The following is a 227,387-nucleotide window of genomic DNA, read 5'->3' as shown; positions in this document are numbered from 1 at the left end:
CCGCATCGTGATGCTGCTGGCCGACGAGCCCAACATCCGGGAGACGATCGCCTTCCCGCTCAACGGAAACGCCCAGGACCTGATGATGGGCGCCCCGAGCGAGCTGGACGAGACCCGGCTGCGTGAGCTGAACATCCAGCTCCGCAAGCCGGTCGCACCGGCCAAGGAGAAGGCGGAGGCCAAGGACTCCGTGGCGAGGGACACCGGCGCCAAGTAGCGTCAGCGGTTCTTCTCCGGTTTCACGTGAAACAGCCCCCGGCCGACCCGCCGGGGGCTGTTTCACGTCCGCCGCCCGGCCCCTCGCACGGCAGGAGCTCGAGAACCGGCGGTCACCCCGGGTTCCGGGCCCTTCGTGCTGCCCACGGACACATGGCTGCGCGCATACAAGTACACGAACCACCCGAACGGTGAGACCCGGATGGCCCCCGCGCCGGATTGACGGCCTGCGACTGCGGCAAAGACTGCCTGGGCCGACCTCGGTGCAGTGCGGACTCCGGCCCCTTGTCCGCAGAGCCCCGCACTCGGCCACCTACCGCTGAGGAGCCCTCCGTGCCCGTGCCCCGTTCGCGCGTCCCGCTGCGCCTTCCGTACGTCGTCTGCGCCGCCCTCCTGCTGCTGCTGGCCGGGTGCGGGGCGGGCCCCTTCGTCGGTACGGACGGGAGCGGCGCTTCCACGAAGGCCGTCGTCGCCACCGGCGTACCGGGACCGCCCGGGGCCGCCGGCGCGCCCGCGCAGCCCCGTACCGCCGTACCGCCCTCGCCGCCTCCCGCCCCGCCGCGGGAGATCCCCGGGCTGGGGCCGCAGACCCGGGCGCGGATTCCGGCCGGGGCCCGCCAGGCGTTCGTGGTCACCGGCGAGTCACCGGACTCCAACCGCTCCACGGCCGTGCTCTACACCCGCGACGACCCGGCCGTCGGATGGCGGGCCGCCCTGGCACCCTGGCCCGCCCACAACGCCCTGAACGGCTGGACGGCCGAGCACTACGAAGGCGATCTGCGCTCACCCGTCGGCGTGTTCACCCTGACAGCGGCGGGCGGCCGCCTCGATCCTCCGGCCACCGCCTTCCCGTACGACCTGAGCCCGGACTTCAGGGTGGAGGGCGAGGGCTTCCACGGGGAGCCGCTGGAGGGCTCGTTCGACTACGTGATCGCCATCGACTACAACCGTGTCCCCGGCACCTCGCCCCTGGACCACACGCGCCCCCTCGGCCAGGAGCGAGGCGGCGGCATCTGGATCCACGTCGACCACGGCGGCCCCACCCAGGGCTGCGTCTCGGTCACCGAGGACCGGATGAAGGAGCTGCTGGGCGTCCTCGACCCGGCGAAGGAGCCGGTCATCGTGATGGGGGACGCGGTGTCGCTGAGCGGCTGAAAGAGGACGGTCCGGCTCCCCGGCCCGGCGGGCTTCGAGCTGGACACCGAGCCGCTCAGGAACTGGGTCCGCTGGCAGACGGAGAAGGGCGGGACCGCCGGTGCGGTCCCGCCCTTCTCCGTACGCACGCGCACCGTCCTACGCGGGCTTCTCCTCCAGGCGCGGGAACAGCACCGCGCCCTTCGTCACCGTGGCGCCCGGCCGCAGCAGACCCCACGTGCCCGCGTCCTGCACCCGCTGGTCGGACAGCGCGCCCAGGGACTCCTCGGCGCCCAGCGACTCCCACAGCTTCTGCGAGGTGTCCGGCATGATGGCGTTCAGCAGGACCGCTACGCCGCGCAGCGCCTCGGAGGCCGTGTAGAGGATGGTCGCCAGGCGGGCCTTGCCCTCGGGCGACTCGTCCTTGGCGACCTTCCACGGCTCCTGCTCCGTGATGTAGCCGTTGACCTGCTTCACGAAGTCGAAGACCGCCAGGATGCCGCCCTGGAAGTCCAGCTCCTCACCGATCTTCCGGTCGGCCGTGGCGACGGCCTTGGCCAGGCCCTGCTGGACCGTCTGTTCGGCGTCACCCGCGGCCGCGGCCTCCGGGAGCGTGCCGCCGTAGTACTTGCCGACCATGGCGGCGAGGCGCGAGGCCAGGTTGCCGTAGTCGTTGGCGAGCTCGGAGGTGTAGCGGGCGGTGAAGTCCTCCCAGGAGAACGAACCGTCGCTGCCGTACGCGATGGCCCGCAGGAAGTACCAGCGGTACGCGTCCACGCCGAAGTGCGAGGTCAGGTCCTGCGGCTTGATGCCCGTCAGGTTCGACTTCGACATCTTCTCGCCGCCGACCATCAGCCAGCCGTTGGCGACGACCTTGCCGGGCAGCGGCAGGCCCTGCGCCATCAGCATCGCCGGCCAGATGACCGAGTGGAAGCGCAGGATGTCCTTGCCGATCAGGTGCACGTTCGCCGGGAACGTACCGTCGAACTTCTCCTGGTCGGCGCCGTAACCGACCGCCGTCGCGTAGTTGAGCAGGGCGTCGATCCACACGTAGATGACGTGCTTGTCGTCCCACGGGACCGGGACGCCCCAGTCGAAGGTCGAGCGGGAGATCGACAGGTCCTGAAGGCCCTGCTTGACGAAGTTCACGATCTCGTTGCGCGCGGACTCCGGCTGGATGAAGCCGGGGTTGGCCGCGTAGAACTCCAGCAGCTTCGGACCGTACTCGCTGAGCTTGAAGAAGTAGTTCTCCTCCTTGAGGATCTCCACCGGCTTCTTGTGGATCGGGCACAGCTTGACGCCGGCCTCGTCCTCGATGAGGTCGCCGGGGAGCTTGTACTCCTCGCAGCCCACGCAGTAAGGGCCCTCGTAGCCGCCCTTGTAGATCTCACCCTTGTCGTGCAGGTCCTGCACGAACTCCTGCACACGGTCGGTGTGCCGCTTCTCCGTCGTACGGATGAAGTCGTCGTTCGCGATGTTCAGGTGCTCCCAGAGGGGCTTCCACGCCTCCTCGACGAGCTTGTCGCACCACGCCTGGGGTGTGACGTCGTTCGCCTCGGCCGTGCGCATGATCTTCTGACCGTGCTCGTCCGTGCCGGTGAGGTACCACACCTTCTCGCCGCGCTGGCGGTGCCAGCGGGTGAGCACGTCGCCTGCGACGGTCGTGTAGGCGTGGCCCAGGTGAGGAGCGTCGTTGACGTAGTAAATGGGGGTCGACACGTAGAAACTCTTCACGTCGTCGCCCCCCTGCTTCTCTGATCCAGTGGCCGCCATGGTCGAAATCCTAACGGTCCGGGGGAGATCCACTCACACCGATAAAACCCGCGGCGACGCGGAGAGCTTTGCGAAACATCCCTTCCGGTAACAAAGACCCATCCTGGGAGGGAGTGGACACGCATGCACGAGGCAGGGGACATCACGATGCGGGTACTGGTCGCCGAGGACGAGGAGATCCTGGCGGAGCTCGTCGCCACCGGACTGCGGCGGGCGGGATTCGCCGTCGACACCGTCTACAGCGGTGATGCCGCCCAGGCCTATCTGGGCCTGCACGACTACGACGTCGTGGTCCTGGACCGGGACCTGCCCCGGGTGCACGGCGACGACGTGGCCCGCGGACTCGTCGCCTCCGGCTCCCGGACCAGGATCCTGATGCTGACGGCCGCCGGCTCCATGGAGGACCGGGTCGCCGGACTCGACCTGGGCGCCGACGACTATCTGGGCAAGCCGTTCGAGTTCCCCGAGCTCGTGTCCCGGGTCCGCGCCCTGCGGCGGCGCAGCGCCCGCCCCGTGCCCCCGCAACTGGTGCGGCACGGCATCAGGCTCGACACGGTGCGCCGCTCCGCGACCCGGGACGGCCGGGAACTGGACCTCTCGCCGAAGGAGTTCACCGTGCTCCAGCTGCTGCTGGAGGCGGACGGGGGGACGGTCAGCGCGGAGGAGCTCCTGGAGCGGGCCTGGGACGCCAACGCCGACCCCTTCACCGGCGCCGTCCGGGTCTGCATGAGCAAGCTGCGCGGGAAGCTCGGCGAGCCCGCCGTCATCCGCACCGTGCAGGGCGTGGGGTACGCCCTGTGAAGCGTCGGATCCGGGTGCCGCACGCCACGATCAGGACCCGGATCGCGCTCGTGTACGGCGGCGTGTTCCTGGTGCTCGGTACGGCGCTGCTCGCCACGGTCAACCTCGCCTCCCGGGCCGGTACCGACTCGCAGGCCCGCGCCATCGCCAGTACCGCCGCGGTCGTCCAGCCCGGATACGCGGTCAACGGCCCCCTCGTCACCCGGCGCAGCCTCGGCCCGCCGACCGTCTACGACCTCACCGACCACGTCAGCGACGCGGCCAGTGACCAGCTGCTCAACTGGTCCGCGGCCGCCCTGCTCGTGATGACGGCGTGCGCGGTCGGGGTCGGGTGGTGGACCGCAGGGCGGGTCCTGCGGCCCGTGCACGCGATGACCGCGAAGGCGCGCCTGCTCTCCGCGCGCACGCTGCACGAGCGGATCGCCTCCAGCGGGCCCGACGACGAGCTGAAGGAGCTCGGTGACACGCTCGACGCGCTGCTCGCCCGGCTGGAGAAGGCGTTCGACAGTCAGCGAAGGTTCATCGCCAACGCCTCGCACGAGCTGCGCACCCCGCTGGCCACGCAACGGGTGGCGATCCAGGTGGGTCTCGACGATCCGACACCGGACGACCTCGTACGGACCCGGCAGACGCTGCTGGACAACAACCGGCGCAGCGAACGGCTCATCGAGGGGCTGCTGGTGCTGGCGCGCAGCGAGCGGGGGCTCGAGAAGAGCGAGCGGGACCCCGTGGACCTGGCCCACGTGGTGGCGGAGGAGGCGGACCGCCACCCGGGGGTGGTGGTCGACGCGGAGCCTTGCGTGGCGTACGGGAACCGGCTGCTGCTCGCCCAGCTGGTGGCCAATCTGGTGACCAACGCGGTGACGTACAACGTGCCCGGCGGGAGCGTGGAGGTCTCCCTGGTGCCCGCGGGCACGGGGGCGCTGCTGGAGGTGCGCAACACCGGGCCGGTGGTGGAGGCGGCCGACATCCCCGGCCTGTTCGAGCCGTTCCGGCGGGGTGAGGGCAAGGACCGGATGGGCCCGGGCTCAGGACTCGGGCTTTCGATCGTACGTTCCATCGCCATGGCTCACGGGGGTACGGTCACGGCGGTGCCGGGCCCGGAGGGCGGGCTCGCCGTGACCGTACGCCTGCCGGTGGATCAGGCGTTGGCCGCGACCCAGGCGGGCAGCGCGGCGAGGGCCTCGCGGTAGAACGCGGCGTCCGCGACCTCGCGCGGGGCCGGGCCGGCGTGGAAGAAGCCGGCGTTGGGGGCGTCCAGCTTCCGCAGGAAGTCGAAGCCCTTCGCGTCCTCGTCGCCGAACGCCACGAACTGGAAGAACAGCGGCAGCCGTGCCGCCTCGGTCAGCGCCTGGCGGGCGGCCTGCTTGACGTCCGGCGGGCCGTCCGTCTGGAAGATCACCAGCGCGGGGCCGGTCGCACCGGACTTCTCGTAGTGCGCGACGACCTCCTCGACGGCGCGGTGGTAGTTCGTGCGGCCGAGCCGTCCGAGACCCGCGTTCAGCTCGTCGATCCGGCCCTCGTGACCGTCGAGGCCGACCGTGCCGGTGCCGTCGATGTCGGTCGAGAAGAACACCACCTGCACGGTGGCGTCCTCGTCGAGGTGCGCGGCGAGCGCGAGCGTGCGGTCGCCCAGGTGCTGGGCGCTGCCGTCCTTGTAGAACGGCCGCATGGAGCCGGAGCGGTCCAGGACCAGGTAGACGGTGGCGCGCAGGCCGGTGAGCCCGTGCGCCTTCAGCCCGGCCTGGGCGGCCTTGTACGGCCCCACGAGCTCGGGCGCGCGGGCCTTGACCTTGGCCAGGGTGAGCGCGGGCTTCCCGGCGGGGGCCGCGGGGGCGGGAGCCGCCTCGGCCACGGGCTCGGCCGCGGAGAGCGGTTCGGGCTCCGGGTCCATGTCGATGGTGATGGGCTCGGCGACGACCGGATCGGGCTCGGCGACGACGGGCTCGGGCTCGGCGACGGGGGCCTCGGCCGCGATCGGCTCGGGCTCGGCGACGGGGGCCTCGGCCGCGATCGGCTCGGGCTCGGTGACGGGGGCCTCGGCCGCGATCGGCTCGGGCTCGGTGACGGGGGCCTCGGCCGGCGCCTCGACGGGTTCCTGAACCACGGGCTCGACCGGCTCCACAGCCGCCACGGGCTCGACCGGCTCGATGGCTGCCACCGGTTCGGCGGCCGTCGTCGGCTCAGTGGTCTCCACCGGCTCGGCGGCCTTCGCCGGTTCCGCGGCCTTTGTCCGGGAACCCGATCCCTGCGACGGGACGGTGGCAGTGGTCGGGGCGGCGTTCTTGGGACCGCTCTTGGGGGCGGCCTTGGGGGCGGGCGCCGCCTTGTCGAAGGCCGCGGCCACCAGGTCCGCCGCCGCGCCGCCGTCGTCCTTGGCGGACCGGGACGCGGGGGCCGGGCCCGACTTCGAGGAGGCCGGGGCCGGCACCGACACCTTGACGGCCGAAGCGGGTTCGGCCGCCGGCTCGTCCACCGTCACCGACTCCGGCTCCGTGGCCAGGGTGCGCTCGCCCTGGGCCGGGACGGTGGCCGTCGTCGGCTCGTCCTGCTCCGTGCGGTCACGGCCGAACACCTTGCGCAGCAAGCTCCGAATGCCCATGGGCGAGGCCTTTCGCATGAGTTGGGTGCGATGAATGTCCGTACTGCGGGAATTGATCCCTGGCCAGGGCGGATACGTAAGGTTAGCGGCCGGATCAGGCCCTTCGGCGGTGCGGCCCGCCCGCAGGGCAACTGAGCCGTAACCGATCCCGTACCGAGTCCTGCGTCCGGGCTGTGCGGACCTCATGGACGTCGTCGGTAAGTCGGTCACACACACCCCCGACGTGGCCATTCGTGTGGCCGGCGTGAGCGGCCGGGGCGTCTGACAAGCAGTCAGGGGTGCCGTCTCGGTTATCCGCAGGTGTGACAAGAAGGGCTCTCATATGAGGATCCGATCCCGCCGAACGCGTCTCGTGGCCTGCGCGGTGGCGGCCGGGGCGATGCTTTCCGGCCTCGCGCCGACGGCGGGTGCGAGCGCCGCGCCGGCCTCCGCCGTCCCGGCCGTGGACGCCCCCGTACCGGGCCACCAAGGCATGCCGGACGACGGATTCGACGAGGAACCCGAGGGCGAGCAGCTCGATTTGGCCCCGGCCGCGTCGGCCGGTGTGAGCAGGGGCCTCGCGGCCGCCGCCCCGGTGCCGGGCCGCGCGGCCGACTTCGGGCAGGCCAAGGGTGTCTGCCGTATCCCGGGCCGCCGCATTACAGTCGGACCCATGGTTTCCGGTGAGGCGCCGCAGGCGGCAGGCAGCGTTCGGGTCGATGTCTGGATCTGGTCGGTCCGGCTCACGAAGACCCGTGCGCAGGCCGCCGCCGCCTGCCGCGCGGGTCATGTGAAGGTCGCCGGTGAGCGCGCCAAGCCGGCGCAGGCGTTGCGCGTCGGCGACGAGGTGCGGCTGCGGCACGACGGCCGGGACCGGGTCGTCACCGTGTCGAAGATCGTGAAGAAGCGGGTCGGGGCGCCGGTGGCCGCGGAGTGCTTCGTCGACAACAGCCCGCCCCCGCCGCCGCGCGAGGCCGCGATCCAGGTTCCGGTACGGGACCGGGGCGCGGGGCGGCCGACCAAGCGGGACCGGCGCGAGATGGACCGGCTGCGCGGTGCGGGGCCCGAGGCCGCGGAGTAGCGGGCGGACGCGGCCCCGGTGGCAGCGGCAAGCGCGACCGGGCCGGGCCGGTAGCGGTCAGCCGCGGTAGCCCTCGACCTCGTCGGCCGATCGGACCCGGGCCTGCGCCGGGTCCTCGCCGTACTCGCTCAGCGCCCGGCGCTGCCGCAGCAGATCCCAGCACTGGTCGAGCCGGACCTCCACCGTGCGCAGTCGTGCCCTCTCCTCGGCGGACAGGCCGGGATCCCCGCCGTTGCGGTCGCGCAGGGCGCGTTCCTCCGCGACGAGTTGGTCGATGTCGCCGATGATGTCGCGCTCCTGGTCGTCCATGGCGTCTTCCTCTCAGGCGTACCGGATGCGTCAGGCGTTACGAATGCGTCAGGAGTACCGGCCGCGTCAGACGTACCGGGTGCGGGGCGGTCGCTCAGCAGCGCCCGTGCTCCCTCAGCACGATGACGGTCTTGCCGCGTGCCCCGCCGATCCGGTTGCGTTCCAGGGCCTGCGGGGCTTTCTCCAGGGGGAGTTCGCTGTCGATGGGGACGCGCAGGACGCCGTCGGCCGCGCCCGCGGCCAGCACGTCCAGCAGGACCGGGCTGGGGTCGAGCCGGAAGTCGACGCCCCGCACTCCGTCGGGCAGCGGGGCGCCGGCCGCGACGCCGCGGGTGGAGAGTGCGAGGGCGCCCGGCCGGAGCGTCGCGGCGTGTGCGGCGAACTCCTCGGAAGTCGCGGAGGCCAGGTCGGCCAGCGCGTCGACGCCGTCCGGGCAGGCCGCCCGTACCGCGTCGGCCGCCGGCCCGTCCGTGACGTCGATCGTGACGACCGCGCCCAACGACCCCATCCTGGACCGCTCGTCACCGCGCACCGCCGCGATCACTCGTACGTCCCGGGCCTTGGCGAGCTGGGTCAGACAGCTGCCGACCCCGCCCGCGGCGCCGACGACCAGCAGGCTCTCGTGACCCCGCGGCGACACGGCGTCCAGGATCTGCGCGGCCGCCATCCCGGCGGAGGGCAGCGCGGCCGCGATCCGGGCGTCCAGCCCGCGCGGGACGAGGGTGATGGCGGAGTCCTGGGGTACGCAGACGTAGTCGCAGTACGTCCCCGCGCCGGCCGCCGGACCGCCGGTGCGGCCGAAGACGTGGTCGCCGACCCGGAAGCGGTTGTCGCCGCTGCCGATCATGTCCACCCGGCCCGCGTAGTCCACGCCGACGACCAGGGGGAAGGCCTGAGGGGCGGGGCCGTCCAGGCTGCCGTCCGCGAGCTGCCCGTCGCGGGGATTGAGCGAGGCATACTCGATCCTCACCCGGACCTGGCCCGGCCTCGGATCCGGTTTGGGGATCTCGACCAGGGCGGGCTCGGCCCGGAACGTGCTGACGGCGATGGCTCGCATACGCAAGACCTCCCATTAGCCCGGCAGTCACCCCCTCCACTCTTGCCCGGCCCGGGGGCGCCCGCACGTCGACGCGGGCGGGGGCCGGCGGCCTCAGCCGCTCCCGTCCCCTCGGACACCGGACGACGGTGGCGGCAGCACCCGCTGGGCCCAGATCCGCGCCGCCACCGCGCACACGGCCAGCGCGAGGCCCGTACCGAAGACGATCCACACCGTGGTGCGCAGCGACCCGGTCAGCGCGTCGTACACCGCCGCCGCCCCGTCGGTGTCGCTGCCGGGCACCTCGGCCAGGACGCGGTTGCGCGCCAGCGCGATCGCCCCGCGCAGCACCAGCGCGCCGAGCGCGAAACCGGCACCGGCGACGGCGGTGGCGGTGAGCGCGGCCAGGGCCGAACCGCGGCGGCCGGGTCCGCCGCGCACCCAGGCCAGGAGGATGGCGAGCAGGGCGAACACGAGGGTGCCGACGGCCGGCCACACACTGGCGGCCCGCAGCCACCGGAAGCTCTGGCGCATCTGGTCGGCGCGGTCGGCTGAGACGATCTGGATGTCGGTGTGCTGGACGGGGATCTGGTCGGCGAAGGGCACCCCGTTGTCCACCAGGTTCTGCTTCACCTTCTCCGTCACGGGGGCGAGGTCGATGGTGACGCTCTCGCCGGTGTCCCCGTCCAGCGCCGCGGTGACGGCCTCGTGGGCCGTGCGGTTGGCGGCGTTCCAGGCGTCCTGGAAGGCATCGGTGGTGGTGAAGGACTGCACGGCCTCGTGGAGGAAGTCGCGGACGGTGTCCTGGAGCGGGCCGACGTCGATCTGTTTCATCGCCCCGTCGGTGATCAGGTCGGCGATGGTGTTCCGCACATCGGTGTCGGTGGCGAGCGGCGCCACCGCGGCCACGTAACGGTCCGTGTCGTCGATCTCCAGATCGACCCAGGCGGACAGCGCGCTCAGCGGTACCAGGACGGCGAGCAGCACCAGGAATGCCACCGAGAGAGCCGCCGAGAAGTAGGTCCGCACCCCACCAGGGAACCGCGTATGACGACGCCGCGCCCCGGGCCGTGGGCCATCCGAGTTGCCGGGCGAGGCGGCCGGGTGTGCCCTTGAGGAAAGCGGGGGCGACGGAAGGAGCTTGTTGCCATGGCCGCACACGCTTCGGTGCAGGCACGCGGAACGCGCGTCCGTGCCCGGCACCACTCCATGATCAGCTGGGCCGTTCCCGTCACGCTCGGGGTGATCCTCGGCTGGTACGCGACGTCCATCGTCCGCGGCGGCGGTGTGCTCACCGGCACGCAGCTCGCGCTCGGACTGGTCTCCGGCGCCGTGCTCGCGGCGCTCTGCTTCGGTCTGGGCCGGGTGCAGAGTCAGGTGCCGGTCGGGCTGCGGGCGGTCGCGTACGGTGCGCTGTTCGGCGGTTCGATCGGCTTCCTCTACAGCCTCTCCGGCAAGAGCGTGCTGGCCGCGTCGGTCCTGGGCCTGCTGACCGGGGCGGGCATGCTGCTCGGCGCGTTCTACTTCTTCTACATGCGGGAGGACTGAGCCGCCGCGGTTTCGCCGGTACGGGCCCGCGCCTCATCGGCGCGGGCCCGTACGGCTGCCCGGAGCGGACGTCAGCCGCGGACCACGGTCACCGGGCACGCCGCGTGCTGGGTGACGTGCAGGCTGACCGAGCCGAGCAGGGTGGCCTTGAAGCCGCTGTACCCGCGCGCGCCGACGACCAGCAGGTTCGCGCCCTCGGCGCGGTCGAGCAGGGCCTGTGCCGGGTTGCCGATCACCACGACCTTGCTGACCGCGGCGGCGCCCGCGGCTCCGAGGGCCTCCTCCAGCGCCTCGGTGAGCGACACCGTGGCCACGGCCTGCGGATCGAAGTCCTCCGGCATGCCCGGCATCATGGACGCCCAGCTCGTCGCGGGGTACTCCCAGCTGTTGACGGCCTCCACCGTGTCACCGGTCAGCTCCGCCTGGCGTACGGCCCAGTGCAGTGCCTTGATCGACGACTCGGAGCCGTCAACGCCCACCACGATCCTGCCCATCTCTGCCTCCAGCTCGGTTCCGTTTGGTCACGCGGGTGCGTGGTGAGGGGACACCCGCACCACGCACGTTCCTGTGCAACTGTAGTCAAACCGGACGAAAGCACCGTCCTCGGGTCGGTCAGTCCAGCCGGAGGTCGGCCAGCTGCCGCTCGAAGGGGACCACCTCGTCGTCCAGTCCCAGGGTCTTGACGGCCCCGGAGACCGCCCGGCCGCCCGTGATCGCCTGCGCGAGCTCGCCGCCCGCGCGCCGGATCCGGGCCGGCAGGCCCTCGGTGTACTCGTCGCCCGAGGAGCCCCAGTCCTCCGAGGCCGCGTACACCGATGTCGGCAGCGTGACGGCCCGCAGGTAGGCGAAGAGCGGACGCATCGCGTGCTCCAGCACCAGCGAATGCCGGGCGGTGCCGCCGGTCGCCGCGACGACGACGGGCTTGCCGGTCAGTGCGGTGTTCTCGACGAGGTCGAAGAACGACTTGAACAGGCCGCTGTACGAGGCGGTGAAGACCGGGGTGACGGCGATCAGTCCGTCGGCCCCCGTCACCGCGCCGATGGCCTCCTCCAGCGTGGCCGACGGGAACCCCGACACCAGGTTGCCCGCGATGTCTACGGCCAGGTCGCGCAGTTCGATCACCCGGACCTCGACCGGACGGTCCTGCTCGGTCTCCAGCCGCTCCCGGGTGGCCGCGGCCAGCCGGTCGGCCAGCAGCCTCGTCGAGGAGGGGCTGCTCAGCCCGGCCGATACGGCGACGATCCTCAGCGGTTCGGTGGCGAACACGGTCAGCTCTCCTTCACGGCGGTGGCGGCCGCGGCGACGGCCGGGTGCAGCGGTGCGGTCTCGGGGACCCCGGCGGGCCGCAGGTTGGCGAACTCCTTGCGCAGCACCGGGACGACCTCCTCGCCGAGGATGTCGAGCTGCTCCAGGACCGTCTTCAGCGGGAGCCCCGCGTGGTCCATCAGGAACAGCTGGCGCTGGTAGTCACCGACGGCGTCCCGGAAGGACAGCGTCCGCTCGATGACCTCCTGCGGGGAGCCCACGGTCAGCGGGGTCTGCTGGGTGAAGTCCTCCATCGAAGGGCCGTGACCGTAGACCGGCGCGTTGTCGAAGTACGGGCGGAACTCCCGTACCGCGTCCTGCGAGTTCTTCCGCATGAAGACCTGGCCGCCGAGACCCACGATGGCCTGCTCGGCGGTGCCGTGGCCGTAGTGGGCGTAGCGCTGCCGGTAGAGGCTCACCATCTTCTTCGTGTGCTCGATGGGCCAGAAGATGTTGTTGTGGAAGAAGCCGTCGCCGTAGTACGCGGCCTGCTCGGCGATCTCCGGGGAGCGGATCGAGCCGTGCCAGACGAACGGCGGTACGCCGTCCAGCGGGCGCGGGGTCGCGGTGAAGGACTGCAGCGGTGTGCGGAACTTCCCCTCCCAGTCGACGACGTCCTCGCGCCACAGCTTGTGCAGCAGGGCGTAGTTCTCGATGGCGAGCGGGATGCCCTGGCGGATGTCCTTGCCGAACCAGGGGTAGACCGGTCCGGTGTTGCCGCGGCCCATCATCAGGTCGACGCGGCCGTCGGCGAGGTGCTGGAGGGTGGCGTAGTCCTCGGCGATCTTCACCGGGTCGTTGGTGGTGATCAGGGTCGTCGAGGTGGACAGGATGATGCGCTCGGTGCGGGCGGCGATGTAGCCGAGGGTGGTCGTCGGCGAGGACGGCACGAACGGGGGGTTGTGGTGCTCGCCGGTCGCGAACACGTCGAGCCCGACCTCCTCGGCCTTCCGCGCGATGGCGACGGTGGCCTTGATCCGCTCGTGCTCGCTCGGCGTCGTGCCGGTCGTCGGGTCGGTGGTGATGTCCCCGACGGTGAAGATCCCGAACTGCATGGCGCCCGCCTCCAGAAACCAGTGTGGTCGAACGATCATTTGGTTGAACGTTGAACTATGTGAACACACCCTACAACGGAGCACGCCGTCTCCCTATTCCGCCCCTGCTCCGGGGCGGACCGGGGCGTAAGCTCAGCCCATGACCTCCGTACCGTGCCGCAACTGGTGGCGCTCCTCCTAGGAGCGGCCACCTCTTCAGCGCGGGACCAGGGCCGTTCGTCACGGACGGCCCTTTTTCTCTGCCCTCTTCCGGTACGGGCTCCGAGCCCGGCGGGGGCCGTCCTCCACGCACACACCATCGCGAGGAGACCAGCCATGACCACGACCTACGCCGACACCACCGCCCCGCTCGACGAGCGCATCCACCGGAACCCCGCCGCCTTCCGCGTCCTGACCGGTGACCGGCCCACCGGGGCGCTGCACCTCGGGCACTACTTCGGCACGCTCCACAACCGGGTGCGGCTCCAGGACCTCGGGGTGGAGGTGTTCGTCCTCATCGCCGACTACCAGGTGCTCACCGACCGGGACGTGGCCGAGCGGCTCACCGCGACCATGGAGGGTCTGCTGCTGGACTACCTGGCCGCCGGCATCGACCCGGAGCGCTCGGTGATCTTCAACCACAGCGCCGTACCCGCGCTGAACCAGCTGATGCTGCCCTTCCTCAGCCTGGTCTCCGTCGCCGAGCTGAGCCGCAATCCCACGGTCAAGGACGAGATCGCGCACTCCCGGCAGGCGTCCGTCAGCGGTCTGATGTACACCTACCCGGTCCACCAGGCGGCCGACATCCTGTTCTGCAAGGGCGACGTCGTGCCGGTCGGCCGGGACCAGCTGCCGCACCTCGAAGTGACCAGGACCATCGCCCGGCGGTTCAACGAGCGCTACGGGCCGCTCTTCCCGGAACCCGAGGCGCTGCTCTCCGCCGCACCGCTGCTGCTCGGCACCGACGGCACCAAGATGAGCAAGAGCCGCGCCAACTCCCTCGCTCTGAGCGCCGACGAGGATGCCACGGCCCGGCTGATCAAGGGGGCGACGACGGACGCCGAGCGCCACATCACGTACGACCCCGAGGGCCGGCCCGCGGTGTCGGGGCTCGTGCTGCTCGCCGCACTCTGTCTCGACCGGGACCCGCACGTCGTGGCCGAGGAGATCGGCGGCGGGGGCGCTGCCGCGCTGAAGCGGACCGTGACCGACGCGGTCAACGCCCGCCTCGCGCCCCTGCGGGCCCGACGTGCCGAGTACGCGGGGGACATGGGTTTCGTGCGGTCCGTGCTGCGGGCCGGCAACGAACGCGCCAACGCCGTCGCCGACGCGACGCTCGCCGAGGTGCGGGAGGCGATGGGGGGTCTGGTCTAGCCTGTCCCCTCGTCAGCGTCGCGTCAACGACGTACGCCTGCGCAGCAGTTCCGCCAGGCCTCGGCGGGTCGCGGCGATCACCACCCGGTCGGTGGGCTGGAGTACGTAGCCGGGGTGCAGATTCCACACGAGGCCGCCGGCCGGGCCGGTGCCGGGGGTCTGCGGGGGCGGGGCGGGGGAGGCGAGGTCGGGCCTGCGGTCCGCGGGCGGGGCCACGTCCAGGGCGAGGACCCGCCAGGCCCCGGCCCGGAACGCCTGCTCCACCGTCCGGCCCTCCAGCTGCGGGTGCCCGGCCACCTCGACCGCGGCGAACAGCATCACCTTCCGTTCGACCGGCACCGCGCCCAGGATCTGCCGGCCCATCATGGCGACGGCGAACGACGGCGCCGCCAGGTGCGAGACCGACCGGGAGCGGGTCAGGGCCTGCGGGTGTGCGGTGCGCAGCGTGCGGTAGACGGCGGTGGCGAACTCGTCGTCGAACAGCCGCAGGGACACCCGCAGATCGGGCTTGACCGAGCGGGCGTACAGCGCGGCCTCCAGGTTCGTGGTGTCGATGCTGGTCAGGGCGAGCAGGGCGCGGGAGCGCCGGATCTTCGCGGCCTCCAGGACGCCCTCCTGGGTGACGTCCCCGAGGACCACGGGTACGTGCAGCCGGCGCGCCACCGGGATGCCGCGGGCGTCCGGGTCGTCCTCCACGCACACCACGGGGATGCCGAGTTCGCGCAGCTGGACCAGCACGCGGGTACCGATCTTGCCGAGGCCGAGCAGCACCACGTGTCCCGAGAGGCCGCGCGGCGGGCGGCGCAGGGAGGAGGCCGTGCGGAGCGACCCGAACGCCTCCAGCACCCCGGCCACCAGCAGCGGCAGCAGCATCAACCCGGCGACGCCGGAGAGGAGTTGGATGACCTGGCGGGCGGTCGGGTCACCGATCGCGGGGTCACCCATCGCGAACAGGTCGAGCAGCGTCAGATACGTGGCGTGCAGTGGGTCGTCCCCGGTGGTGAACGAGGACGCCACCGCCAGGCCCAGGACCGCCAGGCCGACGCCCAGAGCGGACCAGCGCAGCCGTCGCGAGAAGACCTGGCTCAGGGGCGCGCCCCTGCCCCCCATCCGGCGGCCCGCGGCGGTGGGGCCCGGCTGGCTGACGGCCTCCAGGACGATCGTTCCGCGCCCGGCCGCCGCGGCCACCTGCGCCTGGTCGGGCAGGAGCCGTGGGCCCTCGTCACCGCTGCTGTCGGAGCCTTCTGTGCCCGCCGGGTCGTGCGTGGTGGAGGAGAGCAGGGCCAGCGTGCACAGGCCGGGATCGGCGGCCTGGCCGTCCGGGGGCGGGGGGCGTTCCGCCGCGCGCAGGAGCAGCCCCTCCGCCTGGATGACCTTGCTGGACCCGGCGAGCGCGGTCGCCGCGAGGGCGGGGGCCGCGGTGTCGGCGTCGGACAGGACCGTGGTGGAGGCGTCCAGCGCGGTCGGGTCGAGTCCCGGCGAGGCGACGGCGGCCGCCTGGTCGAGCAGCGTCTCCAGGTGCTGGCCGAGCTTGCGGTTGTAGAGCCGGATCACCAGCCGGACACGGGGGTTGAGCCGGCGGGCGGTCAGCGCGGCCCGGATGTTGCGCTCGTCGTCGTCGTAGACCAGCGCCAGGGCGGCGGCCGCGTCGACGCCGGCCTCCTCGAAGGCCTCGTCGGAGGGCTCCGCGGCCTGGAGGATGCGGACCGCCTCCACCCCGGCGTTCGTGTCGCCGTCCCCGCTCCCGCCGCCGTTCCCCCCGTTGCGGTTCATCGCCGACGACATGCGGCCGAACAGGGCCGCCGCCCGGCCGCGTCCGGTCAGCGGCAGCTCCGGTCCGGCCGCGCCGGGCGCCGGTGGCAGGACCAGGGTGACCCGCTCCCCGTAGACGTACCGCAGCTCGACGGCGAGCCGCTGGGCGAGCGCGTCGTCGCCGCAGACGACCATGTGTCCGGTGAACGGCGAGCGTTGGGGCTGCTGGGGAAGAGGAGGCACGTGTCCCAGCATGCCTTGCTCCGTTCTCGTGATCGGTACGGTCAGCGGTCCTCGTGTGTCCCGGCCGGTGGGCGGGCGAGCAGCCTGCGGGGGTCGGCGGCCCGGCTGATCGCCGTTTCGACGGCGGCGATCCGGTCGGCGAGCAGCCCGAGTGCGGCCACCGCGCGGGTCAGCGGGTCGCCGTCGGGGCCGCCGAGCGCCTGGGTGCGTACGTACGAGGCGGTGACGGCGGACCAGCGCGCGGCCTGCTCGGCGGTGAGCGTTCCGCGCAGGGCGGCGAGTTTCAGCAGGGCCGCCTCGGCGCCCGTCGTGAGCGTCTGGGCCTCGCCCGTGTAGTGGTCGGTGATGACGGCGGACAGCTCGGCGTCGTTCATCACGGGCACGACGCGTTCCGCGATGCGGTTCATGTTGCGGTACGAGCCCTGCAGTCGGAACGGCGGTTCGGTGCGCGTCGTGTCCGTCTGCGCGGCCGAGGCGATGTAGGCGGCGTTGACCGCGAGGACGGTGTCGCGGGCGTGCAGCAGATGGCGCAGCACGGCGGTGATCCGGTCCACTTCGTCGGGTGCGTAGGGGTACTGGAGCCGGTCCGCGCGGGCGGTGGTGTCCGTGCCGGAGGCGAGCCGCAGCAGCAGCGCGAGGTCCTCGCGGGACCGGCCGGCGAGCGGCGCCAGCACCGGGTTGGCGGTGAGCGCGTTCTCGATGAAGCTCAGCGCGAAGACGTCCTCGCGCCCGCTCAGCACCTCGCCCAGGTTCCAGACGTCGGCCCGGTTGGCGAGCATGTCGGGGATGCGGAACCGCTCCCCGGACTCGGTGTAGGGATTGCCCGTCATGCACACCGCGAACCGCTTGCCCCGCAGGTCGTAGCTGCGCGGCTCGCCGTCCCGTACGCCCTCGATCCTGCGGGTGGCGTCGCAGAGCGGGATGAACTTCTGGAGCAGCTCCGGTGAGGTGTGCTGGATGTCGTCGATGTGGAGCAGGGTGTTGTTGCCCGCCTCCAGCGCGAAGTTGATCTTCTCGATCTCCTGGCGCGCGGTCGCGCTGCGGGCCTGTGCGGGGTCCAGGGAGGTCACGTCATGGCCGAGGCTCGGGCCGCTGACCTTGACGAGGACCAGGCCGAGCCGGTCGGCGACGTACTCCATGAGTGTCGTCTTGCCGTAGCCGGGCGGCGATACGAGCAGCAGCAGGCCCTGGGAGTCGGTGCGGCGGTCGGCGTCGGCGGTGCCGATCTGCTTGGCGAGGCTGTCGCCGATCAGCGGCAGGTACACCTCGTCGAGCAGCCGGTTGCGGAGATACGCCGACATGACCCGGGGCCGGTGGTCGTCCAGCCGCAGCCGGGCGCGTTCGGCTGCTACCAGGGCGGTGCGCCGGCGCTGGTAGGCGCGGAAGGCGGGGACGGTGGTGGTACGGAACTCGGCTGTGCGGGAGAGGAGTTCGTCGATGCGGACGGGCAGTCGGCCCCGCTCGATGCGCGGGTGGACGCCCAGGAGGCCCTCCACCGTCGCGGTGAGCGGGGCGTCGCCCTCGTAGCGGGCGAGGACCGGCTCGGGGCAGAGTTCGACGGCGACGGCCTCCGCGAGGTCGCCCGCGTCCAGGTCCGTCCCGCTCGCCCGGGCGTACGAGGTGAGCCAGCCCTCGACGAGCTGGCGGCGGGCCGACAGGTCGTCCCCGAGGGCGGCGAGGTCGTCGTCGTACGCACAAGTGCCGGTGGTAAGCCGGAACTTGTCCAGGAACGTGCGTACGGGCGCGCTCGTGACGAAGCCCTCCGGGCTGCTCGTCAGCTCCTCGAAGAGGTACGCGGCGACGGCCCGGGAGTCGTCGGCGGCGATGACGGCTGCCCACTCCTCCTGGAGCGCGTCGACGGCCGGGGTGAGGCCGAAGGTCTCGCGGGCGCGCGCCAGGGATCGGGCCCGGCGCGTCCAGGACGTGCGGCGGGCCCCGTCCGTCCCGCACGCCCAGAACAGCTGGGCGGCGGCCCGTACCGCGGGCAGGCAGCGCAGCAGTCCCGCGGACGTGTGCAGCCGCAACAGGGTGGTGAGGATCGCCGTGGCGTCCTCGTCGTGCACGCCGCGCTGATACCCCTCGTCGTAGGCGGCGGCGGCCGACTCCCTTACGAGCGTGGCGAGGTCGTCCACCGCCAGGGAGGTCAGATGGTCCGCGCCGTGCTCGTCGAGGAGGCGGGCCGCGAGGTGCTCGCCCCGGTAGACGGACGGGGACTCGGAGGGCAGCAGCTGGTCCCCGTGGGGGCGGGTGGCGGCGAAGTCCGGGTCGGTGACCGGCGCCCGGTAGTCGGTGCCGGTGACGGCGAACGCGAGCCCGTCGCCCTGCGGTACCAGCGTCAGCTCGAACGGCTGGGTGTTCACCGCGAACCGGTGCCGGCCCAGCCGGATCGTCGCCCCGCCGTCCGCGTACAGCTCGCTGCGGTCGCGCAGGGCCCGGCCCGCCTCCTGGCGGGCGGCCAGCAACTGCCCGCCGAGTTCCTCGGCCCTGACCGTGTCGCCGAGCTCCCGCAGCTCGTCGGCGGTGCGGCGGACCTTGGCGACCATCGGGTCGGAGGCGAAGTAGGTGTGGACGGCGTCCGTGTCGGGCAGCGTGGAGCTGCGGCGCGCGACGGTCTCCAGTACCCGGGCGGCGGAGGCCGCGAGGCGCTCGGTGCGGCCGGCGAGGCCGTCCTGGAGCGTCTGCCTGCGGGCCGAGAACGCCTCGTACACCTCCGTCCGCCGCTCGCCCAGCCCGGCCAGGAAGTCGTCGAACTCGGCGAACCGCGCCTCGAGGTTCTCCAGCTGGAGCAGCAGCCGCGCGAGCTGGTCGTCACAGGCGTCCGGGGTGTCAGCGGCGGCCAGCGCGGCCGTGACGGCTTGTCCCAGCAGCGCGAACTCGGCGGCGAACTCGGCCCGGCCCTCCTGGTCGACGAGGGCGCGCCGGCGGGCGTCGAGTGTGGCGCGGGCGCGGTTCACCCCGCCGAGGACCTCCGCGATCCGTTCCAGGATCGAGGTGCGGACCACACCGTCACCGATGTCCAGCCCGGCCACGACGTCCGTGACCGTGCTCAGCCCGTCCGTCATCCCCGCCAGCCGTTCACCGAGCGCGGTGGCATCGGTGACGGTGGCGAGGGCGGTGGCCTGCTCGGTGAGCCGGGCCACCTCCTCGTGGTAGCCGGCGAAGGCGCCGTCCCCCGACAGGAAGGCGACCGCGCGACGGCCCGCCGCGGTGAGGTCGTCGGCGGTGGCGGCGGCGAGTTCCGTGATCCGCGCGGTGTCCGCGTACCGCATCTCCTCCAGCGTCGCCAAGTGGCCGTGCGCGGCACGCAGTTCGGTCAGGCGGTCGACCCAGTCGGCTGCCGACCGGGGCGCCTCGCCGCGGACTTGCCGGACGAGTGCGGTGATCCGGTCCGCAGCCTCGGTGAGGGCGTCCGCGGCCCGCCGGGTCTGCTCCTGCACGGCGTCGAACTCGGCGAGCACCTGCTGTGCGGTGTCGCGCAGGGCGGCCAGCGGAGCGCCGAGATCGTCGAGCTCCTCCTCGGCCAGCCAGTGGTACCGGTCCATCGCGCGGGAGCAGTCGGCCACCAGTTGCGCGTAGAAGGCGGCCGTCGGGGTGGTCGTGTCGGCGCTGTGCGCGAGCGCCAGACAGTCGGAGATGCCGCGCACGAGGTCGGCGTTGCCGACCCGGGCGAGCGGGCCCGTCCCGGCGGGGCGGGAGGCGGCATAGGTGTCGGAGACGTACGGGGTCTGCCAGCGCTGCACCGCGTGGACCCGGGTGGGGCCGCCGGCCCGGCCCTCCACCGGATCCCGCAGGAGCACGAGCGTGCCGGCGTCGAGCAGCGCGTGGCCCCGGCCCTGGAGCGGGGTGGCGACCTCCTGCCGGATCACGTTGTACGGGAGCAGCAGGCTGCGGCCGTCCGTCCGCGAACGGAACGCGTACAGGACGTCCTCGCCGTTGGGGGAGCGGACGGCGCCCTCGAAGACCGGGTCGGTGAGCGGCTCGGCGATGTCGAAGGTCTTGGCGGTGCCGGCGGTCAGGTAGTAGCCGCCGGGGAAGATGATCCCCTGCTCCTCGGGGAGCCGGTGGCAGGAGGGACCGATCCCGTCCAGCCGCCGCACGGTGCCCAGGAGCCGGTTGAAGACGAGATGGCGCCAGGTCTCCTCCTTGTACGGCCGGACGCGGAGCAGCACGAGCGGGCCGGACTGCGCGTACTCGACCTCGGCGTCGGCGAGCGACTGGAGGGGTTCGGTGACCGGCTCGCGGTAGATCCCGTCGGGGGTCTCGGTGTCGTCGGCGGTCTTGAGCGTGAGGTGTCCGCCGAGCGTGGAGACGAAGAGCGGGGCGTCCCGCTCGCCGCTCGCACCGATGGCGATGTGCGGGTGCCGGCCGGCGATGTGCGCCTCGCGGCCCGCGACGGTCCAGGTGAAGTCGTGCGAGGGCGGGAACACGTGGTCGCGCTCCCCGCGGGCGTCGAGGAACGCGCCGGGTGAGCCGTCGGCGTTCAGCGCCCAGCGCAGGACGCGGATGTCCTCGGCGCTCTCGCCGGTACGGAACACGGCGAGGAGCCGTCCGTCGGTCCGGCGCAGCCGCAGGAGGCGGGCGTCGCGGTAGTAGCGGTGGAGGCCGTGGAACTCGCGCACGAAGGTTTCGTCGGTGAGGAGGGGGCCGTCGGGCGCCGGGTCCAACTCCGCCTCGTACAGCGCGAGTACGTCGTCGACGGCCGGCTCGTCGGTCCGGCCGGGGCCGCGCTCGAAGCCGAACAGGAGCTGTCCGCCTACAGCGACGAGATCGCGGGGGGTGGACGGCCGCGCCGTCCGGACCTGCTCGCTGCCGAGGAGCCGCAGTCCGGTGGAGCCGAACGCCTCGGTCCGGCGGGCGTTGAGGGCTTCGGCGCGGTGGGTGAGCTCGGCGGCCTGGGTCCGGAGCCGCCGCCGCAGCACGTCGTAGGCCCCGTCCCGGGGGCCGTCCGGGGGCGGTGGGGTGGCGGTGTCCATGCGGCTCCTTACGGGGCGGGGCGGATGTGCGGCCGGCGGCCGGCGGGGTCCTCAGGCGCCGGACGGGCTTGGTGCGGCCGTCGTTGTCGTGGCTCCGCGGCGGGCGGTCCCCCCAGCCCGTCCGGCGATTGCGGCCGGACGTTGCTCCGGGGGCGTCGACCGGGCTGGGGCGGTCACCCCCCCCAGCCCGTCCGGCGATTGAGGGCAAGGGCCACGGGGGTCCGTTACCCCACCGGGGTGCCGTTGCGGGCGGGTGCCGCGGCGTTCACCGGTACGTCCGCCAGGCCCAGGGACCGCGCGTGGTCCAGGAGTTCGCGGACCTGGTCAGCGCCCACGCCCCCCGCCGCCGGCGCGGCCATCATCCGCATCAGCAGCGCCGACACCGTCAGGTTCTGTACGTCACCCGACGACACCGACCCCAGCACCCGCGTCAGATCGTCCGTGAACGACGACGTGCCGTTCAGCCACGCCCCGCCCAGTGCCTTCGCCGTCTCCGAGTTCTCGACGAAACCGTCGAGGCTCTTGCCCATGGAGATGGACGAGACCAGCCGGTCGAAGAAGAGCGACTCCCCGCCGACGATGTCGATGTCGGCGTTCTCCAGGCCCGTGGCCAGCACCGTCGCCTGCGCCTCGGTGACCTGGCGCTGGACCTCCAGGCCCGCGAGCCGGATCTCCTTCTCGGCCGCCAGCCGCAGCCGGTACTCCTCGTGCCCGCGCGACGCGTCGTCGAGCGCAGCCATCGCTGCCGCCTTGTCCGTGAGCCCCGCCGCCTCCGCCTTCAGCTTCTCGCCGATCATCGCCGCGTCGGCCGTCGCCTGGGCCTGCGTGCCCTCGGCCGCCGCGAGTGCCTTGAGCCGGGAGCCCTCCGCCTCGGCCCGGAGCCGGGCGGACGTCGCCTCGGCCTCGGCCAGGCCCGTCTTCTCGATGACCTCGGCGGCCGCGTCCCGTACCTGTACGTCCGCGAGGCCGAGCGCCGCCGACTCCGCCTGGACCCCTTCGGCCAGCCGCAGCTTCGCCCGCGCGTCCAGGTCCGCGGTCTTCAGCCGGGCCTCCGCGAGCGTCAGCTGCTCGGCCGCCCGGTGGGTGGCCGCGGCCTCGGCGGCCTCCGCCGCCTTGATGTCCTTGACCAGCTGCTCCTGCGCCTCCGCCTCGGCGGCGATGATCACGGACTTGCGGGTGCGCTCGGACTCCTCGACGGAGCGCAGGGTCTTGATGGACTCCTCCTGCTCGGCGACCGTACGGTCCACCGCGATGCGCTCGCGGATCACGTCGGCGACCTCGCGGCGCTCCGCCTCGACCTCCTTCGTCGCGGCGATGCGGTCGAGTTCGGTCTGCCGCTCGCGCCCGATGACCTCGATCAGCCGGTCCTTCTCGATGCGCTCGTTCTCCACGGCGATGACCCGCTCGCGGTTCTTCTGCGCCACCGCGATCTCCCGCGCCTGGTTCTCCCGCTGGATGCCTAGCTGCTCCTCGGTCCGGATGAACGCGGTCTGGGCGCCCAGGCGTTCCTCCTCCTGGACCCGGGCGGTGACGGCCTCCTCACGGGCCCGGAGCGTCTCCACCTCGCGGCGCTGCTTGATCTCGGCCTCGGCCTGCCGGCGTTCCAGCTCCAGGATGGTCTCCCGGGCGTCGACGTCCTGCCGGGTGATCTCCTTCTGCTCGGTGCGCTGGAACTCGTTGGTCCGTACGTGCTCGATCGCCGTCAGTTCGGTGATCTTGCGGATGCCCTGAGCGTCGAGGATGTTGGCGCCGTCCAGCTGCACCATCGGGGTCTGCTCGAGGAAGTCGATCGCCGCGTCGTCGAGGTGGTAGCCGTTCAGATCGGTGCCGATGACCCGGATGATCCGGTCCCGGAACTCCTCGCGCTTGGTGTACAGGTCGACGAAGTCCAGCTGCTTGCCGACGGTCTTGAGCGCCTCGGAGAACTTCGCGGCGAAGAACTCCTGGATGGCCACCTTGTCGCTCGCCCGTTGCGTACCGATGGCCTGGGCGACCTTGATGACGTCCTCGACGGTCTTGTTGACCCGGACGAAGAAGGTGATGTGGATGTCGGCGCGGATGTTGTCCTGACAGATCAGTCCTTCGCGCCCGGTGCGGCGGATCTCGATCGTCTTCACCGAGATGTCCATGGACTCGGCCTTGTGGAGCACCGGCAGGACGACGGCGCCGGTGAAGGTCACGTCGACCTTCTTGGTCTTGGAGATGATCAGGGCTTTGCCCTGCTCCACCTTGCGGAAGAGCCGGGTGACGACCAGGAGCAGGGCGATCGCGATGAGCAGGACCACGGCGACGAGCAGGCCGAGGCCCAAGGAGATGGCTTCCATGACAGTCCTTGGCGGCTGGTGGTGCGGAACAGGAGACGGAGGAGACGTGCGCGCGGGCCCGGGCAGCACGGAGCGGCACGGCGCGAGCCGGTGCGGCGTGTGGTGGGGGTGGCGCGGGCGCGCGCCGGGTCAGGCGGTGCGGCCCGGCGGCGTGCGTCGGTGCGTACGCGGCGGGGCCGGTGGCGGTCCCGGGTCGAGCGCACGGTCGTACGGGGAGACCCAGAAGAACTCGCCCGCGTCGTCGTACGCGTACAGCAGGCCCGTACTTCCCGCCGTGAACGCGGCATCGGCCGGTTCCAGCAGGCGTACCTGCACGATCGCGGTGGAGCCGTCGGCCGCGGCGACCTCGGCCTGGCCGAAGTCCGTACCGACCGAGCCCGTGCGGATCGAGCAGACCCGGCCCACGAAGTCCTGGCGCGATGGAGGAGGCTGGTCGGCGAAGAAGCGCCGGAAGTGGTGCGCCAGCAGCCGCACCACGGCCCAGGCGACCAGCAGCGCGCCGGCGAGGACCCCGCAGGCGAGCGCGGCCCGGGCGGTTCCGGTGGTGTCGCCGCGGTGCAGCAGGACCGAGCCGGTCAGGGCCGTGAACCAGCCGACGGCCACCATCACGGAGACCGAGACGGTGACGGGCACGCCGCCGATCCCGGCGAGATCGGTGTCGAGGTCCGCGTCGAAGGAGTGGTGATCGGCCGCGCCGGCCAGTACGAGCAGCCAGAAGGCGATGACGACGACCAGCGCCGCGGAGAAGAGCATGGCCGGGAAGGAAAGTGCCGCGGTCAAGAACTCCTGCATCGGTCCACCCCCCTGCCTGCCGTGCCGGCAGTCCTGCCGGCGTCTGCGCGGGGCCCGGTGGTGACCCCGCAGCCGCGGCGCCGTCCCAACGGCACCGCGGCAACCGGGCCTTCCCCCGTCCCCCTGCACCCCCGTGTTTCCCCCGTGGTCCCCCGGTCGGTGCTGACAGGATCGTGTCATCCACAGCCGGTCGGCCGCATTGCCGGAATCCGGCAATCTTTCACGGTGCTCGATGCCGGGCACCGGCATGCGCGCGTAGGCGTTGTGTAAATATCAGTGACTCATCAGGAGTGGAGGCGGGCGCGTGGCGGAACCGGTGATTTCCGATAGTTTCCTGGAGGGGTACGCCCAGATCCTGGGCGAGGTCGCCGTCTCCGGCCGTCGGCTCACCCGGGAGGAACTCGACACCCGCCGCGCCCTCGGCAGAGAGGCCGCCGAGGCCGGGCACCAGTTGCGCGCGCTGGTCCGGATGTACCTGGCCGAGACCCGCACCACCTGGCCGGCCGCCGTTCCCGGGGCGACGGCGGCCGCCACCGCCGCATCGACGGAGAGCGTGCTGGCCGCGGTGGAGCAGACGGTCGACGCGTTCGCCGAGGGCTTCGAGCGGGCCCAGCGGCTCACCGTGCGGCGGGAGGAGGCGGCCCGCCGCGAGTTCATCGACGACCTCCTGTACGGGCGCAGCGACCTGGGCCGGCTCGCCGAGCGCGCCACCCGGTTCGGGCTGCGGCTCTCCCGCGCCCACGCCGTCGCGGTGGCGGCGGGCCCGGAGGCGTACACCGAGACCGACGTGGTGCCGCGGCAGGTGGAGTCGGCGCTGCTGGCCCGGTTCGGCGGCCGCAAGATCCTGCTCACGACGAAGGACGGCCGGCTGATCTGCATCGCGCCCGGCAGCCAGCCCGATGTCCTGCGGTACTTCGCCAAGCAGGCGCACGCGGCGACGGACGGCGGCCGGGTGGCGGTCGGCCGTGCCCACCGGGGCCCCGGTGGTGTGGTCCAGTCGTACGACGAGGCGCTGGACGCCCTCGACCTGGCGGACCGGATGGGTCTGGACGACCCCGTGCTGTACGCTGCGGATCTGCTGGTCTACCCCGTGCTGACCCGGGACCGGCAGGCGATGGCCGATCTGGTGCGCAGCGAGCTCGGCCCGCTCCAGCAGGCGCGGGGCGGCGCGGAGCCGCTGCTGAAGACGCTCTCCGTGTACTTCGACGCGGGCTGTGTCGCGGCCGAGACCGCCCGGCGCCTCGCGCTGAGCGTGCGGGCGCTGACGTACCGGCTGGAGCGGATCCATCAGCTGACCGGCTCCGACCCGTCCGACCCGATGCACCGCTACACCCTGCAGACCGCGGTGATCGGTGCCCGGCTGCTGGACTGGCCGGCCAAGGAGATCTGAGCCCCGGGCCTGCCGGGGCGCCAAGGGTTGCGGGAACCCTCCTCCTCGCCCCTCCCGCTGCCGGTTTCCGGCAGCGTCTCCCGTCGGCGGCCCTCCCCACATGCGGGGAAGGCCGCCTCCGCTTAGCGTGATCACTCGGGGGATTCCGGTGTCGTGCGCAGCTAGGGAGATCCGCACCATGGCCCGTCACGCACGTCAGCCAGGGGAACCGGACGAGGACGGACGGCGCGGGAGGACGGCGACCGAACCGGCGTCCCGCGCCGCACCCGGCCAGGAGCGCGGACCCTCCCACCGGTGGTGGGTGCTGGGCGTGATCGGGCTGGCCCAGCTGATGGTGGTCCTCGACGCGACGATCGTGAACATCGCGCTGCCCTCCGCCCAGCAGGACCTCGGCTTCACCGACGGGAACCGGCAGTGGATCGTGACGGCGTACGCCCTCGCCTTCGGCTCGCTGCTGCTGCTCGGCGGGCGCATCGCCGACCTGGTGGGCCGCCGGGTGGTGTTCCTGACCGGTCTGGTCGGCTTCGCGGTCGCCTCGGCCATCGGCGGCGCCGCCCCGAGCTTCGAGATCCTGGTGCTGGCCCGTGCCCTGCAGGGCATGTTCGGCGCGCTCCTCGCCCCGGCGGCGCTGTCGCTCCTCACCACGACGTTCACCGTGCCCAAGGAGCGGGCCAAGGCGTTCGGGATCTACGGCGCCATCGCCGGGGCGGGCGGTGCGGTGGGCCTGCTGCTCGGCGGGGTGCTCACCGAGTACCTGAACTGGCGCTGGTGCCTGTACGTGAACCTGCTCTTCGCGTTCGTCGCGTTCGTCGGCGGCCTGCGCCTGCTCACCGCCGGCGCGCCGGTGAACCGCCCGAAGCTCGACATCCCGGGAACCGTGCTGGTCTCCGCCGGACTCTTCTGCATCGTGTTCGGGTTCTCCAACGCCGAGACACATCCCTGGAGCTCGGTGCAGACCTGGGGCTTCCTGCTGGCGGGTGCGGTGCTCCTCGCCGCCTTCGCGTGGTGGCAGACCCGGGCGGAGCACCCGCTGCTGCCGATGCGGGTGGTGCTGGACCGGGACCGCGGGGCGTCGTTCCTCGCGATGTTCATCTCCGGCGCCGGCATGTTCGGCGTGTTCCTGTTCCTCACGTACTACCTGCAGAAGAGCCTGTTCTACTCACCGGTCTCCACAGGTCTGGCCTTCCTGCCGATGGTCGCCGTGATGATCGTGACGTCCGTGACGACGACGAACGTCCTGGTGCCGCGGTTCGGGGCCAAGCCCATCGTGCCGCTCGGCATGGGCATCGCGGCCGCCGCCATGATGTGGCTGACCGCCCTGAACCTGAACAGCAGCTACCTCGCCCATGTCCTGCCGCCACTGCTCTGCCTGGGTCTCGGGCTGGGCATGGTCTTCGCCACGGCGATGAACCTGGCCACCGCCGGGGTGGGGGCACGGGACGCCGGTGTGGCCTCGGCGATGGTGAACACCAGCCAGCAGGTCGGCGGTTCCATCGGCACGGCGCTGCTCAACACCCTGGCCACCAGCGCGGCCACCAACTACCTGGTGGGCCGCAAACCGACCCCGGCCGCCGTCGCCCAGGCCCAGCTGGAGAGCTACGCCACCGCGTACTGGTGGTCGGCCGGCTTCTTCGCCGTCGGCCTGCTGGTCACGGTGATCCTCTACCGCCGGGGCGCACCCCACCCCCACCTGGTGGAGGAGACCGAAGCGGCGCGGGCCTGACTGCCCCCGGGAGGCCCGGGGGCAGTCAGCGACCGCTCCGGGCGGGCCCGGCGCTCTCCACCAGCCGGACGAACGGGATCGACTCGCCGACCCGCCGGTAGTCCTCCACCCCGCCGTCGACCGTGAACCCCATGAACGCGCTGAGCCGGCGGGCGGTCCGGGGGTGGCGGGGCGCGTACCGCGCCATCAGCGCGCCACCCTCCTCGGCCGGCAGGGCGTGCGCCGTCACGGCGTGGAACCTGCGCCCGACCTGCACGGTGGCGTGCGGCGTACGGAGCAGATTGCGGTACCAGTCGGCGCCGGGGCCGAAGCCGGAGGCGACCGTCCAGCTCCGCGGCCCGTCGCCGGTCGCGGCCTCGACGACCTCGATCACCGTTCGCCGGGGGACGCCCGAGGTGCGCCCGGTGTGGACGAGGAGGAGCAGACGCCCCCGGAACACGGGTCCGAGCCCCGCGCGGAACATATGGATGGGCAGCCGGGCGGCGGCGCGCCGCAGTCCGGTCGGCAGTGCCGGGCGGTGCGGTTCGGTCGGAGGTGCGGGTTCAAACGTCACTGTGCAAACGTTGCACAGTCCAAAGGTGAGTGTCATGTACTTGTGCCAGGGATTCGGTGACGGTTCGACACCGTTTCTGCCCCGGTGCCCCCCGCATCGACGGGGGAAGCCCGTCCGGAGGCGGCTACTGTCGCGGCCATGGTCGAACACGATGCCCTCACGGTGACCCGCGAGGCCTACGACGCCGCCGCCCTCACCTATGCCGAGCTGTTCGGCGACGAGCTGCGCGAGCGGCCGCTGGACCGCGCGATGCTGGGCGCCTTCGCCGAGCTCGTCCGCGCCAACGGGCCGGACCGGGTCGCGGATCTGGGATGCGGACCCGGGCACATCACCGCCCATCTGGCCACGCTGGGGCTCACCGCGTTCGGCCTCGACGCGTCCGGCGCCATGATCGAGTCGGCCCGCCGGGCCCATCCGGCCCTGCGGTTCGAGACGGGCTCCATGGGCGCGCTGGACCTCGCCGACGGGACGCTGGGCGGCGTCCTCTCCCGGTGGTCCGTCATCCACACGCCGCCGCCGGAGCTCCCCGCGATCCTGGCGGAGTTCCACCGCGTGCTGGCGCCCGGCGGGCACCTCCTGATCGGGTTCTCCGCCAGTGAGGACGCCTCGCACCCGACGCAGGTCTTCGACCACGCGGTCGCGCCGGCCTATCGGTGGTGGCCCGACCACCTGGCCACGCTGCTGCGCACGGCCGGGCTGGCCGAGGTGGCCCGGATGGTGCGCGAGCCCCAGCCGGCCGACCGGCGGCAGTTCCGGGAGATCCATCTGCTCGCCCGCAAGGGCTGAGGGCCCGCGCCCCGGGCGCCGGGGCACGTGCCGGGTTCGAGTACGGCCGTCGCGCACGGTACAAAGAGGCATGGCCGCGCACGAACAGTCCGCCGAGGAACGACCGCCCGCCCCGGGCAGGGACGACGTCGACGCGGTGACGCGCGCGGTGCTGACGGCCTCGCGGCTGCTGGTGGCGGTGTCCGCCCGTTCGCTGGCGACGGTCGAGGACCGGGTGACGCTGCCCCAGTTCCGGCTCCTCGTGGTGCTCGCCACGCACGGGGACGCCAAGCTGGTCTCGCTCGCCGAGCGGCTCGGCGTGAACCCGTCGACCGCGATGCGCATGGTGGACCGGCTGATCGCGGCCGGTCTCGCGGAACGGCAGGTCAACCCGGCCAACCGCCGGGAGACCTCGCTGCGGGTGACCCCCGAGGGGTTCCGGCTGGTGGAGGACGTCACGTCCGCCCGCCGCCGGGAGATCGCCGCCATCGTCGAGCGCCTCGCGCCGGAGCAGTGCGCCGCGCTGATCGATGCGCTGACCGCGTTCACCGCGGCGGGCGGCGAACCGGCCGTGCCCGGGGGCGGCGCGGACGCCTACCCCCTGGGGTGGGCGCCGGACCTCACCGCCCCCCACGACGGCTGACGGCACCAGGGGCGCCGGTCAGTCCGCGGACGTGGCCAGCTCCTCCCGCGGGGCCGCCGCCGGCGGTGCGACGGGGGCTGCGCCGGGCGTGCCGGCCGGCCCGTCGTCCTTGCCGCGCCACTTGCGGATCAGCTCGACCGCCGGCTGGGTCCACCGTGCGGTGAGCGGGCCGACGATGACGAGGATCAGGACGTACGCGGTGGCTATGGGCCCGATCCGGGGCTCGGTCGCCACGGCCAGACCGGCGATGACGATGGAGAACTCGCCGCGGGCGACGAGCGTGCCGCCCGCCCGCCAGCGTCCGCGCGATCCGATGCCGGCCCGCCGGGCCGCGTACCAGCCGGTGGCGATCTTGGTGAAGACGGTGACGACGGCCAGCAGCGCGGCCGGCAGCAGCACCGGCGGGATCTCCGCGGGATCGGTGGAGAGCCCGAAGAACACGAAGAACACGGCGGCGAACAGGTCCCGCAACGGGGTCAGCAGCTTGCGCGCGCCCTCCGCGACCTCACCGGAGAGCGCGATGCCGACGAGGAAGGCGCCGACGGCCGCCGACACCTGCAACTGCTGGGCCACACCGGCGACCAGGACGGTCAGCCCGAGCACGACGAGCAGCAGCATCTCCGGATTGTCGGAGGACACGGCACGGCTGATGAGGCGGCCGTGGCGCAGTGCGAGGTAGAGCACGAACCCGACGGTGCCGAGCGCGATGAGCAGCGCGATGCTGCCCCCGGCGAAACCGACGCCCGCGAGCATCGCGGTGAGCAGCGGCAGATAGACGGCCATCGACAGGTCCTCGATGACCAGCACCCCGAGGATGACGGGTGTCTCCCGGTTGCCGAGCCGGCCCAGGTCCGCGAGGACCTTGGCGATCACCCCCGACGAGGAGATCCAGGTGACCCCGGCCAGGGCCACGGCCCCCACCGGGCCCCAGCCGAGCAGCAGGGCCGCGACGGCGCCCGGGGTCGCGTTGAGCACGAAGTCCACGGCGCCGGACGGGTACTGGGTCTTGAGACTGGTGACGAGTTCGGAGGCGCTGTATTCGAGGCCCAGCAGGAGCAGCAGCAGGATGACGCCGATCTCGGCGCCCACGGCGGTGAACTCCTCGCTGGCTCCCAGCGGCAGCAGCCCGCCCTCGCCGAAGGCGAGCCCGGCCAGCAGGTACAGCGGGATGGGGGAGAGGCCCACGCGGCCGGCGAACCGCCCGATGATGCCCAGTCCCAGGATGACGGAGCCGAGCTCCACCAGCAGTGCGGTCGTGTCGTGCACGGTCAGCCCTCCGCAATGATCTCGGAGAGCGTGTCGACGCCCTCCCTCGTACCGACGGCGACGAGCGTGTCCCCGATGGCGAGCCGGAAGTCCGGCCCGGGTGACGGATGCGCGCTGTGGGTCCGCAGCACCGCCACGATGGAGGCCCCGGTGCGGGTCCGCGCCCGGGTGTCCCCGAGCAGCCGGCCGCCGTACGGGGAACGCGTCCCGAGCGGGATGTGCTCGGTGACGAGGTCGATGCCCTCGGTCCGCACGGCGTCGATCGGCGCCGCGTCGATGAGGTGGGCGAGCCCGGTGGCCTCCTGTGGAGTCAGGGGCACGGAGAGTTTGCAGGAATCGGGATCGTCCTGGTCGTAGAAGCCGATGAACCGGCGCCCGTCGTGGTGGACGACGACGGAGATGTGCTGACCCGACTCGGTGGTGTAGTCGTACTGCACGCCGACTCCGGGCAGCGTGGTGCGGTGGGTTCCCATGACTTCCTCCCGAGGAGCGCGGTGTGCGTCTCTGCCGTACTTGGTCATCTCTTTAGCTCCGCATTACCCTATCCGGAGGCTCCCGCCGCCTTCGGGCCGGTGCTCCGGGGCCCGGACGCACGCGTGCCCGGCCGGTGCGCAACCGGCCGGGCACGCGGTGGTTCGGGCGTCGGTGACTCAGTCGCTGATCTCGATCTTCCCGTTCGTCGCGGCGGCGGTGTCCTGCTGGGCCGGCACCTCCGGCTTGGCGTTCGCGCCCTTGAGGTTGCGCAGCAGCGCGGCGAGGTCGACCCCCGTGGTGGAGCTGAGCAGCTCCATGCCCTGCGCCACGTTGTCCGTGACCGTGCGCGACAGCCGGCTGGCGCCGTCCGTCGAGATCACGGTCATCTTGTCGATCGCGCTCAGCGGCTCGGACGCCTTGGCGACGACCTGCGGGAGCACCTCGACGAGCATCTGGAGGACGGCCGCGTCGCCGTACCGCGCGAAGGCGTCCGCCTTCTTCTGCATGGCCTCGGCCTCGGCGGAACCGCGGGCGGCGATGGCGGCGGCCTCGGCCTCACCCTCGATGCGCACGGCGTCGGCGAGCGCCGAGCGGTGCAGCTTCTCGCCCTGACCGGTCAGACGTGAGCGCTCGGCGTCCGCCTCGGCCTCCTTGACCTGGGCGATGCGGCGGGCCTCCGCCTCCTGCTCGGCCTGGTAGCGGGCGGCGTCGGCGGGCTTGCGGACCCGGGTGTCGAGCTCGCGGTCCGTCAGGGCCGCCTGACGCTGGGCCACCTTCTCCTGCTCGGTGAGGACCTCCTGCTGACGCGCGGCCTCGGCGAGCGGACCGGCGGCGGCGGCCATCGCGGCCGCGGCCTCCGTCTCGGCCTTGATCTCGGCCTGCTTCAGGTAGAACGTCCGCTCGGCGATGGCGATCTCCTCGGCCGCCTTCAGCCGGGCCTGCTCCGAGGCGCGCCGGGCGATCGCCTCGGCGATGTCCGCCTCCTGCTTGGCACGGGCGGCCTCGGGGCGGCCGAGGTCCTCCAGGTAGGAGCCCTCGGTGGTGATGTCCTGGATCTGGAAGGCGTCCAGGATCAGGCCCTGCCCGGACAGGCTCGCCTCGGCCTCCTCCGCCACCTGGCCGGCGAACGCGGCCCGGTCGCGGATGATGTCCTCGACCGACATCCGGCCGACGATGGCGCGCAGCGCACCGGAGAGCACTTCCTGGGTGAAGCCGACGATGCCGTCCTGCTGCTGGAGGAAGCGCTGCGCGGCGGCGCGGATGGCGTCCTCGCTGCCGCCGACCTTGACGATCGCGACGCCTTCGAGGTGGGACTTGACCCCGCGCAGGGTGACGGCGCCGCGCACGGCGACGGGGATGTGCCGGCTGGAGAGGTCCAGGGTGAACTTCTGCTGCACGAACGGCACGACGAAGACGCCGCCGCCCACGACGACCTTCTGGCCGCTGTTGTCGATGCTGGAGCGCCCGGTCACCGGGTCCACGGACTTCTTGCCGCGGCGGCCGGTGATGATGAACGCCTGGCTCGGGCCCGCGACCTTGTAGCGGGTGATGACGGCGAGGGCGAGCAGGAAGAGGAGTACGACGACTCCGACGATGGCGATCAGGACTGGACTCATAAGGATGTCCCCCTCTGCCTCCCGACGGGGACGGCAGTTGTGTGGCGAGCGGTGGCGTGCCGGTGGCGGGCCGGCTCAGCGTTCGACGGGGCGGACCGAGACCGAGGTGGTCGAGAGGGTGGCCTCGACCCAGATCTCGGTGCCGCGTGCCACAGGTGCCGAACTCTTCGCCGAGAGCTTCACCAGCTGGCCCCCGAGCCGCACCAGCACCTCCCCGTAGCCCTGGGCCGGAATGGCCGTGACCACGGACCCCGGCGTACCGACGAGGTCCTCGTCCCGTGGCGTGGCATGGGTCTGATCGCGCATCAGGGCCCGGCTGAACTTCCAGGTCAGCCAGGCCGCGACCAGCCCGGCGAGCACTCCGGCGGCGGTGGCGGCGATCGTGCCGACACCGGTCGTGCCGAGCACGATGGCGCCGCCGAACCCGAGCATCGAGACGAAACCGGCGATCACCGGGAGGGAGAGCAGACCGCTGAAGAGACCGTCCAGCACGCCCCCGAAGAGCCCTTCGAGGATCCCGTCGAAGATCATTGAGAGCGCGAGAAGTACGACTCCCGCAATTCCGAGACCGAGAAACAAGGTCACGTGATCACCCCTCCCCGGCTGCGGAATCCCCCGAACATTTCCGTCGAACTGGCTGGATGGTCCCATACATCCCCGACCGCCGACACTGCCGTATCCCGGCAGTGTTCTAGCTGTTGCCGATGCCGGACAGGTGCTCCGCCAGTGTGTTCAGTGACTGGAAGGTGGCACCGAGCAGCGCCACGTGCTTCCAGCGGAGTACGCCGTCCGCGTCGATCAGGAACACCGACCGCCGCACCCCGATCCCGGGTGCGGCGACCCCGAACGCACGGGCCGCCGTGCGGCCCGGGTCCGCCAGCAGCGGCATGCGCAGTCCATGGCCGCGGGCGAACGCCTCGTGGCTGTCCACGTCCTGGGGGCTGATGCCCCAGACCTCCGCATCGAGCCCTTCGAAGGTCTCCATGCCCGAGGAGTACGAGCAGAGTTGCTTGGTGCACACGGCCGTGTTGTCGCCCGGGTAGAACGCGAGGACGACGGCCCGGCCGCGCGCGGCGGAGAGCGTGTAGTCGCGGCGCTCGAAGGTGTCCTCGGCCAGGACGCCTCCGGCGAGCGTGAAGTCCTCTACCTGTCGGCCGATTCGGAGTGACGATGCCATGGGGTGCCTCTCGGTGTGCGGCGCCGCGTGATGGTGCGGACCGTGCTCCGTACAGCATGCTCGGTACGGACCCGATCGCCGCACCCGGAGGTACACATGACGCAACCACGCCCGCCGGCGGCCGCGGTGCTCCTGCTGCACGGCGGCCGGGAGACCGGTCTGGGCGGGCCGCCGCCCGGCCCGCTCAACCTGCCCTCGGTGCGGATGCGGCCGTTCGCGCGCGGTCTGCGGGGCGCGCTGCCCGGGGACGTGCTGGTGCGTGCCGTCCGGTACGGGCACCGGGGCTGGAACGGCGACCGCGCGGACCCGGTGCACGACGCCGTGCGCGCCCTGGACGAGTTGGGGAGTACGGCGGGGGAGGTCCCGGTCGTGCTGCTCGGGCACTCGATGGGCGGCCGCGCAGCCCTGGCCGCCGCCGGGCACCCGCTGGTCCGGGGCGTCGTCGGTCTCGCCCCGTGGTGCCCGGGGGGCGACCCGGTCGAGCAGCTGGAGGGGCGGGACGTCGTCCTGGTGCACGGCACCCGCGACCGCGTCACGAACCCGGCGGACTCCCGCGCGCTCACCCGGCGGGCCAGGAAGGACGGCGCCCGGACCTGTCTGGTCACCGTGGAAGGCGGGGACCACGCGATGCTCCGACGCGCGGCGGCCTGGCACCGGCTGACGACCTCTCTGGTGGCCGGCCTGCTGGACCGTGCGCCGCTTCCGGGGCCGGTGGCCGAGGCGCTGCGGCTGCCGCCGGGTGCCACGGCCGACGAGGGGACGGTGGACCTGGACCGGCTGCTGGTGCCGTGTCAGTCACGGTCTGCCCGGTAAGGAGCGGCGTCCGGCTCGGTCAGGAACAGGCCGAGCACCAGGGCGAGGACGGGCACCGCGCACAGGATGGTGAACACGCCCTGCGGCCCGTACGCCTGGGCGGCGGCGCCGAGCGCGGGCGCGATCAGGCCGCCGACGCTGACGGCCAGCCCGAGCGTGACACCCGCCGCGGTGCCGGGGCGGCTCGGCAGGTAGTCCTGCCCGAGCTTGACCAGGACGGCGAAGGGGATGTTCAGCGCGAGGCCCGACAGGACCGCGAACAGCAGGGGGAGGACCGTGCCCGGGGTCAGCCGCAGCGCGATCAGGGCGGGTACGACCAGGAGGCCGCCCAGCTGGACCGTACGGACCATGCCGATCCGGTCGGCGATCCGGCCGCCGAGCAGTGTGCCGGCCACCCCGCCGGCGAGGAAGCAGGTGAGCGCGACTCCCGCCGGGCCCCTGCCGGAGTGCAGATGGCGGATCCAGAACAGTTCGATGAACGTGACCGCGCCGAAGAACGTCGCCGACCGCACCACGGCGACGCCGGTGAGCACGAGGAACGGCCGCCACCGGTCCTGACCCGTCCCCGCCGCCCTGCCGGAGGTGCTCACGGCGGGGCGGTGCCGGAGCAGGACGAACGCCATCAGGACGGCCGGCGGGATGAAGAGGGCCGTCGCGCCGACCCCCAGCGCGACGAGCGCCGGGGTCGCCAGCACCGGCGCGAGGAAGAATCCCACGCTGCCGCCCGCCGCGAAGAAGCTCATCGCGGACGCGCTGTCCCCGGCCGCCTCCCGCGCCGCCTTGCCGGCTGCCGGGTGGAACATCGCCACGCCCAGGCCGGACAGCAGGATCAGCAGCCAGACGGCGGGGTAAGGCTCGACCGGACCGGACAGGCCCAGGCCGATCCCCGCGACGGCCAGCCCGGCCGGAGCCAGCCGGCCCAGCCGGTAGCGGTCCACGGCGACGCCGATGAAGGGCTGCGGGACGGAACTGCCCAGCGCCGCCGCGAGGGTGAGCCCCGACGCGGCGACATAGCTGTACCCGCGGTCGAGCACGAAGTACGGGACACAGGCGGGGACGAGGCCCTGGTACAGGTCGTCCACGGCGTGCGCGACGGCCCACATCCGCATCCGGCGCCAGGCGGGAACGGGCGGCGGCACGGGCAGGGATGAGGTGTCGGCGGGCGGGGTCGGGCGGGCCGTTGGACCGGTCATGAACGCGGCTCCTTGCTGAGGTCCCTCCGAGCATTCCGGCCGCGGCCACCAGCGGGCTAGCGATACTCTGCCGACTTATGTCGCCAACCCGCCGCACGCTCCACGGGCCGGCCCGGGTGCCGCTCGCGCACCAGGAACGCATCGGGCGCCACCGTCACCTGGAGCACCAGCTCGTCTGCCCGTCCCGCGGGGTGCTGGAGGTGTCCACCCCGCTCGGGGTCTGGGCGGTGCCGCCGCACCGGGCGGTGTGGATCCCGGCCGGCGTGGTCCACGCCCACCTGGCCCATGGGCCCACGGAGTTGCGGGCGCTCTCCTTCGCCCCCGCGGACAACCCGCTGCGGCTCGACCGGCCGACGGTGCTGGCCGTCACCCCGCTGCTGCGGGAGGTCGTGGCCTGCCTGACGGACGACACGGAGCCGCCCGGGGACGCGCGGCAGCGGCGGAACCTGGAGCGGGTCGCGCTCGACCAGCTGCGCCGGGTCGAGCCGCTGGGGGTCTGCCTGCCGTCGCCGGCCGACGCGCGGCTGCGGGACATCGCCCGGATCCTGCGGGACGATCCGGCGGACGGGCGGACCCTCAGCGAGCTGGGCGCCGCCGTCGGAGCGGCCTCCCGCACCCTGAGCAGGCTGTTCCGCGCGGAGACCGGGATGTCGTTCCCGCAGTGGCGCACCCAGTCGCGGCTGCACCACGCGCTGACGCTCCTGGCGTCGGGCGGATCGGTCACCGCGGTCGCGGTGGCGTGCGGCTACAGCGGGCCGAGCGCGTTCATCCAGTCCTTCCGGCACGCCTTCGGCACCACGCCCGGCTCCTATGCCTCGGGCGCCACGCCCGGGTCTCACACCTCGGGCGGCACGGGCGGCATCGGCGGGGCGTAGTGGCCGAGGAACATGTCCACGCCGTGGGTGATCTGCCGGTCGGTGGCGTCGTCGTCGATCGTCGTGCCGTACGAGCCGAAGACCAGGTGCGGGAAGACCAGCAGGGCGTACAGCTGGATGATCGCCGTCTCCAGGTCGGGGATGACCGGGCGGCCGCGGCCGGCCAGTTCGCGCAGGGCGTCGGCGACGGCGGAAGCCCGAAACCGGGGGCGCGACGCCGGTGCACTGAACCGGCGGTACGGCGGGCGGTCTGCGGATGCGCGGGGGGTGCGGCCGTCCGACGATGAAGGGCCGGGCAGTCGGGCGGCCCGCGCCCTGCCCCAGGAGGTTGTCTTGTTGGCCGATGCGCACGCCGACATCCCGTCACCGCTGGACGTCGTAGCGCTCGCCGCCCTGCTCGACGGCACCACGGCCGGGGTGGGCGTCATGGACACCCGGCTGCGCTACCTGTACGTGAACCCGGCACTCGAACGGCTCAACGGCCTCCCGGCCGCCGCGCACCTGGGCCGTACGGCCTCCGAGGTGCTTCCCGAGGCCGACGCCCGCGAGGACCTGATGCGCGCCGTCCTCGCCGACGGCCGGGCCCGCGAGATCGCCTCCAGCGGCCGGACCCCCGCCGCGTCCGGCACCGCCACGCGGTACTGGCACGGCGTCTACCACCGGCTGGAGGTGGCCGGCCGGGTCGTGGGCGTCGCCGGGATCGTGATGGAGGTCATGGCGTCCGACGAGGACCAGCGCCGGCTCGCCCAGGCGCAGCGCCACCTGAGCCTCCTGGACAGTGCGAGCGCCCGGATCGGCACCACCCTCGACATGGACACCACCTGCGCCGAACTGGTCGACCTCGTCGTCCCGGGGCTCGCGGACTTCGCCACCGTCGAGGTCTTCCCGCCGGACGTCGCCCCACCGGTGCGCCCGGCACCGCCCGGGGTCGTCCGGCTGCGGCGCGCCGCGGCCACGTCGGTGCCGGGACTGCGTGAACGGGTGGCCGAGTTCGGCGGGCCGGGCGACTACATCGACTACCAGGAGGGCGCGGCCGTACCGCGCTGCCTGGCCACCAACCAGCCCGTCGTCGAGAACCGCACCACCGACGAGCAGCTCGGCCGCTCCGCGCCCTCCCCGGAGCGGGTCGCCGCCTACCGGGCCGTCGGGATGCATTCGGCGCTCATCGTGCCGGTCGCCGTGCGCGGCGGCCCGATCGGCATCCTCGGCCTGGTCAGGGCCGGGGACTCGCCCGTGTTCACGGACGAGGACGTGGTGGTGGCCCGGGAGCTCGCCGGGAGGGCCGCCGTCGACCTCGACCACGCGCGCCGCTTCACCCACGAGCACACCATCGCCCTGGAACTCCAGCGTTCCCTGCTCTCCGAGCCGCGTCCGCCGCACCCGCACATCGAGATCGCCACCCGTTACCTGCCGGCCGACCGGAGCGTGCTGGTCGGCGGCGACTGGTTCGACGTCATCCCGCTGCCCGACGGCCGCCACCTCAAGGCGATGGGCGATGTGATGGGGCACGGCGTCGAGGCGGCTGTCGCGATGAGCCACTACCGCTCGCTGCTGCGGCTGCTGGCCGACGAGGAACTGCCGCCGCACCGCATCCTGGAGCAGCTCGACCGGATGGTGGAGCGCTCGGGGCTCGACCGGGCGGCGACCTGTCTGCTCGCCGTGGTCGACCGGTCCGGCGGGGTCTGCGAGGTGTCGAGCGCCGGTCATCTGCCGCCGGTGCTCATCGACCCCGGCCCGGCCGGGACGTGGCTGGCCGACGTGCGGGCCGGTCCGCCGCTCGGCACCGGATTGGGCGGCTACCGGACGACGAGGGTGGACTGCGGTCCGGGAACGGTCCTGTTCATGTACACCGACGGACTGGTGGAGCGGCGGGGCGAGGACATCGACGTGTCCGTCGGCCGGCTGGCGGAGCTGGCCCTGCCGGAGAGCGGCGATCTGGAGGAGCTGCTGGACGCGGTGCTCGACCGGTTCGGCCCGGGCGCCGAGGACGACATCGCGGTGATGGCCTCCCGGTCGCGGCAGGCCCCGGGCCGCACGGGACCGCGATCCTCCCGGACGGCACGGTGATCCCCCGACCGCCGTGGATCGTCCGGCCGCGCGAGGAGTGCGAGCCGCTCCGCGGCCGGGTCCTGGAGCGGCTGGGCGCTGCCCGGCGGCAGGGCCCGTCGGCCGTCACCCCAGTTCGAGGCTGGTGATACCGAACAGCCCGGCGTGATCGACGTCCGGCACCGGGCCCGTGTACATGCGGGCCGTCTCGAACGACGGGGTGAGCCCCAGCTCTTCGGCCAGCCGCACCGCCGCCGGATTCACGTCGGGTACGTCCACGGCGACGGGCGCGGCCGGATCGGTGGCCGCGAGCGCGCTCACCAGGGCCCGGGCGATCTCCGGCGTCGCCGCGTACAGCGGGCCGATGCGCGAGGACGTCCGGCAGGCACGCGAGACGGCGAGCCCCGCGACCTCGCCCTCGGACAGCGCGACCAGCGCGGTGCGTCCGGGCGTGGCCGTCCACGCCGCGAGGAAGCTGTCCCGCTCCTCGGGGAAGAACCGGCGGTCGTACGCGGTGACCTGGCCGAAGGGCAGTGTGCGGGCGTCCACCAGGGTGATGCCGGGCGGCGGCGCGAGGTCGACCGGGACGAGCCCCTCGTACCGCAGGTTCGTCCAGGCCGGACGGAAGCCGGACCTGCGGTAGTTGGGCTGCTGCTCGACCACTCCGTCGAGCCCGGTGTTCCGCCCCGTCAGCCGGGCCGTCCCGGTGGCCCAGAGCCGGCTTCCGTAGCCCTGTCCGCGCAGTTCCGGTCGGGTCAGGTAGAAACCGAGGAACCCGAAGCCGGCACCGTAGCGGACCACGGAGACACAGGAGGCGGGCACCCCGTCGAGGCGGCCGATCAGGAAGCCGCACGGGTCGGCGGCGAAGAACGCCTGACCGTCGGTCAGCCCGGGGTTCCAGCCCTCGGCGTGGGCCCAGTCCGCCATCATCCTGATGTCGTCCGCGCTTGCTGTGGTGATCTCGAAAGTCGGCACGGCTCCAGCTTGGCCCCCGCGCACCGCCCGTTCAATGACGCCGGGCCCTCGGCTCAGCCCAGCAGGAACGCGCCCGCCGTCGCGGCGCCCAGGGCCGCGCCCGCCGTGACCTGGCCCACCGTGTGGTAGCCGAGTGCCACCCGCGACCAGCACACCGCGGCCGTCATCACGTAGCCGAGGAGCCACCACGGCGAGTGCACGGCCGCGAGCAGCGCGACCACGGCCGAGGCGACCGAGGCGTCCACCGAGATCTTCCACACCGTGTTGACGGCCAGCAGGACGACGGTCATCACCCAGAGCCCGAGCATCGTGGTCAGGATGCCGGAGGGGGCGCCGCCCAGCACCATGACCGCCGAACCGATGCCGATGGAGCCCAGGATCACGAGGAAGATCGGGGCCCGCTTGGTCCGGTCGACGACATGCCGGTCGCCCCAGGTGCCGCGCCCGCGCTCCCACTCGATGTAGCCGGCCGGGACGAGCCCCGCGCACAGGGCGCCGAGCAGCCCCCAGAGCAGCCCGGTCCAGTGGCCCGCCGCCGCGAGACCGATGGCGAGCATGCCGGCCAGCAGGACGTTGCGGGGCTGGAAGACGTCGGTCACGGTGCGCGCGGTGGACGTGCCGGTCCCGTGGGTGGTGCTCGTGCTCATGCCTGCTGCTCCTGCTCCTGCTCCTGGACCGTCGCGGCCGCTGCGGTGGACTCGAGGACCTGCCGGGCCCGCTCCGGTGTGACCGTGCGGTACGCCGCCGCCACTCTGACCAGCCAGGCGACCTCGCCGTCCTGGTCGGTGGCGTGCTGGGTGCCGACCGCGGCGGCGTCGCCCGCCGGTGCCCCGGCGCTCCGGGCCGCGAGCGCCGCCTTGATCCAGTAGGCGTCGGCCAGCGGGCCCGCCCGCTCCCGGTCGACGCCCCCGTCCGCGGCGGCGGCCTCGGCGGCCGGCAGCAGCGCGTCGGGCACGTAGTGGCGCAGCTTCTCCACCGCGTCGGCGATGTCCGCGGCCCACCGGTCGACCCGCAGATCGGCCGGGGTCCCGAAGCGGGTCAGCTCGCGCAGCAGCGGCGCCGGAGGGTCGAAGGGCTGGTCGGGGAAGGCCGCCATCAGCTCGTACCAGAGTGCGTGCAGCTTCACCTGGGCCCGCCAGAGCTTCGTCCGCCGGCGGACGTTGCTCAGCGCGGGGATGGACGCGCCGACCGCGAAGAAGGCGAACAGCACCACCTGCGCGGCCTCGGTGATCTCGTCGAACCGCAGCGCGAAGGCCTCGCCGGGCCGGTCGACGACGCTGACCCAGAGGAACAGCGTCCGGCTGACGGTGTAGCCGACGCCGATGAACATGGCGAACGTCATCATCCCGAGGCCCACCCGCAGATGGCGTCGCCCGGCGCTCGCCGTGGCGAGCGCCCACTGGTAGGCGCAGACGGCGGAGGCGGCACCGAGGTAGAGGTAGAACACGCTCATGTAGAGCGTCGCGCCCCACTGCCCGGCATGGTCGGCGACGAAGCGGTCCGACGGAGTGGAGCGGTCGACGACGGTGAAGAACAGCACCGTCAGCAGCACGAGCGTGGCGACGGAGGCCTTCGCCGCGACCTGCTGGACCAGCCGCGCGAACCGTACGTGGCGCGGGACGTCCCCCGCGGCGGGGTACTGGCCGTAGATCGCGACGATGTAGCTGAGAATGGCCAGAATCGCGACCGTCGCCGTGTAGTGCTTGATGAGCACCGAGAGGTCGGTGACCGGGCTGTCGTTGAGCCCGACGCGCACGGCCCGGGTCTTGGTCCACAGCGCGGCGGCGAATCCGGCGTAACAGCCCCACAGGGCCCGGCGGCGCCGGTCCTCCTCGTCGCCCCACAGGGCGGCCGGCATGCGCCACACGGCGACGGCTGTCATCAGGCCGGCTATCAGGTAGCCGGCGACGTCGAGCGGGGTCACGGGAGAAGTCCTTGTGGTGGGGGGATCGGGGGACACGCGGGAACGCGGTGCTACGGACGGCGGAACAGGCCGCGGCGGCGGTGGGCGACCGGGCGCGAGAGCGAGTTGGCGAGCCGCCCCACCATGTCATCGCTCGTCACGTCCCTCGCCATACGGGGGATGAGCGAGGCACCCAATTCGGCCATGCGTTCGTCATGGGTTTCGTACTGGGCGCGGGCCTGCACGGCGTCGGGGCGCTCCAGCGCGTCCGGGCCGACGACCCGGGCGATCAGGGAGGTGTCGAAGACGGGTAGCAGCCGCCGCAGCTGCTCCGCGTCCAGCGAGGTGCCGTGGTCGAACCACTCGTGGCACAGCTCGTGCAGGATGACGTGCTGGGTCTGGTAGGCGGTGGGGCGCCGGCGGTAGAGCACGAAGCTGGTCCCGCCGGCCTTCAGCCGCAGCCCGCAGGCAGCGTTGACGCGGGCCAGCCGGTCGGGCATCTCGTGCAGCACGAGGGTGCGGCCGCGGGCCGCCTCCATGTTCGCCACCAGCCCCTCGACGGAGAAGGGGGAGGGGAGCGGGAGGCCGGCCAGCCCGTCCTCGCACTCCTTCAGCAGTTCGCGCATGGACACCGCGCTAACCCCGTGGTCCGCCGTCGGCCGGTGGCTCCCGGTCCTTGGCGTCCTTCAGCAGGGCGAGCGCGAACCGCAGCAGTTCCGGCGGCAGCCCGTCCTCGTCCAGACCCCGCCCGGCCAGCCCGCTGATCTCGCCGGTGCGCCGCTTCGCCAGGAACTGCAGCCCCGCGACGACGTCGTCGACGACCTCGGACTCCTCCTTGAAGAAGCGCCAGTCCACGCCGAAGCCGATGCCGAGCGCCTTGAGGATGTCCTCGGACGGCTGGGTCACCTTGCCGGCCAGGATGTTCGAGAAGTAGCTGTGGGAGAGAGACCCGCCGCGCTCCTTGACCAGGTCGGCGAAGACCCGGCCCGAGATCTTGCGGCCGGGGAAGGTCTTCTCGACCATGTACTCGACCTTCTGCCGCAGCGTTCGCAGCTCCGGCGCGCGCTCTTCGCCGCTGTCCATCCGGCCCCCACGTTCACGTCCACCGCCCGGGCGTCTGTCCGGCTCCGCGCGGTGCTCGATTCGGTCAACGGGCTCGTACTGTAACGAACCCCGAGGAGGCGCCCGCCGACCGGGAGTCCCGGTGGCACACCGTAAGGGGATGAAGTGGAGCATCTCACTCCGGTGTCCGGAGTGGGCTTGCGCAAACACTCTACGTCACTGTTAACTCGAAAAAACATGGGCAGGGGACCACGAGGGGAGTCCCTTGCCCGTGAGAACGCGTGCGCGGACCCGCCCGTACGGGAAGGCCGGCAGCGCACAGGGGTGTAGCCCTTCACGACGGGGGATGCGTGAAGGGCTACACCAGCATTATGACCCCTGGTCAGGCAGTCATCAACTGACCGGCCGGTCAGCCTTCTTGCGCAGGCGCCCGGCCGCCCTCCCGGGGAGTATCCGGACGAGGGCCCCCGCGGAGGTGCGGCGGGCGCCTGGGCGCCGGCCCGGGCCAGATAAATTCCCCCGTCCGGCCAGGGAAATCTGTCACGACTATGCTAGACACGATGGCTCGCACAGTGAGAGTTACTCGTTCCGTCAACGAAGTCAGCGACACGCGGCAGGTGCACATGCCCCCCGAAACCCCTCCGCATGCCACCGACCGTCTCGACGACGACGACTACCCCGCCTACACCATGGGCCGCGCCGCGGAGATGATCGGCGCCACGCCCGGATTCCTCCGTGCGATCGGTGAAGCGCGGCTGATCACCCCCCTGCGGTCGGAGGGCGGCCACCGCCGCTACTCCCGCTACCAGCTCCGCATCGCGGCCCGCGCCCGCGAGCTGGTCGACGGCGGGACGCCGGTCGACGCCGCGTGCCGCATCGTGATCCTGGAGGACCAGCTCGAAGAGGCGCTCCGGCTGAACGAGCAGCTGCGCCGGCCCGCGGACCGCGACACGCCCTAGGGTCTGTCGTCAAACTGCCGTCTGCCGAGCGACGCCATGCACGCACTCTCGCCGCACCGGCCCCAGACCCCGGTACGTCCAGTACAGGGGCCCGGGGCCGGCACGCCGAGAGCACGCGCCTGACGCCGCGCGGCCGCCCTTCGGGCGACGACGGCAGTTTGACGACACGCCCTAGCTTCTCCCCTTCGCGAGCGCCGTGCTGCCCCGCTCGATCAGCCGGGGCAGCGGCACCTGAACGGTGCGCGCCGCCCCGCCGTCGAGCAGCGCCGTCAGCTCCCGCGCCGCGAGCCGGCCGAAGGCGACCGTGTCCCGGGACAGTGCCGTGAGCCACGGCGCGGTGAGCCGGCACAGCGCGGAGTCCTCCCAGGAGACGACCGAGACATCGCCCGGGACCTGGAGGTCGAGGCCCGCCGTGACCGCCACCCCGGCCGCGGCCATCACGTCGTTGTCGTAGATGAGGGCGGTCGGCGGGTGGGGCTGTTCCAGTACCCGGCGGGTGACGGCCGCGCCCTCCGTGTCGGAGTAGTCCGTGGTCACCGAGTGGGCCTCGGTCAGGCCGCGGCGGTCGGCCTCGACGCGCAGGGAGCGGATGCGCCGGTCGGTGTGCGCGAGCGAGGGCAGGCCGGCGATGTGCACGATGCGCCGGTGGCCCAGTTCGTGCAGCCGGCCGACGATGGCGGCCATGGCTCCCGCGTCGTCGGCGCGCACCTGCGAGAGGCCGGGGTGGGGGCCGGTGTCGGTGCCGGGGAGGGCCCCGATGACGACGCCGTGCAGACCCAGTTCGTCCAGCAGGGCGACGCGGGGGTCGTCGGTGCGGGGGTCGACGACGAGCACCCCGTCGACCCGGTGCTCGGCCCACCAGCGCCGGTAGACGGCGCATTCGGCCGCCACGTCCTCCACCACCTGGAAGAGCAGGCCGAGTTGGCGCTCGGCGAGGACCTCCTGAATGCCGGAGATCAGCTGGAGGAAGAACGAGTCCACGCCCAGGTTGGCCGCCGGCCGTGCGACGACGAGCCCCACGGTGGCCGAGCCCTCGCCCGACAGTGCGCGGGCGGCGGTGCTCGGGCGCCAGCCCAACTGCTCGGCCACCCGCCGGACTCGGTCGCGGGTGATGTCCGAGACGCCCGGGCGGTCGTTGAGCGCGAAGGAGACGGCGCTCTCCGAGACCCCGGCCCGCTGGGCGATGTCCTTCATCGTCGGCCGGCGCGCGGGTACGCGTCTGGCCGTCGAAGTGTCCCCGGCCGGCGGCCGCTTCGGTGTCACCCGGTGCCTCTTTTCCTGCGTTCCCTGTGGCGCTCGTCGGACGTCGGGTTCGCTCGCCCCCGGGGGCATCGTAAGCGTTCCCGCCCCATTGGTCGAGCGATGTGCCAAGGCAACTAAAGCGCTTGAGTCGAACGTACCTAAAGCGCATTAGTCATTGATCTTGAATGTACTCCATCACCGGTTTGACCTGCGTATATGTCGTTGAGCGATGCTAACTTTTCGTGAATGTATTGACTTTCGTCCAGGCGCATTGCAGGGTCTGCTGGGCGAACGCAGCCGACGGGTCCCGCACCCCGGTTCGCCGTCCGCACGCCTGGTCCGAGCAAAGGAGCCGTTCACCGTGCGCATCTCCCGCAGGGCAGTCGTCACTGCCGCTGTCCTCGCCACCGTCCTGCCGTTGAGTGCGTGTGGCGGTGAGTCCGGATCGGGCTCGTCCGACGCGTCCGGCAAGGTCGAAGGCAAGATCACCTTCCAGACCTGGAACCTGCAGGCGAACTTCAAGGACTACTTCAACGGTGTGATCGCGGGCTTCGAGAAGAAGTACCCGGGCACCGAGGTCAAGTGGGTGGACCGGCCCGGCGAGGGCTACGCGGACAAGATCAGCGCGGACGCGGCCGGCGGCACCCTGCCGGACGTCGTCAACGTGTCGCCGGACCTGGTGGCGCCGCTGGCCAGGGCGGGCCTCGCGCTGGACCTCGACAAGGCGGCGCCGCAGTACCGCAAGGAGTACCTGGACGGCGCCTGGAAGGCCCATCAGATACCGGGCACCGAGGGGACGTACGCCTTCCCCTGGTACCTCAACACCGGGCCGATGTTCTACAACAAGAGGCTGTTCAAGGACGCCGGACTCGACCCGGAGAAGCCCCCGACCACCTACGACCAGGTCTTCGCGGACGGCCTGGAGCTGGCCGGGAAGAGCAACGGCAAGGTCGCCACGCTCGCCAACGTCCCCACCATCGAGGACTTCGGCCGTTACGGCGGGCAGCTGATGAACAAGGAAGGCACGGCCTTCGCCTTCAACGACGCCAAGGGTGGCGAACTCCTGACGCACTACAAGGAGTTGTACGACGCCAAGGCGCTCGACGCGCAGGCGCTGACCGCGACCCCCGAGTCCTCCGGCCACAAGTTCCTCACCGAGTCCGTGGCGATGAACCCCGGCAGCGCGCTGGACCTGGCCAACTTCAAGAAGCAGGCTCCGAGCCTCTACAAGAACATCGGGATCACCGACCAGGTCAGCAGTACCGGCAAGGCCAACATGTACGTCATGGGCCTCATGGTGAACGCGCAGACCAAGCAGAAGCCCGCCGCCGTGGCCTTCGCCCACTACGTGACCGACGCGGCCCGGCAGATGGACTTCGCCAAGCAGGTCGCCATCTTCCCGAGCACCGCGGGATCGCTCGACGACCCGTACTTCACGAAGGAGGACGGCACGGACGAGACCCGCGTACGGGTCGCCGCCGCCAAGTCCCTGAAGACGGCCGTCAATTACACGCCGGTGCTGTTCAGCGAGCAGATGAAGACCGAACTGCGCAACCAGATCGCCAAGGCGCTGCAAGGGAAGCAGAGCCCCAAGGAAGCCCTTGACAACGCTGTCAAGGCCTGCGACCGGCTGTTGCAGCAGAGCTGAGGCGCCCGGAGCCTCTCGTACGGATCATGCCGGGCGCGCGGGGCCCGGCCCGCACTCCCCCGAGGCCCCGGCTTCGTCCGCGCGGAGGGCCTCCGCCTTGCGGCCGCACGCACCGGACCCGCGCCCTGATCCGGCCTGATCCCAACGAAAGGACCCAGTGAACTCCCCCGCCCCCAGCCCCGCGAAGTCCCGCACCGGGGCCGCCCGCACCGGAGCCCCGGCGAGTACGGGCCCCGGCGCGGCCGGTGCGGCGGCCCGGCGCCACCGCCCCGGCAACCGCCGGCCCGCCGGCCGGATCAGTCGCCATCTGCCGCTCAGTCCCTGGCTGTTCGCGGCGCCCGGGCTCATCGTGGTCGGCGCCTTCAGCCTCTTCCCGTTCTTCAGCACCCTGGTCAACGCCTTCACGGACCGACGCACCCTGATCCCGGGGAAGTTCGTCGGCCTGGCGAACTTCCAGGAGCTGCTGCACGACGAGATGTTCTGGATCGGGCTGCGCAACAGCGCGCTGTACGTCCTCGGCGTCGTGCCCGCCCTCGTCATCCTGCCGCTGCTGCTGGCGATGCTCGTCCAGCGGCACATCCCCGGCATCTCCTTCTTCCGCTCGGCCTTCTACACGCCGGTGGTCGCCTCGATCGTCGTCGTCGGACTGATCTGGGTCTGGATGCTCGACGACCGCGGCCTGATCAACGCCCTCCTGGAAGCTGTGGGCATCGGCAAGGTCGGCTTCCTCAGCGACCAGTGGCTGCTGCTGGGCAGCGCGATGACGGTCACGGTCTGGAAGGGCCTCGGCTACTACATGATCATTTACCTGGCCGCGCTGGCGAACGTACCGCGGGAGCTGCACGAGGCCGCGTCCGTGGACGGCGCCGGAGTCGTACGCCGCTTCTTCACCGTCACCGTGCCCGCCATCCGCTCCACGATGGTGCTGGTCGCGGCACTGTCCTCGGTCTCCGCCTTCAAGGTCTTCTCCGAGGTCTATCTGATGGCCGGCCCCTCCGGCGGCCCGGCGGGCGAGGACACCACCCTGGTGATGCTCGTCCAGCGGGTCGGCACCGGCCTGACCGGGCGGGTCGGTTACGCCTCCGCCATCTCGGTCGTCATCTTCGTCGTCACCGTCGGCCTGATGCTGCTGGTGCTCCGCGCCGACCGGAAGGAGGACGCGTGAGCTTCCTGAAGACCACCGACGCCGAAGGGCGCCGCATCGCGCCCTGGCAGCTCGTCCTGCGCTACGTGCTCCTGCTCGCGGTGCTCGTCCTGACCGTAGGACCGTTCCTGTGGCAGCTCTCGACGTCACTGAAGGGACCGAACGAGGACATCTTCAGCTCCCCGCCGAAGTTCTTCCCCAGTGACCCGACCCTGGACAACTACAGCAGGGTCGCCGACACCATCCCGGTGTGGGAGTACGCGTTCAACTCGCTGAAGGTCGCCGCGGCCAACGTGGTCACCAACTGCGTGGGCGCCGCACTGGCGGGCTACGCGCTGGCCCGGCTGCGCTACCGGGGCCGCAGGGCCGCGACGCTGGCGTTCATCCTCGCCATGCTCGTACCCGTGGAGGGCATCATCATCGCCCAGTTCACCACCATGCGTGACCTGGGCCTGAACAACACCCTGCTCGGCGTGCTGCTGCCCGGATCGATCGGGGCGATGAACGTCCTGCTGATGCGCAACGCCTTCCTGAACCTCCCCGAGGAGGTGGAGGAAGCGGCGTTCGTGGACGGTGCCAACGTCTGGCAGCGGTTCCTGCGGATCGCGCTGCCCTCGGTCAAGGGCACCCTCGCCGTCGTCGCGATCTTCGCGTTCATGGGCTCGTGGGACGACTTCCTGTGGCCGCTCATCGTCCTCAGCGACCCGGAGAACTTCACCCTGACCATCGGGCTGAACTATCTGCACGGCACGTTCGCGAACGACGAACGGCTCGTCGCCGCGGGCACGATCATCGCCGTGCTCCCGCTCATCGTGCTCTTCGCCGGTCTCCAGCGCTTCTTCTTCCGGGGTGTCGGCGAAGGCGCCGTCAAGGGCTGACCGATCCCCGCCTCCCCCCGCACCACAGAACCAGGACCGTGTTCCGTATGAGCTCCTCCCCCTTGCGTTTCGGCGCCAACTACACGCCCAGCGAAGGCTGGTTCCACCACTGGCTGGACTTCGACCTCGACTCCGTACGTGCCGACCTGGACTCGATCGCCGGTCTCGGCCTCGACCACATCAGGGTGTTCCCGCTCTGGCCGCTCTTCCAGCCCAACCGCACCCTGATCCGCCCGCGCGCCGTCGAGCAGCTCGTCCAGCTCGCCGACGCCGCCGCCGAGCGCGGGCTCGACGTCAGCGTGGACGGGTTGCAGGGGCACCTGTCGAGCTTCGACTTCCTGCCCGCGTGGACCGGCACCTGGCACCGGCGCAACCTCTTCACCGACCCCGACGTGGTCGCCGGCCAGGCCGAGTACCTGCGCACGCTGGCCGCCGCCCTCGCCGACCGCCCCCACTTCATCGGGATGACGCTGGGCAACGAGATCAACCAGTTCTCCGGCGACCCGCACCCCGACCCGGACCGCATCACCCCCGAGCAGGCGGGCGCCTGGCTGACCAGGATGCTGGACGCCTGCGAGGAGGGGGCGCCCGGCAAGCTCCATCTGCACGCCGAGTACGACGCCGCCTGGTACCAGGACGACCACGCCTTCACCCCCGCGCACGCCGCCCGGCTGGGCGCCGTCACCGCCGTGCACTCCTGGGTCTTCAACGGCACCGCCCAGCGCCACGGCCGCACCGGCACGGCCACCGAGCACCACGCCGCCTACCTGATCGAACTCTCCAAGGCCTGGGCGCTGGACGCGCACCGGCCGGTCTGGCTCCAGGAGGTCGGAGCGCCCGCCCCGCTGATCCCCGCCGAGCACGCCGCCGCGTTCACCGAGGCGACCGTCGAGAACGCCCTGGACTGCGAGGACGTGTGGGGCGTCACCTGGTGGTGCTCGCACGACGTGTCCCGCTCGCTGGCCGACTTCCCCGAACTCGAGTACAGCCTCGGCCTGCTGACCAACGACCGGCAGGTCAAACCGGCCGGCCGGTCCATCGCCCGGATCATCGAGGAGCACCGCGGCCGGACCCGCCGCCCCGCTCCCCGGACCACGGCCGTCGTCGTCGACACGGGCGACGACCTGACCGCGCCCCACCGCTCGGTGTGCGCCCCCGGCGGCCCCGTCTTCGAGGCCTTCGCCCGGCTCTCCGCCGACGGGGTCCGCCCCACGGCCGTCCTCGCGAGCAACGCCGACGACGCCCGGCACCTCGCCGCACGCGGCATCACCGAGGTAGTCACTCCGGAGCAGGTCCGATGACCACGCGACGGTAGGCCACCACCCCCCACGCCCGACCTGCACAGCACCGGAATCGCACCTCACCCGATACGGAGCACACCATGAACCAGCCCCGGCCGCGCCAGGCCGCTCCCAGCCGCCGCACCGTCGTCCTCGCGGGCGCGGGAACGGCTGCCGCCCTCCTGACTCCGGCCTTCACCGGATCGGCCGCGGCCGCCACCGCCGGCGCACCTCCTGGGCGGGGGGCGCTCCAGCCCTTCGCCTCCTACTGGTTCCCCGACTCGCTGCCCCCCGGCGCCCCGGGCGACGGAGTCACCTGGCGCAGCCTGAAGGCATGGCGGCCCGAGAGCGACCCCGACCTGCCGTTCAACACCGCGACCGTTCCGCTCGCCGACCGCTTCACCCCGGTCCCGGTGAACACCACGGCCCGCACCGACCAGGCCCGCATCTCCTCCCTCGTGGCCTTCGGCAACACCGCCGGCAACCCGTCCCAGGGCTCCGCCACCGCCGATTACTACGCGCTGAACCACTGGGCGTACATCGACGAACTCGTCTTCTGGGGCGGCTCGGCCGGGGAGGGCCTGGTCCTCGCGCCCAACGCCCCGGTCGTGGACGCGGCGCACCGCAACGGCGTACCCGTCCTCGGCACCGTGTTCCTGCCGCCCGTGCACCACGGCGGCGATCTGCGGTGGACCCGCGACCTCGTGCAGCGTGACGGCGCGGGACGTTTCCCGCTGGCCGCGAAGCTCGTGGAGGTGGCTGTCGCCCACGGGTTCGACGGCTGGTTCATCAACGCGGAGACGGAGGGCGGGGACGCGGCGCTCGGCGCCGAGATGCTCGCCTTCGTCACCGCTCTGCGCGAGCGCGGCGACGCCGCGGGACTGCGCATCACGTGGTACGACGCCATGACGGTGCGGGGTGAGGTCGGCTGGCAGGGGGCCCTGAACGCCGAGAACACGGCGCTGTTCGAGGAAGCGGACTCGATGTTCGTGGACTTCCGCTGGACCCCGGACACGCTCACCGCCTCCGGAGCGACCGCCGAGTCCGTCGACCGGAGCCGCTACGACCTGTGGGCGGGCGTCGACGTCGAGTCGACCGGCTGGAACAGGGCCGTCGACTGGGACGCGATCATCCCCGCCGACGGCCCGCACACCCTCTCGTACGGCTTCTACCGGCCCGAGTGGACCCGCGGCCATCTCCCGGAGGGCCGGACCCCCGCTCAGTTCCACGCCGCGGACCAGCGGTTCTGGACCGGGCAGTCCCTCGACCCGGCACGGCCCGACCGCACGGACAGCTGGCGTGCCCCCGCCACGGCGGTGGCCGACCGCTCGACCGTCGACCGCCTGCCGTTCGCCACCACGTTCAACACCGGCCACGGACTGCGGTGGTACGAGAACGGCCGGGTGGTCTCGGACACCGAGTGGAACCACCTCGGGCTCCAGGACCGGCTGCCCGGCCGCCGCTGGGTCGTCCGTACCGACGGCCGGGCCCCCTCCGTCGGCTTCGACTTCGCCGACGCCTGGCGCGGCGGCAGCAGCCTCCTGGTCGACGGCGACCTCGACGCCCCGGTCACCGTCGAGCTGTACGGCACCCGGCTGCCGCTCTCCCGGCGCACCGTCGTCGAGCTCACCCACCGCACCGACGAGGGATCGGCACCGGTCACCGTCGAACTGGCCGTCGCCCTGCACGAGCCCGACCGGCCGGGTGACCCGATCGCGTACACCTACGTCCCGGCCGGCGAACTGCGGGCGGGCGGCACCGGCTGGTCCACCGCCACCCTCCGGCTGAACTCCCTCTCCGGGACCGTCCGCGCGCTGGGCGTACGCCTCACGGCGAGCGGCCCCGTGCGCTGGCGGCTCGGCGCCGTGGCCGTACGGGACGGGGCGGACACCCCCTCCGCGCCGAGCGGTCTGCGCATCACCGGCACGGCCGCCACGACCGGGGGCGCCGACCTGCGCTTCCGATGGCACCGGGCCCCCGTCGCCCCACGCCACTACGAACTGCACCGGATCCTCCCCGACGGCACCCGGCGCTTCCTCGGCGGTACGTCCGGCACCGCCTTCTTCGCGCCGGGCATCCGGCGGGAACCGGGCGAAAGGACCGCTCGTTTCCAGGTCAGGGCCGTTGGCGAGCTCTACACGACATCGGGCGCCGCCTCCACCGCGCACCGCTGGTAAGTACCGCAAGCACCCCCCACCCGCACCCACCTCACAACGGAGCCACCCTCATGCACGACGACCGCAGCCTGGTCGAAGCCCGCCTGAAGCGCGTCCTCGACGAGCGCATCCGGCCGGCCGTATACCCGGAATCCGTCCCGCTGGACGTCGCCGTCTGGAACGCGCCGGGCGAGCCCGTGCCCGTGGCGGAGGGCCTCGCCGGTGCGACCGAGCCGATCGCGGTCGGCGACCGGTGGGGCGCTCCGTGGGGCACCTGCTGGTTCCGGGTCTCCGGTACGGTCCCCGAGGCCTGGGCGGGCCGGACCGTCGAGGCGCTGCTCGACCTCGGCTTCGACGAGAACATGCCGGGCTTCCAGTGCGAGGGCCTGGTCTACCGCCCCGACGGCACCCCGGTGAAGGGTCTCAACCCGCGCAACCAGTGGGTGCGCGTGGGTGCTCCGGCGGCCGGCGGCGAGGAGGTGCTGCTCCACATCGAGGCGGCGTCCAACCCGGTCATCCTGGACTACCACCCCTTCCTGCCGACCCAGCTGGGTGACAAGGAGACCGCGGGTGACGAGCCGCAGTACACCCTCGCCCGGATGGACCTCGCCGTCTTCGACGAGCACGTGTGGAACCTCGTCCAGGACCTGGAGGTGCTGGGTGAGCTGATGCAGGAGCTGCCCGTCGACGGCGCCCGGCGCTGGGACGTCCTGCGCGCCATCGGCCGCGCCCTGGACGCGGTCGACCTCCAGGACGTGAACGGCACCGCGGCCGCCGCCCGCGCGCAGCTCACCGAGGTCCTCGCGACGCCCGCGCAGCCGTCCGCGCACCGCATCAGCGCCGTGGGGCACGCGCACATCGACTCCGCCTGGCTGTGGCCGCTGCGCGAGACGGTGCGCAAGGTCGCGCGTACGACGTCCAACATGACCGCGCTCCTGGAGGACGAGCCCGACTTCGTCTTCGCGATGTCGCAGGCCCAGCAGTTCGCCTGGATCAAGGAGCACCGCCCCGAGGTCTACGCCAAGGTCAAGAAGGCCGTGGCCGAGGGACGGTTCGTGCCGTCCGGCGGGATGTGGGTCGAGTCCGACACGAACATGCCCGGCTCCGAGGCGATGGCCCGCCAGTTCGTGCACGGCAAGCGCTTCTTCCTCGACGAGTTCGGCATCGAGAACGACGAGGCGTGGCTGCCCGACACCTTCGGCTTCGCGGCCGGTCTGCCGCAGATCATCAAGGCCGCGGGCTCCAAGTGGCTGCTCACGCAGAAGATCTCGTGGAGCCAGACCAACAAGTTCCCGCACCACACCTTCCAGTGGGAGGGCATCGACGGCACCCGGATCTTCACGCACTTCCCGCCCGTCGACACGTACAACTGCTCGATGAAGGGCAGCGAGATCGCCCACGCGGCGAAGAACTTCAAGGACAAGGGCGTCGCCCGGCACTCCCTCGCCCCGACCGGCTGGGGCGACGGCGGCGGCGGCACCACCCGCGAGATGATCGCCAAGGCCGCCAGGATGCGCAGTCTGGAGGGCTCGGCGACCGTGACGTGGGAGACCCCCACCGACTTCTTCACCAAGGCGGAGGCGGAGTACCCGAACGCCCCGGTGTGGGTCGGCGAGCTCTACCTGGAGCTGCACCGCGCCACGCTGACCAGCCAGGCGAAGACGAAGCAGGGCAACCGCCGCAGCGAACACCTGCTGCGGGAGGCCGAGCTGTGGGCCGCCACCGCCGCGGTGCGGACCGGTTCCGCCTACCCGTACGAGCAGCTGGACCGGATCTGGAAGACGGTGCTGCTGCACCAGTTCCACGACATCCTCCCCGGCTCGTCGATCGCCTGGGTGCACCGCGAGGCGGAGAAGACCTACGCGGCCGTCGCCGAGGAGCTGAACGGCATCATCGACACCGCGCAGCGGGCCCTGGCCGGTGACGCCGCGACGGGCGAGGTCCTCGTCTTCAACTCCGCGCCGCACGCGCGCGGCGGCGTCGGCGCCGGTGCGGCGGCGGCCGTCCCCGCCGGCAACCCCTCGGCCCCCGCCCCGCGCGAGGGCGGCGGCTACGTGCTGGACAACGGACTGCTGCGGGTGGAGATCGACGCCCGCGGGCTGGTCGTCTCGGCGTACGACATCGGCGCGGAGCGCGAGACGGTCGCACCGGGCCAGGCCGCGAACCTGCTGCAGATCCACCCCGACTTCCCGAACATGTGGGACGCGTGGGACGTGGACGAGTTCTACCGCAACACCGTCACCGACCTCACGGACCTCGACGAGCTCACCCCCGTCGAGGCCGACGGCGCCGCCCGCGTACGGATCGTCCGCGGCTTCGGCGACTCGAAGGTCACCCAGTTGCTGACCCTGGCGCCGGGCACCAAGCGGCTCGACATCGACACCGAGGTCGACTGGCACGAGACGGAGAAGTTCCTCAAGGCGGCGTTCCCCCTGGACGTCCACGCCGAGCGCTACGCCTCCGAGACGCAGTTCGGGCACTTCTACCGGGCCACCCACACCAACACCAGCTGGGAGGCCGCCAAGTTCGAGGCCTGCAACCACCGCTTCGTCCACCTGGAGGAGCCGGGCTGGGGCGTCGCGCTCGTCAACGACTCGACGTACGGCCACGACGTGACCCGTACGGTCCGCGACGCCGACGCCGGTACCACCACCACCGTGCGGGTCTCGCTGCTGCGCGCCCCCCGCTTCCCCGACCCGGAGACCGACCAGGGCGTGCACCGCTTCCGGCACGCGCTCGTCCCCGGTGCGGCGATCGGGGACGCGGTCCGCGAGGGCTTCCGCATCAACCTGCCGGAGCGCCGGGTCACCGGTGAGCGGGAGGTGGCCCCGCTGGTGGCCGTCGACAACGACGCGGTCGTCATGAGCGCGGTCAAGCTGGCGGACGACGCGAGCGGTGACCTCGTGGTGCGCCTCTACGAGTCCACGGGCGGACGCGCCAGGGTGCGTCTCGCCACCGGGTTCGAGGCCGCCGGCGTCACGGTGTGCGATCTGCTGGAGCGGCCGCTGTCCGACGCGCTGGTTCCGGAACTCCACGACAACGGGGTGGAGTTGGCGCTCCGGCCGTTCGAGCTGGTGACGCTGAGGTTCACGCGCGGCTGACCCGTGCGCCCTCCCTCCGGTTCCGGGCCGGGGGGAGGGCGCGAGGCGCCGTAGCACGGAGCGACGAATATCTATAGCCGCAAGCACAGAATTCTGTGCAATGTCCGGTGAAGGTTTATGACGCGCCGGGCGGAGTGTAATTACTTGCCGCGCCCGCTCGCATTCATTGTGCTACTGTAGATCTCAGTTGCAGTTGTGGTTCCCAAAGACTCCAAGTGCTCTCCTCGGCTAAATGGGCCGGTGGGTGCGCTTTTGTATTTTCCGGCTCATTATCCGGATGGGGTAATCATCGCGGCGACGCGGGATTGGCACAGTGCCAGTCCCCGGGCTCTGCCCCAGAAGGAGATAAACATGGCTACTGGCACCGTCAAGTGGTTCAACGCGGAAAAGGGCTTCGGCTTCATCGAGCAGGATGGTGGCGGCGCTGACGTCTTCGCCCACTACTCGAACATCGCCGCCAGCGGCTTCCGTGAGCTGCAGGAGGGCCAGAAGGTGAACTTCGACGTCACGCAGGGCCAGAAGGGCCCGCAGGCGGAGAACATCACCCCCGCGTGAATTAGATGACACCGGCGCTCACGCGCTGAGTGCGCATCCACAGCTGGGGCCCGCACCTTGGGTGCGGGCCCCAGCTCGTTGCTTTTCCCGGGTCCGCCCCCGTGCACGCCGTGCCGGTACCACCGCCACGCGCCGCCGGGGAAGCGCACAGGACCCACGCTCTTCACCATGCGGCGGACGATCCGCCATGGCTCCCGGACCACCGGTCCGCCGGAGCCCCGTGACGAGACCTGCAGGACCGCCTCCGGCCCGGCTCGTCTGTCATTGCGAAGCACCGGACCCGGCTCTGCCCGGGCCCGTATCGGCTCAAGACCGGCTGCCGGGCTTCGTTCACGTATGCCAACGGCCCGTTCTTGCGATTCTTGTGCCGCTCGTCGCCGCAATGAATTCCTCGATACGCGCCATATCGAGGAAAGGTTCCGTATGAACCGCGATCGTCCCGCTCGTTCCAATGACCGTTTTTCCCGCACCACCCGCAGCGGTGGAGCCACCGGTTCCGGCGGCTCCCGTTCGGGCGGCGGTTTCCGCTCGCAGGCTCCGGGCCGCCAGGGCAGCGGCCAGGGACGCTTCGGCGCCCCGGCCCAGCGCTCCGGTGGCGGCTACGGCCGCCGGCCCGCCGCCAAGCAGGGTGAGTTCGCCCTGCCGCAGACCATCACCCCGGCACTGCCCGCCGTCGAGGCGTTCGCCGATCTGGACATGCCCGCACCCCTGCTGGCGGCGCTCGCCGGTCAGGGCGTCACCGTGCCGTTCCCGATCCAGGCGGCCACGCTGCCGAACTCGCTGGCCGGCCGTGACGTGCTCGGCCGCGGCCGCACCGGCTCCGGCAAGACGCTCGCCTTCGGGCTGGCCCTGCTCGCCCGCATCGAGGGACAGCGCGCCGAGGCGCGCCGCCCCCTGGCCCTGGTCCTCGTCCCCACCCGGGAACTGGCCCAGCAGGTCACCGACGCGCTCACCCCGTACGCCCGCTCGCTCAAGCTGCGACTGGCCACCGTCGTCGGCGGCATGTCGATCGGCCGGCAGGCCGCGGCGCTGCGCGGTGGCTCCGAGGTCGTCGTCGCCACGCCGGGCCGGCTCAAGGACCTGATCGAGCGCGGCGACTGCAACCTGGACCGGGTCTCCATCACCGTCCTGGACGAGGCCGACCAGATGGCCGACATGGGCTTCATGCCGCAGGTCACCGAGCTGCTCGACCAGGTGCAGGCGGGGGGCCAGCGGATGCTGTTCTCGGCCACCCTGGACCGTAACGTCGACCTGCTCGTCCGCCGTTACCTGCACGACCCGGTCGTCCACTCGGTCGACCCGGCCGCCGGTGCGGTGACGACGATGGAGCACCACGTGCTCTACGTCCGCGGCGCCGACAAGTACGCCACGACGACGGAGATCGCCGCCCGCGACGGCCGGGTGATCATGTTCCTCGACACCAAGCACGCCGTGGACAAGCTCACCGACCACCTGCTCAGCAGCGGGGTACGGGCGGCGGCGCTGCACGGCGGGAAGTCCCAGCCGCAGCGCACCCGGACCCTGACGCGGTTCAAGACCGGCCACGTCACCGTGCTGGTCGCCACGAACGTCGCGGCCCGCGGCATCCACGTCGACAACCTCGACCTGGTCGTCAACGTCGACCCGCCGAGCGACCACAAGGACTACCTGCACCGCGGCGGACGCACCGCCCGGGCCGGCGAGTCCGGCAGCGTCGTGACGCTGGTGCTGCCCAACCAGCGCCGCGAGATGACGCGCCTGATGTCCGACGCCGGGATCACCCCGCAGATCGCCGAGGTCCGCTCCGGCGAGGCCGAGCTGAGCCGGATCACCGGTGCGCAGGCGCCCTCGGGCATCCCCGTCACCATCACCTCGCCGCCGTCCGAGCGCTCCAAGAGCAGTGCCTCCTCGCGTGGCCGGCGCAGCCGCCCGGCACAGGCCCGCCGCTCGTCGTCGCCCGCGTCGTCGTCCTCCTCGCAGCCGCGCGGCGGTGGGGCGCCGCGCCGCGCCACCGGCGACCGTGCCGCCTGACCGATACCCGCGTTCCCGCCCGGTTCCGTCCCCCGATCCCGTTGAGGCACTATGCGCTGCGTCATCGCCCGTTTCCCGTTCGACCTGTTCAAGCACGAGGTCGAGGAATCGATGAAGGGCATCAAGCCCGAACCCGTCACCGGGGAGTCGGTGATCATCAGCCGTCGTACGTACCCCGTCAAGCAGGTGGGCGAGATCATCACCCGGCAGGACCGCCGCGACTTCTCGGCCGGTGAGGTGACCAGGGCGCTCTCGCGCCTCGGCTTCACCGTCCGGTCCGTCCCGGCCCCCGCCGCGCCCGTGGTGCTCAGCCCCCTGGAAGCGGCCTCCGCCGCACTGGGCACGCCCGGCCAGGACGCCTGAGCCGCCGCACCGTCACACCCGAGGCCCGGTCCCCCACTGCGGGGGGCCGGGCCTCGGCGCGTGACCGGGCCCGCGGTCTCAGGTCCAGAGCGCCTCGGCGAGCGTGACACCGGCGAACGCGGCGCCGAGACCCGCGACCACGCTCGCCACCGCGTTGGCCGCCGCGTAGAACCGCGCCCCGCCCTCGGCCAGCCGCAGCGTCTCGTAACTGAACGTCGAGTACGTGGTCAGCGCCCCGCAGAGCCCCGTACCGAGCAGCAGTCGCAGGTGCGAGGACGCGGCGCCGGCCGCCACCGCGCCGGTCAGCACGCCCAGCACCAGGCAGCCGCTCACGTTCACCGTGAAGGTGCCCCAGGGGAAGACGGTGTCGTGCCTGGCCTGTACCGCCCGGTCGGTCAGATACCGGAGCGGGGCGCCGACCGCCGCGCCGATGATCACCAGCAGCCAGTTCACCCGGACTCCCCGGCATCCCGCCCCGGGCGGACGATCTCGCAGGCGTCCAGCGTGACCGGGCCGTCGCCGGTCAGTTCGGCGATCAGCGGCAGGAACGCGCGGATCTTCGCCTCCTCGTCCACGATCACCACCGCCAAGGGCAGGTCCTCGCTGAGCGACAGCAGCCGTTGCGTGTGGATCATCGAGGAGGCGCCGAAGCCCTCGATCCCCCGGAACACACTGGCCCCCGCGAGTCCCGCCGCGTGCGCCCGGTGCACGATCTCCGTGCAGACCGGGCGGTGGTGCCAGGTGTCCGACTCGCCGACCAGGGCGGTCAGCCGCAGGCCGGGTGCTGTGTTCGGCGTCGTCATGCCTGCCTCCACACGAGTGCGCGGCGCGTCAGCCACACCGCGCTCCACACCGCCGCGAGAGCCGCGAGCAGTGTCAGTCCCAGATAGACCAGACCGGTACGGGCCCGGCCCCCGTCGACGAGACGCTCAATGTCCACGGCGTACGTGGAGAACGTGGTGAACCCGCCCAGCACCCCCGTACCGAAGAACGGCCGCACCAGGCGGTGCGCCGACCACGCCTCGCTGATCACCACCATGAACACACCGATCACCGCACAGCCGACGACGTTCACCACGAGGGTCGTCCACGGGAATCCGCCGGTCGCGGTGGGCCACAGCAGCGAGGCCCCGTAGCGGGCGGACGCGCCCGTCGCGCCGCCGAGCGCGACCACCGCGACGACGGCGGTCTGCGGGGAGCGGAACTTCGTGGACACACGTCTCCTGCCGGCCGGGGCACTGTCCCCAGAATATCGCCCGTGTGCCGCGGGGCGGGGTGTCCTAGGGTTGCCGGGTGTATGCCAGCGGGGAGTTGCGGACGGTAGTCGGGGACACGGGGCGGGGCCGCATCCCCCGGCAGCGGGACAACGGTGGGTCCGGGGGGCGGGAGCCGTGGTGGCGGCGGCACCGGGTGCCGGTCGTCGCCGTGGCCGTCGTGGTCCCGCTCTACGCGGTGTGGGCGGCCGTCCTGGCCACCGGCGGCGGTGACCTCGCCGCGCAGCTCGCCTGGTCGGGGTTCACCGCCCGCCACCCGGGCTCGGCGTACAACCTCTCCTGGTACGGGGGGATGCACACGGCCAACTACAGCGTCTTCTCCTCGTACGTGATGGCCCTCTTCGGCGTCCGGGCGGTGTCGGTGGCCGCCGGGATCGCGGGCACCTGGCTGATGGCCCTGCTCCTCGTCCGCAGGGGGGTGCCGCACGCCGTCCTGCCCGCGGTCCTCGCCGCGCTCACCCTGTGGTGCAACGTCGCGTCGGGGCGCACGACCTTCGCGCTCGGCGTCGCCATAGGGCTCGTCGCCCTCCTGTACGTCGACCGCTCGGTGACCGCCGTGGTGGCCGGGGCGGCGGCGACGATGGCCAGTCCGGTCGCGGGGCTGTTCCTCGTGGTGGCGGGGGCGGCGTACCTCCTGGACCGGCAGTGGCGCAAGGGCGCGGTGCTGATGGTGCCGTTCTTCGCGGTCGTGGGCGCCACCTCGGTGCTCTTCCCGTTCGAGGGCGAACAGCCCATGCAGGCCAACCGGCTGTGGATGCCGATCGTCGTCTGTGCCGTCCTCGCGGTCGCGGCGCCGGTGGGGCGGCAGTGGCTCCTGCTGCGGTACGGCGCCGTGGTGTACGCGGTCGGGGTGCTCCTCACCTTCCTCATCGCCTCCCCGATCGGGACGAACGTGGAGCGGCTGCTCGGTCTGGTCGCCGTGCCCGTGCTGTTCATGGCGGTCCTCGCGCTCGTGCGGGAGAGGGCATGGGCCCGGACGGCCATGGTGGCGGTGGCCCTCGTACTGTCCGTCAACTGGCTGGCCGACAAGACCGTGGACGACCTCCAGGTGTCCACCGCCGTGCCGGCCTGGGCGTCCCACACCGAGGGCGTGGTCGGTGAACTGCGCCGCCTGGACGCCGGTCTCGGCCGCGTGGAGGTCGTCCCGGCCCGCAACCACCGCGAGGCGGCGGTGCTCGCCCCGCACGTGAACATGGCGCGCGGCTGGAACCGTCAGCTCGACGTCGAACGGGGGCGGTTCTTCTACGGCGAGGCGCTGTCCGCCGCCGATTACCGGGCCTGGCTGGACCGGTGGGCCGTGGGCTACGTGGTGCTGCACCACGGGCAGCCGGACGGCCCCGCCGAGGCCGAGGCGGCGCTGGTCAGGGCGGGGCAGCCGTGGCTGAAGCCGGTGTGGCGGGACTCCGGGTGGACGATCTACCGGGTGCGGGGCGCGAAGCCGCTGGTGGACGCCCCCGCAGAGGTCGTACGCGGCGACGACGCCGAGCTGGTGGTGCGGATGCCCGAGGCGGGGTCGGTGACCGTCCGGGTCGCCCACTCGCCGTGGCTGCGGGTGCGCGGCGTCGGGGGAGCCACCGGGGGCTGCCTGCGGCAGGACGGCGAGTGGACGCGGCTGACCGTGCCGGAGGGCGGGACGTACCGGCTGGACTCGGCGTACCGGCTGCCGCGCGGCGGGGGCTGCTGAGGCGCCGTACGGCCTGTCGGCACAAGGGTTGTCCGCCGTGCGCGGCGCGCGGCCCGGACCAGCGGTTTCACCCGATCGGCCACCCCGTCTGCGCGCCGGGCGCGGAGGCCGCAGGGTGGTCCCATGTGGCACCGATACCGACTCTGGCCGGCCGCCGCGGTCCTCCCGCTCACCCTCCTGATGCTGCGGGACGCCCCGGTGCGCCTCGTGCTGCCCCCGCCGGACGCCCCGGTGCACGAGCGGGCGCCGGGGGTGCCGCAGCCGGCGATCGTCACCCGGGCGGCCTGGCACGCGGACGAGGGCATGGTGCGTGAGCACGCGGTCTACACGGGCGCCGTGCGGGCGGTCTTCATCCATCACACGGGGGAGTCCAACACCTACGACTGCGCGGACGCGCCCCGCATGCTGCGGTCGGTGGAGGAGGCCCACATCAAGGGCAACGGCTGGGACGACATCGGCTACAACTTCCTCGTCGACCGGTGCGGCACGATCTACGAGGGCCGGGCCGGCGGCATCACGCGGCGGGTGCGCGGGGCGCACACCACGGGCTTCAACGCCGACAGCGTGGGCATAGCCGTGCTGGGCGACTACGGGCGCGGGGACACGGTGCCCAAGGCCGTCATCAGGGCCCTCGCCGAGGTGGCCGCGTGGAAGCTGCGCCCGGGGAGCGATCCGCGGGGCACGGTGCGGCTGGTCTCGACGAACGACGCGAGCAGGTACCCGAAGGGCGAGGCGGCCGTGCTGCACGTGATCTCGGGCCACCGCGACGCGTACCAGACCACCTGTCCGGGCGAGGCGCTGTACGCGGAGCTGCCCGCGATACGGGCGGCGGCGGCGACCCTGCGCGCGGTGCGGACGGGCACGGAGGACGCGGAGACACCTCGCTGAGTTTCGTACTAGTGCATAATGCTGTTCTGTCTAGTTCGAATGCGCTAGCATTTCGGTATGCCTGCCACGACCCCGCTTCCCGTGACCCTGACCGGCCGCCACGTCCGCGTGGAGCCGCTGACCACGGACCACCTCGACGACCTCTTCGCCGCAGGCGGCGGGGACGACGAGGTCTGGCGCTGGCAGGGCGGGCCGACCCCGCACACCCCGGAAGAGCTCGGCGAGAAGCTCACGGAACTGCTCGCGGTCGCGCGGCGCGGCACCTACGTCCCGTTCGCCGTCATCCACCGCGCGAGCGGACGGGCGGTGGGCTGGACCACGTACATGGACGTCGACGCCGCCGACGAACGCCTGGAGATCGGCTGGACGTGGTACGGCCGCGCCCACTGGCGCTCGGCGGTCAACACCGAGACGAAGCTGCTCCTGATCGGGCATGCCTTCGACGAACTGGGCATGGGGCGCGTGCAGTTGAAGACGGACCACCTCAACGTACGCTCGCAGAACGCGATCGAACGGCTCGGAGCCCGGCGCGAAGGGGTGCTGCGCCGCCACCGTCGGCGTCCCGACGGGACCTGGCGCGACTCGGTCTACTTCTCGCTGCTCGCCGACGAGTGGCCCGAGGCGAAGGCCCGCCTGGAAGCCCGTCTCTGAGCGCGATCCGGCCGTACCGGGCGCTCCGACGGCGTTCCGACCGTGTTCCCATGCGCTCCGGCGGCTCCGTACGGGGGCAGGCCCCCGGGCCCGTGTCCACCGGCCGGTGGACACGGGGTTCCACCGGGCGGGGCTGCCGGGCGAAGGGCCCCGCGAACCAGCATGGACGCATGAGAATACGACCCGTACGTATGGCCCGTTGGAGCGCCCGGCACCCGTGGCGCGCGATCGTCGGCTGGTTCGTCTTCGTGCTGCTGTGCCTCGGCGCGGGCATCGCCGCAGGCAACAACCCGGCCACCACCAAGGACTTCTGGGTCGGCGAGGCCGGCCGCGCCGAGTCGATGGCCACCGACGGCGGCCTCCAGCGCCGGCCCACCGAACACGTCCTGATCCGCGCCGGATCCGGCCCCCTGGACGCGGAACGGGCCACCGCCGCGGCCCGCGAGGTCACCGCCCTGATGGCGGCCCTGCCCGAGGTGGACAGCGTGGCACCGCCCGTCCGCTCGAAGGACGGCACGGCCCTGCGGGTGACCGTGGTCTTGAAGGGCGCCGAACTCGACGCCAGGAAGAACGTCGTCCCGCTCCTCGACCGGACCGCACACGTGGCAGCCGCCCACCCGGACCTGGTCGTGGAGGAGACCGGCTCCCCCGCCATCAGCAAGGGCGTCAACGACCAGCGCGGGGACGACCTCGCCCTGTCGGAGCGCCTCTCCCTGCCGGTGACGCTCGTCATCCTGCTGATCGTGTTCGGCTCGGTCGTCATGGCCGGTGTTCCACTGCTGCTGGCTCTCTCCTCGATCGCCGCGACGATGGGCCTGGCCATGCTGGCCTCGCACCTGATGCCCGACCCCGGCGTCGGGACCAACATGATCCTGCTCATGGGACTCGCGGTCGGCGTCGACTACACCCTCTTCTACCTCAAGCGGGAACGCGAGGAACGAGCCAGGGCGGCGGGCCGGCTCAGCCCCGAGGCGCTCGTGGAACTCGCCGCCGCGACCGCCGGCCGGGCCGTCGTGGTCTCCGGCCTCGCGGTGATCGTCTGTACCGCCACCCTCTACCTGGCCACCGACGTCATCTTCTCCTCGCTGGCGACCGGCACCATCCTCGTCGTCGCGGTGGCCGTGCTCAGTTCGCTCACCGTGCTGCCCGCCCTGCTCGTGAAGCTCGGCCACCGCGCTGAGCGCCGCGCCGCGAAGAAGGCCGCCCGCCGGGCGAAGCGGGGCGCTCCCGTCCGTACGAAGCCGGCGAAGCCCGAGAACGGGCGGATCTTCGGCGCGCTCATGCGCCCCGCACAGCGGCACCCCGCGATCACCCTCTGCGTGTCGGTCCTGGTCATGCTCGCCGTGGCGGCGCCGGCGCTGGGCCTCAAGCTCGTCGACCCGGGCAAGGACACCTTCTCCCGCGACATCCCGGCCATGCGGGTCTACGACCGGCTGACCGGCGCGTTCCCCGAACTCCTGGTCAAGCACGAGGTGGTGACCCGAGGCACCCCGGAACAGGCCCCCGCGATCAGGACGGCGCTGACCGAGCTGGGCAGGGCCGCCCAGGCGGACCCGCTCTTCGCCCGCACCGGCGAACCCGTCGTGCGGACCTCCGCCGACGGCCGGACCAGTGTGCTGGAACTGGCGGTGCCGCACCCGGCGCCCTCCGACGAGGCCATCGCGTCCCTGGAGCACCTGCGCGACCGCTACATCCCGTCCACGATAGGGGAGTTGAAGGCGACAGAGACGGCGGTCAGTGGTGACGTGGCGCGCGGCCAGGACTACGTGCACCACGAGCGCGGCAAGCTGCCGCTGGTGGTCGGGTTCCTGCTGCTGCTCACCTTCCTGACGACAGCGGTGGTGTTCCGCTCGGCCGTCATCGGCCTGCTCGGAGTCGTACTGAACCTGCTCTCCGCAGCCGCCGCGCTCGGTGCACTCGTCCTGGTCTTCCAGGGCGGTTGGGCGGAGGGCCTGCTGGACTTCGACTCGCTCGGCGCCATCGCCTCCCGTGTGCCGCTCTTCCTGTTCGTGCTCCTGTTCGGCCTGTCGATGGACTACCAGGTCTTCGTCGTCAGCCGGATCAAGGAGGCGATGGAGCACGGGATGACGGCCCGCGAGGCCGTGCTCGACGGCATCGACCGCTCGGCGAAGGTGGTGACGAGCGCGGCGCTGGTCATGGTCACGATCTTCGCGGCCTTCGTCTTCCTGCACCTCACCGAGATGAAGCAGATGGGCTTCTGCCTGGCCGTCGCGGTCCTGCTGGACGCCGTGGTGATCCGGATGATGATCCTGCCGTCCGCCCTGCTCCTGCTGGGCGAGCGCGCCTGGCGCCCGCTGCGCACCTCGCGCCGGGGGGCCACCGGCACCCCGTCCGCCCCGGCCGACCGGCCCGTCCCCCACGTAGGCTGACGGACATGCTTCAACGGCCTCGGCGCGGCGATCCCGTCTGGATCTGGGTGCTCCACGGGTGGGAGGCCTTCTCCTGGGGGCTGATCGCCCTGGTCACCCTGATCACGATGCTGGGCGGGACCCCGACGGACCGCAAGCTCTGGATCCTCGCGCTGACGGCCGGCCTCGCCCTCTGCTACGTACGGGTGCGCACGCGTCCCGGCGCTCGGGTGCCGGGGGGTTACGGCTACCTCGTCGTTCTCGTCGCCGTGATGGGGGCGCTCTCCTGCCTCGGTGACGGCTTCGGGGTCTTCTACGCAGTGATGCTGACGCAGTTCATCGTCTTCGCGGACAGCCCCCGGGGCGCGATCCTGTTCAGCGGCCTAGGGGCCGTGGCGATCACCCTCGGCGGCAGCCTGCGCGAGGGCGGGCAGGCGGACGCGTACCTCACCAACTCCTACTCCTCCCTAGGCGTCTGGGCGGTGGCCGTCGTGATGACGCTCCTGACGCCCCGGGCCCTCGCCCAGCGCGACGAACGGGCGGCTCTGCGTGCCGAGTTGAAGAGCACGCAGCTCGAACTGACCGAGGTCTACCAGCGCCAGGGCGCGGCGGAGGAGCGCGAACGTCTCGCCCGGGAGATCCACGACACCCTCGCCCAGGGCTTCGCCTCCATCATCGTGCTCGCCGAGGCGGCCAGGTCCCAGCTGACCGTGGACGTGGAGCGCAGCGCCCAGCAGCTCCAGTCCATCGAGCAGACGGCCCGGGAGAACCTCGCCGAGGCCCGCGTGCTGGTGGGCGCCGCCCCCAGCAGCGGCGTGGCCCCCGGATCGCTCGCCGCGACGCTCCGCCGCACCCTGGACCGCTTCACCGAGGACACCGGACTCGACGTGACGGCGGACCTCGCCGACCTCGCGTGCGACCAGCCGACCCGGATCGCCCTGCTGCGCTGCACCCAGGAGTCCCTGGCCAACGTCCGCAAGCACGCGGCGGCGACCACGGTCGGCGTGGTTCTCTCGCAGGGTTTCGACACCATCGAACTGGAGATCACCGACGACGGCAGCGGGTTCGTCGTCGAGGACTCCCACGGCTTCGGCCTGGACGGCATGCGCAAACGGCTCGCCGAGTTCGGCGGCGGCCTCACCGTCACCAGCTCACTCGGCGACGGGACCCGGGTCCTCGCCACCATCCCGCTCGCCCCCGACGGCCAGGAGTGACATGACAACCGACACCGCCACCCCGCCCCCGCTGCGCGTCATCCTGGCCGACGACCACACGGTGATGCGCGCCGGACTCGTCGCGCTGCTGTCCTCGGAGCCCACCGTCGAGATCATCGGCGAGGCGGGCGACGGCCGCGAGGCGGTCCGCCTGGTCGAACGACTCCGCCCCGACGTCGCCCTGCTGGACCTGCGGATGCCGGTCCTGGACGGGGTGGGCGCCACCCTGGAGATCGTCGCGGGCGAGGCCCCCACCCGGGTGCTGATCCTGACCACGTACGACACCGACGCGGACATCGAGCGGGGCGTCGAGGCGGGTGCCACCGGCTACCTCCTCAAGGACGCCACCCGCGAGCAGTTGGTGGAGGCGATCCACTCCGCGTCGCGGGGCGAGACGGTCCTCGCCCCGCGCGTGGCCCAGCGCCTGGTGGCGAGGATGCGCCGGCCCGTACCCGTCACCCTGACCGCCCGCGAGTCCGAGGTGCTCGGGGCGGTCGCGGACGGTCTGTCAAACGTGGAGATCGGCCGCCGGCTGTTCATCGGCGAGGCCACGGTGAAGACCCACCTGTTGCGCATCTTCGCCAAGCTCGACGTCAACGACCGCACGCGGGCGGTGGTGGTCGCGATGGACACGGGTCTGCTGCACCGGCGCGAGGGACTGCCCGGTGGAGCGTAGAGCCACACCTGTGACCGCCGCCGTACGGGCCGGACCCGGCCCACTGCCGGTCGCCGCGTCCGCGTCCGCCCACCCGTCGTGTGGACCACGGTTCGACACGTCCCTCACTCACACCAGGAGAAGATCATGCGCACCGAGACGCCGCACATCCCCACCGCGGACGGCCGGGCCGACGCTTTCGCCGCCTTTCCCGACGACGGTGAGCGGCACCCGGGAGTGCTGATGTACCCGGACGCCTTCGGCATCCGGCCCGTGCTGCGGGACATGGCCCAAGAGCTGGCCGGGCACGGGTACTACGTGCTCGTCCCCAACATCTTCTACCGGCACGGCCCGACACCGGTGATCGAGCTTCCGGAGCACATCGGGGAGGATGACCGGCCCGCGATCTTCGCCCAGCTGATGCCCCTGATCCAGGCGCACACCGCGGAGCGCACCCTGAGCGACGCCGACGCCTACCTGGGCTTCCTCGCCGGCCGGCCCGAGGCGGCTCCCGGGCCGGTCGCGGTGACCGGCTACTGCATCGGCGGCCTCGTGGCGATGCGCACCGCCGTGGCCCACCCCGGCCGGGTGGCCGCCGCCGCCGCGTTCCACGGTCCCCTGGCCGCCGACGTGACCGACCACCTCGACGAGCTCACCGCGGAGATCCACCTCGGCCACGCCGAAGGAGACCTGACGCCCGAGGCCCTCGCCGAGCTCAACTCGACCCTGGACGCCGCCGGGGTCGACTACACCTCCGAGATCTACCCCGGCACCCTCCACGGCTACACCATGTCCGACACCGACGCCTTCAGCCCCTCCGGCCTGCGGCTGCACTGGGACCGCCTGCTCCCGCTCCTCGACCGCACCCTGGCCAAGAAGTGAGGCCGCTCCCTGTGAGGCCGCTCCCGTCCCGTCCGCGCCGAAGGCGGTGACTTCTTGCGCGAGCGCGGGACGGAGCGCCTACAGCGCGTCCGGTCCGCGCTCGCCCGTGCGGACCCGCACCACCGTGTCGACCGACTGCGTCCACACCTTGCCGTCGCCGATCCGGTCGGTGCGGGCGGCGCGCACGATCGCGTCGATGACCGGTTCGGCCTCCGGCTCCGCGACGAGGACCTCGACGCGGACCTTGGGGACCAGGTCGACCCGGTACTCGGCGCCCCGGTACACCTCGGTGTGGCCGTGCTGCCGCCCGTAGCCGCTGGCTTCGGTGACGGTGAGGCCCTGGACGCCCAGTTCCCGCAGCGCGGTCTTCACCTCGTCGAGGCGGTGCGGTCTGATGACGGCGGTGATGAGCTTCATGAGGGGGAGTTCCTGTCCTTGGGGAGCGGCGTCGGCCGGGCGGCCACGGCCTGCGGAGTGCCATGACCCAGGGCGCCGTGATCGTAGGCGCTCTCGGCGTGCAGTGTCTGGTCCAGGCCGGTGAGCTCCTCGTCCTCGGAGGCGCGCAGGCCCATGAACCGGTCGACGGCCTTGCCGATCCCGTACGTCATGAGGAAGGTGTACGCGGCCACGGCCAGTACGGCGACGGCCTGCCGGGCGAGCTGGCCGAGGCCGCCCCCGTACAACAGACCCTCCGCGCCACCGGTCATCGTGGCCGTCGCGAACAGGCCGATGAGCAGGGTGCCGACGATGCCGCCGACGAAGTGCACGCCGACGACGTCCAGCGAGTCGTCGTAGCCGAACCGGAACTTCCACGCGACCGCGTACGAGCAGACGACGCCCGCGGTCAGGCCGACGGCGGCGCCGCCCAGGATGCCCACCGTGCCGCACGCGGGGGTGATCGCGACGAGCCCGGCGACCGCGCCCGAGGCCGCGCCGAAGGTGGTGGGGTGGCCGTCGCGCTTCTGCTCGACGAAGAGCCAGCCGAGCAGCCCGGTGCAGCCGGCGACCAGGGTGTTGAGGACCGAGGCGGCCGCCAGCCCGTTGGCACCAAGGGCGGAGCCGCCGTTGAAGCCGAGCCAGCCGAACCAGAGCAGGCCCGCTCCGAGCATCACCATGGGCAGGTTGTGCGGGCGCATCGCGTCCTTCCTGAACCCGATGCGCGGCCCCACGACGAGCGCGAGCGCCAGCCCGGACGCCCCGGACGCGATCTCCACCACCAGCCCGCCGGCGAAGTCGAGCGCGCCCAGCGCGTCCTTGATCCAGCCGCCGGGCCCCCACACCCAGTGCGCGACGGGGGCGTAGACGAGCAGCGTCCACACCGGTACGAGGACGAGCCACGCGGAAAACCTCGTACGGTCGGCGATCGCACCGCTGATCAGGGCCGCGGTGACGATCGCGAAGGTCAGCTGGAACGTGGTGAACAGCAGGGTCGGCACGCTGCCGGTGACGCTGTCGGGCCCGATGCCGGCCATGCCGACGTGGCCCAGGTCCCCGACGAGCCCGCCGAACGCGTCGTCGCCGAAGGCCAGCGAGTACCCGGCGAGCAGCCACACGACGGTGACGAGAGCGATCGAGACGAAGCTCATCATCAGCATGTTGAGTACGTTCTTCGTCCGGACCATGCCGCCGTAGAAGAGCGCGAGCCCGGGTGTCATCAGCAGAACGAGTGCGGTGGCGGCGAGCAGCCAGGCGGTGTCACCTGTGTCGATGCCGGCCGCGGCCACGGTCACGGGGGTCACGGGGGAGTCCTCCTCGGGGCGCGTGCGGTGCGGGCGACTGAGAGCGTGACCGGTGCGCGTTTCGTCGGAGGGACCTGGATGTTTCCGCCGTATTTCATTGCGTGGGGGTTGCCGGAATCTCACGGCCGCGGACGACGCCCGCCCGTGTGACGGGCCGGGCGTGCTTGACTCCCGGCCATGGTGGAACGGGCTTTGCCCGGGGCGCGCGAATCAGGGGAGACCCGCCGATCCGCTACTGCGCCGTCCCGGCCCCGTACGGGGAGGGGGGCCGTTCGAAGAGTGACTCCAGCACGATCGTGGCCCGGGTGCCGTTGACTCCGTCGATCGCGTGGATCCGGCGCAGAACGTCCTGGAGCTGCTCGGTGGTCGCGGTCCTGACCTTCACCAGTACCGAGGCGTTGCCGGCGATGATGTGGGCCTCCACGATCTCGGGGAGCGCCGCGAACTCCTGTGCCGTTGCGCCCATCCAGCGGGTGGAGTCGACCGTCACGTACGCCAGCACGCCGTATCCCAGTGCGGACGGGTCCACGTCGGCGCTGGTCCGCCGGATCGCTCCCTGCTCCCGCAGTTTGCGGACCCGTTCGTGCGCCGCGCCGGTGGAGAGACCCACCGCCCGGCCCAGTGCGGCGTAGGACTGTGTCGCGTCCTGCTGGAGCTGCTCCACCAGGGCTCGATCTATGTGATCCACGACTCTCCATTCAGTGAACACTTGTTTCGACCATATCTCATCCGGCAATCTTTCAGCCGAGCCGAAACTTGTTCGGCCGCAGTCGGAAGGGATGGACGTCCGTGACCACCGCGCGCCCTGAGCTGTACGAGGTATTCGACGACCGGTTCCGTACCGGGCGGTGCATGAACGGCGATGACGGCCTCGAAGTCCTGTACACCGGCTGCCGTTGGGCCGAGGGGCCCGTCTACGTACCCGCCTGGCGGCAGGTGGTCTGGAGCGACATCCCGAACGACCGGCTGCTGCGCTGGGACGAGGAGACCGGCGGGGTGAGCGTCTTCCGGCGTTCCGCCGGTCACCCGAACGGGAACACGCTCGACCGCGAGGGCCGGCTCATCAGTTGTGAGCAGGGCAACCGGCGGGTGACACGGACCGAGCACGACGGCACGGTGACGGTGCTGGCCGCCCACTGGCAGGGCAAGCGGCTGAACAGTCCCAATGACGCGGCGGTGAAGTCCGACGGCTCGATCTGGTTCTCCGACCCGGACTTCGGCATCACCAGCGATTACGAGGGCTACCGGGCGGAGAGCGAGATCGGCTCCAACAATGTCTACCGCATCGACCCCCTCGCCGGTGAAGTGCGCCTGGTGGCCGACTGTTTCGGCGCACCGAACGGGCTGGTCTTCTCCGCCGACGAGCAGCAGCTGTTCGTCTCCGACACCCGGGCCGGCTTCATCCGTGTCTTCGACGTACAGGACGACGGCTCCCTGTCGGACGGTGAGGTCTTCGCCGCCGCCGGGCCCCGCGAGGCGGCCCGCTTCGACAACCTCCGCTTCGACGACGGCGGCCGGCTCTGGGCCGCCGCCATGAATGACGGGGTGCACTGCTACGACCCGGACGGCACCCTGATCGGCCGGCTCGACATCCCGGAGGCGGTCGCCAACATCTCCTGGGGCGGGGCGAAGCGCAACCGCCTCTTCATCGCCGCCGAGACCAGCCTCTATTCGGTGGTCATGGGTGTGACGGGGACGCACCCGACCGGGCCCGGCCGCCGGCCCTGGCTGGACGCGCGGGCCTGAGCGGCCGAGGAGCGGGACTCGGTCGCCCACCCGGGGCGGCGGAACCGTGGAGGTTGTCCAGCCCGACGCCGGTGAGGATTTCGCCGTCGGCCAGTCGTACGGCGGCGGCGCCGCCCGGTTCACCCGCGGGCCGGCGACGGTCCATCAGTTCGGTGGCGCCGTCCATGAGGGCTTGATCGACGCTCCTGGGCCGGAGTCTGGCAGGCACGGCCCGGGAGGCGGAGCCGGGGTACGGCACCGCCTCCCGGAGCCGTACCCCGGCAGGGTGAGGCAGGGGCCGCCGGAGGTGCGCATACTCGGTGACATGAAGAAGCAGGGGCAACTCGCCGACTTCCTTCAGGCGCGCAGGGCCCAACTGCGGCCCGATGACGTCGGATTGCGGACGTACGGGGAACGGCGCCGGGTGCCGGGCCTGCGGCGGGAAGAACTTGCGATGCTCGCAGGGATCAGCGCCCCGTACTACACCCGCCTCGAACAGGGGCAGTCGCACAACGCCTCCCCCGAGGTGCTGGACGCCCTCGCCGGCGCCCTGCGGCTCGACGAGCCGGAACGCGCCCATCTGCACGCCCTGGCCCGCGCACCGAGAGGAGCGAGAACCACCGTACGGCCGAGGGCCGAACGGATCACCGAGGCCACGCGGGCCCTCCTGGCCGCCCTCGGCAGCACACCCGCCATCGTCCTGGACCGGCGCACCGACGTCCTGGCCTGGAACCGCCAGGGTCACGCGCTGTTCGCCGGCCATCTCGACCCGAGCAGTCCCGATGATCCGGGCCGACGGCCCAACATGGCCCGGCTGGTGTTCCTCGACGCGCACACCCGCGAGCTCTACACCGACCGGCCCGCCAAGGCCAGGGCTGTGGTGGGCAACCTCCGCCTGACGGCCGGCCGTTGTCCGGACGACCGGAAGCTGGCCGCCCTGCTCGGTGAACTGACCATGCGGAGCCAGGAGTTCGCCGCGATGTGGGCGGATCACCGGATCGTGGCCTGCGACACCGCCGACTACGAGATGCACCACCCGCTGGTCGGGACACTCACCGTCACCCAGCAGACGCTGCAGAGCCCGCAGGGCGACGGACCGGCCATGGTGGTGGCCACCGCCACCCCCGGATCACCCTCCGCCACGGCCCTGACCCTGCTCGCCCACGCCGTCGCACCCCAGGAGCCGGCCGGGGCGCGGCACGACGCGCACCCCCGCTCCGCCAGCTGAACCGGGCCCCCGCCGCCCCCGCAGACGTACCCCCATGACCTCGGCACCGCCGCGACGCGGCTGCCCCCTGCCCGAAACCGGAGACGAACCATGTCCAAGCGAGCCCTCATGACCACCGTGTCGGCCTTCCTCGCGGCCGCCGCAGCACTCACCACGGCCGCACCGGCCGGTGCGACGCCCGGGAGCGGCGGTCCGCTGACCGACGTCCGGATCGCCCACCACTTCGACCGGGACGCCGGCCAGTCGCCGGAGAACGTCGCCCTGCTGCCCGACGGCACGGCGTACGTCACCTTCGCCGCCGCCCACCAGATCGCCCGCATCAGCCCCCGCGGTGCGGTCCACATCCTCGCGACGCTGCCCGCACCCGCCGACGACGGAGTCCGCACGCCCGTCCTCGGCTTCGCCCTGACCACCGGCATCGTGCGCGACGCGGACGGCACCCTGTACGTGCTGTACGCCACCGGCACATCCGAGCTGACGGGCCTGTGGCGGCTGCGCCCCGGCCAGGCCCCCGAGCGCATCGCCGCCCTGCCCGCGGACGGGCTGCCCAACGGGCTCGCCCTGGACGAGCGGAGCAAGCGGCTCTACATCACCGACTCGGTCCTCGGCACCGTCCGGACCGTCCCCACCACCGGCGGCACGCCCACCGCGTGGTCCACCGCGCCCGAACTCGCCTCGACCGGTTTCCTCGGTGTGAACGGCGCGAAGGTGCACGACGGCGCGCTGTGGGTGAGCAATCTGGACCGGGGCACCCTCCTGCGCATCCCCGTCCGCCCCGGCAACCGCGCGGGAGCCCCGCAGGTCAGGGCGTCCGGTCTCGTCGGCATCGACGACTTCACCTTCACCGGCCACGGCAACCAGGTCCTGGCCGCGCTCAACGGCCCCAACGAGGTCGTGCGCATCCGCCCCGACGGCACCAGCACCACCGTCCTCGACGCCGCCGACGGGCTCCGGGGCCCGACCTCCATCGCGCTGCGCCACGACGACGTGTACGTGCTCAGCGCCGCCTACACCTCCACCGACCCCAACCTCCTGCGTGCCCGCCTGAGCGGCCGCCGCCACTGACGGCCCGTCGGGCAGGGGGCTGTCCGCGATCATGTGGCATTCGTCACGACGAAAGCGTGAGCGGGGGAAGCAACTGCCCCATTCGTCTCGTGTGTCCGTCCCGGTGCCCTGCGCGGGGCGGACGCACGTGAAGAAAGGGTGATGACCGGCCGCCGGACCGGCCATACGATCACCTCAAGTCGCGGGCGCGCGTACCACTTCCGCCGCGACCCCTTCCTCTCTCCGTTCCGTACCCGAAGGGCCCTTGTGACGTTTCGCCGGATTCTTGCCACCGCTGTCGCCGCCGCGGTGGTGACGCCCGTACTCCTCATCTCGGCCACCCCCGCCCTCGCCGACGACAAGCAGCCGACCCGGACGCAGCAGACGCCGACGCGGCAGTCGTCGACGCAGGGCAAGCCGTCGATCGCGCAGTTGGAGCTGGCCGCCGCCGCGGCGCAGGCGGTCTACGACGCGGCCGTGAAGGCCGAGACGGCCGCCCGGGAGGCCCTGTCGGCGCTCCTGTCCGACACCACCCCCCTGGCCGTGGCCGTCAAGACCGCCCAGGGGGTGGCGGCCGAGGCCGCCACCGCGAAGACCGAGGCCGACCAGGCCGTCGTCGACGCCAAGGCGGCGCTCGCCGAGCTCTCGGACACCGCGACCGATGACGAGAGGACCGCAGCGGCGGCGGCCGTCACCGCGGCGGAGGGCGCCGCAGTCACCGCCGGTGAGGCCAAGGACGAGGCCGACGCCGCGGTCGTGAAGGCCATGGACGCGCGTGACGACGAACGGGTCGCCGCGGCGACGGCCGTGACCCTGGCGCAGGAGGCGACCAAGGAGGCGCTGGCCGACAAGACCGCCGCCGACGAGGCGCTGGCCAAGGCGAAGGAGGAGGCGGCCGAGGAGGACGACGAGTGCGTCTCCGCGTCCGAGCCCAGGCTGACCACGATCATCACGGGCCTGCCGACCACCGTCGTCGCCGGCACGAAGGTCGACTTCAACCTCCGGGTGACGAACGGCAGCGACGAGACGATGGACGAGGTCCTTCCGTTCGCCTACGTCCACGCCACCGACCGGAGCGGTCTCGACGCCATCGACGACCTGGTGCACCTGCAGTGGTCGTCCGCCTCGTCCTCGAAGTGGAAGACGGTCGACAACAAGCACTACATGGACGCCATCAGCCCGCTCAAGGCCGGCGCCCACGTCGACGTCAAGATGCGGCTCACGGTCGACGCCTCCGCCCCCGCGGGCAACGGCGTGACCTTCGTCGCCGGTGACTACGTCAACGACGACGGCACCTGTGGCGGGAACCCGGACCTGGAGGGCTACGAGTTCCTGATCGCGGCCGCGGGCAGCAAGCCCGTCAAGACCGACGACACCACACCCTCCACGACGCAGCCGAACACCTCGGACATCACCACGCAGACGGGCGCGTCGGCCCGGCCCGTGACCGGCACCCTCGCCGCCACGGGCTCGTCCTCCGCGACCTCGCAACTCGCCCTCGCGAGCGGCGCGGCCGTGGCGATCGGCGCCGGCGCGATGTTCGCCGTACGCCGTCGCAGGACCGGCACACACGCCTGACATACAAGGCGTGATTCCGCTCCGGCCGAGCACGGGGCGCGGAATACCGAAGGGCTCACCGGCTGACAGCCGGTGAGCCCTTCGGCTGTGGAGGGCCGGTCAGAGGACGGCGTCGTACGTGTTCCAGCCGGCCCCGATCCTGCTGCGGGAGGCAAAGGGCGCGGTGGGACTGCCGGTGCCCTTGTAGAGCCAGAGCACGCCGGCGGCGTCACGGGCGGTGGCATCGGCCCTGCCGTCACCGGTCAGGTCGCCGGTGAGGGACAGCTGGCCGTGCGTCCTCAGCCATGGCCGGGCCCGAGTTGATGAGGGCTGCGACTGTGATCAGGCCGGTGGCTGCGCTCATGGCGGCGGTTCGCCGCCACAGTCTTCGGTGCATGGAGGTCCTCATCCGGTGCTGGAGCGTGTGGTTCCCGTGGTCGGTGCGCCGGAGCGGTGTGGGTGGTTTGGACGTTCTCACCGGACGTCCGCCCGCCGATCTTGGGTGGTCAGAAGATACAGGCGTTGACCTGTCCCGGGCACTGCCTTTCGAGAGGTGACCGCCGGACAGGCGATCCGGCTGCCGGACCGTCCGGCGGGTGGCCCCGGAGTCCCCGTCCGTCGCGGAACACCCGGCTTTGTCGCCGGTCGCCTGCAGGATTGTCCGCGATCGGTAACCGAGGCAGCCTCTGCGGCCGTTCGTGTGTCTTCATAGGTGCACGGCATCGGCGGAGACGGCACAAAGGGGCGGGCGACATGGCAAGGCACAAGGGAAAGGGATGGCACAGCCGGCTTCTCGCGGCGGCGCTCGGAGTGACCGCTCTGGCCGCGGCCACCTCCGTGTGGACCGCGCAGGCGGGCACCGTGGCGGCGGGGCCCCGCGCGAGCGTCTCGTCTCCCGAGACCCAGCCCGAGCAGCAAGTGACCAAGGTGGCGGCCGATATCGCGCACGCCTCGGACCGCGGCGCCAAGGGCGTCAACATCACCATCGACGACGGACCGGACCCGACCTGGACGCCCCAGGTGCTGCGACTGCTGAAGGACAGCGGCGTGAAGGCCACCTTCTGCATGGTGGGCACGCAGGCCGAGGCGTACCCGGACCTCGTCAAGGCGGTCGTGGCGGACGGCCACCGGCTGTGCAACCACACGGTCTCGCACGACACCGGCATGGACAAGAAGTCCGAGGCGTACCAGTCGCAGCAGATCCTGGATGCCGAACGCATGATCACCAAGGCGTCCGGTGGCGTCCGGCCGCAGTACTACCGGGCTCCGGGCGGCGCCTTCACCCCGTACAGCCGGCACCTCGCCGCGTCGCGGGGCATGCGGCCGCTGGGCTGGAACGTCGACACCAAGGACTTCGAGCGCCCGGGTGTGGACACCATGGTCGCCACCGTCAAGAGCGAGATCTCCAGCGGGCCGACCGTCCTCTTCCACGACGCGGGAGGCGACCGCTCCCAGACCCTGGCCGCTCTCCGCGAGGTCCTGCCCTGGCTGCGGGAGCAGGGCTACGTCTACGGCTTCCCCGTTCGGTGAGTGACGCCTCGTCAGGGTGACGGCGGGGCGAGGAGGCGCCGCAGTGCCGTGGGGGTGTGGCCGAGGTGCTCCCGCATGGTCCGGCAGAGGTGCGCCTGGTCGGAGAAGCCCAGGTCGGCGGCGAGGACGGCGAGGCTTTCCCCGCCCGCGTCCAGCCGGTCCAGTGCCCGGCCGATACGGACCCGGTTGCGGTAGCGGGTCAATGACACCCCCAGCTCGCGGGTGAAGGACCGGCTCAGCCGGTACGGCGAGACGCCGAGGAGCTCCGCGAGCGGCAGCAGCCCCTCGGACGCGGGGTGGGCCGCGCCGATCGCCTCCCGGGCCGCGGCGACGAGCGACGCCTCGTCCCGGCCTGGACGGGCCCCGGCCGGGGCGGCTCCGTCGACGGCCTGGCCGACGGTGGCGGAGAGCAGACCGAGGAGTTCCTCGGTCACCGCATGGTCCACGTCGCCGGTGCGGGCGGACGCGAGGACCCGGCGGTGGGCCAGGTCGAGCCGGGGCCCCACGTAGACGCTCCGACGCGCGGGGCGGGCGTCCTCACCCGCCACGACCCGCCACAGCGCGGGCGTCAGGCTGATCGACGTGCACTCGTCACCCCCGCCGGCCGGGTGCGCGAAGCGCTCCTCCTCGCCCGGGACGCCGAGATAGGCCATCGTCCGGTCGACCTCGGCCGGGATGCCGGCCGTCTGTCTGCGGAACCTTCCCCGGCGCACCAGCACCACGCGGTAGTCGTCGCGCACCTCCGCCGGAGCCCAGCGGGTGTGGTCGTCCCGGCAGTTCACCGCACTGATACGGAAGTCGGGCCGGGCGGCGAGGACCGTGGAGGTGAGCACCCCCGAACGCTACGCCGGGGGTCGGACAGCCGGCCCGCAAGAATCTTCAAGACCGGGGCAGGGCCCGGCGGGCAGGCTGGGCGACATCGCACTTCGCGACCGCCTCGCAGCCGACGCCGGGGCGGTCACCCGACGGGAGAAGACCACATGGCTCACATCCGCAAGGAATTCCTGATCGACAACGCTCCGGAGAACGTCTGGGAGGTTCTGCGCGATGTCGGGGCCGTGCACGAGCGGCTGGTGCCCGGCTTCGTCACGGACACCCGCATGGAGGCGGACGTCAGGATCGTGACGTTCGCGAACGGTGCCGTCGTGCACGAACTGATCGTCGACGTCGACGACGAGGCCCGCCGGGTGGCCTACGCGGTGGTGGGCGGCTCGATGGCGCCGAAGCACCATCACGCCTCCATGCAGGTCCTCGCCGAGACCGGCGGGCGCAGTCGCTTCGTCTGGACGACCGACGTGACGCCGGACGAACTGGCGGGCCCCATCGGAGAGATGGTCGACGCCGGCTCACTCGTCATGCGGGAGACGCTGAACACGTAGGAGCTCACGGGCGGCGCGTCCCGCTCAGTCGGTCCGGCCGGACCGGGCTGTCGCGCTACGCACCGCTCTCGTCGACCCGGGATGCCGCCGACCAGCACGACGCCCGCACCGACGCCGCCCACCAGCACGGCGCCCAGCCTCAGCGACGTGTACGCCGGGGCACTGCCGCCGACGCTCTCGGGCGGCCCGCCGTCCGCGGACCGCCCGGAGCCGCCGCTCGGGGTGCGTCAGCGGTGAAGGAACCCGCGTGGCCCCCGCGGCTGCCGGAGGTTCACGCCCGGCGCAGCGCGGAGCGGCCGGCGTAACGCGCCGAGTCGCCCAGCTCCTCCTCGATGCGGATCAGTTGGTTGTACTTGGCCGTGCGGTCGGACCGGGAGAGCGAACCGGTCTTGATCTGACCGCAGCCCGTCGCCACCGCCAGGTCCGCGATGGTGGTGTCCTCAGTCTCGCCCGAGCGGTGCGACATGACCGCAGTCCAGCCCGCCTCGTGGGCGGTGGTCACGGCGGTCAGCGCCTCGGTCAGGGTCCCGATCTGGTTAACCTTGACCAGGACCGAGTTGCCGACGCCGGTGCGGATGCCCTCGCGCAGCAGTGTCTCGTTGGTGCAGAACACGTCGTCGCCCACGAGCTGGCAGCGGTCGCCGACGCGTGCGGTCAGCTCGCGCCAGCCGTCCAGGTCGTCCTCCGCCATCGGGTCCTCGATGGAGAGGACGGGATAGGCGTCGATGAGCCCGGCCAGGTAGTCGACGTTCTCGGACGGGGTCCGGCGCACGCCCTCGCCCGCGTAGTCGTACACCCCGTCGTGGAAGAACTCCGAGGACGCCGGGTCCATGAGCAGGCCGATGTCCGTGCCGGGACGGTAGCCGGTGCGCTCGATGGCGGCCATCACGAAGTCGAGCGCCTCCTCGGCGGTACGCAGCGCGGGGGCGAAGCCGCCCTCGTCGCCGACGCCGGTGGAGTGTCCGGCGGCCAGCAGATCGCGACGCAGCGTGTGGAAGACCTCGCTGCCCATGCGTACGGCTTCGGCGAAGGAGTCCGCACCCACGGGCGCGATCATGAACTCCTGGAAGTCCAGCGGATTGTCGGCGTGGGCACCGCCGTTGACGATGTTCATCATCGGCAGCGGCAGGCGGTGGGCGCCGTCGCCGCCGAGGTAGCGGTAGAGGGGCCGGCGGCTCGCCGCCGCGGCGGCCTTGGCGGCGGCGAGCGAGACGCCGAGGACGGCGTTGGCGCCGAGCCGGGACTTCGTGGCGGTCCCGTCCAGGGCGATCAGGGCGGCGTCCAGACCCGCCTGGTCGGCCGCGTCCCGGCCGCGCACGGACGCCGCGATCTCCCCGTTGACGTGGCCCACCGCGCGGTCGACGCCCTTGCCGTGCCAGCGCGCGGTGTCCCCGTCGCGCAGCTCCACTGCTTCCCGTGCGCCGGTGGAGGCGCCGGAGGGGACGGCTGCGCGCCCGAGGGAGCCGTCCGTCAGGACGACGTCGACCTCGACCGTGGGGTTGCCCCGGCTGTCGATGATCCGGCGGGCGGTGACGGTTTCGATGGCGGCGTCGACGGGTCCGGCTGCTGATGCGGACATGGGAGTTCCTTGCCGTTGTCGTGTGCCGTGGCCCCGGCTGCGACAACGCTGGCGCTGGGCCCGACATCGGAACCCTACAGCAATGCTGCTCAGTTTGGCTGTACAGCATTGCTGTGCGACGTGGGGACACAGCTTTGCTGACCAACGGGGTAAAGTGCCCTATGCCCACCCAGGAAGCCGCCGCCGTCGCCGCCGAACTGCGCACGGCGATGGGAAAACTCACGCGGCGCGTCACGCACGAGGACCGCATTCCGCTGGGCCAGGTCGCCGTGCTCGGCGTACTCGACCGCGACGGTGCCATGACCACCAGTGACCTCGCCGTCGACCAGCGCGTGCGCCCTCAGTCGATGGCCCGCGCGGTGGGCCTGCTCATGGAACAGAACCTGATCACGCGTCGCGCGCACCCCACGGACGGCCGCAAGTCTCTGGTCGAGCTGTCGGACGCGGGCCGCGCGGCGCTCGAAGCGGAACGCGGCCGCAGGGTCGGCTGGCTCGCCCAGGCCATCGAGGCCGAACTCACGGACGAGGAGCAGGCGTTGCTGGCGCGCAGCGCTGCCCTGCTGGAGCGGCTCGCCGCGCGTTAGTGCCCGCCGGGGAGAGGGGTGGGGCACGGTTCAGCGGTTGAGTCCCGAGCCGGCTGCCGGGGACCTTGGTTCCCACCCGTCATGACCGCGGAGTCCTGTACGTACGGACGTGCCTGACCGGCCCCACACCTCAGACCGTAGCGACCCCCACTGACAGAGGCGTTCCGCCGGGGCGGCAGAACCTGCCAGGAGGGCAGCCCTCAGCTCCGCCAGCTCCTGCTCGTGGCGATCTTCTGCAACTCGTCGAGGCTCAGGGCCGGTTCCGCCCGGGTGGCGGCCTCGTTCTGGTTCGCGCTGTTGAACGCGGAGATCACGACGCGGAAGCCGTCGGGACGGATCGTGTCGACCTGGTTCATCTTCACGCCCTCACCGCCCTTCTCGCCCGGCCCCTGATGTCTGGCCACCTTCGTGCCGTCCGCCAGGACCTTCGTGCCGGAGCCGAAGAGGTCGCCCTCGACGTCGGACATGTCCGGCTGGACGTTGATCTGCACGAAGCTCCTGCCCCGGCCGTCGTCCACCACGACGTACGCGTACTCCCCCTGCTGCTTCCCGGACGCCTTCACCGTCAGGCGGTCGGGGAGCTGCTCGGTCAGCCTGTCCAGGATCACCGCACCGCTCAGGCCCGTGGGGCCCGGCTGCGACGGCGCCGGGGCCGCGGGTTCGGGAAGGGCCGCGAGGACGGGGCGCCACTCCTCGGCCCGGACCAGCGACTTCAACCGGTCCGTCGACAGCGGCGGGGCGGGGCGGCTGATCGCTGCGCCCTTCTCCGCGGGCGCGTTCCATTCGGACACCTGGACGCGGTAGCCCTCGGGCGTCAGCAGGTCCGCGTACCACCACCTGGTCTCCTCGCGCCGGTCCGGGTACTCCCAGCCCTTGTACAGCACGAGCCGCGAGCCGTCCTCGGAGGTGGTGGCGGAGCAATCCTCGTAAGGGTTCAGATTCTTGTCCGGGCAGGAGAACTCGTCCTCGTTCAGCTTCTCGTCCGGGTTCTGCCGGCTCAGGGCCACAGACAGGGCGGCCTTCCCGTGGCCGTCGTCGTACACGACGGAGGCGGCCGGCGGGCGCGGGACCTTATTGGCGCCCGTGCCGCCGATGCCGGGCTGTTCGCTGAACCTGCCTTCCGGCAGCAGCTCCTCGAGCGTCCTGCGCACCTGCTGCTCGGGGGAGAGGGGCTTGGGCGTCGCCTTGTGCGTCGACTGCGCACCGACCGCCGCCCCGTCGCCACCGTCCCGCGAGGCGCCGATGCCCCCCGTGAGGAACGATCCGCCGAGCCCGATCACGGCCAGTGCCGCCACGCTGCCGGTCACCGCGGTGCTGCGGCGCAGCACCGTCCGGCGCCGTCCGCGCACGACCCCGCCGTCCACGAGGGGCCGTCCTGCTGCGGAGAACCCCTCTCCTGCCCGCTTCATCGCCGCGCCGAGCTCGCCCTCGAAGGCGTCCCGGTCCTTCGACGCACTGTTTTCGTGCATGCCGATCACCACCGTCCCCACACCTGTGGAAGAGGAAGAAGAAAGAAGAAGGAAGAAGGAGAGGACTCAGCGCACGGCCAGCTCGCCCATGTTGTCGCCCAGTTGCTCACGCAGCCGGGCGAGCGCACGGGTGCTGCGGGTGCGTACGGCAGCCGAGCTGACGTGCAGCGCATCCGCGGTCTCCGTGACCGACCGGTCCTCCCAGTAACGCAAAACGATCACCGCCCGGTCCTTCGGCGGCAGGCCGCGCAGGGCGTCGAGGAGCGTCATCCTCAAGGACGCGTCCTCCGCCGACTCCCCCGCCCGGTCCGGCAGTTCGCCGCTCGGCCGTTCCCCCGTAGATCTGCGCCGCCGGTACCCGAGATAGCACCGCACCAGCACGGTCTGCGCATACGCCGCAGGGTTGCCGACCCGCGACATACGCCCCCAAATCACGTACATCCGGGCGAGTGTCTCCTGTACGAGATCCTCGGCAAGATGCGTGTCCCCGCCGGTCAGCAGGCACGCCGAACGGAACAGATGGCCCATGCGGCCTTCCGCGAACTCCCGGAAGGCGCTTTCCTTGGACTGCCTCAACAAGCCACTCCTTCTCACCTACACCCTCTTAGATGCGGTGGCCCCCGGGAAATGTTTCACCCGCCCGGACACACGAACATCCCGCACGCACGCACGCACACCCCTTCCGGACGATGAGCCATGGTCGCGGAGGCTGAAGCGAGACGGGACGGGCCCCCTGCGCTCGCAGGGGGCCCGTCCCGTCTCATGGGTGACGCGGGCGGTCAGTCCTCCCGCCGCGCTGCCGCCTCCTGCAGGTACGCGGAGATCATGGCGAGGTCATTGGCGATGTCCAGCACACCCTTGACGTCCGTATCGGGGGTGGAGGCGCCGTTCACACCGGCGAAGAAGGCGTCGAAGCGGCCGTTGCCCTTGTCCAGGTAGCCGGCGATCGTGATGGCGCCGACGGCCAGACGGTTGTTGAGCGCATCCAGCCCGACGGCGGCGCCGGTCTTGGCGAACACCTTCCCGCGGGCGGGGCAGTGGGTGCAGTTGTCTGCCAGCAGACCGTCGACGCCGAGGATGGGCAGCGCGTTGCGGAAGGCTGTCGCCTCGCGGGTGTGCTGCCAGTACGTCAGCAGTTGCACCACGGCCTCGGGCGTGGTCCGGTCGGCGGGGTTTCCGCCACGGCCGTCCGCGAGCTGGACCTGAGTGCGGTCGACACCCGCGTGATCCAGGAAGTCGGCCAGCACCGGGAAGCCGTCCATGCAGTCCTTGCTGCCGGCGGCGACCGCCATCAGACAGATGGCGAGGTTGCCGCCCAGGTTGTGGCTCACCTTGAAGATGAGCTTGGCGTACTGGACGAACGGCGGCGAGGTGTACAGAGCCACCCGCGGCCGGCCGTCGTACGAGCGGGGGAGCTGCCCGACCGGGTTGGCGCCGGTCGGCTTCGCCGTCACCTTCACCCCGGCACGCCCCAGCGCCTCGATCAGCGCGGTGCGCCCGAAGGCCGCCGGGTCGGTGATGGGCGACACCTTCAGAGCCGGTTCGGAGCCGGCCGCGACGGTGCCGGAAAGCCGGATCCGGGTGCCGTTGTCGGAGGTCGTCACCTCGATGTTCGTCGGCTTGCCCGCCGCCACGGTCTTCACCGTCGACGTGACGCGGTACGGGGCGACCTTCGGCCGCCAGTCCAGTCGTGCGGGCGCGCCGGGGCGGGCGCCGGGGGTGGTCAGCAGGTCGATGAGATTGTCGTTGATCATCAACGGCGTCGGGACGGGGATGAAGACCGGCTCGGGCCGGAAGAGCCGGTCGTCGACGATCACGTTCCCGTTGACGTGGGTGATGCCGGACTTCCGTACCTGCTGCGCGATCTTGTTGATGCCGGCGAGCGGATTCTCCGGCGTGAGCGTGGCGCCGGGGAAGTCGTTGGCGTACGTGTGGTCGAGGTCGGTGTAGTCGACCGTGCCGTCGGGGCGGGTCCTGCCGCCCATGGTCAGGTCCCCCTGGGCGACCAGGCCGAGGCTGCCGTTCAGCGTGCTTCCACGGCGCTCGCCGACCGCGTAGACCGGCGTCCTGAAGCGGTGGTCGCCACCGAGGGTGTTCCACGCCCCGGAGGTGCCGAACAGCTTGGCCACCGACCCGGGGATGAAGAACTGCTCGGCGAACCGGCTGTGGACGACCCGACCGCTGTCCGGGTCCTGCTGGAGCAGACCCCACTGGGCGTTGGTGTAGTCCGGCTTCCGCATGATCTCCGTGATCCGCGGATCGAGCCGGTCGGAACCCACGTGGTCGGCCGACGAGGCGGCCTGGGCTGCCGCACCCGATGTCAGGCCGCCCAGGAGCAGCAGGGCACAGCCTCCGGCCACCATGCGCTGCCGAAGGGCTCCGAAGTTCATTCCTCGCACTGCGATACGCACCGTTCGTCTCGGCGGTTTCCTGTCCATGGGGTCAGGTATGGACCCCGATGAACGCCGCGCGCGGGCGGCGCGAACGGTTGTCACCCGAACGGAACGGCGCATGCGTCGAAATGCGCAGCGCCGTTGGATGACCGCGTGCGCAGTGGCCGCGAGCCTCGATGCGGCGAAGGGCGGGAGGGGCCGCGCTCGGTGAGGCGGTAGAGCCCTATACGGGGCAGGCCCGATACGGCAGCAGGGCCCGGACCGAGCGTCGCGTGTGCGTCGCGGTCCGGGCCCTGCCCCGAGCGGTGCCGCCCTGCGGCGGCCGTGCGTCAGCTCTGTGCGGTGTCGTCGCCCGTCTGCGCGGCGCCCTCGGCGGTGTCCTCGGCTGCGTCCGCCTTCTCGCGCATCTTGCGCACCAGCTCCGCCTTCTGCTCGGCCGCACCCTGGCGGTCGAGGTTGCGGTGCGGGCCGTTGTTCTGCCGTTCGGCGCGGGACAGCCTCTTGCGCTGGCCGCCGCCCATGCCCACGGGGTTGTTGATGTTCTTGCTCACGGTCACGGGTTCTCCCGGTAATGATGCGAAGTGATCTACGGATTCGGCGGTGGGGGACGGGCGGCGACGGTGAAGGACGTCAGCGGGGGCCCGTCACACTCTCACTCGTAAATCGGCGTCTGGAAGAACATGACAACGACGTTACCCGGTTCCGCCGGCTCCGCACACCAGCCCCGGTTCACGCAGCAGCCGGCTCCGTCGTCATCCTCGCCCGTGCACGGCGCTCGTCCAGGAACCCCACCGCGAGCAGCGACAGCACCGCTGCCAGGGCCGAAGGTGGCGGTCACACCGTTGAGCAGGCTGTACGGCCGCTTGCCGCGACGACGCGACCGCCGGTCAGCACACAGTCGAAGCCCAGCGGGAAGGAGGACGCCCGTGCCCGGCGGGTTGCCCAAGCGTGCCGGGTGGGAGCGGCGGGGGACGGCCCCACGCCGGACTCGGCTTCACTCGCGTCCTCTGGAGCCCGCCATCGCCCCGCACTGAGTGTCCGCAGACGCCGCTCGGCGCGCTCCGAATCAGCTGGGCAGGCCTGTCAAGTATGCCCTGACCAGGCAAAACAGGCTCGGGGGGTGAAGTCTCGGGGATGTGGGGAAGAAGGTGCACCAGCCGATGGGAGGGTGTTGTGATGGGTGAAGATCTGGAACTGGGCGAACTGCTGGCCGCTGCCGAGGCAGCTCCGCCCGGTGAGTCCGTCGAGGTGGTGGCGCACGACCTGCAGAAGCGGTTCGGCGCGGAGTGCGTGTCCTTCCTGTTCGTCGACCTCATCGGCGAGCGGCTGGTACGGCTGACCGCGGCCGGCAGCACCGCCGAGGACGCCGACGAGCCCATCGCGTTGCTGGGAAGCGTCTACGACCGAGTCCTGCAGAGCCAGCGCCAGCACGTGGAAGCGGACGACCAGGGCAGCCGGCGCGTCATCACGCCGGTCACCAACCGGGGCGACCGCATCGGCGTCCTGGAGGTGACCCTGCAGGCCTGCGACGACACCGTGCTCCGGCAGGTGCGCGAGGCTGCGCACGCGCTGGCCTACATCATCGTCACGGACCGCCGCTTCACCGATCTGTACCACTTGGGCCGGCGCACCACCCGGACCAGCCTGGCCGCGGAGATCCAGCACCAGCTGCTTCCTTCGGCCCCCTGCTGCGAGGCGGACGAGTTCACCCTCGCCGCCGGGCTGATCCCGGCCGACGACATCGGTGGCGACACCTACGACTACACCCTCGACCGCGACACCCTGCACCTGTCCATCACCGACGCGATGGGGCACGACACCGACTCCGCGCTGCTGGCGACCCTGCTCGTCGGAGCGCTGAGACAGTCGCGCCGCAGCGGTTGCGACGCCGTCAACCAGGCCAACCACGCCCACCAGACCCTGCTCAGTCACAACCGCGGCCTGGCTACCGGGCAGCTGCTCTGCGTCGATCTCGACACGGGCTTGTGCGAACTGGTCAACGCCGGCCACCCCCGCCCCCTGCGGCTGCGCGGCGACACCGTCGAAGAGGTCGAGCTCGCCGTCAACCTGCCCTTCGGCGTGGCAGGCCCCAGGCCCTATCGCCTGCAAGAACTCCAACTGCTGCCTGGAGACCGCCTGGTCCTGCTCACCGACGGCATGCAGGAGCGGGACGCGGCCGCCGTCGACCTGGCCTCGATCATGCGCGAGACCAGGGCGCTGCACCCGCGAGAAGCCGTCCGAAGCCTGACCGGGGCGGTGCTCGAGGCCTGCTACGGCCACCTCAAGGACGACGCCACCATCCTGATTCTGGACTGGCACGGCAGCCGCGACCGAGCGACACGATCCAGACCGGACCGCACGAGACCGTAGCGGGAGGAGCGTAAACACCCCACAGAGTGCGGCAGTGGCCGTCCGCCATGCGTGCCCTCGTGCTCATGGGCACGTTGTCGTTGCGCCATGAGGTCCTGAACCCGGGGGCACGGGTGGGGCACGCAGCAGCGCTGCTGAGCGTGTTCCCATGGCTCGGCGGAAGGCCCCGTAACGTGTCCGACCTGCTGGACGGGCGTGGCCCAGGTCCACCGTCAGGCCGATGACCCACTGTCGACGACCAGGTCGGTGCCGACCACTGCGCCGGCGGCGGGCGAGGCCAGATAGAGCACCGCGGCCGCCACTTCCTCGGCCTCCGCGACCCGGCCGAGAGGGTTCTCCGACTTCACCCGCGCGGCACGGTCGGCCTCGGTCTCGCCGGGCCGTAGTGACATGGGAGCGGCGGAGGCGCCCGGGCTGACCGCGTTGATGCGAATGCCCTGGTGGATGTGGTCGAGAGCCGCGGCGCGGGTCAGCGCGGAGACCGCCGCCTTCGAAGTGATGTACGCGGCGGCGTTCGGGATGCGCAGGTGAGCCCCGAGGTTGGAGGAGATGTTGACGATGACCCCACCGCCGTTCTCCTTCATGTGGGCGATCTCGTGCTTCATGGCCAGCCAGACGCCGGTGACATTGGTCCGCAGCACCGCGTCCCAGTCCTCCTCGCTCACCTCTCCGACGGGGACGGTGCCGCGGAGTATTCCGGCGTTGTTCACCGCGATGTCGAGCCCGCCGAAGCGGGTGACACTCCCGCGTACGAGGTCCCGGAGCCGGTCGGAGTCGGTGACGTCGACCGGGATGGCGGCAGCCGTGCCGCCGGCCGCCTCGATGAGACCGACCGTCTCGTCCAGAGAGGCCGCAGTACGTCCCGCGGCGATGACGGACGCGTCCTCGGCGGCGAAGGCGAGCGCGATCGCACGCCCGAGACCGGAACCTGCGCCCGTGACGAGCACGGTCCTGCCGGAAAAGCGATTCAACTTCAGCAACTCCTTCGGTGGGTGGATCAGTTGGCGCGGTGGGTGAGGACGGCTACGACGGCGAGGGCGGAGCCCGTCGCGGCCAGGGACACGGCATCGCTGCCGAGCGTGAGCAGGAGTGCGAACACAACGGTCGGGCCGAGTTCCATCGCGCTGTTCAGCACACCGCCGGCGAGCCCGGCCTGTTGCGCCGGTACGCCTTCGGTGGCGAGCACGGCGGCTCCGCCGAAGGACGCCGCCGCACCGGCCGACAGCAGTACGAGGCCCGGCAGCAGCCCGTACGCGTACGGCGTGTGGACGTGGAGTCCGCTGGAGGCGAGCAGGGCGAGCCCGGCCGCACCGGTGCCGAGTCCGGCGGTCGTGACGGCTCCGGCCCCGTACCGGATGACGAGCGGCCCTGCCGCCCGGCTCGAAGCGATCAGCGCGACGGCGAACGGCACGAACGCGGCTGAGGTCCGCAGGGGTGACCAGTCGCGTGTCTGCTGCAGGTGGAGCGAGAGGACCACGAAGGTCATCGCTGTCCCACAGGCGCTCAGCGCGATGGCCGTGAGCGCGAGGGCTCGCCGTCGGTCGAGGAGGAAGCGGGTCGGCAGCAGCGGGTCGGCGGTACGACGCTCGGCATACAGGAACGCGACAAGCAGTGCGGCCCCGCTGAGCAGCGGCACGAGCACGCCGGCTGACGACCGGGGCCGGACGTCGGTGACGACGAGTCCGTAACTGGCGAGGGTGATCCCGGCAGTGGCGAGCAGAGCCCCCGGCAGGTCGAGAGTCCGGCCCCGGTGCGGGGCGGTGTGCGGCAGTAGCCGGGGCATGAGGGTCAGGGCGGTGACCGAGACCGCGAGGGGGATGAGGAAGGTCCAACGCCACGACAGCCACGCCAGGATGACGCCGGAGAGCAGATTGCCGACGGTCGCACCGAGTACCGAGAGGCCGCCCCAGGTGGCCATCACCCTGCCGTACGCGAGGGGGGACGGGTAGACGACGCGCAGTACGGCCATGGCGGCGGGCGCGACGAGGGCAGCCCCGGCGCCCTGTACGAGGCGGGCCGCGAGCAGCACCCCGATGCCGGGGGCGAGCGGGGCGGCGGCCGAGGCGGCGGCGAGGAGGAGGAGGCCGACGGCGAGGGTACGCCGCCCGCCGTAGCGGTCGGAGAGACGGCCGCCGAAGAGCAGCAGCCCGGCGAAGGTCAGTCCGTACGACGCGCTGAGCAGGATCAAGTCGGGCCGCCGCAAGCCGAATTCGCGCCCGATGAGAGGCAACGGCACAGCGATGACGGCGAGTGTGAAGATCAACGTGGCCTGGACGATCCCGAGAAGGGCGAAGGCGTACCGGTGCCGAACGTCGACGACGCGGGCGGCTTCCTCGGCCGTCATGACCCTCCCCATATTTGATCGATCGGTCCATTATTCGGGCAGTGAGAGAGGAGGTGGTGATGCCTGCGCGCGTGATTCAGTCCAGCAGGGTCAGCGCCTGCTCGGCCGCGTCACGCACCCGGGCGGGATCGCTGGACGCCTTGCCGACGATCCGTACGCCCTGCAGCAGGACGAGCAGCATGCGGGCCAGCGCACGCGGATCGCGATCCCCGGACAGTTCGCCCTGGGCCCGCGCTCGTACGAGTGCGGAGTGCAGCAGTGTCTCCAGGCGCTCCCAGCTGCTCTCGACCTGGCGGGCCGCCGCGGGGTCGTGCGGAGCCAGTTCGGCCGCCGTGTTGGTGACGAGGCAGCCATACAGCCGGCCCTCGGGGGAAGCGGCCTCCGCGGCGAAGCGGCGTACCACCGCCCGTACCGCGGGCAGCGCGGGCCCCGGCTGGGACAGCTCGTCGAGGAGGAGCGGATCGCGCCCTTCGGCATACCGGTCCAGGGCCTTCAGGTACAGCTCGTGCTTGTTGCCGAAGGTGGCGTAGATGCTGGCGCGGCCGATGCCTAGGTGCTCGACGAGGTCGGCGATCGACGTCGCTTCGTAACCGCGCCGCCAGAACAGCTCAAGGGCCGACTGCAGCGCGGCGTCCGGATCGAATTCCTTGGTCCTGGCCACATCGGAGACCATAAGCGAATGCAGAACGATCGGTCAATAACTACCCTCTCTGGGTGCGCTGTTGAGGGGACTGCTCCGTCGCGACGTGTCGGGCGTGCCCGTCCGCCCTGCCGCCCTTCGCCCGTGCGCGCCGGAACCGGGTCCGACGTCGTGCCGCGCCTGCTTCGCTCGCCCGCGGCGGGGACTCGCCGCGGGCGCTCCGAGCCACCTCGGAGCCGGCGCGCAGCGGTGCGGGATGCGAACACGGAGCGCCGCCGCGCATGCGTACCTCGATTGCGCTTTCCCTCTCCCGCATGTCGCAGCATCGGAAGTGCGCTTGAATTCGCCGTGATCAATCTCGCTATGTTGCCAAAGCGGCGCCGGAGCGGGATGACCATTTCCCGAATATCGCGACATTTATCTAGGAGTGCTGCGTTTCGCCGTGATGCGGGAAGCTTCGTCCGCAGTTCTCAGGAATAGGAATTACTCGGAGGGTTGGCTTGCGTTGTTGCGGGCTCGATGATGTGCGTAAGGGAAAGTGGCTGATCGTTTTCATGATAGGGTCGTAATGAATTCACAGGGCGCCACGATTTAAAAGGGGAATGGCGTGAATACCGAGAAGGTTACGGCTCGACGTCTTACGGCCGAGGAGATTTCAGGGTTGGGCCTCCAGGACGGCATCTTCGTCTCGGCGGGGACGCATGGCCTTCCTCTCGACTGCTACGCCCCGGCTTTTCTTACGGAGCCGGGTCATGCTTTTGAGGGAGGGGCCTTCACCGCCAAGACGATCTTCGGTGAGGAGGTGCACGTCCTCCCGGACAACGCTGAAGAGGGCGGGATCTGGATTGCCGACAAGGCGGGGGAAGAGATCGAGGTTCTCCAGAGCGCCGGCGTCCTCCTGAACCTCGCCCTCTTCGTTCCCGGCGGGAGCAAGGAATCCCTGGAGTCGCTCTACTCCGCAGCGCGGGACGCGTTCGGCGCGGGGGTCGTCCAGCGCTGGAGCGAGGAAGCCGTCGCGGTGCCGGACGTCAAGGTCGACCTGTACGAGGAGCCGGCCCGGGGGCGGAAGAACACGAACAACCAGAACCGCGACCGCCGCGCCCTGGACATCTACCCGACCCGGGTGCGGTTCCTGGAGCCCAGTGCGGGCTGGAAATTCATCGTCGAACCGCACAAGGAGATCGTCGACGACACGCCGACGATCTGACCGGCATCTGATCTGACGGCAGCCTGAAGACCACATGGACGGCGCGAACCCCCTCCCGGTGGCCCACGCAAGGGGGCGTAACACCCCTGCTGGTCAAACGGAGCGGCTGTTGTCAGCAGCTCAACCAGACGCTCGGCTGGAATCTCCCAGCCGGGCGTTCTGCGTCAGGAACTGGAGGGCGCGAGGGTGCCGTCCCGCTCCTGGTCTCCTGGTCTCACCTCCGCGCGGGCGCCAGATGTGCGAGGCCACGGAATCGACTCGGGGCACCACGTGGCCGAAGAGGCTCCGGATGCGCTCGCCGACTCCCTGGGCGCCTTCTTCGTCAGCGGTCTGCCGCCGCACATGCCGACTAGGTGATCCCCCGGCACCGAACTGATGGTTTGGCGGAGGGCTCCCCCCTTTTCAGTCTCGATCGTCGTACCGAGCGGCGAAGGGTGGCAATGCGGTCGCGCAAGGCGGTCGCGCAAGGCGGTGCGCAACGAGTCGGGGGCGAGGGCGTGAGCGTCGGTGTCGAGCTGCCATACCGCCCAGACCGCGTGCCGCAAGCCCGCGAAGGTCACGTCCAGACGAACCCAGCCCTCGCCCTCCGGTTCCTCGGCGCGGACAGCTCGAGCGGTGTTCAGCAGTTCTTCTCGTCCTCCACCCCCTCGGCCTTCATCGCCGCCGCGGGCCTCGGCCTTCTGTGGCTTACAGCGGTCACGGTCCGGCCGGTGGCCGCCGAGGCGAACCGCTGGACGCGTGCGAGAAACGCCGGTCCCTCCGTACGGAGTCCGTCAGGAACCACTCGGTTCGATCAGGCGGCCGACGTGCGCGAAGGAGCGGATCAGCTCGGTTTCGGTGGCGGTACGCCACAGCAGCGCCCAGTGGGCCGGAGGAGCGTCGTGGACGGGGACGTACACGAGGTCGGCTCGGGCGTAGCTCCGGCTGGCGTGGGAGTGCACGAACGCGACGGCCTCGTCATTGGACAGGATCGGAAGCATCGCGGTCTCGGTGGTGACGGTCGGACCCACCCGGAGCGGACGCCCGCTGGGGGTGTGGCTCGGCGTGAGGGCCTCGCGCCAGTAGTCGGGTTTGGCCCCGCCGATGACGACTTCGTCGGTCAGGTCCTCGTACGACACGGTCTCTCGCCGGGCGAGCCGGTGCCCGGCTCCGACGACGAGGACGACGGGTTCGATCCTGACGACCGGTCCGACGGTGAGGTCGGCCTCCTCGACCGGCAGCCAGGCGATCTGCACATCGACCTCGCCGGCGCGCAGCGGTCCGAACGGGTCGCCGAATCCGACGTATCGGATCTGGACGTCACATGTGGGGTGCCTGGCGGCGAAGGCGTCGAGCAGCAGCCGGAAATCCTGGACGTTGCTGGAGAGCATGCCCAGGCGCAGCACTTCGGTCTTCTCGCCGGCCGAGCGGATGGCACGCTCCACGGCTTCGTGCAGGCCGCGGTACACGGGCAGCAGGTCGGAGAAGAGCTGCCGGCCGATCGGCGTCATCGTCACGGACCGGCTGTTGCGCTCGAACAGGGCGGCTCCGATGCGGCGTTCCTGCTTCTTGATCGCCTGGCTGACGCGGGCGGGCGTCACGTGCAGCCGCTCTGCCGTCCGGCCGAAGTGCAGTTCCTCGGCCAAGGTCAGGAAGACCTCGATATCGCGCAGTTCCACGCCGACTCTCTTCGTCGTCAAGCGAGAGGTTAACGCAGCTTATCGGACCCGGTGTTGTCCCCGGGGCCCGTCTGCACCGAGGCTGGGCAGGTCGGGACGGGGCTCCGTTCAGCAAGGGGGCTCACCGGACTTCGGGTACCCGGCACGGGGAGACGCGCCGCGCTCGCGACCCGTCCAGTGGTACTTCGAAGAGGAGACATCAGTGAAGGCAGTCGTTCCCGCCGACCCGACCGCGCTGCATCCCATGCCCGGCCAGCCGCGGGTGGTCCTGCTGAAGCCGCTGGTCACGTCGCCGCTGATCGAGGTGGGGGAGTATTCGTACTACGACGACCCGGACGACCCGACCGCGTTCGAGACGCGCAACGTGCTCTACCACTACGGGCCGGAGAGGCTCGTCATCGGGAAGTTCTGCGCGCTGGGCACGGGGGCTCGGTTCATCATGAACGGCGCCAACCACCGCATGGACGGCCCTTCGACCTTCCCCTTCCCCACCATGGGCGGCTCCTGGGCCGACCACTTCGATCTGCTGACCGGCCTGCCCGACCGTGGGGACACGGTCGTCGGCAACGACGTCTGGTTCGGCCACGGCGTGACGGTCATGCCCGGGGTGCGCATCGGCCACGGCGCGATCCTCGCCACGGGCTCCGTGGTCACCTCCGACGTGCCCGACTACGGCGTCGTGGGCGGCAACCCGGCCCGGCTCATCCGCACCCGATACGACGACGAGGACATCGCCCGGCTCCTGGCGGTTGCCTGGTGGGACTGGCCCGCCGAGCACCTCACCGACCACATCCGCACCGTCATGTCCGGCAGAGTCGACGACCTGCAGAAGGCGGCCCCCGCACAGCCGTAGCGGCACGTCACAACCTCGGCCGTGCCGCGGGAGCGCCGCATCGGCCGTCGAGCTGTCCGGGCTCCGAAGACCGGTGGCGCGACGTGGCACGACCGCTCTGCCGCCGCCCTCCGGCCGTGCTCCTGCACGAGGTCGCTCCTCACCCCCACCCTGTCCATCGAGATACTTCCCCGATACGAGAATCGAGTCATCAGCATGCCGGATGGGCGCCCCTCCGACTCGTTCGCCGACTGGCTCGGCGGGCATGCGATCCCGCTCACCCACCTCGATCCCGAGGCGTCCCTCGACGACCTGGAACCGCTGCGCGACCTCATCGGCCGTGCGCGTGTCGTCGCGGTCGGCGAACACTCCCATTTCGTCGACGAGTTCATCCGGCTGCGCCGCCGCCTCGTGCGATTCCTGGTCGAACGCTGTGGCTTCACGGTCCTGGCCTTCGAATACGGCTTCAGCGAAGGCTTTCCCCTCGACGCCTGGGGCCAGGGCGAGGGCACGGAAGACGCGCTGAGGGCTCATCTCGCCGAGGCGATCCCGGTCGGTGTCGACGGACCGCTGCGCTGGATCCGCCGGCACAACCGCACGGCCCCGGCACCGGTGCGCTTCGCCGGCATCGATATCCCGGCCGCCGGTGGATCCCTGCTGCCCGCCCTGGCCCCGATCGCCGACTACCTGCGCCAGGTCGACCCCGACACCCTCCCGATCGTCCAGAAGGCGATGCGGATCGCCGAATCGTTCGCCGGCGCCTCCGCGGCGGTCGCCGCGCCCGCGTGGACCCGTCTGCCCGCCGCCGACCAGGACGCCCTCACCTCGGCCCTGGCACGCCTGCTCATCCGGTTTCGCGCCGTCGCACCGCTGTACGTCTCCCGCGGGGACCGGCAGAGCTATGACATCGCCCTGCACCGTCTCGAAGGTGCCTGCCGGGCCGACCACGGATTCCGAGCCATGGCCGGCCTGTTCGCCGGAAAAGGGCTGACGGCCGACACCTCGGCCCGGGACCTCTACATGGCCGAGTCCGTCCTGTGGCACCTGGAGCGCACCGAGCCGGGAGCCCGCATCGTGCTGGCGGCCCACAACGCCCATATCCAGAGAACGCCGATCTCCTTCGGCGGCCACCTCACCGGGTTCCCGATGGGGCAGTACCTGAGCGACGCTCTCGGCGACGACTACTTCGCCCTCGGCCTCACCAGCTCCGGCGGACACACTGCGGAGATGGTCCGCGACGAGGGGGCGCGCTTCGGCTTCACCATCGAGCACACCGCACTGCAGCCGCCCGAACCGGGCAGTGTGGAAGCCGCCTTCGCCGCGGCCGGTCTCGGGCTCAGTGTCACCGGCCTCCACCGGGCACGCACGGGGACCGCGGAACCCGCCTCCGCCCCCGACCGCATCCGGCTGCAGAGCACCTTCCTGCACACCCCCGTCCTGGACGCGTTCGACGGCATCCTGCACACCCCGGCCTCCACCGTGACCGACGGCATGGACGCCGAGTCGTCATCGCCGTGAAACCACGATCCCCCGGCTGCGCAACGGCTGAGCCGGGAACCACGTACGGAACGATCCTGAGGAAGAAGACATGACAAGCAGGTTCGCAGAGTTGGTCATCGACTGTCACGACCCGGAGAGGCTCGCCGCCTTCTGGTGTGAGGTCCTGGACTTCAAGGTGATCGAGCGGGCACAGGGCAAGGTCGAGATCGGCTCCTGGGTGCCGACCGTCGAGGAGGTCAGGGCCCGCCAGATGCCGCCCACTCTCGTGTTCATCCAGGTGCCCGAGGGCAAGACCGTGAAGAACCGGCTTCACCTCGATGTCAGCCCGATCGACGACAGCACCGACAACGAGGTGACCAGACTGCTCGGCCTCGGCGCCGCCAAGGTGGACGTGGGGCAGGGCTCCGGGAGGAGGTGGGTGGTCATGGCCGATCCCGAGGGCAACGAGTTCGACGTCATGCGCACCCTTGCACCATCCGAGTCCTGAGAGGCCTGGACACCACACTAGGCCCCGGACTCCGACACAGCAGCCGTTGGACCTTCACGCCGAAGCGGAAGCGCGTCGCTGCCCGCGCTGACCAACTACAACTCGAGCGGAGCCACCAACAGCCTCGGTGGCTCGGGAGCGCCCTTCACGGTCACCATGCCGTCGGTAGCCGTCCCGTCGGACACCGCCCACGTCACCGCTTACGGGCGCAGCGCCGACTCCTACGGCCTGTACAAGCCCTGGGACAGGACCAGTGGCTCCATCCGGCTCTACGTGGCGTGCTTCGACCCCGGCGGAGCGCCGGTGAAGACACCCTTCTTCGCCGCCTACACCTCGGCGTTCTGACCTGAGGCACAGCTACGACCGGAGCGCGGCCCCGGAAGCGCGCGCTTCCGGGGCACTCCTGATTCGCCGAGCGAGCGGCGCACAGCGGGGGCCGATGCCGACGTGTCGGAAGAGCCGATCCGTGGCCGCGTTACTCATGCCGAGGTGAGTACGTCAACTCTGTTCAGTTCCGGGGGCATCCGGGACGGTTGAGCCATGCCGCAACGATCTCTGAAACTCTTTCCCCAGCTGATGGCGATCCTCGCGCTGGCTGTGATGGCGCTAGCGGCGTGGGCTGCCTGGCTGGGCTGGGACCAGCACCGTGACGTGCAGCCTGATGGTTCGGAGACCGGCCCGTACGAGGCGTGGCAGGTGATCGGGCTGGTGCTGACTTTGATGGCGCCGGTGTATTGGGCGGCATCCCGGCGCTACATCGCAGGCGCCGCGCTCGGCGTCCCAGTCGGCCTGACCGGTGCCGCCTACTACGACTGGTCGGACGACTACAGCGGCCTGTTCATGGTCGGCGTGGGGATGATCGCGGTGGGGAGCCTCGTCGCCACCAGCGTTGCTTCCGCCATGATCGCCTTCGTGAAATCAAGCCCCACCCCATCTCGACAGCGACCTTGAAACCGTCGTGGCAGCGATGTCGCCGTGCGTGCAAATCCCACGCCCACCGCAGGTGAACGGCCCCTGAGCTGCCTACCCAAAAGCCCCGGCCGTTGGCTTGGGGCTTTTGCGTGGAGCGGGTGACGAGAATCGAACTCGCGCTCTGAGCTTGGAAATCAACGGTTCTTGCGCGGCTGGAGTGGCTCTGACCTGCATGTTCGGCTGGCGCGGTCGAGGCTGGCGTGGTCTCTGGGTGCCCTGCATGACCGCTGTTGTCCGCTCCGAAGGGCACGAATGGGGCACGAGGGTGTTCGATGCCGCCGTGCCGCGGATGGGAAAGCTTCGCCGCGCCGGATTCGGCGCCCGCCGTCGCGCGATTTCACCCCCGGCGATCCGTCGCAGTGCAACCCGGTCGACCGTCATCGATTCGGCCCGTGGTACCAGCGGTCGGCGGACTGCGTCACAACGCTGTCACTGGCGGGAAGCCCGACATGAGGTACTAAGGTACCGTGAGCGTTGGAGGTGGGATTATGACCACGGCTTCGAAGCCGCCCCGGCAGTCGCCGCTCAAGGTGGACCCGGCGACGGACAAGTTGATCAGCCAGGGCGCACATTTCCTGGGCCTGACGAAGAAGGACCTGGTCGCGGAGGCGGTACGGGTTTACCTGGACCAGCGGCGTGCGGATCTGCGTGAGGGCATGGTGGAGGCGCTCAGCGTCTTGGACGGCTCCTTGAAGTCGGACGTCATGCTCCTGACCGGTCTGACATCGGAGGAGATCGACGCGGTCGGCGGGATCGACGAATGACCGGTCCCGCTGCGATGCGTCCCGCCAGGCCCACCCTGCGGTGCCTGCGCGATGACCTCGGACTCCCCCTGCCGGCGGTGACCGACCCCCTGGACGAGATCGAGCACCCGATCCTGGCGAAGACCGCCGAGCAGTTCGCGGATGACGATGCCAAGCATGAGCGCATCCGCGCTGTCGATGATCAGGTGTTGTTCAAGGTGAAGGTCCAGCGTTGGCGCGGGGCGGTCTGGGTGGACGCCGATCTTCCGTGGCTGGTGGCGGCCGGCCGCCGCGAGGACGGTTCCACCGACGACTTCTATGCCGCTCTCGAAGCCGACGGCAAGACCGCCCGATCCCGCTACAACGCCGGCAACGCCGACGCGCTCAAGTCCGCCACGCACACAACCCACTTACTCCCCGCTCGCGAGGACCACGTTCGCTATCGCGCCGAAGCGGGAGTCCGTTTCGTCCGGCGACTCCGGACCACGGTTCTGACGCTGAGCCGTGGCACCCTCCGGGACGGCCAGGAACACACCGTGGATTTCGACACCTTCACCGTCGGCCTTCAGGTCCGCGCCGACGACGGCCACGAAACGTACCTCGCGGTGCGGATCACGGGTTCGGTCCCGCCGAACCTCACCACCTTGATCCTGCGCAACGTCCCCGGCTGCGAGGCCGACGGCTGGTACCCCGAATACGCCCTGCCGGAACGGGATCTGCTCCCCGCCGAACAAGCCTGGTCCAACCTGATGGACCCCCGCGAGGCCGCCCGACTCCTCGACGCGGAGCCGTAGCAGTCGGAACAAAAACAAGGCCCTGGTCTCTGACCAGGGCCTTCCGCGTGGAGCGGGTGACGAGAATCGAACTCGCGCTCTGAGCTTGGGAATCGCCGGCGCTTGGATTGGCGAAGTCGCCCTGACCTGCATGTTTACCTGGTCCAGGTGAGCTCGGTGTGGTCTATGGGCGCCGTGCTTGACCGCTGTTGTCCGCTCCGATGGGCACGGATGGGGCACGACGGCCGAGGGGCGATCAGTCCCTCTCGCGAACCGCGACCTGTCGCGTAGTCGGCATCCGTCAGGCCATCAGTCCTCGTGCGGGGACGCGAGCTCGTGAAGTCGTTCCCCGATGTCGTCGGCCCAGGTCTGTGCCCACTGACGCAGCCCGGCGATCGCCTCCTCGTCCAGCCCGTAGGCGGCGAATTCCGTGTCATCGATCCAGTCGGCTCCGCCCAGCCGAGCTTGGAGCTCGCTGAGATCGAAGGAGTCCCGGGCATGGCGCCGGCCGAGTTCCTCGAGTTCGACGGGGTTCCAACGGCCCGTGGCGGCCTGCACGTCGATAAGGTCCCTGGCGAGTCCGCGGTCGGCCAAGGCGCGGACCTTCGTGCCCACGACATCTTCGAGGGACAACACCAAGCCGTGCTCGGTGTTTACGGGTGGCCGCCAGAGTGCTTCCTTGAGGATGTCGACCTCGCACTCTTCACGGCTGACAGGGTCGGTGACGATCAGGCGCGCGGACAGAGGGTCTGTTTCCAGAGCGCTGACCTGCCACCCGCGCTGCTCCAAGCCGATGCGTACGGCAGTCGCAATGTTGTCCATGCGCTCGGGGTTTTCGGTCGCGACATCGAGGTCCTGGCTGAGCCGGTCGACCAGGCCGTGCGCCTGGACTGCGTAGCCACCGGTAAGCGCCAGAGGATATTCGCCGCCTACGGCGAGCACGTCTGCAAGCAGGCGACGGTGCAGACCGGTGAGGTTCACGCAGCGGCCTGGGTACTGTGAGCCAGCTCGTCGAAGGAGCGTTCCCAGACTTCACGGACATCACGGCTGATCAGTGTGCGCAGCGTGGGCCACAAGCTGACGAGGAGGCCGCGGTTGAGGTACCGGACCAGGTCGTCGTGCTGGCCCTCCGCCAACACGATGCGGTAGTAGCTCATCCGCAGCCGGGGCTGGTCGAGGTCGAACGTGGTCAGTCCCGACCATGCCAAGTGAAGTGGCAGGTTCACTGTGCCGTGCTCGGGTCCTGCCAGCTCGGAGAGCGCTGCGGGCGCGCGCCTGGCGAACTTGGCACGGCGGAGATCGGAAAGACTGGGCTGTGATGCCATACGTCGATTATCCAGGGAGAGGCCACGGGCGCCGACCGGACGGTGACAGGGTGCTGGATACAAAGAAGCCCCCGGCCGCTGGCCTGGGGCTTTTTCATGGAGCGGGTGACGAGAATCGAACTCGCGCTCTGAGCTTGGGAAGCTCATGTTCTACCATTAAACTACACCCGCATAACGCACTGGCTTGCCAGCGACGCATCGACCCACACTCTACCCCATCGCGGACCCCCCGAGGCGTGAGCCCGGCTGTGGGTCGTGGTGGGGCCCGGTCCGGGGGGTGGGGAGTGGATGGGGGTGTGTCGGGCGGGAGTTGGGGGCGTAGCGTGGGTGGTCGGAGTGCCGCGTGCGGTGGCGTCCTGTTCATCCCCTAATGTGGCTTTCTCGTCCACGGCTTGATGGGGAAGGGACTTGATGGACTCCTTGGAGCGCACCGTCGTCCGCTGTGCCGAAGGGCACGTTTTCACTACCGCCTCGTTCCCGATGCAGCAGCTCGGGCCCGGGCGGATCGGTCCCGGGCGGCTCATCCGCTGTCCTCGTTGTGCGCGGTTGCGGCATGCCGTGCCTGTGGTGTTCGAGGAGCGGTAGAGGAGCTGTAGAGGAGAGCGGCGGGAGAGCGAAGGACAGACGCGCGGGCGGCCCGATGAGGGTGGGTCCGCGCGTTCTGCGTATCCTCGGTGGGTGCTTCTCTCAGACAAGGACATCCGGGCCGAGATCGACGCCGGACGCGTACGTATTGATCCTTTCGATGCGTCGATGGTGCAGCCGTCGAGCATTGATGTGAGGCTCGACCGCTTTTTCCGGGTGTTCGAGAACCACCGCTATCCGCACATCGATCCGGCCGTCGAGCAGGTTGATCTGACGCGTACCGTCGAGCCGGACGGGGACGAGGCGTTCATCCTGCACCCCGGTGAGTTCGTGCTCGCCTCTACGTACGAGGTCATCTCGTTGCCCGACGACCTCGCGTCGCGGCTGGAGGGCAAGAGCTCGCTCGGCCGGCTCGGGCTGGTGACGCACTCGACGGCCGGGTTCATCGACCCGGGGTTCTCCGGGCACGTGACCCTGGAGCTGTCGAATCTGGCGACGCTGCCGATCAAGCTGTGGCCGGGGATGAAGATCGGTCAGCTGTGCATGTTCCGGCTGAGTTCGCCGTCGGAGTTCCCGTACGGCTCCGAGCGGTACGGGTCGCGGTACCAGGGGCAGCGTGGTCCGACGGCGTCGCGGTCGTACATGAACTTCCACCGGACCCAGGTGTGATGCCCGATGAGCGATGACGTGCGGGAGAACCTGACGTACGACGGCTTCGGGCATGCCGTGCGGGAGCTGGCGCAGGCCGTGGCCGACGACGGGTACGAGCCGGATGTGGTGTTGTCCATCGCGCGCGGCGGGGTGTTCGTCGCGGGTGGGCTGGCGTACGCGCTGGACTGCAAGAACATTCACCTGGTGAACGTGGAGTTCTACACGGGTGTGGGCACCACGCTGGACATGCCGGTCATGCTGGCGCCCGTGCCGAACGCTATCGATTTCTCGGACAAGAAGGTCCTCATCGCCGACGACGTCGCCGATACCGGGAAGACGCTGAAGCTGGTGCGCGACTTCTGTATCGATCATGTCGCCGAGGTGCGTTCGGCCGTGATCTACGAGAAGTCGCATTCGCTCGTGAAGTGCGAATACGTGTGGAAGAAGACCGATCGCTGGATCAACTTCCCCTGGAGTGTGGAAAAGCCCGTCGTGCGGCGCGGTGGGCAGGTTCTGGACGCCTGACGGGCGAGATGTTCGGGGCCGCGCGGACGCAGGAGCCCCCGCGGTCTCTTCGGTGATCGACCGAAGGGGCTGCGGGGGCTCTCGTTCTTTCTAGATCGTGCCCAGTTTGAGGATCGAGACCAGCGCGAGCAGCTGGATCGCCGACGCGCCCAGCGCCTTCGGCCACGGCAGGTCGTGGGACTTGCTCACCATCGAGGTGAACAGGGCCGCGGCCGCCAGCCAGGTGAGCCAGCCCAGGATCTGGACCAGGGAGTTCTCGCCGCCCAGGAAGAGCGCGAAGATCAGGCGCGGGGCGTCCGTGATCGACATGATCAGCATGGAGAGGCCCACGGTCGGCTGCCATGCGCCGTCGCCGCCCAGCTGGCGGGCGAGGGTGTGGGTGACCGCGCCGAGCACCAGACCGCCGAGCACGAAGCCGATGCCGGTGATGACGACGTAGGGGATGGCGTTGCCGACGGGTGCGCCGATCGCGTCGTCGCGGGCCTCGTCGAAGCCGAACAGGGCCAGCAGGCCGTAGAGGAACGTGACGACGAGCGCCGGGCCCCAGACGGGGTAGTCGCGCATCTGCCAGAACGTCGGCCCCGGGCGCGTCACGATGCCGCTCAGCAGCTGCTTCCAGTGCAGGCGCGGGCCCGCGGGCTGGGCGGGGGCCTGCCCGGCGCGGTAGGTGTTGCCGTCGCCGTACGGGTCCTCGTTGATGCTGAAGGCCTGGGTGTGGCCCGGGCTGTTCGCGTACGGGTCGCCCTGGTGGTGCTGCTGGGGGTGGTGGGGTTGTGGGTACGGGTCGGCGAAGTACTCGGGCTCGTCGGCCCCGCCGCTGTTGTAGCCACCGTTGTAGCCGCCCTGGTGCCCGGGGGCGTTGTTGTAGCCGCCGCCTTGGGGCGGGGCGCCGTTGCCTCCCGTCGGCGGCCATTGCTGCTGTCCGTACGGCGGTGGTGCCTGATTGCCGTACGGCTGCTGCCGCGGTTGTTGTCGCGCTTGCTGCGGGGTGCGGTTGTCCCGGCCGCGTCCGATCCTGAATCCAGCCACGTCATCGAACGTACCTGGTCCGCACGGGCCGGGTGGTCGGGGCGGGGGAACTGGGCCGCCTTTGCCGCCTAGCTGTGACATCCCCTAAGGGAACCCTGGGGGGTTGTCCTCAGCCCGCTGTGAACAGGGCCGTGGTGAAGGTGATCAGCGGACGGTCCGGCGTCGACGCCGGGTACAGCGCGATCAGGTCCGCCGTCTCGCCCCGGTGCGTGCGGACCACCGTGTCCGGCTTCCCGTCGCCGTCGAAGTCCGCGTACCGCTGGAGAAGGGTCGTTTCCGCTCGGGCCGGGGCCGTGCTGCCGGCCGCCTTGCGCAAGGGCGCCGCCGGGAGGTCCGCGGCCGGTGCTCCGAAGCGGTACGCGCCGCCCGGGCGGCCCGGTCCGTCGGGGCTGCCGAGCAGCAGCGTGCCCTTGCCGGCGGTGCCGGGCTCATGGGGGCGCGCCGTGTACACCAGGTCGTCGTACCCGTCGTCGTTCGTGTCCGTCCGGGGCTCGGGGGCGGACAGGGCCGGCCCCGCGCCGGGGATGGTGCCGCCGGCGGCGTGCGGGCGGCCGTCGCGGGTGAACGGGCCCCGCAGGAAGCTCAGCCGGCCCGCGCTCGCCGTCACGGCCAGGTCCGGCTTCCCGTCGCCGTCGAAGTCGCCGCAGACGGGGTGGTCCGGCCAGGCGTCGCCGAAGCGCGCCCGGTCCGGGATGCGCAGGGTGACCGCCTTGCCGGTGAGGCCCGCGGGGGAGCCGAAGAGGATCTGCAGCGGTACGGGCGGGCGGCCGACGCCGTTGTACGGGGGGTCGGTGGCCACGATCAGATCGGTGAAGCCGTCCCGGTCCAGGTCGCACGACTCCTGGGCGTCGAAGGCCGAAGGGAGCGTGTCGCCGACCTTCGCGGCGTTCGTACGCGCGCTGAGCAACTGGCGTACCGAGGGGTCGAGGCCGCGGGCGGCGGAGCCGTACACGATGCCGATCCCGGCGTCGTCGCCGTGGCTGTCGGCCGCCGGTTTCACCAGGTCGTCCAGGACGAGGTCGCGGTGGCCGTCGCCGTTGAAGTCGTCGGGGGTGCGGCTGCCGGTGCCGTGCGGGACCGCGTGGCGCTCGGCGCCCGCCAGACCGGTCAGGGCGGTGGGAGGGGCGTCGCCGTTCTTGGGGGCCGAGGAGGAGCCGGGGGAGCCGCCGCAGGCCGTCAGCAGGAGTACGCAGAGGCCGCCGACCGCCGCTGTCGTGGCCGCGCCGGGTGTCCGGCCGCCGGTGCGTGCTGTCGTTCTCGCCCTGCGTATCCGCACGGGATACCTCCGATGCGATGCGTTCCCCGTGGGAATACCTCGTAGGTCGCGGCCGTCGCGGCCGCCCCACATGATGCGTCATCGGAGCCGTGAAGCAGAAGCGGCCGGTCCTGCCCCCGAGGCAGGTCCGGCCGCTCGTGCAACGCGATGGCACGGTCGACGGTTACTTCAACCGCTCGACGGATACCTCATCCGGTCGACGGTTACTTCAACCGGCCGACGGTTGCTTCACACCGGTTCCGGTTCTACTTCACCGGTTCCGGCTCCGGTGCGTCAGCCGGTTCCGGCTCGCCCGCCGGGTCCGCCGGGGTCTTCACGGAGTCGAGCAGCAGCTGCGACACGTCGACCACCTGGATCGACTCCTTCGCCTTGCCGTCGTTCTTCTTGCCGTTGACCGAGTCGGTCAGCATGACGAGGCAGAACGGGCAGGCGGTGGAGACGATGTCCGGGTTGAGGGAGAGGGCTTCGTCGACGCGCTCGTTGTTGATGCGCTTGCCGATCCGCTCCTCCATCCACATCCGGGCACCACCGGCGCCGCAGCAGAAGCCGCGCTCCTTGTGGCGGTGCATCTCCTCGTTCCGCAGACCCGGGACCTTCGCGATGATCTCGCGCGGGGGCGTGTAGATCTTGTTGTGACGGCCCAGGTAGCAGGGGTCGTGGTACGTGATCAGGCCCTCGACCGGGGTCACCGGGATCAGCTTGCCCTCGTCGACGAGGTGCTGGAGCAGCTGCGTGTGGTGGATGACCTCGTACTCGCCGCCGAGCTGCGGGTACTCGTTCGCGATGGTGTTGAAGCAGTGCGGGCAGGTCGCGACGATCTTCTTCGTCGCCTTCGCCTTCTTCGTCGAGTCGTCCTCGTCGTCCTCGCCGAACGCCATGTTCAGCATCGCGACGTTCTCCTGGCCGAGCTGCTGGAACAGCGGCTCGTTGCCCAGGCGGCGGGCCGAGTCACCCGTGCACTTCTCGTCGCCGCCCATGATCGCGAACTTGACGCCCGCGATGTGGAGCAGCTCCGCGAAGGCCTTCGTGGTCTTCTTGGCCCGGTCCTCCAGGGCGCCTGCGCAGCCGACCCAGTAGAGGTAGTCGACCTCGGTGAGGTCCTCGACGTCCTTGCCGACGATCGGGACCTCGAAGTCGACCTCCTTGGTCCACTCGACGCGCTGCTTCTTGGCGAGCCCCCAGGGGTTGCCCTTCTTCTCCAGGTTCTTGAGCATCGTGCCCGCCTCGGACGGGAACGCGGACTCGATCATCACCTGGTAGCGGCGCATGTCGACGATGTGGTCGATGTGCTCGATGTCGACCGGGCACTGCTCGACGCACGCACCGCAGGTGGTGCAGGACCAGAGCACGTCCGGGTCGATGACGCCGTTCTCCTCGACGGTGCCGATGAGCGGGCGCTCGGCCTCCGCGAGGGCGGCGGCGGGGACGTCCTTCAGCTGCTCGGCCGAGGCCTTCTCGTTGCCCTCCATGTCCTTGCCGCCGCCGGCCAGCAGGTACGGGGCCTTGGCGTGCGCGTGGTCGCGCAGGGACATGATCAGGAGCTTCGGGGAGAGCGGCTTGCCCGTGTTCCAGGCGGGGCACTGCGACTGGCAGCGCCCGCACTCCGTACACGTGGAGAAGTCGAGGATGCCCTTCCAGGAGAACTGCTCGACCTGGGAGACACCGAAGACGGCGTCCTCGGCCGGGTCCTCCCAGTCGATCTCCTTGCCGCCCGTGGTCATCGGCTGCAGCGCGCCCAGCGCGACCTCGCCGTCGGCGTTCCGCTTGAACCAGATGTTCGGGAAGCCGAGGAAGCGGTGCCAGGCGACACCCATGTTGGTGTTGAGGGAGACCGTGATCATCCAGATCAGCGAGACGCCGATCTTGATCATCGCGGTGAAGTAGATGAGGTTCTGCAGCGTGCCGAGCGCGAGTCCCTTGAAGGCGAGGACCAGCGGGTACGAGACGAAGTACGCGGCCTCGTAGCCGCCGACGTGGTGGATCGCACCCTCGAGACCGCGCAGGGTCAGGATCGCCAGGCCGATGACGAGGATGACGTACTCGACGAAGTACGCCTGCCAGGCCTTCGAGCCCGCGAACCGCGACTTGCGGCCGGCCCGGGAGGGGAGGTTCAGCAGCCGGATGGCGATCAGCACGAGGATGCCGACCGTCGTCATCAGGCCGATGAACTCGATGTAGAGCTCGAACGGCAGCCACTCACCGATGATCGGCAGCACCCAGTCGGCCTTGAAGAGCTGTCCGTACGCCTGGAGCAGGGTCGGCGGCAGCGTCAAGAAGCCGATCGCGACGAACCAGTGCGCGAAGCCCACGATCCCCCACCGGTTCATCCGGGTGTGGCCGAGGAACTCCTTGACCAGGGTGATCGTGCGCTGCTTGGGATCGTCGGTGCGGCTGCCTGCCGGTACCGGCTGTCCGAGGCGGACGAACCGGTAGATCTGCGCGACCGCTCGGGCGATGAGCGCAACGCCGACTACGGTCAGCACCAGCGACACGATGATCGCGGCGAGTTGCATGTGGGGCTCCTCGGGCCTGCGAGGGTGGGGTCCAGCGGTGTTCGCTGATGACTCAGAGATGACGCTGTGCTTACTAAGCAGTAACTTAATCAGTCTGTGCTGACACTATCCACTTATTCCGCCGTCCTGTAGCCGGGCAGGCGGTGATCTGTGTCGCTCAGGTCCGCCTTGGCGCGCCGGGCGAGGCCCCGGGCCGCGCGTCGCAGGGGTGCGGCGACGGCTTCCGTGAGGATCGCCAGGTCCAGGCCCGGCCGGTGGTGCTCGGCGTAGTGCTGGTCGAGGAGTTCCGGCTCGTCCCACGGCATCGCCGACCGGTGGCGGATCTGGGCCAGGCCGGTCAGGCCGGGCTTCAGTTCCCGCCGCCAGTCTCTCGCACCGGCCGGCCGGCCCCGCGCGTCGCCCGGGGTGAGCGGGGTGGGGCCGACGAGGGAGAGCTCGCCCCGTACGACATGGGGGAGCCGGGAGATCACGTGCAGCCGCAGTCGGCGGGTGCGCAGTGACCGCAGTACGAAGTGTCCGCCGTCCACTCCCACCCGGGTCGAGTGCGTCAGCACGCCCCCCGAGCCGCGTTGCGCGAGGAGGGTCAGGGCGGCCGCGGCGAGCAGGGGGGCGGCCAGCACCAGGAGGGCCGAGCCGAGCGCCAGATCCAGGGCGCGCTTCGCGGTGGGGCGGGGGAGGGGCGCCGGTGCCAGGGCCCTCAGGGCCTTCAGGGCGGCCGGGAGCCGGGGCGGTCGCGGCGGCTGCCAGGTGCGCCCGGCGGGCCCCGGCCGCCGTCGCGGCCCGTGGCGCTGTCTTTGCCACTGCGTCTGCATGGTTCGCACCTGCCTGGGTCGGCTGACGGGAGTCGGGGTCTGTGGCATTCGGAGTCCGTGGCTCGTGTGCCGGTTTTGGGTGGCTCGCGCCATTTTGTGACAGAACGATCCCATGAGGCGATGATGAGGAGGTGTGTGCGACCCGTGGGGACGGGCAGGTGTCGCCCTTACGTGGGTCGGAATTGCCGCCGATCACCTGTATGCGACGTGTGTCCACCGTCGCGTGGTGCGACGTTTGCCCTGGTGGCGACGGGGGCGTGCACGATAGTTGAGTCGGCTCGACTCAGGTCTGTTGACTCTGGGGCGGGCGTCATGCATCCTTGAGTCAGATCCACTCAAGTAGTCAGTTGGAGGAATTGAAATGGCACGTGCGGTCGGCATCGACCTGGGCACGACTAACTCCGTCGTCAGCGTTCTCGAAGGCGGCGAGCCCACCGTCATCACCAACGCCGAAGGCGCCAGGACCACGCCGTCCGTCGTCGCCTTCGCGAAGAACGGCGAGGTTCTGGTCGGCGAGGTAGCCAAGCGCCAGGCAGTGACGAACGTCGACAGGACCATCCGCTCCGTCAAGCGCCACATGGGCACTGACTGGAAGATCGACCTGGACGGCAAGACCTTCAACCCGCAGCAGATGAGCGCCTTCATCCTGCAGAAGCTGAAGCGCGACGCCGAGTCGTACCTGGGCGAGAAGGTCACCGACGCGGTGATCACCGTCCCGGCGTACTTCAACGACTCCGAGCGTCAGGCGACGAAGGAGGCCGGCGAGATCGCGGGCCTGAACGTCCTGCGCATCGTCAACGAGCCGACGGCCGCCGCGCTGGCGTACGGGCTCGACAAGGACGACCAGACGATCCTCGTCTTCGACCTCGGTGGCGGCACCTTCGACGTGTCGCTCCTGGAGATCGGTGACGGCGTCGTCGAGGTGAAGGCCACCAACGGTGACAACCAGCTCGGTGGTGACGACTGGGACCAGCGCGTCGTCGACTACCTGGTGAAGCAGTTCGCCAACGGGCACGGCGTGGACCTGTCCAAGGACAAGATGGCTCTCCAGCGTCTCCGCGAGGCCGCGGAGAAGGCGAAGATCGAGCTCTCGTCCTCGACCGAGACCACGATCAACCTCCCGTACATCACCGCGTCGGCCGAGGGCCCGCTGCACCTGGACGAGAAGCTCACGCGCTCGCAGTTCCAGCAGCTCACCGCCGACCTGCTGGACCGCTGCAAGAACCCGTTCCACAACGTCATCAAGGACGCGGGCATCCAGCTCTCCGAGATCGACCACGTCGTTCTCGTCGGTGGCTCGACCCGTATGCCGGCCGTCGCCGAGCTCGTCAAGGAGCTCACGGGCGGCCAGGACGCCAACAAGAGCGTGAACCCGGACGAGGTCGTCGCCATCGGTGCCTCGCTCCAGGCCGGTGTCCTCAAGGGTGAGGTCAAGGACGTCCTGCTCCTCGACGTCACGCCGCTGTCCCTCGGTATCGAGACCAAGGGAGGGATCATGACCAAGCTCATCGAGCGCAACACCACGATCCCGACCAAGCGCTCCGAGATCTTCACGACGGCCGAGGACAACCAGCCGTCCGTGCAGATCCAGGTCTACCAGGGCGAGCGCGAGATCGCGGCGTACAACAAGAAGCTCGGGATGTTCGAGCTGACCGGTCTGCCGCCGGCCCCGCGCGGTGTGCCGCAGATCGAGGTCGCGTTCGACATCGACGCCAACGGCATCATGCACGTCGCCGCCAAGGACCTCGGCACCGGCAAGGAGCAGAAGATGACCGTCACCGGTGGCTCCTCGCTGCCGAAGGACGAGGTCAACCGGATGCGCGAAGAGGCCGAGCAGTACGCGGACGAGGACCACCGCCGTCGCGAGGCCGCCGAGTCCCGTAACCAGGGCGAACAGCTCGTCTACCAGACGGAGAAGTTCCTCAAGGACAACGAGGACAAGGTCCCCGGCGACGTCAAGACGGAGGTGGAGACCGCGCTCACCGAGCTGAAGGAGAAGCTCAAGGGCGAGGACACCGCCGAGATCCGTACGGCCACCGAGAAGGTCGCGGCCGTCTCCCAGAAGCTGGGCCAGGCGATGTACGCCAACGCCCAGGCCGAGGGTGGCCCGCAGGGTGACGCGCAGCCGGGTGCCGAGCAGGCCAAGGCTGACGACGATGTGGTCGACGCCGAGATCGTCGACGACGAGAAGGACTCCAAGGGCGGTGCGGCGTGACCGAGGAGACTCCGGGCTTCGAGGAGAAGCCCGACGTCCCCTCCGGCGCCACCCCTGACGACGCCGAGCCGAAGGACGCCACCCCCTCCGCGGAGGAGGAGGCGTCCCCGGCCGGGGACGCGAACCAGACAGCAGGCCTGACGGCACAGCTGGACCAGGTCCGCACCGCGCTCTCCGAGCGCACGGGCGACCTCCAGCGGCTCCAGGCCGAGTACCAGAACTACCGCCGCCGTGTGGAGCGGGACCGGGTCACGGTCAAGGAGATCGCCGTCGCGGGTCTCCTGTCCGAGCTCCTGCCCGTGCTCGACGACGTCGGCCGGGCCCGTGAGCACGGTGAGCTCGTGGGCGGGTTCAAGTCGGTGGCCGAATCGCTGGAGACGGTCGTCGCCAAGCTCGGACTGCAGCAGTTCGGCAAGGAGGGCGAGCCCTTCGACCCGACGATCCACGAGGCCCTGATGCACTCGTACGCGCCGGACATCACGGAAGACACCTGCGTGGCGATCCTGCAGCCCGGTTACCGGATCGGCGAGCGCACCATCCGCCCCGCGCGGGTGGCGGTGGCCGAACCCCAGCCGGGGGCGGCACCCGGGGCCGCGAAGGAAGAGAAGAGTGACGACGAGGAGAGCGGTGGCGGCGAGGAGGTCTGACATTCCGTCCGACCACCTGGCAGCACACCGCCCATCCACCCGTCCGGCCACCCGGCCGGTCGTCCGGAAGGAGGGACGTCGATGAGTACGAAGGACTTCGTCGAGAAGGACTACTACAAGGTTCTCGGCGTCCCGAAGGACGCCACCGACGCCGAGATCAAGAAGGCGTACCGGAAGCTCGCCCGCGAGTTCCACCCGGACGCCAACAAGGGCGACGACAAGGCGGAGGAGCGCTTCAAGGAGATCTCCGAGGCGAACGACGTCCTCGGTGACACCAAGAAGCGCAAGGAGTACGACGAGGCGCGCGCCCTCTTCGGCAACGGTGGTTTCCGTGCCGGACCCGGCGGGGCCCAGGGCAACTTCAACTTCGACCTGGGGGACCTCTTCGGAGGTGCCCCGGGCGGGGGCCAGGGCGGCGCCGGTGGGTTCGGCGGCGGAGGCGGCCTGGGCGACGTCTTCGGCGGCCTCTTCAACCGCGGCGGCGGTGGCACCGGTACGCGGGTGCAGCCGCGCCGCGGCCAGGACATCGAGTCCGAGGTGACGCTCAGCTTCACCGAGGCGGTCGACGGGGCCACGGTCCCGCTGCGGATGTCCAGCCAGGCTCCCTGCAAGGCGTGTTCCGGCACCGGCGACAAGAACGGCACCCCCAGGGTCTGCCCGACCTGCGTCGGCACCGGCCAGGTCTCGCGCGGCACCGGTGGCGGTTTCTCGCTCACCGATCCCTGCGTGGACTGCAAGGGCCGGGGCCTCATCGCCCAGGACCCCTGCGACGTCTGCAAGGGCAGCGGCCGGGCGAAGTCGTCGCGCACCATGCAGGTCAGGATCCCGGCGGGCGTCCTCGACGGCCAGCGGATCCGGCTGCGCGGCAAGGGCACCCCGGGCGAGCGCGGCGGACCGGCCGGCGACCTCTACGTCGTCGTCCACGTCGACGCCCACCCGGTCTTCGGCCGCAAGGGCGACAACCTCACCATCACCGTGCCCGTCACCTTCACGGAGGCGGCGCTCGGCGGCGAGGTGAAGGTCCCCACGCTCGGCGGGCCCCCGGTCACCCTGAAGCTTCCGGCGGGCACGCCCAACGGGCGTACCATGCGGGCCCGCGGCAAGGGCGCGGTCCGCAAGGACGGCAGCCGCGGCGACCTGCTGGTCACCGTCGAGGTGATGGTCCCCACCGACCTGGGCCCCGAGGCCCGGGACGCCCTGGAGACCTACCGCAAGGCGACCGCGGGCCCGGACCCGCGGGCGGAGCTGTTCCAGGCAGCGAAGGGAGCTTGAGGTGGACGGCCGGAGACGTAATCCGTACCAACTGACCGATGAATCCCCGGTGTACGTGATCTCGATCGCGGCCCAGCTCTCGGGCCTGCATCCCCAGACGCTGCGCCAGTACGACCGCCTCGGCCTGGTCTCGCCCGACCGCACGGCCGGGCGCGGTCGGCGCTACTCGGCCCGCGACATCGAGCTGCTGCGCACCGTGCAGCAGTTGTCGCAGGACGAGGGCATCAACCTGGCCGGCATCAAGCGCATCATCGAGCTCGAGAACCAGGTGGCCGCCCTCCAGCAGCGCGTCGCCGAACTCTCGGCGGCTGTGGACGGGGCGGCGGTGGCCATGCAGCAGCGCGAGGCGCAGGTGCACGCGTCGTACCGGCGCGACCTGGTGCCGTATCAGGATGTGCAGCAGACCAGCGCGCTGGTGGTCTGGCGGCCGAAGCGGCCGAAGGACTGAGCGGGGGCACCTGACCCGTGCGAGGAGCCCGTCACCCCGGAACGTCGGGGGTGGCGGGCTTCCTTGTCGTGCGTGGCGTTACGGACCCTCCTGCCCCGTGTGGCGCTACGGGCCCGGCGATTTCGGACTGGACGAGGAGGGCGCCGAGGTGGGTGCGGCTGGTGGCGTCGAGTGTCTGCATGAGCCTGGCGATGTGGGCGCGGCAGGTGCGGACGCTGAAGCCCAGCTTCCGTGCCACGGCCTCGTCATGGTGTCCCTGGACGAGGAGGCGGGCGATGCTGAGCTGGACCGCGGTGACGGGCGTGCCCGGAGCGGCCGTCTGCAGATGCTCGGTGATCGGAGTGGCCTGCGCCCACAGCACCTCGTACACCTGCACCAGGTAGCGGACCAGCGCCGGATGCCGGATCTGGAGAGCCACATCGCGGTCGGCTGTCGCGGGAATGAACGCCACGGCGTGGTCGAAGATGATGAGCCGGTCGATGGTCTGCTCCATCGTTCTGACCTGCACCTGTCCTGGCGGCATCTGCTCCAGGTAGTTCCTGACGCCCGCGCTGTAGCGCGCCGGGTGCTGGTAGATGTGGCGGAGCCGGGCTCCTCTGCCCACAGCTGACAGCCCGTTGGACAGGCCCTGCTCGATCTGCTCGGACGAGCGGTGGCCGCCCGGCTGGGCTGTCAGGACTTCCGTGCCGGCGCCGGCGGCCGCTTCCTGGAGGGCGGAGTCGATCAGCCTCTTGCCCTCCAGCACGGTGATGGACAGGTTGGGGTCCTCGCTCGCGATGGCCGCCAGGGGCGCCAGGGAGTCGACGAGGGCCGCGCTGCGGCGGACCTGTTCATGGACGGTGCGCGTGAGGGGCCGCAGCAGGTGGGCGAGTGCCGCCGAGGGCGGGGTGGGGCACAGCATCGCCGGGTCGCGGGGGTCCGGGTGGAGCAGGGCCATTTCGATGAGGCAGGGGGCCGGCGCGATATCGGCTCGGGGGAGGCGCCCGCGGCGCAGGGATTCGGAGTAGAGCCGGATGGCCGGCTCGCACAGTTCGGAGTTGCTGTGCGGGTGAATTGGTATGCCCGTTTCCGTGCCCATCTGGACCCCCTCATTCTTTGCAGTGCAACAAGATGACGGTGGTGAAACCCTAGCGACCGCGAGAGTGTTGGCCTGTCGGGGGAGCCGGGAACTCCCCCGGCTGATTTCAGGGCACGGCCACGCTCTCCCCCTTTGCGTGGTGGTGCTCCCGGCCCGGGGGTGGGGATCTTTGGGTGCCGGCCGGTCAGGAATCCTGTTCCAGGATTCCTGACCGGGCGATCAGATAACCGAGTTGAGTTCGGCTCTTGCTGCCGAGGGCGGCGTTCAGTTTGGCTATATGGGTCCGGCAGGTGCGCACGTTCATGCCGAGGCGCCGGGCTATCGAGTCGTCGACGTGTCCCTCTACGAGGAGTTGGGCGATGGAGCGCTGGACACCACTGATGCCTTCGGGGGTGGGGTCGTAGCGAACGTCCTCCAGGAGCGGGGTGGCGCGCTGCCAGAGCTGCTCGAAGACCCTGATGAGGTAGGCGACCAGTCCGGGATGGCGCAGCTCCAGTGCCACTTCACCGTCTTCCTGGGCGGGGATGAAGGCCACCGTGTGGTCGAAGACGAGCATGCGCTCGACGAGTTCCTCGAGGGTGCGGATCTCGACCTTGCCCTCTGCCAGGCGCTCGGCGTAGGCGTACGTCCCGTGATGGTGCCGGACGGTGTGCTGATAGAGCGTGCGGATGCTGACGCCGCGGTCGATCACGGCCTGCCCGCGCTCGACGCCCTTGCTGAGGATGAGTTCGCTGCGACCGCCCCCCGGCTGGATGGTGAGGACTTCGTCGGTGCACTCGGCCGTCGCGACATCGATGGCGGCATTGATTCTGGCGTTGCCTTCCAGCACGGTGATGGCGTGCGTGGTCGGTGCGTCCTGGGCGCTGATGTCCATGAACGGTTCGAAGGATTCGGCCAGTTCGAGGGAGCGTCGCCGGCGGTCCTGGATCTCGCGCTCGATGGGGTGAAGACGCTGCGCGAGTGCTGCTGACGGAGGTACGGGACGGAGCCACTCGGCGTCATCGGGGTCCGGGTGCAGCAGGGCGAAGTCGATCAGACAGGGTGCGGGCGCCACGTCCGAGCGCGGTATCCGTCCAGATCGCAGTGCGCTGGCGTAAAGGCGCTGCCCTGCTTCGCAAAGTTCGGTGATCCCATGAGGATGTCCCGTATTCGGTCTACTTGTGGCCATATCTCCACCCCCCATGTTCTTGAACCAGCAGGAACATGATGCATCGACCCAGTGGTGTTCGCGTCCCTGGGTGAGACATCGTCTTACGTGCGGGGGAGATGACCCATCAAGTGAGGACGAAGCCGAAATGTATAAGCGAATGCTTCGCTCGGTGCTTGCCGCTGCGTTTGCGGGGGCCTTGGCCTACAGCGTGCTGGGTGCCACTGACATTACCTGGGGGGGCGTGCCGGACCCGGCATCGAGTCATGTGGCTGCAGCCCCCCTCGGTGACATCACGTGGGGTGGCGTTGCGCCGAAGGATGCGCAGGGTGACATCACGTGGGGATTCACGTCGACTTCGGCGGGCTCCTGACATGACCACGCCGCCGGACGACCGGACCTTCCGGCGCGAGATGGCAACCGCCTATCGCTCAGGGTGGCATTTCATCGACCTCGTCACGGCACTCCCCCACCGTGGTGATTCGTTGATGGTCACTCTGTTCGGTGACCCGGTCGTCGTCGCCCGTGAGGACGACGGGGAACTGCGCGCCTACCGGTGCCTCCGCAAGCCGCGCGGGGCGCCGCAGCCCGTGCGCTGCGCCATTCGGTACGACATGATTTTCGTGAACCTCGCGCAGCGTGACCACCAGCTGTTCGAACCTGAAGCCATTTCCGCCACCCCCCGCAGTGCCTGAGCGATCCCCCGTCGTTCCACGTCGCTCAGACACTCCCCCACACAACGGCGCCACCGTGACCTGAACACGGTGGTGCCGTTGTGCTTCTCCCGGAGACATTCCGGTCGGAGCGGCACGGAAGGTGACGATCTCCGCCATCGGTGTGGGTGGTGGTGCGGCCCCCGAGCTCCGCCCTCCCATTCCAAGGGGCGTTCATGAGCGGACACGAAGTCGAAGCATTGCCGGGGCGGCCCGGGGGCGGCGGCGAGGCCGCGGGCTTCGACCGGGCGTCGCTCCGCCACGAGGCGGAGGGCGCCTTCGATGACGCGGTGCACTGGAAGGTACTTCTGGCGGTGTGGCTGAGGGCCGCCGCCGTGGCATGCGGCGTACTCCTCCTCTTCGGTTTCCTCGGGCTCATCGCCCTGACCGGCGATCGGGGGAGCGGTCTCGGGATCATGGGGGTCGGGCTGCAGATCGCCATGATCGTGTTCGTCGCCGTCTTCCTGGTGTCGAAGGTCTCCGAGCCGGTCGGTGAGTGGCGGGTCCTGCTGGACGGCCGGGGACCGCGCGCCGAAGCGGCGTACGCCGAGATCGCGAGGGTGGTGCGGGAGCGCGGGCTGCCGGTCGTGCCGGTGTTCCGGCGCATCCGCACCCGGGGTGATCATCCGCGGGTGACCCACCGGATGGCGCTCCGGGACGGTGGCTACGTGGCGTACCTCTCGGTGTTCACGTACGGCACCGGCCTCTACGTGGGCTGGGTGATGCGGCGCGACCGGCGCGGCACCGGGCTCGTCCGGCAGTTCGTCTCCGACTTCGTCGGGGGCTTCGGCGGCACCGACACGGAGAGGGCCGTGATGCGGACCGAGTCGCCGCGCGCTCTGCGGGAGGCGTTGCACGCTGCCGCGCTGGAGGGGCTGTACGCCGCCGTCGACGGGCGCGCGGTGGATGCCGGAGCGGCCTTCCCGCACGGGCTCCCGGTGATCGAGGAGGACGTGGCCGCGCCCGTACCGGTCCGGGCGCCCACGCCTATGGCGCCGCCGCCCGTGCCGCGTCGCCGGCCCTGGGCGGGGGGCGGCAGTTGACGGTGGGCCTGCGGGAGTGCGGTCAGCCCCGGCCGAGGGCTCGGTCCAGGGTGATCTCGATGGCGACCCGGTCCGGGTTGGGTGACGGCGTGCGCTCGTAGCGCTCCATGTGGCGGCGCACCGCCTCGTCGACCCTGTCCTGCTCCGTACGCACCCTGGCGACGCCTTCCAGGGTCGCCCAGCGCGCCCTGTGCACCTGGCAGGCCGCGACGCGGGCGCCGTCCGGTCCCGCGGCGAGGATGTGGGCGACCTTGCGGCTGTTCCTGTTCGTGATGATGCGGGCGAGACCGGCCTCGGGGTCGTACGTCACGCACACCGGTACCACGTGCGGGGTGCCGTCGGGGCGGGGTGTGGTGAGGGTGCACAGGTGGGATTCGCGCCAGAACGCGAGGTACTCCGGGCCGGGGTTGCGTACGTCGACTGCCATGGGGACAGCGTAGGCAGTGCGGGAGTCGTCCTGCGGTGGCGGGCGGGGTGGGCGGCCGCTTCACTCGAAGGGAAAGAGGGGCCCGGAAGCCGTCCGTTTCCGCCTTGAGTGGAATAGACTCAACTTTGTGCACGTTGACCGTGTCAGTAGTGAGAACGGACCAGTCACCGCAAGGAGGAGAGAGCGCACGTGGACGCCGAGCTGACCAACAGGAGCAGGGACGCCATCAATGCGGCCACCGGCAGGGCCGTGAAGGACGGGCACCCCGATCTGACCCCAGGGCACCTGCTGCTCGCGCTGCTCTCGGGGGAGGACAACGAGAACCTGGTGGATCTGCTGGCCGCCGTCGACGCGGACCAGATCGCCGTACGCACGGAGACCGAGCGGCTCCTGGGCGCGCAGCCCAGCGTGACCGGCTCGACCGTCGCCCCGCCGCAGCCCAACCGTGAACTGCTCGCGGTCATCAACGACGCCGCCCGGCGGGCGAAGGAACTCGGCGACGACTACATCTCCACCGAGCACCTGCTCATCGGCATCGCCGCCGAGGGCGGGCGCGCCGGTGAGATCCTCGACGGGCAGGGCGCCAGTGCGAAGAGGCTGCTGGACGCATTCGAGAAGAGCAGGGGAGGGCGCCGGGTGAGCACACCCGACCCGGAGGGCCAGTACAAGGCCCTGGAGAAATTCGGTACGGACTTCACCGCGGCCGCACGCGAGGGCAAGCTGGACCCGGTCATCGGCCGTGACCAGGAGATCCGTCGCGTCGTCCAGGTGCTGTCCCGCCGGACCAAGAACAACCCGGTGCTCATCGGTGAGCCCGGCGTCGGCAAGACGGCCGTCGTCGAAGGGCTCGCCCAGCGCATCGTCAAGGGTGACGTCCCCGAGTCCCTGAAGAACAAGCGGCTCGTCTCGCTGGACCTCGGCGCCATGGTCGCGGGCGCGAAGTACCGCGGCGAGTTCGAGGAGCGCCTGAAGACCGTCCTCTCCGAGATCAAGGAGAGCGACGGCCAGATCATCACGTTCATCGACGAGCTCCACACCGTCGTGGGCGCGGGCGCCGGAGGCGACTCCGCCATGGACGCGGGCAACATGCTCAAGCCCATGCTGGCCCGCGGCGAACTGCGGATGGTCGGCGCCACCACGCTCGACGAGTACCGCGAGCGGATCGAGAAGGACCCGGCCCTGGAGCGCCGCTTCCAGCAGGTGCTCGTCGCCGAGCCGTCCGTCGAGGACACCATCGCGATCCTGCGCGGGCTCAAGGGCCGCTACGAGGCCCACCACAAGGTGCAGATCGCGGACGCCTCGCTGGTCGCCGCCGCCACCCTCTCCGACCGGTACATCACCTCGCGCTTCCTTCCCGACAAGGCCATCGACCTCGTCGACGAGGCGGCCTCCCGGCTGCGCATGGAGATCGACTCCTCGCCCGTCGAGATCGACGAACTCCAGCGCGCCGTCGACCGGTTGCACATGGAGGAGCTGGCCCTCAAGAACGAGAGCGACCCCGCGTCCAGGCAGCGGCTCGAGAAGCTGCGCCGCGACCTCGCCGACAAGGAGGAGGAGCTGCGCGGCCTCAACGCCCGTTGGGAGAAGGAGAAGCAGGGCCTCAACCGCGTCGGTGAGCTGAAGGAACGCCTCGACGACCTGCGCGGCCAGGCCGAACGGGCCCAGCGCGACGGCGACTTCGACACCGCTTCCAAGCTGCTGTACGGGGAGATCCCGGGCCTGGAGCGGGAGCTGGCCGAGGCCGCCGAGGCCGAGCAGGAGGCCGCGAAGGAGCCCAAGGAGACGCTCGTCAAGGAAGAGGTCGGCCCGGACGACATCGCCGATGTCGTCGGCGCCTGGACCGGAATCCCGGCCGGCCGTCTGCTGGAGGGCGAGACCCAGAAGCTGCTGCGCATGGAGCAGGAGCTGGGCCGGCGCCTCATCGGGCAGACCGAGGCCGTGCAGGCCGTCTCGGACGCCGTACGCCGTACCCGGGCCGGCATCGCCGACCCCGACCGGCCCACCGGCTCGTTCCTCTTCCTCGGCCCGACCGGTGTCGGCAAGACCGAGCTGGCGAAGGCGCTCGCGGACTTCCTCTTCGACGACGAGCGGGCCATGGTCCGCATCGACATGAGCGAGTACGGCGAGAAGCACAGCGTGGCCCGGCTGGTCGGCGCCCCGCCCGGGTACGTCGGCTACGAGGAGGGCGGCCAGCTCACGGAGGCGGTCCGCCGTCGCCCGTACAGCGTCGTCCTGCTGGACGAGGTGGAGAAGGCGCACCCCGAGGTCTTCGACATCCTGCTCCAGGTCCTCGACGACGGCCGGCTCACCGACGGACAGGGCCGGACGGTGGACTTCCGCAACACCATCCTGATCCTGACGTCCAACCTCGGCAGCCAGTACCTGGTCGACCCCCTGTCCAAGCCCGAGGAGAAGAAGCAGCAGGTCATGGACGTCGTACGGGCCTCCTTCAAGCCGGAGTTCCTCAACCGGCTCGACGACCTGGTGGTCTTCTCCGCGCTGTCCGGCGACGAGCTCGCCCACATCGCGGGGCTCCAGATCGACCGCCTCGCCAAGCGGCTGGCGGACCGGCGGCTCACCCTCGACGTCACCCCGGCCGCCCTGGCCTGGCTGGCGGAGGAGGGCAACGACCCGGCCTACGGCGCCCGGCCGCTGCGCCGCCTCATCCAGACGGCGATCGGCGACCGGCTCGCGAAGGAGATCCTCGCGGGCGAGATCACGGACGGCGACACGGTCCGGGTGGACCGGGTCGGCGACGGCCTGATCGTCGGCGCGGCGACGTGACCGGAGCACGAGTGGCGTAACCGGAACCCCTTGCGGCCCCGCTCCCCACCGGCTGGATATCAGCTTGTGGCGGATCGGGGCCGTGCGGGCTTGCCACGCCCCGCCTGGCATGGGAGAGACTGGCAGCCAACCGCACGAAGGGAAATTACGGTGAGCATCGATCCGTCCTCGATTCCTAACTTCGGGGGCCAGCCCGAACCGCAGGCGGCAGGACCGGAGGGCCCCGTCGTCCCTGACCAGGACCTCGTCAAGCAGCTCCTGGAGCAGATGGAGCTGAAGTACGTCGTCGACGACGAGGGCGACCTCGCGGCGCCGTGGGAAGAATTCCGCACGTACTTCATGTTCCGTGGCGAGGGCGAGCAGCAGGTCTTCTCGGTCCGCACGTTCTACGACCGCCCGCACGACACGGACCAGCGCCCGGTCCTGCTCGACGCGATCGACGACTGGAACCGCCGCACCCTGTGGCCCAAGGTCTACACGCACACCCACGAGCCCGAGGAGGGCTCCGAGGACACCGGTACCTCGGTCCGGCTGATCGGTGAGGCGCAGATGCTCATCGGCACCGGCGTCTCCCTGGAGCACTTCGTCTCCTCGACGGTCAGCTGGGTGCGCGCCTCCATCGAGTTCGACAAGTGGCTGCTGGAGCGCCTCGGCCTGGCACCGGCCGACGCGAAGGAAGACGACGCGGAGGGCACGGAGCAGGCCGCTCCCGAAGCCTGAGCCACACGCGACGACAGCACGGCGCGGGGAGCGGTCCGGACGGGCCGCTTCCCGCGCCGTGCCGCGTCACAGGCCCTTGAGCCGTGAGACGGCTTCCTCCAGCACCTCCGTACGCTTGCAGAACGTGAAGCGGACGAAGGGCGCGCCCTGATCCCGGTGGTCGTAGAAGACCGCGTTGGGGACGCCCACCACCCCGCAACGCTCCGGCAGGGCCCGGCAGAACGCGATGCCGTCGCCGCGGCTGTCGAGCGGGCGGATGTCGGTGGTGACGAAGTACGTGCCGGCCGGGCGGTAGACCGCGAAACCGGCCTCGGCGAGCCCGTCGCACAGCAGGTCCCGCTTGGCCCGCAGATCCGCGCGCAGCCCTTCGAAGAAGCTGTCGGGCAGCCGCAGGGCCTCGGCGACGGCGTACTGGAGCGGCCCGCCGGAGACGTACGTCAGATACTGCTTCGCCGCGCGCACCGCCGACACCAGCTCGGGGCTCGCGGTGATCCAGCCGATCTTCCAGCCGGTGAACGAGTACGTCTTGCCGGCCGAGCTGATGGTGACCGTCCGCTCGCGCATCCCGGGGAAGCCGGCGAGCGGCAGGTGCTCGCCCTCGAAGACCAGGTGCTCGTAGACCTCGTCGGTGGCGACGAGGAGGTCGCGCTCGCACGCCAGCTCGGCGATCGCGCCGAGCTCCTCGCGGGTCAGGACGGTGCCCGTGGGGTTGTGCGGGGTGTTGAGGAGCAGCAGCCGGGTGCGGGGGGTGACGGCGGCGCGCAGTTCGTCGAGGTCCAGCCGGAAGGCGCCGGTGGACGGCTCGGGGTGCAGGGTCACGGGGACGCGGGTGGCGCCGGCCATGGCGATGCAGGCGGCGTACGAGTCGTAGTACGGCTCCAGGGCGACGACCTCGTCCCCCGGCTCCAGGAGCGCGAGCAGTGAGGCCGCGATGGCTTCGGTGGCGCCCGCGGTGACGAGGACCTCGGTGTCGGGGTCGTAGGCGAGGTCGTAGCGCCGCTGCTGGTGGGCGGTGATCGCGGTGCGCAGCTCGGGGACGCCGGGCCCCGGCGGGTACTGGTTGCCGTGCCCGGCGCGCAGGGCACGGACCGCTGCCTCGCGGACCTCCTCGGGGCCGTCGGTGTCGGGGAATCCCTGGCCGAGGTTGATGGCGCCGGTGCGGACGGCCAGCGCGGACATCTCCGCGAAGATCGTCGTGCCGAACCCGGCGAGGCGGCGGTTGAGCAGCGGTCGTCCCTGTGGTGGTCCCTGTGTCATGACCGCCATCCTGCGCGGAAGCTCTGGAGTTGCTCAAGTCTGCTTTGGCCGTACGGGGGTGGGGGAATCCCCCTGGCACGCAGGAATCGGTACGGAGCGGGGGACGATCGCTTCGGGGGACGGAAGGGCGTGAGGTCCGTGAAGGGTGTGCTCATCGGGGTGATGGTGATCGTGGGGGTCATGCTCCTCGTCGTGATGATGGCGAGCGCGGGAAGCCGCGGGAAGCCGCTGGGCCGGGGCAGGCGCCGGGGGGCGGCCGGCAGCGGCGGGGCGAGCGGCGGCAGCTGGTGGGCCGGGGACGCGGGCAGTGGCTCGGGGGGTCACTCCGGCGGCCATTCCGGCGGCCACGGGTGTGGCGGGAGTTCCTCGTGCGGCGGCGGTTCGTCGTGCGGTGGTGGCGGGGGCGGATGCGGCGGAGGCAGCTGACACGGGGCAGCTGGTCCGCGGCCGGGCAGGACGAGCCGGCCCGGTGCCCGGCGGGACGAGGGGGGAGCCCCTCTAAGTCCCGCCGGGCGCCTTTTTGTTGGGCCGCACGGCGCATCCCTGGTGAACACCTGAACCGACAGGCCCCCGAGGGGATGGAAACCCCGCCAAGTTGGGCAAAAACGCTGCGAGCGCGACGTAGTTCGTGATTCCCTCAGTTGAGAGAACATTCAGCCCTCGGACCCCAGTTGGACCTGATCGGGCGCTTCCCACCTCCCACGTGCACCACGTCGGGGCGCCCCCTGTCCACGTGTCCATGTGTGTTTTGCGGAGCCGACCCATGCTCACGACCCTTCATACGGCCTATTCCGACACCCGCGCCGCCGATCTGGCCTGGGCGCTGGGGCGTGAACCGCTCCCGGCGCTGGCCGTCCTCGACCTCCAGCTCGCCGGCGCACAACTCCAGCTGCGCCTGCTCGGCGCCTCCCACCAGGTGCTTCTGGAGGAGGAGCAGGGCAGCTGTTCCGAAACCGTCGCCTGTATCCCCGGCAGCAGCACCCCACTGCCCTTAGGCGTCTCCAAGCGGCTGGGGAACTGGGAGTACGAGTTCGCGGCGCGCGTCGAGACCCTCGGCGCGGGCTCCTTCGCGGGGCGTGCGCAGGAGTTGCTGGCCCTGGTCGCCGACCACCCCCACGGGCTGGCCGGGACGTTCCCGGGGAGCCCGCACGCCTTCACCGCCATGCTCGCCCAGCGGACCGAGGGCCAGGTGCGGTGGCGCACCTGGCACGCGTACCCGCAGGAGGGCCGGCTGGTGGTGACCCGCACCCGGGTGGGTGTGCGGATGCCGGCAGCGGCGGCGCTGTGACCGGCGCCAACTCCACGAAGAGTGCGCCGATTGCACCCTTGTGGGTGACAAGCGGCGACGTTTCAGTGACGTAGCGTTCGCGGCATGATCGACCAGCAGGTGACGCTGCGAGGGGGCGCGGCGCGGCTTCCCGTGCGACCGAGGACCGGCAGGTACCTCGTGCTGGCCACCGTGTTCATCTGCGCCGCCTGCGGGCTGGTGTACGAACTCGAACTGGTCGCGCTCGCCTCCTACCTGATCGGTGACTCCGTCACTCAGGCGTCCGTCGTGCTGTCCGTGATGGTGTTCGCCATGGGCATCGGCTCGCTGCTCGCGAAACGTTTACGCGGCCGCGCCGCGGTCGGCTTCGGCCTGATCGAGGCGGCGCTCGCCCTGGTCGGCGGATTCTCCGCACTGGTGCTCTACGCCTCGTTCGCCTGGATCGGGGAGTCGCGGTTCGCGCTGGTCGGGTTCTCGCTGGCGATCGGGATCCTGATCGGTGCGGAGATCCCGCTGCTCATGACACTGATCCAGCGGGTGGACCGGCAGGACGCGGGCGGCGCGGTGGCCGATCTGTTCGCCGCCGACTACGTGGGCGCGCTGGTCGGCGGACTCGCCTTTCCGTTCCTGCTGCTTCCGATGCTCGGGCAGCTCACCGGGGCGCTGTTCACCGGGGCGGTCAACGCGGCGGCGGGCGGGGCGCTGGTCCTGTGGGTGTTCCGGCGGGATCTCACGGCCCGCTCCCGGTGGCTGCTGATCACGGCCAACGTGACGGTGATCGCCGTGCTCGCCACGGCCGCGTTGCTGGCGGACGATTTCGAGCGGGCGGCGCGGCGGGCGGTGTACGGGGGCCAGGTGCGGGTCGCTGTGCAGACCGAGGTCCAGGAGGTCGTACTGACCGGCGCGGACCGGGGCTCCCTCGACCTCTATCTGGACGGGCGGCTGCGGGTCAGCTCCCGCGACGAGTACCGCTACCACGAGGCGCTCGTGCACCCGGCGATGAACGGGGAGCACACCCGGGTGCTGATCCTGGGCGGCGGTGACGGCCTGGCGGCCCGCGAGGTGCTGCGCTACCCGGACGTGCGGAGCGTGACCGTGGTGGAGCTGGACCCCGCCGTCACCCGGTTGGCCCGTACCGATCACGCGCTGTCCGAGCTGAACGCGCACGCGTACCGCGACCCCCGGCTGACGGCGGTGACCGGGGACGCGTTCAGCTGGCTGCGGACGGCGCGCGACCGCTACGACGTGGTGATCACGGACCTTCCGGACCCGGGGATCTCAGCCAGTACGAAGCTCTATTCGGCGGAGTTCTACGGACTGGTCGCGCGCGCCCTGACACCGGGCGGCCGGCTGGTGGTGCACGGCGGGCCGGCGGTGAGCCGGCCGCGCACGTACTGGACGGTCGAGGCGTCGATTCGGGCGGCGGGGCTGCGCACCCGCCCCTATCGGGTCAGCGGCCGTTACGCCGGATTCGCGGCCGGTCCCGACCGGTCGGCGGCCCGGACGGTGCGGGTGCGCGGCTGGGGGTTCGTCCTGGCCGGGCCCGGGGTGGCGCCCGCTCTCGGGCTGGACCCCGGGGCGCCGCCGCTGCGGTCCCTGACGGCCCCCGCGCTGCGGGAGGCGGGGGAGCGGGCCGAGGCCGGGCGGCTGCGGGGCCAGGCTCCTTCCACGCTGGTGCACCCCCGGTACTGGGAGGAGCGGTGAGCGGTGCGTGCCGGGTCGGTGGCGGAGGGCTTCCGGGGTCGCGGAAGCGCTGACGTGGTGGCCGGGGCTGAGTAGGCTCGGTTCCCATGGAGCATGAGGTGTTCGTTCCGGTTCCGGTCCCGGCCCTTCGGCGGACGCTGGGCGATCCTGCCCGGGTCGCGCGCTGCGTGCCGGGGCTCCAGCAGGACGCCGACACGTCCGCGGGCCCGTTGTCGGGCCGGCTCAAGGTCCGGGCCGGCGGCCACACCATCACGTACCGGGGTGCGCTGCGGCTCACCCCGCTGGCGGGCGGTGAGGCCTCGTACGGCGTGTCCGTGGCGGGCGAGGGGACGGAGGCGCGCGGCAGCGGTGCGGCGAAGCTGGCCCTGACCGTCCGCCTCGCCGCCCGCGACGGCGGTACGGCGATCGCCTTCGAGGGCACGGTGACCGGTGACGGCCGGCTGCTGGACCTGGACCCGGCGGCCGCGTCGTCGGCGGCCCACCGGCTGCTGGACCGCTTCGCGCAGCAGTTGGTGACGGAGACCCTCGCCGAGCACGGAGGGGCGGACGGGGCCGCGGAGCACGCGGAACCCGGGGAGTCCGACAGTGCCCCGGGCGGCGCGGTGGCGGATGACGCGGGGGAGTCCGGTGCGGCCGCCGCCGAGGAGCAGGCCGTCGGGGAAGCGGTGGAGCAGGCCATCGAGGAGGCCGCCGAGGAGGCCGACACCTCGCGTGCCGATCAGGCCGTTCCCCCGCACGACGCGCGCGGCGCGGACGAGGCGCCGGCGGGTGAGCAGCCGCCGGACCAGGCCTCGGTCTTCGACACGCCGGTACCGCCGTCGGCGCTGGACCCCGTGGCCGGGATCGAGTTCACCGTCCCGGACGGGCCGCCCGCCGAGGCCGCGCATGCCCGGCGCACCATGATCGGCCGCAGCGCGGAGGAGGTCGACCACGCTCCGCCGCGCGGCCGGTACGCCCCGGTGCCGTCACCCGATGCGAATGGTGCGGGCGCCACGCTCCGCTGGGTGGCCCCCGCGGCCGCGCTTGCCCTCGCCTCCGCGGTGGTGGTGGGCCGGGCGCTGCGGCGCCGGAGGTAGCGGCGCCAGTAGGGTCGTCGTGTGAGCAGCAGCGAGAAGGACGTCCGGCTGTCCGTCGGCGACGCAGAGTTGACCGTGAACCCCGCCAACGGCTGCCGTATCAGCAGCCTGCGGATCGGCGGCATCGAACTGCTGCGGCAGGGGGAGCGGTACGGCTGCTTCCCGATGGTGCCCTGGTGCGGGCGGACGGAGAACGGGCAGTTCCACAACGGTGGTGTGCTGCATCAGCTGCCGCTGACCGCCCCGCCGCACGCCATCCACGGCACGGGCCGTGACACGGCCTGGCGCACGGCGCGGGAGAGCGGGACGGAAGCCGCCTTCTACTACGACCTGACCGACCCCTGGCCGTACCCGGGGCGGGTGACCCAGACCTTCGAACTCACCGAGTCCTCACTGACCTTGGCTTTCGGTGTCGAGACGTACGGGGACTCGTTCCCGGCCCAGGCCGGCTGGCACCCGTGGTTCCGGCGCAACCTCGGCGACGGCGAGGACGTCCGTATCGACTTCGACGCCGCGTGGCAGGAGGAGCGGGGCGAGAACCACCTGCCGACCGGGCGCCGCATCCCTCCGACGGCCGGACCGTGGGACGACTGTTTCGGTATGCCCGACGGCGTCGATGTGACCCTCACCTGGCCGGAGCAGCTGGAGCTCACGGTGAAGAGCCGCACCGAGTGGGTCGTGGTCTACGACGAGCAGGACGAGGCGGTCTGTGTGGAGCCGCAGTCGGGGCCGCCGAACGGGCTGAACACCGCGCCCCGCTATGTCACCCCCATCGAGCCCCTGGAGATCGCGACGACCTGGAGCTGGCGCACGCTCTGAGGCCGACGGCCCCGAGGCCTGTGCGGGAGCTGCGTTCGGGCGGCGGCCCGGAGGCCTGTGCGGGAGCTGCGTTCGGGCGGCGGCCGGGCGCCTTATTCTCGTAGCCATGACTGACGTACGTGCTGAGCTGTTGCAGCAGATCAAGGACAAGGCCGTGGTTCACGGCAAGGTGACTCTCTCCTCCGGCCTCGAGGCCGACTGGTACATCGATCTGCGCCGCATCACGCTGGACGGCAAGGCCGCTCCGATGGTCGGTCAGGTCATGCTCGACGCCACCGAGGAGCTGGACTACGACTGCGTGGGCGGGCTGACGCTGGGTGCCGACCCGGTCGCCACTTCGATGCTGCACGCCTCTGCCGCCCGTGGGCAGGAGCTGGACGCGTTCGTGGTGCGCAAGGCGCAGAAGGCCCACGGCATGCAGCGCAGGATCGAGGGCGCTGAGGTCAAGGGCCGCCGCTGTCTGGTTGTCGAGGACACCTCGACGACCGGCGGTTCGCCGCTGACCGCCGTCGAGGCGGTGCGCGAGGCGGGTGGCGAGGTCGTCGCCGTCGCCGTGATCGTGGAACGGGGTGCGGCTCCGGCCATCGCCGAGGCGGGCCTCCCGTATGTGCACGTCTACTCGGTTGCGGACCTCGACCTGGCCTGATGCTGCCCTGACCTGCGGTTTCCCTCAAGGGGGGCCGGTTTCACGTGAAACCGGCCCCCCTTGTCGTATCTCTGCAGCAGGAGGCCGGGAAGGCTGGGGGAGGACGCCAGGTGGAGCCGGGGCGAGAGTCTGGGAGGATGGGGGCGACGATGACGTCGCCCCCAGGTCAGGGAACCCGCAACGCACACCCGCACATCCCAAGGAGCGGACAGATGCCCATCGCAACCCCCGAGGTCTACGCCGAGATGCTCGACCGGGCGAAGGCAGGCAAGTTCGCCTACCCGGCCATCAATGTGACGTCGACGCAGACCCTGCACGCTGCGCTGCGCGGTTTCGCGGAGGCCGAGAGCGACGGCATCGTCCAGATCTCCACCGGTGGGGCGGAGTTCCTGGGCGGCCAGTACAACAAGGACATGGTCACGGGCGCTGTCGCCCTCGCCGAGTTCGCGCACATCGTCGCCGCCAAGTACGACGTCACGGTCGCGCTGCACACCGACCACTGCCCCAAGGACAAGCTGGACACGTACGTCCGTCCGCTGATCGACATCTCCGCGGAGCGCGTCGCCAAGGGTCTGAACCCGCTGTTCCAGTCCCACATGTGGGACGGCTCGGCCGAGACGCTGGCCGACAACCTGGCCATCGGCCAGGAGCTGCTGGCCAAGGCCGCCGCCGCCAAGATCATCCTTGAGGTCGAGATCACCCCGACCGGTGGCGAGGAGGACGGCGTCACCCACGAGATCAACGACGAGCTCTACACGACCGTCGACGACGCGCTCCGCACCGCCGAGGCGCTCGGTCTGGGCGAGAAGGGCCGCTACCTGCTGGCCGCGTCCTTCGGCAACGTGCACGGCGTCTACAAGCCGGGCAACGTCGTGCTCCGTCCCGAGCTCCTCAAGGACCTCCAGGAGGGTGTCGCCGGCAAGTACGGCAAGCCGGCCGGCAGCCAGCCGTTCGACTTCGTCTTCCACGGCGGCTCCGGCTCCACCGCCGAGGAGATCGCCACCGCGCTGGAGAACGGCGTCGTGAAGATGAACCTCGACACCGACACCCAGTACGCCTTCACCCGCCCGATCGTGGACCACGTGTTCCGTAACTACGACGGCGTCCTGAAGGTCGACGGCGAGGTCGGCAACAAGAAGGTCTACGACCCGCGCAGCTGGGGCAAGTCCGCCGAGGGCGGCATGGCCAAGCGCGTCACGGAGGCCTGCGCCAACCTGCGGTCCACCGGCACCAAGCTGAAGTAAGTCCGAACGGATGTCACCGCGGGCCCGGTACCCCCTTCGGGGTGCCGGGCCCATGGCATGTCCGTAGCGGCACGCACTCCGTACCGGCATGTACTCCGTACCGGCATGAACGATGTGAGGGAACAGCTGTGAGCACGTCCTACGACTTCGACACCGTCATCGACCGCCGCGGGACGTGGAGCGTGCAGTGGGACGGGGTCGCGGACCGGTTCGGAGTGGACGGACTGCTGCCGTTCACCATCTCGGACATGGACTTCGAGACGGCCCCCGAGGTGCTGGCCGCCCTGCGGGCCCGGCTCGACCACGGGGTCTTCGGCTACACGGACTGGAGACTGGGTGATTTCCGCCCGGCGGTGGCCCATTGGTTCGCGAGCCGGTACGGCACCACGATCGACACCGGCCGGCTGGTGTACGGGCCGTCCGTGCTGAGCCAGTTGTCGCAGCTGCTCCAGATGTGGACGGCCGAGGGCGACGGCGTGGTCGTCCACACCCCGACGTACGACGGCTTCCGCAAGGCGGTCACCGGGCTCGGCCGCGAGCTGCGGGGCGTGGGCCTCGGCGACACGGCCGCGCTGGAGCGGGAGCTCGCGCGTGAGGACAGCAAGGTCCTCGTGGTCTGTTCGCCGCACAACCCGTCGGGACGGGTGTGGACGGAGGCGGAGCTCGCGGAGATGGCCGCGCTCGCCGCGCGCCACGGTGTCGCGGTGATCAGCGACGAGATCCACGCGGACTTCGTGCACGAAGGGCGCGTCCACGTGCCGTGGACGCGGGTGGGCGGCGACGGGCGCTGGGCGCTCATCACCTCGGCCTCGAAGGCGTTCAACTTCCCCGCGCTGACCGGCTCGTACGGGATCATCGGCCGCGCGGAGGACCGGACGGAGTTTCTGCGCCGGATGGAGACCGCGGAGGGCCTCGCCTCGCCGGCGGTGCTCTCGCTGGCCGCGCACATCGCCGCGTACCGGGACGGCGCGGCCTGGCTGGACGCCGTGCGCGCCTATGTCGCCGGGAACCTGGAGCTGGTCGCGGAGCGGCTGAACGCGGCGTTCCCCGGGCTGGAGTGGGAGCCGCCGCAGGCCGGGTACCTGGCCTGGATCGACCTGCGACGGGCGGGTGTCGAGGACGACGAGGCGCTCCAGCGCGTGCTGGTCGAGCGGGAGCGGGTCGCTGTGATGCCGGGGAGCGTGTACGGGGCGGAAGGCTTCGTACGGCTGAACGTGGGGTGCGCGCGGAGCAAGGTGCTGGCGGGGGTGGAGGCGTTGATCCGGGGGGTGGAGGCGGTGCGGGGCGGCGCGTAGCGGCGGGGCGTGGGTGTGCGGCGCGGTCCGGTTCGGGGGCGCTGCCCCCGGCCGCCCGCTCCCCCCGCTCCTCGATCGCCGGAGGGGCTCGCCTCTGCCCGGCTGGCCCCGTGGCCCGGCGGCGATGATGCTGAGGCCATGGAGAAGTCAGAGGCGGAGGGGCCCGGTATCCGCGTCGCGTCCCCCACCGGCCGCTGGGTCGTCCTCACGACCGTGCTCGGGTCGAGCATGGCCATGCTCGACTCCACCGTCATCAACGTCGCCCTGCCCCGCATCGGTGAGGACTTCGGCACCGGCCTGGCCGCGCTCCAGTGGACCGTCAACGCCTACATGCTGACCCTCGCCGGGCTGATCCTCCTCGGGGGAGCGCTCGGCGACCGGTACGGGCGGCGACGGGTCTTCGTCGTCGGCGTGATCTGGTTCGCCGCCGCCTCGCTGCTCTGCGGTGTCGCACCGAGCGCGGAGGTGCTCATCGCCGCCCGTGCCCTCCAGGGTGTCGGCGGCGCACTGCTCACCCCGGGTTCGCTGGCCCTGATCCAGGCGAGCTTCCACCCGGACGACCGGGCCCGCGCGGTCGGGCTGTGGTCGGGGTTCGGCGGGGTCGGTGCCGCCGTCGGGCCGTTCGTCGGCGGGTGGCTCGTCGACGGCCCGGGCTGGCGGTGGGTGTTCCTGCTCAACCTGCCGGTCGCCGCGATCTGTGTGCCCGTCGCCCTGCGCCACGTACCGGAATCCCGTGACCCGTACGAGCACGGCCGCTTCGACGTCCTGGGAGCCGCTCTCGCCGCCCTCGCGCTCGCTCTGGTGACGTACGCGCTGATCGAGGCGCCGGGGCAGGGGGCCTCCCCGGCCGTGATCGGTGCGGCGGTGGGCGGGGTGCTGCTCGGCGTCGCGTTCGTGCAGGCCGAACGGCGGCGGCCGGACCCGATGCTGCCGCCGTCGGTGTTCGCGTCCCGGCAGTTCACCGCCGTCAACATCGTCACGCTCTGCGTGTACGCGGCGCTCGGCGGCTTCTTCTTCCTCTCCGCCATCCAGCTCCAGGTCGTGGCGGGCTACTCCGCGCTCGGCGCGGGCACCGCCCTGCTGCCGACCACCGTCCTGATGCTGCTGTTCTCGGCCTCGTCCGGCGAACTGGGCCGGCGCATCGGCCCCCGCATCCCGCTCACCGCCGGCCCCCTGATCGCCGCCGCCGGGATGCTGCTGATGCTGCGCGTGGGGCCGGGGTCCGGTTCCGTGACCGGGTATCTGACCGATGTGCTCCCTGCCGTCGCTGTTCTCGGTGTCGGGCTCGTCACCCTCGTGGCACCCCTCACCGCGACCGTCCTGGCCTCGGTGGACACCGGCCGGGCCGGCCTCGCCAGCGGCATCAACAACGCCGCCGCCCGCGCCGCCGGTCTGATCGCGGTGGCCGCCCTGCCGCTGCTCGCCGGCATGGGGCCGGAGGCCTACCGGGACGCCGGAGAGTTCGCAGCGACCTTCCGGCGGGCCATGCCGATGTGCGCCGGGCTGCTCGTCCTCGGCGCCCTCATCGCGTGGGCGACGGTGCGTACGCCACCGGCCGCCGTGCAGGACACCGCACAGCCGGAGTGCACCGTGCACTGCGGCGTCACGAGTCCCCCGCTGGAACCCGCCCGGGACAGCCCTTAGACGATTCGTGGGTTCGTGCGCACCGGATGCCCCGTGCGGCGCCGGTGCCAGGCACACTTGAACCCATGTCGATCCACGAGAACCTGCTCGGGGGCCCTGCCCCGACCCACCTGCCCGACGACCCGGAGCCGCGCGAACTGCTCGCCGCCGGCACCGCGCCCGCTGAAGTCGCGGCGAAGTACCCGACCTCCTCACTGGCCTGGGCACAGCTCGCCGACGAGGCGTTCGAGGGCGGCCGGGTCATCGAGTCGTACGCCTACGCCCGCACCGGCTACCACCGCGGCCTGGACTCCCTGCGCCGGGCCGGCTGGAAGGGCCACGGGCCCGTGCCGTTCGAGCACGAGCCGAACCGTGGCTTCCTGCGCGCCCTGCACGCCCTCGCGCGCGCCGCACAGTCGATCGGCGAGCAGGAGGAGTACGAGCGCTGCTCGACGTTCCTCCGCGATTCCTCGCCGACCGCCGCCCAGACGCTCGGCTAGCCGACGCGCACCCCTGCCGGGCCCTGTGGACACTCACGTCCGCGGGGCCTTCGCGCTGTCCTGTCCGTGGGCTCCGCGCCGTCGCGGCCGTAGGACTGCGGGCTGTCGCGTCCGCCGGGCCTCCGGGGCGTCGCGGCCGCCAGGCCTCTGCGCTGTCGCGGCCTGCGGATCTCCGCTTAGGATGCGGGCAGGGGACCGGAGCTCCACCACCTCAGGGTGGGGGCGGACCGCTACCCGGAAGCTCGTGTCGAGGAGACAGCAATGTCGACGATCCACCCCGACCCCGAAGCCACCGGTGCGCAGACCCCGCACCTCGACTTCGCGGGAACGACTCCGTACGAGGACTACGTCCAGGCGGATGTCCTGACCCACCTCCAGCACCTCCGCTCGGACGACCCCGGCGAGATGGTCTTCCTGGTCACCACCCAGGTCATGGAACTGTGGTTCACCGTCATCGTCCATGAGTGGGAGACCGCCGCGCACGCGATGCGCGAGGACCGGCTGGACGTCGCGCAGGACGCGCTGAAGCGGTCCCTGCGCGAGCTGGAGGCGCTGAACGCCTCCTGGACGCCGCTCGCCCAGCTCACCCCCGCCCAGTTCAACTCCTACCGCTCCTCACTCGGCGAGGGCTCCGGCTTCCAGTCGGCCATGTACCGGCGGATGGAGTTCCTGCTCGGCGACAAGTCCGCGTCCATGCTCGTGCCGCACCGGGGCGCTCCCCGCGTCCACGCCGAGCTGGAGAAGGCCCTCGGCGAGCCCGGTCTGTACGACGAGGCACTCGCCCTCCTGGCCCGGCGCGGCCACGCCGTGCCGCAGGAGGTGCTCGGCCGCGACCTCAGCCTGAAGTACGAGCCGTCGCCCCAGGTCGAGGCCGTGTGGGCGGAGATCTACGCCAACCCCGACCAGAACGATGAACTGGTCCGCCTCGGCGAGGTGCTCACCGACGTGGGCGAGCTCGTCTGGCGCTGGCGCAACGATCACCTCGTCGCCACCAGGCGGGCCATGGGCTCCAAGACCGGGACGGGTGGCTCCGCCGGTGTCGCCTGGCTGGAGAAGCGCGCCACGAAGAACGTGTTCCCCGAGCTCTGGACGGCCCGCAGCCATGTCTGATCTCCAGGAGCGCGCACAGGCGCTCGACACCGCGGACGAACTGGCACCGCTGCGGAAGCTCTTCACCCTCGACGACACCGTCTACCTGGACGGCAACTCCCTGGGCGCCCTGCCCCGCCACGTGCCCGCCCGGTTGCAGGAGGTCCTCACCCGTGAGTGGGGCGAGCTGCGCATCCGGTCCTGGGACGAGAGCGGCTGGTGGACCGCGCCGGAGCGGATCGGCGACCGCATCGCCCCGATCGTCGGGGCGGCCCCGGGCCAGATCGTCGTCGGCGACTCGACGAGCGTGAACGTCTTCAAGGCCGTCGTCGCCGCGACCCGGCTGGCGCCGGAGGGCCGCGACGAGATCCTGGTCGACGCCTCGACGTTCCCCACCGACGGGTACATCGCCACGTCGGCGGCCCGGATGACCGGCCACCGGATCGTTCCGGTCGCCCCCGCCGACGTGCCGGGCGCGCTCGGCACGCGTACCGCCGCCGTGCTGCTCAACCACGTCGACTACCGCTCCGGCCGGCTCCACGACCTGCCCGGCCTCACCGCCGCCGTGCACGCGGCGGGCGCGGTCGCCGTCTGGGACCTGTGCCACAGCGCGGGCGCGCTGCCTGTCGGGCTGGACGCCCATGGGGTGGACCTTGCGGTCGGCTGCACGTACAAGTACCTCAACGGCGGCCCCGGTTCGCCGGCGTACCTGTACGTCGCCGAGCGGCACCAGGCGGCGTTCGACTCGCCCCTGCCGGGGTGGACGTCGCATGCCGACCCGTTCGCGATGACGCCCGGGTACGCGCCCGCGGACGGCGCTGTACGGGGCCGGGTCGGGACCCCCGACATCCTGTCCATGCTGGCCCTGGAGGCGTCCCTCGACGTCTGGGACGGGGTCGGCATCGACGTGGTCCGGGCCAAGTCGCTGGCGCTGACGGACTTCTTCCTGGAGTGCGTGGCCGCGTACGCCCCCGAGGGCCGGGTCGTGTCCGTCACCCCGGCTTCCCACGCGGAACGCGGCAGCCAGGTCGCGCTGCGGTGCGAGGACGCCGAACCCGTGATGGGCGCGCTCATCGCGCGCGGTGTCGTCGGGGACCTGCGACGGCCGGACGTGCTGCGCTTCGGTTTCACTCCGCTGTACGTGGGGTTCGCCGACGCGGAACGTGCGGCGCGGGTGCTCGCGGACGTGTTGACCGCTTCGGCCGCTCCGGCGGCGTAGGCTGCCGGATCAGTCCGGCGACCGGCTCGCCCCGGTCGCCGGACGGTTCACGGAACTGCCGTGCGACCCGCAGAACGGGGTGGGACGACAGCCGACGGCCAGGGGGTTGCACGGAGATGCTTTTCGACGCCGACGGTGAGGGCGGGGCCGCGAGCGACCGCGTCGGCTACATACGGGCCTCGCGCGAGGTCCTCGACGATGTGGTGCACCGCCCGGAGGATCTCCGCGCCCTGTGCGACATCGGTTTTCCGCAGCGCCCCTTCTGGATGGCCCCGGCCCTTGCGGCGGACGGCTGCGCGGTCGAGGGGGGCCGCCCCGTCGTGGACCTCGATGACGAGGTGGTGATCATCGAGGAGGAGTTCGGCAACATCCTGCTCCTCGGCGCCGTTCAGGGCTGGTACCTCTTCCTCGGCCTCGATGACGGCACGGTGCACGCCCTCCCCGGCGAGATGGAGCTCTTCGACGGGGACCTGCGCCTGGTGCACACGGACCTCTCGTCCCTCCGGCACCTGCTGGAACTGCTGCACCAGCGGGTGCTGAAGGTGGACCGTGAGTGGGCCGGTGGCGACCAGTCCGCGCCGTACGCCGAGCTCGCCCGCTTCGCCGACGGGATCCAGGAGGAGTTCGCTCGCGTCGACCCGGTGGCGTTCTCCGAGGAGGAGTCCAGCGAGAGCCCCTGGGTCTTCTTCTTCGGTGATCTCCGGGACGGTCTGTACAGCACGTACTACTCCCGGCCGGGCAGGGTCTGAGGCCGGGGCGGGTCTGACGCCGGGTCCGTTCCGGGGCCGGGACTGCCGCCGCCGGGGAGGGGAGGGGCTCCGTACTGATACCGTCCCCGCAGGTCAAGCCAGTTGGGCATGTCACAGGGACGGTTGGAGCAGCATGTCGGATTCTGCCGCGCGTGATCAGGACGCAGCCGAGACCGAGTCGGCGTTCTCGCATCCGGTGGTCGCCCCCGATGTCTGTGCCGCCTACGGCAGCCACCCGGACCAGGTGATCGACTTCTACGCCCCGCGCGACGGGCGTGCCGGTGCCCCGGTCGTGGTCGTCCTGCACGGCGGGGCGTGGCGGGCACCGTACGACCGGCTCCATGTGTCGCCGTTCGCGGACTTCCTGGCCCGGCGCGGCTTGGCCGTCGCCAGTGTCGAGTACCGGCGCGGCAGCGAACTTCCGCAGCAGCGGGGCTCCGGCCCCGTCGCCGGGCGCTGGCCGGAGACGCTCGACGACGTCGCGGCGGCGATGGACGCGCTGCCGGAGCTGTTGGCGCTCCACCTGCCCGCAGCGGACGCCCGGCGGATCGTCGTCACCGGGCACTCCGCGGGCGGGCAGCTGGCACTGTGGGCCGCTGCCCGGCACGTCCTGCCGGAGGGCTCGCCGTGGCGGCTGCCGCGCGCGCCCGCGCTGCGCGGAGTGGTCGCGCTCGCCCCGATCGCGGACTTCGCCGCGGCCGTCGGGCTCGATGTGTGCTCCGGCGCGGTCGGGCAGTTCCTGGGGCGCGCGGAGGACTTCGCCGAGCGCGGCGCGCACGCCGACCCGGCCCTGCTGCTGCCCACCGGCATCGCGACGGCGGTGGTGCAGGGCACGGCGGACTTGACCGTGCCGCAGGCGGTCTCGGAGGCATTCGTCGACGCGGCGGCGAAGGAGGGCGAGACGGTGGGGCTGACGCTGCTGCCGGACGTCGGACACTTCCCGCTGATCGACCCGGCGGCCGACGCGTGTGCCGTGGTCGCCGAGGAGATCGCCCAGCTGGCCTGGTAGAACCGCCGCCGAAGCGGCGCGACGGACCTCGGTAGTACTTGCGACGGACGGTTCAGGATCCGTATCACTGCTGACGACCCGGGGCGCCGCGCCGCCTACCGTGGAAACGTGACCGAGACCAAGACCAGAAGCCCTGAGTACCGGGTGGCCGCAGGGGCGATAGGCGGCCTGCGCCAGGACCTCATCCATGACGCGTTCGCCTACCGCCCGCTGGGGCCGATGCGGACCGACGGGGCGCTGACCCGGAGGCTGTCGGAGCGGCTCCGGGCGCGTGTCGAGTGGACTCCGCACGCGGTGGTCCTGGCGGCCGCGCTGCTCGCCTTCATGATCGGGTTCTCCAGCACCGGCAACGCCGGAGTCCTCGTGTCGGGGCTGCTGCCCGCCGCGTGCGTCGGGATGACGCTGGTGCGGCCGGTCGGGGCGTTCTGGATGTCGATGGCGCTCATGCCGGTGAGCATGGTCGCCGGCACGTCCGACGGGCCGTGGGTGCCGAGCACGTTCTTCGCGCACCTGGTGGTGCTGGTCGTCGTCGCTGCCAGGACCAGGCCGCGCACAGCGGCATGGATGTGGGGCCTGACCGTGCTGTTCGGCACGGTCCTGGAGAACGTCGGCGGATGGGACGCCGGGCCGTCCACGGCTGCCATGGCGGTGACCTCCGCGTTCGCGCTGCTCCTGGTGAGCGTGGTGCAGATCCGTCGTGAGGCGGAGCGCGAGGTGACCGTGCAGCGCACCGTCACCGCCGTCGAGCGCGACCGGCGCACGCTGCTGGAGGAGCGCACCACCATCGCCCGCGAACTGCACGACGTGGTCGCCCACCACATGTCGGTCGTCGCCATCCAGGCCGAGGCCGCCCCTTACCGGGTGGAGAACCCGCCGCCCGAGCTGGAGCAGGCCTTCGTCACGATCCGGGAGAACGCCGTCGCGGCCCTCACCGAACTGCGCCGGGTCCTCGGCGTCGTCCGGGCCGAGGACTACGAGGCGCCGGACGCCCCGCAGCCCACCCTGGCCGAACTGGACAGGCTGCTCGCCAATGTCGGCGAGGCCGGCCTACCTGCGGAGAAGACCGTGACCGGTGCGGTGCGCGAGCTGCCGCAGGGCGTCGAGCTGTCGGCGTACCGGATCATTCAAGAAGCCCTCAGCAACAGCCTGCGGCACGCGCCGGGTGCCACCGCCAAGGTCGAGATCGGCTATGTGCTGGGTGGGCTCGGGCTGCGCGTCGTCAACGGTCCGCCGACCGGTCCGGTGAAGCCCTCGCCCGGGGCCGGCCACGGGATCACGGGCATGCGGGAGCGGGTGGCGATGCTGAACGGTGAGATGACGGCCGAGACGACCACGGAAGGCGGTTACGAGGTCACCGCCTTCATCCCCGTGCTGACGGCCCCGTCCGACGCTTCCGCCGCGGAGCAGTCATGACGGCCTCCGCCGGTACGCCGATCCGGGTGCTGATCGTCGACGACCAGATGATGGTCCGCGAGGGCTTTTCGGTCCTCCTCAACGCCATGCCGGGCATCGAGGTCATCGGCGAGGCCGTCAACGGACGCCAGGCCGTCGCCCAGGTCGCGGCGCTCCGTCCCGACGTGGTGCTGATGGACATCCGGATGCCGGAGCTCAACGGCATCGAGGCGACCCGTGAGATCGTCGCCGCCGACGCGGACGCGAAGGTGCTGGTGCTCACCACCTTCGACCTCGACGAGTACGTCTACCAGGCACTGCGCGCCGGTGCCTCCGGCTTCCTGCTCAAGGACGCCTCGGCCCGGCAACTCGCGGACGGCGTGCGGGTGGTGGCATCGGGCGAGGCGCTCTTGGCACCTACGGTCACCAAGCGCCTGATCGCGGAGTTCTCCAAGCTCGCCGCGGCCCCGCGGCCGCCGGCCCTCGCCCAGATCGGTGATCTCACGGAGCGCGAGACGGAGGTGCTCGTGCTGATCGCCCAGGGGCTGTCGAACGCGGAGATCGCCTCGCACCTGGTGGTCGCCGAGTCCACCATCAAGACGCATGTGAGCCGCATCCTGGTGAAGTTGGGCCTGCGCGACCGCACCCAGGCGGCCGTCTTCGCCTACGAGGCCCGGCTGGTCACGCCGTCCTGAGAGTCGTGGGGCCCGGGAGCGCGCGCGTCATGGGGGACGGATCAGGTGTTACGGGGGACGGAGCGGGTCCGCCTGTGCGGTCGCCCCGGTCCTCGTGCGTCCCGGTCCTCGTGTGTCCCGGTCCTGGTGCGTCCCGGTCCTCGTGCGCCCCGTGGTCAGCCGAGCTTGGCGACCTGCGCGTCGACGACGTCCGCCGCGACCTGGAATTCGGCGCCGGTCATCATGGAGGAGAGGTTGACCGCGCTGAAGGAGGCGAGCGTGGCGCCCTTGCGGACCACGACGAGCTTCATGAGCCCGTTGGTGTCCTTGCCGATGTCCACGCCGATGTTGATGGCGACCGCCTCGTCCCCGCCCTTGGGGGCACTGGCGGTGGTGACTTCGGCGATCTTCAGCTTGTCGTCGCCCGAGGTTGCGACGAAGCCCCCGGCGCACTTCTCGGCGGCCGTGCGCAGCTCTTGCAGCGCCTGCTCGGCGCCGCCGTCCGCGTAGGAGGCGAGGTTCAGCATGATCTTGTCGACGCTGATGGTGGTCATGTCCCGGCCGTCCGGGCCCTTGCTCCGGGAGGGCGCCTCCGTCTGGCCATGCCAGGAACGCTTCACGCTCGCCGCCGGTTCGCCCTGGGCCACCGCGGACTGGCCGAGGGCGAGCGGCAGGCAGGCCTTGTCGTCCGTCGAGACCTGGTCCTTCGCGATGTCGTCCTTCGCCGGGACCTTGGTGGTGACCTCGCCGTTCTTGACGTCGGACGGGGTGAGAGCGACCTTCTCCAACTCGGCGGCGGTCAGCGCCCTGCCCGCCGGGGCGGACTCGGCGGACTTGTCCGCGGCGGGGGCGGACCGGTCCGCCTTGACCTTGTCGTCACCGGCCGCACCGTCGTCGTCGGACGACCCGCCACAGGCGGTGACGAGCAGGGCCAGGGCGGTGGCCGAGGCCGCGAGGGCGGTACGGCGGACAGCGGTCGAACTCACGTCTGCACTCTTTCGTCGGGTCATGGTGGGGTCGCGTCGGAGTCCGTCCGGTCGCATTGATACCGATGCTCGGCTCCGGTCGACTTTGCCCGCACCATACCTACGGCAATCGTACGCATGATCGATAATGGGCCACCCGAGGCCCGCCCGTGACGCCCGTGACGCCCGTGACCCCTAGGAGGTCGTCCACTCCGGCGGACCGGCCGAGGGTGGCCATCCGCTCGTCGTATGACGCTCCGACATCTCTCTCGCCGAGGGCCTCGGCGTCCTTCAGCCCGCACTGCCTGGCAAGGACGGCCGGACGGGTGGACGGGTGGACTGGCGGACAGGGCCAGTGCGGGGGCCGTGGCAGGGCTGGCCCGGGCGCGGATGGCCGGTTAGCGTCGGTCCATGGATCAGCCCATGCGCTCCGCCTCCGGCTCCGCCGCCCCGTTCGATCCGTGGTCGGAGGGGTTCGTCGCGGACCCGTACCCCGCCTACGCCGAGTTGCGCGCCACCGGCCGGGCGCACTACTTCGAGCCGACCGACCAGTGGCTCGTCCCGCACTACGCCGACGTGGCGGCGCTGCTGCGCGACCGGCGGCTGGGCCGGACGTACCTGCACCGGTTCACGCACGAGGAGTTCGGGCGGACGCCACCGCCCGTCGCGCACGAGCCGTTCGAGACGCTCAACGGGCAGGGGCTGCTGGACCTGGAACCGCCGGACCACACCCGGATCCGGCGACTCGTCTCCAAGGCGTTCACCCCACGCACCGTCGAACAACTCGTCCCGACCGTCCAGCGGCTGGCCACCGGACTCGTCGACGACTTCGTCGCGCAGGGCGGGGGCGACCTTCTGACGGCGGTCGCGGAGCCGCTGCCGGTCGCCGTGATCGCCGCGATGCTCGGCATCCCGGAGTCGGACCGTGCGCCGTTGCGGCCCTGGTCGGCGGCGATCTGCGGGATGTTCGAGCTCAACCCGTCCGAGGAGACCGCCCGCGCCGCCGTCCGCGCGTCGCTCGACTTCTCCGCGTATCTGCGCGAGCTGATCGCGCAGCGGCGCGGGAATCCCGGTACGGATCTGATCTCCGCGCTCATCGCCGCCCATGACGAGGGCGAGCGGCTGACCGAGCAGGAGATGGTCTCCACCTGTGTGCTGCTGCTGAACGCGGGACACGAGGCGACCGTCAACACCACGGCGAACGGCTGGTGGACGCTGCTGCGCCACCCGGAACAACTGGCCGCGCTGCGGGCGGACCACGGGCTGCTGCCCACCGCGGTGGAGGAACTGATGCGGTACGACACCCCCTTGCAGATGTTCGAACGCTGGGTGCTCGACGACATCGAGATCGACGGCACGGTCATTCCGCGCGGCTCGGAGGTGGCCCTCCTCTTCGGCTCGGCCAATCGCGACCCGGCCCGCTTCACAGACCCGGACTCGCTGGACCTCGCCCGGCGGGAGAACCCGCACATCACCTTCGGTGCGGGCATCCACTTCTGTCTCGGGGCGCCCCTGGCACGGGTGGAACTGAACTCCTCCTTCGGTGAGTTGCTGCGCCGGGCGCCCGGTATGCGGCTGGTCGCGGAACCGGAGTGGAACCCGGGCTACGTGATCCGGGGAGTGAAGGAACTCCGGGTCGAGCTCTGACGACACGCGAGCGGGGGCCGGGGCTCGTGGGGCCGGGGGCTTGAGGCCGACGAGGTCTGTACGTGGGGCGGAAGCGTGTGGTGCCGCGGTGCGAGGGGCCGCAGTGCGAGGGGCGTAGGACGTGGGCAGGGTGCGGGGCCGTCCGGCCCACCCGCGCGTCGTCCCAGGTCCAGGCCGTCCCAGGTCCAGGCCGTCTCAGGTCAGCATGTCGCGTCTCCGAAGCGCCGCCAGCCCACCCGCCACCAGCACCACCGCGACCGCGGTGAGGAGCACCACCGGCCCCCACTCCATGGCCGCCGCCCCCGGCAGCCTGGGCAGGTGCGTGAACGGCGACACGTCCATCACCGGCTGTGGCAGATCCAGGGCGGGTCCTATCCAGCCCAGCGCCAGGCACAGCCCCACCAGCGCCCAGCCCGCCGCAGCGGCCCTGGGCAGCGCCCCGTACAGCAGGACCGTCACCCCGCCCAGCAGCCAGACGGCGGGCAGTTGCACCAGCGAGGCAGCGAGTACGGCCGGGAGTTCGTGTCCGTAGCCCACCGCCAGGCCGAGGCCGCCGACCGTCATGATCTGTGCCGCGCCGCCGAAGGCGATGAGCAGATGGCCGGTCGCCCAGCCCGTCCGGCCGACCCCGCCCGCGAGCACAGGTTCCGCGCGGCCGGCGGTCTCCTCACCGTGCAGCCGCAGTACCGAGGAGACGATGAACAGCGCCGCCACCGTGCCGAGGACGGACACCATGGAGGCGAGGAACGCATCGGTCAGGCCGGACTGCCCGCCCATCCGCTCGAAGATCTCCCTGGTCTTCTCGTTGTCCCCTACGAGGTCCGCAGCGCCGCCGGTCAGCCCGCCGAAGACGACACCGACCGCGGCGAACGACACCGTCCACCCGAGGAGCGCGCCGCGCTGGAGGCGCACCGCCAGGCCGAAGGCGGTGGAGATCCGGCCCCTAACAGGCCCGGGCCGGGTCGCCAGGAAGCTCATGCCGACATCACGGCGCCCGGTCAACGCGTATGCCACGGCGCACTGCACGGCCGCGCCACCGGCTATCAGAAGGAGCACCCACCACCGTTCGTCCGCGTACGGCCGGGTGTTCTCCGCCCAGCCGAGCGGGGAGAGCCAGGTGAGGACCGACGAGCCGTCGTCCGTCGCGGAGTCGCCCGCCGCCTTCAGGACGAACGCGGCGCCGATCACCGCCGCCGTCAGCCCCTTGGCGAGCCGCGCGCTCTCCGTGAACTGAGCGGCGATCGCGGCGGTGCAGGCGAACAGCGCACCGACACCGGCGACGGCCGATGCGAGCGCCACCGCCCCGGCTCCGCCCGCCCCCGACCCGGCCATCCCCGCAACGATTACCAGGCCCAGCGCGGCGTTCGCGATCAGGGCGGCGAGCAGCGCGGCGGTGAGCGGCGCCCTGCGCCCCACCATGGCGGAGAACAGCATCTCCTGACGGCCGGTCTCCTCTTCCTCCCGGGTATGCCGCACGACGACGACCAGGCTCATCACCGCGGCCAGCGCGGCACCGAACGCGATCATGCGCCAGCTGACGAGCCCGCCGACGGAGTCTCCGAAAACGGGTCCGTACATCGCGCGCACCGAGTTGTTGCCGTTCATCGAAGCGGCGAGTTCGGCGCGCTGAGCCGCCGTGTCGTAGAGCGAGGCGATGGACTGCCCGACGGAGGAGAACGACCCGCCGAGCGCGATCACCCAGACCGGCATGACGACGCGGTCGCGCCGCAGGGCGAGCCTCAGCAGGGACCAGGTCCCCGCGAGCTGCCCGGTCCGGGCCCGGCGCCCCGCCCCGGCCCCGGCGGGCATGGTCAAGGCAGTCATCGCGCCGCCACCCCCGTGCCCTGCTTCGCGCTCCGTCCGGTGCCCTGCTCCGCGTTCGTCGTGTAGTGCCGCAGGAAGAGCTCCTCCAGGGTGGGCGGGGCACTGGTCAGGGACCGGACCCCGGAGGCGGAAAGTGACTTGAGGACCGCGTCCAGCTTGTCCGTGTCGACCTGGAGCGAGACCCGCCGTCCGTGGACGTCGAGGTCGTGCACCCCGGGAAGCCGCGCCAGGCCGCTGGGGATGTCGACCAGTTCGGCGGTGAGGTTCGTGCGCGACAGATGACGCATGCCGGCCAGGGAGCCGGTCTCCACCGTCCGGCCCTGCCGGATGATGCTGACCCGGTCGCAGAGGGACTCGACCTCGCTGAGGATGTGGCTGGAGAGCAGCACCGTCCGCCCGCGGTCGCGTGCCTCGGTGACGCAGCTCCGGAAGACCTCCTCCATCAGCGGGTCCAGCCCGCTGGTCGGTTCGTCCAGGATCAATAGGTCCGCATCGGAGGCGAAGGCGGCGATCAGGGCCACCTTCTGCCGGTTGCCCTTCGAGTACGTCCGTCCCTTCTTGGTCGGGTCGAGCGCGAACCGTTCGACGAGGTCGGCGCGCCGGGCGTCGTCGAGGCCGCCGCGCAGCCGCCCGTACAGATCGATCACCTCGCCGCCGGAGAGGTTGCGCCACAACGTGACGTCCCCGGGGACGTATGCCACATGCCGGTGCAGCTCCACCGCGTCGCGCCAGGGGTCGCGGCCGAGCAACTGGGCGGCGCCGGAATCGGCCCGCAGCAGGCCCAGGAGGACCCGGATGGTGGTGGACTTCCCCGACCCGTTCGGTCCGAGGAAGCCGTGGACTTCACCGGACTCGACGGTCAGGTCGAGCCCTTCCAGCGCGTGCGTCCGGCCGAACGACTTGTGCAGCCCAGCCACGGTGATTGCCTTCGTCATGATTTTGAACGTACGGTACTTTCACAAATTTGTGAAGTTAAAGAAGCGTATAAACTCGGATGAGTGACCGGGGCCGGGTGAAGGAAGGGCGAGGGACCGATGAGCAGCGACACCGCAGAGGGCGCACGCGAACCGCGAGGTGCTGCCCGGGGGCGTGAGGGGCGGGACGCAGAGGCGGTCTCACGGTTCGTCGAGCGGTTCGCGTTCGAGATGACCGAGGCGGGGATGCAGCGCATGGCGTCCCGCGTGTTCGCCGCGCTGCTCGCCGACGACGACGCGTCCATGACCTCGGCCGAGCTGGCCCTTGCCCTGCAGATCAGCCCGGCAGCCGTGTCCGGTGCGATCAACTACCTCACGCAGGTCAGCATGGTCGGCCGCGAACGCGAACCCGGCTCGCGCCGCGACCGCTATCGCTTGCACAACGAGGTCTGGTACACCACGTTCGCCGGCCGAGACCGGGTGCTCACCCGCTGGGAACAGACCCTGAGGGACGGTGCGCGGACGCTCGGCGAGCACACGCCGGCGGGCGCCCGGATCGCCGAGACGGCGGCGTTCTTCGAGTTCATGCAGTCGGAGCTGGGCGCCATGATGGACCGCTGGGAGGCCCACCGGAAGACCCTGGACCTACCGGCGGCCGAGGGCCCGGGGGAGGCCTGATCGGCGCCGGGTGGGGCGCGGCAGCCACCCCCGACGCGGACCGCTACCCCTCCGCCGCCACTGGGAGCATCAGCCCCCATGCCCCCGCCCGCACCGTCCACGTCCGGGTCCGCACCGGGCCGCCCACCTGTATGTCCGCCCGGTAGCGGAAGTCCGCGCCCGAGACGGTGACGGCCTTGGCCTCCGTGGTCACCGGAGCGTCGCCCGGCGCCTGGATCGTCACCTCGGCGGTGCCGCCGCCGCATCCCGAGGTCACCGTCACCGATTCGACGGGGCGATCCAGATCGTTCAGCACGACACCGTCCGCCTCGACGCGCAGCCGGTGCGTGCCGGACGGTACGAGCGGAGCCGGTGCGGGGCGTACCAGGGTGCGGACCAGGGAGCGGCAGGTGTCCCAGACCGCGTTGACGCCCGCGCGGTCCGGCTGCGTGCCCGGTGCGCCGGTCAGGGGCGGGATCCGCAGCGCGCCGAGGACGACGCCGTCGCTGTCGTCGACCAGCAGGTCCAGTCGGCGCACCGCACCGTCGAGCGCCGTGCGTGCCGCCGCCACCGCGCCCCTCGGCACGCCGAGCGAGTGCGTGAGTTCCAGCGCCGCCGCGGCCCCGACCGGGATGAGGGAGAGGGCGTTCATGGCTGGTTCTCGCTCCCGGTGGAGCAGGGCGACCGCACGCCGCAGCGCCCGGTCGTCGCCTATCACCACTGGCCTCCTGGCGCCCCTGCGGGACAGGGCCCGGGCGAACTCCGCGGGCCCGTCCGGAAGGCAGATCTTCGCGTGCGCACCGGCGCTCAGCACGTCTTTTGCGATCCGGACGGACTCGCCGTCCGTCCGGCGGGCGACCGGATCGATCACCACCAGCAGATGGGGCGCACCGTTACCGGGGGGCTGGGCAGCCGACACCTGGGTCCTTCCTCGGGTAGCATCTTGGTGCAAGAGCCCCTTGCGCTATTGCGCCAGGGGCTTCGTCTATTCCGGGGCACCCGGTTCGACGGTTCAGGCCTTGTCGTACAAAGTCGTACGGCATGTACGGCGTTTACGTACGCCCCCTGACCTTGGACATGCCCCGCCCGGAAGGGGTGTACGCCTGTGCCCGCACTTGTGCTGCTCGGTGCTCAGTGGGGTGACGAGGGCAAGGGAAAGGCCACCGACCTCCTCGGTGGATCCGTGGACTATGTGGTGCGCTACCAGGGCGGCAACAATGCCGGCCACACGGTGGTCGTCGGTGACCAGAAGTACGCACTTCATCTCCTCCCCTCCGGAATCCTTTCACCGGGGTGTACCCCGGTCATCGGTAACGGTGTCGTCGTCGACCCTGCGGTCCTGCTCTCCGAGCTGAGTGGGCTGAACGACCGCGGCGTGGACACGTCCAAGCTGCTGATCAGCGGCAACGCTCATTTGATCACCCCGTACAACGTCACCGTCGACAAGGTGACGGAACGGTTCCTCGGCAAGCGCAAGATCGGTACGACCGGGCGCGGCATCGGCCCGACGTACGCGGACAAGATCAACCGGGTCGGCATCCGTGTCCAGGACCTCTACGACGAGTCGATCCTGGAGCAGAAGGTCGAGGCGGCCTTGGAGCAGAAGAACCAGCTTCTGGCCAAGGTCTTCAACCGGCGTGCCATCGAGGCCGGCAAGGTCGTCGAGGACATGCTCCAGTACGCGGAGCAGATCAAGCCCTACGTCGCCGACACGACGCTGATCCTGAACAACGCCATCGACGAGGGCAAGGTCGTCCTCTTCGAGGGCGGTCAGGGCACACTGCTCGACGTCGACCACGGCACGTACCCCTTCGTCACCTCGTCGAACCCGACCGCGGGCGGCGCCTGCACCGGTTCCGGCGTGGGCCCGACGAAGATCAGCCGGGTCATCGGCATCCTCAAGGCCTACACCACCCGCGTCGGCGCCGGTCCGTTCCCCACGGAGCTGCTCGACGAGGACGGCGAGGCGCTGCGCAGGATCGGTGGCGAGCGCGGAGTCACCACCGGCCGTGACCGCCGCTGCGGCTGGTTCGACGCCCCGATCGCGCGGTATGCGACCCGGGTCAACGGCCTGACCGACTTCTTCCTCACCAAGCTGGACGTGCTGACCGGCTGGGAGCAGATCCCGGTGTGCGTGGCGTACGAGATCGACGGCAAGCGCGTCGAGGAGCTCCCGTACAACCAGACGGACTTCCACCACGCGAAGCCCATCTACGAGCTGCTGCCGGGCTGGTCCGAGGACATCACGAAGGCGAAGACCTTCGGTGACCTGCCGAAGAACGCCCAGGCGTACGTGAAGGCGCTGGAGGAGATGTCCGGCGCCCCGATCTCCGCGATCGGTGTCGGCCCGGGCCGCACCGAGACCATCGAGATCAACTCGTTCCTGTAGGCACACGGGATCGAGGGAGGGCCGGGGCGGCATCGTCGCCCCGGCCCTCCGGCATGTGCGGACTCCGTCCTCGCCGTGCATCCGCGGCCCGTCCGGCGCCTAGGACGCGGCGCTGGAAGAACTCGCGGGTGCCGCAGGCCACTGGCATCGTCAGCGCCAACTCGAGTTCCCGGCTGATCTGTTGATGCCCGAGGATCGGCATCGAACGGTCGGGCGGTCCGTGCTCCGCGTTCTCGGCGGGGTCAGAAGGGTTGAGTTATCCGGACTTTGGTCTAGACCTTGACAGGTCCAGGCCAATGCCGCTTGAGTGACGGCACCCCCCATGGCGGCGCACCGATGAGTCCGGTGCGCCGCGCCGAAGGAGTGCTCGCATGATCAAACGCATCACGGGCCTGCTCGCCGCGCTGGTCGCGGTCGTCGCAACCGTCGTCATCCTTCCCGCCACCACCGCCTCGGCGGCCGAGTGTGCGGCTGCCTGGAACTCCTCCTCCGTCTATACGGGCGGTGGCGCCGCCTCGTACAACGGGCACAACTGGACCGCCAAGTGGTGGACGCAGAACGAGAAGCCCGGCAGCTCCGACGTCTGGGCCGACCAGGGCAGCTGCGGAAGCGGCGGCGGTACGGACCCGGGCGGTCCGGGCTCGTCCACCGGCTTCGTCGTCAGCGAGGCGCAGTTCAACCAGATGTTCCCCGGCCGGAACTCCTTCTACACGTACAGCGGCCTGACCGCCGCCCTGAGCGCCTACCCGGGCTTCGCCAACACCGGCAGCGACACGGTGAAGAAGCAGGAAGCCGCGGCCTTCCTCGCCAACGTCAGCCATGAGACGGGCGGCCTGGTGTACGTGGTCGAGCAGAACACGGCCAACTACCCGCACTACTGCGACACCAGCCAGTCCTACGGCTGCCCCGCGGGCCAGGCCGCGTACTACGGGCGCGGACCGATCCAGCTCAGCTGGAACTTCAACTACAAGGCGGCCGGCGACGCGCTCGGCATCAACCTGCTCGCCAACCCCTACCTGGTCGAGCAGGACGCGTCCGTGGCGTGGAAGACCGGCCTCTGGTACTGGAACACCCAGAATGGCCCCGGCACCATGACGGCCCACAACGCCATGGTGAACGGAGCCGGATTCGGCGAGACGATCCGCTCCATCAACGGCTCCATCGAGTGCAACGGCGGCAACCCCGCCCAGGTCCAGAGCCGGATCAACAAGTACCAGGCCTTCGTGCAGATCCTCGGCACCACGGCCGGAGCGAACCTCGGCTGCTGACCGGCCGGACTGCCCGCGGGGGGTGCGCCGGGCCCTACGGCCCGGCGCACCCCCCCGCCCTGTCCGCTCATCCGTCGTGGGCGAGGTCCATCGCCCGGAACGCCAGCCACAGGTCGTAGCGGGCGCTGGGGGTCCGCAGGAGCGAGCGCTGGAGGACGGTCTCCAGCCGCGTCAGCCGCTTGCGCGCCCCGGGGACGGAGATGCCCAGCGCCCCGGCCGTCGGGCCCAGTTGCACCTCGTGCTCCAACCAGGTGCGCAGCGTGGTGTACGGGTCCGCGGGGCCGAGGGCCGGCCCCGGGTCGCCCAGCGGCCGAAGCTGCTGCAGCGCCCAGGAGTGGACCGCGGGCGTGCGCAGTATGCGGTCCAGCGAGTGCACGGGCTCCGTCGAGCCGTCGGCCGGCCGGGGCAGAGCGGGCGTGGCACGGATGGACAGGGCCAGGTCGAGCGCGGACTGGTCGGCGACCTTGTTCAGATCCATGTCCAGCAGCTCGCTGATCAAACGCAGCCGCGCGGCCAGTGTGTTGCGGTGGATCTTCAGGTGATCGGTCGCGTGCGAGGAGAACGCGAGCCAGGAGGCGAGAGTGGCCGCGAGTTCCTGGCTTCCCGGGTCCTGGCCGCGCCGTGGCAGATGGGTGAGCAGCGGGGCCAGCACGGTGTCCGCCCACCGGGCGCCCTCCGCACCGGCCACCAGGGAGAGTTCGGGGGCCGAGCCGAAGTGGGCGTGCCGCTCCGGCAGCCCGCGGGCGACGGCGAGTGCGTGGAACGCCTGGCGGTACGCGGTCGCCGTGTCGGCCAGCGTCACGTCCTCGCTGATGCCGACGACGCAGTCGTCCACCACCGAGGCGACCCGCGGTCCTAGCCGGCCGTCCGCCTGCCCGGGTTTCGCGGGCACGATGAGGATCAGATGGCGTGCGTACACGGGGCACCGCACGATCCATGACCGCCCGCCGGAGAGCTCCCCGCAGACGCGGGCCACCTCGTCCCGGTCGCGGCCCGAGCACTCGACGACGCATACCCGGACCGGGTCCGGCAGGCTGGGCTTCAGCGCCCCGGCGACCTGGTGCGCGATCGACAACTGGCCGGTCATCAGCAGGTGCAGCACCGCTTCCCTCCCGCGGGACTCCGCCAGGTCGACGCGACGGCGCTTGCGCTCGACGGTCTCGGCCGCCCAGCACATGGCCAGCGGCAGGGCCGCGTCGGCGAGGAGCGTGGACAGGCCTTCGGGCAACGGTCGTCGGCCGACCACGGCGAGCACCGGCGCGAGAACGTCCGGCGGAGCGTCCAGGGAGTACAGCAGTGCGGTGTGCGCGCCCTTGTCGAAGGAGGAGGAGCGCGCCCCTAGTGCGGTCAACTCCCTGGCGCACGCGGAGGCGAGGGCGGCCGACCCGACACCTGCGGGATCGGGGGTCCGGGCGACGCCGTGCAGAATGGTGCCGTCACCGCCGAGCAGCCCCGCCCAGCCGTCGGCACGTCCCGACACCCAGCGCAGCAGCTCCTGCGAGCCGCCCGTCCGGGCGAGACCGTGCATCCGTATGACGTCGTCGGCCCGCTTTCGCGCGTGCACTGCTCCGCCGCTCCCGTCCCCTGCCTGCTCGTTCCCCCTGCCTGTTCCTGACCCCGCTCCTGCCAGAAACCGGAGTGCAGCGTACCGGTTCGGCTGTGCGCACTGATACCTCTGTCCGACCCCACAGTGCGAACTGAATCTTTCCCATGCCTACCCCGCGACCTAGAGTCCGAACGCGGTTGCGGGCCTTCGGGGGAGGGCACGGGGGACGACGGCATCGGCTCACGGGGGTGGCCGCTGTCGTCGGCCGCAACCGCCCTTTCGCCGCGTTGTCAGTGGTGCCCGTTAGCGTCGGAGACCAGAGAGGGTCGACGCGCGAGGAGAGGTCACCACCATGGAGTTCCGGATCGAACGGGGCGAGCTCGCGGACGCCGTGGCCTGGGCGGCCCGGGTGCTGCCGACGAGGTCGCCCGTTCCGGTGCTGGGCGGTCTGCTGCTGGAGGCGGCGGACGGCCGGCTCTGCATCTCCGGCCTCGACTACGAGGCGTCCGCCCGCATCGAGGTGTCGGCCGAGACGGTACGGCCCGGCAGGGTGCTGGTCATGGGCCGCCGGCTGCTGGACGTGTGCCGGGTGCTGCCCGAGGGCGCGGTGGAGTGCGCGGTCGAGGGGTCCCGGTTCACGGTGACGGGCAGCGGCGCGGGCTTCGGCCTGTCGGTCCTGCCGCTCGACGACTATCCCGCCCTGCCACCCCTGCCGGGGGTGCTCGGAGCGGTGGACGGCCAGGAGTTCGCGGCAGCCGTCGCCGATGTGTCGGTGGCCGCGGGGCGGGACGACACCCTGCCGACGCTCACCGGGATACGGCTGGGGCTCGACGGGGACCGGATGACGCTGGCGGCCACGGACCGGTACCGCTTCGCGGTCCGCCGGCTCGTGTGGAAGCCCGCGTCGGCGGACGTCTCGGCGGATGTCGTCGTCTCGGCCCGCAGACTCACCGAGATCGCCCGCTCCTTCGGCCGGGCGGGCATGGTCAGCGTCGCGTTGGACCAGGGTTCGGCCGGTTTCGAGCGGGACGGGATGCGCACGACGGTCCGGCTCCTGGACGGCCGGCTCCCGCGCCACGACAAGCTGTTCGCCATGACGGACCCGGTCGCGGCGGTGACCGACCGCGAGCCCCTTGTCGAGGCCGTGAAGCGGGTCTCGGTGGTGGCGGACGGGGACAGCCCGCTGCAACTGGCCTTTCGCGCCGACTCGGTGCTTCTCCAGGCGGGGTACGAGGACGATGTGGCGTCTCAGCGGCTGCCGGCCGATCTGACGGGCACGGACGAGTTGACGGTCGCCTTCAACCCTTCCTACCTGATGGACGCGTTGGCCTCGTTCGATGCTCCGGTGGTCCGGTTCCACCTGATGGGCCCCGGGCAGCGCGCCATGGTCACCGGGCACGCGACGCACGAGGAGGCGACGGGACCGGCGGAAGGGGCTCATCAGCACCTGCTCATGTCGGTCAAGCCGCTGGTGTAGGGCGGGGGCGGGCGGCCCTGTTCGGGTCAGCCGGATTTCGTGTACGTGAGCTTCTCGCCGGAATCCGTGTTGACGCGGCTCAGGGTGCCGTCCGGGAGCAGGGTGAGGGTGGTGGAGCTGCCCGGGGTGCAGGACGTCGCCGGTTCTCCCACTGTCACCGTGGACGGGCCGAGACTGACCGGTGCGCCCTCGGACGGCTCGGCCGCGAGGTCCGCCTCGAAGACGCAGTGGTAGGTGCCGCCGGTGTCGAGCGGCCCCTCCGCGGTGAGGGTGAGGACCGCGTCGCCCACCTTGCCCTGCTGGATGACGAGTGCACGGGTGGAGTGGCCGGTGGCGTTGTCGATGCTGCTGGACCAGTTGCCCAGATAGGCCTCCGGGACGAGTCCGTCCCCGTCCTCGCCGCCGTCTCCGTTCTGTCCGTCGGTTCCGGGCGAAGAGTCCTGGGGGCCGTCCGAAGAGGGGGAGCCGGAGGAGCCGTCCATGGGGGAGGGGTCGGTCGAGTCGGTGGGGGAGGCCGTGGTGTCCGCGCCGCGGTCGTTCATGAGGGCGTAGACGGACCCGCCGGCCCCGATGGCGACGAGCACCGCGATCGCGACGAGGGCGATGGTCGAGCCGGCGCTACGGCGCGCGGGTGCGGGGGCGGCCGCGGGCGGCTGGACACCGGCCGGGTGGAGCGGGCCGTACGGGGGCGTGGGGCCGAAGCCCGGCTGCTGCGGGTAGCCGTACGCGTAGCCCTGGTTGGGGTTCGGCTGCTGCGGTATGCCGTACCCCTGGCCCGGGTGCGGCTGCGCGGGCAGGTGGTGCGGATAGCCGTACATGGGGGAGGGCATTGGGGGCGGTGGCGGCTCTGTGGCCGGCGAGGGGGCGGGAGTGGGAACGGGTGTGGGGGGTTCGACCATGGTGGGGAGTGCGTGGACGGGGCCGGCGGCGGAGGGCTCCGGTGGCGCGGGGGCCACGGGGGACACGGGGGGCATGGGGGGCACGGGGGAAAAGTGCGGCGCAGGCGGTGCGGCTTCGGCGGGTGTCGGAGCCGCTGTCGGAGCCGCTGTCGGAGCCGGAACCGGTGTCGGTGCAGGTGTCGGTTCAGGTGCCGGGACCACGGTCGGCCCGGCGTCGGCCGGGGTGGCGTCGCTGGGGGCGGTGTCGGCCGGGGGCGCGTCGCGCGGGACGGCGGTGTTCGGGGTGGCGGTGTTCGGGGTGGCCTCGCTCGGGACGGTGTCGGCGGGGGCCCCATCCCGAGGGACGGTGTCGTGCGGTGCCCTCTCCATCGGATCCTCGGAGTTCAGCAAGCCCACCGCGTGACGGCCGAGTTGGGCGATGAGCGCGCCCGGCAGCCAGGGCTCGGCGGTGTCGCCCTCGTCCAGTCGCTCCAGGATCTCGTCCGTCGACGGACGGTCCGCGGGGTCCTTGCGCAGGCAGCCCCCGATCAGCTCCACGAGATCGACCGGCACCCCGGTCAGATCCGGTTCCTCCTGCGCGATCCGGAACAGCAGCGCGTGCACTCCGCTCGCCGCCGCGCCGAACGGAAGGCGCCCGGTCGAGGCGTACGCCAGCACGGACCCCAGACAGAACACGTCGCACGCCGTCGTCACGCGTTCGCCGCGCACCTGCTCGGGCGACATGAATCCGGGCGAGCCGACCAGAGCACCGGTCCGGGTGAGACCGCCGTCCGTGAGGGTGTCGAGCGCCCGGGCTATGCCGAAGTCGATGACGCGCGGGCCGTCGATCGTCAGCAGGATGTTGGAGGGCTTGAGGTCGCGGTGGATGAGCCCGGCGGCGTGAATGGCCCGCAGCGCGTGGGCGAGGCCGGTGCCCAGAATGTGGACGGAGCGGTCGGGCAGCGGTCCGAACGCCCCCGGGGCCGGGCCGGCCGAGGTGCTCGCGCGCCCCGAGACGGTGGCCTGGAGGGAGGGGCCGGCGACGTAGCCGGTGGCGACCCACGGCACGGCGGCCTCTGTGTCGGCGTCCAGCACGGGGGCGGTCCAGGTGGAGCCGACCCGGCGGGCGGCCCGTACCTCCTGCCGGAAGCGGTCGCGGAACTCCTGCTGTGCGGCGAGTTCCCCGCGGACCAGTTTCAGCGCGACCACGCGTCCGCGGTCCGAGCGGGCCAGGTACACCTGGCCCATGCCACCCGCGCCGAGCCGGCCCAGCAGGCGGTAGGCGCCGATGCGTTGCGGATCGGTGGGCCCGAGCTTCTCCATGGTGTGCAGTCCTCCCCCGTACGGCGACACGCCGGACGGGACCGAGAATAGCGGCGCGGATCGCCCCGGCGGGGGCCCGGTGGGCGGGGCGGTCCGGGTCCGTCGCCCCGCAGCGACCCGACACCCTGCCGAACGAGGAGGCTCACGCCATACAAGGTGGCCATACCGGGCGCCGCACGTCGCCGCCTACGCTCGTCGCATGACCCCTCATCCCCCTGTCGACTCCGCTGCCGGTGCGGCCGTCAAGGCCGCCGACCGCGCGCACGTGTTCCACTCCTGGTCCGCCCAGGGCCTGATCGACCCGCTCGCCGTCGCCGGCGCCGAGGGGTCGTACTTCTGGGACTACGACGGCAACCGCTACCTGGACTTCACCAGCGGCCTCGTCTTCACCAACATCGGGTACCAGCACCCCACCGTCGTCGCCGCGATCCAGGAGCAGGCGGCGAAGATGACGACGTTCGCGCCCGCCTTCGCGATCGAGTCGCGCTCCGAGGCCGCACGTCTCATCGCCGAGCGGACCCCCGGCGACCTGGACAAGATCTTCTTCACCAACGGCGGTGCCGAGGCCGTCGAGAACGCCGTTCGGATGGCCCGGCTGCACACCGGCCGCACGAAGGTGCTGTCCGCCTACCGCTCGTACCACGGCGCCACCTCCACCGCGATCAACCTGACCGGCGACCCGCGCCGCTGGGCGTCCGACAACGGCTCGGCGGGTGTCGTGCGGTTCTGGGCCCCGTACCTCTACCGCTCGCCGTTCTACGCCGAGACCGAGGCGGAGGAGTGCGCCCGCGCGCTCCAGCACCTGGAGGACACCCTCGCCTACGAGGGTCCTTCGACCATCGCCGCGATCATCCTGGAGACCATCCCGGGCACCGCCGGCATCATGACGCCGCCGCCCGGCTATCTCGCCGGCGTCCGCGAGATCTGCGACCGGTACGGCATCGTCTTCGTCCTCGACGAGGTCATGGCCGGTTTCGGGCGCACCGGAAAGTGGTTCGCCGCCGACCACTTCGACGTCACACCCGACCTGATGACCTTCGCCAAGGGCGTCAACTCCGGGTACGTCCCGCTCGGCGGCGTCGCCATCTCCGCCGAGATCGCCGCGACCTTCGAGACCCGCCCCTACCCGGGCGGCCTCACCTACTCCGGCCACCCGCTGGCCTGCGCTGCCGCCGTCGCCACCATCCACGTGATGGAGGACGAGAAGGTCATCGAGAACGCGGCCCGCATCGGCGAGAGCATCCTCGGTCCCGGCCTGCGTGAACTCGCCGCGAACCACCCGTCGGTCGGCGAGGTCCGCGGCCTCGGCGCGTTCTGGGCGCTGGAGCTGGTCCGTAACAAGGAGACCCGCGAACCGCTCGTCCCGTACAACGCGACGGGCGAGGCCAACGCGCCGATGGCCGCCTTCGGTGCCGCGGCGAAGAAGAACGGACTGTGGCCCTTCATCAACATGAACCGTACCCACGCCGTTCCTGCCTGCAACGTCACCGAAGCCGAGGCCAAGGAGGGCCTGGCCGCTCTGGACGCCGCGCTGTCCGTGGCCGACGAGCACACCGCGTAACGCTGCGCGCCCCTCCCCCACGGCCCTCGTCTAAGGTGACCCGAGGCCGAAACAGGGGAGGGGCGCCATGCGCGCGAGCGGAGCCGTCACCCGCAGTACGCTGCGGCAGCAGATCGCGGACGCGCTGCGTGACGAGGTGCTCGCCGGGCGTTTGCAGCCGCGACAGGAGTTCACCGTCAAGCAGATCGCCGAGCAGTACGGCGTCTCGGCGACGCCTGTCCGTGAGGCGCTCTTCGATCTCTCCGCGCAGGGGCTGCTCGAATCCGACCAGCACCGCGGCTTCAGAGTCCACGAGTTCACCGTGGCGGACTACCGCGCGATGGTGGAGGCCCGCGCCCTGGTCATGGACGGGGTCACCCGGGACGTCTTCCGGGGACCGGGCCCGGCGCCCGGGCAGCAGACCGGCTACCGGGACGCGCTCGTCTCCGTACGCCGCCGGGCCGAAGAGGCCTCCCGTGCGGCGCGCGGCGGTGACCTGGACATCCTCATCGGTTACGACCTGCGCTTCTGGCGCGAGCTCGGCGCGCTCGTCGGCAACAGTTACATCAGCGACTTCCTCCACCGACTGCGCGTCCAGGCCTGGGTGTTCGCCGTGCCGTACCTGCGCGGCGACGCCGACGTACGGGAATGGCTGTGGAACGGGCACTCCGAGCTGGTCGCCGCGATCTCGCACCGCGACCGCGAGGGCCTGCGCCGGGCTGTCGAGGACTACAACAACCACGCCCTGAGCTGGGCCGACCGGCTGGCAGCCGAAGAGTCGGCGCCCCCGGGACACCCGCCGCGACCGGACGACCCGGACGGACCCACGGCCCGGGCTCACCCCAGGCCCTGACCGGGTGGGACGGGCAGCCGGCGAACAACGACACGACCGGCGGCCCCGGCGAAAGGCGAAAGACGACACGACCGGCAGCCCTGCGAAAGACGACACGACCGGCAGCCCTGCCTACCCGGCGCAACCGGCAGGCCGGTACAACCGGCAGGGTCGGCCGGGCGGACGCGTCGAGTCGGTCCTGATGGGCCACTGTCCGCGACGTCCCGGCCGCATTACGCTGTCCCGACCATCGCACCACCGCACGCATCCCCGTATGAGAGCGAGACTTCGTGGCCTGTGACCTGTGGCTGGTCCCCCTCGTCGATGTGCTGTGCCACAGCCCCGACAACCCCTTCGCCGAAGAGATAGCCGTCTACGACAAAGCGCTCGGCGAGGCAGGGCTGCCGCCCGTTCCCGTCTACGCGTACATGCCCGGACTGACCGGTGACGTGGCCCCGGTCGCGGGTTTCGACTACGACGCGCTGCACTTCCTGCGCCGCGCCTATCTCCTCCTCCTCAGCGGCCTCGCCGTCACCCCCGTCGACGAACTGGGAGGGGACTACGAGCAGTTGCTGGAGATGTTCGAGCCGACAGCCCAGCAGTCGCACCTGGTGTGGCACTACGACCACGCGGGCGCGTACGTCCCCGTGGACTTCGCCGTGCCGCTGGCCACCGACGCCCTGCTGGAGGGCGGCGGTCCGCTCGGCTCGTCGCACGGGCTGCTGCGGGAGCTGCAGTTCGTCGCCCCGTCCATCGGCATCGACCCGGCCAACCCGCCACCGGCCCCGCTGCCACCCGCGGCACCCACCTCGCTGGAGGAACCGGCGAGGCCCATTCCGTACGACGACAACCCGTTCGCGCGCGAACGCCACGTCTGGCTGGGCCTGCACGCGGCGGTCACCCGCAGCCTCGCCCAGGGCTCGATGATCATTTTCAGCTGAGAGGCGGGCGGGTACGGGCCCCGCCGCTCCCCGCGGTGCTCACCGGTGACCGGTCACCGCGGGGACTCCGGCGGCCGCTGCCGCGGCATGTTCGGCCGGCTCATCGACTGCAGCGGGAACCTGCCCGGCTGGGCCCCGGGCTCCGTGCGCCCGCCGCCCGAGCCGCCCGAGACGAGCGCCTGCATCCCCATGGGCGCGGGGCCGGCCCGGAACTCCACCATCCAGTCCGCGGTCTCCGAGCGCACAAGCTCCGTGATGTCCTCCGAGAAGCGCCGCAGCACCCCCAGGCACCGCTCGGCCGCCTCGCTGGCCGTCCCCTCGGTCGGGCCGAGCACCTCGCGCACGCACTCCGACGCCCAGTCGAACTGGAGCACCTGGAGCCGCCGCTGTACGGCCTGCGCCGTGGCGAGATTCCTTATCCAGCCCGACGTCAGGCCGAAGTACCGGTCGCACGCCATGCACGCGGCGCCCAGCAGCAGCGACAGATACCCCCAGCCCGCGGCGCCGTGCAACGGGCCCGTCAGGTCCAGCAGTGGCAGCGCGGCGCCCGCGATCGCCCCGGTCGCGGTCCCCATCCGCAGCGCCCTGGCGCCGCGCCGCTTCCACACCCGGTCGCCCAGGTACCAGTCGGCGGTACGCAGCGCATCGGCCTCCACCCATCGGTACAGCTCGTCGAGCCGCTGGGCGGGCTCGCCCCAGTCACCGAGCGGGAAGGGCGTCCCCGTCAGGTCCCTGCCCTGTGCCTCACGGTTCCGAGCGCCGGAGCCCGCACCGGGAGAGACGGCCGGACCGGGCACACCGGATTCGTTGCGGGGCGGCCCCTCGGGCTGCATCTCCGGCTGACTCACCGGGGTACTCCTCTGCATGCTGCATAGCGACGCGTGTTCTCGACCGCGTACTCGACGATGGGCGGATCTCTGCTCTCTGTGCACTCGCTGCTCACTGCCCCGGTGCGACCCGCAGTCCCCCGTACGTAACCTTGCGTGACGGGGGATGAGCGTGCGCGTACCGGGACGCACCCCTTCCTACCGCCGAATGGTGGGCCGTGGGGTCGAAATCGCTGTATTCCTGGGTGCACAGGGCCTCTGGTCAGGTATAGGAGTCCTGCCACGGCCCGCCCGAACTCACTCGAAAGAGTTGCTCGCCGACGGGTGGGGCGCGCCGCCTGGGGAACACGTAGGCTCGGTTTACCGAAACATTTGTCGTCGAAATGCCTGGAGTGACCGTGATTCCCGGTGGTGGTCAGCCCAATATGCAGCAGCTGCTGCAGCAGGCCCAGAAGATGCAGCAGGACCTTGCCGAAGCGCAGGAGGAACTGGCCAGGACCGAGGTCGAGGGCCAGGCGGGCGGTGGCCTCGTGAAGGCCACGGTCACCGGCTCCGGCGAGCTGCGCGGTCTGGTGATCGACCCCAAGGCGGTGGACCCGGAGGACACCGAGACGCTCGCGGACCTCGTCGTGGCGGCGGTCCAGGCGGCGAACGAGAACGCCCAGCAGCTCCAGCAGCAGAAGCTGGGACCGCTGGCCCAGGGCCTGGGCGGTATGCCCGGCCTCCCCTTCTGACTCCGCACGCACCACCCACGACCGCGGACGCACCACCCCCGACCGCGGACATACCCAAGACCGTACGTACCCCCTACGGTACGTACCACGACGCAGCCGACCCGGCCCGAAAGGCGTTCCGTTGTACGAAGGCGTGGTTCAGGACCTCATCGACGAGTTGGGCAGGCTGCCCGGCGTCGGTCCCAAGAGCGCGCAGCGGATCGCCTTCCACATCCTGCAGGCCGAGCCCACGGATGTGCGCCGTCTCGCCCACGCGCTGCTGGAGGTCAAGGACAAGGTCCGCTTCTGCGCGGTCTGCGGCAACGTGGCCCAGCAGGAGGAGTGCGGGATCTGCCGCGATCCGCGCCGGGACCGGACGGTCATCTGCGTGGTCGAGGAGCCGAAGGACGTCGTCGCGATCGAGCGGACCCGGGAGTTCCGGGGCCGCTACCACGTCCTGGGCGGGGCGATCAGCCCCATCGAGGGCGTCGGCCCGGACGATCTGCGCATCCGTGAGCTGCTGGCCCGTCTCGCCGACGGCTCCATCACCGAACTGATCCTGGCGACCGACCCCAACCTGGAGGGCGAGGCCACCGCGACGTACCTGGCGCGGATGGTCAAGCCGATGGGCCTGCGCGTCACCCGGCTGGCCAGCGGCCTGCCGGTGGGCGGCGACCTGGAGTACGCGGACGAGGTCACCCTCGGCCGCGCCTTCGAGGGGAGGCGCCTGCTCGATGTCTGATTGTTCCCCGACCGCCGGACGGCGGTCTCACGACGGCTTTATGTTCAGCGCAGCTATCTTCTTCTCACCGTCTGCGACCGTGCCCACGGGAGGTCTCCTCGATGTCTGACGCCACGCTGAACACTGTCACGCAGGACCCCGACGACTTCGCGGTCCAGATCGCCGACCAGATCAAGACGTTCATCGTCGCGGTCACCGAGGTGTCCAGGGTCGAGGAGCCGGAGGAGGCCGTCCCGGTCCTGCTCCTCCAGGTCTCCCAGCTCCTGCTGGCCGGCGGCCGGCTCGGCGCGTACGAGGACATCCTTCCCGACGAGCGCTACGAGCCGGATCTGGGCGCCGAGCCGGACGCGGACGGTCTGCGCGAGCGGTTCGCGGCCCTGCTGGAGCCGATCGACGTCTACTCCGAGGTCTTCGACCCGTACGAGCCCCGCAAGGCCCCGGTCCCGGCGCGCATCTCCGACGACCTGGCCGACCTGGTCACGGACCTCCGCCACGGCCTGGCCCACTACGACGAGGACCGCACCACGGAGGCCCTGTGGTGGTGGCAGTTCTCCTACTTCTCCAACTGGGGCTCCACCGCCTCCGCCACCCTGCGCGCGCTCCAGTCCCTGATCGCGCACATCCGGCTGAACCAGCCCCTCCAGGAGCTCGACGGCCTGGACACCGACCAGGACGCCGGTGACGAAGACCTGGCCGAGGAGGCGGGCCGCGTGATGGTCCAGGAGATCGCGGGACCGCTGGGGCTGCGACCGGTCAAGTAGGGCCGCTCGGGCGGTCCGGAACAAGATCGCCACGGAGCATCCCGGGACCTATCATCACCGGATGATTCAAGGCGAGCTGGTCCGGCTCCGCGCGCTGCGCGCCGAGGACGCGGAACACCACCTCCGGTGGCGCAACGACCCGGAGGTGGTCCACTGGGCCACGGGTGGCGACCCGCTCTTCGGTCCGGTCACGGCGGAGGCCATCAAGATCGCCTTCGAAACGATGCTGCGGCTGGTCCCGAGGGATTCGGCGGTCCTCACGGTCGAGGATCTGACCGACGGCGCGGTGATCGGCATGGTGGACTACCGCGACCTGGACCCCTTCGCCGGGCAGGTCACGGTGGGCGTCACCATCGGCAGCCGGAGCCACTGGGGCAGCGGGTACGGCTCGGAGGCGTTGCTGCTGTTGGTGGGGCACCTGTTCAGTGCCTTCGCGCTGCACCGCATCGAGCTCGACACCTGGAGCGGCAACGAACGAGCCGTCCGCGCCTTCACCAGGGCGGGCTTCCGGGAGGAGGGCCGCCGCCGGGAGACCGTTCTGGTGCAGGGGAAGCGGTACGACACCGTGCTGTTCGCGATGCTGCGCGAGGAGTGGGAGGACGCGGCGCGCTGAGGAGGCGTCGCCGCGCGTGTGGGCTGGACCACAGGGGGTGGGAGGCGCGGCCCTGCGACGGACCTGGCTCGGGTGGGTGGAAAACGCCGAGGCCGTTGTCGGTGCCCGCTGCTAGCCTCCCCGAGCCCGTGATCACCACGGGCTCGCCAGGGGAGGGGACTCGAAAGCATGACAAGCGGGAGAAGACGTAGGAGAGCCCGGTGGCTCGGAGCGCTGTCGGTCGGCGTGGCGGTCGTGATGGCGGTGCCGAACGCGGCCGTTGCCGCGGACAATCTGCCGCCGCTCCAGCCGGTCGCCACAGATTTGACGACCGGTTCGAAAGCGTGTGTCGCGGGGGACGACCGGCCGTACGTGTCGTCGGCTCCGCGGGTGACCGCGGTGCTGAATGACCCGGTGGAGGACGACGGCCCTGCGGAGGGGAACTTCGTCACCGCCGAGTTCGAGGTGTGGTGGACGGACGGGGACGGCATCGAGCAGCGGCGGAGCCATCACTCTCCAGGGCTGGTGGATTCCGGTACCGCCGCAACGTGGCAGCTTCCCCCGGACCTGCCGCCCTGGACGGTTATCTCGTGGCGGGTACGGGCCGATGACCGCGATGCCGTCTCGCCGTGGAGCGCGGCCGAGGACGGTGGCGCCGGATGTGAGTTCGTGATCGACGACGTGAGCCCGGACAAGCCCACGGTGACTTCGGCCGAGTACCCGGAGGACGCTGACTGGACAGACGGCGTCGGGGTTTACGGTACGTTCCGCTTCGACTCACCGTCCGACGACGTCGTCGCCTACACGTACAGCTTCGTTGGGGGTGCCGGCGGAACGGTGGCGGCGGACGGGCCGGACGGGTCGGCTGAGATCCGTTTCATGCCGGAGTCGGCTGGACTGGGGTATCTCCAGGTGTACGCGGTCGACCGCTCGGGCCGCCGCAGTCCGGGCGCCGTCTACTACTTCCGCGTAAAGGGAGGTCGCTCCCCGATCGGGCAGTGGACGCTGTCCGACCCTGCGGGTTCCAGGTCCGCCGCACCCACGGCGGGGCCCGCTGCCCGTGCCGGAGCGGGTGTCACCTTCGGTGGTCCCGTGCCCCCGGGCACCTCGCTCACGTCCACGGCGACGCTCGACGGGACGGGGCACGGCTTCCTGACGCCCGCTACGCAGGTCGTCGACACCGGAAAGACCTTCGCGGTCGGCGGGTGGGTACGGCCCGCGGCGCTGGAGCACGACATGACGATCACCAGCCAGGACGCGGGTACTGCTCCCGGGTTCACCCTCGGTACCCGTGGCGTCGGCGGCGAGCCGGTCTGGTCGTTCGGCATCGGCATCGGCGGTACGCGGGTCAGTGGCGGCCGTCCCGAGACCGGAGAGTGGGCGTATGTGCTCGGGTTGTACGACACCGAGACGGGCCGGGCGCATCTGTACGTGAACGGCCAGGAGGCGGGCACCGCTGCCGAGGCCACACCGTCGACGGTCACTGGTGACTTCCAGATCGGCCGGGCACGCGGCAAGGCGGGCTACCGGAACCGCTGGCAGGGTGAGATCGGTGACGTCCGGACGTACGATCGGGTCGTCGTCCCCTCCGAGGCTGCGGATCTGGCCCGTCGCACCCCGCAGGAGCGAGGGCACTGGTCCCTGGAGGCCGCGCCCGAGGGGCTCAGTCCGGAGCTGCACGGTGGTGAGCCGTTGAAGCTCGGTGGGGGCGCCTCGGTCTACAGGGAGCCCGTCCAGGCGTGCGAACCGTGGATCGATCCGGACTGCGACCCCGTACCGGTCGTCTATCCGCTTGTCGGCTCCGGGCACCTGGATCTTGACGGGATCAGCGGTCACGCGGCCACGGCCGGCCCGGCCGTCGACACCGGCGACAGCTTCACCGTCGCTGCGGTGGTCAAGCTGGCGGACCAGGAGCCCGCGCACCCCATGACGGTGTTCTCGCAGGGCGGCGAGCACAGCGACGCGTTCAAGGTTCGATATGTTCCCGCGGCGCTGAGGTTCGAGCTCGTGATGAGCCACGCGGATGCGCAGGGAGCCGACGAGACGGTCGTCGGCATCCCGGCGCCGCCGGAAAGCAGCAGCGGGCAGTACCGCATAGCGGTCGTGTACGACGCCGCATTCGACCGGATCACGCTCTATCTGAACGGCTGGGAGAGTGCCGTTGCGCCTTTCCGTTCTTCCTGGAAGAGCGCGGGCGGTCTTCAGGTGGGGCGCGGTCACGCCGCCGACGGCTGGGGCGAGTACCTGCACGGATCGATCGACGAGGTGCAGGCCTACTCCGGGGCATTGGGCGAGGCACACCTCGCGCAGCTCGGGTTGGGCGTGGAGCCCTGCCTCGCCTGCTGATCAAGCTCCGTGTGACCCAGCCGGCCCAGCCCTTCCGTGTGGGCTGGGCCACATACGGGAGTGGCCGGGCGATCGGCGGGCAGCAACCTCGTACGAGCAGTTCGGGACGACACGCCGATGATCACTTGGTGAGCGGGACATCTCAGCATGTGATATCAACGGGGCGTTTCCGGACTGCTCGTTAAACTGAGCCGACCGCGATAAATGGATTGAGCGAGGAGCGCACGTGGGCCTTGTCGTGCAGAAGTACGGAGGCTCCTCCGTAGCCGATGCCGAAGGCATCAAGCGGGTTGCCAAGCGAGTCGTCGACGCCAAGAAGAACGGCAACCAGGTGGTTGTCGTGGTGTCCGCGATGGGTGACACGACGGACGAGTTGATCGATCTCGCCGAGCAGGTATCCCCGATGCCGGCAGGGCGTGAGTTCGACATGCTGCTGACCGCCGGGGAGCGGATCTCCATGGCCCTGTTGGCGATGGCGATCAAGAACCTGGGTCATGAGGCCCAGTCGTTCACGGGCAGCCAGGCCGGTGTCATCACCGACTCGGTCCACAACAAAGCGCGCATCATCGATGTCACGCCCGGCCGCATCCGGACCTCGATCGACGAGGGCAACATCGCCATCGTCGCCGGGTTCCAGGGTGTCAGCCAGGAGGGCAAGAACATCACGACCCTCGGCCGCGGCGGGTCCGACACCACCGCGGTGGCGCTCGCGGCGGCGCTGGACGCCGAGGTCTGTGAGATCTACACCGATGTGGACGGTGTCTTCACCGCCGACCCCCGGGTCGTGAAGAAGGCCCAAAAGATCGACTGGATCTCCTTCGAGGACATGCTGGAGCTGGCCGCGTCCGGTTCCAAGGTGCTGCTGCACCGCTGTGTGGAGTACGCACGCCGCTACAACATTCCGATCCACGTCCGCTCGTCCTTCTCGGGACTGCGCGGAACCTGGGTCAGCAACGAGCCGCAAGGGGACCAGCAGGTGGAGCACGCCATCATCTCCGGAGTCGCCCACGACGTCTCCGAGGCCAAGGTCACGGTCGTCGGCGTGCCCGACAAGCCGGGCGAGGCAGCAGCGATCTTCCGTGCCATCGCGGATGCCGAGATCAACATGGACATGGTGGTCCAGAACGTCTCCGCCGCGTCGACCGGTCTGACGGACATCACCTTCACCCTTCCCAAGGCGGAGGGCCGCAAGGCCATCGACGCCCTGGAGCGCAACCGGGCCGGCATCGGCTTCGAGTCGCTGCGCTACGACGACCAGATCGCGAAGATCTCCCTGGTCGGCGCGGGCATGAAGACCAACCCGGGTGTCACCGCGGGCTTCTTCGAGGCGCTGTCCGACGTCGGTGTGAACATCGAGCTGATCTCGACGTCCGAGATCCGCATCTCGGTGGTCACCCGCGCCGATGACGTCAACGAGGCCGTGCGCGCCGTGCACACCGCCTTCGGTCTCGACAGCGACTCCGACGAGGCAGTCGTCTACGGGGGCACCGGCCGATGACCGCACGCCGCCCTTCGCTCGCGGTCGTCGGCGCGACCGGGGCGATCGGCGGCGTCATGCTCCAGATCCTCTCGGAACACGCGGATGTCTGGGGCGAGGTGAAACTGATCGCCTCACCGCGCCTCGTCGGCCGCAAGCTGGTCGTGCGCGGTGAGGAGGCCGAGGTTCTCGGCCTCACCGAGGACGTCTTCGACGACGTCGACGTGGCGCTCTTTTTGGTGCCCGACGAGGTGTCCGCACGCTGGGCGCCGATCGCCGCCTCCAAGGGCGCCGTCGTCATCGACGACTCCGCCGCCTTCCGGAAGGACGGCGAGGTCCCGCTGGTCGTGCCCGAGATCAACCCCCATGCCGTACGGATGAGGCCGCGCGGCATCGTCGCGAACCCGAACTGCACGACGCTGTCGCTGATCGTCGCGGTCGGTGCCCTGCACGCCGAGTTCGGGCTGCGGGAACTGGTCGTCTCCTCCTACCAGGCGGTGAGCGGGGCCGGGCGCGACGGCGTCGCTGCGCTGCGCGAACAGCTCTCGATGGTGGCGGGCACCGAACTCGGTACGAAGCCGGGCGACGTGCGCCGTGTCGTGGGCGACACGAACGGCGGCCCGTTCGCCGCGCCTGTCGCCCTCAACGTCGTGCCGTGGGCCGGCACGGACGCGGGCGACGGCTGGTCGTCCGAGGAACTGGCGATCCGCGACGAGTGCCGCAAGATCCTCGGTCTTCCCGACCTGAAGGTCTCGGCGACCTGTGTGTACGTGCCCGTGATCGCCACGCACTCGATGTCCGTGCACGCCCGCTTCGAGAACGAGGTCGCGGTGGACCGCGCCCACGAGATCCTGGCCACCGCGCCGGGTGTGGTGCTCTACGACAGCCCCGGGGCCGGCGATTTCCCCACCCCGTCCGACGTGGTGGGCACCGATCCGACCTGGGTCGGCCGGGTCCGCCGCTCGCTGGACGACCCCAATGGGCTGGAACTCTTCGTCTGCGGCGACAACCTCCGTAAGGGGGCCGCACTGAACGTCGCCCAGATCGCCGAAATGGTGGCTGCCGAATTTCCCCGGTCCTGATCGAACCTGTTTTGTACGCTCTGTGAACGCCCTGTGAGCAAGTTGCTGGTCTGAACCTCTTGAGCTGGGGTGTCGCGGTGGCAGACGATGACCTAGGAGTCCGTTGCAACCGCCGGTCGGCCGGCAGGCGTCTCAGCGGTCACTTCTTGCGCGGCGGGGCGCAAATTCGGGGCATTTGGGGAAGAACGGGTACGCATGACGGCATATCGCATGGTGACAAACGCGGTGCCGGACGCGTACAACCCTGACGGGGGGAAACGTGTCCAACTGGCGTGGCAGAGGTTCTCGATATCACAGTGGTGGGCCCCCTGCGCGGCGCTTCGGTGCGACCGCTCGGACGGCCCCGCGCGTCCGGTGGTATGCCGGTGATCGCGCCCATGCCCGCAGCACGCCCTGCGGGGCTGCCGGCGCAGCGCGAGGGCGCTGAGGAGAGCGTGGCAGCCGGAACCACCGTCGACCACCTCACCGAGACCTATCGCGCCCACTACCGTTCGCTGCTCGGCCTGGCAGCCCTGCTGCTGGACGACACGGCGTCCTGTGAGGACGTCGTGCAGGAGGCGTTCATACGCGTGCATTCGGCGCGCAACCGGGTACGTGAGCCCGAGAAGACGCTCGCGTACCTGCGCCAGACCGTCGTCAACCTCTCCCGCTCCGCGCTGCGCCGCCGCATCCTCGGACTGAAGCTGCTCTCCAAGCCCATGCCGGACATGGCGAGCGCGGAAGAGGGCGCGTACGACCAGCTGGAGCGGGACGCGCTGATCAAGGCGATGCGCGGGCTGCAACGGCGCCAGCGGGAGGTGCTGGTGCTGCGCTACTTCGCGGACATGACCGAGGCGCAGGTCGCCGAGACGCTGGGGATATCCCTGGGCTCGGTGAAGGCGTACGGTTCCCGCGGCATCGCGGCGCTGCGCGTGGTGATGGAGGCGCAGGCATGAGCAGGCGCCACGACGAGCACGAGCACGGGCGCGGCAACGGGGACGGAGACCGGCGCCGGCCCGCTCGCGGACCCGGGAATGACCCGACTGGAAACGGAACTGTGAACCACGGGCCGGAGAACACCCCGCACACGGACGGCGACTCGGGGCAGGACGCGCACCTGGGTGCTGCCGGTGATTCCCCGTCCTCCGGTGGTGGGTTCGGCGATTCCCCGTCCGTGCGCGGCCCCTCCGCGCTCTTCGGCGCGGGTGCCGGCTCCTTCGGTGGTGATGCCCTGGACGAGGCCGCGCTGCGCAGGATGATGCGCGGGGCCGTGCAGGACCTCGAACCGGGCGAAGGCACCCTCGACCACCTGTACCGCGCGGTGCCCGCCCGGCGGGCGCGCCGTCGGCAGGCGCTCGTCGGGGTGGCGGCGGCCGCTCTGCTCATCGGCACCGCGGTCCCCGCCTTCGTCCACGTGGCCAACTCCGAGGGGTCCAACACCGCCAGCCCCGCCATCGCCGGTCACGGCGAGCAGGCGCAGGGCGGCAACGGTGAGGATCCCGGTGCGGAATCCGGCAACGGGGGCGGCACCGGCGGTGGCGAGGGGCAGCAGTCCGGTACCCAGGGTCTCCCGGACAGCACCGCCACCCCGTCCGACAGCACCGGCCAGGGCGCGGACGAGAAGACGAACGGCGGCTCCGCGGAAGGCCCGGTCGCCAGTGAGAAGCCCGCCATGCCGGCGTGTACTCCCGACCAGCTCGGGGTCGCCTCGGCCGGCACGAGTGCGGCCGGTGCCGACGGCACGGTGTACGGGAGCTTCCGCATCGCCAACGTGTCCGGCAAGAACTGCTCGGTGAGCAGCAGTGGCACGGTCGGCTTCGCGGCGACGGGCGCGGCCGACCCGGCCAAGATCGTGGTCGTGCGGCACACCCAGGGGGACCCGGCGTCCGAGCTGCCCGATCCCGCGAAGGAGGAGGCCACGGTCCTCCTGAAGCCGTCCATGGTCTACGAGGTGCGGTTCGCCTGGGTGCCCCAGGAGACCTGCCCGACCACCGGCGGTTCGCCCTCCCCGACGCCCACGGACGGAGCGGCCGGCAGCACCGGGGTCGCGGCCGGGTCCACGACGGGCAGCGGGACCGGGGACGGGGAAGCGGGTACGGAGACGCAGTTCGGCAGCGACGAGGGCGACGGTGCGGCACAGGGAACCGTCTCCGTGACGCACACCCCGGAGCCGGGGGCGCCGGTCGCCGAGACGACGATCCCCAACGCCTGTGCGGGCACGATCTACCGGACGGGCGCGCTCGAACCCGCCTCCTCGTAGGCAGGCGGCGGGGCGGCGCGCGGCGGTCAGCTCGCGGGGGTGCCCTCGTCGGGGATCAGACCGAGCCTCAGGTCCCGGGCGGCTTCGGCCTCGCGCCGGAGCAGCCGGAAGTACATGAAGACGACGAACGCGGCGAAGACGAACCACTCACCCGTGTAGCCGAGGTTCTGGAACGCCTTCAGATCGAGTCCGCTGCCCTCAGGCGCGGCGGCCGGTACGGGACGCAGCTCACCGCCGCCCCTGCCCGGGGTGCCGGTGAGGGCGGCGTCGGCGCTGCCGGACGTGCCGGTGGCGGACGCGCCCGTGCGGGCGTCGGTGTCCTGGAGGGTCACCCAGGCGTCGTAGACGTCGTACGGGACCAGGTTGACCAGGGACGCGGCGCTGATCATGCCGACCTGTCCGTCCGGCAGGCCGCCCTTGGCGTCGACGCCGTCCGTGCCCGTGTTCTCCGAGGCCTGGAGGTCGCCGGTCACGGTGACCCGGCCGGTCGGCGCGGCCGGGACCGGGGTCTGTCCGGCCTTCCCGGGCAGCCAGCCACGCACCACCGGCAGGGCCTTGCCGCTGTCGGTGCGCAGCATGTCCAGCACGTAGAAGCCGCTGCGGTCGTCCAGCTTCCGGCCGGGCACCAGGAACTGGTCGGCGTACCGGCCGCTCGCGGTGGCGGGACGGCCGGAGGTCACCGTGTCGACGGGAAGCAGCTCGTCGAGCGGCTCGGCGGCCATCGTGCCCGGCGCGGGCTGCTCCTCGACGGCCTGGTGTGTCTGCACACGGTCTTCGAAGCGGCCGAGCTGCCAGGTGCCCATGAACACGCAGAACGGGATGGCCAGCACGACGAAGAGGGTGATCCCCCACCATCGCGGGGTCAGCAGGATCCGGTACACCCCTCCACGGTACGGTCCCCGCTCCGGCCCACCCGGAGCGGGGGCACCCAGGACGCCGCCCTTTATGCGGCCCCTACGTCACCGCTGAGCGCCTTCGACCGGGTGTCCGAGGTGGCGTCGGGCGAAGTCGAGTTCCAGGCGGACCTGCTTGATGCGCTCCTCCACGACGAGCGAGCCGTGGCCCGCGTCGTACCGGTAGACCTCGTGCACGGCGTCACGGCCCTTCAGCCGGTCGACGTAGTTCTCCACCTGGCGGATCGGGCAGCGCGGGTCGTTGACGCCCGCCGAGATGTAGACGGGTGCCCGCACGGCGTCGACATAGGTGAGCGGCGACGAGGCCTCGAAGCGCTCGGGCACCTCCTCCGGGGTTCCGCCCAGCAGGGTGCGGTCCATCGCCTTCAGGGCCTCCATCTCGTCGTGGTACGCCGTGACGTAGTCCGCGACCGGGACCGCGGCCAGGCCCACGGCCCAGTCGTCGGGCTGTGTGCCGAGGCCGAGCAGCGTCAGGTAGCCGCCCCAGGAACCGCCCGCCAGGACCAGCTTCGCCGGGTCCGCGAGCCCGGACTTCACCGCCCACTCCCGCACCGCCGCGATGTCCTCCAGCTCGATCAGGCCGACCCGGTGCTTGAGCGCGTCCGTCCACGCCCGCCCGTAGCCCGTCGAGCCGCGGTAGTTGACCCGGACGACGGCGTACCCGTGGTCCACCCAGGCGGCCGGTCCGGCCGCGAAGGCGTCACTGTCGTGCCAGGTCGGTCCGCCGTGGATCTCGAAGACGGTCGGGAAAGGGCCCTCGGCCGGAGCGGCCGGGCGCTGGACGAGCGCGTGGACCCGGCCCCCGGGCCCGTCCACCCACACGTCCTCGACCGGGACGGACTCCGGGGCCTTCGCGCCGGGCGGATCGAGCACCACCGCACCCGTCGTGGAGCGGACGACGGGCGGCTGGGCGGCCGACGACCACAGGTACTCCACCGTGCCGTCCGGCCGGGCCGTGGCACCCGAGACCGAACCCGTCGGCGTCTCCACCCGCTCCAGGGCCCCGTCTTCCGTGGCCGGCTCGTACCGCCACAGCTCGCTGCGGGCCTCGAAGCCGTGCTCGACCAGCAACGCGGAACCGTCCGCATACCATTCGGCGCCCACATCGCCCGGCAGGTCGATGGCGAGGTCCGTCTCCGTACCCGCGACCGGATCCCAGATCATCGGCTCCCAGCGGCCGCGCCTCTGGTGCCCGACCAGCAGCCGGGTGTCCCCGGCGACCGGCGCGAAGCCGAGGACCGCGAGACCCAGCTCCTTCGTGCCGCCCTCGGTGTCGTCCAGCTCCGCGACCGTCGTGCCGTCCGGCCGCACCACGCGCAGCGCCGAGTGCATCGCGTCACCGTGCTCGGTGTGTTCCAGGGCGATCAGCGAGCCGTCGTGCGACAGGTCGCCCACCCCCGCCGACTCGCGGTGGCGGTAGATCTCCACGGGTGCCGCCCCGGGCCGTACGACGTGGACCGTCGTGCCGTCCTCGTCCGTCGAACGGCCGATCACCGCGCTCCCGTCCCGTCCGATCGCGAGACCGGCCGGGTAGGAGGGATCGAGACCGGGAGCCGCCGGCTCGTCCACGGCCTCCTCGCTCCCGGCGCCGAACGGCCGGCGCATCCACACCCCGAACTCGTCCCCGTCGGTATCGCTGAACCACCACACCGCCTCGCCGTCGGGGGTCAGCACGCCGTCCGTCGTCCCGTTCGGCCGGTCCGTCACCTGGCGCTGCTCGCCCGTCGACCTGTCCCATGCGTACAGCTCGTACGTCCCCGTGGCGTTGGAGACGAACAGCGCGCGGTCCGGCGCGTCCTCCGCCCAGTCGGGCAGCGACACCCGGGGGGCACGGAAGCGCTGCTCCCACGCCGGGACGGACTCGTCTCTCGAACCAGTGGTCTCAGTCATGCCCACCATTCTGCGCCGGACGGCCGACAAACCGTTCGCCTCGTCCGCAGCCTGTGGATAACCTCGCCGACATGCCTGCTCCGATACCCGCCGACTGGCGCGAGGCCAACCGCGCGATGTGGGATGAGCGTGTGCCCATCCACGCCGACAGCGACTTCTACGACCTCGACTCCTTCCGCGCGGGCAAGGACGCCCTGCGGGACTTCGAGCTGGCCGAGGTCGGGGACGTGACCGGCCGGACGCTGCTGCACCTGCAGTGCCACATCGGTGTCGACACCCTGTCCTGGGCCCGGCACGGAGCCGCGCAGGTCGTCGGCCTCGACTTCTCCGAGCCGGCCGTCGAGACCGCCCGCTCGCTTGCCGAGGAGCTGGGGCTGGGACCGGACCGGGCGGCGTTCGTCACCGCCGACGTACACGACGCCGCCGAGGCCGTCCCGGACTCCGCGTACGACATCGTCTACACGGGCATCGGCGCGCTGAACTGGCTGCCCGACATCGACCGCTGGGCCGAGACGGCGGCCTCGCTCGTCGCGCCCGGCGGGTTCCTCTACCTGGCGGAGTTCCACCCACTGACCGACTGCCTCGACGACGCGACCGGTTCGCAGGTCGTGCACGACTACTTCTCCCGCGACGCGTGGGTGGACGAGACGCCGGGCACGTACGCGGACTTCGACGCACCGACCGTCCACAACCGCAGCGTCGAATGGCAGCACCCGGTGGGCAGTGTGGTCTCCGCACTGGCCGCGGCCGGTCTGCGCATCGAGTTCCTGCATGAGCACGACGTCTCGCTCTTCGCCCGCTTCCCGGTGCTGGAGCGCCGGTCGGACGGCTTCTACCGCTTCCCGGCGGACCGGCCGCGCGTTCCGTTGATGTACTCGATCAAGGCGACCCGGCCGGACGACGCGGGCGGCAGCCGCCGGTAGCGCGACGGGGGTGCCGGGTGGGGGCGTCCGCCGAGGACCGGACCGGTTGTCAGTGGTGGGGTTCAGACTCGGACCATGACCACGACTGGTGATTCGATGGCTGATCCGCGTGCCACGGTCGAGCGCTACTGGACCGCGGCCGACCTCCGTGACTGGGACACCTTCGAGCGGACACTCGCCGACGACGTGCTGTACGACCTGCCCCAGACCCGCGAGCGCATTCGCGGCAAGGAGCGGTACATGGCCTTCAACCGTGAGTACCCCGGGGACTGGCGGGTGCGCGTCGAGCGGATCGTCGCCGACCGGGACGGACGGCAGGTCGCCGTTCGGACGCTCTTCACGGACGACGGCCAGGAGTCGCACGCCGTCCACTTCTTCACGTTCGACGCGCGGGGGCGGATCAGTGGGATCACCGACTTCTGGCCCGAACCGTACGAACCTCCGGCCGGGCGGGAGCATCTGGTCGAGCGGTACTGAGAGTGCGGCGGTCCGCCCGGGACGGAACGGCCACCCCGGCCGGGGCGCGGCACCGCTCCGGCCCGGATCGGACCCGCCCACCTCGCCGAACGCGGCACCGCTCCGGAGCCGGGAACCGGCGAAGCGATGCCGCGCGTCCGTGACCGTCCGGGCGCCTACGCGACCGAACGGAAGGCGGGCAGGTAGCCGTTCGACTGACCCACGGCCTTGGGGTGGTACGAGTTGTAGACCGGGATCGAGACGCTGTGGAGCCATGCGTCGCCGGAGCACAGCTCGTGCCCGGTGAACTCGTCGACGACGCTGGAGAAGGTGAATCCGGCATTCGCCGCCTGCTTGGCGATGACGCCGTTCAGCACATCGGACGCGCCGTTGATCGCGGTGCGCTCCTTCTCCGTGAGACCGGCGATGCAACTGCCGCCGATCTTGTAGAAGCGGGGATAGCCCAGCACCACGACATGGGCCTGCGGGGCCTTGGAGTGGATCGACGCGTACAGCGAACCCAGCCGCGACGGCAGCGTGTTGTTCATCTGGCCGACGGCCGAGTTCACACCGGCGAGGCAGGCGGCCTCGCCGGACAGCACGCAGTCCTGCATGACGTCGGCGAACCCGACGTCATTGCCGCCCGCGGTCACGCTGACCAATGAGGTGGAGGAGCTGAGCGAACTGAGCTGGCCGCTCGCCACGGAGCTCGTGGTGGCGCCCGAACAGGCGACGAAGGTGAACGACGAGGGGGAGTTCGCCGCCGCCCAGAGGTAGGGGTAGGCCTTGGTGCTGCGGCGGCAGTCGCCGCTGTCGGACAGGTAGCTCCCGGCGCCGACGCCGGACGAGTACGAGTCGCCCAGGGCGACGTACCCACCGGCGGCGGCCGAGGCCGGCTGAGCCAGGCCGAAAGCAGCCGCGGCGGCGAGGAGCAGAGTGGATGCGGACGCCCAGAATCTCCGTACTGACATAGCTGTCAGCCCTCCGAAGTGTGGGGGGTGGGTGGGGGATTGATGAAGCGTCACCTGTTGTAGCAGCTCCCGGTACCCACCGGTAATAGTCATGCGAGAACGTGCCGGATTTGCCCGAATGATCATTCGGGAGTCATAGCTCCGCGCGTAGATAAACCTGTAACTGGCCCTGAAACGAAGGTTTGAGGACCACCTGCTCATCACTTCGCAGGCGGTGGGGAGTGCGTCGTGGAGTACTCAGCGCACGCTGCTGCGCCCGACCACTGTGCCCGCCCGGTCGACGCAGATGACGTCGACGGCGACCGGCGCGCCCCGCAGCACCGACAGCGCCTCGTCCCGCGCCGCGGAGGCCACGAGGTCCCCGAGCGGAACGTCGCGTGCCAGGCAGGAGCGGAGCGCCGCGAGACCGGTGTTCGACGCGGCCACCTCGGCGGCCAGGGTCTCGTCGGCCCCGCCGCGCAGGGCCAGTGCCGCCAGGAACGACGGATCGACCTGGGAGCGCCCGGAGTGCAGGTCGAGATGACCGGCGGCGAGCTTGGACAGCTTGGCGAACCCCCCGCAGACGGTGAGCCGCTCCACCGGATGACGGCGTATGTACTTGAGCACCGCGCCCGCGAAGTCCCCCATGTCCAGCAGGGCGATCTCCGGCAGCCCGTACTCGGCCACCACGGTCTTCTCCGAGGTGGAACCGGTACAGCCCGCCACATGTGTCTGCCCGGCGGCCAGCGCCACGTCCACACCGCGCCGGATCGAGTCGATCCACGCCGAGCAGGAGTACGGCACCACCACACCGGTCGTCCCGAGGATGGAAAGCCCGCCCAGGATGCCCAGACGCGGATTCCAGGTCGAGCGCGCGATCTCCTCGCCGTCGTCCACGGAGAGCGTGATCTCCACGTCCCCCGCGCCCCCGTGCTCCGCCGCGACCCGTGCGACGTGCTCGCGCATCATCCGGCGCGGCACGGGGTTGACGGCGGGCTCGCCGACGTCGAGCGGCAGGCCGGGCAGCGTGACCGTCCCCACGCCCGGTCCGGCCCGGAACACCACGCCCGAGCCGGGCGGCAACACCCTGACGGTGGCCCGTACGAGAGCCCCGTGCGTGACGTCGGGGTCGTCGCCCGCGTCCTTGACGATGCCGGCCGTGGCCCGCCCGTCGCGCATCTCCTCCACCGCGAGCGCGAAGGCGGGGGTCCGGCCGCCGGGCAGGCTGACGGTCACGGGGTCGGGGAAGTCACCGGTCAGCAGGGCCGTGTACGCGGCTGTGGTGGCCGCGGTCGCGCAGGCGCCGGTGGTCCAGCCGGGCCGCAGACCGGTGTGTTTGAGTTGGGCGCCGCGGCCACCCGCCGCCTCCGCCTCACCCATGGAGGGACCCGATGCACGTGCTCGTACTGGGCGGCACGACGGAGGCCCGTCGGCTGGCCGGGCTGCTGGTGGCGGAGCTGCCCGCGGGGGCCAGGGTGACCAGTTCGCTGGCAGGCCGGGTGGCCGGGCCGACGCTGCCGCCCGGTGAGGTGCGCGTCGGTGGGTTCGGCGGAGCGGACGGCCTGGCCGCATGGCTGCGTACGCACCGGGTGGATGCGCTCATCGATGTCACCCATCCTTTCGCCGGGAGGATCAGTTTCCACGCGGCCGACGGTGCCGCTGCCGCCCATGTTCCCCTCCTCGCTCTGCGCCGCCCCGGCTGGGTGCCCGGCGCGGGCGACGACTGGCACCCGGTCGCCTCCCTGGAGGAGGCCGCGGCGGTGCTCCCGGCCCTGGGCCGGCGCGTGTTCCTCACGACGGGGCGCCTCGGCCTTGCGGCCTTCGCGGGGCTGGACGCCCTGTGGTTCCTGTCGCGGTCGGTGGACGCGCCCGAACCGCCGTACCCCGCCCGGATGGAGACGCTGCTGGACCGGGGGCCGTTCACCCTCGACGGCGAGCGCGAGCTGATCCGCCGCCACCGCGTCGACGTCCTCGTCACGAAGGACAGCGGAGGCGCTGCCACCGCCCCCAAACTCGCCGCGGCCCGCGAGGCCCGGCTGCCGGTGGTCGTGGTGCGCCGGCCCCCGGTCCCGGAAGGCGTGGCGGTGGCCGGTACACCGGAAGAGGCCGTCACCTGGCTGCGCGCCCACCGCGGCAACCCGGACTGACGTGCGGTCGGCTCACTCCTCCTCGCTCGCCAGGGCGTTGACCGCCGAAGCCGCCATCGCGCTGCCGCCCCGCCGGCCCCGCACGATCAGGTGCTCGAGTCCCGACGGGTGCGCGGCCAGGGCGTCCTTGGACTCGGCGGCGCCGACGAAACCCACCGGCACGCCGATGACGGCGGCGGGCCGCGGCGCCCCCGCCTCGATCAGTTCGAGCAGCCGGAACAGCGCGGTGGGCGCGTTTCCGACGGCGACGACCGCACCGTCCAGCCGGTCACGCCACAGCTCCAGCGCGGCGGCGCTGCGGGTCGTGCCCAGCTCCGCCGCGAGACCGGGGACGGCCGGGTCGGACAGGGTGCACACCACCTCGTTGTCCGCGGGCAGCCGCCGCCGGGTGATGCCGCTGGCCACCATCGCCACGTCGCACAGGATTGGCGCCCCGCCGCGCAGCGCCGCACGGGCCCGGCTCACCACGTCCGGAGTGAAGGCGAGGTCGCGCACGAGGTCGACCATGCCGCAGGCGTGGATCATCCGGACCGCTACCTGGCTCACGTCGGCCGGCAGCCCCGTCAGATCCGCCTCTGCCCGGATGGTGGCGAAGGACTGGCGATAGATGGCCGGTCCGTCCTTCTCGTACTGGTGCACAGCGCTGTCGCTCTCTTCGTCGGTGCGTGGGGGAACGGCCGTACCGGCGCGTCGCCTCTGCGTTGGTTCGCGGCCGTAGGGCGCGGTCGCGAACCCCTGGAGTCCCACGAACCGCCACCGCCCCCACGAGCACCGCGGGACACCGCACCGGCAGTATCCCCGGAGCGCGGGCCCGGCAGCCGTCGTCGGCGGCGGGTGTGACGGTTCGCTCATGTCGTGCGTCGGGGGAGGGGCCGGCAGAGGCCCCGGGCTCAGCGGCTGACCGCGGTCTCCCGCCCGACGCGCGACAGCTTCTCGGGGTTGCGCACGGCGTAGAGCCCGGTGATGAGGCCCTCGTCGACCCGCATCGCCACGACGGTGTCGATCTCGCCGTCGAGCCGGACGATCAGCGCCGGGTCACCGTTGACGTGGGCCGGCTGCAAGGTCGTCGTGGCGGCGATCCTGCACAGCACGCCGGCCACCGCCTCCGCCCCCACGACAGGTGCCAGGGCGGCCCGGACGACTCCGCCACCATCGGTCAGCAGGACGACGTCGGGCGCCAGGACGTCGAGCAGCCGTTGCAGGTCGCCCGTCTCGACCGCCCGGCGGAATGCTTCGACCGTGTGGCGGGCGTCGGCGGCGGAGACACTCCCGCGCGGCCGGCGCGCGGCGACGTGGGCACGGGCCCGGTGGGCGATCTGGCGGACCGCGGCGGGGCTCTTGCCGACGGCCTCGGCGATCTCGTCGTAGGCGACGTCGAACACCTCGCGCAGGACAAACACCGCCCGCTCGGTCGGCGCGAGGGTCTCCAGGACGAGCAGCATCGCCATCGAGACGCTGTCGGCCAGCTCGACGTCCTCCGCCACGTCGGGCGCGGTCAGCAACGGCTCGGGCAGCCAGGGGCCGACGTAGGACTCCTTGCGCCGGCCGAGCGTGCGCAGATGACCGAGCGCCTGGCGCGTGGTGATCCGTACGAGGTAGGCCCGTTGGTCCCGCACGATGCCGGGATCGACGCCCGCCCACCGCAGCCAGGTCTCCTGGAGCACGTCCTCCGCGTCGGCTGCCGAGCCGAGCATCTCGTACGCGACGGTGAACAGCAGATTCCGGTGGGCGACGAACGCCTCGGTGACGTCGTTCCTACGGCTGCCACGGTCCTGCGGCCCTGCGGTGTCCTTCGTCCGGTCGCTCATCCTCGGCTCCTGCCCGTCGGCGTACGGCTGCGTCTCACGGCTGCGTCGTACACGAGACGCCGGCGACCGCTGTTCTGTGACACCAACGGCCGGTGGGACACGTCACAGACCACGCGCCGTCACAGGAGGCGGGCCGTCGGCATCTTGTGTTCGTTCAGTGCCGCGGCACGTATCCACAGGAGTGAGGACGCCGTCATGGAAGCTCGTTTCAACCTCTTCGAGAGCCCGACCGCCAGCAAGGTCGCCAAGCGCTTCTACACCACAGCGCTGGCCCTGGAGCAGTCGACGCTGCCGAAGTCCCTTCGGGAACTGGTGCAGTTGCGGGTCGGTCAGCTCACCGGCTGCGGATTGTGCGTCGACGCCCACGCCAAGGAGGCCGCGGCCGCCGGCGAAACCGCGCTCAGGCTCAACCTGGTCGCCGCCTGGCGCCACACCACCGTGTTCACCGAGGCCGAGCGCGCCGCGCTGGCGCTCGCCGAGGAGGGCACCCGGCTCGGCGACCACGGCGTGTCCGACGAGACCTGGGCCGGGGTGCGCAAGCACTTCGACGACGACCAGGTGGGCGCGCTGGTCTGCCTGGTCGCGCTGATCAACGCGGCCACCAGGATGAACGTGATCGTGCACAACCAGGGAGGCTCCTACGAGCCCGGCGTGTTCGCGGCCATGACGGACTGACTCGATGGGCGCGGGATGCCCGCTGCCCTGCCGAGAAGGGCCCGGGTGCCTGGACCACAGGAGGGGCAGGCGCCCGGGAGCCCGCTTCTTCCTTCGCGTCGCCGCCACTCGGTCGCGTCCCGGGCGATGCGTCGTGGACGCGGTGCTGGAGGTACGAGGCGCTTTCATCGGCCCGTACCGGCCGAGGACTTCGCTCCTCACGCCCGCAGTACGACGTCGTGGTGGAAGCAGTGGCGGGCATCAGCGATACAGTCGACGTCGTGGTAAGCGCGCGCACTCTGCTGAGAGACCTCCTCCTTCGGGCCGATCGCCTGGACCCGCACGCCGCGGCCGATCAGGGCCCGCGAAGGCTGCTGCCGGGCGAGCGGGCCCGGTTCCGTGTGACCGGCTCCGGTCCCGTGGAGGCGAAGAGGGCGCGGACGGCACTTCTCTGCGCGGACGCGAGGTGAACGGTCCCGCACGTGTGACGATCAAGGACGTGGCCGCCCGGGCAGGCGTGTCCAAGGGAGCCGTCTCGCTGGCGTTCAACCAGAAGCCGGGTGTCTCGGACGCCACCCGCCGGAGGATCTTCGAGGCCGCGAAGGACCTGGGCTGGGCGCCGAACCTGACCGCGCGCAGCCTGTCCAGCCAGAAGGTCGACATCATCGGACTGGCCCTGTGCCGCCCCGCCCGGCTGCTCGGACTCGAACCGTTCTACATGGACTTCATCTCCGGCATCGAGAGCGTGCTGGCCGACCGGTCGTACTCGCTGCTCCTGAGACTGGTGCGGGATCTCGACGAGGAGACCGAGCTGTACAAGTCCTGGTGGCGCAGCCAGACGATCGCCGGCGCCATCCTGGTCGACTTCCACGAGGACGATCCGAGGGTTCCGTCGCTGCAGTCCATCGGGCTGCCGGCGGTGGCCGTCGGGCACCCGTCCCTCACCGGTTCGTTTCCCGCGGTGTGGACCGACGACGCCACGGCCGCGGCCGAGGCCGTCCGCTATCTGGCGGCGCTCGGGCACCGGCGCATCGCACGCGTCGGCGGTCCGGTCGGTCTCGGGCACAGCGCCATCCGGGCCGCTGCCTTCGCGGCCACGATGCGGGAACTGGGCCTCGAGGAGGGCCGCCAGATCGCGACCGGTTTCGACGGAAGCGAAGGGGCCAGGGCCACCCGCTCGCTCCTGATGTCGGCCGGCCGGCCTACGGCTATCGTCTACGACAACGACATCATGGCCGTGGCGGGAGCGGCGGTCGCTGCCGAGATGGGCTTCGTGGTCCCCGACGATGTGTCGCTGCTCGCCTGGGACGACTCGCAGCTGTGCCGGATCACGCATCCCACCCTGTCGGCGATGAGCCACGACGTGCACAGCTTCGGGGCTGAGGTGGCCCGCACGCTGTTCGCCGTCATAGAGGGCCGGCACGCCGGTTCCGTACAGGTACCGACTCCGTCGCTCACCCCGCGCGGCTCGACGGCGCGGGCGCCCGGCCGGAGTTGAGCCCGAGACGCCGCCCTCTCCGCCCAACCGGCCGGAGAGGGCGACAGCCTTGGCCGCCCCGGAGCGGGCGGATTGCGGCGGACCGGCAGAACGCCGGCGACCGCACTACGGAACGCGGAGACGGGTCACGGGCGTGGTCCTGCCACCAGCGCGGGAGCACCGAGCCGCGAGGAGGCGACGGCAGCCGCCCCGATGAGCCCGGCGTCCAGAGCCAGTAGCGCCGGTACGACGGCCAGCCCGCGGGTGAAGTCGAGGACGGCGTAGTCGGCCATGCGTCGTCGCAGGGGAACGAAGAGCGTGTCACCGGCCTGCGCCACACCGCCGCCGATCACCACGAGATCGAGCTCGACGAGAGCCGCCGTCGCCGCGATGGCCGCCGCGAGTGCCTGGGCGGCCCGCTCGTAGGCCCTCAGCGCATGGGGGTCCCCCGCCCGCGCGGCCTCCGCGACCGCTGCCGCGGTGGGGGCCACCCCGGCCGGCGCGCGCCACCCGGCCGCCCGGGCGTGCGCGGCGATGGCCGTACCGCTGGCGAAGCCCTCGACGCAGCCGGGAGCCCCGCACGGGCACAGCGAACCGTCCAGATCCACGGTGATGTGTCCGATGTGACCCGCGTTCCCCGTTCGGCCGGTGTGCAGGCGGCCGTCGAGTACCAGGCCGCCGCCCACCCCGGTGGACACCACCATGCACAGCGCGTTCTCGCACCCCCGCGCGGCACCCAGCCAGTGTTCCGCGGCGGTCATGGCCACCGCGTCCCCGACCAGCACGGGCCGCAGTCCCGCGGGCAGACGCGGGTGCGCCGCCACCTGCTGGGTCAGTGGAAAGCGCCGCCATGCGGGAATGTTGACCGGACTGACCGTCCCCGCGGCGGTGTCGACCGGTCCCGCACTGGCGATACCGAGACAGGTCAGCTCGTCCCACAGGGGGTGGACGGCCAGTTCGTCGAGCACCGATGTCACCGCCGCCATGAGCTCGTCGGCGGACTTCTGCGCGGGTGTGGGCCTCTGCGCGCGTACGAGCAGAGTGCCCGCGTCGTCCACGAGCGCTCCGGCGATCTTCGTGCCGCCGATGTCCAGTGCTCCGTACACCGTCACGTCACCACCCCTTTCGTGAAGGGAGCAGGTTCGCTTCGCTCCCGGAGCACACTCTGACGGGTGGTGACAACGTTGTCTAGTGAACGGTTTAGTTAAGGTCAAGGTTTAGTAAAGTCACAAGCCCGGTCGATGCTCCCTTCGCATCACCGGGCGCGCGCATCAATGGGCGGTCAGCGGGCGAACTTCTCGATGGCGGCCGGCGTGACGGGAGTGAAGAAGTTGACGAGATTGCCGTCGGGGTCACGGAAGAGGAGCGCGCGGTTTCCCCAGGGCATCGTGGTGGGCTCGTTGACGAAGTCCTCCACGAAGCCGCTCAGGTTCTCGTACACGCTGTCCACGTCATCGACGAGGAACTCGAGGATGACGCTGTGGTTCGCGGCCGGGCGGGCGGAGCCGGGCGCGAAGAGGGGGACGGTGCGGGTGCTGCCGATCGCGAGGGCGCCCGAGGCGGTCGTGAGCTCGGCGAAGTCCTCGGTGGCCCACTGGGCGCGTACGCCGGTGGCGCGCTCGTAGAAGGAGACGAGGCGGGCGACATCGCCCGTGATGATGCGTACAGAGACGAAAACCATGGTCTTCTCCGGGGTCGTTGGGTGCTGACGGGCTTCCGAAGCACACGCTATGACGTATACCGGGCGGAACCCGCCCGGTATGAAGGGGATACTTTCGGTCATGTCCCGCCCCATTGCCCGCGTCCTCACCCTGCTGGAGCTCCTGCAGTCGGGTGGCCTGCGCACGGTGTCCGAACTTGCCGACCGGCTCGGCGTCGACGAACGCACCGTGCGGCGCTATGCCGGCCACCTCGTCGACCTCGACGTGCCCGTCGAGTCGGTACGGGGCCGCTACGGCGGCTACCGGCTCGCCCCCGGCTACCGGATGCCCCCGCTCATGCTGAACGACGACGAAGCGCTCGCCGTACTGCTCGGCCTGGTGGCGGGCCGCCGGTCCGGCCTGACGACGGCCATGGGCACGGCCGGTGAGACGGCGGCGGCGAAGATCCGGCGCGTGCTGCCCGAACGGCTGAGAGCCGGGCTCGACGCCGTGCTCGCCACCCTCGCCTTCACGGCTCCGCCCGGCGAGGAGGACCCCCCGGACTCCGCGGTGCTGCTCCCGATCGCCGACGCGGTGACCCGCCACCGGCCGATCTCGATCCGGTACACCGGCGCCGACGGCCGTCGCAGCGAACGCACCCTGCACCCGCACGGGATCGTCGCCCACTCCGGGAGGTGGTACGTCGCGGCTGCGGATCCCGAGATCGGCGAGGACCGGACGTTCCGCCTGGACCGCATCGGCGGCGTCAGGACCCTGCCCGGCTCGTTCGAGCCACCTGCCGGAACGGATCCCGCGCAGCGCGTACTGACCGGGCTCGCCACGGCTCCGTACCGGCACGAGGTGACCCTGCGGGTCCGGGGGACGGCCGAGCAGATCCACGCCCGGCTTCCCGCCGGCATCGCGATCGTGGAGGAACTGCCGCCCCCGGACGACGCGAGCGCGGAAGCCGAGCGCTGGGCCCGCGTCGACCTGCGCGTGGAGCGGCTCGACTGGCTCCCGGCCGTACTCGCCTCGCTGGACCGGCCGTTCGTCATCGAACGCCCGGACGAACTCCGCGGCCTCGTCGAAGCCCTCGCCGCACGCCTCGCGCACTCCGCCCGGCGGACCGCGCCCGATGCGTGAGGGACCGTGGACCGGCAGGTCCTGGCCGAGACCGGGCTCCGCCACTCGGCCGAGGAAGAACCGCAGACCGGCAGGCTCGGCGACGTCCCGCACGGACCGGGACGTCGCAGGCGGCCCCCCGAATGGCCCCCGGAAACCACTCAGGGGCCTGATCCACTAAGTGGATCAGGCCCCTGACCTGGTCTTACGGCTGTCGGGGTGGCGGGATTTGAACCCACGACCTCTTCGTCCCGAACGAAGCGCGCTGCCAAGCTGCGCTACACCCCGATCGCCGCCGGTCTCCCGGCGACATCGATTACTTTAGCCCACCGGCGCCCGGAGACGAAATCCGCTTTTTACCGATGGGCGGACCGGTGAGCGGGCCGATGGGCGGACCGGTGGACGCTCCGATGGGGGCGTCGTCGGTCAGACGTCCCGTGCCGTCAAGGTCAGCAGGGTCGCCTCCGGGGGGCAGGCGAAGCGGACCGGGGTGTAGCGGTTGGCGCCGCAGCCGGCCGAGACGTGGAGGTAGGCGCGGTGGCCGTCGGCCGTGTGGCTGGAGAGGCCCTTCACCCGGTCCGTGTCCAGGTCGCAGTTGGTGACCAGAGCTCCGTAGAAGGGGATGCACACCTGGCCGCCATGGGTGTGGCCGGCCAGGATCAGCGGGTAGCCGTCCGCGGTGAAGGCGTCGAGTGAGCGCAGGTACGGGGCGTGGACCACGCCGATGGAGAGGTCGGCCCCCGTCTCGGGGCCGCCCGAGACCTCCGCGTAGCGATCGCGCTTGATGTGCGGGTCGTCGAGGCCGGTGAAGGCCAGCTCCAGGCCGTCGAGCTTCAGACGGCCGCGGGTGTTGGACAGGTTCAGCCATCCCGCGTCGTCGAAGGCGTCGCGCATCGGTTCCCACGGGAGGTGGACGACGCCGACGGCCGGGGCGTTCCCGTTCAGCCCGTGCTTGCCCGCGATCTTCTCGAAGAGGTAGCGGGCCGGGTTGCGGAAAGTGGGGCCGTAGTAGTCGTTGGAGCCGAAGACGTACACACCCGGGTACTCCATCAGCGGTCCGAGTGCGTCGAGCAGCTCCGGTACGGCTTCCGGGTCGGAGAGGTTGTCGCCGGTGTTCACGACGAAGTCCGGGCGCAGGCCCGCCAGCGACTGGAGCCAGGCGCGCTTCTTGCGCTGGCCGCTGACCATGTGGATGTCGGAGACCTGCAGCACGCGCAACGGGCGTGCCCCGTGCGGGAGTACCGGGATGGTGACCCTTCGCAGACGGAACGAGCGGGCCTCGAATCCGGCTGCGTAGGCGAGACCGGCGGCGCCGGCCGCGGCGGTGACCGCCGTGATTTTCAGGGGTACTCCGTAACGTGCGCGCATGCGCCCATCGTCGCAGACGGGGCGTGCCCCCATGAAAACCAATGGGCGGTGGGCGCCCCGCACCTGCCACAATCACCCCATGACCACGCTCAAGTCCAAGCTCAAGGAAGACCTCACCACGGCCATGAAGGCGCGCGACGAGCTGACCTCGTCCACGCTCCGGCTGACCCTCACCGCGATCACCAAGGAGGAGGTTGGCGGCAAGACGGCCCGCGAACTCTCCGACGACGAGGTGCAGAAGGTGATCGCCAAGGAGGCCAAGAAGCGCCGCGAGGCGGCCGAGGCCTTCGCCAAGGGTGGCCGGACCGAGCAGGCCGAGCGGGAGAAGAGGGAGGGCGAGCTCCTCGACGCCTACCTCCCGCAGCAGTTGAGTGACGACGAGCTGACCGCGATTGTGGCGTCCGCCGTCGACGAGGCGAAGTCCGCCGGGGCCGAGGGGCCGCGCGCGATGGGTGCGGTCATGAAGATCGTGAACCCGAAGGTCACGGGGCGCGCCGAGGGTGGCCGGGTGGCCGCCGCGGTGAAGAAGCTCCTCGCGGGCTGAGGCCGCGAAGGGCAGCACGCAGCGGACATGAAGGTGGGGCGCCCCCGGACCGGGGGCGCCCCACCTTCATGTCCGACGTACGCCGGGTCCGGCCGGGTCAGGGGCCGTTCTGACCACGGCCGTCGCCGTCGTTTCCGCCGATCAGGTTCGGCGGGATGCTGATGCCGGGGAAGGGGTCGTCGTCGCCGGGCTTGTCGTCGCCCTCGCCCGGCTTCTTCTTGTCCTTCTTGTCCTTGTCCTTGTCCACCTTCGGCTTTGCCCGCGGTACGTCGACCGGGGTGAACGCCGGGGTCTCGGAGGCGTTCAGGGCGCCGGTCATCGCCGTTTTCCAGATCGGACCGGGCAGACAGCCACCGCAGACGTCCTCGTAGTACTGCCCGCCGATGGTGATGTCGCTCATCGGGATCTGATGGGCACCGTCACTGCCGACCCACACCGCCGTGGAGAGGTTGGGCGTGTAGCCGACGAACCAGGCGTTGATGCGCTCGTCGGTCGTACCGGTCTTGCCCGCGTTGTCACGGTCGCTGAGGCCGGCCTGCTGTCCGGTGCCGTCCGCGATGACGCCCTTGAGCATCTGGTTGATGCTGTCGGCCGTGTGCTCGCTCATGGCGCTGTCGCACTTCGACTTCGGTACGGCCATCTGCTTGCCGTCCGGCTTGGTCACCGACAGGAGGGCGATCGGGGAGCAGTACGTGCCCCGGTTGGCGAAGGTCGCGTACACCGAGGCCATCGCCAGCGGTGTGGACTCCTGGCCGCCGAGCGTGGTGTTGGCGACCTGCCACAGTGGCTTGTTGTCGCCGCGGATGTAGCCGACCTTCTTCGCCATCGCGAGCGTCTCGCACAGGCCGGTCTTCTGTTCCAGCTTCGCGAAGTAGGTGTTGATCGACTTGCCCAGCGCGCTGGTCATGTCGAACATGCCCTTCTCCGACTCGAGCTCGTTCCCCACTTCCCACGGCTTGTCGTCCGCCGGCTGGTTGTCGCAGGTGCGGAAACTCTCGCCCGGCAGGGAGATCTCGTGGGGCGTGGTGAAGCTCTGCGCCGGGCTGATCCCCTTCTCCAGTGCCGCTGCCGCGGTGATCGGCTTGAAGGTCGATCCCACCTGGAAGCCGGCGTAGCTGCCGCCCATCTTGTGGTCGACGGAGAGGTTCAGCACGGTCTGGTGCTTGGAGGCGTCCAGTCCGTAGGGGCGGGACTGGGCCATCGCGAGGATCTGGCCGCTGCCGGGCTGGACCTGGACGACCGAGGTCGCGACCTTGTCGTCCTCGTTGACCCGGGAGGTGGCTGCTTCGTTGGAGGCGGCCTGGGAACGCGGGTCCAGGGTCGTCTTGATGGTCAGTCCGCCGGTCGCCCAGAGCTTGGCGCGGTCCTTCGCGGTCTTGCCGAAGGCCGGGTCGTTCGTGACGATCTGACGGACGTAGTCGCAGAAGAAACCGGAACCGCTGACCGCGGTGATGCAGCCGTTCTTCGGCCGCTTCACCTTCAGCTTGATCGGGGTCGCCTGGGCCTTGGTGGCCTCCTCCGGCGAGATGTCCCCGACGTCCGCCATCCGCTGGATGACGGTGTTGCGACGCTTGGTCGCCTCTTCCTTGTCGTTGACGGGGTCGTAGCGGCTGGGCGACTGCACGATGCCGGCCAGCATCGCGGCCTCCTCCAGCTTCAGGTCCTTCGCCGACTTGGAGAAGTAGCGCTGGGAGGCCGCCTCGACGCCGTACGCCTGCTGGCCGAAGAACGTGATGTTGAGGTAGTTCTCCAGGATCTTCTTCTTGCCGAGCTCTTCCTCGACCTGGATCGCGTACTTCAGCTCCTGGACCTTGCGGCCCAGCGTCTGCTGGGTGGCCTGGGCGACCTTGGTCGGGTCGTCACCGGCCTCCTCGACGAAGACGTTCTTCACGTACTGCTGGGTGAGGGTCGACGCGCCCTGCGCGGTCCCGCCCGCCTGTACGTTGCGGTTCATCGCGCGCAGGATGCCCTTGAGGTCGACGGCACCGTGCTCGTAGAAGCGGGCGTCCTCGATCGCGATGATCGCCTTCTGCATGTACGGGGAGATCTTCGTCAGTGGCACGACGGTGCGGTCCCGTGAGTACACCGTGGCGATCTGGCCGCCCTGGTTGTCCAGGATCGTGGTGCGCTGGCTCAGCGGCGGAGTCTTCAGATTGGCCGGGATTTCGTCGAACCCGTCGACCGTTCCCTTGGCGGCGAGACCCAGTGCTCCGGCGGCCGGCAGCGCGATGCCCGCCAGGACCACTCCGGAGAGTGCGGCGACACCGAGGAACTTGGCGGCCTGCTGGGTCGTCGTGAGACCCCCGCCCGAGCGCTTCTTTGGCATGGGGGCAGCCTACGTTCTCATTCGCCGGACACACGTATATGCCTTGGCCTAAGCTGCTCTCAACTGTCACAGCAGTCCGGTTTTGTATCAACCCCCCTGCATGACCCTGTGCATGACCCGGCCACGAGTTCAGGCGCTCACGAAATCGCCTCGTGTGTCATCGACCGTCCGTTATGACTCAGGTGGTCTGTCCCGATTCCGGCGGGATAGTCGCGCATGTCCTCACCTCACTCCCCTGGGTGATCTGCCGCATACGCATAGTCCGTTCGGGCCATTCAAGATTGGGCCCGAAGGGGGTGTTGTGCTGTCGCCACCTTCCGTAACGTCCTCAACTGGCAGCGGTGAATATGCCGCTACCGCCGTGGGGGAGCCTCGATTCGGGAGAGGACGGCGCCGGGATGGGCTGGGTAACCGACTGGAGTGCGCAGGCAGCCTGCCGCACTACCGATCCGGATGAACTGTTCGTACAAGGGGCAGCGCAGAACAGGGCCAAGGCGGTGTGCACCGGATGCCCGGTGCGGACCGAGTGCCTTGCCGACGCGCTCGACAACCGCGTCGAATTCGGCGTGTGGGGTGGAATGACCGAGCGGGAGCGCCGCGCACTGCTGCGCCGCCGCCCGACGGTCACGTCCTGGCGCCGGCTGCTGGAGACGGCGCGCAGCGAGTACGAGCGGTCCACGGGCATCCTGCCCGTGGCGATCGGGCTGGAGGACGACGAACTGCACGAGACATTCGCCGCCGTGGGGTAGCCCGGGCGGCAGGACGGACGACGGGGAGACTACGCGACTCCGGCCGAGGCAGAACCGGCCGCGAGCCGGTCCCCGATGGCTCGCAGCCCTGCGAGGTCATGGACATCTCCGGGCAGCGCGGCCACCGCGGTCACGGCCACCTCGGGGTGCAGTGCGGTGAAGCGGTCGCGTGTGCGCTGTTCGCGCGCGACCACCTGCATCCGCTCGGCGTGCAGACGCAACAGACCGGCCGTCAGCTGTTCGACGGTCACCGGGGGTGTGGTCGCGGGTTCTGTGGTCGCCGGGTCCATCTCGGCGTTGGTACGGGCGTCGGCATCCAGCTCCGGGACGTCGGCGGGCTCGTGCTCCGAGGCGTGCTCGGCCGGTTCGGGGGTGGCGGCTCCTGCGGGGTCCGGGGTCGGTGCGGAACCGGCCGCGGGGGATTCGGCGGGCTCACGAAGTCCAGCCTTCCCGGCCCCCTGATCCACAATGCCGTCGGCATCAAGATTTTCTGCGGCGGCCAGCGCGCGCTCCGCGGAGAGCCGGGCGGCGTCACTGCCGTGGACCCGGTTGAGCACCAGGCCGGCGAGCGGCATGTCCTCCGCGGCCAGCCGCTCGACGAAGTACGCCGCTTCGCGGAGCGCGTCCCGCTCCGGGGTCGCGACGACGAGAAACGCCGTGCCGGGTGCCTGGAGAAGCTTGTACGTGGCATCGGCGCGGGTGCGGAATCCGCCGAACATGGTGTCCATCGCGGCGACGAACGTCTGGACGTCCCGCAGGAACTGGCCGCCGAGCAGCTTGCCCAGCGTCCCGGTCATCATCGACATGCCCACGTTGAGGAACTTCATTCCGGCCCGGCCGCCCATTTTCGCCGGGGCCATGAGCAGCTTGATGAACTTCCCGTCCAGGAAGGAGCCGAGCCGTTTCGGTGCGTCCAGGAAATCCAGCGCGGACCGCGACGGCGGGGTGTCCACGACGATGAGGTCCCACTCGTCGCGCGCCCGGAGCTGACCGAGCTTCTCCATCGCCATGTACTCCTGCGTGCCCGCGAAACCGGCCGACAGGGACTGGTAGAAGGGGTTCTCCAGGATCGCCCGGGCCCTCTCCCCGTCCGCGTGCGCCTCGACGATCTCGTCGAAGGTCCGCTTCATGTCGAGCATCATCGCGTGCAGCTCGCCGGCGCCCCGCGTTTCGATGCCCTTCACCCGGCGGGGGATGTTGTCCAGGGAGTCGATGCCCATGGACTGGGCGAGCCTGCGCGCAGGGTCGATGGTGAGGACGACCACCTTGCGGCCGCGCTCGGCCGCGCGTACGCCGAGGGCCGCCGCGGTCGTCGTCTTGCCGACGCCACCCGAACCGCAGCACACGACGATCCGGATGTCGCGGTCGTCGAGCAGGGCGTCGGTGTCCAGGGCGGGGGCCGTGGCCGGAGCCCGGGCCGTACCGGCGTCCGTGCCGCTGTCCGCGTCCGTACCGGCGTCCGTCTCCGTCCCGGTGCCCGTGGCCGCGCCGGTGTTCGATGTCATGAACCCACCCCTTGTTCCGCCGCCCCTTCGCCCACGCCCTGCTTGCGCAGCTCCTCCGCCAGCTCGTACAGCCCGGCCGGGTCCACGCCCTCGCCGATCAGCGGGAGTTCGTACCCCGCCAGTCCGAGCCCCGCCAGCACGGCGCGCTGCTCCCGCTCCAGCTCGACCCGCTGGGCGTGCTCGGCCGCCTGCTCGACCAGGGGACGCACGAGCCCCGCGGAACCGGTCACCCCCGCCCTGGTGAGCGTCTTGGCGATCTCCTTGCGCCGCCCGCCCGCGGCCGTGCGCAGCGCGTCCTCGTCCAGCAGGTGCGGGCGCACCATGTTCACGATGACCCGGCCCACCGGCAGTTCGGCGGCCCGCAGCTCCGCGATGCCGTCGGCGGTCTCCTGGACCGGCATCTCCTCCAGGAGGGTCACCAGATGCACCGCCGTCTCGGGGGACTTCAGTACCCGCATCACGGCCTGCGCCTGGTTGTGTATCGGGCCGATCCTGGCCAGCCCCGCCACCTCGTCGTTCACGTTGAGGAAGCGGGTGATGCGGCCGGTCGGCGGGGCATCCATGATCACGTAGTCGTAGACGAACCGATTCCGCTTGTCCTTGCGGCGCACCGCCTCGCACGCCTTGCCCGTCAACAGGACGTCCCGGACGCCGGGCGCGATGGTGGTGGCGAAGTCGATCGCGCCGAGCTTCTTCAGTGCCCGGCCCGCGCTGCCGAGTTTGTAGAACATCTGGAGGTAGTCGAGGAGGGCGCGCTCGGCGTCGATCGCCAGCGCGTACACCTCTCCGCCGCCCGGTGCGACGGCGATCTTGCGCTCTTCGTAGGGGAGGGACTCCGCCTCGAAGAGCTGGGCGATGCCCTGTCTGCCCTCGACCTCGACGAGGAGGGTGCGCCTGCCCTCGGTCGCGAGGGCGAGCGCGAGGGCGGCGGCGACCGTGGTCTTACCGGTACCGCCCTTGCCGCTGACGACCTGGAACCTGCTCACGTATTCGAGCCTAACCAGTCGCGCCCCGGGCTACGCACGAGGCTGCGCGTCCCTTGGATTACTCAGGCATTACAGTCGGGCCATGACCAAGTGGGAATACGCGACTGTGCCCCTTCTCGTGCACGCGACCAAGCAGATTCTGGACACCTGGGGCGAGGACGGCTGGGAGCTGGTCCAGGTCGTTCCGGGCCCGAACAACCCCGAGCAGCTCGTGGCCTACCTGAAGCGGGAGAAGCAGTAGTGGCGGGCGCCGTCGAGGCGAAGCTCGCCGAACTCGGTCTTGCCCTGCCGGACGTCGTGCCGCCGCTCGCCTCGTACCAGCCGGCCGTCCGTTCCGGGGTGTACGTGTACACCTCGGGCCAGCTGCCGATGGTGGACGGCAAGCTCGCCGTCACCGGCAAGGTCGGCGCGGAGGTCACGCCCGACGAGGCGAAGGAGCTGGCGAAGACCTGCGCGCTCAACGCGCTGGCCGCCGTGAAGTCGGTCGCGGGCGACCTGGACCGGATCGCACGCGTCGTGAAGGTCGTCGGCTTCGTCGCCTCCGCCACGGACTTCACCGGCCAGCCGGCCGTGATCAACGGCGCGAGCGAACTGCTCGGCGCGGTGCTCGGTGACAAGGGCGTGCACGCCCGCAGCGCCGTGGGCGTCGCGGTGCTGCCCCTGGACGCGCCGGTCGAGGTCGAGGTCCAGGTCGAGCTGACCGGAGCCTGAGCCGAAGTCGTACCGCTGCCGGTGGGGACACCGGCTGAGCAGTGATCCCGTCCGGTCGTGACGACCGGGCGGGATCGTCTGTGTACAGGGCATGTACGGATCACCGCGCCACTCGAACATCGGCGCGGTTCCGGATAGCCTCCGGCCATGTCCAATGGTCAGTGGTACCCCCCGGAATGGCCCGACCGGATCCGGGCCCTCGCCACAGGTGAACTGACGGCAGCCACCCCCAGGCGCGCCGCCACCGTGATGCTGCTCCGGGACGCCGCCACGGGGACCGGGGACGGGCCAACGGTCCACATGCTGCGCCGGCGCACCTCGATGGCCTTTGCCGGAGGGGCGTACGCCTATCCGGGTGGCGGGGTCGACCCGCGCGACGACGACCGGCTCGTCGGCTGGGCCGGGCCCGCGCTGGAGAGCTGGGCGCGGCGGCTCGGTGTCGGGACCCCGGCCGAGGCGCAGGCGATCGTCTGCGCCGCCGTGCGCGAGACGTACGAGGAGGCGGGCGTGCTGCTCGCCGGTCCGACCGCGGGCACGGTCGTCACGGACACCACCGGCGAGGACTGGGAGGCCGACCGCGAGGCGCTCGTCGCGCGGGAGCTCTCGTTCGCGGAGTTCCTGGACCGTCGCGGGCTGGTGCTGCGCTCGGACCTGCTGGGCGCGTGGGCACGCTGGATCACTCCGGAGTTCGAACCGCGCCGCTACGACACCTGGTTCTTCGTCGCCGCGCTGCCGGCCGGCCAGCGCACCCGCAACGCCTCGACGGAGGCCGACCGGACGGTGTGGATCGCGCCGGGCGAGGCGGCCGAGGGGTACGACCGGGGTGAGCTGCTGATGATGCCGCCCACGGTCTCGACGCTGCGTGCGCTCAGGCCGTACACCACCGCCGCGCAGGCGCTGGAGGCGGCATCGGGCCAGAACCTCGCCCCGGTGCTCGCACAGGCCCGTCTGGAGGGTGACGAGCTGGTGCTGAGCTGGCCGGGGCACGAGGAGTTCACCAAACACATCCCGGCGGGCGGCGCGGCCGGTGCGGACGGTGGGGCGGCATGAGCGACGCGGCCGCGCTGCCCGGACAGCCGCGCGGCGGGGTGCTGTCCGGCCCCGCCACGACCCGTGCGGTCAACGTCCTGGCGCCGAACGCGTCAGCGATGACGCTGGACGGCACCAACACCTGGATCGTCGCCGAGCCCGACTCGGACCTGGCGGTGGTCATCGACCCGGGCCCGCTGGACGACGCCCACCTGCGGGCCGTCATCGACACGGCCGGGCGGGCGGGCCGCCGGATCGCGCTCACGCTCCTCACCCACGGGCACCCCGACCACGCGGAAGGCGCGGCCCGGTTCGCCGAGCTGACGCGTACGAAGGTGCGGGCGCTGGATCCGGAGCTCCGCCTCGGTGACGAGGGCCTGGGCACCGGCGACGTGATCACGACCGGGGGGCTGGAGATGTACGTGGTGCCGACCCCGGGCCACACCGCGGACTCGCTCTCCTTCCACCTGCCCGCGGACCGCGCGGTGCTGACGGGGGACACGATCCTGGGGCGCGGGACGACGCTGGTGGCGCACCCGGACGGGCGGCTGGGAGACTACCTCGACTCGCTGCGACGGCTGCGCTCGCTGACGGTCGACGACGGGGTGGACACGGTGCTGCCCGGCCATGGCCCGGTGCTGGACGACGCGCAGGGCGCGGTCGAGTTCTACCTGGCGCACCGCGCCCACCGCTTGGCCCAGGTGGAGACGGCCGTGGAGGCCGGCCACCTGACGTCGTCGCAGGTGGTGGCGCATGTGTACGCGGACGTGGACCGGTCCCTGTGGCCTGCGGCGGAGCTGTCGGTGCGGGCGCAGCTGGAGTATCTGCGGGAGCACGGACTGATCTGACGGGCCCGCACCGGATACGTAGGCGGGTCGCCGCCGGTGTCAGGGGGACACCCGGGCGCCCCCGGACACGTACGCGAGGGGCCCCGCCGGTCTCGGTGGGGCCCCTCGGGCGTTGCGTACGACGACGGGTCAGCGGGACCGCTTGGCCAGCCGCTCCACGTCCAGCAGGATCACCGCACGGGCTTCCAGCCGCAGCCAGCCGCGGCCGGCGAAGTCGGCGAGGGCCTTGTTGACCGTCTCACGGGAGGCGCCGACCAGCTGGGCCAGCTCTTCCTGCGTCAGGTCGTGCACGACGTGGATGCCTTCCTCCGACTGGACGCCGAAGCGGCGCGACAGGTCGAGGAGGGCGCGGGCGACACGGCCCGGCACGTCGGAGAAGACCAGGTCGGACATCTGGTCGTTGGTCTTGCGCAGGCGCCGGGCAACGGCGCGCAGCAGTGCCGTGGCCACCTCGGGGCGGACGTTCAGCCAGGGCTGGAGGTCGCCGTGGCCGAGGCCGAGGAGCTTGACCTCGGTCAGCGCGGTCGCGGTGGCGGTGCGCGGGCCCGGGTCGAAGAGCGACAGCTCACCGATCAGTTCACCGGGGCCGAGGACCGCCAGCATGTTCTCGCGCCCGTCGGGGGAGGTGCGGTGGAGCTTCACCTTGCCCTCGGTGACCACATAGAGGCGGTCACCCGGGTCACCCTCGTGGAACAGCGCGTCGCCGCGCGCGAGGGTCACCTCACTCATCGAGGCGCGGAGCTCCGCGGCCTGCTCGTCATCGAGCGCCGCGAAAAGCGGGGCGCGCCGCAGAACGTCGTCCACGAGTTCTCTCCTTGTCGGCCTGTTCAGGGAACCGTGGTCCCCATCATGCCGGACGGTAAAACAGTGCGATCAATCACAAACCAGTTTGACGCACGCGCGTGCCGGACCGTACGGCAGGGGGCCGATTGGGGGTGGATCGCCGCTGAACGGGGTGGATGGCGGGGGTCGGCGCTGGGCCGGCCGGGTGAGCGGAATGCCGGTGAGAGCGCAGGCCGAGGGGGCTGACGGGGTGACAGCCGACGAGGATTCCGCTGTGGGCGAACAGGGTTGCCAGGGTGGGGAAAATGCGACAAATGGCCCGTCGGGGCGAGTGTGGTGCGGGGCCGTGGCTGTCGGGCGCGAAGTGGCCGCCTCGTGGCCGAAAGGTCGAGGGCGGGTCGATCGGGGCTGTCTGGGCGACTCTGCTCTGCATACCCCCCTCCAGTACCGAAATGCGGGTTGACTACATACCCCTGGGGGGTATTTAGTGTGTGTGACAAGGCTCCGGCATCGGCCAAGCCGGGTCGTCGTCGGAGTCACGCAGGCCTCCAGCTGTCAGCGACGTGAATCCGCATGAATGGGTGCGAACACGCGTGACTTGCCCGGACTTTCCGCTGCCCGATCCGTTGAGGAGCCCGCCATGAACTCTGCCCTGAAGATCACCGCCTTCACCGCAGGCCTCGCCACCGTCTTCGGCGCTTCGTACGGCATCGGCCACGCCACCGACGACACGTCACCGAAGCCGTCCACCGCCGCCCATGCGGGGCATGCCTCCACCGCCCCGCCCTCGGTTGCGGCGTCCCCTGGCGACGGCGACGGTGCGACGGGCGGTGCCGGCCACCTGCCCGGCGGGCTGCAGATCTCCGAACGCGGCTACACGCTCAGCCTCGGCGACTCCTACGTCACCGCGGGCGCCCCCGTGGATCTGCGCTTCCGGATACTCGGAGCGAACGGCGATCCCGTCACCGATTACCGGACGGCGCACGGCAAGGAGTTGCACCTCATCGTCGCCCCGCGCGACCTCTCCACCTTTCAGCACCTGCATCCCACCCGTTCCACCGACGGCACCTGGCGGACCACCGCAGCCCTGCCCGCCGCCGGCGCATACCGCGTCTTCGCCGACTTCACCCCGGCCGGCACCTCGCAGGGCCTCACCCTCGGTGCCGACCTGCACGCCGCCGGTGACCTGCGTCCCGTACCACCGGCCACGACCGGACGGACCGTCACCGTCGACGGCTACCGCGTCACCCTGACCGGCGACCTCGTCCCCGGCCGGTCCACGCGGCTCGGCCTCGCCGTCGCCAAGGACGGCAGGCCCGTCACCGATCTCCAGCCCTACCTCGGCGCGTACGGCCATCTGGTCGCCCTTCGTGCCGGCGACCTCGCCTATCTGCACGTCCACCCCGACGGTGAGCCGGGGGACGCCGGCACCGCCCCGGGCCCGGACATCTCCTTCACCACCACCGCGCCGAGCCGGGGTGGCTACCGCCTCTTCCTGGACTTCCGGCACGGGGGTGTGGTCCGTACCGCAGCCTTCACGGTCACCGCGGCCGATGGCCCGATGGACGCGGCCACCCCGGCCGCTTCGGCATCCGTGTCCCCGGCGCCGGAGCACGACGGGGATCACCAGCACTGAAGCGTGGCCGGCTCGATCCGCTTCCTTGTCCTGTTCGGCGGACGGCGCCACCCCCTCGCTCTCACCCTCCATACCCCGGCCCAGGGCAGGCGTCCTGGCACGTGCCTGCCGGGGGCTTCCGGTGGCCTCCGGGGCCTTCGTCCAGCGGCCGCGGAGGGAAAAACGCCGACATCGTGACCGGGGCAGGAACCGGCCCCGTGGGTTCGCCCCTTCGGCGTAGCCTTCGTGCATGGCAGAGAGCAAGGTCCGGAAGTCCGCGGTCGAACCGGCGGTGAAGGCGGCTGCGAAGCCGAGCAAACCGGAGTCGCGCCTGGCGATGGTGCGGCGGGCGCGGAAGATCAACCGCGTTCTGGCGGACACGTATCCCTACGCGCATCCGGAGCTGGACTTCGAGACGCCGTTCGAGCTGCTGGTGGCCACCGTGCTGTCGGCGCAGACGACGGACCTCCGGGTGAACCAGACGACGCCGGCGCTGTTCGCGAAGTACCCGACTCCGGAGGACATGGCGATGGCCGTCCCGGAGGAAATGGAAGAGATCATTCGGCCGACCGGCTTCTTCCGGGCGAAGACCAAGGCGCTCATAGGTCTCTCCACCGCCCTCCGGGACCGTTTCGGCGGCGAGGTGCCGGGGCACCTGGAAGATCTCGTGACGCTGCCCGGGGTCGGCCGCAAGACCGCCAACGTCGTCCTCGGCAACGCCTTCGGTGTTCCGGGCATCACGGTCGACACGCACTTCGGCCGACTGGTCCGCCGCTGGAAGTGGACCGACCAGGAGGACCCGGTGAAGGTAGAGGCGGACATCGCCGCGATCTTCCCCAAGAGCGAGTGGACGATGCTCTCGCACCGCGTCGTCTTCCACGGCCGCCGCGTCTGCCATGCCCGGAAGCCGGCCTGCGGCGCCTGCCCGGTCGCCCCGCTCTGTCCTGCGTACGGGGAGGGCGAGACGGACCCCGAGAAGGCCAGGAAGCTGTTGAAGTACGAGATGGGGGGCCAGCCGGGCCAGCGGCTGAAGCCGCCGCCGGACTACCCGGGCAAACCCGCCCCCGCGCTCGGCGCCGGCTGACACGGCGAGCCGCGCCGGAACGAAATGCGTGAGGACAGGCGTTGTGAAACGAGGGGTGCCTATGAAGACGCATGAACACAGCACGGACGCGTCACGCAACACCGCAGACACGTCACGCAGCTCCGCAAAGGGCGGACAGAGCACCGCGGACCATGCTGCGGTCCAGGCATCGAGGGACGCAGCGAGCGATGCCCCGGCCGACGCCGCGATCGAGGTCACGACCGAAGGGCTGCCCCAGTGGCTGGAGCCCGTCGCCCGAGCGGCGCGGACCATCGAGCCGCAGCAGCTCAGCCGCTTCCTGCCGCCCGAGAGCGGTGCCGGGCGGCAGTCCGCCGTGCTCGTCCTCTTCGGCGAGGGCGCACGCGGGCCTGAGCTGCTCCTGATGGAGCGTGCCGGAAGCCTGCGGTCCCATCCCGGCCAGCCCTCCTTCCCCGGCGGTTCCCTGGACCCGGCCGACGGCGACCAGGAGACGACGGGCCCGCTCCGGGCCGCGCTGCGCGAAGCCGAGGAGGAGACCGGCCTCGACCCGCGCGGGGTGCAGCTCTTCGGGGTGCTGCCCCGGCTCTACATCCCCGTGAGCAGCTTCGTGGTGACGCCCGTCCTCGGCTGGTGGCGTTCGCCCAGCCCGGTCGGGGTCGTGGATCCCGCCGAGACCGCCCGGGTGTTCACCGTCCCCGTGGCCGATCTCACGGATCCGGCCAACCGGGTGACCACACACCACCCCAGCGGCCATCGCGGCCCGGCATTTCTGGTCGAATCCGCACTCGTATGGGGGTTCACGGCAGGGGTGATCGACCGGATTCTGCACTTCGCGGGCTGGGAGCGCCCCTGGGACAGGGCCAAGCAGGTGCCGCTCGACTGGCGCGCATGACAGGCTGACTCCCGTGCTCCGCTGCTCCGGGCCTTCCCGGCCACGGGGAGACGTACGGGCCCGGTGACGAATCTGCGAGGCAATAGACGGTGAACGTGCTGGACATCCTGCTGCTGGCCGCCGCCGTGTGGTTCGCGGTCATCGGTTACCGCCAGGGGTTCGTCGTCGGCATCCTGTCGGTGATCGGGTTCCTGGGCGGCGGTCTCGTCGCCGTGTACCTGCTGCCCATTTTGTGGGACCAGGTGACGGACGGCTCCGAGGTCTCGTCGACCGCGGCCATCGTCGCGGTCGTCATCGTGATCGTGTGCGCCTCGGTGGGCCAGGCCTTCACCACCCACCTGGGGAACAAACTCCGCCGGTACATCACGTGGTCGCCCGCGCGCGCCGTCGACGCGACCGGCGGGGCCCTCGTCAACGTCGTCGCGATGCTGCTGGTGTCCTGGCTGATCGGCTCCGCGCTGGCCGGTACGTCGCTGCCGACGCTCGGCAAGGAGGTCCGCAGCTCCTCGGTCCTGCTGGGCATCTCGCGGGTACTGCCGCCCCAGGCCTCCACCTGGTTCACGGACTTCTCCTCCGTCCTCGCGCAGAACGGCTTCCCGCAGGTCTTCAGCCCGTTCGCCAACGAGCCCATCACCGAGGTCAGGGCCCCCGACCCGGCCCTGGTGGGCAGCCCCGTCGCGGCGCGCGCCAAGGAGTCGATCGTCAAGGTCGTCGGTACGGCCCCGAGTTGCGGCAAGGTCCTCGAAGGCACCGGATTCGTCTTCTCCGACCGCCGGGTGATGACCAACGCTCACGTCGTCGGCGGCGTCGACGAGCCGACCGTGCAGATCGGCGGCCAGGGGCGGCTGTACGACGCGAAGGTCGTCCTCTACGACTGGCAGCGCGACATCGCCGTACTCGACGTGCCGGACCTTGACGCGAAGCCCCTGCGGTTCACCGACACCGACCACGACGCCGCGACCGGGAACAGTGCGATCGTCGCGGGGTTCCCGGAGAACGGCTCGTACGACGTACGAGCCGCGCGCGTCCGGGCCCGCATCGATGCGAACGGGCCCGACATCTACCACCGCGGCACCGTCCGCCGCGATGTCTACTCACTCTTCACGACGGTCCGTCAGGGCAACTCCGGCGGCCCGCTGCTGACACCCGACGGCAAGGTGTACGGAGTCGTCTTCGCCAAATCGCTCGACGACCCCGACACCGGTTACGCCCTCACGGCCGATGAGATCAGACAGGACATCGCCCAGGGCCGTGCCGCCAACCAGCAGGTGGACAGCCAGGGGTGCGCGCTCTAGGCGCGTTCTTCCGTGAGGGTGGTGGCGCGGTCGGCCGGTGGGCGGCCGCGGGTCATTGCCGTGGATGGCGCAGCCGCGCCGATACCCAGCGGGCGCGGCGGCGGAGGATGCGCGGAATGCCGAGCCGGGGATCATGCAGAACATGCATAGTGTGCACCCGGCCCCGAAGGCCGCCCCCCTCATGAATGCTCGGTGCCGCCGTAGCGGTCGAGCGACGATTGCGTGCTGCGTCACCGAAGTCGTGCGTCCAGCCCATACCCGGACGTCTGCCCGTGACGCATGGTCGGTAATCGCCCATCTGCCAGCCAATTGGCCTATGCGGTAGGCAAGTGGCTGTTCGTCGGACGCGTGTACGCGTCGGTCAGCGGTCGGGCTCGGAATCCTTGAGCCAGTTGATGAGTTCGGCCGAGAATCCGGCCGGATCCTCCTCGTGGGGGAAGTGGCCCAGACCGTCGAAAAGTCGCCACCGGTACGGTGCCTCGACGTACTCGCCGGACCCCGCCGAACTCCGTGTGCGGATCGCCGGATCGAGTGAACCGTGCAGATGCAGCGTCGGCACCCGCACCGGCCGCTTCATGCGCCGGTTGAACTGGATGCCGTCCGGGCGTGCCAGCGAACGCACCATCCAGCGGTACGGCTCGACGGAGCAGTGCGCGGTCGACGGGATGGACATGGCGCGCCGGTAGACGTCCACCGCCGTGTCGTCCGGGAACTCCGCCGTACCGGGACCTGCCCACTCGTGGATCAGTCGCCCCACCAACGCGGCGTCGTCGGCGACGAGCTGACGCTCCGGTACCCACGGCCGCTGGAAGCCCCAGATGTACGAGCCCGCGCGGGACTGGGCGAAGTCGGAGAGCATCGAGGAGCGCCACCGGCGCGGGTGCGGCATCGAGGAGACCACCAGGCGGCGTACCAGCTTCGGGCGCATCACGGCGGCTGTCCAGGCCAGGTAGCCGCCCATGTCGTGGCCGACCAGGGCGGCGTCCGGCTCGCCGAGCGAGCGGATGACACCGGTGATGTCGAGCGCCAGGTTGGCGGGGTCGTAACCGCGTGGTGTCCGGTCGCTGCCGCCCACTCCGCGCAGGTCCATCGCCACGGCGCGGAAGCCCGCGTCGGCGAGTGCCGGAAGCTGGTGGCGCCAGGTCCACCAGAACTGCGGAAAGCCGTGCAGGAGCAGGACCAGGGGTCCTTCACCCATTTCAGCGATGTGGAAGCGCGCGCCGTTGGCCGCGACGTCCCGATGGGTCCAGGGTCCGTCGAGGCGGACGGGGCCGCCTACGGGGACCGGCGGACCTACGGGGGCCGCGGCGGACGGGGCCGGGGCGGTGGAGCCCTCCGGGCCGGCCTTCTTCTCGTGACCCGCCGCCCGGCCTTCCGGGCCCACCGGGCGAAATGCGCTGGAATCGGGGACCGTCATGTGGATGAGCGTGCCACAACAGATGCCTTGTCCTGGACCGGACGGTTCTCGATGGCCTTGTCCGCAAGTGTGCTGCCGCCGATCGGCAGAATCGCGTCCGCACCGACGCTCGCACGCGGGTGCGGCTTGACGCCCTGTAGGACGGCGGCGGTCTGCTTGGCCGAGGCGATGGACTTCTCCGGCGGCTTGACCTTCTTGAACTTGGCGTAGCCGAACAGCGCGAGCAGGATCCCCAGCAGGATGAACGCACCGCCCACGATCAGGAACGACCAGGCGAGCCCCAGCCCCAGGTTGTGGATTCCGTACGCGGCCGCGAAGCTCAGCACCGGGATCGCGAACAGAAGCAGCACGCCCGTGACGATGAACGCCGCGCTGCCGATGGCGCCGCGCTTGGCGTCCTGTCGCACTTCGGCCTTGGCCAGGGCAATCTCGTCGTGCACCAGCGCCGACAGTTCGGCCGTCGCCGAGGCGACCAGCTGGCCGAGACTGCGGTCGGCGCTGCCCGCGTAATTGCCGGGGTCGCTCATCCCTGACTCCCTCTCCTGTTCAACACATCCGATGTCAGATCATGCCGGACTGTCCGGCTTGCTGCTCGCTGCCCCCGCCAGTTGGGCAAGGCGGCGGTGCTCGGCCGCCTTCTTTTCGTAGAGAGCGGCCATCCGCAGGTGGTACTCCGGATCGTCCTGCTCGTAGACGTCCGGAACCCCGGACGCGTCCTCGTCGAGCTCCTCGGCGTCGAACAGCGCCCTGTATCTGCGTACCCGCAGTTTGAGCAGTACACCGGAGAGTACGGCGGCAATGAGGGAACCGATGAGAACCGACGCCTTGATCTCATTGATCATGTCGTCGTCGCCGGTGAAGGCGAGCTCTCCGATCAGCAGCGACACGGTGAAGCCGATGCCGGCGAGTGAGGCGACCGCGAAGACATCGGCCCAGGCCAGGTCCTTGTTCAGCTCCGCCTTCGTGAACCGGGTGGCCAGCCACGTACCGCCGAAGATGCCGATCGTCTTGCCGACGACGAGTCCGAGGACGACCCCGAGCGTTTCGGGCCGGGTGACGACGCCGGCCAGCGCGCCACCGGAGAGGGAGACTCCGGCGGAGAAGAGCGCGAACAACGGTACGGCGAGGCCGGCGGACAGGGGGCGGATCAGGTGCTCGATGCGTTCGCCGGGGGAGTGGTCCTCGCCTTCGCGCCGGGTGCAGCGCAGCATCAGCCCCATGGCGACACCGGCGATGGTGGCGTGGACGCCGCTGTTGTACATCAGGCCCCAGATCACCAGGGCGAGCGGGAGGTAGACGTACCAGCCGCGGACGTTGAACCGCAGCAGCAGATAGAAGACGGCCAGGCCGGCGAAGGCGCCGATGAGTGCGACGAAGTCGATGTTCTCGGTGAAGAAGACCGCGATGATCAGGATCGCGAAGAGGTCGTCGACGACGGCGAGCGTCAGCAGGAACGCGCGGAGCGCGGCCGGAAGCGATGTGCCGATGACAGCGAGGACGGCGAGTGCGAAGGCGATGTCGGTGGCCGTGGGGACGGCCCAGCCGGCGGTGGAACCGTCGCCGATCAGGTTCACCAGCGTGTAGACGACGGCCGGGACCGCCATGCCGCACAGTGCGGCGACGACCGGGAGAGCGGCCGCCTTGGGGTCGCGCAGCTCGCCCGCGACGAGTTCGCGCTTGAGCTCGACACCCGCGACGAAGAAGAAGACCGCCAGCAGCCCGTCGGCCGCCCAGTGTGCGACGGACAGGTGGAGACCCAGCACGCCAGGTCCGAAGTGGAAGTCGCTGACGGATGAGTAGCTCGATCCGAAGGTGTTCGCCCAGACGAGGGCGGCCACGGCGGCGACGAGGAGTATGACGCCGCCGACTGTCTCCGTACGCAGGGCTTCGGTCAGGTAGTTGCGCTCGGGGAGGGGGAGGCGTCCCAGAAAGGTGCGGCGGGGGGAAGGGGGTGCGGGGGTGGGTGTGGCCACGGGGGGAGACCTCCGGGTCGGTACGGCAGCGACGGCATGGCTGATGCACTTGCCGACCAGACTTCCCGGCACACCCTGTGGAGATTTCTTATCGTTTTATTGATCAGCTGCCACTGTACCCGGGGTGCGAGGGGCTGTGAGCGGTGATCGTCACCCTAAATGCGCGCAGGGCATCCGGCGCGTTACCGGATGCCCTGCGAGGCGTGCGCTGTCCCGGGGCGATCTGCGGGCCCTCGGGTCTCAGTTCTGCGGGCCCCCGAGGTCTCAGTCCCGCGGCCCCGGGGTCTCAGTACCGCCGGGTGCTCAGCCCTCGGGTCTCAGTCCTCCGAGGGGGTCTGGGGGAGCTGGGTCTGGATGAGGTCCATGACGGAGGAATCGGTGAGTGTGGTGACGTCGCCCAGGGCGCGGTTCTCGGCGACGTCGCGGAGCAGGCGTCGCATGATCTTGCCGGAGCGGGTCTTGGGCAGTTCGGCGACCGGCATGATCCGCTTCGGTTTGGCGATCGGGCCGAGTGTGGTGCCGACGTGGTTGCGCAGTTCGGCGACGAGTTCGTCGGAGGCGGTGGCGGTGCCCCGCAGGATGACGAAGGCGACGATGGCCTGGCCGGTGGTCTCGTCGGCGGCACCGACGACGGCGGCCTCGGCGACCGAGGGGTGGGACACGAGGGCCGACTCGACTTCGGTGGTCGAGATGTTGTGTCCGGACACGAGCATGACGTCGTCGACGCGGCCGAGGAGCCAGATGTCGCCGTCCTCGTCCTTCTTGGCGCCGTCGCCCGCGAAGTACTTGCCCTCGAAGCGCGACCAGTAGGTGTCGAGGAAGCGCTGGTCGTCGCGCCAGATGGTGCGCAGCATGGAGGGCCACGGCTCGGTGAGTACGAGGTAGCCGCCCCCGCCGTTGGGGACCTCGCGTGCCTCGTCGTCGACGACGGTGGCACAGATGCCCGGCAGGGCGCGCTGGGCGCTTCCCGGCTTGGTGGCCGTGACGCCGGGCAGCGGCGAGATCATCATCGCGCCCGTCTCGGTCTGCCACCAGGTGTCCACGATCGGGCACGTGTCGGCGCCGATGTGCTTGCGGTACCACATCCACGCTTCGGGGTTGATCGGCTCGCCGACCGAGCCCAGGACCCGGAGGCTGCTCAGGTCGAACTTGGCGGGGATGTCGTCTCCCCACTTCATGAACGTGCGGATCGCGGTCGGCGCGGTGTAGAGGATCGTGACGCCGTACTTCTGGACGATCTCCCAGAAGCGCCCCTGGTGCGGGGTGTCGGGCGTGCCCTCGTACATCACCTGCGTCGCCCCGTTGGCCAGCGGCCCGTAGACGATGTACGAGTGTCCGGTGACCCAGCCGATGTCGGCGGTGCACCAGTAGACGTCGCTTTCGGGCTTGAGGTCGAAGACCGCGTGGTGCGTGTACGCCGCCTGTGTGAGGTATCCGCCCGACGTGTGCAGGATGCCCTTGGGCTTCCCGGTCGTGCCCGACGTGTACAGGATGAACAGCGGCTGCTCCGCCTCGAACGCCTCGGGGGTGTGCTCGGCGGACTGGCGTGCGGTGATCTCGTGCCACCAGACGTCGCGCCCCTCGGTCCAGGCGGTGTCCTGGCCGGTGCGGCGGACGACGAGGACGTGCTCGACGCTCGGGATGCGGGCGACGGCGTCGTCGACCGCGGGCTTGAGCGCGGAGGGCTTGCCGCGGCGGTAGCCGCCGTCGGAGGTGATGACGATTTTCGCGTCCGCGTCCTGGATGCGTGCCGCGATGGCGTCGGCGGAGAAGCCTCCGAAGACGACCGAGTGCGCGGCGCCGATGCGGGCGCAGGCCAGCATCGCGACGGCGGCCTCGGGGATCATCGGAAGGTAGACGGCGACCCGGTCGCCCTTGCCGACACCGAGTTCGATGAGGGCGTTGGCGGCGCGGGAGACTTCGTCCTTCAGCTCCGCGTAAGTGATGGCACGGCTGTCGCCGGGCTCGCCCTCGAAGTGGATGGCGACCCGGTCGCCGTTGCCCGCCTCGACGTGACGGTCCACGCAGTTGTACGCGACGTTGAGCTCGCCGTCCGCGAACCACTTCGCGAAGGGCGGATTGCTCCAGTCGAGCGTCTCGGTCGGCTCGGTGGCCCAGGTCAGGCGGCGGGCCTGCTCGGCCCAGAAGCCCAGCCGGTCCGCCTCGGCCTGCTCGTACGCCTCCGCTGTGACGTTGGCGTTCGCGGCCAGATCGGCAGGCGGTACGAACCGCCGCTCCTCCTTGAGCAGATTGGCCAAGCTTTCGTTGCTCACGACATCTCCCATTCCCAGGGTGTCCGTTGTGTCCCGGGGCATAGCTCATCAGTCCAAGGGCCGGGTGACAAGTGTCTGCCGGGAATTGGTTTAGACCTGTGTCTTCGTGTATGGGGGCACGGTCCCGCTTCCGCGGCGGGGCGATGGTGCTTGCGCGTTGCTGAGGTGCGGAAGCGGGACCACAAGGTCTCACGGACCAAGGAGGAAGGTGGTTCAGGCGCCGGTACGCGCCAACTCGGCCGGGTGGGACGGATCGGCCGGCCCAGCCGGCCCAGCCGGATCGGCCGGATCGACCGAGCGAGCCGTACCCACCGGATCAGCTGCACCGACCGGATCAAGCGGACCGGCCGACGGAGACGGATGGGACGGGCTGATCGGGTCGAACACCTCGTCCAGCCCGCTGCCGGCGCTCGCGCCCTCCGTCAGCAGATACGACTGCGCCTCGGCCACATGGAAGTACATGCCATGGAGCTGGAGGGTGCCTTCGGTGAGGCGCCGGGCCACCGACGCATGGGCCCGTAGGTGGTCCAACTGCTGCATGACGTTGGTGAGGCAGAGCTGCTCCACCGCGTCCGCGGGCATCCGGCCGGAGATCCGCGCCCAGGCCCGCTCGCGCGATGCCATCCGCTTCAGGCTGGGGAGCCCGTGCCGGAGCCAGCGCCAGAGAGCCGTCTCCGGGCCCTCCGGCCTGGTGCCGAGCAACGCGTTCATCGCACCGCAGCCCGAGTGCCCGCAGACGGTGATGGACTCGACCCCCAGCACATCCACCGCGTACTCGATGGCCGCACCGACCGAGTGGTCACCGGTCTCGGAGTCGGGTGGCGGTACGAGATTGCCGATGTTGCGGACGGTGAACAGGTCGCCCGGGCCGCTCGCTGTGATCATGCTCGTGACCAGCCGGGAGTCTGCGCAGGTGATGAACAGCTGTGACGGGTTCTGTCCCTCCCTGGCCAGTCTCGCCAGCTCTTCCCGGACCAGCGGGGCCGTATTGCGCTGGAACGAGCTGAGGCCACTGATCAGCCGCTGACTGGCGGTCGGGAGCGGCCGGGGAGCTCGATGGTCGGGCGCGAAATCGCTTGCGCCCTCCGCCGTGGGGCCCGGCGTGGCTCCCTCTTCGTGGGCGGGCGACTCCTGGTCGAGGAAGGGACCGGTCTCTGCCCCGCCGGAGCCCGGTGCGCGGTCCTTCTTATGCGTCGGTGCGGTTGCGGTTGCGGTCGCGGGCGTGGCGGCGGATCCGGCTGCGGGTGTGGGGGTGGGCGCTGTTTCCTGTGCGTCCGGTGTGGGATGGACGGGAATGGCGTCGGCTGCCGCGGCAGCGGCAGTCAGCAGCGCCGCTGGGCTCGTGCCTGTGCTCGTACTGCTGTGCGCATGCGCACTCGTACTCTCACCGACGGCGGGCATGTGCTCGGCCCGGTCGTGGCAGTGGTGGTTGCGCCAGGGAGTCCAGGGGCGGCAGCAGGAGTGCGCCGCAGAGGGGGGTTCGGCGATTCTGCCCCCGGACCTGCCGGTGAAGGCGACTCTGCCGCCGTGGGCGGCATGGGCGATGCTCCAGTCATGGATCAGTTCGTAGGCGGCGTGATCCATGAAGAAGCCGTCCAACTCGACGACCACGTCAGCGTCCTGCGGCAGTTGGCCCAGCGCTCTGCTCAGGCGTGGCACGGCGAGGAAGGTCAACTGGCCGGTCACGACCACGAGATGTTGGCCTCCGTGATCGGAAACGGTGATTCGCGTCCGGGCCAGCCGGTGCAGTGCGACGGCCACCGACACAGCGATACCGATCGCCACACCCTTGAGTACTCCAAAGACCAGCACGCCGGTGATCGTCGCTCCGTACACCAGGAATTCCCGGTGTTTGTGCACGTTACGGATGTGGACGAAGTTCACCATCTGGACGCCGACCACCATCACGAGCGCACCGAGTGCGGCCAGTGGGATCCACTCCAGAGCGGTCACCAGAAACCCGGTGGCGAGCAGAACCCAGACTCCGTGAAGCACCGTGGAGGCGCGCCCGGTCGCGCCGGCCCGCACGTTCGCCGAACTGCGCACCGCCCCACCGGAGACCGCCAGCCCACCGAGCAGGCCGGAGACGCTGTTGGCGATGCCCTGCGCGCGGAGCTCCCGGTCCAGATCGGAGCGTTTGACCGGGGGTGCGGGTGTGGCCGAACCCGCCCCGGGGGCGTCGGTGCCGGGGCCGCCGGGCTGACTGCCGTCACCTTCGACGGCGGGCCCGGCCGACCGCTCGCGGCTCCGGTCCGCGGTCAGCTTGTCCACGGCGACGGCGGCGAGCAGGGATTCCAGGCTGGCCACCAGCATCATCGTGAAGACGGCTGTGGCAAGGCCGAGCACGGGCCCCTGAGGTACTTCCGGCAGTGCGTGCGAGCGCCAGGACGGCAGGTCTACCCGGGCGATCGAGGGGGCGGCGAGTGCGGCCACCGCGGTAGCCATGGCCACGGAGGCTAGGGCTGCCGGGATCCGCCGCATGATTCGTCCGGCCCGTCCTGGGATCCGCGGCCACAGCACCAGGACGACGACGGTGAGTCCACCGATCAAGGGTGCTGCCGGCCCCATTCGTTCCAACTGGCCCGGCAGGTGCAGCGCGTTGGAGACGGCCGAGCTCTGTGGTGAGCCGCCGAGCACGATGTGCAGTTGAGCGAGTGCGATCGCGACGCCGATGCCGGCGAGCGTGCCATGGACGATGGCGGGGCTGACGGCCAGTGCGCTCCGAGCGGTCCGCAGCGATCCGAGGACGATCTGCAGCAGACCTGCGCCGATGGTGATCGCGCAGGTGGTGCGCCAGCCGTAGATCTGGATGAACTCGGCTGTCACCACGGTCAGTCCGGCGGACGGGCCGGAGACCTGCAAAGGGGTTCCACCGAGCAGTCCGGCGACGATGCCGCCGACTGCAGCGGAGATGAGACCCGCTTCCAGCGGGGCGTCCATGGCGACGGCCAGGCCGAGCGACATGGGGATGGCGAGCAGGAAGACAGTGATCGAGGCGGACAGGTCGGCGCCCGCGATGCGGAAACGTCCACCGCGGCGCGGCGGGGGCGGGCTGTGTGGTCGCTTGACTCCCGATGATCGGGGAGGTCGCGAACTTCGGGATGAGTGGTCATGACGAATAGGGACGCAGGCAGACATGTTTCCCGTCTCCTCCGGGGCAGCGCGGTCGCGGAACGTGGGGACGCGGCCGTGGGTCACGGCGTGCAGCGGCGGGATATCTCAACTCTCGGTAAACAGATCGTAATGGAGAGTAAAGATGTGTGTCCAGGATTAGGGGCAAATGGGCCGTTGCGGCACCCGTTCCAGTGAATAAGCAGCTTTTCATTCGGCCTGTCGCCCTGATTTGTGTGCAGTGCGTGCGACTTTGGCCGCGCCGTGTCGGCACTTCAGCGCAAGTTACCTGCAAGGAAGAGGGTGGGCGGATGATGGCCGCCGCGAAGAGGTTCGCCTTGGGTGTCATGGCCGTGGCGCTGGTCGCGGGGGCTGCCGGTTGCGCCGGCGGGGGTTCCGAACCGAGCGATCCGGGTCCCGGTGCCGCGAACGGCGCCGCCGGGGCGAAGAAGAAGGCAGCCGAAGCGGCTCCCAAGAGTGCGGTCCGACTCATCGGCGACGGGTCGACCGCCTTCACGGGTGCCCAGCCGAAGCAGCCGGCTGTCCAACGGCTGGCGGCAGGTCAGAAACCCCCGCAGTTCGTGGTGTTCTCCTGGGACGGCGCCGGGGAGGACAGTCAACGGCTCTTCTCGCACTTCCGCGAGGTGGGCAAGAAGTATCACGCGAGCATGACGTACTTCCTGAGCGGTGTGTACCTGCTGCCGGAGGCGAAGCGTGGTCTCTACGACCCGCCCAAACACAACGCGGGCAGTTCCGACATCGGCTTCAACGACACCAAAGGCATTCGGGACACCCTGACCCAGGTCCGTGGCGCCTGGCTGGACGGGAACGAGATCGGTACCCACTTCAACGGCCACTTCTGCGGCAAGGACGGCGGGGTCGGCACCTGGTCCGTCGCCGAGTGGAAGAGCGAGATCCGTCAGGCGAAGGCGTTCGTGCAGGGCTGGAAGAGCAACGATCCGGAACTGAAGGGCGAGAAGTCGCTGCCCTTCGACTACGACAAGGAACTGATCGGCGGCCGCACTCCCTGCCTGGAGGGGCAGAAGAACATGGTCGCGGCCGCCCGTTCGATGGGCTTCCGCTACGACTCCAGTGGAGTCAACGACCAGGTCTGGCCGAAGAAGAAGGACGGCATCTGGGACCTCTCGATGCAACTGGTCCCGGTGCCGGGCCGAGAGTTCGAAACCCTGTCGATGGACTACAACTTCATGTTCAACCAGTCCGGTACGACGCAGGGCGACCCGGACCAGCACGAGTACTGGGGCAATCAGATGCGGTACGGCCTGGTCCAGGCCTTCGACCGCGCGTATGACGGGAACCGTGCCCCTCTGATCATCGGCAACCACTTCGAGTCCTGGAACGGCGGCACGTACATGCGCGCCATCGAGGAGACGATCGAGACGGTGTGCACCAAGGAAGGGGTGCGCTGTGTGTCCTTCAGGCAGCTTGCGGACTGGTTGGACGCACAGGACCCGGCCACGCTCGCCAAGCTCGGCACTCTGAAGGTCGGCAAGGCGCCGAAGGCCGGTTGGGCGTCGTTCCTCGGTGGCTCTACTGGCCCCGGCAAGGGTGAGGATCAGGGTCGGGCCGAGGCGAAGGCTCCGGCCGGCCCCATGGGGAAGCCGGCCGGCCACTAGGCCGGGCGCCGGACCGGCCGCGGGGCCGGTCCGGTGGGCAGCGGGTCAACCGGTGGGCCATCGGCGGGGAGCAGGCGCCGGGAGTTGGACCGGTCGGGGGGCGCCGGCCAGGGCCTACCCAGTGGCGGTGTCCGTCGGCCAGGGCCTGCCCGCGGACCGGTGCAGACCCTGGCGGCGGGTGCTCAGGCGGGTTGGGCGGCCCCGGCCCGCGCGTACCGCTCGTCGAGGACGAAGGCCGGGTCGACCTGGGCGGCCAGGTCGGCGCCGGTCTTCTCGTTGCCCCAGCTCTCCGCGTTCCTCAGATGGAAGTGCACCATCTGACGCGTGTAGCGCCCCCAGTCCCGCTGCCCGTACGAGTCCTCTGCCGCGTTCTGCAGGGCCTGCAAGGCCATTCGGTTGTCGGCCTCCAGCAGTTCGAAGCGTGCGGGACGCCCTTTCTCCATGGCCCGCACCCAGTCGGAATGCCCGATGGTGACCAGCAGGTCGTCGCCGACCTCCGCGCGCAGGAACTCCAGGTCGTCCTCCCCCTGCACCTTGTTGCCGACCACCTTCAGCGCGACGCCGAAGTCCTGTGCGTACTCCTTGTACTGGCGGTAGACCGAGACACCCTTGCGGGTCGGCTCTGCGACCAGGAACGTCATGTCGAAGCGGGTGAACATGCCGGAGGCGAAGGAGTCCGAACCGGCGGTCATGTCGACCACCACATACTCCTCGGGGCCGTCTACGAGGTGGTTGAGGCAGAGCTCGACCGCGCCCACCTTGGAGTGGTAGCAGGCCACCCCGAGGTCCGATTCGGTGAACGGCCCCGTGACCATCAAGCGGATGTCCCCGTCGTCGAGCCCGACCGTGCGGGCGCAGGCGTCGTACACCGGGTTGTCCTCGCACACGCGCAGCAGCCGGGAGCCTTCGCCCGGTGGCGTCGTCTTGATCATCGTCTCGGCGGAGGCGATGCGAGGGTTGCTGCCCCGCAGATACTCCTTGATCAGTGGCAGCTGCGCTCCCATGGCGGGGAGCGCAGCTGCCTCCTTCTCGTCGAGGCCGAGCGCGGCCCCGAGATGCTGGTTGATGTCGGCGTCCACCGCGACGACGTGGGCTTCATTGGCGGCAAGGTGGCGGATGAAGAGCGAGGACAGCGTGGTCTTGCCGCTGCCGCCCTTCCCTACGAAAGCGATCTTCATGTTCACCTAGGGTAGCGGCACGATTGCGGTCCGTTGTCGAAGTTCGTGAAGAAGGCCACTTCGGGCCGGTAGGTGCGCGAGGGGCGCGTAGCCTCGCTACTTATGAGTACGACTCCCTCGGACCCGCTCGCCACCCTCGGCACTCTGCCAGGGGTGACCGATGCGGTGGACTCCGTGCGCAAGGCTGTCGACCGGGTCTACGGGCATCGGGTCATGAGGCGTCGCAGTACCGAGGTGACGGCCGAGGCGGCCCTGCGGGGTGCCCGTGGTTCGGCTGCTCTGTCGGGCGCCGACTGGAATCTTGAGGAGGTGCGCCGCCGCACCGACTTCAGCGGTGACGGTGAGGCGCACGTCATCGGGGCGGCTCTGCGCTTGACGGCCGAAGCGGGGCAACTTCTCTCCATCTGGCGGCAGTCGCCGCTGCGGGTCCTCGCCCGGCTGCATCTGGTGGCAGCTGGTGGTGCGGCGCCCGAGGATGCGGTCGGTCGGCCCCGACTGGCGGGTGAGCCGGTGGACGAGCCGCTGATCGAAGCGCCCTTGCCGGATGCCGACGAGGTTGCGGGGCGGCTGGAAGGGCTCAGCGGACTCATTCTTTCGGGGAGTGCGGCGCCCGCTCTGGTGACGGCTGCCGTCGTACACGGCGAGCTGCTGGCGCTGCGCCCCTTCGGTTCGTACAACGGCTTGGTGGCGCGGACCGCTCAGCGCATCGTGCTGATCGGAAGTGGCCTCGACCCCAAGTCGATCTGCCCGGCCGAGGTCGGTCACGCCGAACAGGGGCGGGCGGCCTACGTTGCCGCGTTCGAGGGGTATCTGGCGGGGACCCCGGAGGGGATGGCCGCCTGGATCGCTCACTGCGGGCGGGCGGCGGAGCTGGGTGTCCGGGAGTCGACCGCGGTGTGCGAGGCACTTCAGCGCGGAGCGGCGTAGCGCTGCGTGCCGAGAGCTGGTGTGGCGCGGTCTCGTCGCCGGGCCGGGCTGTAGTGCACAGTGACGGGCTGCGGACGTCCGGTCCGGCTGGTGGCTCCCGCCGGCCGGACGTTCGGTCTCCGGTGCGGGCCGTCTCTACGCCCGGTGGGAAAGGGTTGCGGCGGTACCGTCCTCGGTACCGCCGCTGGCATGTCCGCCCAGTTACCAAGCGTCCTCGATATATGCCCATCAGGTCGGATGCTTTGCCCGTTCCTGGTGCGGCTGGCCCGTAATCGACGGGTCGACGTCGCGTGGGTGCCCGGCTTTCATGCGCGGTCCGTGGGGCCGTCTCTGCGTTTCAGGTCATCCTCTCGGATGTCCTTGGTCTCGCGGGCCGTTGAGTCCTTTGTACTCCAGAGGCCGAGCGAGCGGAAGTGGTGACCGGACTTCTTTACTTTTAGGTTCAATTACGGACTAGTCGGTGCAAAGGGCTGGGGGTGGGCCTGGTGGGTGTAGGGCCGTTGTGTGAGGCAAATTCGGGGTCGGTGAGTGTGCTGCCTGCTGCCCGGTGTCGGCCCGGGTGTGGCTTCCACGCAGGGTGGCGAACGTGCCGGCCTCCTGCGCGGAACCGAGTCACGCCGACGCCGTGGTGGCGCGGTGTCGGGCGCTGTACCAGACCAGCCCGGCGGTGAGGGCCGCCGCGCCCACGGCGGCAGCGGCCACGAGCGCCGGCCGCGGCGGCATGGAGAAAGCCGACAGACGTTGCTTGAGCCGGACCGGGCGGTCGAAGACGAGAATCGGCCACTCCCTCAGAGTCGCCTCGCGCCGCAGTGCGCGGTCCGGATTGACGGCGTGCGGGTGGCCGACCGATTCCAGCATCGGCACGTCGGTGGCCGAGTCGCTGTATGCGTAGCAACGGGCGAGGTCGTAGCCCTCGGACACGGCGAGAGCCCTGATGGCCTCGGCCTTCGTCGGTCCGTACGCGTAGTACTCCACCTCCCCGGTGAAGCATCCGTCCTCGCCGACCACCATTCGGGTGGCGACGACGCGGTCCGCGCCCAGGAGTTCGCCGATGGGCTCCACCACCTCGGCGCCCGAGGTGGACACGATCACCACGTCGCGTCCGGCGGTGTGATGTTCCTCGATGAGCGTCGCGGCTTCGTCGTAGATGATCGGGTCGATCAGGTCGTGCAGGGTCTCGGCGACGATTTCCTTCACCTGCTGGACGTTCCAGCCCTTGCAGAGCGATGAGAGATATTCACGCATCCGCTCCATCTGGTCGTGATCTGCGCCCCCGGCAAGGAACACGAACTGTGCGTACGCAGTGCGCAGTACGGCGCGGCGGTTGATCAGCCCGCCTTGGTAGAAGGACTTGCTGAAGGTCAGCGTCGATGACTTCGCAATGACCGTCTTGTCCAGGTCAAAGAAGGCGGCTGTGCGCGGCAAGAAGCGGTTTTCCACAAGGCAGAGCATAGGGGGCCACCATTCGGCGTAAACTCCGGCGCGTGGGTTTGCCTGAGAAGGCCCTCGGGTACACCATGGAAGTCACGGATCGTTCGCGACCGTGCTAACCCGGTCCGGCTCCTCCCCCCCCCCCCGAGTCGGCCGTGGGGACGACCCCCGCTCTCCCCCCCGGCGGGGGTCGTCGCATGTCCGGATGCGGTTTTTCCGCTCGGAACCAAGCATTTCTCCTCCTCCTCGGCCGCGATGGCCCGCGCTCGCAGTCGACTCGCATCAGCCTGTTCCGTCACAGTGTGTGACGAAATGGATGCTCTGGGAAGTCGCCGATTTGAGTGACGGAGTTATTCACAACGGTGGAGTTGTCCACAGTTCTTGAGCAAGATCCACACGATTTCCCGAAGCGCTGCACCGTGATTCCACCCGTGAAGTCGACGGGTTCCGGAATCACCGTTCTCGGATCGCTCCGAGATCCCCGCGAACCGCGGTGAAGGTGAGTGAAGAAGGGGTCGGAATCGTGGCTGAATCCAGTGCACGGGATCGTCTGCCGGGCGCCGAGGAGCGCGGGGGCGGACCGCTGATCGTGACCGAGGATGTGGAACTGCTCGACGATCTGCTGAGGCTGTGCGCAGCCGCCGGAGCCGAGCCCGAGGTTCATCACACGCTGCCCGACCGCAAGGGAGGGTGGGAGCAGGCTCCGATGGTTCTCGTGGGGGACGATGCGGCAGATCGGTGTCGCGGGGCGGCCCGCAGGCGGGGCGTGATGCTCGTCGGACGGGACCAGGACGCTCCCGACGTGTGGCGCAGGGCCGTGGAGATCGGGGCCGAGTATGTGCTGCGCCTTCCCGATTCGGAGAACTGGCTGGTCGATCAGATCGCCAATGCGACGGAGGGGGTCGGCCGGCCCGCGCTGACCGTCGGGGTGATGGGTGGCCGTGGCGGTTCCGGTGCCTCCACGCTGGCCTGCGCGCTGGCGGTGACCGCGGCCAGGGCGGGCCGGCGGACGATGCTGATCGACGGCGATCCGCTGGGCGGTGGCATCGACGTGCTGCTCGGCGGGGAGCGGGCCGAGGGGATGAGGTGGCCGGATTTCGCCCATTCGAAGGGGCGGGTCGGGGGCGGAGCGCTGGAGGAGTCGTTGCCGGCCCTGCATGGGCTGCGGGTGCTCAGTTGGGGCCGTGACGACTGGGTGGTCATCCCGCCGCAGGCCATGCAGGCGGTTCTTGGCGCGGCGCGCAGGCTCGGTGGAGTGGTGGTGGTGGATCTGCCGCGTCGCATCGATGAGGCGGCGGCCGAAGCCTTGGCGCAAATGGACCTCGGACTCCTGGTGGTGCCCGGGGAACTGCGGGCGGTCGCTGCGTCGAAACGGGTGGCCTCGATGGCGGGGATGGTGCTGGAGGACCTTCGCGTAGTGGCGCGCGGACCGTACGCATCCGGCCTCGACGGACCGTGGGTGGCCCACGCGATGGGCTTGCCACTCGTCGGCGAACTCCCTCTGGAACAAGGGCTGCTGGCTGAGCAGGACAGGGGGGAGCCGCCCGGCGGCAGCCCTCGTGGGCCACTGGCCAGGTTCTGTTCGGCCTTCTGGGACCGGGCGCTTGCGGGCGAGAGTGCCGGAGGCCAGGTCATGGGAGGGGCGTCATGACCGAGGCGTTGCTCGACGCGGTGCGGCAGCGGCTGGCGCAGAGCGGTGCGGCGCCGACCCCGGCGGGAGTGGCCGCCGCGCTGAGGGCTCAGGGGCGGTTGCTCGGGGACGCCGAAGTGCTGGGTGCGGCGGACGAGTTGCGTGGCGAACTGGTCGGAACCGGTGTGCTGGAGCCGCTGCTCGCGGATCCGGCGGTCACGGATGTGCTGGTGTCCGCACCCGACAGGGTGTGGGTGGACCGGGGCCGCGGCCTCGAACTCACCGCCGTGGCCTTCGCGGACGCCGCAGCGGTGCGGAGGCTGGCGCAGCGGCTGGCGGCTGTCGCCGGGCGGCGTCTGGACGACGCCAGACCGTGGGTGGACGCCCGGCTTCCGGACGGGACCCGGATGCATGCCGTGCTGCCGCCGGTATCGGTCGGATCGACGTGTCTTTCGCTCCGGGTGGTCCGGCCGAAGGCCTTCTCGCTGGGGGAGCTGGTTGCCGCCGGGACGGTGCCGCCGGGCGGTGACCGGGTGTTGCGGGCCTTGGTGGAGGCCCGGGTCTCCTATCTCATCAGCGGCGGAACGGGAGCGGGAAAGACGACGCTCCTGTCCAGCATGCTCGGCGTGGTGGGCAAGCAGGAGCGGATCGTGCTCGCGGAGGACTCGGCGGAACTCCGGCCGGACCACCCGCACGTGGTGCGCCTCGAATCGCGCCCGGCGAATCAGGAAGGTGCCGGGCGGGTGACCCTGCGGGACCTGGTGCGGCAGGCCCTTCGCATGCGTCCCGACAGGCTGGTGGTCGGAGAGGTGCGAGGTGCCGAGGTCACCGAACTGCTGGCTGCCCTGAACACGGGTCATGAGGGTGCGTGCCAGACCTAAGCGTACATGGCACGTCCGGGGCCCCCAACTGCCCTTGTATTGCCGTCAGTTGGACACAGCGTGGGCGCGTTGGCGGCCGCCTGTCAGCCCCGCTCGCACGCCACGGGGGCAGCGCACGAACGGGGCCGGGGCCGACTCGCCGAGCTGTCTTGCTCGCCGTCGCTCAGCGGGTCGGGGCCTACTCCGCGCGGGTCACCCGCGCATGGTCGGTGAAGACGCGCCGGAACAGGTCGTGCCCCGTCTTCCCGGTGTGCCGAAGGCACCAGTCCTGCGCGGCTTCCTGGGCATCCTGCGGGCCGGACTCCGCCCGGCATTCGTGTGTCACACAGAAAGCCTCGAAGGTCGTCCCGCCTTCGGGAGCATGACGAATTGTGTGATCAACGAATCGGACGATAGAGCGCGTCACCTGGGGCACCCATCGGCGTGCCGGTAAACGACGACCGGCGGGCCGGACTGCCTTTCGAGTACGCCCCGGCGGCAGCGCTCAAGACTCTTGATCGGCGTCATGCACGCGGGGCACGTTTCACCCTTGGGCGCATACGTCATGTACTCGAACTGACTCGCGTCTGTCTCTTGCCGAGTGTCGTTAGCCATCATCCCGCCGTCCCCTCGATTCCCGGTGATCTTCGCGCCGGTCGCTGGGACGTAGGAACCTCGTACGTTTCCCACTTTGGGACGTCCCACAAGGGGTAGAACGTCCCTATGAAGAACGAACGACTACGGGCAACCATGGCATCCGGGGGCTGGACACACTCAACTCTCGCCGGTGCAACGGGAGTTGACCCGAAGAGCGTCGAGCGATGGGTGAACCTGGGACGCACGCCACGGCGAGTAACAGCGCTCCGTGCCGCCGAGACGCTGGGGGAAGACGTCCACGCCCTTTGGCCAGCACTCCGGCAGGCGCGCGCCGCGCGGGCCGTCAGCCCCGAACTCGTCGCCCTATACGACCAGCGGGCCGACCTGCCGGTGTCGGTGTTCGTCGACCTACTTGCCGTCGCACGCGAGCGAATCGACGTGCTCGTATATGCAGCCGTCTTCCTGCATGAGGCGTACCCCCGACTGAACGACCTACTTCGAGAGCGTGCCGCCGAAGGGTGCGCGGTACGTATCGCCGTCGGAGATGCCGACAGCGAGAACGTGCAACAGCGCGGGGCAGAAGAGAAATTCGGGCACGGCATCGAATCGCGCTGCCGACTCGCCCTCTTGCATTACCGGCCCCTTCTCGACGTGCCAGGCATCGAAGTGCGCACGCATGGGACGACCCTCTACAACAGCCTGTATCGCGCCGATGATCAGGCATTGGTCAACGCTCACGTATGGGGTGTGAACGCGTACGGAGCGCCCGTATGGCACCTTCGGCGGAATGGTGACGGCGGGATATTCGACACCTACGCCGAGAGCTTCAACGCCGTATGGGATACCGCTCAACCCGTGGAAAGGTGACCCCGTGGCACGCACGGAGTATTACGACGACCCCGACGCACCGGAACCGAACAGTCTCGTCGTGGCGGCTTCCGCTGTCGTGACAGACGACCGGGGCCGCATCCTGCTCCAGCGGCGCACAGATAGCGGCCTATGGGCCCTACCAGGGGGCGGAATGGAAATGGCCGACAGCCTGCCCGGTACGGCCGTGCGGGAAGTCAAGGAAGAGACCGGCCTAGACGTAGAGATCACGGGTCTCGTCGGCACCTACACCGATCCGAAGCACGTGATCGAGTACAGCGATGGGGAGGTGCGCCGACAGTTCAATGTGTGTTTTCGGGCTCGCGTCACCGGTGGCACTCTCGCCATTTCCGACGAGTCGACGGAACTCCGCTTCGTCGCGCCGGAAGAGGTGGGCGAACTTCGTATGCACCACACGCAACAGCTACGCATCCGGCACTTCCTCGAAGAGCGGGACCGGCCGTATCTCGGATAGGCGCACTGCACACCTTTCGGGAAATGTCAAAGCTGCTACGCAGCGTAACCGGAATGGCTTTGCCGGCTGGACCTCCTGCCCGCGAATGTCCGGATTTCTCGATCACGTGGCGTAACGCAGAATGGCCCCCGCGAGCCTGCCAGCGAAGGCAAGCCACGGGGGCCAGGAAGTCAGAAGTCGGCAGGATGCCGGGGCGGGTCGAGCGGGTCGGCAGCGTGCCATAGGTCGGACGCGTCCATGTCGCGAGCGTCGCCGACCTGCCACCCGTCGACAGCGCGGACGAACGCGGAATAGACCGTTGCCCATAGCTTCCAACGTGCGTCACCCATAGGCGAGTTAGGGCTATCGGTCAGGATGAGAGAACGAAGCGCGTTCGCCTGTCCGGCGAGCCGTCCGGCGTTACTCACTGGCCACCCCGGTAATCGACTCAGCGGCAGCGAGCAGCGCGGCTATGTCGTTGTCCAGGTCGTTTCCAACTCCGCTCCGTTCGAGGGCAGTTAGCCACGGTGCGAGGAATCGGGCGAGCGGGTGCGCTACCTCGGCTTCGCCACGACGGCCGGACACGGTCAGCCCATCGGTAAGGACGGCAGCGATAGCGGCCCTGTAGACGGCTCTCAGCGCTTCGCGGTCGTCGTCCGGGACATTGCCTGTCGGCACGGCGGCGAGCGGCTTACGCGGGCTCTCAGCCGCTTTACGCTCTCGGTACGCCGACTGTCGGCAAGCCTGGCTGCAATGGGTCGCATGACTCGCGCTGGATTCAATGCGCTTGCCACATTCACAGAACTTGATCAATGGGGTTCACCTCCGGTGAGTGGTGCTGGATTCGTCGGGCTCCGTCACCCCACGGGGGCCCCTAGTGACGCGTGCGTTTTCTGAGCTTGGGCCGGGCTCGCCAGCAGGCAATTTCACCAACTTCTGACCCGGTTACCCGCCCCCGGTCGGGCCGTTCCGTCGATCATTCGCCGTCTTCGCTCGATGACATCGAATGCACAAGACTTGAATGTTCGTGAGGACATCGAGCCCACCATGAGAGAGCGGCAAGCGGTGGTCGACTTCGAGCGAGTCAGCCGGGAAGACTTCGCGGCAGTGAGCACACGAGCACTGGCCAGCCTTTCGCAGTGCTGCCCGCACTCTGCGTTGTGCACCGTCGCCGCTCGATAGGCGTTGCTTCCGCACGCTGCGATTGGTCGCGTTCTTCCGTGCTCGGTATTCGCTCTCACACGCACGGCAGCGTGAGCCGTGCCCGTACTCCACCCAGCCGCCACACTTCGCGCGAGCGCTGTCTATGCATCGGGTACGCATACCCCCCCTTCCCTTTCGTCAGGCCCTTATGGCCGGACCCCCCTACCCACTTACTTCGGTAGTAGGTGGGACTCAGCGGCTCGACGGATGACAGCGAATGCGGCGAACACTTCGGCTCGCTCGACGTTGTCGCGGGGCAGGACACACGCACCTTCGAGGATGCGGACAGCTTGAGATATCTGGTTATGCACGTCGTCTCTCCATTCGGTTCGGGCTGACATAGCGGTATGGCTCTTCGTTGACCGGCTCATACGCGACCGGCTCGCCGACGTCGAGGACGACTACCGGTGCACGCTCAACGGGACCGGCAGACCTATGGAGTTCGGCACCCACGCGGACAGGCAGTGCGTCTAGCTCGTGCTCGGCAGCACAGCCAATGCATACGGCAAGAAGGGATTCCTTCGTGTGCGGCCGGTCGGCTCGATAGGCCACGGCGAGCGCCCGGATATCGCCCCATGCATCGCACGCTTCGCATAGCGCCGGAGTGTTCGCGTGCATCCGTGCGAGACGGTCCGCGAAGGCGATAAGCAGCGCATCGGACGAGGGATCGAACGGGGGTGTTCGCCAGGCGGCGAGCCGCTTAAGCATTGCGCGCATATCGCACTGTCTCCCAGGTGTCGTCATCTTCGAAGCGGACGTGATCCCGCATAAGTTCTTGGCAATGTCGGCACACCGGGGCCCGGTCGGTATTGCGCGCCCACTCTTCGCGAATGGTGTTATCGAGCACCGGTTTAAGGGCAACGCTGTAGCGCTCCAGTGCACGGGATACGTGAACCAAAGTCAGCGAAGCCGGGTCGTGAAAGGTACCTTCGAAAGGATCGGCAAGCGTTCGCCCACACCGCCCCATATGGCAGGCCCACTTACCGGCCCAACCCTTTTCGGCGGACCGGCGATCGAGCACGACGCGGGCCGTCCGGTCGCGCCATTCCCGTTCGCCGCTGACAGTCTCGAAAGCCGCCCGGCGGGCCGCCGCTTCCTCGCTCAGTTGAACGGGAAGACGGCGACCACTGACGGCCGAAGAATCGGCAGTCATGCTTAGGCAGCGCTCACAATCTGAACGTGCGCCGCATTCGCCACGACGACACCGGAGATTCGCGCAGTGCCGACTAGCGCCACGGTGTCAGTGGAGTACAGCGACTCTTCGGCGACATGCATGGAGACATCGACCGTCTTACGGACAGCGACAGCCACCTTCGAGAGATCCGCGACGATGAACGAATCGTCGTCAATCGCTGCCATGTCGTCGTCGAGCTTGCCGATAGCGACGATCTCCGGCAGGTCGAGCCCGGCTAGCTTCCCGGCATTCGCTGCGAGGAATGCCGCCTTACCCTGCGCCGACATGAAGACGACGTCAGCAGTACCGCCACCATCGGTGACACGCGCGACAGCGGTAAGCATGTCGACTAGCGCAAGAGCGGCAGTCGGGGCCGTCGAAACGCCGACGTCAAGGAAGCCGGAAACGGTGTTCACGCCGTCCGTGCCACCGGCGACAAGAGTTACGTCGATGCGCTCGCCGATACCGCCGGAAAGCGCATCGGAAAGAGCCTGGTCGACGAAGGAATAATCCTGTAGATCGTCCCTGTCAACGGTCGTGAACGCAGCGACCTTGACAGTCTCGAACGGGGCGACGTTGCCGGACACGACAGCGTCGATAAGGGATGCGCCTTCGGCGGAGAGGGAAGCCGTCACGCGCGGGACGGTGGGGACCATGCCCTTCGAACGCTCGAACTCGAAGGTCTGAACTCGCCCCAGGATCTTGCTAGTTCCGTCGCTGCCACGGAGCACAGTCGAAGAGAACGTGTCGCCCTGGGGAGCGTCGGAGTACGCGCGAACTTCGGTGCCCATGATCTCGGCGGAAAGGTCGCTTCGCCTGCTCGGCTTGTCCGCATGAATGGCGACGGTACCGGCCGGAGTAGCGCCCTGGAATGCGTTGCGCTCCGTCCAGTCGTGAGCCTGCGCGCGCTCGCGAGTTGCGGCGTTGTCGATGGCGTCCTTTGCGGCCTTGTCGTGCCGGGCAATGGTGGCCAGTAGCTCGCTTTCGCGGGCACGCTCCGATGCCCAGAGTTCGCGACCCTCCGCAATGAGAGTTAGCGCCTTTAGATCGGCTATGGCCCGGTCGCGAACGGCGATTGCGTGGGAAGTCTTGGTCACGTCGAGGGTCATGGTGATTTTCCTTTGGTTCGGGGAAACAGAAGGGCACCTACTTCGGTAGTAGGTGCCCCGGTGCGGCATTCGATTTTGGTCAGGCGGTGATGTCAGGCGTTTCCGGCGACAGGACGTCGAGCCCTAGGAATGCCCACCGGAGGCCACTAGGCCCCCGCATAGACGACGACCGGCAACCAGCTTGATTAAGTAGCGCCTTCACGGCCCGTTGGTTCGGCCAGGCTTCGAAGTCTCGGCCGGTGGCAATCGCGTATCGCCGGATCATTGCCGTTGCGATGAATAGTGGCAGCGGTTTCGCGTCGCGAATATCGAGCGTGCGAGCGCGCAGCCAATCGAAGACTAGGTCTAGCTCAGCGGGTGTGTAGTCGTCATTCATGCGTCCCCCAGGGTGGCTACTTCGTGCATGTCTTCGCCTCGCTCATCGCTGCCCAACCCGATATGCCCGCACAGCTTCGAGCGCTTCGATATCCGCTGTGCATCGGTCGCAGCGACCAGCGGTAAAGCGGGAAGCCGGGGCAGGCTGCGAGCATCCGGGGCAATGCCGAAAGCTGACGATGGGTCGATTCGGGCGAGTCATGCCGTGTCCATTGGTTGAGTCCCTTACTTGGTACGGGTGCTGAGAGCGCGGAGCGCTTCGAGTAGTTCGCCTTCGCGAGTCACTTCGTAATCAGTACGGCGACAATCGGTCGAGCAGTACTTACGCGGGCGGCCTAGGCCGGATTGCTCAACGGCTAGGCCACACCAAGCGCACTTAGTCGGCTTCGGGCGAACCTTCGAATCGGTCCGGCACTCAGCGCTACAAAAGACTTTCGGGCGACCCCTGCCGGTGTGCTCGATTCCAGCGCCGCAAGAGCGGCAGCGTGCGGAATCGAGCGGGTTACTGTCACCGGCAGGGCAGGGTAGTAGTCGTGCGTCTAGTCGAGCGTCGGCTAGTAGTCGCGCGTTGTTCATCGGGCTGGCTCCGATCGTGAAAAACGAAAAGGCCCGTCCCTCGAATCCACCCCAAGCGCCAGCATGGGTGAACTCGAAGAACGGGCCAAGATCAAGGGTTAGCGACGCTGGCGAGCCGCAAAGGTGGCGGACGCGCTCCGGCGCACCGCGAACCCGACAGAGCCAATCAAGGCCATTACCGGGAACGAAGTACGCCGGGGCTCACGCGCACCGGGAGAGGAGCCGTCGAGCGGCTCTATAGGCACTAGCGTTCAAGCGTTTCCCGGCAATTGGACATAAGGGTCAACGTGGACGCCGGCTGGAGCCTTCGTTATCAATTCGTTACCAAGGAAATTGGAAGGCGACAGCGCAACGGGCGGAGGGGTGACGAAGTGACGAAATGACGGCAGGTTCGGGTTAGCGGCTATAGAGGAGTTAGTTATTTTTAGTTTTGTCCTGTATCTGGAACCAAAACACTCATCATTTCGTCACTTCGTCACCACTCCCCTTTCGCTGTATGCGCGCTGTGGTCACTCGACTACGCAGCCCCCGCCCGTCGGCAAGCGCCACCCGAAGCCGCGTCTAGCCCTTTCGCGGTCCGGCACGCCCCGTAGTCGCCCTTCTCGCCGCCTGGCATGGCCTGTCTGTCATCCGGTCCCGCCCGGTTCGCCTACGGCCGTCTCGTCGCTGTCTGCCCGTTCGCCTGCCCCGGTCGCGCTGCCTGGCAGCGAAGCCACACGCGCCCGTCTCCGGGCATGAAAGAGCCCCGCTCGACCACGGGGGCCGAACGGGGCTGAGGGGGTCGGAGGTGAGCGTCTAGCGGGTCACATGGTCTCTTCCTGGATGATCGCTTCTAGGTGTGCTTCCGTCGCGTCCCGGTGGCGCCACCACGCGGGACCGTCGAATTCAACGCTGACTCGCTTCGGATCAAATCGCTTAGGCGCTCCGGGGGTTGCCGGGCGGACCGTCACGCGCGTTCCCAGGTCGGCGAGCAACCGGCGCTTCCCTTCGTTGTCACGGCGTTCCCACTCGGCGGACAAGGGGCCCCCGTCGTCTACCCAGCGCCCTTCGGCGTGGTCGGCTTCCGTGCGCAGTTCGGCTTGCCGCTTTTCCAACGCGTTCAGTTGTCCGATGACCATTCGCGCCGCAGTGCCGTTCGGCTCAAGCTGAGCGAGGTTTCCGGCAAGTCGCTCGATCTGCCCGGACACTTCGGAGAGTTGAAGTACCGCGCTGCCGTCCGGCTCCACCCAGCGCATGAGCGCCATGTGTCCGAAGCGCTTAAGGAATTCCCCGACCACGAGTTCGTCTAGGTATCGAGCCGTGACGACGTTCGGTCGGTGGGTTCCGTGCTTGCCGACCCCCGCGCGGCAGACGTAAGGCGAGTAGTCCTTTCCGTTCACTGCGCGACGCTGCCGGTACATCGGTCCGTTGCATTCCGAGCACAACGCGATGTGCAGGAGTAGGGCTTTCCCGGTCCGCTCCGCTCCGCGCCCCTTCGACTTTCCGTCGATGCCTGCCCGCACGGCCGTCCATACTTCGGCGCTCAGGATCTCCGGTCCGGCGGAAACTGGCGAGCCCTCGGCGTCGAGCACCGGTTGATTGGTCAGCGCGCTCCGCTTTTCTCCCGGCGCTGCCTGAACGAGCCACCCGCGAACGGCCGGTGTGTAAAGCACATCGCGAAGCGTCGTCGAGTGCCACTTGCCCCCACGGAGCTTTCGCCCGTCGCGCTTACGCGCATGGTCCGCCGGGGGAAGAACCTTCCGTTCATTGAGTTCGCGGGTAAGGCCGGTAATGGATGCGCCATGGTTGGTGAGCCGGTCGGCGCATTCGCGGATGATTGCCGCCGCTGTCTCGTCGATTGCCCAGCGCTTGTTATTGAGCGGTCCGGTTACGACGTACCCGTACGGAGTGAGGCCGCCCAGGTGGTTTCCGCGTGACTTGAAATGCTTTTTGCTGTCCGTGATTCGCAGCTTGATCATGTCGCGCTCGTATTCCGCGAAGGCGGCGAGGACGTTGACGATCAGCGAAGAGTTTTCCGGCGAGACCATGCCATCGGCTGTGACGACGACAGCGTTCGTCGACTTCGCGGCATCCAACAACCGCTGGAATTCGAGCACCGAACGGGCGTACCGGTCGAGCTTCGCGGCAATGACGTAGTCGGCGCGGGGAAGCCACGACAGGACTTCGCGCATTCCGGGCCGGTCTTCCAGCTTGCTCGCGCCGCTCACATTGGTGTCCGTGGCGACGTGCACCACCTTCCACCCGCGCGCTTCGGCGTAGGCGTGGCAGGCCGCTAGGCGGTGGTCGGGGGCCTCTTCGGCGAAGAGCCGAGACAGTCGGTCGTAGATGACGCACGTTGGTTGCCGCATGCCGGTCCTTGGGTGCAAGGGCTTCCGAACCGTGTGGACGGTTAGGAAGGGCACGCGGGTGGCTGCGGCACGGTCCATGCCAATGCCGCCGAACATGTCCCGGCCCGGTTGGAGGCGCTGGGTACCGCTGCGGGTCTGGACCGGACAGCGCTGCACAGCCAGTTGGCGGCGGCGTTGTCGGTGGTGGTCCACCTCGTACGGGACCGGGCCGGCCGGCGGAAGATCTCCGAGATTCAGGTGCTGGAGCGTGACGGGGCGGGGCTGGTGGTGACCGTTCCGGCCTTGCGCTGGGGGGCGGCCGGATTCGAGCGGGAGCGGGGCTGGGAGCGGCTGTGGGCGCTGATCGGGGGTGAGCGGTGAGCGGTTCACCGGTGGGGGTGCCGGATGCGGTGCATGCGGCCGCGCTGTGTGCGGGGGCGGCGGCCGGCCTGGTGGTGGCCGGTCGGGCACAAGGGCTTCGGAGAGCGCGGGTGCTGTTCGGCCGTGGGACGGGGCAGTCGCCCCTTCGGGAGGGCTGGCAAAGGGGTTGGCTCCGGTTCGGCGGGTGGATTGGGGACCGGCGGGAGTGGTTGTGCCTGCCGGTGGCTCTGGTACTGGCCGTCCTTGGTGAGTCCGTGTTGCCGCTTATCGCGGCGGTGGCCGCGGTCCCCGTGGTGCGGCGGTGGCTGAAGCGGCGAGAGCTGAGCAGGGAACGGGAACGCCGGGCCGACGGGGTGGTGGACCTGTGCGGTGCGGTGGTGGGCGAACTGAGAGCCGGGCAGGAGCCGGGGCAGGCACTGCTTGTCGCGGCGTACGGCACGGGCGCATTGGGCGCCGCGGGAGCTGGGGTGTCGGCCGCGGCGCGGTTCGGGGGTGATGTTCCGCGGGCGCTCGGACAGGCGGCGTGCGAGCCGGGTCTGGAGGGTCTGGCGGGAGTGGCCGCCTGCTGGCGGGTGGCGGCGGACGGTGGCGCCGGTCTCGCAGCCGGTCTGGACCGGCTGGAGGGCGCGCTACGGGCCGAGCGGCGTCGACGGGAGGAACTGCGGGCACAGCTGGCCGGCGCCTGGTCGACGGTCACGGTACTGGCTCTGCTGCCGGTGCTGGGTCTGGGGCTGGGAGCGGCGCTCGGGGCGGACCCGCTGGGGGTGCTGCTGCACCGTTCCGCCGGTCTGGTCTGTCTGGTGATGGGCGCGTCGTTCGAAGCGGCGGGCCTGTTCTGGGCGACGCGGATCGTCCGTAGAGGAGAAGGCGCATGAGCGCCCTGGTCGGCGCGTTCGGTGAAGTCGTCCACAGGGTGGGGGTGGTGGGGCTCGTGATGGGCATGTGTGTCCAGCCGGCGCTCGCTATGGGCCGCCACCGGGCCGGGCAGCGGGTGCGACGGCGCGGGGTGGCGCTCGTTTACGGGACCTCTGGTGCACCGGTGACCCCGGGCGGGCGCACGTGCCGGGCGGGCATGTCCCCGAATCGGATGCGGTTGCCGGTTTCCGGTGCCGGGGCCAGGCGGTGGGCGGCGGTGCTGGGGGCAGTCCCGACGGGCTGGTTTCTGGTGGGCGGTTCCGCCGCGGGATGGGTGGTCGGGGCGGCGGCGGCCTATGGCGTTCGGCGGTGGCAGCGCGCGCGGCTCGGGCAGGCGCCGCGAGTCGCCGCCGAGAAAGCGGCGAGAGCCGCGGAGTCCCTGCGTCAACTCCCGCTGGCCGCGGACCTGCTGGCGGCCTGCATCTCTGCGGGAGCCGGTCCGCGCGAGGCGGCCGAAGCGGTCGGTGAGTCGCTGGGCGGGCCGGTCGGTGAGCAACTGGTGCGGACGGCGGCGGAGATCCGGCTCGGGGGCGACCCCACTGTCGCCTGGGGGAGGTTCGGGGCGATACCGGGCGCTGCCGCCCTGGCGCGCTGTCTGGACCGAGCCGGGGTGACGGGTGCTCCTGCGGCGGAGCCAATGGCCCGACTGGCCGAGGCCATGAGAGCCGAGAGGGCGAGCGCGGCGGTGGCCCGGGCCCAGCGGGCGGCCGTGCTGATCACCGCCCCTGTCGGGCTCTGCTTCCTGCCTGCCTTTCTGACGGTGGGCGTGGCGCCTGTGGTCATTGGCCTGGCAGGAGGGCTGCTGCAGTCCTGATAAGCCCGGAAAGCGAAATAAGGCGATTAGTCCAAGAAATCCAGGTTTAGTGGAGGGTTGAAGTGATGCGGAAAATCATGCGCTGGGCGCGAGCGGTGGCACGCAAGGTGCGGGCGGACACCGGAATGACGACCTCGGAATACGCGGTCGGAACAATTGCTGCGTGTGCCTTTGCCGCGGTGCTCTACAAGGTGGTCACCAGCGCGCCGGTCATGGCGCAGCTGCAATCGCTGCTCAAGAGCGCGCTCGATGCGAAGTTCTGACGGCGGTGCCGGGGTGCCGACGGGCTCCGGGGGAGGTGCGGGGCGGGAGAGGCACGCGCTGGAAGGGACCGGGGGACATGTCGGGCGGGAGGGACACGCCCGGGGGGAGACAGCCGAGCCGGCCGGGCAGCGGGGCGATCAGGGCGCGGTGACCGCGGAGGCGGCCATGGTCATCCCGGTGCTGGTGATCTTCGTGCTCGCCCTGCTGTGGGCGTTGATGGCCGCGTCGGCCCAGATCCGGTGTGTGGACGCGGCTCGGGCAGGCGCACGTGCGGCAGCCCGATCCGAATCCGAGGCGCAGGTGAGGGAGGCCGCCCTTTCGGCGGCGCCCCGACGGGCCCGGGTCGAGGTGGAGCGGGCCGGGGAACTGTGGCGGGTCACCGTGGCCGCTCCGTCATCGGGCCCTGGGCCGCTGGCTGTGACGCTGACCGCCGAGGCCGTGGCGGCGGCCGAGGATCTGATGGGGGCCGAGGACCAGGTGGGGGCGGCGCCGTGACGTGGCCCGGTCCGCGCGGGCCGGCCCCGGGGGCGCACAGGCTGCGAGTGCGCGGAAGGCGGGTGCGTGGAAGTCGGCGGGACCAGGGGCTGGCGACCGTGTGGGCCGCTGTGACCACGGCGGCGCTGTGCGTGGTCTTCGCGGCGGTCCTGGCTCTCGGGCAGGTGGTGGCGGTCCGGCACCGAGCCGGGGGCGCGGCCGACCTGGCCGCGCTGGCCGCGGCCGACCGGGCCTTGGAGGGCGCCGTTGTCGCCTGCCGGGCGGCCCGGGAAGTGGCCGTGGCGCAGGGGGCGGAGGTGGTGCGGTGCAGCGTTCAGGGGGAGGTCGCCGATGTGACGGCCCGGGTGCGGCGTGGGCCGTACGCACCCGAGGTGAGGTCCCGGGCGGGCCCGCCGACGGCAGGGCCCACGGGCCGCCCGGACCGCCCGTCTCACCCGGGTTCGTTCACCTCACGAGGAGCATCCGTCTCAGCCGGACCGTGCGTCTCACTGGGGTCCGTTTACCTCATCAGGACCCGCCTCTATCGGGCCCTCCCCCTCGCCCGGGTCCGGGGGAGTGGAGCGGAGGAGCTCCGTGAGCAGGCGGACGGCGCCTCGTTTGTGCAGCGGCTCGTTGCCGTTGCCGCACTTGGGGGACTGGATGCACGACGGGCAGCCCGCCTCGCACTCGCAGGACGCGATCGCCTGGCGTGTGGCGGTCAGCCAGGCGCGGGCGGTGTGGAAGGCGCGTTCGGCGAAGCCGGCCCCGCCGGGGTGGCCGTCGTACACGAAGACGGTGGGCAGCAGGGTGTCCGGATGAAGCGGTACGGATACCCCGCCGATGTCCCAGCGGTCGCACGTGGCGAAGAGCGGCAGCATCCCGATCGACGCGTGCTCGGCGGCGTGCAACGCGCCGCCCAGGATCTCCGGGTTGATCCGTGCCGCATCGAGCTGGTCCTCGGTGACCGTCCACCACACGGCACGGGTGCGCAGGGTGCGGGGCGGAAGGTCCAGTTTGGTCTCGCCGAGCACCTCGCCGGTGATCAGTTTGCGACGGAGGAAGGAGACAACCTGATTGGTCACTTCCACCGAGCCGTAACAGAGCCGCCCGTTCCCCCACGGGATCTCGGTGTCGGTGTCCAGGACGGCGATGGCCGTGGTGTCGCGTGCGGTCGTCGAGTACGGCGGACTGGCCTCCTCGACCAGAGCGACCGAGTCCTCCAGGTCCAGTTTCCGGACCAGATAGCTGCGCCCCTGGTGGAGGTGGACGGCCCCCTCGTGGACTGCGGTGTGGGCGGCGGACTCGTCGACGGTGCCCAGCAGCCTGCCGGTGCCCTCCTCGACGATCTGGACCGGGCGGCCGCCCTCGCCACGGATGTCGGTGAGGTCGGCGGCCCGCTCGCGCCGGGTCCAGTGCCAGCCCGATGTCCGCTTGCGGAGCAGCTTCGCGGCTTCCAGTTGCGGCAGCAGCTCGGCCGCGGCGGGGCCGAAGAGGGTCAGGTCGGACGCGGTGAGCGGCAGTTCCGCGGCGGCGGCACACAGGTGGGGAGCCAGGACGTAGGGGTTGTCCGGGTCGAGGACGGTCGACTCCACGGGCTGCTGGAACAGGGCTTCGGGGTGGTGGACGAGGAAGGTGTCGAGCGGGTCGTCGCGGGCCACCAGGATGGCGAGGGCGCCCTGGCCGGCCCGCCCGGCGCGGCCGGCCTGCTGCCACAGCGAAGCCCTGGTGCCGGGATATCCCGCGATGACGACGGCGTCCAGGCCGGAGACGTCGATGCCGAGCTCGAGGGCGGTCGTCGCGGCCAGCCCGAGCAGGCTGCCGGAGTGCAGCGCGCGCTCCAGGGCGCGCCGTTCCTCGGGGAGATAACCCCCGCGGTAGGCGGCCACCCGGGAGGGCAGGGAGCGGTCGATCTCGGCGAGGCGTTCCTTGGCGATGACGGAGATCAGCTCGGCGCCACGCCGCGAGCGTACGAACGCGACGGAACGCACGCCCTGCACGGTCAGGTCGGTGAGCAGGTCGGCGGTTTCGGCCGTGGCGGTACGGCGCACGGGGGCGCCCTTCTCGCCGGACAGCTCGGTCAGGGGCGGCTCCCACAGGGCGAAGACCAGTTCGCCGCGCGGGGAGGCGTCGTCGGCCACCTCGGTGACCGTGAGGCCGGTCAGCCGGCCGGCCGCCACCGAGGGCTCCGCAGCGGTGGCGGAGGCGAGGAGGAAGACCGGATCGGCGCCGTAACGGGCGCACAGGCGGCGGAGCCGGCGCACCACCTGGGCGACGTGCGAGCCGAAGACGCCCCGGTAGGTGTGGCACTCGTCGATGACGACATAGCGCAGGGCGCGCAGGAAGGAGGACCACCGGGGGTGGGACGGGAGTATCCCGCGGTGCAGCATGTCGGGATTGGTGAGCACGTAGTTGGCGTACTGACGCACCCATTCGCGTTCTTCCACGGGAGTGTCGCCGTCGTAGACAGCGGGCCGGATTCCGCTGCCCAACGGAGCCGCCAGTTCCCTCACCGAGCGCCGTTGGTCGGCCGCCAGGGCCTTCGTGGGGGAGAGGTAGAGGGCGGTCGCTCCTCGGCCGTTGGGGGCCTCGGAGCCGTCCAGGAGGGCGCTGAGGACCGGGGCGAGGTACGCCAGCGACTTGCCGGAAGCCGTGCCGGTGGCGATCACGACCGACTCGCCGTCCAGCGCGTGCTCCGCCGCCGCGGCCTGGTGGGCCCATGGGTGATCGATACCGGCCTTCCGGATGGCGGCGATCACTTCCGGGCGGATGCGATCGGGCCAGATGGCATGGGTTCCCGTACGCGGGGGCAAGTGCTCCGTATGAGTGATGCGCGCGGACCGGCCCGCCCCTGCGGCGAGCCGGTCGAGGACCACGTCGGGAGAGGGGCGAGAGCCCCCGCTCGCGGGCGGTCGACTGGGGCGGTGATTCTTGGCCATCGGCACCGAGTGTGTCACTGGCAGGACGGACAATGGCCCCAAGGCGTCGTGCATGGCTGCCCGTAAGTGATTGAATGCCATCGCGGCTGGCGATCCGTCCCCCGGCTCCGCCGGGGAGACCGAGGGGCGACCGCTCGATAGCAAGGTGCTGGAGGATCCGTGGACCTGTCCTTGTCGACTCGCAATGTGTCCGGCCCTGGTGGCGACCGTACGGTCGTCGAGGTCGGTGGCGAGATTGATGTGTATACCGCGCCCAAGCTGCGCGAGCAGTTGGTCGAGTTGGTGAATGACGGCAGCTACCACTTGGTTGTCGACATGGAAGGCGTCGACTTCCTCGACTCCACCGGCCTCGGCGTGCTCGTGGGTGGCTTGAAGCGTGTGCGGGCCCATGAGGGCTCGTTGCGCCTGGTGTGCAACCAGGAGCGCATTCTCAAGATTTTCCGGATCACCGGTCTGACCAAGGTGTTCCCGATCCACACCACGGTCGATGAGGCCGTGGCGGCGACCGACTGACGTTCTGTCCGCGGTCGGGCCGGCTCCGGCCGGTCCGGCGGTGGTCGGTACGACAGCGGTTCCGCACCAGGACGGCCGGAGTGACCGGTCGCCGTTCATCGACGACCGGTGATCCCGACGGCCGGTGTGCGGCACGCTTCCGTCACCCGTTCGGCGGTCTGCGGCTGATTTCATCTGCGGACCCGCGGCCGGGTCGCCACGTGACCGGGCCAGTGGTTCGGCGGTCGTCGAACCACTGAGCGGCCGCCGCACGCGCGGGGGCGACGTTGTTCGTCCGGATGGCCGGAGTCGCGGATGACGTGTCGTCCGGATGATGGTCGCCCGGATGGTCGGGGGCCGTCAGGTCCGGTGGGCAGGCCCGTGGGCCGGCCTGTGAATCGGCGGGTCGAGTCACTGGCCTCGCCGCAGAAGACAGAGCTCAGGATCACCGGGCCACGCGCCCGCCTCCTGGGGATGCATTCACGTACGTTCGAGGGGGATCGCATGGCCACCGTTGAACTCCGCTTCAGCGCCCAGCCCGAACACGTCAGGACGGCCCGCCTCGTGGCGGCTGCCGTGGCGCGCCGGGCCGGGGTCGACGAGGCCGTGCTCGACGAGGTCAGACTCGCCGTGGGAGAGGCCTGCAGCCGCGCGGTCGGGCTGCACCGCAGCCATGGCATCACGGCGCCCGTCACGGTCGTCCTGATCGAGGACGAGAAGTCCTTCTCCATCGAGGTCGGCGACGAGGTGCCCGGCCCGGGTGCCGACGGGTCGGTGCCCGGTGGTGTCTCCGGACACCGCGACGCCACGCCCGGCGTGGGACCGGACGAACCGGATACCGAAGGCGACGGCGAGGACGAGATGGGCCTGGCCGTCATCAGCGGTCTGGTCGACGACGTGGAGGTCAGGTCCGGGGCGGATGGCGGAGTGATCCGTATGAGCTGGTCGAAGACGCCCGTCACCCTTCTTCCCTGAGGCGGCTCGGCCCCCGGGGCGGTTCGGCCACCTCGACGGAGTGGCCGGCCACACCTGATCCATTTTTCCGAGGCCCTGCTGAGCAGGGCCTTTTTTCGTTTGGGTCCGATCGA

202 protein-coding genes, 2 tRNA genes and 4 pseudogenes (1 of these 208 running past the window's edge) are annotated in these 227,387 nt (G+C 70.8%); 119 read left to right on the top strand and 89 right to left on the bottom strand.

Features of this window, described 5'->3' with window-relative positions:
• Together aspS and ACFYPA_RS15040 are read left to right on the top strand one after the other, a co-directional pair.
• On the top strand, window positions 1-217 hold the final stretch of the coding sequence (gene aspS, locus ACFYPA_RS15045; RefSeq protein WP_359081027.1) for an aspartate--tRNA ligase. 1,601 nt of this gene lie to the left of the window's left edge; 217 of the gene's 1,818 nt are visible here — the last part of the coding sequence; the start codon falls outside the window, past its left edge; it ends in the stop codon at window positions 215-217.
• 332 nt (window positions 218-549) lie between these two features.
• Entirely contained in the window at window positions 550-1,371 is an 822-nt protein-coding gene (locus ACFYPA_RS15040; protein ID WP_359312774.1) for a L,D-transpeptidase family protein, read from the top strand.
• A gap of 138 nt (window positions 1,372-1,509) precedes the next feature.
• On the opposite strand, the gene metG is transcribed toward ACFYPA_RS15040, so the two are convergent.
• A complete protein-coding gene (metG, locus tag ACFYPA_RS15035) occupies window positions 1,510-3,123 on the bottom strand; it encodes a methionine--tRNA ligase (protein ID WP_359081023.1) in 1,614 nt (537 codons plus the stop codon).
• 147 nt (window positions 3,124-3,270) lie between these two features.
• Between metG and ACFYPA_RS15030 the strand changes: the two genes are divergently transcribed.
• Window positions 3,271-3,924 carry a response regulator transcription factor gene (locus ACFYPA_RS15030; RefSeq protein WP_359081108.1) on the top strand — a complete coding sequence of 218 codons (654 nt, stop codon included), beginning with the start codon at window positions 3,271-3,273 and terminating at the stop codon, window positions 3,922-3,924.
• Window positions 3,921-5,117, top strand: a complete 1,197-nt coding sequence (locus ACFYPA_RS15025) for a sensor histidine kinase (protein ID WP_389132047.1) — start codon at window positions 3,921-3,923, stop codon at window positions 5,115-5,117. Before ACFYPA_RS15030 ends, ACFYPA_RS15025 begins: the two co-directional genes overlap by 4 nt.
• Here the strand turns inward: ACFYPA_RS15025 and ACFYPA_RS15020 are convergent.
• Window positions 5,066-6,526, bottom strand: coding sequence for a VWA domain-containing protein (locus ACFYPA_RS15020; RefSeq protein WP_389132045.1), 1,461 nt, complete (start codon window positions 6,524-6,526; stop codon window positions 5,066-5,068). The genes ACFYPA_RS15025 and ACFYPA_RS15020 overlap by 52 nt on opposite strands.
• Window positions 6,527-7,178: 652 nt before the next feature.
• Here ACFYPA_RS15020 and ACFYPA_RS15015 point away from each other — a divergent pair.
• Complete coding sequence (locus tag ACFYPA_RS15015) at window positions 7,179-7,586, top strand: S4 domain-containing protein (protein ID WP_359081106.1); 408 nt, start codon at window positions 7,179-7,181, stop codon at window positions 7,584-7,586.
• Between the two features lie 57 nt (window positions 7,587-7,643).
• Here the strand turns inward: ACFYPA_RS15015 and ACFYPA_RS15010 are convergent, their stop codons facing one another.
• The 3 genes from ACFYPA_RS15010 to ACFYPA_RS15000 form a co-directional block, all read right to left on the bottom strand.
• Window positions 7,644-7,895, bottom strand: a complete 252-nt coding sequence (locus ACFYPA_RS15010) for a DUF2630 family protein (RefSeq protein WP_359081017.1) — start codon at window positions 7,893-7,895, stop codon at window positions 7,644-7,646.
• Window positions 7,896-7,989: 94 nt separating this feature from the next.
• Window positions 7,990-8,952 (bottom strand): NADP-dependent oxidoreductase, encoded by a 963-nt coding sequence (locus ACFYPA_RS15005; RefSeq protein ID WP_359312766.1) that lies wholly within the window; start codon window positions 8,950-8,952, stop codon window positions 7,990-7,992.
• 93 nt (window positions 8,953-9,045) lie between these two features.
• A complete protein-coding gene (locus ACFYPA_RS15000) occupies window positions 9,046-9,960 on the bottom strand; it encodes a hypothetical protein (RefSeq protein WP_359081014.1) in 915 nt (304 codons plus the stop codon).
• Window positions 9,961-10,080: 120 nt separating this feature from the next.
• Between ACFYPA_RS15000 and ACFYPA_RS14995 the strand changes: the two genes are divergently transcribed.
• Window positions 10,081-10,479: a hypothetical protein gene (locus ACFYPA_RS14995; protein WP_359081012.1), complete on the top strand. Its 399-nt coding sequence runs from the start codon at window positions 10,081-10,083 to the stop codon at window positions 10,477-10,479.
• 71 nt (window positions 10,480-10,550) lie between these two features.
• On the opposite strand, the gene ACFYPA_RS14990 is transcribed toward ACFYPA_RS14995, so the two are convergent.
• From ACFYPA_RS14990 to ACFYPA_RS14980, 3 genes are all read right to left on the bottom strand, one after another.
• A complete protein-coding gene (locus tag ACFYPA_RS14990) occupies window positions 10,551-10,973 on the bottom strand; it encodes a universal stress protein (RefSeq protein WP_359081010.1) in 423 nt (140 codons plus the stop codon).
• Between the two features lie 118 nt (window positions 10,974-11,091).
• On the bottom strand, window positions 11,092-11,745 hold the full coding sequence (locus ACFYPA_RS14985) for an FMN reductase (RefSeq protein WP_359081008.1): 654 nt from the start codon (window positions 11,743-11,745) through the stop codon (window positions 11,092-11,094).
• A 2-nt stretch (window positions 11,746-11,747) separates the two neighbouring features.
• Window positions 11,748-12,839 (bottom strand): LLM class flavin-dependent oxidoreductase, encoded by a 1,092-nt coding sequence (locus ACFYPA_RS14980; protein ID WP_359081104.1) that lies wholly within the window; start codon window positions 12,837-12,839, stop codon window positions 11,748-11,750.
• A 315-nt stretch (window positions 12,840-13,154) separates the two neighbouring features.
• On the opposite strand from ACFYPA_RS14980, the gene trpS reads away from it, so the two are divergent.
• Entirely contained in the window at window positions 13,155-14,192 is a 1,038-nt protein-coding gene (trpS, locus tag ACFYPA_RS14975) for a tryptophan--tRNA ligase (protein WP_359351209.1), read from the top strand.
• Between the two features lie 12 nt (window positions 14,193-14,204).
• Here the strand turns inward: trpS and ACFYPA_RS14970 are convergent, their stop codons facing one another.
• The 4 genes from ACFYPA_RS14970 to ACFYPA_RS14955 all read right to left on the bottom strand — a co-directional run bounded on the left by ACFYPA_RS14970 (window position 14,205) and on the right by ACFYPA_RS14955 (window position 24,276).
• Window positions 14,205-16,199: an NAD-binding protein gene (locus ACFYPA_RS14970; protein WP_359351212.1), complete on the bottom strand. Its 1,995-nt coding sequence runs from the start codon at window positions 16,197-16,199 to the stop codon at window positions 14,205-14,207.
• 29 nt (window positions 16,200-16,228) lie between these two features.
• Entirely contained in the window at window positions 16,229-21,160 is a 4,932-nt protein-coding gene (locus tag ACFYPA_RS14965) for a DNA repair ATPase (RefSeq protein WP_359351214.1), read from the bottom strand.
• Window positions 21,161-21,384: 224 nt separating this feature from the next.
• Window positions 21,385-23,484, bottom strand: a complete 2,100-nt coding sequence (locus ACFYPA_RS14960) for a flotillin family protein (protein WP_359351216.1) — start codon at window positions 23,482-23,484, stop codon at window positions 21,385-21,387.
• Window positions 23,485-23,613: 129 nt separating this feature from the next.
• Window positions 23,614-24,276, bottom strand: coding sequence for a hypothetical protein (locus ACFYPA_RS14955; protein WP_359080999.1), 663 nt, complete (start codon window positions 24,274-24,276; stop codon window positions 23,614-23,616).
• 304 nt (window positions 24,277-24,580) lie between these two features.
• Between ACFYPA_RS14955 and ACFYPA_RS14950 the strand changes: the two genes are divergently transcribed.
• Both ACFYPA_RS14950 and ACFYPA_RS14945 read left to right on the top strand, forming a co-directional pair.
• Window positions 24,581-25,666: a helix-turn-helix domain-containing protein gene (locus ACFYPA_RS14950; RefSeq protein ID WP_359312753.1), complete on the top strand. Its 1,086-nt coding sequence runs from the start codon at window positions 24,581-24,583 to the stop codon at window positions 25,664-25,666.
• Window positions 25,667-25,844: 178 nt separating this feature from the next.
• Window positions 25,845-27,389 (top strand): MFS transporter, encoded by a 1,545-nt coding sequence (locus ACFYPA_RS14945; protein WP_389132038.1) that lies wholly within the window; start codon window positions 25,845-25,847, stop codon window positions 27,387-27,389.
• A gap of 25 nt (window positions 27,390-27,414) precedes the next feature.
• On the opposite strand, the gene ACFYPA_RS14940 is transcribed toward ACFYPA_RS14945, so the two are convergent.
• A complete protein-coding gene (locus tag ACFYPA_RS14940) occupies window positions 27,415-27,852 on the bottom strand; it encodes a nitroreductase family deazaflavin-dependent oxidoreductase (protein ID WP_359081102.1) in 438 nt (145 codons plus the stop codon).
• A gap of 228 nt (window positions 27,853-28,080) precedes the next feature.
• Between ACFYPA_RS14940 and ACFYPA_RS14935 the strand changes: the two genes are divergently transcribed.
• Window positions 28,081-28,728: a class I SAM-dependent methyltransferase gene (locus ACFYPA_RS14935; protein WP_359080993.1), complete on the top strand. Its 648-nt coding sequence runs from the start codon at window positions 28,081-28,083 to the stop codon at window positions 28,726-28,728.
• Window positions 28,729-28,798: 70 nt separating this feature from the next.
• The gene (locus tag ACFYPA_RS14930) at window positions 28,799-29,350 is read left to right on the top strand and encodes a MarR family transcriptional regulator (RefSeq protein WP_359080991.1); all 552 of its coding nucleotides are present in this window, start codon (window positions 28,799-28,801) and stop codon (window positions 29,348-29,350) included.
• Between the two features lie 18 nt (window positions 29,351-29,368).
• Here ACFYPA_RS14930 and ACFYPA_RS14925 read toward each other — a convergent pair whose 3' ends face one another.
• From ACFYPA_RS14925 to ACFYPA_RS14905, 5 genes are all read right to left on the bottom strand, one after another.
• Window positions 29,369-30,616, bottom strand: coding sequence for a cation:proton antiporter (locus ACFYPA_RS14925; RefSeq protein ID WP_389132035.1), 1,248 nt, complete (start codon window positions 30,614-30,616; stop codon window positions 29,369-29,371).
• A gap of 2 nt (window positions 30,617-30,618) precedes the next feature.
• The gene (locus ACFYPA_RS14920) at window positions 30,619-31,089 is read right to left on the bottom strand and encodes a TrkA C-terminal domain-containing protein (RefSeq protein ID WP_326737269.1); all 471 of its coding nucleotides are present in this window, start codon (window positions 31,087-31,089) and stop codon (window positions 30,619-30,621) included.
• 177 nt (window positions 31,090-31,266) lie between these two features.
• Window positions 31,267-32,706, bottom strand: coding sequence for an SPFH domain-containing protein (locus ACFYPA_RS14915; protein ID WP_359080986.1), 1,440 nt, complete (start codon window positions 32,704-32,706; stop codon window positions 31,267-31,269).
• A gap of 75 nt (window positions 32,707-32,781) precedes the next feature.
• Window positions 32,782-33,291: an NfeD family protein gene (locus tag ACFYPA_RS14910; protein WP_359351222.1), complete on the bottom strand. Its 510-nt coding sequence runs from the start codon at window positions 33,289-33,291 to the stop codon at window positions 32,782-32,784.
• A 106-nt stretch (window positions 33,292-33,397) separates the two neighbouring features.
• A complete protein-coding gene (locus ACFYPA_RS14905) occupies window positions 33,398-33,883 on the bottom strand; it encodes a peroxiredoxin (protein ID WP_389132030.1) in 486 nt (161 codons plus the stop codon).
• Between the two features lie 96 nt (window positions 33,884-33,979).
• On the opposite strand from ACFYPA_RS14905, the gene ACFYPA_RS14900 reads away from it, so the two are divergent.
• Window positions 33,980-34,696, top strand: a complete 717-nt coding sequence (locus ACFYPA_RS14900) for an alpha/beta family hydrolase (protein ID WP_359351228.1) — start codon at window positions 33,980-33,982, stop codon at window positions 34,694-34,696.
• Here ACFYPA_RS14900 and ACFYPA_RS14895 read toward each other — a convergent pair.
• Window positions 34,675-35,889 carry an MFS transporter gene (locus tag ACFYPA_RS14895; RefSeq protein WP_389132028.1) on the bottom strand — a complete coding sequence of 405 codons (1,215 nt, stop codon included), beginning with the start codon at window positions 35,887-35,889 and terminating at the stop codon, window positions 34,675-34,677. The two genes, ACFYPA_RS14900 and ACFYPA_RS14895, sit on opposite strands and share 22 nt — an antisense overlap.
• Window positions 35,890-35,966: 77 nt before the next feature.
• Between ACFYPA_RS14895 and ACFYPA_RS14890 the strand changes: the two genes are divergently transcribed.
• Window positions 35,967-36,764, top strand: coding sequence for a helix-turn-helix transcriptional regulator (locus ACFYPA_RS14890; protein WP_359080976.1), 798 nt, complete (start codon window positions 35,967-35,969; stop codon window positions 36,762-36,764).
• On the opposite strand, the gene ACFYPA_RS14885 is transcribed toward ACFYPA_RS14890, so the two are convergent.
• A complete protein-coding gene (locus ACFYPA_RS14885) occupies window positions 36,725-37,123 on the bottom strand; it encodes a TetR/AcrR family transcriptional regulator C-terminal domain-containing protein (RefSeq protein WP_359080974.1) in 399 nt (132 codons plus the stop codon). The two genes, ACFYPA_RS14890 and ACFYPA_RS14885, sit on opposite strands and share 40 nt — an antisense overlap.
• On the opposite strand from ACFYPA_RS14885, the gene ACFYPA_RS14880 reads away from it, so the two are divergent.
• Window positions 37,098-38,831, top strand: coding sequence for a SpoIIE family protein phosphatase (locus ACFYPA_RS14880; protein WP_359080972.1), 1,734 nt, complete (start codon window positions 37,098-37,100; stop codon window positions 38,829-38,831). The genes ACFYPA_RS14885 and ACFYPA_RS14880 overlap by 26 nt on opposite strands.
• 105 nt (window positions 38,832-38,936) lie before the next feature.
• Here ACFYPA_RS14880 and ACFYPA_RS14875 read toward each other — a convergent pair whose 3' ends face one another.
• From ACFYPA_RS14875 to ACFYPA_RS14855, 5 genes are read right to left on the bottom strand one after another with little or no spacing between them, the layout of a single operon-like run.
• Window positions 38,937-39,785, bottom strand: coding sequence for a GNAT family N-acetyltransferase (locus tag ACFYPA_RS14875; protein WP_359312731.1), 849 nt, complete (start codon window positions 39,783-39,785; stop codon window positions 38,937-38,939).
• Between the two features lie 53 nt (window positions 39,786-39,838).
• A complete protein-coding gene (locus tag ACFYPA_RS14870; protein WP_389132024.1) occupies window positions 39,839-40,432 on the bottom strand; it encodes a hypothetical protein in 594 nt (197 codons plus the stop codon).
• Window positions 40,429-41,709, bottom strand: a complete 1,281-nt coding sequence (locus ACFYPA_RS14865) for an MAB_1171c family putative transporter (RefSeq protein WP_359080966.1) — start codon at window positions 41,707-41,709, stop codon at window positions 40,429-40,431. Before ACFYPA_RS14865 ends, ACFYPA_RS14870 begins: the two co-directional genes overlap by 4 nt.
• 50 nt (window positions 41,710-41,759) lie before the next feature.
• On the bottom strand, window positions 41,760-42,320 hold the full coding sequence (locus ACFYPA_RS14860; RefSeq protein ID WP_359080964.1) for a toxin: 561 nt from the start codon (window positions 42,318-42,320) through the stop codon (window positions 41,760-41,762).
• A 4-nt stretch (window positions 42,321-42,324) separates the two neighbouring features.
• Complete coding sequence (locus ACFYPA_RS14855; RefSeq protein ID WP_359080962.1) at window positions 42,325-42,771, bottom strand: hypothetical protein; 447 nt, start codon at window positions 42,769-42,771, stop codon at window positions 42,325-42,327.
• A gap of 602 nt (window positions 42,772-43,373) precedes the next feature.
• On the opposite strand from ACFYPA_RS14855, the gene ACFYPA_RS14850 reads away from it, so the two are divergent.
• Window positions 43,374-43,709 (top strand): MerR family transcriptional regulator, encoded by a 336-nt coding sequence (locus ACFYPA_RS14850; protein WP_359080960.1) that lies wholly within the window; start codon window positions 43,374-43,376, stop codon window positions 43,707-43,709.
• Between the two features lie 171 nt (window positions 43,710-43,880).
• Here ACFYPA_RS14850 and ACFYPA_RS14845 read toward each other — a convergent pair whose 3' ends face one another.
• Window positions 43,881-44,903 (bottom strand): LacI family DNA-binding transcriptional regulator, encoded by a 1,023-nt coding sequence (locus tag ACFYPA_RS14845; protein ID WP_389132144.1) that lies wholly within the window; start codon window positions 44,901-44,903, stop codon window positions 43,881-43,883.
• 409 nt (window positions 44,904-45,312) lie between these two features.
• Between ACFYPA_RS14845 and ACFYPA_RS14840 the strand changes: the two genes are divergently transcribed.
• The 9 genes from ACFYPA_RS14840 to ACFYPA_RS14800 all read left to right on the top strand — a co-directional run bounded on the left by ACFYPA_RS14840 (window position 45,313) and on the right by ACFYPA_RS14800 (window position 58,086).
• Window positions 45,313-46,599 (top strand): ABC transporter substrate-binding protein, encoded by a 1,287-nt coding sequence (locus ACFYPA_RS14840; RefSeq protein WP_389132019.1) that lies wholly within the window; start codon window positions 45,313-45,315, stop codon window positions 46,597-46,599.
• Window positions 46,600-46,894: 295 nt separating this feature from the next.
• A complete protein-coding gene (locus ACFYPA_RS14835) occupies window positions 46,895-47,764 on the top strand; it encodes a sugar ABC transporter permease (protein WP_359081098.1) in 870 nt (289 codons plus the stop codon).
• Window positions 47,761-48,621 carry a carbohydrate ABC transporter permease gene (locus ACFYPA_RS14830; protein WP_359080956.1) on the top strand — a complete coding sequence of 287 codons (861 nt, stop codon included), beginning with the start codon at window positions 47,761-47,763 and terminating at the stop codon, window positions 48,619-48,621. Before ACFYPA_RS14835 ends, ACFYPA_RS14830 begins: the two co-directional genes overlap by 4 nt.
• 47 nt (window positions 48,622-48,668) lie before the next feature.
• Complete coding sequence (locus ACFYPA_RS14825) at window positions 48,669-49,922, top strand: glycosyl hydrolase (RefSeq protein ID WP_389132016.1); 1,254 nt, start codon at window positions 48,669-48,671, stop codon at window positions 49,920-49,922.
• Window positions 49,923-50,002: 80 nt separating this feature from the next.
• Window positions 50,003-52,078, top strand: a complete 2,076-nt coding sequence (locus ACFYPA_RS14820; RefSeq protein WP_389132013.1) for an endo-beta-N-acetylglucosaminidase — start codon at window positions 50,003-50,005, stop codon at window positions 52,076-52,078.
• Between the two features lie 50 nt (window positions 52,079-52,128).
• Complete coding sequence (locus ACFYPA_RS14815) at window positions 52,129-55,158, top strand: glycoside hydrolase family 38 C-terminal domain-containing protein (RefSeq protein ID WP_359351242.1); 3,030 nt, start codon at window positions 52,129-52,131, stop codon at window positions 55,156-55,158.
• 351 nt (window positions 55,159-55,509) lie between these two features.
• Window positions 55,510-55,713, top strand: a complete 204-nt coding sequence (locus tag ACFYPA_RS14810; protein ID WP_015609674.1) for a cold-shock protein — start codon at window positions 55,510-55,512, stop codon at window positions 55,711-55,713.
• 423 nt (window positions 55,714-56,136) lie between these two features.
• Complete coding sequence (locus ACFYPA_RS14805) at window positions 56,137-57,723, top strand: DEAD/DEAH box helicase (protein WP_389132009.1); 1,587 nt, start codon at window positions 56,137-56,139, stop codon at window positions 57,721-57,723.
• 51 nt (window positions 57,724-57,774) lie between these two features.
• Entirely contained in the window at window positions 57,775-58,086 is a 312-nt protein-coding gene (locus ACFYPA_RS14800) for an SCO5918 family protein (protein WP_359080945.1), read from the top strand.
• A gap of 78 nt (window positions 58,087-58,164) precedes the next feature.
• On the opposite strand, the gene crcB (ACFYPA_RS14795) is transcribed toward ACFYPA_RS14800, so the two are convergent.
• The 3 genes from crcB (ACFYPA_RS14795) to crcB (ACFYPA_RS14785) are packed head-to-tail and all read right to left on the bottom strand — an operon-like array spanning window position 58,165 to window position 59,302.
• The gene (gene crcB, locus ACFYPA_RS14795) at window positions 58,165-58,539 is read right to left on the bottom strand and encodes a fluoride efflux transporter CrcB (RefSeq protein ID WP_359080943.1); all 375 of its coding nucleotides are present in this window, start codon (window positions 58,537-58,539) and stop codon (window positions 58,165-58,167) included.
• Window positions 58,536-58,889 carry a DUF190 domain-containing protein gene (locus ACFYPA_RS14790; RefSeq protein WP_389132005.1) on the bottom strand — a complete coding sequence of 118 codons (354 nt, stop codon included), beginning with the start codon at window positions 58,887-58,889 and terminating at the stop codon, window positions 58,536-58,538. Before ACFYPA_RS14790 ends, crcB (ACFYPA_RS14795) begins: the two co-directional genes overlap by 4 nt.
• Entirely contained in the window at window positions 58,886-59,302 is a 417-nt protein-coding gene (gene crcB, locus ACFYPA_RS14785; RefSeq protein WP_359080939.1) for a fluoride efflux transporter CrcB, read from the bottom strand. Before crcB (ACFYPA_RS14785) ends, ACFYPA_RS14790 begins: the two co-directional genes overlap by 4 nt.
• A 194-nt stretch (window positions 59,303-59,496) precedes the next feature.
• Between crcB (ACFYPA_RS14785) and ACFYPA_RS14780 the strand changes: the two genes are divergently transcribed.
• The 7 genes from ACFYPA_RS14780 (at window position 59,497) to ACFYPA_RS14750 (ending at window position 67,703) form a co-directional block, all read left to right on the top strand.
• Window positions 59,497-61,044 (top strand): hypothetical protein, encoded by a 1,548-nt coding sequence (locus ACFYPA_RS14780; protein ID WP_389132002.1) that lies wholly within the window; start codon window positions 59,497-59,499, stop codon window positions 61,042-61,044.
• A 123-nt stretch (window positions 61,045-61,167) separates the two neighbouring features.
• Window positions 61,168-61,932: a peptidoglycan recognition protein gene (locus tag ACFYPA_RS14775; protein ID WP_359080935.1), complete on the top strand. Its 765-nt coding sequence runs from the start codon at window positions 61,168-61,170 to the stop codon at window positions 61,930-61,932.
• 57 nt (window positions 61,933-61,989) lie between these two features.
• Window positions 61,990-62,583, top strand: a complete 594-nt coding sequence (locus ACFYPA_RS14770) for a GNAT family N-acetyltransferase (RefSeq protein ID WP_389131999.1) — start codon at window positions 61,990-61,992, stop codon at window positions 62,581-62,583.
• Between the two features lie 170 nt (window positions 62,584-62,753).
• Window positions 62,754-64,973: an MMPL family transporter gene (locus tag ACFYPA_RS14765; RefSeq protein ID WP_389131997.1), complete on the top strand. Its 2,220-nt coding sequence runs from the start codon at window positions 62,754-62,756 to the stop codon at window positions 64,971-64,973.
• A gap of 5 nt (window positions 64,974-64,978) precedes the next feature.
• A complete protein-coding gene (locus ACFYPA_RS14760) occupies window positions 64,979-66,166 on the top strand; it encodes a sensor histidine kinase (RefSeq protein WP_389131994.1) in 1,188 nt (395 codons plus the stop codon).
• A gap of 1 nt (window position 66,167) precedes the next feature.
• A complete protein-coding gene (locus ACFYPA_RS14755) occupies window positions 66,168-66,842 on the top strand; it encodes a response regulator transcription factor (protein WP_359080927.1) in 675 nt (224 codons plus the stop codon).
• 126 nt (window positions 66,843-66,968) lie between these two features.
• On the top strand, window positions 66,969-67,703 hold the full coding sequence (locus ACFYPA_RS14750; protein WP_389131990.1) for a dienelactone hydrolase family protein: 735 nt from the start codon (window positions 66,969-66,971) through the stop codon (window positions 67,701-67,703).
• 78 nt (window positions 67,704-67,781) lie between these two features.
• On the opposite strand, the gene ACFYPA_RS14745 is transcribed toward ACFYPA_RS14750, so the two are convergent.
• From ACFYPA_RS14745 to ACFYPA_RS14735, 3 genes are all read right to left on the bottom strand, one after another.
• Entirely contained in the window at window positions 67,782-68,120 is a 339-nt protein-coding gene (locus ACFYPA_RS14745) for a P-II family nitrogen regulator (RefSeq protein WP_359080923.1), read from the bottom strand.
• Window positions 68,117-69,442: an ammonium transporter gene (locus tag ACFYPA_RS14740; RefSeq protein ID WP_389131987.1), complete on the bottom strand. Its 1,326-nt coding sequence runs from the start codon at window positions 69,440-69,442 to the stop codon at window positions 68,117-68,119. The genes ACFYPA_RS14745 and ACFYPA_RS14740 overlap by 4 nt, the downstream gene beginning before the upstream one ends.
• A gap of 232 nt (window positions 69,443-69,674) precedes the next feature.
• A complete protein-coding gene (locus ACFYPA_RS14735) occupies window positions 69,675-70,130 on the bottom strand; it encodes an Lrp/AsnC family transcriptional regulator (RefSeq protein WP_389131985.1) in 456 nt (151 codons plus the stop codon).
• Window positions 70,131-70,294: 164 nt separating this feature from the next.
• On the opposite strand from ACFYPA_RS14735, the gene ACFYPA_RS14730 reads away from it, so the two are divergent.
• The 5 genes from ACFYPA_RS14730 to ACFYPA_RS14710 all read left to right on the top strand — a co-directional run bounded on the left by ACFYPA_RS14730 (window position 70,295) and on the right by ACFYPA_RS14710 (window position 76,526).
• A complete protein-coding gene (locus ACFYPA_RS14730) occupies window positions 70,295-71,188 on the top strand; it encodes an SMP-30/gluconolactonase/LRE family protein (protein ID WP_389132141.1) in 894 nt (297 codons plus the stop codon).
• Between the two features lie 304 nt (window positions 71,189-71,492).
• Window positions 71,493-72,395, top strand: coding sequence for a helix-turn-helix transcriptional regulator (locus ACFYPA_RS14725; RefSeq protein ID WP_359080915.1), 903 nt, complete (start codon window positions 71,493-71,495; stop codon window positions 72,393-72,395).
• A 90-nt stretch (window positions 72,396-72,485) separates the two neighbouring features.
• Window positions 72,486-73,460 (top strand): hypothetical protein, encoded by a 975-nt coding sequence (locus tag ACFYPA_RS14720; RefSeq protein WP_389131983.1) that lies wholly within the window; start codon window positions 72,486-72,488, stop codon window positions 73,458-73,460.
• Between the two features lie 246 nt (window positions 73,461-73,706).
• Entirely contained in the window at window positions 73,707-75,017 is a 1,311-nt protein-coding gene (locus tag ACFYPA_RS14715) for an LAETG motif-containing sortase-dependent surface protein (RefSeq protein WP_389131980.1), read from the top strand.
• Window positions 75,018-75,749: 732 nt separating this feature from the next.
• Window positions 75,750-76,526: a polysaccharide deacetylase family protein gene (locus ACFYPA_RS14710; RefSeq protein WP_359312687.1), complete on the top strand. Its 777-nt coding sequence runs from the start codon at window positions 75,750-75,752 to the stop codon at window positions 76,524-76,526.
• Between the two features lie 11 nt (window positions 76,527-76,537).
• On the opposite strand, the gene ACFYPA_RS14705 is transcribed toward ACFYPA_RS14710, so the two are convergent.
• Complete coding sequence (locus ACFYPA_RS14705; RefSeq protein ID WP_389131977.1) at window positions 76,538-77,359, bottom strand: helix-turn-helix domain-containing protein; 822 nt, start codon at window positions 77,357-77,359, stop codon at window positions 76,538-76,540.
• 147 nt (window positions 77,360-77,506) lie between these two features.
• On the opposite strand from ACFYPA_RS14705, the gene ACFYPA_RS14700 reads away from it, so the two are divergent.
• On the top strand, window positions 77,507-77,905 hold the full coding sequence (locus ACFYPA_RS14700; protein WP_359080903.1) for an SRPBCC family protein: 399 nt from the start codon (window positions 77,507-77,509) through the stop codon (window positions 77,903-77,905).
• Window positions 77,906-78,176: 271 nt separating this feature from the next.
• On the opposite strand, the gene eno is transcribed toward ACFYPA_RS14700, so the two are convergent.
• Window positions 78,177-79,484, bottom strand: coding sequence for a phosphopyruvate hydratase (gene eno / locus ACFYPA_RS14695; protein ID WP_389131975.1), 1,308 nt, complete (start codon window positions 79,482-79,484; stop codon window positions 78,177-78,179).
• 161 nt (window positions 79,485-79,645) lie between these two features.
• On the opposite strand from eno, the gene ACFYPA_RS14690 reads away from it, so the two are divergent.
• Window positions 79,646-80,068, top strand: coding sequence for a MarR family transcriptional regulator (locus ACFYPA_RS14690; RefSeq protein WP_359080899.1), 423 nt, complete (start codon window positions 79,646-79,648; stop codon window positions 80,066-80,068).
• A gap of 200 nt (window positions 80,069-80,268) precedes the next feature.
• Here ACFYPA_RS14690 and ACFYPA_RS14685 read toward each other — a convergent pair whose 3' ends face one another.
• From ACFYPA_RS14685 to ACFYPA_RS14670, 4 genes are all read right to left on the bottom strand, one after another.
• Entirely contained in the window at window positions 80,269-81,537 is a 1,269-nt protein-coding gene (locus tag ACFYPA_RS14685; protein ID WP_389131972.1) for a hypothetical protein, read from the bottom strand.
• Between the two features lie 66 nt (window positions 81,538-81,603).
• On the bottom strand, window positions 81,604-82,113 hold the full coding sequence (locus ACFYPA_RS14680; RefSeq protein WP_359080895.1) for a SigE family RNA polymerase sigma factor: 510 nt from the start codon (window positions 82,111-82,113) through the stop codon (window positions 81,604-81,606).
• Window positions 82,114-82,316: 203 nt separating this feature from the next.
• Entirely contained in the window at window positions 82,317-83,927 is a 1,611-nt protein-coding gene (gene dacB / locus ACFYPA_RS14675; RefSeq protein ID WP_389131970.1) for a D-alanyl-D-alanine carboxypeptidase/D-alanyl-D-alanine-endopeptidase, read from the bottom strand.
• Window positions 83,928-84,259: 332 nt separating this feature from the next.
• Window positions 84,260-84,487, bottom strand: coding sequence for a DUF6243 family protein (locus tag ACFYPA_RS14670; protein ID WP_359312670.1), 228 nt, complete (start codon window positions 84,485-84,487; stop codon window positions 84,260-84,262).
• A 616-nt stretch (window positions 84,488-85,103) separates the two neighbouring features.
• Here ACFYPA_RS14670 and ACFYPA_RS14665 point away from each other — a divergent pair.
• Window positions 85,104-86,300, top strand: a complete 1,197-nt coding sequence (locus ACFYPA_RS14665) for a PP2C family protein-serine/threonine phosphatase (RefSeq protein WP_389131967.1) — start codon at window positions 85,104-85,106, stop codon at window positions 86,298-86,300.
• 212 nt (window positions 86,301-86,512) lie between these two features.
• Here the strand turns inward: ACFYPA_RS14665 and ACFYPA_RS14660 are convergent, their stop codons facing one another.
• The 3 genes from ACFYPA_RS14660 to ACFYPA_RS14650 form a co-directional block, all read right to left on the bottom strand.
• On the bottom strand, window positions 86,513-87,271 hold the full coding sequence (locus ACFYPA_RS14660) for an SDR family oxidoreductase (protein WP_359080887.1): 759 nt from the start codon (window positions 87,269-87,271) through the stop codon (window positions 86,513-86,515).
• Between the two features lie 26 nt (window positions 87,272-87,297).
• Entirely contained in the window at window positions 87,298-88,644 is a 1,347-nt protein-coding gene (locus tag ACFYPA_RS14655) for an MFS transporter (RefSeq protein ID WP_389131965.1), read from the bottom strand.
• A gap of 76 nt (window positions 88,645-88,720) precedes the next feature.
• Window positions 88,721-89,305, bottom strand: coding sequence for a TetR/AcrR family transcriptional regulator (locus tag ACFYPA_RS14650; RefSeq protein WP_389131962.1), 585 nt, complete (start codon window positions 89,303-89,305; stop codon window positions 88,721-88,723).
• A gap of 586 nt (window positions 89,306-89,891) precedes the next feature.
• Between ACFYPA_RS14650 and ACFYPA_RS14645 the strand changes: the two genes are divergently transcribed.
• Window positions 89,892-90,491 carry a hypothetical protein gene (locus ACFYPA_RS14645; RefSeq protein WP_359080881.1) on the top strand — a complete coding sequence of 200 codons (600 nt, stop codon included), beginning with the start codon at window positions 89,892-89,894 and terminating at the stop codon, window positions 90,489-90,491.
• Window positions 90,492-90,940: 449 nt separating this feature from the next.
• On the opposite strand, the pseudogene ACFYPA_RS14640 reads toward ACFYPA_RS14645, so the two are convergent.
• Together ACFYPA_RS14640 and ACFYPA_RS14635 are read right to left on the bottom strand one after the other, a co-directional pair.
• A pseudogene (locus ACFYPA_RS14640) lies at window positions 90,941-91,126 on the bottom strand (WYL domain-containing protein); the annotation flags it as partial.
• A 138-nt stretch (window positions 91,127-91,264) separates the two neighbouring features.
• On the bottom strand, window positions 91,265-92,170 hold the full coding sequence (locus tag ACFYPA_RS14635) for a LysR substrate-binding domain-containing protein (protein WP_389131960.1): 906 nt from the start codon (window positions 92,168-92,170) through the stop codon (window positions 91,265-91,267).
• A gap of 223 nt (window positions 92,171-92,393) precedes the next feature.
• On the opposite strand from ACFYPA_RS14635, the gene ACFYPA_RS14630 reads away from it, so the two are divergent.
• The 7 genes from ACFYPA_RS14630 (at window position 92,394) to ACFYPA_RS14600 (ending at window position 97,477) form a co-directional block, all read left to right on the top strand.
• A complete protein-coding gene (locus ACFYPA_RS14630; protein ID WP_389132138.1) occupies window positions 92,394-93,002 on the top strand; it encodes a CatB-related O-acetyltransferase in 609 nt (202 codons plus the stop codon).
• A gap of 195 nt (window positions 93,003-93,197) precedes the next feature.
• The gene (locus ACFYPA_RS14625; protein WP_389131957.1) at window positions 93,198-94,499 is read left to right on the top strand and encodes an erythromycin esterase family protein; all 1,302 of its coding nucleotides are present in this window, start codon (window positions 93,198-93,200) and stop codon (window positions 94,497-94,499) included.
• Between the two features lie 70 nt (window positions 94,500-94,569).
• On the top strand, window positions 94,570-94,968 hold the full coding sequence (locus ACFYPA_RS14620; protein ID WP_389131955.1) for a VOC family protein: 399 nt from the start codon (window positions 94,570-94,572) through the stop codon (window positions 94,966-94,968).
• A 156-nt stretch (window positions 94,969-95,124) separates the two neighbouring features.
• The gene (locus ACFYPA_RS14615; protein WP_389131952.1) at window positions 95,125-95,313 is read left to right on the top strand and encodes a hypothetical protein; all 189 of its coding nucleotides are present in this window, start codon (window positions 95,125-95,127) and stop codon (window positions 95,311-95,313) included.
• A 195-nt stretch (window positions 95,314-95,508) separates the two neighbouring features.
• Complete coding sequence (locus tag ACFYPA_RS14610) at window positions 95,509-95,919, top strand: hypothetical protein (RefSeq protein ID WP_389131950.1); 411 nt, start codon at window positions 95,509-95,511, stop codon at window positions 95,917-95,919.
• A gap of 509 nt (window positions 95,920-96,428) precedes the next feature.
• On the top strand, window positions 96,429-96,704 hold the full coding sequence (locus tag ACFYPA_RS14605; protein WP_359080871.1) for a hypothetical protein: 276 nt from the start codon (window positions 96,429-96,431) through the stop codon (window positions 96,702-96,704).
• Window positions 96,701-97,477 (top strand): hypothetical protein, encoded by a 777-nt coding sequence (locus tag ACFYPA_RS14600; RefSeq protein WP_389131947.1) that lies wholly within the window; start codon window positions 96,701-96,703, stop codon window positions 97,475-97,477. Before ACFYPA_RS14605 ends, ACFYPA_RS14600 begins: the two co-directional genes overlap by 4 nt.
• 288 nt (window positions 97,478-97,765) lie before the next feature.
• Here the strand turns inward: ACFYPA_RS14600 and ACFYPA_RS14595 are convergent, their stop codons facing one another.
• From ACFYPA_RS14595 to ACFYPA_RS14585, 3 genes are all read right to left on the bottom strand, one after another.
• Window positions 97,766-98,437, bottom strand: a complete 672-nt coding sequence (locus tag ACFYPA_RS14595; RefSeq protein WP_359080867.1) for a nucleotidyl transferase AbiEii/AbiGii toxin family protein — start codon at window positions 98,435-98,437, stop codon at window positions 97,766-97,768.
• A complete protein-coding gene (locus tag ACFYPA_RS14590; RefSeq protein ID WP_359080865.1) occupies window positions 98,434-98,781 on the bottom strand; it encodes a transcriptional regulator in 348 nt (115 codons plus the stop codon). Before ACFYPA_RS14590 ends, ACFYPA_RS14595 begins: the two co-directional genes overlap by 4 nt.
• A gap of 97 nt (window positions 98,782-98,878) precedes the next feature.
• Window positions 98,879-98,952 (bottom strand) — tRNA-Gly (locus tag ACFYPA_RS14585).
• Window positions 98,953-99,459: 507 nt separating this feature from the next.
• On the opposite strand from ACFYPA_RS14585, the gene dcd reads away from it, so the two are divergent.
• On the top strand, window positions 99,460-100,035 hold the full coding sequence (gene dcd / locus ACFYPA_RS14580) for a dCTP deaminase (protein WP_359080863.1): 576 nt from the start codon (window positions 99,460-99,462) through the stop codon (window positions 100,033-100,035).
• A 6-nt stretch (window positions 100,036-100,041) separates the two neighbouring features.
• Entirely contained in the window at window positions 100,042-100,542 is a 501-nt protein-coding gene (locus ACFYPA_RS14575) for a phosphoribosyltransferase (protein WP_356322308.1), read from the top strand.
• 90 nt (window positions 100,543-100,632) lie between these two features.
• Here ACFYPA_RS14575 and ACFYPA_RS14570 read toward each other — a convergent pair whose 3' ends face one another.
• The 4 genes from ACFYPA_RS14570 to ACFYPA_RS14555 form a co-directional block, all read right to left on the bottom strand.
• Window positions 100,633-101,571 carry a Yip1 family protein gene (locus ACFYPA_RS14570; RefSeq protein ID WP_359080860.1) on the bottom strand — a complete coding sequence of 313 codons (939 nt, stop codon included), beginning with the start codon at window positions 101,569-101,571 and terminating at the stop codon, window positions 100,633-100,635.
• A 109-nt stretch (window positions 101,572-101,680) separates the two neighbouring features.
• Window positions 101,681-102,841, bottom strand: a complete 1,161-nt coding sequence (locus tag ACFYPA_RS14565) for an FG-GAP repeat domain-containing protein (RefSeq protein ID WP_389132135.1) — start codon at window positions 102,839-102,841, stop codon at window positions 101,681-101,683.
• Between the two features lie 251 nt (window positions 102,842-103,092).
• The gene (locus tag ACFYPA_RS14560; protein ID WP_359080858.1) at window positions 103,093-105,360 is read right to left on the bottom strand and encodes a (Fe-S)-binding protein; all 2,268 of its coding nucleotides are present in this window, start codon (window positions 105,358-105,360) and stop codon (window positions 103,093-103,095) included.
• A gap of 113 nt (window positions 105,361-105,473) precedes the next feature.
• Window positions 105,474-106,172, bottom strand: a complete 699-nt coding sequence (locus ACFYPA_RS14555; protein WP_389131942.1) for a sugar transferase — start codon at window positions 106,170-106,172, stop codon at window positions 105,474-105,476.
• A 361-nt stretch (window positions 106,173-106,533) separates the two neighbouring features.
• Here ACFYPA_RS14555 and dnaK point away from each other — a divergent pair, with 361 nt between their 5' ends.
• The 4 genes from dnaK (at window position 106,534) to ACFYPA_RS14535 (ending at window position 110,754) form a co-directional block, all read left to right on the top strand.
• Window positions 106,534-108,387 carry a molecular chaperone DnaK gene (dnaK, locus tag ACFYPA_RS14550; RefSeq protein WP_359080854.1) on the top strand — a complete coding sequence of 618 codons (1,854 nt, stop codon included), beginning with the start codon at window positions 106,534-106,536 and terminating at the stop codon, window positions 108,385-108,387.
• Window positions 108,384-109,034 (top strand): nucleotide exchange factor GrpE, encoded by a 651-nt coding sequence (gene grpE / locus ACFYPA_RS14545; protein WP_359080852.1) that lies wholly within the window; start codon window positions 108,384-108,386, stop codon window positions 109,032-109,034. Before dnaK ends, grpE begins: the two co-directional genes overlap by 4 nt.
• Window positions 109,035-109,115: 81 nt before the next feature.
• On the top strand, window positions 109,116-110,306 hold the full coding sequence (gene dnaJ, locus ACFYPA_RS14540) for a molecular chaperone DnaJ (RefSeq protein WP_359080850.1): 1,191 nt from the start codon (window positions 109,116-109,118) through the stop codon (window positions 110,304-110,306).
• A gap of 1 nt (window position 110,307) precedes the next feature.
• A complete protein-coding gene (locus ACFYPA_RS14535) occupies window positions 110,308-110,754 on the top strand; it encodes a heat shock protein transcriptional repressor HspR (RefSeq protein ID WP_014155378.1) in 447 nt (148 codons plus the stop codon).
• 31 nt (window positions 110,755-110,785) lie between these two features.
• Here ACFYPA_RS14535 and ACFYPA_RS14530 read toward each other — a convergent pair whose 3' ends face one another.
• Complete coding sequence (locus ACFYPA_RS14530) at window positions 110,786-111,832, bottom strand: LuxR C-terminal-related transcriptional regulator (RefSeq protein ID WP_359080848.1); 1,047 nt, start codon at window positions 111,830-111,832, stop codon at window positions 110,786-110,788.
• A 184-nt stretch (window positions 111,833-112,016) separates the two neighbouring features.
• Window positions 112,017-112,865, bottom strand: a complete 849-nt coding sequence (locus ACFYPA_RS14525) for a helix-turn-helix transcriptional regulator (RefSeq protein WP_359081092.1) — start codon at window positions 112,863-112,865, stop codon at window positions 112,017-112,019.
• A gap of 488 nt (window positions 112,866-113,353) precedes the next feature.
• Between ACFYPA_RS14525 and ACFYPA_RS14520 the strand changes: the two genes are divergently transcribed.
• Together ACFYPA_RS14520 and ACFYPA_RS14515 are read left to right on the top strand one after the other, a co-directional pair.
• A complete protein-coding gene (locus tag ACFYPA_RS14520) occupies window positions 113,354-113,674 on the top strand; it encodes a (2Fe-2S)-binding protein (protein ID WP_136314816.1) in 321 nt (106 codons plus the stop codon).
• A gap of 194 nt (window positions 113,675-113,868) precedes the next feature.
• Window positions 113,869-114,735 (top strand): hypothetical protein, encoded by an 867-nt coding sequence (locus tag ACFYPA_RS14515; RefSeq protein ID WP_389131937.1) that lies wholly within the window; start codon window positions 113,869-113,871, stop codon window positions 114,733-114,735.
• A gap of 22 nt (window positions 114,736-114,757) precedes the next feature.
• On the opposite strand, the gene ACFYPA_RS14510 is transcribed toward ACFYPA_RS14515, so the two are convergent.
• Complete coding sequence (locus ACFYPA_RS14510) at window positions 114,758-115,162, bottom strand: pyridoxamine 5'-phosphate oxidase family protein (RefSeq protein ID WP_359080843.1); 405 nt, start codon at window positions 115,160-115,162, stop codon at window positions 114,758-114,760.
• Between the two features lie 189 nt (window positions 115,163-115,351).
• On the opposite strand from ACFYPA_RS14510, the gene clpB reads away from it, so the two are divergent.
• Both clpB and ACFYPA_RS14500 read left to right on the top strand, forming a co-directional pair.
• Window positions 115,352-117,946, top strand: a complete 2,595-nt coding sequence (clpB, locus tag ACFYPA_RS14505; RefSeq protein WP_389131935.1) for an ATP-dependent chaperone ClpB — start codon at window positions 115,352-115,354, stop codon at window positions 117,944-117,946.
• Window positions 117,947-118,096: 150 nt separating this feature from the next.
• Window positions 118,097-118,666, top strand: a complete 570-nt coding sequence (locus ACFYPA_RS14500; protein WP_359080839.1) for a YbjN domain-containing protein — start codon at window positions 118,097-118,099, stop codon at window positions 118,664-118,666.
• A 66-nt stretch (window positions 118,667-118,732) separates the two neighbouring features.
• Here the strand turns inward: ACFYPA_RS14500 and ACFYPA_RS14495 are convergent, their stop codons facing one another.
• Window positions 118,733-119,932, bottom strand: a complete 1,200-nt coding sequence (locus ACFYPA_RS14495; RefSeq protein WP_389131930.1) for a pyridoxal phosphate-dependent aminotransferase — start codon at window positions 119,930-119,932, stop codon at window positions 118,733-118,735.
• A 754-nt stretch (window positions 119,933-120,686) separates the two neighbouring features.
• On the opposite strand from ACFYPA_RS14495, the gene ACFYPA_RS14490 reads away from it, so the two are divergent.
• From ACFYPA_RS14490 to ACFYPA_RS14420, 15 genes are all read left to right on the top strand, one after another.
• A complete protein-coding gene (locus tag ACFYPA_RS14490) occupies window positions 120,687-121,211 on the top strand; it encodes a DUF2617 family protein (protein ID WP_359080836.1) in 525 nt (174 codons plus the stop codon).
• An 84-nt stretch (window positions 121,212-121,295) separates the two neighbouring features.
• Entirely contained in the window at window positions 121,296-122,894 is a 1,599-nt protein-coding gene (locus ACFYPA_RS14485) for a polyamine aminopropyltransferase (RefSeq protein ID WP_389131928.1), read from the top strand.
• Between the two features lie 86 nt (window positions 122,895-122,980).
• Window positions 122,981-123,970: an SRPBCC domain-containing protein gene (locus ACFYPA_RS14480; protein WP_389131925.1), complete on the top strand. Its 990-nt coding sequence runs from the start codon at window positions 122,981-122,983 to the stop codon at window positions 123,968-123,970.
• Window positions 123,971-123,991: 21 nt separating this feature from the next.
• On the top strand, window positions 123,992-124,789 hold the full coding sequence (locus ACFYPA_RS14475) for an aldose 1-epimerase (RefSeq protein ID WP_359312597.1): 798 nt from the start codon (window positions 123,992-123,994) through the stop codon (window positions 124,787-124,789).
• Between the two features lie 106 nt (window positions 124,790-124,895).
• A complete protein-coding gene (gene pyrE, locus ACFYPA_RS14470; RefSeq protein WP_359080828.1) occupies window positions 124,896-125,435 on the top strand; it encodes an orotate phosphoribosyltransferase in 540 nt (179 codons plus the stop codon).
• 212 nt (window positions 125,436-125,647) lie between these two features.
• Window positions 125,648-126,679 carry a class II fructose-bisphosphate aldolase gene (gene fbaA / locus ACFYPA_RS14465; RefSeq protein WP_359080826.1) on the top strand — a complete coding sequence of 344 codons (1,032 nt, stop codon included), beginning with the start codon at window positions 125,648-125,650 and terminating at the stop codon, window positions 126,677-126,679.
• Window positions 126,680-126,807: 128 nt separating this feature from the next.
• A complete protein-coding gene (locus ACFYPA_RS14460) occupies window positions 126,808-127,974 on the top strand; it encodes an aminotransferase class I/II-fold pyridoxal phosphate-dependent enzyme (protein WP_359351351.1) in 1,167 nt (388 codons plus the stop codon).
• A 138-nt stretch (window positions 127,975-128,112) separates the two neighbouring features.
• The gene (locus ACFYPA_RS14455) at window positions 128,113-129,618 is read left to right on the top strand and encodes an MFS transporter (protein ID WP_359312589.1); all 1,506 of its coding nucleotides are present in this window, start codon (window positions 128,113-128,115) and stop codon (window positions 129,616-129,618) included.
• Between the two features lie 65 nt (window positions 129,619-129,683).
• A complete protein-coding gene (locus tag ACFYPA_RS14450) occupies window positions 129,684-130,097 on the top strand; it encodes a DUF3151 domain-containing protein (RefSeq protein ID WP_359080821.1) in 414 nt (137 codons plus the stop codon).
• Window positions 130,098-130,358: 261 nt separating this feature from the next.
• Complete coding sequence (locus ACFYPA_RS14445) at window positions 130,359-131,207, top strand: tryptophan 2,3-dioxygenase family protein (RefSeq protein WP_359080819.1); 849 nt, start codon at window positions 130,359-130,361, stop codon at window positions 131,205-131,207.
• Complete coding sequence (gene kynU, locus ACFYPA_RS14440) at window positions 131,200-132,405, top strand: kynureninase (protein WP_359080817.1); 1,206 nt, start codon at window positions 131,200-131,202, stop codon at window positions 132,403-132,405. Before ACFYPA_RS14445 ends, kynU begins: the two co-directional genes overlap by 8 nt.
• Before the next feature lie 116 nt (window positions 132,406-132,521).
• Window positions 132,522-133,154, top strand: coding sequence for an SUKH-4 family immunity protein (locus ACFYPA_RS14435; protein WP_359080815.1), 633 nt, complete (start codon window positions 132,522-132,524; stop codon window positions 133,152-133,154).
• Between the two features lie 133 nt (window positions 133,155-133,287).
• The gene (locus ACFYPA_RS14430; protein ID WP_359080813.1) at window positions 133,288-134,163 is read left to right on the top strand and encodes an alpha/beta hydrolase; all 876 of its coding nucleotides are present in this window, start codon (window positions 133,288-133,290) and stop codon (window positions 134,161-134,163) included.
• Between the two features lie 108 nt (window positions 134,164-134,271).
• The gene (locus ACFYPA_RS14425) at window positions 134,272-135,576 is read left to right on the top strand and encodes a histidine kinase (RefSeq protein ID WP_359312581.1); all 1,305 of its coding nucleotides are present in this window, start codon (window positions 134,272-134,274) and stop codon (window positions 135,574-135,576) included.
• Entirely contained in the window at window positions 135,573-136,250 is a 678-nt protein-coding gene (locus ACFYPA_RS14420; RefSeq protein ID WP_359080809.1) for a response regulator transcription factor, read from the top strand. The genes ACFYPA_RS14425 and ACFYPA_RS14420 overlap by 4 nt, the downstream gene beginning before the upstream one ends.
• Window positions 136,251-136,405: 155 nt before the next feature.
• On the opposite strand, the gene ACFYPA_RS14415 is transcribed toward ACFYPA_RS14420, so the two are convergent.
• Window positions 136,406-137,215: a hypothetical protein gene (locus ACFYPA_RS14415; RefSeq protein ID WP_389131918.1), complete on the bottom strand. Its 810-nt coding sequence runs from the start codon at window positions 137,213-137,215 to the stop codon at window positions 136,406-136,408.
• 390 nt (window positions 137,216-137,605) lie between these two features.
• Between ACFYPA_RS14415 and ACFYPA_RS14410 the strand changes: the two genes are divergently transcribed.
• On the top strand, window positions 137,606-138,841 hold the full coding sequence (locus ACFYPA_RS14410; RefSeq protein WP_389131915.1) for a cytochrome P450: 1,236 nt from the start codon (window positions 137,606-137,608) through the stop codon (window positions 138,839-138,841).
• A 195-nt stretch (window positions 138,842-139,036) separates the two neighbouring features.
• Here the strand turns inward: ACFYPA_RS14410 and ACFYPA_RS14405 are convergent, their stop codons facing one another.
• Together ACFYPA_RS14405 and ACFYPA_RS14400 are read right to left on the bottom strand one after the other, a co-directional pair.
• A complete protein-coding gene (locus ACFYPA_RS14405) occupies window positions 139,037-140,665 on the bottom strand; it encodes an ABC transporter permease (RefSeq protein ID WP_389131913.1) in 1,629 nt (542 codons plus the stop codon).
• Window positions 140,662-141,600 (bottom strand): ATP-binding cassette domain-containing protein, encoded by a 939-nt coding sequence (locus tag ACFYPA_RS14400; protein ID WP_389131911.1) that lies wholly within the window; start codon window positions 141,598-141,600, stop codon window positions 140,662-140,664. The genes ACFYPA_RS14405 and ACFYPA_RS14400 overlap by 4 nt, the downstream gene beginning before the upstream one ends.
• A gap of 99 nt (window positions 141,601-141,699) precedes the next feature.
• Here ACFYPA_RS14400 and ACFYPA_RS14395 point away from each other — a divergent pair, with 99 nt between their 5' ends.
• The gene (locus ACFYPA_RS14395; protein WP_359080801.1) at window positions 141,700-142,257 is read left to right on the top strand and encodes a MarR family transcriptional regulator; all 558 of its coding nucleotides are present in this window, start codon (window positions 141,700-141,702) and stop codon (window positions 142,255-142,257) included.
• Between the two features lie 43 nt (window positions 142,258-142,300).
• Here the strand turns inward: ACFYPA_RS14395 and ACFYPA_RS14390 are convergent, their stop codons facing one another.
• Window positions 142,301-143,155 carry a diacylglycerol kinase gene (locus tag ACFYPA_RS14390; RefSeq protein ID WP_389131907.1) on the bottom strand — a complete coding sequence of 285 codons (855 nt, stop codon included), beginning with the start codon at window positions 143,153-143,155 and terminating at the stop codon, window positions 142,301-142,303.
• A 186-nt stretch (window positions 143,156-143,341) separates the two neighbouring features.
• Between ACFYPA_RS14390 and ACFYPA_RS14385 the strand changes: the two genes are divergently transcribed.
• Together ACFYPA_RS14385 and ACFYPA_RS14380 are read left to right on the top strand one after the other, a co-directional pair.
• The gene (locus ACFYPA_RS14385; protein ID WP_359080795.1) at window positions 143,342-144,625 is read left to right on the top strand and encodes an adenylosuccinate synthase; all 1,284 of its coding nucleotides are present in this window, start codon (window positions 143,342-143,344) and stop codon (window positions 144,623-144,625) included.
• A gap of 371 nt (window positions 144,626-144,996) precedes the next feature.
• A complete protein-coding gene (locus tag ACFYPA_RS14380; RefSeq protein WP_359080793.1) occupies window positions 144,997-145,893 on the top strand; it encodes a glycoside hydrolase family 19 protein in 897 nt (298 codons plus the stop codon).
• 67 nt (window positions 145,894-145,960) lie between these two features.
• On the opposite strand, the gene ACFYPA_RS14375 is transcribed toward ACFYPA_RS14380, so the two are convergent.
• Entirely contained in the window at window positions 145,961-147,421 is a 1,461-nt protein-coding gene (locus ACFYPA_RS14375) for a helix-turn-helix domain-containing protein (RefSeq protein ID WP_389132132.1), read from the bottom strand.
• A gap of 370 nt (window positions 147,422-147,791) precedes the next feature.
• On the opposite strand from ACFYPA_RS14375, the gene dnaN reads away from it, so the two are divergent.
• Window positions 147,792-148,916, top strand: coding sequence for a DNA polymerase III subunit beta (gene dnaN / locus ACFYPA_RS14370; protein WP_359080791.1), 1,125 nt, complete (start codon window positions 147,792-147,794; stop codon window positions 148,914-148,916).
• Window positions 148,917-148,942: 26 nt separating this feature from the next.
• Here dnaN and ACFYPA_RS14365 read toward each other — a convergent pair whose 3' ends face one another.
• Window positions 148,943-151,117, bottom strand: coding sequence for a serine/threonine-protein kinase (locus ACFYPA_RS14365; protein WP_389131902.1), 2,175 nt, complete (start codon window positions 151,115-151,117; stop codon window positions 148,943-148,945).
• Between the two features lie 199 nt (window positions 151,118-151,316).
• Here ACFYPA_RS14365 and ACFYPA_RS14360 point away from each other — a divergent pair, with 199 nt between their 5' ends.
• The 3 genes from ACFYPA_RS14360 to ACFYPA_RS14350 all read left to right on the top strand — a co-directional run bounded on the left by ACFYPA_RS14360 (window position 151,317) and on the right by ACFYPA_RS14350 (window position 154,430).
• Window positions 151,317-152,678 (top strand): aspartate aminotransferase family protein, encoded by a 1,362-nt coding sequence (locus ACFYPA_RS14360; RefSeq protein ID WP_359080787.1) that lies wholly within the window; start codon window positions 151,317-151,319, stop codon window positions 152,676-152,678.
• A 67-nt stretch (window positions 152,679-152,745) separates the two neighbouring features.
• On the top strand, window positions 152,746-153,510 hold the full coding sequence (locus ACFYPA_RS14355; RefSeq protein WP_359080785.1) for a GntR family transcriptional regulator: 765 nt from the start codon (window positions 152,746-152,748) through the stop codon (window positions 153,508-153,510).
• 269 nt (window positions 153,511-153,779) lie between these two features.
• Complete coding sequence (locus tag ACFYPA_RS14350) at window positions 153,780-154,430, top strand: hypothetical protein (protein WP_359080783.1); 651 nt, start codon at window positions 153,780-153,782, stop codon at window positions 154,428-154,430.
• Between the two features lie 53 nt (window positions 154,431-154,483).
• On the opposite strand, the gene ACFYPA_RS14345 is transcribed toward ACFYPA_RS14350, so the two are convergent.
• Complete coding sequence (locus ACFYPA_RS14345; protein ID WP_359080780.1) at window positions 154,484-155,278, bottom strand: SLATT domain-containing protein; 795 nt, start codon at window positions 155,276-155,278, stop codon at window positions 154,484-154,486.
• A 377-nt stretch (window positions 155,279-155,655) separates the two neighbouring features.
• Here ACFYPA_RS14345 and ACFYPA_RS14340 point away from each other — a divergent pair, with 377 nt between their 5' ends.
• From ACFYPA_RS14340 to ACFYPA_RS14300, 9 genes are all read left to right on the top strand, one after another.
• Window positions 155,656-155,991, top strand: coding sequence for a YbaB/EbfC family nucleoid-associated protein (locus ACFYPA_RS14340; RefSeq protein ID WP_266786253.1), 336 nt, complete (start codon window positions 155,656-155,658; stop codon window positions 155,989-155,991).
• Between the two features lie 121 nt (window positions 155,992-156,112).
• A complete protein-coding gene (recR, locus tag ACFYPA_RS14335; protein WP_266780167.1) occupies window positions 156,113-156,712 on the top strand; it encodes a recombination mediator RecR in 600 nt (199 codons plus the stop codon).
• A 101-nt stretch (window positions 156,713-156,813) separates the two neighbouring features.
• Window positions 156,814-157,473 (top strand): DUF5063 domain-containing protein, encoded by a 660-nt coding sequence (locus ACFYPA_RS14330; RefSeq protein ID WP_359080778.1) that lies wholly within the window; start codon window positions 156,814-156,816, stop codon window positions 157,471-157,473.
• A gap of 61 nt (window positions 157,474-157,534) precedes the next feature.
• On the top strand, window positions 157,535-158,086 hold the full coding sequence (locus ACFYPA_RS14325; protein ID WP_359080776.1) for a GNAT family protein: 552 nt from the start codon (window positions 157,535-157,537) through the stop codon (window positions 158,084-158,086).
• A gap of 168 nt (window positions 158,087-158,254) precedes the next feature.
• Window positions 158,255-160,411 carry a LamG-like jellyroll fold domain-containing protein gene (locus ACFYPA_RS14320; RefSeq protein WP_389131900.1) on the top strand — a complete coding sequence of 719 codons (2,157 nt, stop codon included), beginning with the start codon at window positions 158,255-158,257 and terminating at the stop codon, window positions 160,409-160,411.
• A 226-nt stretch (window positions 160,412-160,637) separates the two neighbouring features.
• Window positions 160,638-161,909, top strand: a complete 1,272-nt coding sequence (locus tag ACFYPA_RS14315) for an aspartate kinase (RefSeq protein ID WP_136326566.1) — start codon at window positions 160,638-160,640, stop codon at window positions 161,907-161,909.
• Window positions 161,906-162,970 (top strand): aspartate-semialdehyde dehydrogenase, encoded by a 1,065-nt coding sequence (locus tag ACFYPA_RS14310; RefSeq protein WP_359080772.1) that lies wholly within the window; start codon window positions 161,906-161,908, stop codon window positions 162,968-162,970. The genes ACFYPA_RS14315 and ACFYPA_RS14310 overlap by 4 nt, the downstream gene beginning before the upstream one ends.
• A 359-nt stretch (window positions 162,971-163,329) precedes the next feature.
• A complete protein-coding gene (locus tag ACFYPA_RS14305) occupies window positions 163,330-163,905 on the top strand; it encodes a SigE family RNA polymerase sigma factor (RefSeq protein WP_359080770.1) in 576 nt (191 codons plus the stop codon).
• The gene (locus ACFYPA_RS14300; protein WP_389131896.1) at window positions 163,902-165,209 is read left to right on the top strand and encodes a hypothetical protein; all 1,308 of its coding nucleotides are present in this window, start codon (window positions 163,902-163,904) and stop codon (window positions 165,207-165,209) included. Before ACFYPA_RS14305 ends, ACFYPA_RS14300 begins: the two co-directional genes overlap by 4 nt.
• 26 nt (window positions 165,210-165,235) lie before the next feature.
• Here the strand turns inward: ACFYPA_RS14300 and ACFYPA_RS14295 are convergent, their stop codons facing one another.
• Window positions 165,236-166,090 carry an SURF1 family protein gene (locus tag ACFYPA_RS14295; RefSeq protein WP_359312555.1) on the bottom strand — a complete coding sequence of 285 codons (855 nt, stop codon included), beginning with the start codon at window positions 166,088-166,090 and terminating at the stop codon, window positions 165,236-165,238.
• 78 nt (window positions 166,091-166,168) lie between these two features.
• Window positions 166,169-168,013, bottom strand: a complete 1,845-nt coding sequence (locus tag ACFYPA_RS14290; RefSeq protein WP_359080764.1) for a prolyl oligopeptidase family serine peptidase — start codon at window positions 168,011-168,013, stop codon at window positions 166,169-166,171.
• A 71-nt stretch (window positions 168,014-168,084) separates the two neighbouring features.
• Here ACFYPA_RS14290 and ACFYPA_RS14285 point away from each other — a divergent pair, with 71 nt between their 5' ends.
• Together ACFYPA_RS14285 and ACFYPA_RS14280 are read left to right on the top strand one after the other, a co-directional pair.
• Window positions 168,085-168,936, top strand: a complete 852-nt coding sequence (locus ACFYPA_RS14285; RefSeq protein ID WP_359080762.1) for a class I SAM-dependent methyltransferase — start codon at window positions 168,085-168,087, stop codon at window positions 168,934-168,936.
• Between the two features lie 75 nt (window positions 168,937-169,011).
• Window positions 169,012-169,413, top strand: a complete 402-nt coding sequence (locus ACFYPA_RS14280) for a nuclear transport factor 2 family protein (protein ID WP_389131892.1) — start codon at window positions 169,012-169,014, stop codon at window positions 169,411-169,413.
• A gap of 155 nt (window positions 169,414-169,568) precedes the next feature.
• Here the strand turns inward: ACFYPA_RS14280 and ACFYPA_RS14275 are convergent, their stop codons facing one another.
• Both ACFYPA_RS14275 and ACFYPA_RS14270 read right to left on the bottom strand, forming a co-directional pair.
• Window positions 169,569-170,363: an SGNH/GDSL hydrolase family protein gene (locus tag ACFYPA_RS14275; protein WP_359080758.1), complete on the bottom strand. Its 795-nt coding sequence runs from the start codon at window positions 170,361-170,363 to the stop codon at window positions 169,569-169,571.
• A 237-nt stretch (window positions 170,364-170,600) separates the two neighbouring features.
• Window positions 170,601-171,722, bottom strand: a complete 1,122-nt coding sequence (locus ACFYPA_RS14270; RefSeq protein ID WP_389131889.1) for a cobalt-precorrin-5B (C(1))-methyltransferase — start codon at window positions 171,720-171,722, stop codon at window positions 170,601-170,603.
• Between the two features lie 11 nt (window positions 171,723-171,733).
• Between ACFYPA_RS14270 and ACFYPA_RS14265 the strand changes: the two genes are divergently transcribed.
• A complete protein-coding gene (locus ACFYPA_RS14265; protein ID WP_389131887.1) occupies window positions 171,734-172,489 on the top strand; it encodes a cobalt-precorrin-6A reductase in 756 nt (251 codons plus the stop codon).
• A gap of 12 nt (window positions 172,490-172,501) precedes the next feature.
• On the opposite strand, the gene ACFYPA_RS14260 is transcribed toward ACFYPA_RS14265, so the two are convergent.
• Window positions 172,502-173,128: a precorrin-8X methylmutase gene (locus ACFYPA_RS14260; RefSeq protein WP_359080752.1), complete on the bottom strand. Its 627-nt coding sequence runs from the start codon at window positions 173,126-173,128 to the stop codon at window positions 172,502-172,504.
• Between the two features lie 251 nt (window positions 173,129-173,379).
• Window positions 173,380-174,297: an RNA polymerase sigma-70 factor gene (locus ACFYPA_RS14255; RefSeq protein ID WP_359080750.1), complete on the bottom strand. Its 918-nt coding sequence runs from the start codon at window positions 174,295-174,297 to the stop codon at window positions 173,380-173,382.
• Window positions 174,298-174,492: 195 nt separating this feature from the next.
• On the opposite strand from ACFYPA_RS14255, the gene ACFYPA_RS14250 reads away from it, so the two are divergent.
• Both ACFYPA_RS14250 and ACFYPA_RS14245 read left to right on the top strand, forming a co-directional pair.
• Window positions 174,493-174,972, top strand: a complete 480-nt coding sequence (locus ACFYPA_RS14250; protein WP_359080748.1) for a carboxymuconolactone decarboxylase family protein — start codon at window positions 174,493-174,495, stop codon at window positions 174,970-174,972.
• A 445-nt stretch (window positions 174,973-175,417) separates the two neighbouring features.
• Window positions 175,418-176,449: a LacI family DNA-binding transcriptional regulator gene (locus tag ACFYPA_RS14245; RefSeq protein ID WP_359080746.1), complete on the top strand. Its 1,032-nt coding sequence runs from the start codon at window positions 175,418-175,420 to the stop codon at window positions 176,447-176,449.
• Between the two features lie 125 nt (window positions 176,450-176,574).
• On the opposite strand, the gene ACFYPA_RS14240 is transcribed toward ACFYPA_RS14245, so the two are convergent.
• Both ACFYPA_RS14240 and ACFYPA_RS14235 read right to left on the bottom strand, forming a co-directional pair.
• Window positions 176,575-177,540 (bottom strand): ROK family protein, encoded by a 966-nt coding sequence (locus ACFYPA_RS14240; RefSeq protein ID WP_389131883.1) that lies wholly within the window; start codon window positions 177,538-177,540, stop codon window positions 176,575-176,577.
• Window positions 177,541-177,710: 170 nt separating this feature from the next.
• Entirely contained in the window at window positions 177,711-178,109 is a 399-nt protein-coding gene (locus ACFYPA_RS14235; protein ID WP_389131880.1) for a VOC family protein, read from the bottom strand.
• Window positions 178,110-178,209: 100 nt separating this feature from the next.
• Between ACFYPA_RS14235 and ACFYPA_RS14230 the strand changes: the two genes are divergently transcribed.
• A complete protein-coding gene (locus tag ACFYPA_RS14230) occupies window positions 178,210-179,211 on the top strand; it encodes a helix-turn-helix transcriptional regulator (protein WP_389131877.1) in 1,002 nt (333 codons plus the stop codon).
• Between the two features lie 193 nt (window positions 179,212-179,404).
• Here the strand turns inward: ACFYPA_RS14230 and ACFYPA_RS14225 are convergent.
• Window positions 179,405-179,478, bottom strand: a tRNA-Pro gene (locus tag ACFYPA_RS14225).
• 138 nt (window positions 179,479-179,616) lie between these two features.
• Complete coding sequence (locus ACFYPA_RS14220; protein ID WP_359312471.1) at window positions 179,617-180,558, bottom strand: metallophosphoesterase; 942 nt, start codon at window positions 180,556-180,558, stop codon at window positions 179,617-179,619.
• Window positions 180,559-180,637: 79 nt separating this feature from the next.
• Here ACFYPA_RS14220 and ACFYPA_RS14215 point away from each other — a divergent pair, with 79 nt between their 5' ends.
• Entirely contained in the window at window positions 180,638-181,102 is a 465-nt protein-coding gene (locus ACFYPA_RS14215; protein ID WP_389131875.1) for a GatB/YqeY domain-containing protein, read from the top strand.
• Between the two features lie 97 nt (window positions 181,103-181,199).
• Here the strand turns inward: ACFYPA_RS14215 and ACFYPA_RS14210 are convergent, their stop codons facing one another.
• Entirely contained in the window at window positions 181,200-183,428 is a 2,229-nt protein-coding gene (locus ACFYPA_RS14210) for a transglycosylase domain-containing protein (protein WP_359080734.1), read from the bottom strand.
• A 398-nt stretch (window positions 183,429-183,826) separates the two neighbouring features.
• Between ACFYPA_RS14210 and ACFYPA_RS14205 the strand changes: the two genes are divergently transcribed.
• Window positions 183,827-184,177 carry a WhiB family transcriptional regulator gene (locus ACFYPA_RS14205; RefSeq protein ID WP_018551136.1) on the top strand — a complete coding sequence of 117 codons (351 nt, stop codon included), beginning with the start codon at window positions 183,827-183,829 and terminating at the stop codon, window positions 184,175-184,177.
• A 29-nt stretch (window positions 184,178-184,206) separates the two neighbouring features.
• Here the strand turns inward: ACFYPA_RS14205 and ACFYPA_RS14200 are convergent, their stop codons facing one another.
• Entirely contained in the window at window positions 184,207-185,682 is a 1,476-nt protein-coding gene (locus tag ACFYPA_RS14200) for an ArsA-related P-loop ATPase (RefSeq protein WP_359080732.1), read from the bottom strand.
• The gene (locus tag ACFYPA_RS14195) at window positions 185,679-186,668 is read right to left on the bottom strand and encodes an ArsA-related P-loop ATPase (protein ID WP_359080730.1); all 990 of its coding nucleotides are present in this window, start codon (window positions 186,666-186,668) and stop codon (window positions 185,679-185,681) included. The genes ACFYPA_RS14200 and ACFYPA_RS14195 overlap by 4 nt, the downstream gene beginning before the upstream one ends.
• An 82-nt stretch (window positions 186,669-186,750) precedes the next feature.
• On the opposite strand from ACFYPA_RS14195, the gene ACFYPA_RS14190 reads away from it, so the two are divergent.
• The 4 genes from ACFYPA_RS14190 (at window position 186,751) to ACFYPA_RS14175 (ending at window position 189,256) form a co-directional block, all read left to right on the top strand.
• Entirely contained in the window at window positions 186,751-186,909 is a 159-nt protein-coding gene (locus ACFYPA_RS14190) for a DUF4177 domain-containing protein (protein WP_003991873.1), read from the top strand.
• A complete protein-coding gene (locus ACFYPA_RS14185) occupies window positions 186,909-187,379 on the top strand; it encodes a RidA family protein (protein ID WP_148019943.1) in 471 nt (156 codons plus the stop codon). The genes ACFYPA_RS14190 and ACFYPA_RS14185 overlap by 1 nt, the downstream gene beginning before the upstream one ends.
• A 147-nt stretch (window positions 187,380-187,526) precedes the next feature.
• Window positions 187,527-188,429 (top strand): NUDIX hydrolase, encoded by a 903-nt coding sequence (locus ACFYPA_RS14180; protein WP_359080727.1) that lies wholly within the window; start codon window positions 187,527-187,529, stop codon window positions 188,427-188,429.
• Window positions 188,426-189,256: an MBL fold metallo-hydrolase gene (locus ACFYPA_RS14175; RefSeq protein ID WP_359080725.1), complete on the top strand. Its 831-nt coding sequence runs from the start codon at window positions 188,426-188,428 to the stop codon at window positions 189,254-189,256. Before ACFYPA_RS14180 ends, ACFYPA_RS14175 begins: the two co-directional genes overlap by 4 nt.
• A 129-nt stretch (window positions 189,257-189,385) precedes the next feature.
• Here ACFYPA_RS14175 and ACFYPA_RS14170 read toward each other — a convergent pair whose 3' ends face one another.
• Entirely contained in the window at window positions 189,386-190,060 is a 675-nt protein-coding gene (locus tag ACFYPA_RS14170; protein ID WP_123460131.1) for a Crp/Fnr family transcriptional regulator, read from the bottom strand.
• 619 nt (window positions 190,061-190,679) lie between these two features.
• Between ACFYPA_RS14170 and ACFYPA_RS14165 the strand changes: the two genes are divergently transcribed.
• The 4 genes from ACFYPA_RS14165 (at window position 190,680) to ACFYPA_RS14150 (ending at window position 194,904) form a co-directional block, all read left to right on the top strand.
• A complete protein-coding gene (locus ACFYPA_RS14165) occupies window positions 190,680-191,675 on the top strand; it encodes a hypothetical protein (RefSeq protein ID WP_389131870.1) in 996 nt (331 codons plus the stop codon).
• Window positions 191,676-191,904: 229 nt separating this feature from the next.
• Entirely contained in the window at window positions 191,905-192,738 is an 834-nt protein-coding gene (gene nth / locus ACFYPA_RS14160) for an endonuclease III (protein WP_359080720.1), read from the top strand.
• 61 nt (window positions 192,739-192,799) lie between these two features.
• The gene (locus ACFYPA_RS14155; protein ID WP_359080718.1) at window positions 192,800-193,609 is read left to right on the top strand and encodes a CoA pyrophosphatase; all 810 of its coding nucleotides are present in this window, start codon (window positions 192,800-192,802) and stop codon (window positions 193,607-193,609) included.
• Between the two features lie 89 nt (window positions 193,610-193,698).
• Entirely contained in the window at window positions 193,699-194,904 is a 1,206-nt protein-coding gene (locus tag ACFYPA_RS14150) for a MarP family serine protease (RefSeq protein ID WP_389131867.1), read from the top strand.
• A 52-nt stretch (window positions 194,905-194,956) separates the two neighbouring features.
• On the opposite strand, the gene ACFYPA_RS14145 is transcribed toward ACFYPA_RS14150, so the two are convergent.
• The 6 genes from ACFYPA_RS14145 to ACFYPA_RS14120 form a co-directional block, all read right to left on the bottom strand.
• Window positions 194,957-195,160 (bottom strand): hypothetical protein, encoded by a 204-nt coding sequence (locus ACFYPA_RS14145; protein ID WP_359080714.1) that lies wholly within the window; start codon window positions 195,158-195,160, stop codon window positions 194,957-194,959.
• A gap of 105 nt (window positions 195,161-195,265) precedes the next feature.
• Window positions 195,266-196,321, bottom strand: a complete 1,056-nt coding sequence (locus tag ACFYPA_RS14140; RefSeq protein WP_359318357.1) for an alpha/beta hydrolase — start codon at window positions 196,319-196,321, stop codon at window positions 195,266-195,268.
• Window positions 196,318-196,848 (bottom strand): phage holin family protein, encoded by a 531-nt coding sequence (locus ACFYPA_RS14135; RefSeq protein WP_359080710.1) that lies wholly within the window; start codon window positions 196,846-196,848, stop codon window positions 196,318-196,320. The genes ACFYPA_RS14140 and ACFYPA_RS14135 overlap by 4 nt, the downstream gene beginning before the upstream one ends.
• Window positions 196,849-196,887: 39 nt before the next feature.
• Window positions 196,888-198,294: a Na+/H+ antiporter NhaA gene (nhaA, locus tag ACFYPA_RS14130; protein WP_359318352.1), complete on the bottom strand. Its 1,407-nt coding sequence runs from the start codon at window positions 198,292-198,294 to the stop codon at window positions 196,888-196,890.
• A gap of 317 nt (window positions 198,295-198,611) precedes the next feature.
• Window positions 198,612-200,609: an acetate--CoA ligase gene (gene acs, locus ACFYPA_RS14125; protein WP_359080706.1), complete on the bottom strand. Its 1,998-nt coding sequence runs from the start codon at window positions 200,607-200,609 to the stop codon at window positions 198,612-198,614.
• Window positions 200,610-200,780: 171 nt separating this feature from the next.
• Window positions 200,781-203,705 carry a bifunctional SulP family inorganic anion transporter/carbonic anhydrase gene (locus ACFYPA_RS14120; RefSeq protein WP_389131863.1) on the bottom strand — a complete coding sequence of 975 codons (2,925 nt, stop codon included), beginning with the start codon at window positions 203,703-203,705 and terminating at the stop codon, window positions 200,781-200,783.
• Window positions 203,706-203,989: 284 nt separating this feature from the next.
• Between ACFYPA_RS14120 and ACFYPA_RS14115 the strand changes: the two genes are divergently transcribed.
• Window positions 203,990-205,315, top strand: coding sequence for a hypothetical protein (locus ACFYPA_RS14115; protein WP_389131861.1), 1,326 nt, complete (start codon window positions 203,990-203,992; stop codon window positions 205,313-205,315).
• A gap of 182 nt (window positions 205,316-205,497) precedes the next feature.
• On the opposite strand, the gene ACFYPA_RS14110 is transcribed toward ACFYPA_RS14115, so the two are convergent.
• Window positions 205,498-206,493, bottom strand: coding sequence for an ATP-binding protein (locus ACFYPA_RS14110; protein ID WP_359080700.1), 996 nt, complete (start codon window positions 206,491-206,493; stop codon window positions 205,498-205,500).
• A 102-nt stretch (window positions 206,494-206,595) separates the two neighbouring features.
• Between ACFYPA_RS14110 and ACFYPA_RS14105 the strand changes: the two genes are divergently transcribed.
• A complete protein-coding gene (locus ACFYPA_RS14105) occupies window positions 206,596-207,420 on the top strand; it encodes an oxidoreductase (RefSeq protein ID WP_359080699.1) in 825 nt (274 codons plus the stop codon).
• Between the two features lie 612 nt (window positions 207,421-208,032).
• Here ACFYPA_RS14105 and ACFYPA_RS14100 read toward each other — a convergent pair.
• On the bottom strand, window positions 208,033-208,872 hold the full coding sequence (locus ACFYPA_RS14100; protein ID WP_389131858.1) for an HAD family hydrolase: 840 nt from the start codon (window positions 208,870-208,872) through the stop codon (window positions 208,033-208,035).
• Window positions 208,873-209,440: 568 nt separating this feature from the next.
• On the opposite strand from ACFYPA_RS14100, the gene ssd reads away from it, so the two are divergent.
• Both ssd and ACFYPA_RS14090 read left to right on the top strand, forming a co-directional pair.
• Window positions 209,441-210,502 carry a septum site-determining protein Ssd gene (gene ssd / locus ACFYPA_RS14095; RefSeq protein WP_359081084.1) on the top strand — a complete coding sequence of 354 codons (1,062 nt, stop codon included), beginning with the start codon at window positions 209,441-209,443 and terminating at the stop codon, window positions 210,500-210,502.
• A pseudogene (locus ACFYPA_RS14090) lies at window positions 210,499-211,359 on the top strand (TadA family conjugal transfer-associated ATPase); the annotation flags it as partial. The gene ssd and the pseudogene ACFYPA_RS14090, both read left to right, overlap by 4 nt.
• A gap of 181 nt (window positions 211,360-211,540) precedes the next feature.
• Here the strand turns inward: ACFYPA_RS14090 and ACFYPA_RS14085 are convergent.
• Entirely contained in the window at window positions 211,541-211,687 is a 147-nt protein-coding gene (locus ACFYPA_RS14085) for a hypothetical protein (RefSeq protein WP_389131855.1), read from the bottom strand.
• A 377-nt stretch (window positions 211,688-212,064) separates the two neighbouring features.
• Here ACFYPA_RS14085 and ACFYPA_RS14080 point away from each other — a divergent pair, with 377 nt between their 5' ends.
• Window positions 212,065-212,805: an XRE family transcriptional regulator gene (locus ACFYPA_RS14080; RefSeq protein ID WP_389131853.1), complete on the top strand. Its 741-nt coding sequence runs from the start codon at window positions 212,065-212,067 to the stop codon at window positions 212,803-212,805.
• 4 nt (window positions 212,806-212,809) lie between these two features.
• On the top strand, window positions 212,810-213,280 hold the full coding sequence (locus tag ACFYPA_RS14075; protein ID WP_389131851.1) for an NUDIX domain-containing protein: 471 nt from the start codon (window positions 212,810-212,812) through the stop codon (window positions 213,278-213,280).
• A 924-nt stretch (window positions 213,281-214,204) separates the two neighbouring features.
• Here the strand turns inward: ACFYPA_RS14075 and ACFYPA_RS14070 are convergent.
• From ACFYPA_RS14070 to ACFYPA_RS14055, 4 genes are all read right to left on the bottom strand, one after another.
• Window positions 214,205-214,582 (bottom strand): HNH endonuclease, encoded by a 378-nt coding sequence (locus tag ACFYPA_RS14070; RefSeq protein WP_389131849.1) that lies wholly within the window; start codon window positions 214,580-214,582, stop codon window positions 214,205-214,207.
• Window positions 214,583-215,162: 580 nt separating this feature from the next.
• Window positions 215,163-215,615, bottom strand: coding sequence for a hypothetical protein (locus ACFYPA_RS14065; RefSeq protein WP_389131846.1), 453 nt, complete (start codon window positions 215,613-215,615; stop codon window positions 215,163-215,165).
• Window positions 215,616-215,617: 2 nt separating this feature from the next.
• A complete protein-coding gene (locus ACFYPA_RS14060; protein ID WP_389131844.1) occupies window positions 215,618-216,745 on the bottom strand; it encodes a phage major capsid protein in 1,128 nt (375 codons plus the stop codon).
• Window positions 216,746-218,499: 1,754 nt separating this feature from the next.
• Window positions 218,500-220,044, bottom strand: a complete 1,545-nt coding sequence (locus ACFYPA_RS14055) for a recombinase family protein (RefSeq protein ID WP_389131841.1) — start codon at window positions 220,042-220,044, stop codon at window positions 218,500-218,502.
• A gap of 48 nt (window positions 220,045-220,092) precedes the next feature.
• On the opposite strand from ACFYPA_RS14055, the pseudogene ACFYPA_RS14050 reads away from it, so the two are divergent.
• The 6 genes and pseudogenes from ACFYPA_RS14050 to ACFYPA_RS14025 form a co-directional block, all read left to right on the top strand.
• Window positions 220,093-220,404, top strand: a pseudogene (locus ACFYPA_RS14050) (ATPase, T2SS/T4P/T4SS family); the annotation flags it as partial.
• Window positions 220,401-221,279: a type II secretion system F family protein gene (locus tag ACFYPA_RS14045; RefSeq protein WP_389131839.1), complete on the top strand. Its 879-nt coding sequence runs from the start codon at window positions 220,401-220,403 to the stop codon at window positions 221,277-221,279. The pseudogene ACFYPA_RS14050 and the gene ACFYPA_RS14045, both read left to right, overlap by 4 nt.
• Entirely contained in the window at window positions 221,276-222,133 is an 858-nt protein-coding gene (locus ACFYPA_RS14040) for a type II secretion system F family protein (RefSeq protein ID WP_389131836.1), read from the top strand. Before ACFYPA_RS14045 ends, ACFYPA_RS14040 begins: the two co-directional genes overlap by 4 nt.
• A gap of 65 nt (window positions 222,134-222,198) precedes the next feature.
• Window positions 222,199-222,396 carry a DUF4244 domain-containing protein gene (locus ACFYPA_RS14035; protein ID WP_359351423.1) on the top strand — a complete coding sequence of 66 codons (198 nt, stop codon included), beginning with the start codon at window positions 222,199-222,201 and terminating at the stop codon, window positions 222,394-222,396.
• Complete coding sequence (locus tag ACFYPA_RS14030) at window positions 222,383-222,892, top strand: TadE family type IV pilus minor pilin (RefSeq protein ID WP_389131832.1); 510 nt, start codon at window positions 222,383-222,385, stop codon at window positions 222,890-222,892. Before ACFYPA_RS14035 ends, ACFYPA_RS14030 begins: the two co-directional genes overlap by 14 nt.
• Window positions 222,889-223,224: pseudogene (locus ACFYPA_RS14025) on the top strand (Rv3654c family TadE-like protein); the annotation flags it as partial. The gene ACFYPA_RS14030 and the pseudogene ACFYPA_RS14025, both read left to right, overlap by 4 nt.
• A gap of 153 nt (window positions 223,225-223,377) precedes the next feature.
• Here ACFYPA_RS14025 and ACFYPA_RS14020 read toward each other — a convergent pair.
• Complete coding sequence (locus tag ACFYPA_RS14020) at window positions 223,378-225,888, bottom strand: DEAD/DEAH box helicase (protein ID WP_389131829.1); 2,511 nt, start codon at window positions 225,886-225,888, stop codon at window positions 223,378-223,380.
• Between the two features lie 78 nt (window positions 225,889-225,966).
• On the opposite strand from ACFYPA_RS14020, the gene ACFYPA_RS14015 reads away from it, so the two are divergent.
• Together ACFYPA_RS14015 and ACFYPA_RS14010 are read left to right on the top strand one after the other, a co-directional pair.
• A complete protein-coding gene (locus ACFYPA_RS14015; RefSeq protein WP_003967428.1) occupies window positions 225,967-226,320 on the top strand; it encodes an STAS domain-containing protein in 354 nt (117 codons plus the stop codon).
• A 483-nt stretch (window positions 226,321-226,803) separates the two neighbouring features.
• On the top strand, window positions 226,804-227,274 hold the full coding sequence (locus tag ACFYPA_RS14010) for an ATP-binding protein (protein ID WP_359080687.1): 471 nt from the start codon (window positions 226,804-226,806) through the stop codon (window positions 227,272-227,274).
• Window positions 227,275-227,387: the final 113 nt, after the last annotated feature.

This window comes from Streptomyces sp. NPDC005775, assembly GCF_042871565.1.
Taxonomy (GTDB): Bacteria; Actinomycetota; Actinomycetes; order Streptomycetales; family Streptomycetaceae; genus Streptomyces.
This window is presented reverse-complemented; position numbering and strand designations above follow the sequence as displayed.

Excerpts from the sequence above, each read along its gene's own strand:
- ACFYPA_RS14945 (WP_389132038.1), top strand. The coding sequence starts at position 25,845 with ATGGCCCGTCACGCACGTCAGCCAGGGGAACCGGACGAGGACGGACGG.
- ACFYPA_RS14395 (WP_359080801.1), top strand. The coding sequence starts at position 141,700 with ATGAGCAGCGACACCGCAGAGGGCGCACGCGAACCGCGAGGTGCTGCC.
- pyrE (WP_359080828.1), top strand. The coding sequence starts at position 124,896 with ATGACTGACGTACGTGCTGAGCTGTTGCAGCAGATCAAGGACAAGGCC.
- ACFYPA_RS14615 (WP_389131952.1), top strand. The coding sequence starts at position 95,125 with ATGCCGTCGGTAGCCGTCCCGTCGGACACCGCCCACGTCACCGCTTAC.
- ACFYPA_RS14275 (WP_359080758.1), bottom strand. The coding sequence starts at position 170,363 with ATGTCAGTACGGAGATTCTGGGCGTCCGCATCCACTCTGCTCCTCGCC.
- ACFYPA_RS14510 (WP_359080843.1), bottom strand. The coding sequence starts at position 115,162 with ATGGCAGTCGACGTACGCAACCCCGGCCCGGAGTACCTCGCGTTCTGG.
- ACFYPA_RS14360 (WP_359080787.1), top strand. The coding sequence starts at position 151,317 with ATGACCCCTCATCCCCCTGTCGACTCCGCTGCCGGTGCGGCCGTCAAG.
- ACFYPA_RS14010 (WP_359080687.1), top strand. The coding sequence starts at position 226,804 with ATGGCCACCGTTGAACTCCGCTTCAGCGCCCAGCCCGAACACGTCAGG.
- ACFYPA_RS15015 (WP_359081106.1), top strand. The coding sequence starts at position 7,179 with ATGGTTTCCGGTGAGGCGCCGCAGGCGGCAGGCAGCGTTCGGGTCGAT.
- ACFYPA_RS14810 (WP_015609674.1), top strand. The coding sequence starts at position 55,510 with ATGGCTACTGGCACCGTCAAGTGGTTCAACGCGGAAAAGGGCTTCGGC.
- ACFYPA_RS15010 (WP_359081017.1), bottom strand. The coding sequence starts at position 7,895 with ATGGACGACCAGGAGCGCGACATCATCGGCGACATCGACCAACTCGTC.
- ACFYPA_RS14220 (WP_359312471.1), bottom strand. The coding sequence starts at position 180,558 with ATGCGCGCACGTTACGGAGTACCCCTGAAAATCACGGCGGTCACCGCC.
- ACFYPA_RS14105 (WP_359080699.1), top strand. The coding sequence starts at position 206,596 with ATGAGTACGACTCCCTCGGACCCGCTCGCCACCCTCGGCACTCTGCCA.
- ACFYPA_RS14405 (WP_389131913.1), bottom strand. The coding sequence starts at position 140,665 with ATGACTGCCTTGACCATGCCCGCCGGGGCCGGGGCGGGGCGCCGGGCC.
- ACFYPA_RS14515 (WP_389131937.1), top strand. The coding sequence starts at position 113,869 with ATGAGCGGACACGAAGTCGAAGCATTGCCGGGGCGGCCCGGGGGCGGC.
- fbaA (WP_359080826.1), top strand. The coding sequence starts at position 125,648 with ATGCCCATCGCAACCCCCGAGGTCTACGCCGAGATGCTCGACCGGGCG.
- ACFYPA_RS14815 (WP_359351242.1), top strand. The coding sequence starts at position 52,129 with ATGCACGACGACCGCAGCCTGGTCGAAGCCCGCCTGAAGCGCGTCCTC.
- ACFYPA_RS14970 (WP_359351212.1), bottom strand. The coding sequence starts at position 16,199 with ATGCTGGGACACGTGCCTCCTCTTCCCCAGCAGCCCCAACGCTCGCCG.
- acs (WP_359080706.1), bottom strand. The coding sequence starts at position 200,609 with ATGCCCCGGGACACAACGGACACCCTGGGAATGGGAGATGTCGTGAGC.
- ACFYPA_RS14575 (WP_356322308.1), top strand. The coding sequence starts at position 100,042 with ATGAGCGATGACGTGCGGGAGAACCTGACGTACGACGGCTTCGGGCAT.
- ACFYPA_RS14310 (WP_359080772.1), top strand. The coding sequence starts at position 161,906 with ATGACCGCACGCCGCCCTTCGCTCGCGGTCGTCGGCGCGACCGGGGCG.
- ACFYPA_RS15030 (WP_359081108.1), top strand. The coding sequence starts at position 3,271 with ATGCGGGTACTGGTCGCCGAGGACGAGGAGATCCTGGCGGAGCTCGTC.
- ACFYPA_RS14930 (WP_359080991.1), top strand. The coding sequence starts at position 28,799 with ATGGCCGCGCACGAACAGTCCGCCGAGGAACGACCGCCCGCCCCGGGC.
- ACFYPA_RS14940 (WP_359081102.1), bottom strand. The coding sequence starts at position 27,852 with ATGTTCCGCGCGGGGCTCGGACCCGTGTTCCGGGGGCGTCTGCTCCTC.
- ACFYPA_RS14720 (WP_389131983.1), top strand. The coding sequence starts at position 72,486 with ATGTCCAAGCGAGCCCTCATGACCACCGTGTCGGCCTTCCTCGCGGCC.
- ACFYPA_RS14410 (WP_389131915.1), top strand. The coding sequence starts at position 137,606 with ATGGATCAGCCCATGCGCTCCGCCTCCGGCTCCGCCGCCCCGTTCGAT.
- ACFYPA_RS14135 (WP_359080710.1), bottom strand. The coding sequence starts at position 196,848 with ATGAGCGACCCCGGCAATTACGCGGGCAGCGCCGACCGCAGTCTCGGC.
- ACFYPA_RS15020 (WP_389132045.1), bottom strand. The coding sequence starts at position 6,526 with ATGGGCATTCGGAGCTTGCTGCGCAAGGTGTTCGGCCGTGACCGCACG.
- ACFYPA_RS14760 (WP_389131994.1), top strand. The coding sequence starts at position 64,979 with ATGCTTCAACGGCCTCGGCGCGGCGATCCCGTCTGGATCTGGGTGCTC.
- ACFYPA_RS14455 (WP_359312589.1), top strand. The coding sequence starts at position 128,113 with ATGGAGAAGTCAGAGGCGGAGGGGCCCGGTATCCGCGTCGCGTCCCCC.
- ACFYPA_RS14230 (WP_389131877.1), top strand. The coding sequence starts at position 178,210 with ATGTCCCGCCCCATTGCCCGCGTCCTCACCCTGCTGGAGCTCCTGCAG.
- ACFYPA_RS15005 (WP_359312766.1), bottom strand. The coding sequence starts at position 8,952 with ATGCGAGCCATCGCCGTCAGCACGTTCCGGGCCGAGCCCGCCCTGGTC.
- ACFYPA_RS14435 (WP_359080815.1), top strand. The coding sequence starts at position 132,522 with ATGCTTTTCGACGCCGACGGTGAGGGCGGGGCCGCGAGCGACCGCGTC.
- ACFYPA_RS14725 (WP_359080915.1), top strand. The coding sequence starts at position 71,493 with ATGAAGAAGCAGGGGCAACTCGCCGACTTCCTTCAGGCGCGCAGGGCC.
- ACFYPA_RS14895 (WP_389132028.1), bottom strand. The coding sequence starts at position 35,889 with ATGACCGGTCCAACGGCCCGCCCGACCCCGCCCGCCGACACCTCATCC.
- ACFYPA_RS14430 (WP_359080813.1), top strand. The coding sequence starts at position 133,288 with ATGTCGGATTCTGCCGCGCGTGATCAGGACGCAGCCGAGACCGAGTCG.
- ACFYPA_RS14845 (WP_389132144.1), bottom strand. The coding sequence starts at position 44,903 with ATGAAGGACATCGCCCAGCGGGCCGGGGTCTCGGAGAGCGCCGTCTCC.
- ACFYPA_RS14560 (WP_359080858.1), bottom strand. The coding sequence starts at position 105,360 with ATGCAACTCGCCGCGATCATCGTGTCGCTGGTGCTGACCGTAGTCGGC.
- nth (WP_359080720.1), top strand. The coding sequence starts at position 191,905 with ATGGCAGAGAGCAAGGTCCGGAAGTCCGCGGTCGAACCGGCGGTGAAG.
- ACFYPA_RS14210 (WP_359080734.1), bottom strand. The coding sequence starts at position 183,428 with ATGCCAAAGAAGCGCTCGGGCGGGGGTCTCACGACGACCCAGCAGGCC.
- ACFYPA_RS14870 (WP_389132024.1), bottom strand. The coding sequence starts at position 40,432 with ATGAGCACGAGCACCACCCACGGGACCGGCACGTCCACCGCGCGCACC.
- ACFYPA_RS14290 (WP_359080764.1), bottom strand. The coding sequence starts at position 168,013 with ATGACTGAGACCACTGGTTCGAGAGACGAGTCCGTCCCGGCGTGGGAG.
- ACFYPA_RS14420 (WP_359080809.1), top strand. The coding sequence starts at position 135,573 with ATGACGGCCTCCGCCGGTACGCCGATCCGGGTGCTGATCGTCGACGAC.
- dnaJ (WP_359080850.1), top strand. The coding sequence starts at position 109,116 with ATGAGTACGAAGGACTTCGTCGAGAAGGACTACTACAAGGTTCTCGGC.
- ACFYPA_RS14265 (WP_389131887.1), top strand. The coding sequence starts at position 171,734 with ATGCACGTGCTCGTACTGGGCGGCACGACGGAGGCCCGTCGGCTGGCC.
- ACFYPA_RS14115 (WP_389131861.1), top strand. The coding sequence starts at position 203,990 with ATGATGGCCGCCGCGAAGAGGTTCGCCTTGGGTGTCATGGCCGTGGCG.
- ACFYPA_RS14825 (WP_389132016.1), top strand. The coding sequence starts at position 48,669 with ATGAGCTCCTCCCCCTTGCGTTTCGGCGCCAACTACACGCCCAGCGAA.
- ACFYPA_RS14165 (WP_389131870.1), top strand. The coding sequence starts at position 190,680 with ATGAACTCTGCCCTGAAGATCACCGCCTTCACCGCAGGCCTCGCCACC.
- ACFYPA_RS14955 (WP_359080999.1), bottom strand. The coding sequence starts at position 24,276 with ATGCAGGAGTTCTTGACCGCGGCACTTTCCTTCCCGGCCATGCTCTTC.
- eno (WP_389131975.1), bottom strand. The coding sequence starts at position 79,484 with ATGTCCGCATCAGCAGCCGGACCCGTCGACGCCGCCATCGAAACCGTC.
- ACFYPA_RS14885 (WP_359080974.1), bottom strand. The coding sequence starts at position 37,123 with ATGTCGGCGTGCGCATCGGCCAACAAGACAACCTCCTGGGGCAGGGCG.
- ACFYPA_RS14530 (WP_359080848.1), bottom strand. The coding sequence starts at position 111,832 with ATGGGCACGGAAACGGGCATACCAATTCACCCGCACAGCAACTCCGAA.
- ACFYPA_RS14700 (WP_359080903.1), top strand. The coding sequence starts at position 77,507 with ATGGCTCACATCCGCAAGGAATTCCTGATCGACAACGCTCCGGAGAAC.
- ACFYPA_RS14100 (WP_389131858.1), bottom strand. The coding sequence starts at position 208,872 with ATGCTCTGCCTTGTGGAAAACCGCTTCTTGCCGCGCACAGCCGCCTTC.
- ACFYPA_RS14285 (WP_359080762.1), top strand. The coding sequence starts at position 168,085 with ATGCCTGCTCCGATACCCGCCGACTGGCGCGAGGCCAACCGCGCGATG.
- ACFYPA_RS14190 (WP_003991873.1), top strand. The coding sequence starts at position 186,751 with ATGACCAAGTGGGAATACGCGACTGTGCCCCTTCTCGTGCACGCGACC.
- ACFYPA_RS14495 (WP_389131930.1), bottom strand. The coding sequence starts at position 119,932 with ATGGCGGTCATGACACAGGGACCACCACAGGGACGACCGCTGCTCAAC.
- ACFYPA_RS14035 (WP_359351423.1), top strand. The coding sequence starts at position 222,199 with ATGCGGAAAATCATGCGCTGGGCGCGAGCGGTGGCACGCAAGGTGCGG.
- ACFYPA_RS14600 (WP_389131947.1), top strand. The coding sequence starts at position 96,701 with ATGACCGGTCCCGCTGCGATGCGTCCCGCCAGGCCCACCCTGCGGTGC.
- ACFYPA_RS14255 (WP_359080750.1), bottom strand. The coding sequence starts at position 174,297 with ATGAGCGACCGGACGAAGGACACCGCAGGGCCGCAGGACCGTGGCAGC.
- ACFYPA_RS14250 (WP_359080748.1), top strand. The coding sequence starts at position 174,493 with ATGGAAGCTCGTTTCAACCTCTTCGAGAGCCCGACCGCCAGCAAGGTC.
- ACFYPA_RS14020 (WP_389131829.1), bottom strand. The coding sequence starts at position 225,888 with ATGGCATTCAATCACTTACGGGCAGCCATGCACGACGCCTTGGGGCCA.
- trpS (WP_359351209.1), top strand. The coding sequence starts at position 13,155 with ATGACCACGACCTACGCCGACACCACCGCCCCGCTCGACGAGCGCATC.
- ACFYPA_RS14375 (WP_389132132.1), bottom strand. The coding sequence starts at position 147,421 with ATGCACGGTCTCGCCCGGACGGGCGGCTCGCAGGAGCTGCTGCGCTGG.
- ACFYPA_RS14055 (WP_389131841.1), bottom strand. The coding sequence starts at position 220,044 with ATGCGGCAACCAACGTGCGTCATCTACGACCGACTGTCTCGGCTCTTC.
- ACFYPA_RS14980 (WP_359081104.1), bottom strand. The coding sequence starts at position 12,839 with ATGCAGTTCGGGATCTTCACCGTCGGGGACATCACCACCGACCCGACG.
- ACFYPA_RS14620 (WP_389131955.1), top strand. The coding sequence starts at position 94,570 with ATGACAAGCAGGTTCGCAGAGTTGGTCATCGACTGTCACGACCCGGAG.
- ACFYPA_RS14040 (WP_389131836.1), top strand. The coding sequence starts at position 221,276 with ATGAGCGCCCTGGTCGGCGCGTTCGGTGAAGTCGTCCACAGGGTGGGG.
- ACFYPA_RS14820 (WP_389132013.1), top strand. The coding sequence starts at position 50,003 with ATGAACCAGCCCCGGCCGCGCCAGGCCGCTCCCAGCCGCCGCACCGTC.
- ACFYPA_RS14520 (WP_136314816.1), top strand. The coding sequence starts at position 113,354 with ATGACCACGCCGCCGGACGACCGGACCTTCCGGCGCGAGATGGCAACC.
- ACFYPA_RS14765 (WP_389131997.1), top strand. The coding sequence starts at position 62,754 with ATGAGAATACGACCCGTACGTATGGCCCGTTGGAGCGCCCGGCACCCG.
- ACFYPA_RS14365 (WP_389131902.1), bottom strand. The coding sequence starts at position 151,117 with ATGGAGAAGCTCGGGCCCACCGATCCGCAACGCATCGGCGCCTACCGC.
- ACFYPA_RS14590 (WP_359080865.1), bottom strand. The coding sequence starts at position 98,781 with ATGGCATCACAGCCCAGTCTTTCCGATCTCCGCCGTGCCAAGTTCGCC.
- ACFYPA_RS14605 (WP_359080871.1), top strand. The coding sequence starts at position 96,429 with ATGACCACGGCTTCGAAGCCGCCCCGGCAGTCGCCGCTCAAGGTGGAC.
- ACFYPA_RS14915 (WP_359080986.1), bottom strand. The coding sequence starts at position 32,706 with ATGAGTCCAGTCCTGATCGCCATCGTCGGAGTCGTCGTACTCCTCTTC.
- dacB (WP_389131970.1), bottom strand. The coding sequence starts at position 83,927 with ATGAACTTCGGAGCCCTTCGGCAGCGCATGGTGGCCGGAGGCTGTGCC.
- ACFYPA_RS14855 (WP_359080962.1), bottom strand. The coding sequence starts at position 42,771 with ATGGACAGCGGCGAAGAGCGCGCGCCGGAGCTGCGAACGCTGCGGCAG.
- ACFYPA_RS14745 (WP_359080923.1), bottom strand. The coding sequence starts at position 68,120 with ATGAAGCTCATCACCGCCGTCATCAGACCGCACCGCCTCGACGAGGTG.
- ACFYPA_RS14200 (WP_359080732.1), bottom strand. The coding sequence starts at position 185,682 with ATGACATCGAACACCGGCGCGGCCACGGGCACCGGGACGGAGACGGAC.
- ACFYPA_RS14280 (WP_389131892.1), top strand. The coding sequence starts at position 169,012 with ATGACCACGACTGGTGATTCGATGGCTGATCCGCGTGCCACGGTCGAG.
- ACFYPA_RS14960 (WP_359351216.1), bottom strand. The coding sequence starts at position 23,484 with ATGGAAGCCATCTCCTTGGGCCTCGGCCTGCTCGTCGCCGTGGTCCTG.
- ACFYPA_RS14805 (WP_389132009.1), top strand. The coding sequence starts at position 56,137 with ATGAACCGCGATCGTCCCGCTCGTTCCAATGACCGTTTTTCCCGCACC.
- ACFYPA_RS14890 (WP_359080976.1), top strand. The coding sequence starts at position 35,967 with ATGTCGCCAACCCGCCGCACGCTCCACGGGCCGGCCCGGGTGCCGCTC.
- ACFYPA_RS14180 (WP_359080727.1), top strand. The coding sequence starts at position 187,527 with ATGTCCAATGGTCAGTGGTACCCCCCGGAATGGCCCGACCGGATCCGG.
- ACFYPA_RS14850 (WP_359080960.1), top strand. The coding sequence starts at position 43,374 with ATGCCCCCCGAAACCCCTCCGCATGCCACCGACCGTCTCGACGACGAC.
- ACFYPA_RS14625 (WP_389131957.1), top strand. The coding sequence starts at position 93,198 with ATGCCGGATGGGCGCCCCTCCGACTCGTTCGCCGACTGGCTCGGCGGG.
- ACFYPA_RS14730 (WP_389132141.1), top strand. The coding sequence starts at position 70,295 with ATGAACGGCGATGACGGCCTCGAAGTCCTGTACACCGGCTGCCGTTGG.
- ACFYPA_RS14445 (WP_359080819.1), top strand. The coding sequence starts at position 130,359 with ATGTCGACGATCCACCCCGACCCCGAAGCCACCGGTGCGCAGACCCCG.
- ACFYPA_RS14905 (WP_389132030.1), bottom strand. The coding sequence starts at position 33,883 with ATGGCATCGTCACTCCGAATCGGCCGACAGGTAGAGGACTTCACGCTC.
- ACFYPA_RS14320 (WP_389131900.1), top strand. The coding sequence starts at position 158,255 with ATGACAAGCGGGAGAAGACGTAGGAGAGCCCGGTGGCTCGGAGCGCTG.
- ACFYPA_RS14270 (WP_389131889.1), bottom strand. The coding sequence starts at position 171,722 with ATGGGTGAGGCGGAGGCGGCGGGTGGCCGCGGCGCCCAACTCAAACAC.
- ACFYPA_RS14110 (WP_359080700.1), bottom strand. The coding sequence starts at position 206,493 with ATGAAGATCGCTTTCGTAGGGAAGGGCGGCAGCGGCAAGACCACGCTG.
- ACFYPA_RS14935 (WP_359080993.1), top strand. The coding sequence starts at position 28,081 with ATGGTCGAACACGATGCCCTCACGGTGACCCGCGAGGCCTACGACGCC.
- ACFYPA_RS14610 (WP_389131950.1), top strand. The coding sequence starts at position 95,509 with ATGCCGCAACGATCTCTGAAACTCTTTCCCCAGCTGATGGCGATCCTC.
- dnaN (WP_359080791.1), top strand. The coding sequence starts at position 147,792 with ATGGAGTTCCGGATCGAACGGGGCGAGCTCGCGGACGCCGTGGCCTGG.
- ACFYPA_RS14450 (WP_359080821.1), top strand. The coding sequence starts at position 129,684 with ATGTCGATCCACGAGAACCTGCTCGGGGGCCCTGCCCCGACCCACCTG.
- ACFYPA_RS14215 (WP_389131875.1), top strand. The coding sequence starts at position 180,638 with ATGACCACGCTCAAGTCCAAGCTCAAGGAAGACCTCACCACGGCCATG.
- ACFYPA_RS14555 (WP_389131942.1), bottom strand. The coding sequence starts at position 106,172 with ATGCAGACGCAGTGGCAAAGACAGCGCCACGGGCCGCGACGGCGGCCG.
- ACFYPA_RS14120 (WP_389131863.1), bottom strand. The coding sequence starts at position 203,705 with ATGTCTGCCTGCGTCCCTATTCGTCATGACCACTCATCCCGAAGTTCG.
- ACFYPA_RS14995 (WP_359081012.1), top strand. The coding sequence starts at position 10,081 with ATGGCCGCACACGCTTCGGTGCAGGCACGCGGAACGCGCGTCCGTGCC.
- ACFYPA_RS14300 (WP_389131896.1), top strand. The coding sequence starts at position 163,902 with ATGAGCAGGCGCCACGACGAGCACGAGCACGGGCGCGGCAACGGGGAC.
- ACFYPA_RS14060 (WP_389131844.1), bottom strand. The coding sequence starts at position 216,745 with ATGACCCTCGACGTGACCAAGACTTCCCACGCAATCGCCGTTCGCGAC.
- ACFYPA_RS14030 (WP_389131832.1), top strand. The coding sequence starts at position 222,383 with ATGCGAAGTTCTGACGGCGGTGCCGGGGTGCCGACGGGCTCCGGGGGA.
- ACFYPA_RS14965 (WP_359351214.1), bottom strand. The coding sequence starts at position 21,160 with ATGGACACCGCCACCCCACCGCCCCCGGACGGCCCCCGGGACGGGGCC.
- ACFYPA_RS14155 (WP_359080718.1), top strand. The coding sequence starts at position 192,800 with ATGAAGACGCATGAACACAGCACGGACGCGTCACGCAACACCGCAGAC.
- ACFYPA_RS14790 (WP_389132005.1), bottom strand. The coding sequence starts at position 58,889 with ATGACGACGCCGAACACAGCACCCGGCCTGCGGCTGACCGCCCTGGTC.
- ACFYPA_RS14205 (WP_018551136.1), top strand. The coding sequence starts at position 183,827 with ATGGGCTGGGTAACCGACTGGAGTGCGCAGGCAGCCTGCCGCACTACC.
- ACFYPA_RS14355 (WP_359080785.1), top strand. The coding sequence starts at position 152,746 with ATGCGCGCGAGCGGAGCCGTCACCCGCAGTACGCTGCGGCAGCAGATC.
- kynU (WP_359080817.1), top strand. The coding sequence starts at position 131,200 with ATGTCTGATCTCCAGGAGCGCGCACAGGCGCTCGACACCGCGGACGAA.
- ACFYPA_RS14065 (WP_389131846.1), bottom strand. The coding sequence starts at position 215,615 with ATGACTGCCGATTCTTCGGCCGTCAGTGGTCGCCGTCTTCCCGTTCAA.
- metG (WP_359081023.1), bottom strand. The coding sequence starts at position 3,123 with ATGGCGGCCACTGGATCAGAGAAGCAGGGGGGCGACGACGTGAAGAGT.
- ACFYPA_RS14380 (WP_359080793.1), top strand. The coding sequence starts at position 144,997 with ATGATCAAACGCATCACGGGCCTGCTCGCCGCGCTGGTCGCGGTCGTC.
- ACFYPA_RS14080 (WP_389131853.1), top strand. The coding sequence starts at position 212,065 with ATGAAGAACGAACGACTACGGGCAACCATGGCATCCGGGGGCTGGACA.
- ACFYPA_RS14490 (WP_359080836.1), top strand. The coding sequence starts at position 120,687 with ATGCTCACGACCCTTCATACGGCCTATTCCGACACCCGCGCCGCCGAT.
- ACFYPA_RS14330 (WP_359080778.1), top strand. The coding sequence starts at position 156,814 with ATGTCTGACGCCACGCTGAACACTGTCACGCAGGACCCCGACGACTTC.
- ACFYPA_RS14775 (WP_359080935.1), top strand. The coding sequence starts at position 61,168 with ATGTGGCACCGATACCGACTCTGGCCGGCCGCCGCGGTCCTCCCGCTC.
- ACFYPA_RS14770 (WP_389131999.1), top strand. The coding sequence starts at position 61,990 with ATGCCTGCCACGACCCCGCTTCCCGTGACCCTGACCGGCCGCCACGTC.
- ACFYPA_RS14305 (WP_359080770.1), top strand. The coding sequence starts at position 163,330 with ATGCCGGTGATCGCGCCCATGCCCGCAGCACGCCCTGCGGGGCTGCCG.
- ACFYPA_RS14235 (WP_389131880.1), bottom strand. The coding sequence starts at position 178,109 with ATGGTTTTCGTCTCTGTACGCATCATCACGGGCGATGTCGCCCGCCTC.
- ACFYPA_RS14070 (WP_389131849.1), bottom strand. The coding sequence starts at position 214,582 with ATGCGTACCCGATGCATAGACAGCGCTCGCGCGAAGTGTGGCGGCTGG.
- ACFYPA_RS14480 (WP_389131925.1), top strand. The coding sequence starts at position 122,981 with ATGGAGCATGAGGTGTTCGTTCCGGTTCCGGTCCCGGCCCTTCGGCGG.
- ACFYPA_RS14690 (WP_359080899.1), top strand. The coding sequence starts at position 79,646 with ATGCCCACCCAGGAAGCCGCCGCCGTCGCCGCCGAACTGCGCACGGCG.
- dnaK (WP_359080854.1), top strand. The coding sequence starts at position 106,534 with ATGGCACGTGCGGTCGGCATCGACCTGGGCACGACTAACTCCGTCGTC.
- ACFYPA_RS14325 (WP_359080776.1), top strand. The coding sequence starts at position 157,535 with ATGATTCAAGGCGAGCTGGTCCGGCTCCGCGCGCTGCGCGCCGAGGAC.
- ACFYPA_RS14990 (WP_359081010.1), bottom strand. The coding sequence starts at position 10,973 with ATGGGCAGGATCGTGGTGGGCGTTGACGGCTCCGAGTCGTCGATCAAG.
- ACFYPA_RS14800 (WP_359080945.1), top strand. The coding sequence starts at position 57,775 with ATGCGCTGCGTCATCGCCCGTTTCCCGTTCGACCTGTTCAAGCACGAG.
- ACFYPA_RS14655 (WP_389131965.1), bottom strand. The coding sequence starts at position 88,644 with ATGACGGCCGAGGAAGCCGCCCGCGTCGTCGACGTTCGGCACCGGTAC.
- ACFYPA_RS14145 (WP_359080714.1), bottom strand. The coding sequence starts at position 195,160 with ATGGGCTGGACGCACGACTTCGGTGACGCAGCACGCAATCGTCGCTCG.
- ACFYPA_RS14630 (WP_389132138.1), top strand. The coding sequence starts at position 92,394 with ATGCCCGGCCAGCCGCGGGTGGTCCTGCTGAAGCCGCTGGTCACGTCG.
- ACFYPA_RS14485 (WP_389131928.1), top strand. The coding sequence starts at position 121,296 with ATGATCGACCAGCAGGTGACGCTGCGAGGGGGCGCGGCGCGGCTTCCC.
- ACFYPA_RS14175 (WP_359080725.1), top strand. The coding sequence starts at position 188,426 with ATGAGCGACGCGGCCGCGCTGCCCGGACAGCCGCGCGGCGGGGTGCTG.
- ACFYPA_RS14750 (WP_389131990.1), top strand. The coding sequence starts at position 66,969 with ATGCGCACCGAGACGCCGCACATCCCCACCGCGGACGGCCGGGCCGAC.
- ACFYPA_RS14400 (WP_389131911.1), bottom strand. The coding sequence starts at position 141,600 with ATGACGAAGGCAATCACCGTGGCTGGGCTGCACAAGTCGTTCGGCCGG.
- ACFYPA_RS14685 (WP_389131972.1), bottom strand. The coding sequence starts at position 81,537 with ATGCACGAAAACAGTGCGTCGAAGGACCGGGACGCCTTCGAGGGCGAG.
- ACFYPA_RS14710 (WP_359312687.1), top strand. The coding sequence starts at position 75,750 with ATGGCAAGGCACAAGGGAAAGGGATGGCACAGCCGGCTTCTCGCGGCG.
- ACFYPA_RS14920 (WP_326737269.1), bottom strand. The coding sequence starts at position 31,089 with ATGGGAACCCACCGCACCACGCTGCCCGGAGTCGGCGTGCAGTACGAC.
- ACFYPA_RS14755 (WP_359080927.1), top strand. The coding sequence starts at position 66,168 with ATGACAACCGACACCGCCACCCCGCCCCCGCTGCGCGTCATCCTGGCC.
- ACFYPA_RS14900 (WP_359351228.1), top strand. The coding sequence starts at position 33,980 with ATGACGCAACCACGCCCGCCGGCGGCCGCGGTGCTCCTGCTGCACGGC.
- ACFYPA_RS14140 (WP_359318357.1), bottom strand. The coding sequence starts at position 196,321 with ATGACGGTCCCCGATTCCAGCGCATTTCGCCCGGTGGGCCCGGAAGGC.